Consider the following 230686-nt stretch of genomic DNA (forward strand, 5'->3'; position numbering starts at 1 on the left):
GGCGACGGCTATGGGCACGTGGCATCCGTCCCCCTCGACGATCCCACAGGCGCGCGCACCGTCAGCGACATCGCCTGCGATCGGGTGGACGCCACGACCGACCTGGTCTCATGCCTGCGAATAGTGCGCGGCATCGCCCCTACTTATACGGCGACGCTGTACTCGGCCGGTGGCGAGCAACGCAGCCAGTGGCCGCTCTCCGGCATCCCGAGCCGCACCCGCATCTCCGGTGACGGTGACCTCATCGCGACCACCGCGTTCGTCACCGGGCACTCCTACGCAACAATCGGGTTCTCGACCGAGACCAAGATCCACACGCCCGACGGCGATGACTTCGGAAACCTCGAGGAGTGGACGCTCATCGTGGATGGCGAGGAGAGCGCTCCCGTCGACCGCAATTACTGGGGCGTCACGTTCATCGACGACGACACCTTCTATGCCACGGCCGGCATGACCACGATGGGGAAGACGTATCTGGTGCGCGGCGAGATCTCGACCCGCACGCTCACGACGCTCGCGGACAACGTGGAGTGCCCGTCGTTGTCGCCGGACGGCACCCGCATCGCGTTCAAGCGCGTGACGGCGGGGTCCGGACCGACCGTGCACTGGACCCCGGCCATCTACGACATCGCCAGCGGCGACATCGCGGTGCTTCCGGAGAAGCGCAGCATCGACGACCAGGTCGAGTGGCTGGACGACGAGACGGTCCTGTACGGGATGCCGCGGGAGGGCGTCGCCGGCGACACCGACGTGTGGGCACTGGCGGCCGACGGGTCGACCGAACCGAAGGTCTTCATCGAGCATGCATGGTCGCCGTCTGTCGTGCACACCACGGGGGCACAGTGATGGTGAGCGTCATCATCGCCGCCCACAATGAGGAGAGCGTCCTCGGTGCCACCCTCGATGCTCTGCTCGCCCAGCCGGGCGTCGAGGCGGCCAGTGTCGTGGTGAGCGCCAACGGCTGCCGCGACCGGACTGCCGAGGTGGCGGCCGAGCGAGGCGTCACGGTCATCGACCGGATCGAGCCGGGCAAGGCGGGCGCATTGAATGCCGCCGACGATGTCGCGCAGGACTACCCTCGCATCTACCTCGACGCCGACATCACGGTTCCCCCAGGGGCGATCAGCCGACTCGTGGCTCATTTCGATGAGACCTCGCGACCGCTTGCCGTCGTCCCTCGCCGCCGCATCGACACCAGCGCCTCGTCGTGGCCGGTGAAGGCCTACTTCGCGATCAACGAGCGTCTGCCGGTATTCCGGACGGGTCTCTTCGGCCGCGGGCTGATCGTCCTGTCAGAAGACGGGCGGGCGCGGTTCGGCGCGTTCCCCGCGATGATCGCCGACGACCTGTACGTTGACTCGCAGTTCTCCGAGGCGGAACGCGTCGAGGCTGCTGACGTCGAGATCGTCGTCGACGCACCGCTCACCACCACGAACCTCATCGACCGCCTGGTCCGGGTGCGGCGCGGGAACGCGCAGATGCGTGCGGCCGCAGCTGACGGTGCGATCGAAGCCACGGTGCGCCGGTCGGACAAATGGTCGTGGCTCCGCGACGTCGTCCTCCCTGATCCCCGGCTCGCGTTCGCCGCGGTGCCCTACGTCTTCATCACGCTGAAAGCCTCACAGCGCGGGCGACGAGCTACCAATGGACTCGACTGGGGCCAGGATCGGAGTACTCGAGACACTCCATCGGCGAACATGGAGAGGCCTGCCTCATGATCCACATCTGCTTTCACGGCATCGGCCGCTGCACTCAAGAGCGCGAGCCGGGCGAGGCGCGGTACTGGATGGCGGAGGATGTCTTCCTCGGGGTGCTCGATGCGCTGGCCGACGAGCCCGGCGTGCGTCTCAGCTTCGACGACGGCAACCGCTCCGACGCCGAGATCGCACTGCCCGCCCTCCAGGAGCGCGGCATGACCGCCACCTTCTTCGTGCTTGCCGGCCGACTCGACGATCCCGCCAGCCTGAGCCCGGCCGATCTGCGGGAGCTCCGTGCTGCAGGCATGGGGATCGGAAGCCATGGCTGGGAGCACATCCCTTGGCGGGGCCTGGACGACACCCAGTCGCATCGGGAGTTCGTGGTGGCGCGCGAGGCGCTCGAAGAGGCCAGCGGCTCACCGATCACCGAGGCCGCCCTGCCGCTCGGCCGTTACGACCGGACTGTGCTCCGCAGACTGCGCGAGGCGCGATACCGCGCGATATACACAAGCGATCGCTTTCCGGCGCGCGCCGGCGGCTGGCTCCGGGCCCGGTACAGCGTCACCGCCGAGGACACCGTGGCGACAGTGCGCGGCTTCTCGAACAGCCGTCCCGGCATCGGCGAGGCTCGCAACCTCGTTGCGAGCGCGGTCAAACGGCTCAGGTAGAAGAAGTAGTTCGCTCGCGCCGCCCGTCGCGCCTCAGCACCACCAACCAGGCGAGTGCGCCACCGATGGCAGCACCGAGGCCATTGGCGAGGATGTCGCGCAGACTCGGTTCGCGTGAGGGGATCACGACCTGCACCACCTCGGCGGCAACTGACAGCATGATCGCGAGGACGATCCCCCACCAGTGGTGTCGCAGCAGCAGCGTCAAGAGGAACCCGAGCGGCACGAACATCACGATGTTCGCGGTGAACTCGACCCACCCCGATCCGAATCCGCCGATCCCGATGTCAGCCAGCGTGTCCCCGATCGCGTGGACGATGCCGCTGTAGCTGACTGGAAGCACCAGAATCAGCCCCACAGCCACCAGATACCCGATCAGTCCACCGATGACCCAGCGCCGCCGGATCATCGCGCGATCGCCTCTTGCGCCGGTCGCGCCCCTAGGTGAGGCTTCTCTCATCTCGTATTCCCCCGTTCCCCGGTGGGAGATACTCGCAATGGCCCGAATCTGCCGACCCCCCGATCGGAACATACATGACCACCCCCACCACGCCCGCGCGGACACGACTTCGCGCGCACCCTCGCCGCATCCGCCTCCTCCTCGCCGCCGGCATCGTCGCCCTCCTCGCAACCGCAGGACTCGTGGCAGCCCCCGCCATCGCGGCTCCAATGACAACAGGCATCTTCTCAGACAGCCTGAAGCCGCGTATCGCTGTCGACAGCGACCGAACCGCCGTCGAATTGGGTATCCGCTTCAGCCCAGATAAGTCCGGCACCGTCACTGCGCTGCAGTATTACCAGGGCCAGAAGGCCACCGGCGTGACCAGTGCCACGCTGTGGTCCTCGTCGGGCAAGGTCCTCGCGAAGGCCTCGTTTGCCAAGACCAATAAGGTCGGATGGCGCACCGTGTCGCTCAACGAGCCGGTCAAGCTCACTGCAGGAACCTCCTACATCGCGTCGTACAACGCCCCGCGCGGCGGCTATCCGGTCACCGAGAACGACCTCACCAAGGTGAAGAAGCAGAACGGCTTCACCCTGAAGGCCGGTGCCGGCGTATACCGCTACGGCAAGACCGGGAAGGCGCCGAACCTCTCGTACAAGGGCTCGAACTATCTGGTGGACGTCGTCTACGCGCCGACGGGCGCCACTGCCGGCAAGCCGACTCCGAAGCCGACCGCGACGGCCAAGCCGACGCCGAAGCCGACGCCGACCACCGCCCCGACGCCGACGCCGACGCCCACGCCGACGGCGACGACCGCGCCCAAGCCGACGCCGACACCGACTGCGACGACCGCTCCCAAGCCGACGCCGACGCCGACGCCGACCACGGCACCCAAGCCGACGCCGCCGGCCACCGGTGGATTCACCGTACTCGGCCGTTCGTTCCCCTCATCTGCGACCACAGGAGTGCCCGCCGGAACCGCACTGACGAAGTACACCGGTCCCTGCACGATCCAGACGGCCGGCGTCGTGATCAATGCAATGGAAGTCAACTGCTACCTGCGCATCCTCGCCAAGAACGTCAAGATCACGAACTCGGTGATCAACGGCGGAGTGTATGCGGACTTCAACGACAACGTCGGGTCATTCACCATCACTGACAGCGAGGTCCGCGGTGGCAATAGCCCCGGGACCGGTATCGGCGACGCGTACTTCACGGCGACTCGCGTCGAGGTCACCGGCGGAACCCGGTCGATCAACTGTTATGCGCACTGCACGGTCAAGGATTCGTACGTCCACGGTCAGATGAACGACCGGTCTGGCGTGCACCACGAGTCCGGCATCCGGTTCAACACCAACAGCACCCTTGTCGGGAACACCATCGCCTGCGACGCCAATGACTATCCGCCGGATGCCGGATGCTCGGCTGCCATCACCGGGTACCCCGACTTCGATCCAGTTCAGAACGTCACAGTCGATGGAAATCTCATCATCGCGGGCTCGGGCGGGTACTGCAGCTACGGCGGTGCGACCACCGGCAAACCGTTCTCAGGCCAGACCAAGAACGTGAAGTTCACCAACAACATCTATGAGCGTGGAACAGAGATGGGCGACGGCGGCCGCGGGTACGTGTGCGGCTTCTGGGGCCCGATCACATCGTTCGATAGCAATGCTCCCGGTGCCGCCTGGACGAACAACCTCTTCGACGACGGAACGGTCGTCAGAGCAGCCAACTGATCGAAACTGACCCTGCTCGGGTGCTACCACTCGAGCAGGGTCAGTTCGCTGTAGAGGTAGTCGACTTCCGACGCCGACACGCCCACCCCCTTGAACATCTTCGGGCGCGGTTGCGCGACGTGACGCCCCCATCCCGCGGGAGAGAAGCCGAGCACTCGCCGTTCTGCAATCGTTGCGATCATCCCCCGCCGGAGCAGATGCGCTCCCACCAGCGCCCAATTGGATTCCAGCAGGGAGGGATCACCCCCCACATACAACGGTGACGCGAAGCTTCGCACCCGCTTGCGTGTGTCACGGCGATAAATCATGTACGCGTATTCGTCTCCCGACGTCACGACAAGATGGCGCGCTGCCGGAGCCGCCAGGTGGTCGCGGTAAACCTCCTCATCACGCCCCGATACGGCCGACGCCACGGATTCCGGCTCGGCGGTGACACGCGCGGCCCCGCCGAACGCAGGACGATTCAGCACCACGCGAGCACCGGTGTCGAGGTGGGCGAATCCGAGTCGCTCGTTCATCGCGGGAACGTTGCCGCTGGGCGACAGGTCAGTGAACAGCATCCCCTTCTGGCCCAGGACCGCGCGCACCAAGCGCAGGGAGTGGGAACGAAAACTCTCCAAGACGCAGAACGCACCCAGGTTGCAGACGACCAGGTCGACGCCGTCGCGCGAGCGCCGGGAGTAGATCGCGACGTAGACGCCGACCAGTTCGCCGTCGACACGCAACTGGAAGCCACTGTTCATCTCCGGCGGGTGCCACGGTGGCGCAAGCAACGCGCGCCAGGCGGCATGCGACACCCGCGGGTTGAGATGGTCCACGAGAAAGTCAGCCACGACACTGTCGTCGGCACGGTGTATCGGTGAGACGACTGGTCGCGGTGGCGCTATGCCGATCACCCGTATCACTCCACCAGAGCCGGCGCGGCGCGCGTCACCGCATTGCTTCCGACAGACGCAGTCGCCACGGCGCGTCGCCGCCGGTACTCGAGGAGTATGACCGCTGCGACTGTGGCGCCACCGCCGAGCACAGCCGTCATCCCGAGCGCGCGCTGACGACTGCTGCCCACATGGAAGATGATGGTCGTCTCTGGCGCAACGATCGCCGTAATGTCGTTGATGGGATCGACGCTCTGTTCGCGATGCAACGCGTATAGCTCGTCATCAATCCTTTGCGTCAGTTGGTCCTGTTGCCGTTTGACGGCGGCCTCTGTCGGCCCGACGATGTCCAGGATCAGACGTTGCGTCGCAAAGTTCGAAGCCCATTGCCCGCCGGTGTCGGGTAGGCGAATCATCCACCCGTCGCGTACCCCGAGCCCGATCAGCGTCACATCCGGGGACGCGAACTTAGTCACATTGTCGGCACCCATCATGCGTTTGGCGACCAATCCGGCTGTCATGATGACGTCATCCGATTGGGTGCGCAGTGCATTCGGATTCTCGGAGCTTGTCGGTGCAAGGAACACGACTTCTGTGCGCGTGAAGTACACACCCTTGTCGGCGACCACTCCCCACGCTGCGGCAGCGGTCACCACCGCGCCGACTAGCACCACTGGCCATCGACGCACGATTGTGCGCAAGAGTTCCCAAAACGTCATGTCTTCCCCGATAATGAGACTAGTGCCATTCCGGTAGCCTCGCGCGGCCGGATGGGGAGGGCACTTGGGGGGGGATTGCTGTGATTTTGGACGTATTACGGGCACTGGGACGACGGTGGTACGTCGTCGTCGTCGGTCTCGCGTTGACAGTCGGGCTAGGCTACGGCGCGACCGAGATGAGTCCGCCCGAGTACAACGCTCGCGCGCTCGTTCTCTTGCTGCCCGGTGAAAATGCGCTCGGCGACGGCGGTAACCCACTCCTGGCGCTGGGAGGCCTGGAACAACCGGGCAGCATTGTGGTGGCGTATTTCGCGAGTGCCGCTGCGAAGGAAGAAGTGGCGGCAGTGTCGGACACCGCCAACTTCATCGTTGCGCTCGACGCGACCACTCGTGGCCCCGTCATCGGAATCGACGTCACCGACCAGTCGGCGGAGTCGACTACCGCTGCCCTTGACTTCCTGCTGCAGCGGGTGCCAACCGAGCTCGAACGACTACAGGTGGCAGTGGATGCCCCGCGTGAGTCGATCATCACCTCGATGCCCCTCGTAGCCGACAGTGAGCCACAGCTGGACTCGTCTGGCACGGTACGCCTCGGGATCGCCGCGATTGCCGTTGGGCTCGGCGCGACTGGGTTGGCTGCATTTGCACTTGACGGAATGATTCTGCGTCGACGCGCCCGACGCGCGGCGCCCACGGAGGATCCACGGCCGTCGAGCAAGCACGCTGGGCGAACGCGCCACGGAGGTCGCGACGAACCGGATCACCAGGACGATGCCCCTGCCCGTCGGGATCTCCACGACGAACCGCCGGCGGTCGCCTCCTCGCTCGACGGTTTCGACGAAGAGTTCACGCTCGACAGATATCCTCTGCCCGTCCGGGCAGGGCATACGAACTGAAAGTGTCAATCCAGCAAGCGGTCGCAACGAAGAGCCGCGCGGACGGGGTGGGGTGGCTCACCCTCTACCTGGTGTTGCTGCTATTCGTTCCGTCGCGACTAGTGTTCGGTCCGCTCGGTTCGGCGGGGGCTCCGTCGATGCTTTTCGGTCTTGGGAGCATGGCACTATGGATCTTCGTCTATCTCGGAGCGCCGCGGCGCATCGTCCACGAGTCCCAGCCGATCCGCATTGCGCTGGGCGTATTCCTCTTCTGCGTCGGCGTGAGCTATGCGCTCGCGATGACACATCCAATCAGCGGCGACGAAGTCAGCCCAGCTGATGTCGCAGTCCTCGCACTCATTTCATGGGTAGGGACACTTCTCCTGGCCCATGACGCGATCTCCGACCGTGGCAGGCTTGACACAATGCTGTGGCGCTTCGTGCTGTGCGGCGGGATCATCGCTGCGCTCGGACTCATCCAAGTCGTCACTCGACAACTGTGGGTTGATCAATTGACGATTCCCGGCCTAGTCAGCTCGGGCGGCTACGACTTGAGCACTCGAGGAGGGTACCCTCGGCCCGCCGGCACCGCCATCCATCCCATCGAGTACGGCGTCATTCTGGCAATGCTTCTGCCTCTGGCGCTGCACGTCGGTTTCTATCAGACACAACGCCCTGCGCTGGTGCGGTGGTTTCCTGCAGCCGCGCTGACCGCCATCATCCCACTGACGTCCTCACGATCTGCCTATCTGGGCGCTGCAATCGGGTTGATCGTGTGCTTGTTCGGATGGTCCCGGACCCGCCGGTTGAGGGTCCTTGGGGTGATCGTCGCAGGCGCTCTGATCATGGCGGTGATAGCCCCGAACTTCGTCACGTCCGTCGCCGGACTGTTCACGGGTGCGGGCGACGACCCGAGCGTCGAGTCGCGCACTGACAGCGTTCCGCTTGCGATGGAGTTCTTGGCACAGAATCCCTGGTTTGGGCGCGGGCTCGGGACATTCCTGCCCAAGTATCGGATCTTCGACAATCAATACTTGCTGCTCCTGGTCACAATCGGCATTGTCGGCACACTCGCATTCCTCGCGCTGGGCATCACCGCCGCGCTCACCTCGCTACGGCTCGGCTTTACTGTGCGCGACGAGGGTACGCGGGACCTGGCGATTGCGCTGTGCGCTGCCATCCTGGTCGGCTTCGTCTGTCTGTTCATGTTCGACGCCTTCGCATTTCCGATGACGATGGGCACCCTGTTTCTCACGATGGGCCTAGCAGGAGCACTCAGACGCGTCGAACACACTCGGTCCGAATTGGGGGCACTACTGCGATGAGAGACGTGAGTGTGGACATAGCCGCAGTGGTGGTCACGTACAACAGCGAGGCTCATATCGTTGATCTCCTCGACAGCATCCCCGCCGCGATGGGAGATCTCAACTACTCGGTGGTCGTCGTTGACAACGGCTCGAGCGATGGCACTCTGGGCGTTCTCGATTCGCGTGACGATTGCACAGTTGTGCGCTCGATCAACAGTGGCTATGCAGCGGGGATGAATCGGGCAGTGGCGGCATCGCCGGCTGCAGAGGCGATTCTCATCCTCAATCCAGACGCGACACTGGATGCGCACATGACGCCCATCATGCTGGACGTTTTGCGGAGGCCCGGGATCGGAGTCGTTGCCCCCCGTACACGTGAGGCCGATGGCAGATTGTCCCCCACCCTCCGCCGCGGGCCCACCTTGGGACGGGTAGGGGGACTGAGCTTCACCGGTTGGCCCGTGTTCACGGAACGGATCGAACAGCGACAAGCGTATGCCGCAGAACGCCCCGTCGACTGGGCAACCGGGGCGGTCCTTCTTGTGAGCGCGCGTTGTTACGCGCAGCTCGACGGTATGGATGAAAGCTACTTCCTCTACTCGGAGGAGACGGATTTCAGCCTGCGCGCGAAGGATGCGGGCTGGCTCACCGTCTACACACCTGACGCCGGAGCGATGCACGTCGGGGGCGGGTCGGGTGAGAGCGCTACCACTCACACGATGAAGAGTCTCAACCGCATCCGCCTCTATCGTCGTCGAACAGGAACGTTCCGCGCATCGGTCTACTACGGATTGACCGTCCTGATTGAGCTGCGACGCGCGGTCCTCGGGCACGACAAGTCCTGGCCCACTTTGAGGGCGCTGCTGCGCCCGTCATTGCGTCCGCCGCTGCTAAAGGCGGGCGAAAGCATCCTTCCGCGCTGACACCAGGAGCATCGATGAAGAAACTTCTAATGATCGCGCCCGCGTGCGACGGCGAAGACATCGGTGAGGCGTGGGTCGCGTTCCAGTGGGCGAAGCGTCTGTCCACGCGTTACGAGGTGACGTTGCTGACGACCTACAAGCGTGGCCACACCCCGATGACGCGGCAGCTCCCGAACGTTCGAGTCATCGAGTGGCAGGAGCCGCCGGGTATCGGGCGCTTCGAGCGCCTGAACAGCCTTTTGCAACCCGGGTACCTTCCCTTCTATGTTCGCGCACGACGCTGGATCCGCCGCCAGCTCGCGGCAGGCGAGCTGTTTGACCTCACTCACCAAGTGGTGCCGGTGGCGATGCGGTACCCGTCGCCAGCGGCTGGTCTCGGCATCCCGTTCGTGATCGGGCCGGTCGGCGGTAGCCTCGACTCCCCGCCGGCCTTTGCGGCCGAGGAAGGCGCCACTCCCTGGTACCAGCGATTACGAGGCCTCGATCGTTGGCGCATGCGGTCCGATCCGCTCTTGAGACGGACATACGAGTCGGCGGACTGCGTCGTCGGCGTCGCCGACTATGTGCGCGAGTTCCTCTCAGACCTGCGCATTCGCCGGTTCGAGATCCTCAGCGAAACAGCCGTCGAGAAGGTGCATGATCCCGTCGATCGTTCGGGCCGCGTCGGACCCGTTCGGCTGCTGCATGTCGGACGGACCGTACGCACCAAGGGCCTCCGCGATGTCATCCGCGCGATCAGCTCGGCGCGCGACCTCGACGTCGTCCTCGACGTCCTGGGAGACGGCAACGATCGCGGTGCGTGCGAGGAACTCATTGCGGAACTGGGCCTCGGCGACCGCATCACACTCCACGGCTCCGTGCCGCGCGAGGTGGTCGACGAGTTCTACCGTCGCGCCGATGTCTTCGTCTTCCCGAGCTACCGCGAACCGGGCGGAAACGTGGCGTTGGAGGCGATGTCGTGGGGGCTGCCGACGATCCTGTGCCGCAGGGGCGGTCCCGGGGCGAACGTCGACGCGTCCTGCGCGCTCCTCCTGGAGGCAGAGTCCCCGGAGCAACTCGCCGCGGACTGCGCTGTGGCCCTACGGAAGCTTGTTGGGGACCCCGACCTTCGCAACACAATGGGCGAGGCGGGCCGCCAGCGCGCACTCGCCACCCATTTATGGGAGCACCGGCTTACCAGAATGGATGATCTGTATGGCGAGCTCGCAGCTTCCAGCCCCTGACTGACCGCACCGCGCGGGCGTCTGATGCTCTACATGTCCGAGGTCGCGACGGCCAGGTTGGTGAGGAAGGCCACAGAGCTTGGACGCGGTTCAACATCCCCGGCGAGCATTGCACCCATCCATTCGCGTTCGATGAAGTCCAGCGACGCGAGCGTGGACAGGAGATCCGGATTCGCGCGCCAGTGAGTGACGACCTTTGCCGCGAGGATGTCCCCTCCCGCAGGTGGTCGGTTACCACGGCGCACGCGCTGAAGTGACTTTCGCACGAAGCGCTTGCCTGTGCTCAGCGTCTGTGCGACAGGCTGCCATGGCGACGGGTCTGCATAGGCTGCCGGCGCAGGCCTACCGTCGAGCGGCATGGCACCGAGTTCAGGGTCGAGTGCCATCTGCAACGACGCGAGGAAACGCGAACCTGCTTTGTCCTGCGGACTCAGCCGCGCCGCGATCTCAAGGAAACCGCGATCGAGCATGGGATTGATCACGATCCGTTGTGCGCTAACGGCTGTGTCAGTGGCTCCCGCCCAGCGCTGCATCCGGTGACGCAGATACAGCTCATCGGTCGCGCGGAACCACTCGTCGCCACCCGCCTGCAGCGCTTCGAATACTTCCCCTTCGGCTGCGTCGCGCGCCCATGCGGAGAACTCGTCGGTCAGCAGTCCAGGCTCGACGGACTCGTTCACGAACATCCGCCATGACGCGAGGCGTGACGCGTCCTTTCTCGTGTACGAACGGTCCACGACCCTTCCGACGTAGTAAAAGCCACGCGCAACCTCGCCACCTAGCCCCGAGATGCGCACACCCTGCGCGAATGATCGCTCTCCGATACCTAGTGCGGCGAGCGCGACCGGATCCGACATCGCGTCAAGCCGTATAGAAGCCTCGACGCAGAGGCGCCAGGCATCGGCAGGGCTCACGCCGTCAACGCTCGCCAGGTCTCGCACGTCATGCTCGAGCCCATACCGCGCGGAGATCTTCGCGGCGATCGAGACGTCGCCGCTCCCCGGAACGCCAAGCGTCATCGCGCGCAGCCCGCGCCGTCGTGACGGGGGGATCGCGCTGAGCAGGAGTCGAGAATCGAGGCCTCCGGTCAGTTGCAGGACGGCGTCAGGGTGATCGTCTAGGAGAGCCGCCAGAGATGTCCGTAGCAGCGTCGCTGCCTCCGCCACCGCATGTTCGACCCCCAAGGGATCATGGCTATGGCGTGCACCGTCTTCGACCGCGACCGGGCCACTATCGAGGCGGGCGACGGCCCCCGGGACGAGCTTCTCGACATCCTCGAAAAGCGTCCGTCGCCCGAGCTGCCAACCCAGTAGCGATTGGTTCCCGACCGCGACCTTGTCCAGCCCTGTCCCCCGCGCACGTCCGGCAGCCAGTGCCGAACTCGACAGAGCAGCGTTGCCGCCCGCCCCGGGTGCAGTGTGGAAGAGCTGCCGGAACCCCATCGAGTCGGCGACCATCGTTGTGCCGTGTTGATCATGGTGCATCGCTGCGAACGGAGGAAGAAGTCGTGTCAGGTTCACCGGTCCAGTGCGCATCTGGTCAGCGACAGCCATCAGTTCCACTGCCCCGCTCGACGTGCGAACGACGGGTGACAAGACGAGGACTTCAGAGAACCCGGCCGGGCTGCCCCAGCACCCTACGGCGAACTGGGTGCCCGCGACACGCGCGATCGGTGACCCGAAGTGCGAATCAGGCAGAGGCGCCGTCGAGGCGATGAAGCCCGGAAGCTCCGGGGAGTCCACGTGAGTCACAGCTGGCGGTGCTCCTGACCAAGGATGCGCGGGATGGGCTCGGAGGCCTGCGGGATGGTGTCTGACTATCAGTACTATATGGCCAGGGAAGCTCGCCGTGGCATTCGAGTGTTCGGTACCCGACGCGACGTGACAGACCACTTCGGACGTGCGCTCACGGGTATCGAGATGATCGCAAAAGAGGAGCGCAGAAGTGATTATTGACGCTCGCCGCAGGTTTCCGTCTACGCTCCCGCACTCCGACGTCTGCATTGTCGGAGGCGGACCGGCGGGCATCTCACTCGCGCTTCAACTCGAAGAGCGCGGGCATACCGTCCTATTGATCGAGTCGGGCGGAGTACGTGAGACGGAACGATCGCGGGACTTCAACAGAGGCAGTGCCGACCCGGTCGACAGCCATGAACCCCTAGACGAAAATCGGCGTCGGCAGTGGGGCGGGGGCCTCCGCTGTTTGGGGCGGCCGCTGCATCCCCTTCGATGCTGTGGATTTCGAAGAACGCCCCTGGGTGCCATTGAGCGGATGGCCTTTTCCACGAGAACATCTGACCCGCTACCTCAAAGTGGCCATGACCCTGTGCGAGGCGGGTACGTACTCCTTCGACGCGAGGATGGCGCGCTCTGCCACGCCAGAGCTCTTCCCCGGGCTTGATGGCGACGGCATCGTGACCTATCCGCTTGAGAGGTGGAGTCCCCCCACGCATTTTGGTAAACGCTACCGTCGCCGCATGGCGTCGTCGAGTTCGATCAGTGTGCTGCTCAACGCGACGTGCACACACATTCAACTGGCGGCGAGCGGCCAATCTGTTGATCACATCGTGGTCAACAGGACCATGGACGATAGCCGGGCGGTGTACGCTCGCCGATTTGTACTCGCCGCCGGCGGATTAGAGAATGCACGCCTCCTGCTTTCGGCCGACGACGTCGCACCGACCGGCGTCGGAAACACCACCGATTGTGTCGACCGCTTTTACCAAACGCATGTATTCGGCTGCTTTGCCTCTGTCCAGCTCAATCCCGGCTCTCCGCGTGCGCACGTCGCGTTCGACCGAGACGCTCAGGGTGTCTATTTCAGACGGCGAATCTGGTTCACGCCGGACGCTCAGGAGCAGCATCAAGTGTTGAATACTGTCTTCTTCCCCGTCCGGCCGCCCACCGGCGCGACGGGACACCGAAGCGCGCTTTTCTCGGGCGTCTATCTCGTCAAGATGTTGCTCGCTGCGGCACGCCGTCCCACAAAAGCAGCCTCGTTGCTCCGTGACGAAAAGGAGTCGGTCAAGAGTCACGCGGCGGTGTTCTTTCGCCATCTCCCCAGCGCCGTGCCCGAGCTCTACCGCGCTTTCAGCGGGCGGTACATTGGTACCCGACGTCTTCCCGCGGTTCTTCCTGCAGATGGGCTCTCTTCCTATCACCTGCAGTTTCAAGCCGAACAAGTGCCGAACGCCGATGCTCGAGTGACGCTTGGGCAACGCCTCGATGACCTAGGCATGCGACGACTTGTAGTCTCACCGTCATCAACTGCACTCGACATCGAGAGCGTTGTTCGGACGCACAAACTGCTCGACGTGCGTCTGCGGTCGTCCGGTCTTGGCAAGCTGGTGTTCGACGAAGATGAGCTCAGACGATCGATCGAAGACGCCATGGTTCATGTCAATTCAGGCGCCCATCACATCGGCACCACTCGGATGTCTGACGACCCGACTCGGGGTGTCGTTGATCGCAACTGCAAGGTTCACAACATCGACAACCTCTACCTGACAGGAGCGTCGGTCATGCCGACGTCCGGGCATGCCAACCCCACATTGACGATCGTGGCGCTGGCGATCAGGCTGGGAGAGCATCTGGCCGAGTCCACCCACGGCGCTTCAACCCGCTAGATCCCGTCGCGCCACGGGGGCATCGAATGCGGATGCGTTCACTCGAAGGTGTTCCGGGTTCGACGTTCCAGTGAGCACCACGCGCACCCCAGGGATGGCTGCTGCGAGACGCAAACGACGCTGATGCAAGGAATACTTTGGCTCTGGTGCGCGGCCGGTCTCTGCGCCCGCAACCGTTCCCATCAAACCCATGACTGAGTATTCGCTCCTCTGAGGGCCACTGATATTGCGGTTCAGGGCCACTCGCTCATCGACGCGATCGTGTCGGTGAGGGCCACCGAATATTGGGGTTGAGGGCCACCGTTCCTAGGCTCCTTCTGCCGCGTGGCCAATCACACGGCAGAAGGAGTGATTCGGATGGTACGCAAGATCAAGGCGAAGCTGGTGCTTCGGCTTCGCGCGGAGGGGTTCACGGGGAGGCAGATCGCCGCGCAGGGCATGTCCCGGACGAGTGTGGCGGCGGTCATCGACGCCGCCGACCGGGAAGGGATCGGTTGGGACGACGTCGCCAAGCTCGAGGAAGCGGACGTGTATGCGCGGCTGTTTCCTGGTCGTGGTGAACATGACAGCGTTCACGCGCAGCCGGACTGGGACAGGGTGCACCGGGAGCTCGCGCGGGTCGGGGTGACGCTGAAGCTGCTGCATGGCGAGTATGTCGACGCCTGCCGGGCGGCGGGATCGACGGCGATGGGATACGACAGGTTCTGCAAGGCCTACCAGCAGCACGTCCTCATCTCCGGGGCGGCGTCGCGGGTGGGGCACAAGGCGGGGCAGACGGTCGAGGTCGACTGGTCGGGCAAGACGATGCAGCTGACCGACCCGGTCACCGGGCAGCAGACGCGGGTCTACTTGTTCGTTGCGACGCTGCCGTTCTCCCGCTACTCGTTCGTGGAGCCGACGCTGGACATGCAGCAGGACGCCTGGTTGCGCGCGCACGTGTCGATGTTCGACTGGTTCGGCGGGAGTGTCCCGCGTGTCGTCCCGGACAACCTCAAGACCGGGGTGCTGAAGCACCCGGCGGAAGGTGAGGTGGTGCTCAACGATGCGTATCGGGAACTCGCGGCGCACTACTCCGCGGCGGTGCTCCCGGGGCGGGTGAAGAAGCCGAAAGACAAGGCCAGTGTCGAGAACACGGTCGGGAACGTCGCGACCTGGGTGATCGCATCCCTCCGCGACCGAAGCTTCGCGAGCTTGGCGGAGTTGCGGGCGGTCGTCTACGAACGCGTGGCCGCTTACAACGCGGAGCCGTTCCAAAAGCGCGCCGGGTCAAGGCTGAGCGTGTTCGACTCGGAGGAGAAGCCGCTGCTGCGGCCGCTTCCGGTGGTCCCGTTTGAGATCTCGAGGTGGTTCTACCGGCGCCGGGTTCAGAAGAACGGGCACGTCGTGTTCGAGCGCAACTTCTACTCCGTGCCCTACCCGAACATCGGTCGGAGTGTTGATCTGCGGGTCACCGACACCACGGTCGAGATCTTCGCCGGGCAGGAGCGGCTGACGAGCCACCTGCTCGCTCCGGTCGGGATGGTGAACGAGTATCGCACCCACGACAGCGATCTGCCCGACGGTCCCCGCTACCGGCAATGGGACGCCGAACGTGTTCGCGAGTGGGCGGGCCGGATCGGGGAGGACACCACGATCGTGGTGAATCGGATCTTCGAGTCCGTGCCCGTCGACGAGCAGGGCCTGGACGCGGCTTTGGCGGTGTTGCGGCTCACCCGCCGCTACTCCGCCGCTCGGGTCGAAGCCGCCGCCGGGATCGCCCTCGCGTCCCGGGTGAGATCTCCGCGCTACGCGCATCTGCGGCCCATCCTCGAGACGAACCAGGACCAACCCGACGGGAGGAGCCCATGGGCTGAACCCGCGACTACGGGGCCGACCGGATACGTCCGCGGCGCGGACTACTACGCCGGTGACATCCGATGAGCCGGCTCGACTCGGAGACGAAGCGGAAGCTGCGTGAGATGGGGGTGACGTCGCTGGTCGACGCGTTCGAGGTCCAGGACGACAGCCTCACGTTGGGAATGGCGTTCGAAGAACGCGTCAAGCTCGCCGTCGACGACGCCCACGCCACCTTCACCCACGCCAAGGTCGAAGGCCTCATCCGGCGGGCCGGTCTCCGCTACCCGAACGCGGACCTGCGGCGAGTCGACCTGCTCGAGCAGCGGGGTCTTGACCGCGGGGTGATCGCGCAACTCGGCACCTGCCAGTTCATCACCCGGCAGCAGAACGTCGTCTTCCAAGGCTTCACCGGGTCCGGGAAGAGCTACCTCGGATCGGCGTTGGCGAAGCAGGCCTGTCAGCACCGCTACCGGGCGCACTACATCCGCATGCCCGACCTCGAAGAATCCTGGGCCACCGCCCGCGACCGGCCCGCGGGGAAGGAGAAGTGGCTCCGCAAATACGCGGCGTTCACGCTCCTCGTGATCGACGAATGGCTCCTCGACAACCCCGATGACAGCGTTCGCGGCATGCTGCTCGAGCTGCTCGAGCGCCGCTACGACGCCACCTCGACGGTGTTCTGCACCCAGTACGCGAAGAAGGACTGGCACCAACGCCTCGGCGGCGGAGTCCACGCCGACGCGATCATGGACCGCATCGTCCACAACACCATCTGGATCGAGACCGGCAGCACCAACATGCGCGAACACACCGCCAGGACGGCCTGACCGGCGCCGGTGAGCGTTGCCATCACCGGGTGGCGCTCACCGGCAATACCGGGCGGCCCTGAATCGCAATATCGAGTGGCACTGAACCCCAATATCGACTGGCCCTCAACCCTTCAAATACTCACATGACATGGTTAGCGATCACCTCGAAATCGACCAGCGCACCCGGGGTCTTACCAGCCGCACTCGACGGGTTCACTGCAGTTTCGACGCATGTGCTCCCCCACGCGCCGTGGACGCCCCGGATGAGGTTCAGATCGTCGCTCGATACGCCGAATTCCGCTATGAGTCCGCTCTTCTGCGCGCTTTGAAGCGCCTCCCATGTCTCCTTCTCGTTCACAATCGTCGAGGGCGGCAGATGGAGAAGAAATATTTCTATGCGCTCTCTGCGGAGTCGGTTCAAGCTCCGTTCGATCCTCCGCCGTAGACGTTTGGGGTCCAGGACATATTCGTTGCGCAACGCCTGTTTCAACTTCTTCGCCGGTTGGTTGACAACGCGAAACGGGCCCGGCAGATCGACTGTGGGCAATCCGGTCTTCGTCGTGACTATCCATCGGTGGGTGTCTTGAGCCGTAAGTTCGCCTGTCCAGCGTTCAGCAGCGGTCGACCCATATGTATCCGCGGTGTCCAAAAAGTTGATCCCGCAGTCGCGGGCGACGTTGAACAACCGTTGAGCATCGGCCCTGCTACGACCTGCACCCATCGACGCGAGCCGCGATGTCCCCAGCCCCAGTATCGCCGCCTCGAACCCAGCTATGGTCCGTCGTTCCATCGCGCCACTCCTCCCGTGCGCTCAGGCGCCGTCAGGCGAGCTTGGCGTCCACGAAGCTGCGCAGCGAGCCGACCGTCTCGAACAGCTCGGCGCCGAACTCGTCATCGTCGATCGTGATGTCGAAGCGGTCTTCGATTGCGCCGACGAGGGCAACGACGCCGAACGAGTCCAACTCGGGCAGCGCACCGAACAGGGCAGTGTCGGGTTGCAGCTCTTCGGGGCGCTGCGACAGCTCGAGGGCTTCGATCAGCACGGCGCGCACAGCGCCGAGGGTATCGGTATCGGTGGTCATCGATTCTCCTTTGTGTCAGACGAGGACTTCGGCCGGCGCGGGGTGGCCGAGGAACGCGGTGGGGCTGGCGGTGAGCCCGTAGGCCCCCTGCTGGAAGATGACGATGAGGTCGTCGATGTCGGCATCGGGCAGTTCGATGTCGTCGCCGAGCAGATCGAGCGGCGTGCACAGGCAGCCGACGACGGTGACGGCGTCGGCGCCGACCAGCGCGGCACGGTTGCCCACGGCGACGGGATAGTTGCGCCGGATGGCCTGACCGAAGTTTCCGGATGCCGCGAGCTGATGATGCATGCCGCCGTCGACCACGAGGAACGTCTTGCCGCGCGAGACCTTACGGTCGACGACACGCGTGACGTAGACGCCGCATTCGCCGACGAGGAATCGCCCGAGCTCGATGACCGGGCTCGCCTCGGGAAAGCGTTCGGCGATCGGACCGTCGACGAGGTCGTGAAGGTTCGCGGCGACGGTCTCGAGGTCGAGCGGCTGGTCCTTCTCGGTGTACGGGATGCCAAATCCGCCGCCGAGGTTCAGGTAGCGCAGGGGGCCCGGCAGGTGGGCGGCGAGTTCGGTGACGAGGTCGACGGTGCGGCGCTGCGCTTCGGCGATGATCTCGGCGGTGAGGTTCTGCGAGCCGGCGAAGACGTGGAAGCCGATAACATCGACCGATCCGGCGAACTCCATGAGTGCAGCCGGAACTTGCTCGGCGTCGATGCCGAACTGCTGGGGTCCCCCGCCCATGCGCATGCCCGAGCCCTTGACCGCGAAGTCCGGGTTCACCCGAACGGCGATCTGCGGCTGCAGGCCCAGCTCCTCCCCCGCGGCCACGACGCGGCGCAGCTCGGTCGGCGACTCCACCTCGACGATGATCCCCGCCGCGACCGCCTGACGGATTTCAGCGGGCGTCTTGCCCGGCCCCGCGAAGCTCACCCGGTCGGGCCGGATCGTCGAGTCGAGCGCGTGCTGCATCTCGCCCGCCGAGGCGACGTCGATGCGGTCGACCCGGCCGGCGAGGTGTTGCACGATCGCCGGCATCGGGTTGGCCTTCATGGCGTAACTCAGTTCGACGCGGGCCGGAAGCAGCCGGCGCAGCAGGTCGACGCGAGCGTCGAGCAGCCCCCGGTCGTAGGCGAAGAAGGGGGTCGTGCCCACCCGCGCGGCCACTCTGCTGACCGGCATTCCGCCGAGGCGGAGTTCGCCGTCGACGGTGCCGAATGAGGCGACGTGTTCGTGGGGTTTCATGCCGATACCTCTGATGCTATGCGTGGACGGTCGAACTTGCCGTTGGGCGACCGGGGCAGATCGTCGCGGATGTCGACCCGCGCCGGCAGCATGTACGCCGGCAACAGGGGACGCAGCGCAGCGATCACGGCACCCTCGTCCAGACCCTGACCCGCCGACGTCACCACCAGCACGATGCGCTGGCCGAGCGCCGGGTCATCGACGCCGATCGCGACGACGTCGCGGACGAGGCCGGTGCTATACGCCGCCTCCTCCACCTCGGTCGGGCTCACGCGGTAGCCCGAGGTCTTGATCATGTCGTCGGCGCGTCCGACGAAGGAGAGGAACCCGTCGTCGTCGGCCACGACGGTGTCACCGGACCAGACCGCCAGTTCGGGAGCGCGCCAGTCCTGCCCGGGGTGATGCACCGGGCGGAACCGCTCGGCGGTGCGCTGCGGGTCGTTCCAGTAGCCGAGTGCGACGAGGGCGCCCCGGTGCACGAGCTCGCCGTGCTCACCGGGCGCGCACGGCGTGCCATCGGGGCGCAGCACGAGGACCTCCGCGTTCGGGATCGCCTTGCCGATCGACCCGGGGCGGCGGTCGACCTCGGCGGGATCGAGATAGGTCGAGCGGAATGCCTCGGTCAGTCCGTACATCAGATACGGGGCGGCCTCGGTGAAGATGCCACGGAGGGCGTCGAGGGTCGGCCGCGGCATCCGCCCGCCGGTGTTCGCCCAGTAGCGCAGCCGACCGGCGGTCTCTTCGGGCCACGGAACCGCGGCCAGCTGCAGCCACAGCGGGGGCACGCAGGTGAGTCCCGTGACCGCGTGCCGCTCGCACAGCTTCACGACGTCGCGGGGCAGCAGGTAGTTCATGAGCACGCAGTGCGCGCCGACGGCGAGCGCGGTGGTGACCTGGCTGAGGCCGGCGTCGAAGCTCAGTGGCAGGACGCTCAGAATGACATCAGCACTGGTGTTGTGCAGGTAGGTGCTGACACTCTCGGCGCCGACGATCAGGTTGCGGTGGCTCAGCACGACTCCCTTGGGTTTGCCGGTGCTTCCGGAGGTGTAGAGGATGGCCGCCGGGTCCATGTCGATCGCCGCCGACGGGGACGGTGTCCCGGCAGCGGTCTGCCCGTCGTTCCACCCGTGCACGCCGTGGTCTCCGGATGCCGGGGGCACGGCGTCGCCGACGATGACGACCTGCGCGATCTCGGTGCCGGCCAGCACGGTCGCAAGCTGCGCCAGCCGGTCGGTGGAGGTGATGAGGATGCGGGCGCCGCTGTCAGAGAGGATGTGGCCGACCTGGGCGGGCTTGAGCACGTGGTTGATCGGCACGAATACGCCACCTGCCGCCGACGTCGCGAAGATCGCGGCGACGGTCTCAAGTCGCTTCTCGAGGTAGATCGCGACGCGGTCGCCACGGCCCAGCCCGATCGCCTGCAGCTGTGCGGCCGCCGCCGACGCCGCCTGCCAGGCCTGGGCATACGTCTGGGTCACCGCTTGGTAGGTCAGCGCCGGGTCGTCGGGATGCGACGCGGCACGCTGTGCGAGCAGGTCGTGGACGTGCGTCCGGGTCATGGAGCCCTCCGCTCTCGAAGGTAGCGGCCGAACTCAATGTCGTCACCGAGCGGAACGTATCGTCGCCCCTCCGCGTCGGCGTCTCTGACCTGATCGACGGCCGGGACTGCCGGACCCGACTGCGAGTACCCCGACAACTGGTCGAAGACGGCGACATAGGCCTCGGCCTGCGGCCGCCAATCGAGCACGCTTGCCACCCGCTCACGCGCCCGACGGCCGATCTCAGCACGGCGACCCGGGTCGTCAGCCAGCGACTCCACCGCGTCGGCGAACGCCGCGATGTCGCCCGAGGGGACGTACTGCACGCAGTCGTCGCCCGACACCCGCGTCTCGGTGAGATCGAACGACACCGATGGAAGTCCGTAGGCCATGTACTCCATCGTCTTGTTCATGGTCGACACATTGTTGAGCGGCGTATTCAGATCGGGGCTCAGCCCGATGTCTGCAGCGCTGAAGTGCTCGGCGAGAACCACCCGATCGACGCGCCCGGTGAAGGTGACGTGTGCGTCGAGGTCGAGCTTGGTCGACTGCGACTTGAGATCTTCCAGGCAGTCACCGAACCCGAGCAGCTTCACCCTGATATCGGTGCGACCGCGTTTGTGGACGAGCTCGTCCATCACGAGCAGGATCTGATCGACGTCGTCTTGCGGACCCATGATGCCGACGTAGGCGAGGTTGATGGTGCCCTCCGGATGCGGGTGCTGAGGGTAGATGGGACGCATCTGCTCAGTGTCCGGGCCACTGCGCACTACGGTCACGTGGCCGGGCCGACGGTCACCGCGACGAACAGCAATGGCTTTGTACGACTCGTTCGTGGAGATGATGCGATCGGCAGCGCGGAAGGTGCGACGCTCGAGCCACACCAGCCCGCGATACTCCAGGTTCTTGAGGACACCGTTGGGTTGACCGAACCGCGAGATGAACAACTCGGGGTTGAGATCGTGGTGGTCGAACACGAACCGCACCCCGAACGGCCGCCACAGCAGGGCGAGCAGCCAATAGGTGTCGGGCGGGTTGCACGCCTGGATGATGTCGAAGCGTGCGCGGCGGCGTGCCGCGAGTGTGAGCCATGCGGTGCGCACCCAGCTGTATGCGAACTCCCAGACGAAACCGAGAAGACCTCGCGCCTCGGGTGCGGGCCGGTACTTGTATATGTCGACACCGTCGATGTGCTGACGTGCTGGATCGCCAGGCCCCTTCGGACAGATGACGCTGACCCGATACCCCCGCGCGATGAGCGCCTGGCATTCGAGCCAAACGCGCCGGTCGAGTGGGACTGGCAGGTTCTGCACGATGATCAGGATGTGTGGCGCGAGCTTCGTCATACCCCGTACACCTCTTCCTCGATGATTCGGACGACCGCTTCCTGAGTGGGTACCCATGAGCGGCCGACCACCGATGCTGCGGCTTCGTGAGCCCTCTCGTCGACATCGGCGGCGGACACCGCTTGACCCAATTGACTGGCGAGTGCTTCCCCCGTCGGGTCTGCCCAACGCACATGTGGATTCGCGAGCACGAGGTGGGCCGCCGCCAGATCGTTTACGACCGGGATATTGCCGGCCGCGAGCATCTCTTCCGCCACCAGTGTGATGTTTGTGAACGACATGGCCAGACCAGCAACGGTCCGGCCGTACAGCGAATTGAGCTCCGCGGTCGTCAATCGGCCATGGAAAGTGTGGGGCACGTCGAGGCCGCGTGGGGCGGCGCCGTAGACGTGTATCTCCTGGTCGGGGTGCGACTGGTGAAAAAGCCTCAAGGCGACGGCAGCGATCTGATAGCCGCGCCGAGCGAAATCCGGGCGCGAGAAGAACACGATCCCACTTCTGCGGGTTCCTGCAGGAGGCGGACCGTATACGGATGAGTCACAGCCAAACGGCACCAGATCGGTGGTGACGCCGGTCTGGTCACGGATCATGTGGTCCAGCATCTCCCCCAAAGCAATCCGTCGGAAGGGCAGGCGATACGTCATCGCCGCGAGCTCATACTCGGCACCGTGGCCATAGAAGAATGGTTCATAGTCTTGGATGAAATACAGCCGTCGCACTGGTCCTGCCGCATAACGCGCCACAAGGTGGACAGTTTCCCAGCCCGAGGCGACGATCGCATCGATCTTGCCGGCCCCGTGCGTGATGTCCCGCACCTCCGCTCGCAGGCGAGGCCAGTGTTCCCGGACGACGTCGGCGCAGGCGTTGACGTTCAGCCCATGCTTGTCATACAGGTAGAGCACGCAGCGGTGGCCGCGCTGTTCGAGCGCTTCGACCATGCGAAACAGCGTGGTATGTCCACCGGAGCCCGGTGCCGGCGGGGTGCAGACCCAGGCGATCGTCAGGATCGCTCCGTTCTCCGGTCGTTCTTCAGGCACGGGAAGCGAGTCAGGGACGGCGGTGAGGATGTCCTCGAAGGAGAGGTTGAACGAAAGTTCCGCGGCACCCGTCTTCAGATACAACCGTTGCGCCAATCGCTGAGCGATGCCGGTCAGTCCGACCTTTCGTGCTCGCTTCACCTTGGCAGAAAATCCGGTCAGCGCGCTCATGAGGTCTCCTTCTCGCTTAGATCCTGAGCCGTAGCCCCATCCATCGAGACAGCGACCTCGCGGAGCAACGCGGCGTGACCCTCTGTCATCTCATGCATGAGCGCGTGAATCGGCTGTGTTGGTGGCCGGTCTCCGTTGCGGACGCGCGCGGCTACAGCTGTGATTGCCGCACCGAGTTCGTTGGCATTCGCTTGCCGCCTACTACGCCGTCGCGCCCTCGCGACCACGGCATCGGAAACATCTTCGGCGGAACCGCATGCGTTAGCGACCAGCACGGAGTGCGCGGGGTCTCGCGCCACGAGTTCGCGAGCACCACCGAAGTCTGCGAGAACCAGGGGAAGTCCCATCGCGGACGCTTCAGTGGCTGCCACGGGCCAGCCCTCGAAGAAGGAATCGAGCACAAATCCGTCGGCTGCCGATAGCAATGAACGCGCATCAGAGGATGCCAGCAGGCTGACGCGTCCGGCATGACGACTGCAGCGACGGATCGCATCAGCTCGACGGACCTCCGCCCAATCTGATGGCTCGCCTGCCACGACGAGGCGGATGCTCCGATCCTCGACCGACGACAGGAACGACGCGACAAGGCCCGCCAGGTTCTTCTGCGAATCAAACCGGGCCAAACACACGAAGACGACGTCATCACCCAGGTCTGTTCTCAGAACTTCGGCAAGTCGAGCCCTGGCCGTCTCTCGCTGCTCGCGACTCGGGGTAACCGCCCCCGCCGGAATCGCATTGCCTACGACGCGAATGCGGTCGCCGAGCGACGGTGGCAACTGCTTGTAGTGATAGGCGCGAACCGTCTCGCTCACCGCGATGGCGGCGGGGGCCGCCGCAAGCAGTCGGGCAAGACGCCGCCATCGCGCCCGTGAGTGGTGGATCTCCATGTTGTGCAAGACAGGAATGAACGGGATCCCTGAGGCGATCGCGGCTTCCTCAAGGCTCTCGGGCGCGCCATGCAATTGGATGACCGACGGCGCGAGGTCACGAAGCACTTGGCGGGCGTCGAGGTCGGTGCCGACGACGACGACCTTCAATCCGAGCCCGCGCAGACGATCCGCTCGTGTTCCGGAGTGCGTTGTGACGATCACCGGACGGAGACCGGCCGATGACAGGGCCGCCGCGAGGATCTCCACTACCGAGCCGATGCCCCCCACGTCCATCGAACCGGTAAGGAGCGCGCAACTCACTGGCGCCTCGCCTGCTCCGATGGCTGGCATGCGTGGTTCGGAGAGCCTCACGACGCTCGGGAGGAAATCGAGCGGTCGCGCGAGAAATCGCCGCGTGATGCGGTGCACATACCCGTAGCGGATGCGTGGCGGGAGAAAGTCGCTGCATGTGACGACGGCACCGAAGAGCGCCGCCGCCGCGTGAACCCGCGCTTTAGCGATCAATGCTGACCTCCGATTCGCGCTATCAGCGGCAGCCTCGCTCCTAGACGAGTGCGCGCGACCATCGAAATCGCGTCGACGAGCACGGGCCGGGCTGTGAGCAGACTCACCGCCAGATGCACGATGGTGACGGTCAGGCCAACGAGCACCAGGGCAAGAACTCCTGGGAGCTGGGCGGTAAGCATCATGGTTCCCCAGCCGGCTCCGCCGGCAATCGCGACGACCGAGATGAGGAAGAGGAAGGGTCGCAACAGCACCTTGGGTCGCACCGACAATGCTCGGCCGACAAGAAACCATCGCGCGACCGTGGCAACCGTCGCCACCCCGAGAAACCCTGTCGCGATCGCGACGAGGCCCCACCGTGCCGTCACCATCGTGGTCGCCAGCGTCACGGCATCGGTCACGAGAGCATAGACAAACCACGTACCCGGCTTCCCGATGCCGTAGAACAATCCGTGGTCGAGCCAAGCCGCCACCGAAAGCGTACCGGCGAGCGCAAGCACCTGGGCAACGGGGATGCTCTGGCTCCAGCCCGCACCGAACAAGATCGGGACGATCAGCGGCGCCGCGACTGCGACCAAAGTCAATGGGAGGGAGAGCACCAGGTAGACGAGCCTGAGAGCACGCAGATACGAACTGCGCAGTCTCTCCGCGGATTCCCTCACCTTCGCGAACGCGACGTTCGTGACGGGGACGATCGCACTGCCGGTGAGATCCTGCACGATCTGCACGAGTCGCTGCGCCACGCTCATGAACCCGAGCGCCGCCGCTCCCAGCACGGCGGAGGTTATCGCCGCCTCGCCCCAAGCGCGCGTCATTGCGACGAACTCGACGCCAAGCACCTTCCCACCGAAAGTCGACAGTCGGCCGAACTCTGTGCCGGCAAACGACCACCGCGGCCGCCATCCGGCGGTGACCCAGATGAGAATCGTCGATACCGCCGCTCCCACGAGGGTCTGTGCCACGAGGGCCCAGACCCCAAACCCGGTGAATGCCAAGATCAGCGCGACGATCTGGGCGATGACCGCCGCGGCGGCGCCTTGTGCTGCTATGACGGCAAAACGCATCTGCCGGCGGACGATCGCCGTGGGCACCGAGCCGACCGCCGTGATGACGACCCAAATCGAGAGTGCCTGCAGCACGGGTGCCACTGTCTCGTTGCCGAAGACCTGGCCCATCAGCGGTGCCCCGAGCCAGAGCAGACCGCACAATACAATGCCCGCAACGAGCGAGAACCAGAAGGCCGTGCTCAACATCCGCTCTGTCGTCTTTGCAACCTGCACAATGTACGCGGCAAAGCCGAGGTCCGCGAGGAGATAAAAGAACGGAAGGACCGTCGAAGCCGCAGCGAGGGTGCCGAAGTCCTCCGGTGCCAGCAAGCGGGTCAGGATTGCGATCGTGACAAAGCTGAAGAGACGGACCACCCATTTCTGAGCTGTAAGCCAGAGCACCCCGCCGGTTGCGGCACGACCGACGTCCGTTTGCGGACGCACAGTCGCGTCGGTGTCGATCGATGCGACGATCGCAGTCTCGACGGCCCATGACTCCGCTGTCGATGGGGCTGTTTCCCGGTCGTCGCTCACGAAGACACCCCATCGTCATCCGCCACGTGGAGACCCGCTCGACGAGCGACTTTGCGAAGCATGATACCGATTTCCGGCGCCAGGTCTGCAACCCAACGGCGAGCTCCATACGACGTGGCGGCGACCCGGTAGAAGTCGGCGAGTCGGTGCGACATTGCCGTCAAGCCGAAGCGTGCGACAGCGAAACGCCTGCCGAAGTCGCCGAGTTCGCTGCGTCGAGACGGGTCCTCGAGCAGCGGGCGGACGATTCCCACCAGTCGCTCCACCGCCGCTACCACCTCCTCGGCGCTCCAGTAGCTGTTGCGAGCGAGCGTTTCGGCAGTGGATTCCTCGAAAAGCTGGGACCAGCCTGCTTCGCCTTGCACGACGAGCGGTTTACCCGCGGCGAGTGAACGTGCTGCCGAGCCCCCCATTCCGAGCATGATGTCGGAAGCGGCATATGCTGGCCGCGGGTCGGCCATAGCACCGATGCAACGAACCGCTGCCCGCCCCACTGATTCATTCACGCGTGCGGCCATCGCCCGCAGGCGGGGTGCATCGTCACCGGTGCCGACGACGACGAGCGTGGCGACGTCAGCGAGGTCGCGCATCGCTTCGATCGCCACGCCGATGGGCAACGACTTCATGCTCGCGTCCAGACGGCTGACGATCACGAGGAGATCGCCCTCCAAGTCGTATTCGGTCCGGAAAACCTCACCCGATGCGACGTCAGGGCGATCCGCGTCCGTGTCGACCGGCGGGCTGATGAGTATGGTCGGGGCCGGCCGATCGCGCAGATCATCGATGAGATAGCCGGTCCCTACAACCAGCGGCATATGCCGTTTGATCTTCGGCGACACCTCCATTTCGTAGACCGTCTGAACCCAGGGGCGCCGCCCGATGCACGCGAAACCCCAATACGTCGGACGCGCCCCTCCACCCCAGGATCCATAGACATGGACAAGTTCCGCACGGTGGCGCTTCGCGATCTCGCGCACTTGTCGGCCGCGTGCGAGGATCGACGTCTTCGGCTCGTAGGTCTCTATTGCGATCCCTCGGCGCTCTGCGAAGTCCAGCAGGGATGGCCCCGCAGGTACCGTATCCCGCGCGCCGAGGAGAATCGAGTCGACGCCGAACGCACGCGCCGCAACCGCGAAGTCGACGGCGTTGATCTGGGTGCCGCCGAGTTCGAGGCTGTTCAGGTGGACGAGTACGCGCATGATGACCGGTCTCAGCGGACCGTCGCCCGCAGCGTGTCCACGACGCGCTGCTGCTGCGATTCGGTGAGGTGCGGAAACATCGGCAGCGACAGAATACGGTCGGCGGCGGCTTCGGCCACGGGGAAGGCGCCGCGCACGACACCGAGCGATGCGTATGCCTCGGTGAAGGGAACGGGAGTCGGGTAGTGGATGCCCACGCCGATGCCGGCCGCACCGAGCTCGGTCATCACGCGATCACGCTCCGCGACGCGGGTGACGTAGAGGTGCCACACGTCTTCGTTGCCGGGACGCACCGTCGGTACGCGGACGCCGTCGACGCCGGCAAGCAGTTGCGCATACCGGCCGGCTGCCCCCCGACGCGCGGCGTTCCACCCGTCGAGGCGGCGCAGCTTGGCGCGCAGCACCGCAGCCTGCACCGCATCCAGACGCGCGTTCACGCCGATGCGGTCGTGCACGTACTTGACCGAACTGCCGTGAGCACCGAGATTGCGGACGATGGCGGCGATGCCGGCATCGTCGGTCATGACGGCGCCCGCATCTCCGGCGGCCCCGAGGTTCTTCCCCGGATAGAAGCTGGTGGCGGCGACCGTGCCGAGTGCGCCCGCTCGTCCCGCAGCGCTCACGGCCCCCTGCGACTGCGCGGCATCTTCGACGACAATCAGACCGTGCCGTTCGGCGATGGCGGCGATCTGCGCCATCGGAGCCGTCTGCCCGAACAGGTGCACTGGGACGATGGCACGGGTGCGCGGTGAGATGGCGGCCTCGATGGCATCGGGATCGATCAGCAGGTACTCGTCGTCCACATCGACGAACACCGGGACGGCACCGACCCGCGTTGCCGCCTCGGCCGTCGCGATGAAGGTGTTCGCCGGCATGATGATCTCGTCGCCCCGCTCGATGCCCACCGCGCGGTACGCGAGTTCGAGCGCGTCCGTGCCGTTTGAGACACCGACCACGTGCTGCACACCGATGTAGTCGGCGTACTCGGCTTCGAACGCGTCGACCTCTGGCCCGCCGATGAATGCGGCGGACTCGAGCTGTCGCTGCCACACGGGCAGAACTTCATCGGTGATCTCAGCCTGCTGTGCGGCCAGATCGAGAAAAGGTACCGTCATGTGTGCTCCCCAGCACTCGTGCGGACACTGCTGCCCGTTCTTGATTCATTTGTGGTCGTGCAATGCCCGCGCGGGTACACCTGCCCAGGTGTCACCCGCAGGAACATCGTGGAGCACTGCTGCTCCCATGCCGACGGTGGCGCCGGCGCCGATCACAACCCCCTGCCGGACCGCCGCGTTCATGCCGAGGTACGCGGCCTCGCCCACCCGGACTCCACCGCCGAGGCAGACGCCCGCAGCGAGGGTCGCGAAGTCCTCGATCACGTCGTCATGTGTGATCGTGCAGTTCGGCATCAGGACGGTGTGGTCTGCGATGACGGCGTCGGCGGTGACGACGACGCCGTCGAGCACGATGCTGCCGAGTCCCACCTCGCTCGTACGCCCGATCTGCGCAGACCGTGCGACGAACCGACCGTAGCGCTCGGGGGCGACGCCCTGCTCCCGCAGCCGCTCGACGATGGCCCGGCGACCCGCGCCCGGGCCGATGCAGATCAACAGCTGCTCGTCGCGGTCGGCGGCGTCGTCGACTCCGCCGATGACGGATACCCCGCCGACCTCGGTGCCGCGCAGCGACGGGTCGTCGTCGAGGATCCCGACGACGCCCGTGATCCCCGCTGCCAGTACTTCTCTGGCCAGGCCGCTTGCCCCCACAAGCAGCAGCCCGGCACTCATGCGGGAGCCTCGGGCAGAGGATCTCGCAGGACGGCGATGACGCGATCCTGATCGGCCTCGGTGAAGGAGTGGTAGACGGGCAGGATCAGGGTGCTGTCGGTGACCCGCTCGGTCGCCGGAAGCGACCCGTCCACGGCGAGATCGCGGTACGGCGGCTGGCGATGCGCCGCCATGATGCCGCGCCGCGCCGAGATGTCGGCCCGGGCGAGCGCTTCGAGCAGCCCGTCGCGATCGGTCGGGTATCCGCGCTCGACCTCGACCCAGAACGACTGCACGTTGCCGGTGCCGTACTCCGGGTCGGCCACCGGCCGCAGCCCGGCGATCTCGCGGATCGCGGCCCGGTAGCGCGCCGCGATCTCGCGACGCCGACGCACGATCTCGGGCAGCCGCCCCAGCTGCACGAGGCCGACCGCGGCCTGCAGATCGGTCATGCGGAAGTTGTAGCCGACCTCCGAGTACTCTTCAGCGGGCGGAAGCACCGAACCGTGGCGGTCGGCCGCCGAGACGGTCATCGCGTGCTCGCGCAGGCGCCGCGCGCGTTTGGCCCAGTCGCCGCGCGTCGTCGTCAGCATCCCGCCCTCCCCGGTGGTGAGGAGTTTGCGGGGGTGGAACGACCAGGCAGCGATCGTCGCGCCCGCCCCCACCGGGCGACCCTTGTACGTCGAACCGGCGCCGCACGCGGCGTCTTCGATGACGACGATCCCGAACATGTCGGTGGCGCTGCGCACGTCGTCGATGTCGACGGGCACGCCGCCCTGATCGACGGCGATGACCGCCTTCGTCGACGACGTGATGACCAACCGCACCGTCTCGCCGGTGATGTTGCCGGTGATCGGATCGACATCGGCGAACACCGGACGCGCACCGACGTACCGGACGGCGTTGGTGGTCGCGATGAACGACAGCGACGGCACGACGACATCGTCGCCGGGACCGACGCCGGCGACGATCAGCGCGAGGTGCAGCGCCGTCGTGCAGCTCGAGGTCGCGACGGCGAACGGCGTCTGCATCGCAGCGGCGAACTCCTGCTCGAACTGCGCGACACGAGGGCCCTGGGCGACCCAGCCGCTGGCGATGACTTCGGCGACTGCCTCAGCTTCTTCGCGGCCGAGCCAGGGGACCATCACATTGATGCGCTCGCTCACGCGGTCACCGCCACGCGGCCGGCCGCGATCTCCTCACGCAATGGTCGCCACCACTCCACCAGCTGTCGCAGCCCCTCCTCCACGCCGATGGTGGCCTCGAACCCGAGGTCGCGCTGGGCGGCACGGGTGTCGGCGAGACGCCGCGCAACGCCGTTCACCGCACGCTCGGGGCCGTGCTCGACGCCGAGGTGCTCGGCGCCCATCACCCGCAGCAGTGCCTCTGCGAGCTCGAGCAGGCTCGTCTCGGTTCCGCTCGCGACGTTGTAGGTGCCCTCGACGATGTCGCTGCGGGCGGCCAGCACGTTGGCGCGTGCGATGTCGGGGACGCAGACGAAGTCCATCGTCTGCTGCCCGTCACCGAAGATCAGGGGCGGCTTGCCGTCGACGATGCGCTCCATCCAGCGCACGAGCACCTCGGTGTACAAGCCGTGCACGTCCATGCGCGGGCCGTACACGTTGAAGTAGCGCAACAGCACGTAGTCGATACCCTGCATGGCGCGGAAGCTGCGGACGAGTCCCTCGTTGAAGGTCTTGGCGGCACCATAGATGGTGTCGTTGTTCTCGTGGTGGTGCCGCTCGTCGGTCGGGAAGGTCTCGGCCATGCCGTAGACCGAGGCGCTCGACGCGGCGATGAGCTTGCGCACCTTGTGCCGGGCGGCGGACTCGACCACGTTGAAGGTGCCGTCGACGAGAACCTCCAGCGCGAGTCGCGGCTCTTCCGCGCACTGCGTGATGCGGATGGCGGCCTGGTGGAACACGACATCCTTGCCAGCGGTGAGGTCGTCGACGAGCCGCGCGTCGCGGATGTCGCCGTCGATCAGCGACACGCGGCCGCTGGCGATCGCGTCATCGAGGTTGGCGAGGCGACCACGGACGAGGTTGTCGAGCACATCGACGTGGGCCGCGCCCGCATCGAGGAGCTGATCGACGAGAGTCGATCCGATGGTGCCGGCGCCTCCGGTGACCAGGATCTGTCTGCCTTCGAGCTGGGTCATGCTGCTGCCCTCCGGGGCTGGATGTCGAGCGTGAGAGGTGCCGGCGCGCCGCCCGCACCGAGGCTACGCTGCGCGGCGTCGAGCACCGAGAGCACTCGCAGCCCGGATTCGCCGTCAGTGCGCGCTGGGCGGCCCTCGCGGATGGCGGCGGCGAACTCGCCGACGACACCGCCGAGCGCCTCGCGCTCGGGCAGGGCCGGCGACCACGTGTCGCCGAGGCGGTAGGAGATGTTCGCGTCGCGGGTGTCGGCGCTCGCGGACCTCGACACGGTGTCGATGTCGACGCCGCGGTCGTAGACGCTGAGACGCTGCTGCGGGTTCAGGTCGTCCCACACAAGGGTGCGCTTGGTGCCCCCGATGACCATCTGGCGGATCTTGGTCGGGCTCAGCCAGTTGACGTGCACGTGCGCCATGGCGCCGCATGCGAGCGGCATGGCGAGATAGCCGACGCAGGCTTTTCCCGTCCGCAGGGGGTCGGACCCATGTGCCGAGACGGATGCCGCAGCGAGGCCGCCGGGCAGCACGAAGTCCATGATCGACAGGTCGTGGGGCGCGAGGTCCCAGAACACATCGACGTCGGGCTGGATGAGTCCGAGGTTGATGCGGACGCTGTCGACGAACAGGATGTCGCCCAGCGCGCCCTCCGCGATCAACTCCCGGATCTTCAGCACCGCCGGCGTGTAGCAGTAGGTGTGGTCGGCCATGAGCACGAGTCCCTGCTCGTTCGCGCGATCGACCATCTGGCGCCCGCGCGCCTGGTCATCGGCGAGCGGCTTCTCGACCATGACGTGCTTGCCGGCATCCAAAGCCGCCATCACGATCGGGTGATGGGTCCGGGCCGGCGTCGCGATCGCGATCGCATCGACGTTCGGGTCGGCCAGCACCTCATCGAGGCTCGGCGTGATCGGCACGCCGCCCACGCTGTCTGACACCTTGCGCGCGCGTTCGAGGTCGAGATCGCAGATGCCTGCGAGCTCCCAGTCCCCACTTGATCGGAAGTTGCGGGCGAGGTTGGGTCCCCAGTACCCGGCCCCCACCACCACTGCCTTCATCTTGTCTGTCATGCCTCTCCCCAGTTGCATGTGGCCGCTACCGGCCTGTTTGATACATCTCGGTCATTCGACCGGGACGAAAGTGACGTCCACCCAGTAGTTGTGCGTCGATAGATCTGCCGGGAATCCCGTGGAGTACGCGTACGCACTGCCCTGCGCGGGAATCGTGAATACTCCGGTGACGGTTTCGGCGGCGAGCGCGTTGAGGTCGACCGCGTAGCGCCCGGTGGTGCTGTAGAGCCCGACCCGGTACTCGACACCGGGCTCCAGTGCGATGGCCGTGTCGAAGTCGGCGGTCTGCCAGCCGTCCGCGGTCTCGGCCTCGAAGGTCACCTCGCTGAGCAGCTCACCCGCACCCGTCCACAGATAGCCGGTGTGATTGCCGATGTTGGCAGCTCCCTTGTAGAACCGCACCCCGGTGGCGTCGCCGGCGACGTTGACGCTGAACCGCGTCGCGACCTGCACGCTGTCGGGGTCGTTCCACCAGGCGTTCTGCGGCGTCGCGGCGCCGAAGATGGTGGCGGCCGCGACCACCGGCGGCTCGGATACCGTCGTGAAGGTCCAGGCTGCTGCCGTCAGGTCCACATCATCGGCCGTCGCCGTCACACTGTACGAGCTTGACCAGGCGAGCGGTTCGGTCGGCGTAAACGTCACGGTGCGACTGGCCTCGTCGTAGGCGACTGCGCCCGGCACCGCGCCGGTCGGCCCGCCGACCGCGAGCGACGCGCCTATGACGGCCCCCTCGAAGGTGGCGGATATGGCTGCGTTCGGGGCGACATCGGTCGCCGCCGCGGCCGGTGTCGTGGTCGTCACGGCGACCACGACTGGCGGTTCAGGCGTGGGCTCAGGCTCCGGAGTAGGAGTAGGCGTCGGAGTCGGAGTCGGCGTCGGAGTCGGCGTCGGAGTCGGAGTCGGAGTCGGAGTCGGCGTCGGAGTCGGAGTCGGAGTCGGAGTCGGAGTCGGAGTCGGAGTCGGAGTCGGAGTCGGCTCAGGCGTGGGCTCAGGCTCCGGAGTAGGCGTCGGCTCGGGCGTCGGCGTCGGCGTCGGTTCCGGAGTGGGCGGGAGCGCCGAGTCGAATGTCACCTCAGCGTCGACGAAGTAAGCGGTGGAGTTCCACGACGAGGTCGGGAAGCCACCGTCTGCGCCGTAGACGAAACGCCCGTTGTCCACCGCCGGCGCGCTGAGACTGCCGGACACCACCGGCTGAGTGAAGTACGAGCTGGTGTAGGCATATCGTCCCGCCGATGAGAAGTACGAGACCGTGTACGTCGTTCCAGGCGCGACCACCACCGGAGCGATCAATTCGGCCCGCTGCCAGCCCGAAGCCGTTTCCTGGGTGAACTGCACCTGCGCGAGGGTCTCGCCGCTTGGTCCCCACAACGTACCCCTGTGGGTTCCCGTGTTCGCGACGCCCTTATAGAAACGGATCGCCGTCACAGTGCCCGCGCGGCTCACCGTGAAGCGGGTGCCGACCTCGACCGGATCGGTGTCGGAAACGGCCTCCACTGCGGGGATGGCGTCACCGAACAGGTTCTGCACCCCGGCTCCGGTGGTGAAACTCCAGACATCGAGTGTCGCGGAGGCCACCCTCACCGTGACGCTGTAGATCGTCTCAGTTTTGAGCGGAGACTCTGGTGCGAAGGAAAGGGTCCGAGTCGTGCTCTCGAAGGTGGACGTGCCCGCCACCGGCCCCTCGGGGCCCGCGAGCGACATCGAGACGACGCGATCGCCCAAGTCGCCTTCGATCACAACGGTAATCGGCGCCGTCCGCGAGATCTCCATGGCGTCGCGCGCCGGGCTCGCCGACGAGACAGCGAGCGGCGCCTCAGTGGCCGGCACGAACTCCACATCCACGAAGTAGTTCGCGGAGTTCCAGGAGCTGTTCGGCATGACGCCACCGTTGCCGTACCGATAACGGCCGTTGTCGCCGCTGACGGCAGTCAGCGGCCCGCTCGTCACCGGCGAGGTGAATGCCTGCGTCGTATGGGAATAATTGCCCTGCGGCGCCAGGTACGACACCGTGTACACGAGACCGGGGGTGAGAGCGACTGGTGTGCTGAGCACCGCGCGCTGCCAGCCCGTCGCCGTCTCATTCGTGAACGTGACCGACGCAAGCTGCTGTCCGCTGGGTCCCCACAGCGTGCCGACGTGCGTGCCGCCGTTGCCGGCCGCTTTGTGGAATCGCACAGCACGGACTTCACCGGCCACCGAGGTGGTGAACGAGAGCCCCAACTCAACCGATGACGTGTCGGTGTCCACAGCGGCCGGCGCGACGCCCGCGAAGAAACTGATCGGCCGATCAGGGTCCACGGTCGAGAAGGCCCACGAGAACGTCGCGTCCGCACCGCCGGCGGCGCCGACCACGCCCGAGAGGGCCACATCGATTTGGGCGGCCGGCGGGAGGTCCGTTGCTGGGGTGAACTGTGCGGTGGTCGCTGCGGCATCCAGCGTCCAGGTGCCGGCGATCGTCTGCCCAGCCGAACTGACCGAACCGGTGTACCCGGCCTCGATCGGGGAGTCGAAGGTGGCCGAGATCGTCGAGTCGGCCGCTACGCCGGTCGCGCCGGCAGCGGGCGTGCGCGACACGATGGTCGGCTGCCCCGGGGTCGTCTCGACGACGACATCGACCCCGTAGCCGGTCGTGGACGTCTCGGTCGGAAAGCCTCCGGAGTAGGTGAACACTGAGCCGTTGGCGGGCACCGAGAGTGGACCCCGCGTGTATGGGCCGCTGAACGTGCCCGCCGTGACGGCGTAACCGCCGGTCGGCGCGGTGTAGGACGCCACGTACGTCACGCCGGACTGCATGGTCACCGGGGTGTCCAGCGTCGCGGTCTGCCAGCCGAGGGCGGATTCGTTCGCGAATGTCGCGCCCGACAGGAGCGTCCCGTCGGCCGCCCACAGCGAGGCACCGTGCGAGCCGCCGTTGAGCGCACCCTTGTAGAACTTGATCCCGGTGATCTGACCGGGCAGCGAACTGGTGAACTTCACGCCCAGCGTCACCGAGTCGGGGTCGGCCGTCGACGCGGCATCGGGCGTCCAGCTCTCGAGGAAGAGCGAGCACGGGCATACGCCTTCGGGTCGCTCCTCCGCACGCGTGGTGAAGCTCCACGCCGCGGACTCCTCCAGTGCCACCCCAGCGACATCGGTCGCCACGGGGGTGACTGTGTAGGTCGTGGTCGGCGCCAGTGGCGCATCGGTGACGAAACGAACCGTGCGGTTCTGGGCGTCGTAGACGGCCGAGCCGGCGACGGCCTGGTCGGCCGGTCCGGTCACCGTCATCGACACCGAAGCGGGATCGGCGGGTCGGGTGAATGTCGCCGAGATCGCCGTCGCGAAGTCGACGCTCGATGCGCCGGCCTGCGGCGTGCGGTTCAGGATCCGCAGCGGTGAGGTATCGGACTTCGTGAACAGCACATCGACGTAGTAGTTCGACTCGTGCCAGGTGTCCACCGGGAACCGACCCGCGATCCCGAAGACACCGGCGGCATCTTCGCCCATCCCCGAGACAACGGTGATCGGTGATGATGCCGTCGCATGGTACGGCCAGTATTCGGACTTCATGGAGTACCCACCGTTAGGCGCCGTGTACGACACGGTGTATGTCTGCCCTGCGATGACCTCGATCGGCACCGTGAACTGGGCACTCTGCCATCCACTCGCCGTCTCGTTCACGAAGGTGACGGTGCCGAGTCTGTTGCCGGAGGCATCCCACAGCGAGCCGGTGTGGGTTCCCGTGTTCGCAGTGCCCTTGAAGAAGCGCACGCCCGCGACGAACCCGTCGACGTCGGGTGTGAAACGCAAGCCGAGTTCAACCGCCTGGTCGTCGTCCGCCGACGCCAGCGCCGGTTCGATTGCTCCGAGCCCTGAGAACGGGCCGTTCACCGTCACTGCGCGGCTGACGCCCGCCGTAGAGAAGTTCGCGCTGTCGTCGATGGCGCGCGCCTTGATGGTCACAGATCCGGATCCCTGTTGGACACCCGTGTAGGTCCACGCTGTGGTCCCGGATGCCGGATGCCAGGTGGCACCGCCGTCGAGCGAGACCTCGACACCGGCCACCACACCGCCGACATCGGCAGCCGTTCCGGTCACTGTCACGAGGTTGCCGTTGGCAATGCTCGCACCTGCAGCCGGGCTCGTGATCGTCGTTGTTGGTGCAGTCGTGTCGGTGCTCTTCGTCGCCGAAACAAGACCCGGCATCAGGGTGCTGGGGAGAGCGTCCATGTCGGCAAGGAGATTGACCTGCGCCTGCTGCATTCGCGGGTCTGCGGGGGCACCGTTGCCATCATGCTCCTGGTCGAGCCCCCAAGCCCACTGGATGCTCGCCGCCGAGAAGACGAGCGCGCCGCTGGCGGCTCGGTAGAGCGTGAGGTGATGCTCGGTGGTACCGGGGACGACGGTATTCCCATAGTCGATGAGGTACTCCGGTGTCGGGCCCACCGTCGTCGACAGGCGGATCAGACCAGCCGGCCGGTGGCCGTTGTCGATGTCCTCGTTCGACTCATAGCCGACGGTGTGCGGGGCCAGAGCAGCGGATGCGCCGGGGGTCAGCGATGCGAGTCCCGTGTTCCGCCATAGCCGGGTCTTGCCTTCCGCAGAGTTCACTGTGACCGGAAGGTCGTCATAGTTGGCGACGTACATCGTGCCGGTGAGCGCGTTCTCCGGCAGGTGGCCGCCCTGGTCGGCCCCCGCGAACCTCGGGTCGCGCCAGGTGCCGGTCCATTCCGACGCCGGGTCGATTTTCGTGTTTGCCCATGTCTCCTTGTACGACGTGAGCGTACGGTACGGCGTCGCCGAGCCGTCTGCCGACGGCTCATAGCGGACGCGCCAGTAGGCCTCGTTACCCGACAGGAACTGGAGGTTCACGCCCGCGTCGCGCGCCGCCTCGACGTTCGCGCGCTGCTGGCCCGACCAGTACTCGTCGTGTCCGACCGATAGGTAGACATTGTGGTTCAGCAGTTCACCGCCGCGGCGATCGGCGTCGACTCCCGCGATGTAGCTGACGTCGTAACCGTTGCGCTCGAGGAACCGCACGGTCGCGAACTCGGAACTGAAATAGAAGTCGCGCCCCTGTTCCCATTGCCGGGTGGCGAAGGGCCGGTTGTAACTGAGCTTGTATGCACGCCCGGCCGCGCCGCCCTGATAGAAGCTGGCACCACCGTAGGTGTTGTACGCGTGCCACGTCGTGTCCGCCGTCTGGAAGACGATGTCCGAGGTGTTGCCGTCGTTGCGCACAATGAAGATGATGTGGCTCTGACCGCCGTTGTCGCTGCGCCGCAGTGAGGCGATGTAGACACCCGACACGGCCGTCTGTGGAACGTTCCACGTCGCTGACACGTCCCAGGTGCCGCAATCGTACAGCGATGTCGCCTCATCCGATTTGCACTCGTCCTGTACCTGCGGCAGCGTGGCCGACGGCTCGACGGAGTCGATCAGCCGCGCGCCGAGACCCTGGTACCAGCCGGTGCGATAGATGTCGATGGTGTAGTCGGCGGCATCCGTATCGATCTTGAAGTCGATGCTGTTGCCTACGTTGACCGAGATGTCCGTCGCGAAGCCCTGGATGGTCGGATCACCTGCGCCGTCGATGTCCCACACATCAGGATCGGTCCCGAGCTCCTGGTTCTCGCACGTGATCGCGTTGACATCGGGGCCGCAGGGGCTCGCCGCCTCGACGCGTTGCGGCCCCCCGACCGCGACGAGCGTAGCGGCGAGCACGGCAACGACAGCACTCAGAGCGAGCGTGCGCGACCGGATCGGCGACGATGCACCGAGTCCCCAACGTGTCCCCATATTCATTCCCCAAAACACCTGCCCCGCGAATGACTCGAGACAGGTCATAAGCCGGTCGCGTCGACGCTTGCGCGTCAGACGATGCGTGCCTCCCAGTGGCACGGCCTTGACCGGACTCCCCGCTCGGCAGTGTAGCCAGACAATCGACTCGGGCACAATAGCTTGATGAGGCGTTTCTCATCTGAGCCGTCACCGAGCCTGCTTTGGAGGCACCCATGACCACCGACGCCCCCGTCGTCCAGCCGTCCGCCGACATCGACGATGGCGTCGAATTGGGTCCCCGCACGCGGGTCTGGCATCTCGCGCAGGTGCGCAAGGGCGCGGTGCTCGGCGCCGATTGCAACATCGGCCGTGGCGCGTACATCGGGCCCGGGGTGACGCTCGGCGACGCGTGCAAAGTGCAGAACTACGCGCTGGTGTACGAGCCGGCCGTCGTCGGCGACGGGGTCTTCATCGGCCCGGCGGTCGTGTTCACGAACGACGAGTTCCCGCGGGCGGCGAACCCCGACGGGTCGCTCAAGGGCGGCGACGACTGGGAGGCCGTCGGCGTCACCGTCGAACGTGGCGCCTCGATCGGTGCGCGGTCGGTGTGCATCGCACCGGTCACGATCGGCGAGTGGGCTCTCGTGGCGGCGGGGGCGGTCGTGACGAAGGACGTGCTCCCCCACGCACTGGTCGCCGGAGTGCCGGCCAAGCGCATCGGCTGGGTCGGCCGGACCGGCAAGCCGCTGCGCACCGACGGCGACGGGTGGGTGTGCCCCGACAGCGGCGAGCGCTACGTCGCCGACGGCGACGGCATCCGCCTGGAGGAATGACCCTGCCCGGACGACCGGCCGCTCGCCGAGAGTGTCATCGTCCGCATGCGATTCGTCGCTCGCGCAAAAACCTCTACAGCTTGCGCAGGCGCACCGACTCCACGGCGTGGTTCTCGCCCTTGTTCAGTACGAGCGTCGCGCGGTGACGGGTGGGCTCGACGTTCTCGCGCAGGTTGGGCAGGTTGATGTCGTTCCAGAACCCCAGACCGCGCTCGACGGCCTCGCCCTCCGACAGATCGGCGATCGGCTTGAAGTAGGAGTTCGGGTTGGCGAACGCGCTCTGACGCAGCGCCAAGAAGCGGTCGATGAACCACGACTCGATGTGCCGCACATCGGCATCCACATAGATCGAGAAGTCGAACAGGTCGCTCACCGCGAGGTCGTTCGGCGTCGGCGGCGGCGCGAGCACGTTGAGTCCCTCGACGATCACGACATCCGGCCGCCGGACCGTGACCCGCGCGTCGGGGATGATGTTGTACCGCATGTGCGAGTAGAACGGCGCCTGCACTTCAGGCTCACCCGACTTGACCTGGATCAGGAAGTCGACGAGCGCGCGCCGGTCATACGACTCGGGGAAGCCCTTGCGATGCATGATCCCGCGCCGCTCGAGCTCTTCGTTCGGGTACAGGAACCCATCGGTGGTGACCAGTTCGACCCGCGGTGTTCCCGGCCACCGGCTCATGAGTTCGCGCAGCAGACGAGCAACCGTGGACTTTCCGACCGCGACCGATCCGGCCACGGCCACCACGAACGGCGTGGTCGAATCGGGCTCACCCAGGAATTGCGCCGTCTCGGTGCCGAGGCGCTTGGTGTTCTCGGCGTAGGTGCTCAGCAGCCGGCTGAGCGGCACGTACACCTCGCGCACCTCGGTGAGGTCCAGGCGGTCGCCGAGCCCGCGCAGCTGCACGACCTCGGTCTCGGTCAGCGGGTTCGCCATGCCACCGGCGAGGCGCGCCCACTCGGCGCGCCCGATCTCGCGATACAGCGAGTCGACGGTGGTGATGGTGGCGTCATCGGTGGGCATCGCGCCCATCGTATCGGTGGTGGGCGCCGCGTCGCGCACACGTTGCACGGCGAGAGCGGGCCAACACCGGAGCGCTAGTCTGAACACGTGCGCCTGGGAGTCCTCGACATCGGATCGAACACCGTCCATCTGCTCATCGCGGATGTGATCCCCGGTGGCAGGCCTCTCGCGAAGACCAGCAAGCGCACGGTGCTGCGGCTCATGCGCTACCTCGAGCCCGACGGCTCGATCAACGACGAGGGCGTGCAGGCGCTGATCAGCGCGGTGACCGAAGCCCGCAACCTCGCCGCGTCAGAGAACGTCGCCGAGCTGCTCGCCACCGCCACCAGTGCGGTCCGCGACGCGAAGAACGGCAAGCACGTGATCGCGCAGATCGAAGAGGCGCTGGGGCAAGACCTGCAGGTGCTGGGCGGCGAGACCGAGGCACGCTACACGTTCCTCGCGGTGCGGCGCTGGTTCGGCTGGTCGGCCGGGCAGATCCTGCTGTTCGACATCGGCGGCGGATCGCTCGAGCTCGCGGCCGGCGCCGACGAGCTCCCCGAGGCCGCCGCGTCGGTGCCGCTGGGCGCGGGCCGCATGACCATCAAATTCCTGCCCGACGACCCTCCCGGCGAAGAAGCCGTCGAGCGCCTCCGCGAACACGCGACGGAAGTGCTGCGCCCCGCCGCAACGGCGCTGGGCTCCATGCCCAAGCCCGACCACATCGTGGGGTCGTCGAAGGCGATCCGATCGCTCGCGAAGCTCGCCGGCACCCCGATGCCGTCGTGGCCGGGCAACGAGCGCATGCTGCTGCCCCGCGACGCGCTCGGCTCGTGGATTCCGCGGCTCGCGAAGCTCCCGGCATCCGCCCGGCAAGAACTGCCCGGAATCACGCCCGACCGGACATTCCAGATCGTCGCGGCCGCGGTCGTGCTCCACACCGCCATGACCATGATGAAGGCCGAGTCGCTCACCGTCAGCCCGTGGGCGCTGCGCGAGGGCGTGCTGCTGCGCTACATCGAGTCGCTGTCGTGGAGCGCGCCCGGCGCGTAACCCGAGAAGTGGATGCCGGATGCTTGCGCGTGGACGACTGCTCGTCGGCTGATGGGGGCAGCCCGCACGGTCAGCTGTTCACGGGAGAACCAGCACGATCGCGCGGTCTTCGGGTTCGAGCATTTCGGGGAGCTGGGCGTCGAGCGTGGCAAGCCGTGCGCCAGCACCCGCCGCGATGTTGACCAGGTGGGCGTCTGTCACGTGAGCCGGGGTCGCCAGTCGTGAGAGGTCGACAGCCGACTCGGCCAGCGAAGAGGTATCGGCGATGAACTCATACCCTGGCGTCTGTCGGATCGTCCGGAGCATCGCGAGCGCCTCTGCCGCAGTGACGGTGCGGCCCACCACCGAGCGATTGATCGATAGCCGGATGAAGGCCGATTCGGTGACGGGCGTCGTCGCCCACTGATCAACGCCCGACCACCACGCCTGGGCGCGGGCATGATGCACATGGTTCGGCCACGCCAGGGCCACGAGGACGTTCACGTCCAGGAGGTACCGCGGCATGTCAGTCTCGGTGTGCATTCACATCATCGAGGGTCAGTGGCGCCGCATCGATCTCGATCGAGAAGGTCGGAAAACCGCCGGTGACATCGATCGGCCCCATCCTCGAAAGGCCAAGTTGCGCGAGTTCTGAGACTGCCGCCCCGAGCGAGAGTCCGCGGTCACGGGCGATCGCACGCGCAACGCTGAGCACGCGATCATCAAGCTCGAGGGTGGTACGCATATCCACATCCTAACATCACCGCATCACCGCATCGGGGCATCATCGCCCCAGAGCACCCCGCTCAGTCCGCGAACGCGCAGTGCATGCGCACCGCCGCACTCTCGTCGTACTCCTGGATGAACCCGAAGAACGACTGGCCCTCAGTCGTCAGCAGCGGCGCCTCACGCAGCGCGAACAGGGCGACGTCTTGCGCGGGGTCGGTGACGACGGGGGCGGATGCCGGTGGTGCGGCCCGTCCGGAGATCCCGCTCTCCTGCACGCCGTCGAGCCACTCCGTCGGCGGGCACACCCCGCCCCACGCCGCGACCGGCGCAGTCTGTACCGGGTAGAACGCCCCGTCGATCGCTTCGAGCCGGATCACCCGGCTGAGCTCCCCCGTGCCACCGTCGGCGCACGATCGGGCATCGTCGGTGAACGGCATCCGCAGCACGATGTCGACTTGCAGCCCGCCGTCGACCGCGGTGACGCCGCGGGTCACGTCGCCGCAGCGCGTGGTCCGTGCGATCGGGTACACGACCTGCTCGGCCACGGCAGCGGCATCCATCCCGATCCCCCGCCATATGTACCAGAGCTGGTGCACGGCGTTGCCGTCGACCAGGGTGATCGGAATCGCCGCGTCCACGACACCGTCGCCGTCGACGTCGGCCTCGACCGGGTCGCCGAGTTCGTAGGTGCGCGACAGGTCGTCGGCGCCGACCCCACCGGTCAACGTGACCGGGTACGGCTCGCCGAGGCCATCGGGCGCGAAGGACCATTCGGCATCGGCGGCCCACGCCGCGATATCGGCCGCGGTGAGGTCGGGAACCGCGGGTTCGGTGACCTCCACCACGGGTGTCTCCGACGTCGCGGGCGTGTCCTCAGCCGCCGGCACCGACGGCGCGCCCGTCGCGCATCCGGCGAGCAGCAGTACGAGGGATGCCGCGGTCACGACCCCCACGCGCGGAAGCGCGCTCCCGCGCCCACCCCACCGGGCCGTCGATCGCGCACGACCGGACTCTCGCGTTGTCCCCATGTCGTCCCCCCAGACGATTCCCCCGCGTCGCGTACGCAAGTCGCCCCATCGTAGCGAGTGGATGCCGGGGCGCGTCAACCGACGCCGATCGCGGGATCAGATCGGGAGCATCTGCTCCGCGGTCTCGCGCAGGTCAGCACCGTCGCGCGCCGCGCGCACGGCGACCGAGGCCGACACCGCCAGCGCGGTGCCGTGCAGCACGGCCTTGCCCGCGTGGGTACCGATCAGTTCACGAAGCGAGCCGAACGCGTGACCCTTACCTGCTGCCGCGAGGATGTCCCTCGCCGCGGCCTGGCCGGCGGGGTTCCCATCCGCGAGTCGGGCACGCGCGACCCCGGCGCCGAAGGCGGATGCGCCGTGCCAGCCGTCCAAGAACCCGAGGCCGACCCCGATCACCTGCGCGACCGACGGCCGATCCGCCTCGGGGTCGGACGGGATCCCCTCGAGCACGACCTGGGCGACGGCGTCGCTGCCCTCTGCCAGCGCCTCGCTGAGCAGTCGCAGCACGATGATGGCACGCTCGCGCGCGGCGCCGACCGGCGTGAAGAGCTCGAGGTTATGCCGTTCCTGCGCACGTTCGAGTGCGTCGTTGAACCGGTCGAGGTCGCCCTCTTCGAGGTTGTCGAGGTCGATGCCGTCCTCGGCGAGCAGCGGCGCCAGCTCTTCGAGCATCTGCTGGGCCATCCCCGGCTTGTGGACGATGCCCAGTCGTGCCATCTCGGCGCGTACTTCGGGGTCGGCGAACGGGTCGTCGAACTCGTCGTCGTCCTCGTCCTCGAAGTCGGCGGATGCGAACTCGGTCTCGTCGTCGTCATCGTGGGTCAACACCCCCGCCATCGTCATCGCCACGGTCAGTCCGTGGGCGACGACCCCGGCCCGCTCTTCGGGAACCGCGAACTCGTGCGGGCGCGTGCTGGTGAGCAGTCCGCGGTCGGCGAGTTCGACAAGCGGACGCCGCGCGAGAAGGTCGAGAAACTCCTCGTAGCGGTCTTCTGGTGGCGACGGGTCGATCACCCCGTCGAGTGCATCCACCACGAGGTCTATGGAGCGGGCGAAGATCTCTTCACCACGTGGACCGTCGCCGGCCCGCAGCACGTTCGTGAGTTTCTCTGAAAGGTAGAGGCCGGCGACCTTCTCGGCCGATTCCAGCGGCGGTAGGTCATCAGCGAGCCACTCGGCGGCCGCAGGCCCCGGGCGCACGCGCGAGGCGGTGACGTGCACGATCCCGGCGATCTGCAGGACCTCCCACCATGCGCCGAGCGGGGCGAGTTCCCACATCGTGGAGACCTGCACCGGCGCTGACTCCGTCCACCGTCCAGTGCGTTTGGCGACGCCGACGGCGTTGAGCCCGATCATGGCTGCGACCGGCTCGATGTCGGCTCGGCGCAGCGCGCCCGTGTCGGTGATCGGCTTGCTCGTGCCCATCCATTCGAGCAGGCCGCGCACGCCGGCGATGAGCGGCAGGTCGGCCAGGGCCTGTCGTCGTTGTTCGACGGGCAGTGCGGCCGACGCCGTGGCCGCGCGCGCGATCACCTCCGCGCCACCGAAGCCGCCCATCAGCTCGTCGAGCTCGTCGAGCTCGTCGGCCACGATCCCGTGGGCGGCGTCCCACAGTGCGGTGTCCGTCTCGGTCTCCAGGCGGAAGTGGATGTACGCGTCGAGCGCCTCGATCAGACCGAGCGGGTCGCCCACATGCGCGTCGTCGCCGATCACCGCGCACATCCGCTCGACGCTTCGAGGGTCGAGCAGGTCGATCCGGTGCGCACCGGCGAGCGCGACGAGCTCTTCCAGCGTCGTCAGCGCGTCGTCGATGTCGTCGTCGTCGGCGCTGGGGTCGCTGCGACGCAGCCACGCCTCATAATCACGCAGCACGACGCGTTCGGTGAACGTGCCGGTGCGCTTGGCCGGGTTGACCGAGGGACGTTTCCGCTTCTTCGACATGTCTTCCATCCTCACAGGCGACCGGGCTGCGATGCCATTCGTGCCGAAGAGAATGGATGCCGGAGCTCACGCCTCGGGTCGCGGATCGCCGAACACGCGCTTCGCGACCGCGGCGATGTCGCTGTCGAGGTGGTCGATGCGCTGGTCGAGCGCCTCGAACCGTGCGTTCATCTCACCGCGCAGGCCGTCGATACGCCCGTTGACACCCTTGATCTCGCCCCGTAGCTCACCGCTCAGCCCATCGATGCGACTGCTCAGTCCGACGACGAGCCCGTCGATACGGCCGTTCACCCCTTCGATCTGACCATTCACTCCATCGAAGCGACCGATCACCCCGTCGATCTGACCATTCACTCCATCGAAGCGACCGATCACCCCGTCGATCCGACCGTTGACCCCGTCGATGGCGTTCGTCGTGGCACGGTTGATCAGCGTGGTCATGAGGGTCATCCCGCCGACCATGATCGTGGTGAACACGCCGATCAGCACCCACGTCTGCGGCTCGGTCATGATGTCCATGCCTTCATTGTGCGACACATGGCTCTACGGTGCCAGCAGCCTGCAGCGATGCTACTGCCGCAACCCGGATCTGTGGACAGGTCACGCCAAGGTCCCTGTGGGGAGGAGCCTCTGGCATTCGGATCCGAGTAGTGGATGCCAGACCGTCAGCCCCGCACGACCTCCGCGAGCTCGTCTGCGACGCGCTGCGCCTCATCGTGGGTCGACGCCTCGACCATGACGCGCACCATCTGCTCGGTGCCGGAGGGCCGCAGCAGCACGCGTCCACTGTCGCCCAGCGCTGCGGTTGCGGCATCCGCTGCGGCGACGACGTCGGCATCCGTCGCCCGCGACCGCTCGACGCCGCGCACGTTGATCAGCACCTGCGGGAACACGGTCATGACCTGCGCGAGTTCGGCGAGCGTCTTGCCGCTGCGGGCCATCTCGGCGCACAGGTGCAGGCCGGTCAGCACGCCGTCGCCGGTGGTGGCGAACTCGCTCATGATGACGTGGCCGCTCTGCTCGCCGCCGAGCCCGAAGCGTCCCTGGTTCATGCGCTCGAGCACGTAGCGGTCGCCGACGGCGGTGGTCTCGACGGTGATGCCGTGCTCGGTCATCGCGCGGTGCAGGCCGAGGTTGCTCATGACGGTCGTCACCAGCGTGTCGGCCGGCAGGTGTCCGCGGCGCTTCATCGCCAGCGCGAGTATCGCCATGATCTTGTCGCCGTCGACCACGTTGCCCGAGGCGTCCACCGCGAGGCATCGGTCGGCGTCGCCGTCGTGGGCGATGCCGACGTCGGCGCCGGTGCGTACGACCTCGGCCGCGAGAACGTCGAGGTGGGTGGAACCGACACCCTCGTTGATGTTGATGCCGTCGGGGTCGGCACCGATCACGGTCACCCGGGCGCCGGCAGTGCGGAAGACTTCAGGCGACACGCCCGACGCGGCACCGTTGGCGCAATCCAGCACCACGTGGAGGCCGTTGAGACGATTCGGCAGCGAGGCGAGCAGGTGCAATGCATAGCGGTCTTCGGCGTCGGAGAACCGACTCACCCGGCCTACCGAAGCACCAGTGGGCTGCAGCTTCGGGCCGGCCATCGCCTCTTCGATGCGCGCCTCGACCTCGTCGGGCAGCTTGACGCCGCCGCGTGCGAAGATCTTGATCCCGTTGTCGGGGGCGGGGTTGTGTGACGCCGAGATCATGACGCCGAAGTCGGCGTCGATGTCGGCGATGAGGAAGGCGGCGGCGGGGGTGGGGAGCACACCGGCATCCAGCACATCCACACCAGACGAAGCCAGACCCGCTTCGACAGCCGCACTGAGGAAGGCCCCCGAGACGCGCGGGTCGCGCGCGATGACGGCGGTGAGCCGCTTGCCGGTGGCGAGTCGCGCCTCGGCAATACGCCCCTGGCCCAGGACGACAGCGGTCGCCTGGGCCAGGGTGAGTGCGAGGTCAGCGGTGAGGGTGCCGTTGGCGAGGCCACGGACACCGTCGGTACCGAACAGCGCCATGAATGCTTAGCGCTTCGAGTACTGCGGAGCCTTACGGGCCTTCTTGAGACCGGCCTTCTTGCGCTCGATGACGCGGGCGTCACGCGAGAGGAAGCCGGCCTTCTTCAGGGTGGCGCGGTTGTTCTCGGCGTCGATCTGGTTGAGCGAACGGGCGATGCCCAGGCGCAGCGCGCCGGCCTGGCCGCTGTCGCCGCCACCCGAGATGCGGGCGATGACGTCGTACGCGCCGGTCAGGTTCAGCACCGTGAACGGGTCGGTGATCAGCTGCTGGTGCAGCTTGTTCGGGAAGTAGTCCTCGAGCGCACGGCCGTTGACCGTGATTGTGCCCGAACCGGGGATCAGGCGCACGCGGGCGATGGCCTGCTTGCGGCGGCCGACGGCCGCACCGGGAACCGAGAGCACCGGGCGGGGCGCTGCGGCCTCGGCCTCGGTGGCCGGGGTCTCGGTGGAGTAATTCTGGGGGGTCTCCTCGATGGAGTCAGCGATCTTCGCCATCAGATATGTCCTTGGTCTTTTCGGCGGCGCTTACTGGGCGACCTGGTCGAGTGTGTACGGGGTGGGCTGCTGTGCAGCGTGGGGGTGCTCGCCACCGGCGTACACCTTCAGCTTCGAGAGCTGGTCGCGGCCCAGGCTGTTCTTGGGCAGCATGCCGCGGACGGCCTTCTCGACCGCGCGGACGGGGTTCTTCTCGAGGAGCTCCTCGTACGAGACCGACTTGAGGCCGCCCGGGTAACCCGAGTGGCGGTAGGCCCGCTTCTTCTGGAGCTTCTGACCGGTGAGGGCCACCTTCTCGGCGTTGACGATGATGACGAAGTCACCGGTGTCGACGTGGTTCGCGAAGGTGGGCTTGTGCTTGCCACGGAGAAGGGTCGCGGCGTGCGAGGCCAGGCGGCCGAGGACGACGTCGGTTGCGTCGATGACCAGCCACTCGCGGGTCACTTCACCGACCTTGGGGGTGTACGTGCGCGTCACAGTAGTGCTGCTTTCTTGATTCGAACGGAGAGGTTCGTGAATCCCACTCCGGGGTGGTTCTCGCCGAGGAAATCAGCAAGAACGCTGCCAGTGGAGGGCTCACGTTCGTGGTGCCGGGTCAGCTGAGCCGACACCAAAGCAAGAGTCTACGCCATGGGGATGCCGGTGTCCAAAGCGGCCGGCACGCGGCATCCTGTTCGTCTCGAGCTGCATCATCGGCATCGGCGTGTTCTACGACGACCGCGACGGGCGGATATTCTTCATCGTCGATCGGACGACGTTCCGGATGAGGAGAGGAGCACGCCGAGACGCCACGGGAAGTGTGGCGTCTCGGCGCGATCTGGTTCCTCGACCGGGGTCGGATGCGGTCAGCTGACCGCGCGGCGGCGGCGTACCACCAGCCAGAGCCCGAGGCTCAGCAGCACAAGGCCGCCCACGCCCACGCCGATCGGCAGCGTCCCGCCGGTGGCCGGCATCGAGGGCTCCGCATCACCCGAGTCCACCGAGTCGTCCCCAGCGTCCACGGGTGGGTCGACCGGGTCAGCGCCGGGGTCGACCGGGTCAACGCCGGGGTCGACCGGCTCGACAGTGATCTCGGTGTAGGTGTTGGTCACGGTGACCGCGTTGACGCCTTCGACGACCGTGATCTCCTCGGCGGAGATGGTGGTGTCGAGCGTGTACCCGGCGACCGCCGCAGCAGCGGCATCCTCGACTACGGTGACAACCGTGCCGACAGGCAGGTCCTGCGGACCATCAACCACAGTGCCATCAGCGGGCAGGTTCACCACGACAGACTCGTCGACGCCGTCGACCGTCCACGACAGCGTCACCGGGAACTCGTCCGGGCCCTCACCCGACGGCAGACCCGCAACCGTCTTCGACAGCTCGATCGAACCCACCGGCGGCACCGGGATCTCCGTGTACGTGTTCGTCACGATGACCGCGTTGACGCCTTCGACGACCGTGATCTCCTCGGCGGAGATGGTGGTGTCCAGCGTGTACCCGGCGACTGCCGCGGTAGCGGCGTCCTCGACCACGGTGACGACCGTGCCGACGGGCAGGTCCTGCGGACCATCGACCGACGTGCCGTCAGCAGGCAGGTTCACCACGACAGACTCGTCGACACCGTCGACCGTCCACGACAGCGTCACCGGGAACTCATCCGGCCCGAGATCCGACGGCAGACCCGCAACCGTCTTCGACAGCTCGATCGAACCCACCGGCGGCACCGGAATCTCCGTGTACGTGTTCGTCACCGTCACCGCGTTGACGCCTTCGACGACCGTCAGGTCGCTCTGCGTGATCGACAGGCCATACCCGGCGACCGCCGCAGCCGCCGCGTCCTCCGCCACCGTGACGACCGTGCCGACAGGCAGGTCCTGCGGACCATCGACCACAGTGCCATCAGCAGGCAGATCGACGATCATCGAGTCAGCGACACCGTCGACCGTCCACGACAGCGTCACCGGGAACTCATCCGGGCCCTCACCCGACGGCAGACCCGCAACCGTCTTCGAGACCTCGATCGAACCCACCGGCGGCACCGGGATCTCCGTGTACGTGTTCGTCACGGTGACCGCGTTGACGCCTTCGACGACCGTCAGGTCGCTCTGCGTGATCGACAGGCCATACCCGGCGACCGCCGCAGCCGCCGCGTCCTCCGCCACCGTGACGACCGTGCCGACAGGCAGGTCCTGCGGACCATCGACCACAGTGCCATCAGCAGGCAGATCGACGATCATCGAGTCAGCGACACCGTCGACCGTCCACGACAGCGTCACCGGGAACTCATCCGGGCCCTCACCCGACGGCAGACCCGCAACCGTCTTCGAGACCTCGATCGAACCCACCGGCGGCACCGGAATCTCCGTGTACGTGTTCGTCACCGTCACCGCGTTGACGCCTTCGACGACCGTCAGGTCGCTCTGCGTGATCGACAGGCCATACCCGGCGACCGCCGCAGCCGCCGCGTCCTCCGCCACCGTGACGACCGTGCCGACAGGCAGGTCCTGCGGACCATCGACCGACGTGCCGTCAGCAGGCAGGTCCACCACGACAGACTCGTCGACACCGTCGACCGTCCACGACAGCGTCACCGGGAACTCATCCGGCCCGAGATCCGACGGCAGACCCGCAACCGTCTTCGACAGCTCGATCGAGCCCACCGGGATCTCGGTGTAGGTGTTGGTGACCGTCACCACGTTCGCACCCTCGACCACCGTGATCTCCGCAGCGGAGATCGTCGTGTCCAGCGTGTACCCGGCAACAGCCGCGGCAGCGGCATCCTCGACCACCGTCACAACCGTGCCCACCGGCAGATTCTGCGGACCATCGACCACAGTGCCGTCAGCAGGCAGGTCCACGACGACAGACTCGTTGACACCGTCGACCGTCCACGACAGCGTCACCGGGAACTCATCCGGCCCGAGATCCGACGGCAGACCCGCAACCGTCTTCGACAGCTCCACCGAACCCACCGGCACCGGCTCGTTGTAGAGACGGACCTCGGCGGATTCACCGTCGGCAGCGACCTCGACCGGAGCGCTGGTCGCCTCGGCGACGTAGCCCGCCGGCGCACTGATCTCGTGCACGGTGTACGAACCGGGGGTGCTCACGGTCGGCACCTCCGGATCGCCGCTCGAGACGTCGCGCAGTTTGCCGTCGATGGCGACCAGGCCGGACAAGACGACGTCGCCATCGGCGTCGCGCACCTCGAACACGCCACCATCGAGCAGCGCATCAGCGTCGACCGTGGACAGCTTGCTGATCTCCAGCGGGTACCCGTCGGTCGGGGTGATGGTGGTGCTCGTACCGCCGATCACGTTGGTGATGCCGACGTTGCGATCCCACTCGGCCAGGCGCACCTTGAAGAACAGCGCGACCGTCGTGCCGATGGTGAGGCGTCCGCGCTCGATGGTCACCGTGTTGTCTGCAGCGTCGAATGTGACCTGGAGCGAGGTGCCCGGAATCGTGTACGGACCCGTGCCCGCGGTATTGCCGCTGGGCACGTCAGCGGGATTGACGAACCCGATGAACTCGAGCCCGGCAGGCAGCACGTCGACGATGTCGGTGACCATGCTGCTGAACGTGCCGTGCGGAATCATCTCGATGCGATAGATGAACTCGTCCTCGACGAGTTCGCCGTCAGCGTCGATCTCGGCGCGCAGGTTGCTGGTGTAGCGGTCGTTGGCGCGGTCGTAGGCGCGCTTGCGCAACTCCATCTCGGTGCCGAACGTCGTCGCCGACGCCGACGAGCTCGACGTGTAGACATACTCGATGTCCGCGCCGCTGTAGGACGCGTTGTTGACGACGGTCATCGTCTGCTTCCCCACGAGCGGCTTGGTGGGCAGGGTGATCGTGACGGTGAACTGCCGGTTCGTGGCTGTTTCCGCCGCGAGGGAGTCAATCGCGTCGGCGAACTTCTCGTTGACGCGCCACTCGAGGTCGCCGTCGCCGTTCAGGGTGAGATCCCAGTACGTCGCGTCGAGGTCGTACGCCGACCCCCAACCCAGTCGATTCGGCGGGTACCACTCATACGTGACGACGATCCCGTCGGAGATCTCGCTGAGGTTAGCCTCGGTCACGTCGAACACGCTGTGGTCGACGAAGTCGGTGATGACCGACTTCGTGATGTCGCCGACGCCGTTGCCGACCGTGAACGTGAACGGCACGTCGACGGACTGACCGGACGTCGCCTGGATCGGTCCAGCGGGCGCGGTCTTGTTGAACGACTGGGCGTGATCGATCTCGGTGCCGGGAGCCTTCGGATCGATCAGTCGGTGCGTCACCGACTGTTCGACCGTGCGTGACGTCGAATCGGTGTACGTGAACGCGGCGGTGTTGCCCGGTCCACGGTAGATGGCGTCGGCCGTGTACGGGACGTCACCGCCGCTGGTGACGCGGGTGACACCGTCGAGGGTGGTGATCTCGGCCTTCGCCGTGATCGCCACCGCGGCCCCGGTCGCGTGACCGAGGTTGATGCGCAGCGTCTGCCCGTCCACCAGGTACTGGCCGGCATAGGCATCACCGGCGAAGGTGGTGGCGTCGACGGCACCCGTCGCCTCGGTCAGTGCGATACCCGAGGCGGAGAGGAACTCCGCATCCTCGGTCACCCACCGGGTGGTGGCGGGCAGCGTGTCGGTGACGATGACGTTGCTGGTGAGCGCATGGCGGGTGTCGGCGAGGCCGGCGAACGAGGTGAGGTCAGCCGAGAGGGTGTACGTCAATGGCACGGGAGTGACGAGGTCCCCGTCGTCATTCACATCGATCCGGGTGTTCTCGGGGAGGTTCGTGGTCTTGCCGAAGCTCGGCGTCGGGGCGGCCTCCCGCAGCTGCGTGGTCGCGGTCGTGCGGTGTCCGTCACCGGTGCCGGTGTACTGGAACCACGCCTCGTTGGTGGGCGAGTAGGTGATCTGGCTCTGGCTCACACCGGGTGTGATCTGGGCGACCGAGCGGATCGCGGCCTTGACCTGGATGGTCGCGGCGGTCGCGGTGTTCTTGCCCACGTTGACGAGCAGAGTCTGTCCGTCGACGAGGTACTGGCCCACGTAGTCGTCGCCGGCAAGCTGGGCGGCCGTGGTGCCGGGCGCAGCCGGTGTCAGGGTGATGCCGGTGGCGGTGATGAATGCGCCGTCGCCGGTCAGCCAGTGCACGCCGCTGGGCAGCACGTCACGGATGACGACATTGCGATCGAGGCTGAAGCGCCCGTCGGCGAAGGCCGCGAAGCCGGTGAGGTCGGCGGAGAGCGTATAGGTCACGGGTACGGGATCGACGAGAGTGCCGTCCGCGTTCACCTCGACGGTGACCGGGCCGGGCACGCTGCTGGTCTTGCCGAACAGCTGACCGGGGTTCGGCCGCGGCTCGGCCGGAACGGTCGTACCGATGGTGGTGCTCGTCGTGTGCTCGACGAGGTTGACGGTGGCGGTGTTGCCCAGCGCGACGTTGACGTTTCCGCCATCACCGGCCGCGATGATGGGCTCGGCCTGGGTCTGCAGCTGCGCACGCAGGGCAGCGGTGTCGGCGATCTTCGCCTTGTACGTGAACGTGTACTGCGAGTTGGCTTCGGCTTCGAACGTGTAGTCCCAACCGGTTCCGCTGATGTCGGGCAGGCCGCTGAGGGCGGTCACCTCGGGGTTGAAGTCATTGTCGTCCCGCACGGTCTTGCTGCCGGTCAGCGAACCGGGCACGAGGGTGAGGTGGGCGCCGAGCGCGTCGGCGATCGTGACGTCGCGCGCCTCCTTGCTGTCGACGGTGATCGTGTAGACGATCTCGGCGGCGGCCAGTGCGGTCTCGTCGATGACGATCTGCCCGGTTGCCGTGTCGTACGACACCGTTCCTGCGGGCAGGGCGGGCGAGAAGCCGGGGCTGGTCTTGGCCGACCGGGTGGTCGTCGGCTGCGGCTGGTCACCCGGCTTGGTGACGATGATCTCCTGGGTGGAGCCTTCACCGGCGCCCCAGGTGAGCTCGCGCACGTCGGTGGTGCCGACGATGTCGAGCACGAACTTGAGGTCGAGCTGACCCTGATTGATGTCGGTGGGGAACGGGTCGGCAAACGTGATGACCAGGTTGCCCTCGTCGTCGAGAGCGAGGCCCGCCACGGCGGTGTTTCCCGGTGGCACCACGAGCGCCGCGGCGGGGATGGTCACGCCGTCCGGCACCTCGACCACCGAGACCTGGCCGTCGTTCATGCTGCCGTAGCCGATCGCCAGGTCGTACTCTGTCCCGCTCTCGAACACGGGCAGCCCGTTGTGCGAGTTTCCGCTTTCGGGTGTGATGACGATCACCGAGCCACCGGCAGCCATCGCCGGCGCGGCGAGCCCTCCGACGCTCAGGAGCACTGCGAGTACTCCGGCCAGGAACGCGAACAGACGCGGCCGTCGTCGAGGTTCGGAAGATGCGGAAAGTGCGTATGTAGACATCATTCTCCCAGTGCGTGGATGCCGGGGAGCGCGCCACAGCGACCTTCGGCGCAGCGCATGCCTATCGGCGATGCGTCAGACGACGTCAGGTGGCCAGACCAAGAACCTTCGGCCCTCCCGGCCGTCGGATACTTCTCCCCCAGTGCGACGAGGGGTGGCCGGGTCGGCGCACGCCTCGTTGATCTGTTCTCACCGTATCCAGCCGATGACCGCCGTCAGGACCTTTTCCTGTGTAATCGGACGCATTCGAGGCGAATTCACCCCCGAACTCACCCCTCCTCGTTCGGTCAGAGGAGGCCGCGACGGTGCCCTTCGCGGATTGCATCCGCTTTCGTGTTCACCTCGAACTTGCGGTACAGCGAGCGCTGATGCGACTTGACCGTATTGACCGACACGAACAGGCGCTGGGCGATCTCTGTGCGCGTCGCCCCCTGTGCGAGCGCGGCAAGCACCTCGACCTCACGCGCAGACACCGCCACCGTGGGAGCCGGCCAACCCTCGACGGTCAGTGCCGCACGCGCAGAGAGCGCCGGGGCAACGCTGTTGAGCAGCGCATAGGCGAACCCGTCGATATGCGGAGCCGCGCGGGTGAGCGCCTCGTGCGCGGCGGCAGCGTCGCCACGCGCGTCATGCGCGAACGCAGCGACGACCAGCCGCAGATTCTCGGTCTGCGGCAGAACCCACGGTCGGTCGGCTCCCGCCTCGGCAAGCTCAGCACCGCGGTCGGCGTCACCGGTCACCGTCGCCCACAGTGCGCCCAGCACGCTGACCCGGGTTGCGACGGCGATGTCCTCGTCGCGCGGCGCTTCGCCGGCCAGGATCGCGTCGATCATCCGGACGGCGGGCAGCGTGACACCGGGAATCCCAGTCCCCTCGGCACCGATGAGACCCATGGCATCGAACTGATCGATGCGAGCGCGCAGTGCACCGCGCTGGCCCGAGATGACGCCGAGCCGATGGGTCGCGGTGACATAGAAGGGCCAGAGTTCGTGCATCGCGGGAATCGGTATCGCGAGCAGTTCGCCGAACGCCTCCTCCGCCTCGATGTCGGGGCGCAGCAGTGCGCACACGAGCCGCTCGTCGACATCGAGCAGGTCCTCAGCCCAGCTGCTGGTGCGCGGCACGGCCTGCGCCGCTTCGCACCGGGCCTGGGCTTGAGCACGGTCGCCGTGAAGCGCGTGGATGATCGCCGACCGCAGGTGCGCGTCACGGTTGAAGAATGCCAGCGCGGGCGACGTGGGGTACACCAGCGACTTGTCGAACATCGCGAGGGCGGCAGTGAATTCGCCGGCGAGCATGGCGGTCACCCCGGCCTGGAGGACAGCGAAGGCACGCAGCCCCCGTGAGGGATCGACCAGGTGGATCGCGGGCGCACGGATCACCTCGAGGTCGCGCAAGATCTTGAGGGCGCCCACGGGGTCGCCGTTCAGCCGCAGGCCCGCGGCGCGGGCGAACGCGACCATGTCGCGCTGAACCGGATCGCCGGTGTCTGCCGCATCGACGGGCAACCCGCGGGGCGTCATCATCTGCAGCATGAGCGTGCCCGGGTCGACCCATTCGGGATCGGCCTCGCCACCGTGATCGGCCATCATCTGCAGCTCCGAGGAGTGCATGCCAAACCACAACTCGAGCGGATGCCGCGACAGCAGCACCGCGAACGCATCCCCATCGCCGCGTCTCATCGCCGCACGCGCCGTTTCGACGACATCAGTCATATCCGCGACATCGGTCATATCCGACACCATTGCCCCGCATCCCGTCCTTGCGTCATGGCTCTCCCCGCCACCTCGACGCTATCGAAAGTTGCGACAGACGCGGAATCCGCGACGGTGACCCCGCGGGCATTTCCGCCGCGCGCCACGGGGCTTGTGGGCGGGGAGCGCGCGGAGGATGATGGGCCGCGCACACGGCATGCGGGGGCAGCGATCGCGGTGACGCGGGGCCTGAGCGCGAGGTATCAGCGGCGCATGCTCACCACTCTTCGGAGTGACCACAGAGTGCGCGATCTGGGCGCGCTCATCCGGTCCCCATGGCGAAAGGGGCACCATGAGCCTCTGGGATTCCCTGTCGGGCGAAGGCGGCGGCGCGGACCGACTGCGGCCCCTGCTCGAGCAGCTGACAGACGCGGTCACCACCTCAACCGAGACCGATGAGTTCGGCACGTGGGATGTCGTCTCGGTCACGCAGAGCCTCACAGACCTCCCCGGCCTCGACCTCACCACCGGCGGCCTGGGCGGGGCGGGGTCGATCCTCGAGCTGCGCGACCCGAACGTCACAGTCGCCGTCGGCACGCTGCCGGCCCCGGCATCCGCATGGCGCGTCATCATCACAGCCCCGCTGGCGGCCATCAAGGTGCCGGGACTCGTGGGCGCGAAACTCGATGCGCAGGGCCAGCTGATCCCCGACCCCGCCTTCCCGGACGTGGTCTTCGTCGTGCCGCAGCTGCGGCTGCGCGTCATGCAGCTCGCGGGCCAGTCGGTCGCGGTCACGCTGCTGTCGGCGACCACGACGGCCGGCGGCGGCACCGACGACATCTACGAGTTCGTCCGCATGGAACCGCCGTACGCGCTGATCGGCCCCGGCTCTGTCGTCGGGTTCGCGTACCGCAGCGCCGTGCTCGACCTGTCGGGCAGCGCGGGGCCGTCGGGCGTGCCGGCCGAAGCACGCGTGCAGCCCGACGCCTGGCAGGGACTGTTCCTGCCCGAAGTGCGGCTGTTCGTCGCCCCCGATGGGCTCGAAGGCATCGCGGTCAGCGCCGGAGTGCGCAACCTCTGGATCGGCGTCGGCGCGCACGCCGGCGTCACCGGAACCTTCGAAGCCGAAGTCGTCAACCGCGGGGCCTCGCCGCGCATCCACGTGCGCTTCCGCGGCGCGGGCGGGCGCTACATCGCCGACCCCGGCCCCGGCACGGCGCTGCTGCCCGAGCACAGCGAGATCGTCGTCGACACCGAGGGCGGCATCGCGCCGGTCGAGGTGTCGATCCGCGTGGGCTCCGACCTCGTCGAGGACGACCGCCGGCCCATCGTGACGCCGGCCACCGGCACACTCACCGTCACCGTGACCGTCGACGACGCGGGCCCGTCGCCGGCGACCGTGCGCACCATCACCGTGCAGCGAGATACGACTCCGGATGCCGGTGGTGCCGGCGGCTCGGCGGGTTCGACCACGCAGGTGCGCCCGACCCAGCGCGGCACCCACGTCATCGTCAAAGAGGGCGAGACCGACACCACGGTCACCGTGCGGCTCGAGCCGCGGCGCAGCGTCGCGTGGACCGGGCCCGGCGGCACCCACACCGGCGAGACCCTCACCGTGCCCGTGGCCGCCGGGGCGCCCGTGCAGGTGACCGCCACCATCCCGGCCGGGGTGGCGCAGACGGCCGGATGCTGGTTCCACTTCGACCGGCCGACCGCGGGGCAGCTGCCGCCGGCACCCTCGCCGGCGCCGGTGCCGCCGCTCACGCCCGCCGAGCAGACGCGCGAAGATGCCCGCCTCGCCTGGGCCGACAGCAACGACGACATGCGCACCACTCCGGCATCCACCCGCACGACCAGCGCGTCAGGCGGCGAGCGCTTCGAGACGGCGATGGCGAACCGCATCGCCCAGATCGGCGCCGGGCAGACCATCACCGTCGACGGGTACGCGTCGCACGAAGCCCCCGGCTCGACCGCGCAGGACGCCCACAACCTCGACCTCTCGCGCCGCCGCCTCGAGGCCGCCGTGCGCGCGCTGCGCAGCGCCGGCTTCACCGACGTGCAGGCCGGCACCGCGCACGGCTCGGGGTTCGCGAACTCAACCTCGGTGATCGCCGGCCTCATGGACGGCATAAGCCCGAGGCCCGCCCCCGGCGCCTCGTTCTGGTGGCTGGCCGTCGCGCACTGGCAGCCGCTGCCGGCGACCGAGGAGGTATGCCGGGCCGACATCGTGCGCACACCCGAGCCGCCCGCGCCGCGCACCGACCCTCGGCCGCCCGAAGCCCGGCGCCCCGACTGCTTCCGCAAGATCGGGGTGCGCGTGGAGATCGTGCGCGACACGCTCGTGCGCGCCGAGATCTACGGCGAGTTCGACATCGAGACGGCCGTCGAGTCGTCGCTCGCGCGGCGCGGTGAGGGACCGCTGCGCACCGGCGGCCGCAACCCATCCGACGGTATCTGCCTGTTCCTGGTGCGGCTGCGGCTGAGCGAAGACCGCGCCGCGTGGGACGTCACCGGCGAGTTCCGCGCCGCCGAGCAGGACCGCGACGGCCTGGCCCTCATGACCGAGGCCGACGCCGACCCCAACGTGCTCAACATCCTCGGGGCGCTCGCCGTCATGGCGCCGCTGACCGCCAGCGCCGTCGAATTGTCGCCCGCCGCCGGGGCCATCGTGGCGCTCGGCAGCGTCGCGCTGGGCGCCAGCGACGTGCTGCACACGCACGCGCTCATGCTGCGCGGCGGAGAACTCGTCGTCTCGCGGGGCGTGCTCGGACCCGACGGCATCACCGCGGCATCCGACAAGGGAGTGCAGATCTCCATCCTGCTCGACCTCGAGATCGCCTTCAGCTTCGACCTCGAACTGGTGCGCGTCGACCCCGCGAAGCCGATCGTGGCCCGGTACAAGGCGATCGGCGTGCGGTCGCAGTGGGAGACGGATGCCGCGCCCGGTGGCGTCGAGTACGTTCCGCTGCCGGTGTTCGACCCCAGCCGCGGCTACAGCCTCGACGTGCCCGCCGGCGCGCTCACCGCGACGCCGCCGCTGGATGAGATCCTGCGGATCCTCGGGTTCCGGGTGAGCCGCGACAACCCGACCTATCTCGAGGTCGAGGTGGGCCTGGGCATCGACCTCGGCATCGTCAGCGTCGACGCGGTGCGCGTGCGCGTGCGGCTGGACGGGCCGCCGCTCGACCTGCAGCTGACCAAGCTGCGCGCCAGCATCGAGATCCCCGGCACGCTGCACGGGTCGGGGTCGCTGGAGTTTACCGAGTTCGGCTTCAAGGGCGCGTTCGACCTGACCGTGACGCCGGTGAACATCCGCGTGGCCGCGGTGCTGGCCGTCGAACGCGATCCGGCGCGCGGCGTCACGGGCGTCCTCATCGGCGGGCGCGTGGAGTTCCCGGTGCCGATCCTGCTCGGCAGCTCGGGGCTGGGCATCTACGGGTTCATGGGCGGCATCGGCGTCAACTACATGCGCGATGAGTCACCCTATGCGGCATCCCTCACCAAAGCCCTCGACTGGGTGAAGGACCAGTACACGCGCCCCGGCCAGGTCATGGACCCGTCGGGCTGGACGCTCGAGCCCGGGGCGTTCGCGTTCGCCGCCGGCATCGCGGTCGGCACGGTCGACGGCGGATTCACCGTGCACCTGGACGGCATCGTCGTGATCGAGGTGCCCGGCCCGCGGCTGCTGCTCATCATGAAGGCCGACGTGCTGAGCCTGCCGCCCGTGTTCGGCAGCGACCAGTCGGCCACGTTCCTGGCCGTGCTCGACATCGACTTCGGGCGCGGATCGATCCTCATCGCCCTCGTCGCCGAGTACGAGATCAAGAGCATCCTGCACGTGCGCGTGCCGGTGACGGCGAGCTTCGAGTCGGAGAACCCCGAGAACTGGTTCGTCGACCTCGGTCGCTTCCCCACCGCCGAGCGGGTCAGCGTCAGCGTGCTCGACGTCATCTCGGGCAGCGGATACCTCATGGTGCACGGCAACGGCATCACCCTGCAGACCGACCCGGTGCTGTCGGTGCCGTCGGGCTTCGCCGTCGCGACCGGCTTCCACCTGCAGGCCGTGCTGATGGGGTCGAAGCAGGTGGGCCTCTACCTCGAGGTGGCCGCGGGCTTCGACGCGATCCTGGGCCTGGACCCCTTCTACCTCGCCGGCATCATCTACGTGCGGGGCGAACTGCGCCTGTGGATCATCGGCATCTCGGCGAGCGCACGCCTCGTCGTCGAAGTCGGCACTCGCCGGCTGCCCGACGGCACGACCACCCAGCAGCCCTACGTGTACGGCGAGGTGTGCGGCAGCGTCGACTTCTTCTTCTTCAGCGTCAAGGGGTGCGTGAGCCTCACGATCGGCGAGCCGCCCACCCCGACCCCGACTCCGCGCGAGCTGGTCGAGGGCGTCTCGATCATCGCCCGCACGCCCGCGAAGATCGAGGGCTCGGGTGCCGGCGAGGTGATCGACGGGAAGCTGGGGGATGCCGCGCGCGACGGCACGGCAGAACCGGTGCCGGTCGTGCCGATCGACGCGATCCCGATCATCTCGTTCCACACCGGTCCGCACATGGACGGCGGTGCGGTCGGGACTGAGGTGCAGATCGCCGGTGCCACGCCGGTGAACCTGCCCGGCGGCGGGCCCAACCGGTGGACCCGGGTCGGCGATCGGTGGTGGCGCTACCGGGTGACGGCGATCTCGCTCACCGTCTCGGGCGGCGGTGCGCCGGTGGGCCCGGGCGCCACCCCGCACACCTGGCTCACACCGCTGGCCACCACCGGCCCGCACGCCGGCCCGACCCTGGCACTGCTGGACTGGCTGCCCACCGCCACCCCGACCGCGGTGCCGTACGGCGAGAACCTGGTCGAGACGGTGCGCCACCAGTGGGGCACCGCGTGCGCCGACGGGGCGCCGCCGGCGCGCATCCTCTGGACGTTCGGCGACTGCCCGGCCGGCCCGAGCGACGACGGCTGGCACCTCACCGGCGTGGCCTGGCCCGACCCGCCGGGCACCACGCGCGGCCAGCCCGCCGACACCCGGGTGCGCGTGATCGAGCTGTGGCGCATCCGGCCCGACATCGACCTCATGCAGGGCACCACCCCGGCGCGCGTGATCCGCGACATCGTGGCGTGCTTCCGGCCGCAGCGCGACGCGGTGCCCGCGACCGACCCGTTCCAGGTTTGGGACCAGATCGCACCCGCGACCTTCAGCGCCGATGCTGCGGCATCCGGCATCCCGCTCGACGCGGCGACCGACTACCTCGCCGCGGGCGGGTCGCTGCACGACCTCGCGGCCACCGCCCAGCGCACCGGCTGGGAGCCCGGCCACACCCGCGACCCCGGCACGCGGGGCGACCTCGGCTGCCACGGTGTCGTGCTGCGCTCGCCCCTCCGCGACGACGACGATCCGGCCCCGTGGGGGCCCGAGGCCGATCAGCAGCGGGTGAAGATCGCGTGGGATGCCGCGGGCTTCCGCCCGCACGAACTGGGCGACGCGGTGGCGTTCGTCCGCGACGACGACGAGTTCACCGGATTCCAGGTGCTGCTGCTAGTCGATGAGCGCGGCCTGAACGGCGACGTGGTGATCCGCTGCGAGGCCGCCGACGGCACGGCGCTCGACGAGCGCCCGGTCGAGGGCGGCGACGCCCTGTGGGCGCCGAACCGGCTGCCCGACGAATGGGTCGACGCCGACGGGCCGTGGGCCGGTGAGGTGTGGGATGCCGGCGTCATCGCGGGCCGGCTGCGGCGGCTCGGCAAGGCCCTGCTGCCGGCGTTCGTGCCGCTCAAGCGGGTGCCCGACGGCACGACGCGCATCGTGATCGGGCGGCGGCGGCACGAGGATGACGAACAGGGTGCCACCGAGCCGTTCTACGTCGTCGCGGCGACGGGCACGTTCGCCAGCGAGACCTTCCGCCACGAGTGGGACGAGACCGACATCGACCGGGATCGTGCCGCACTGTCGAACGCACTGTCGAAGGGCGCCGACGACGTGGCGTTGCTGCGCCCCGGGCGGGACTACACGCTCGCGGTGGAGTGGGAGGCGACGTCGAAAGAGAGCGAGACGCAGCCGGCGGCCGCCGACGACGGCGACGGCTGGAACGCCGCCCCGGCGCCGCAGACCTACCGGTTCCGCACCCAGGGCACCGCGCCGATCGACCTCGATCCGTGGATCACGAGCACCACCCCGAGCATGGACGAGGACGGTGTCTTCACGCGGGAGAAGGTGCGGATCGTGTTCGCCACGCAGCGGGTGACGGGCCTGTACGACGCGTACGGCCGCGAGCTGCGGGTGACGGTGCGCGCGGCATCGGGTCACCACCCCGAACCGCCCGGCGGTGGCACCGTCGCAGGCGGATTCACCCTGCCGGTCACCGCCGACGGCGTGTTCGCGACGCTCGAGAGCGCCCATGGAGTGGTCAAGCCCTGGTTGCAGGCGGCGCTGGAGGTGGTCGGCGAAGGCGGGCTCGGCTGCGTCAACGTCGACGAGGACGCCACGAACGTCTACACGCTCACGCTCGAGTACGATTTCGAGCCGCTCACCGACTACCTCGTCGACATCCGCAGCGTGGTCAAGACCACGGGCGCCGACCCGATCCTGGTGCACCGGGTCGGGTTCACCACCTCGCGCTTCCGCGATGTGGGCGACCTCGCCGCGCTCACCTCGAGCGCGGTGATCGAGCACCGGGCCGTCGCGTCGATCGCGGCGCTGGCCGCGCTGCCCGACGCGCCCAGCGGCGCCGCCGTCGATGAGGCGATGCAGCAGGCGGGGCTCGGTGTCGAGCCGGTGCCGGCCTGGCCGCGCACCCGGGTGCTGTGGAGCACCGACGCCGAGCCGCGGCCGCTCGCGGTCGTCGTCGAATGCAGCGAGCCGATGTGGCGCGAGCGCACCGTGCCGGCCTGGATCGAGGCACCGCCCGACGCTCCCGATCCGAGCCACGGCTATTGGGCCGGGCGCCCCGGCGAATGGCTCGTGCTGCGCGCCGACCAGACGCTGCCGGCGGCGGGCGACCTGCCGCGTGCCAGCGTGCCGCGCATCATCCGCGGCCCCGGTGGCACGCGCGCCATCGCGTTGCTGGGCCCGAACGCCCGCGGGTGCGAGGCGCGCTTCGCCCTCGTGCACCGTGACGTGATGCCGTCGGGCGTCACCGAGACCGCGACGACCGCGATCCGCGCAGACCTGCAGCGGGCGCCCTGGGAATCAGAGGATTGAGGGAGGTGGAGCACTGATGGGACGCATCGCCGACCCCTTCCGCCTGCGGGCCGAAGCCGTCGAGATCGACTGGACCGCCGTCGCCCGCGCCCGCGAGGCGGGCCTCGGCCAGGACCTCGACTGGAAGCGCCTCAAGCGGCGGACGACCGACGTGCGCCTGATCTGGGCGTGTGCGGCGACGCTGGGCGTGCCGCACGGCCCGTTCACGGTCTGGCACCGTCCGGTCGGCGGCGGCCGCCCGCAGCGCGTGGCCGCGACGGTCCGCAGCGACCCGGCGGGAACGCGGCTCGACTGGGGCGGTGTCGCCGCCGGTCACGTCGTGGTCAGCTGCAAGGCCGCCGATCCGGGCAGACCGGTGGGTCTGTTCCTCTACCGCGTCGGGCACGACGGGCTCACCGGCGCCGTCGGCGCGACCGCGGTGGCCGCGACGCCGGCGGCGGTGACGTTGTCGGTGCGCACGAGCGGGGCGACGTGGGCGGTGCTCGTCAACGGGCACTCGGCCGAGGTGAGCATCGCCACGCTCGACGAGATCGTCAACGCCGACGACTGGAAGCCGCTCGAACTCGTCGGGCTGCCCATCGACCAGCCCTGGCCCGGAACCGACTACGACGCCGGCGACCAGGGCTTCGTCGACGCGCCGCTGCCGCCGGTCGAGGCGGCGCTGAACCGCATCGAGCGCGGTGCCCCGCCGCTCGGCTGGGACGCCCGCACGCCCGGCGGGCTCGATGCGCCCAGGTGGGACGAACCCGATCCCGCCGCGCTGGTGAAGGAGATCCAGCACTTCACCCTGCCGGCCGTCGCGGCGCTCTACGACGCCGGGCTGCCCGAGTTCGCCCAGATGCAGCGCGAGGCGTGGCAGGCAGCGCGCTCGCCGCACGTCGACGGCGCCGCCCGCACGTCGTCGCTCGACGCGCAGGCCGACCTGCGCCCGTGGGCGGTGCTCGCGCTGACCGCGCAGATCGATCCGTTCCTGAACCTGGCGACCGGATTCGGCACCGCGTACGCCGCCGAACGCTTCGACGACCGGCATCCGGCGATCGGCGGTGACGAGCTCATGGTCACCGCGATCTACGCGCACACGCTCGGGCCCGACGAGGTGGTGGTCGAAGGCCAGCCGCTGCCGCCCGGCATCGGCGGCGCCGAGTTCGCCGCCTATGCTCCGCGCGGCGCGCGGCTCAGCCAGGTCGCCGCGCCCGGGCAGCTGAGCGCGACGCGTGCCGGGCTGGTCGAGCCGCGCGGCATCGACCAGGCGTGGGGCGAGAGCATCCGACTGTCGTACCAGCGGGCGGCATCGTCGGCCATGCTCGGCACCCCGACGCAGCAGGCCGCGATCGTCGCGGCCGCGGGCAGTGCCGCGGCCGAGGCGATCATCGAGCGGCGCGATCCGCAGGGGTGGCGCACGGTCGCGATCTCGCCCGACGCGCCGCAGGGTCAGCCCGGGCACGACCGCGCCTCGCTCATGCACGCGCCCGTCGAGATCGCGCTCGGGTCGGGCGGCCGCAATGCGCAGTACGGCCTCGCCGTCGCCGACGTGTTCGGCGTGTGGTCGCCGTGGCGCGACGCCGCCTACAGCGGAGACGAGCCGCAGCCCGACCTGCCGGCGATCGTGGCGGCCACCCTCGACACCCGCTACGCCGGATCGACCGCCGCGCCGAGCACCCTGGCGGTCGATGTCGCCGTCGAGTGGGCCGAGCGGCGCACCACCCGCATCGACGTGCGGGCCGTGTTCCATCCGGCCGTGCCGGCACCGGCATCCCCTCTCTCCTTGTCTCCTACCGGTGCCGTGTCGACGGGCTGCTTCGCACGCGATCTCGCCGTGACGTTCGCGGCCGACGGCGCGCCCACCGGGGTCGGCTGCACGGTCGTCGAGCTCAACGCCGAGGGCACCGCTCCGCTCGGGGGCGGGCCGCGCCCGGACGGCGTGCGGCGCTACCGGCTGACCGGCGACGTGCCGACGCTCGACTTCGCGGTCGTGCGGCGGTGGGGAGCGGCCCTGTGGGCGCGCCGGCACCTGGCCGTGGGGGTGTCGCCGACGGGCTTCGGCGAGCGCACCGACACCGCCGCCGCGAGCCCGGTGCCGACGCTGCCGCTGCCGCCCGCGCAGCCGCCCGGGGTGCCGCTGGCGAGCCTGCCCGACGCGGCCGGATCGTCGCACGCCGCCGTGACGTGGAGTCTCGCCGCCAGCGCCGACGCGCGCACCGCGATCGTGTGGGAACTGGCCGAGACGGCGCTGCGGCAGACCGCGGGACTGCCGCCGCAGGCCGAGGGAGCGACCCCCTCCGAGCGCCTCGTGGCCGCCCGGGCCGCCTACGACGGACTGTCGGCCGAGCGACAGCGGGGCGTGTTCCGGCGGATCGCCGAGGTGGATGCCGCGGCGCGCACCTTCGACGTCACGCTGCCACGCGGGTCGACCGACATCCACTTCTTCGTCGTGACCATCGTGTCGTCCACCGCGGTGGAGTCGCCGTGGCCGGCCGCCGGGGCCGGAGTGCCGGCGCACAAGCACCTGCGCGCGGTCATCGCCCCGCACGTCGTGCGCCCCGAGCCGCCGCTCGTGCGGCCCTCGCCCGGCGCCGACGGCGTCGAGACGGTGCTGCGTCTGGAGGCGGCCAGTGCGCTGCCCGTGCACAGCTTCCGGCTGCTGCGCACCCGGTCGGAGCGCGCGGCGCTGCGGGCCGACACGATGGGGCCGCCGTTCGCCGCACCGCTCGCCGCACCGCGGCCGGCAGCAGGCGGAGGGCAGGCGGTCGATACCGTCACCGGACTGCCGATCTACGAGGCCACCTGGAGCGGGACGCTGCCGCCCGCGTGGACGCCGTGGCTCGTGCGCGCGAGCGCCGTGCCCATCGACGCCGACACCGAGCACGGCCGGCGCGGGCGCGAGTCGGAGCCCTCGGATGTCGTGTCGGTCGTCGCCGTGCCGTCGGGGCCGCCGGTGCTCGATGACCTCGTCGGGGTGGCGGACGCCGCCCACACCGGGATCGTCGTGCAGACCGGGACGACTGCGCCGGTGGCTGCGATTGCGGCGGGTGACCACGTGCTGCAGGCGAGCGTCGTGGTGCTGGGAGCGGGCGCGGTCGTCGTGGCTCCGGTCGCACTGGCCGAGGTGGTCGAGGCCGACCTGTCGGCGCCGCCGGCGGGGCTGACCGCCGGGTCGCCGCCGGTGTGGCGCCGCGGGCCGCGGGTCACCGGCCGCACGCCGCTGGCGCTGTGGTTCGTCCGCGGCGACGCCGCCGCGCCGGTGACGGCCGAGCTGACGCTCACCGACCCGCGGGGCCGGTCGAGCACCGGCACCGTGGAGATCGCGGGGTACACCCCGCCGCCGCCTGCGCCCTCGACGCTCGAGCTGCTGGGCATCGTGCCGGTCGCGCTGAAGGGCGTCGCGGTCACCGTGCGCACCGACGCTGCAGCCGCCGAGCCGTACCGGCTGCGAGTGAGCGCCGTGCGCCGCAAGGTGCTGCCGACCGGCGGGCGGGGACTGCCGGTGCCGGGCGTGGGGCCGCTCGTGATCCGGCCGCTCGTCGCCGAGATCGCGTTGAGCGACATCCCGGCGATGCCGCGCGCGCCGGTCGTCGTCAACACGGTGTCGTTCCGGCGCGCCGGGCGGGGGCTCGCGGGCGTGGGGATCGGGAGTGGGATCGGGATCGGCGTGGGCCGGGACGTAGGGCTCGGCGTCGGTCTCAAGGGCGGGGCGATCGAGATCGGAGTGCCGCTCGCATCACCGGTCACCGTCACCGTCACGCTCATCGCGCCGGACGGCACCGCCGTCGCCGTCTCGGGGAGCGGGTAGCCGGCGTCGCGGGAAGCGTGTCGGTCGGATCGCGGCATCCATTCCCTCCACACGACGCGACTGCGGACGTCGGATCGCGGCATCGCTTCCTCCCCAAGATGCCGTGGTCGGACGTTCTCCCCCATTTCGTCCATCTCCGCTCAGCGCGGTGCGCCGGCGTGGCACAATCACGGCATCCGGATCGGTCTACTCGCCGTGCGCAGCGTCGAACCCACTTCTCCAATATCGCTTTTTTGTTCTACTTTTCGCTGCGGTTGTACTTGACACTCTCGTTGCTATATGCGATCATGAAGACATGACCTTCATCGACGACCTTCGAAGCGGCATTGACCGCCTGTCGGAGTTCGCCGAGCTCGACGTCGAGACGACGGCGCTTCTGCCCAGCGTCTGCGAACTCAGCGACAACGCCGTACGGGCCGCCTTCGACACGGTCGCGAACCATTCGCGCAATCTGCAGAAGCTCGAACTGGCGCTGGCCGGGGTCATCGCCCAGCGTTCGAGTCGGGCGGCCGGCCACAAGGGCCTCGCCCAGACCGGCGGGTACCGCACACCCGAGCAGATGGTGAGAGAGATCACCGGCGTGCCGAAGAGCGAAGCCGTGCGCGTCGTGCGCGTGGGTTCGTCACTGCTCGACGCCGAACAAGGTGCAGGTTCCGATGACGAGCTCGATGTGGATGCCGGTGCCGCAGCGCCGCCCGCTCGCGAGCCCTGGCATCGCCCACTGCGTGACGCGCTGCTCAACGGCGCGATCACGCAGGCGCAGCACGACGTGATCCGCCGCGGCCTGGGCGAGCCACCGGCCGTCGATGGCCGTGATGAGGCCGAGATCATCGAAGTGTGGCGCGTCGCGGCGCGGCGACTGGTGGCCGAGTCCGCCGATTCGACGGTCGAAGACCTCGCCGCGGCCGCGCGTGCGGCACGCGACCTCATCGATCCGGTCGGCGCCGAGCTGCGCTGGCAGGAACGTCACGCCAAGCGGTCGTTCCGGATGAGGGTCGACGCCGATGGCCTGCGTCACGGCCATCTCGTCTTCGACGACGAGGATGCCGACTTCTGGCAGTCGGTGCTCGACTCCGCGATGCGCCCACGCCGGGGCGGCCCGCGCTTCGTCAGCGAAGACGAAGCGGCGGCGGCGCGCGACCTCCTCGACGACCCGCGCACCAACGATCAGATGGCGTACGACCTCATCACGGACGTGTTCCGCGCCGGTGCCCTCGCCGAAGCGAAGGACGTGTTCGGCGCACGGCAGGCCGGTGTGCGCCTGGTGACGATCAAAGACGCCGTCGGCCCACGTGATGCCTTCGGGCGGCTCCTCGCGGTGGCCCACACCGAGGACGGGCGTGTGTCGCTGCCCGGCTCCGCACTCGATCGGGCGCTGTGCACCACCGGAAGCGTCGAGGTCATCGTCGATGCGTGCGGCAATCCGCTCGACCTGGGCCGCAAAGAGCGGCTGTTCTCCGCCCGGCAGCGGCTGGCGATCGCGGCACGAGACGGTGGCTGCATGTGGCCGGGCTGCGAGCGGCCAATCGCCTACTCCGAGGTCCACCACATCGATCACTGGCACGAACACCACGGCAAGACCGACGTCGATCGTGGAATCCTGCTCTGCCGATACCACCATCTCCTCCTGCACAACGCCGGATGGAAGATCACCCGCGTCGGCAAGGGCGAGTTCCTTCTGCACCGCCCGCCGGGAACCGCCGGCCCACCGATCCCACTGAGATCGAAGTCGCCGCTGCGGTGGCTGTTCGACCCGCCACCGCGAACCGGCTGGCGCACGGCGGCATGACGGCGGTCGGCATGCCAGGATGGGTGTCGTGAAGGGGATCATTCTTGCTGGGGGTTCGGGCACGCGGCTGCACCCGATCACGCTCGGGGTCTCGAAGCAGCTGATCCCCGTGTACGACAAGCCGATGGTCTATTACCCGCTGTCGACGCTCATGCTCGCCGGCATCCGCGATATTCTCATCATCACCACCCCGCACGACGCGCCCTTCTTCGAGAGGCTGCTCGGCGACGGATCCCAGTTCGGCATCTCGCTGACCTTCGCCCAGCAGCCGTCACCCGACGGGCTCGCGCAGGCGTTCACGATCGGCGCCGACTTCATCGGTGACGACAAGGTCGCCCTCGTCCTCGGCGACAACCTGCTCTACGGGCCTGGCCTGGGCAACCAGCTCAAGCGGTACGCCGACGTCGACGGCGGAGCGATCTTCGCGTATTGGGTCGCCGAGCCCCAGGCCTACGGCGTCGTCGAGTTCGACGACGAGCGCCGCGCAATCTCGCTCGAAGAGAAGCCCGCCGCCCCCAAGAGCAACTTCGCCGTGCCCGGCCTGTACTTCTACGACAACGACGTCGTCGAGATCGCACGCACCCTGGCGCCGAGCGCCCGCGGCGAGTACGAGATCACCGACGTCAACCGCGCCTACCTCGAGCGCGGCACGCTCGCGGTGGAAGTCCTCCCCCGCGGCACCGCCTGGCTCGACACCGGCACGTTCGACCAGATGACCGACGCCGCCGAGTACGTGCGCACCATGCAGCGCCGCACCGGCATGTCGATCGGCGTGCCCGAAGAAGTCGCGTGGCGACAGGGATTCCTCGACGACGACGCGCTGCGCGCACGCGCAGAGAAGCTCGTCAAGTCCGGATACGGCGCGTACCTGCTCGACGTGCTCGGCCGCGGCCGCTGAGTCGCCTCCTGGCGACGTGACCGACGTGGCCGACAAGTCGACCGTACCCATCGGCACCGCGGCAACGGTCCCCGAGCGCGTGACCACCGGCATCCGTGTCCGTCTGCCGGTGCAGGATGACCAGCCGCCACTCAGGGATGCTCGGTGCGGGCTCGCCGCACGAGGCCGGTGAGCGGGCTGCCGCGGCGACGAAGTTGTCCCTGCCGGCGGCAGGATGACCCGCCGCCATTCAGGGATGCTCGGTGCGGGCTCGCCGCACGAGGCCGGTGAGCGGGCTGCCGCCGGCGACGAAGTTGTCGGAACTGCTCTCTCCCGACACAACCCCCACGACATAGGGGCCGTGGTCCCAGAACCCGAAGACCGGGCCGCCCGACTGCCCCGGCCAGTTGTCGAACGTGCTGCTTTCGAGCACCCGGCCGCTGTCGGAGTCGTAGTCGGTTTCGTCGAGGGCGAAGTCGCGCTGATAGGTGGCGAGATCGCCGGTCCGGCTGAAGTCCTGCGGGTACCCGAGATTGCGCCACGAGAGCACTTCGCCATCCCACGAATCGCTGTAGGTGCGGGCGCCGAACCACCCGTAGCGATCACCGAGGCGCTGATCGAGCACGATCACCGCATAGTCATCATCCATGTTGGTGCTGCTGTAGTTGGCCGCGGTGACCTGCCGCGTGTAGTACGCCCACGTGCCGTGCGCGCTCGCCAGCGAGGAGCCGTTCGTGTAGAGCACGTCGACCCGCAGCCACCCCGGCGTCCAGTCGACGCAGTGACTCGCCGTGAGCACATGCCGGGGGCCGATGAGCACGCCGCTGCCACTCCACCCCGACGGCCGGGTCATCCGCACCAGACACCGCCACGGATAGCTCGTGTCGTAGTACGTCGACCGACCATCGGGAGCGAAGACCGTGGTCGGGCGCACCTTGCGCTCGCCGCTCAGCTCGCCCCTGCGCAGCTTGCCGCGCGCCAGGCGCGGACGGATCGTGACGTCGTCCAGACCGACCGGAATCGACGGCGCGAGCTCGCGCTCATCCATGCGCGCGGCCTCCCTGACCAGGGTGCGGCGGTCGAGCTTCACCAGTTCGGGTGCCGCACGCTCGATCGAGCCGGTCTGGCCCCGGGCGACCGACACCGAGAAGCGCCAGCGACCGTCGGCCGCCCGATCGAGAGTGACTTCGGGGGTCGCATCGGTGTCGGTGGTGATGTCGAAACGGGCCACCATGGCCTCCGCGGCGGGCGGCTCGTGACGGCGGATGTCCATTCCCGCGCTCAGCTTGCGATCGGTGAGGGGCGCGGGTGCCCCACCCTTCGTGTTGGTGTCCATATCGAAAAGAGGTCGGCGCGGAGCACGCTGATACCGCGCACGCCGAGGCCGCCGGCGCCACTGTCTGCCAGGATGGATAACCGGCATCCGAACCCGGGGAAGAGAACATGACCAGACTGCTCGTGACAGGCGGGGCCGGGTTCATCGGCTCGAACTTCGTGCACCACGTGCTCGAGAACACCGACCATGAGGTGACGGTGCTCGACAAGCTCACCTACGCCGGCAACCTCGCCTCGCTCGACGGGCTTCCCGAGAACCGGTTCACGTTCGTGAAGGGCGACATCGCCGACGCCGAGCTCGTCGACGAGCTGTTCCCGACAGTGGATGCCGTGGTCCACTACGCCGCAGAATCGCACAACGACAACTCGCTCGACAATCCGCGGCCGTTCCTCGACACGAACATCATCGGCACGTACACGCTGCTCGAAGCCGCCCGCCGGCACGACACCCGGCTGCACCACATCTCCACCGACGAGGTCTACGGCGACCTCGAACTCGACGATCCGGCCCGGTTCACCGAGCAGACCCCGTACAACCCGTCGTCGCCGTACTCGTCGACCAAGGCCGGCTCCGACCTGCTCGTGCGCGCGTGGGTGCGCTCGTTCGGGGTGCGCGCCACGATCTCGAACTGCTCGAACAACTACGGCCCGTACCAGCACATCGAGAAGTTCATCCCCCGGCAGATCACGAACGTGATCCGCGGCATCCGTCCCAAGCTGTACGGGGCCGGCGAGAACGTGCGTGACTGGATCCACGCCGACGACCACTCCTCCGCCGTGCTGCGGATTCTGGATGCCGGGGTCATCGGCGAGACCTACCTCATCGGCGCCGACGGCGAGAAGAACAACAAGGACGTCGTCGAGCTGATCCTCACCCTGATGGGGCAGGATGCCGGTGCCTACGACCACGTCACCGACCGCGCCGGCCACGATCTGCGCTACGCGATCGACTGGACCAAGCTGCGCGACGAACTCGGCTGGCAGCCGAAGTACCGCGATTTCGAGGCGGGCATGGCAGCCACCATCGACTGGTACCGCGCGCACGAGGACTGGTGGGCACCGGCCAAGGACGGCGTCGAGGCGTTCTACGCGTCGAAGGGGCAGTGACCGTGGAGTTCTCGAAACCGCTCGGGGCGGCCGACACCGGCATCCCGGGGCTCGTCATCTGGGACCTGCCGGTGCACGGCGACAGCCGCGGCTGGTTCAAGGAGAACTGGCAGCGCGAGAAGATGACCGCGCTGGGCCTGCCCGACTTCGGGCCGGTGCAGAACAACATCTCGTTCAACGACGCCGTCGGCACCACTCGTGGCATCCACGCCGAGCCGTGGGACAAGTGGGTGTCGGTCGCCACCGGCCGCATCTTCGGCGCGTGGGTCGACCTGCGCGAGGGCCCCACGTTCGGTGCCGTCTTCACTGCCGAGATCGACCCGTCGCGGGCGATCTTCGTGCCCCGCGGGGTGGGCAACTCCTACCAGACGCTCGCGCCCGACACTGCGTACACCTACCTCGTCAACGACCACTGGTCGCCCGACGCGTCGTACTCGTTCCTGAATCTCGCCGATGAGACCGCCGCCATCGACTGGCCGATTCCGCTCGACCAGGTCGAGATCTCGGCGAAGGACCTCGCTCATCCGCGACTGGCCGACGTGACTCCCGTGCCGCCCCGGAAGACCCTCGTCGTCGGCGCCGGCGGACAACTCGGCAAGGCCTTGCGCGCCGAGTACGCCGGCGTGTCGTCGATCGAGTTCGCCACGCGTGCCGATCTCGACCTGACCGGCGCCGATCTGGCATCCGCGCGCCGCTGGCGCGACTACGGCACCATCATCAACGCCGCCGCGTACACCGCGGTCGACACTGCTGAGACCGCGGCCGGCCGAACGGATGCCTGGGCCGCCAACGTCACTGCGGTGGCGGCGCTCGCGCGCATCGCCACCGAGAACGGCATCACGCTCGTCCACGTCTCGAGCGACTACGTGTTCGACGGCTCCGCCGACCGGCCGTACACCGAGGACGCGCCCGTGTGCCCCCTCGGCGTCTACGGGCAGACGAAGGCCGCGGGCGACGCGATCGTGGCCACCGTGCCCCGTCACTACATCGTGCGCACCTCGTGGGTCATCGGCGAAGGGCACAACTTCGTGCGGACGATGGCGTCGCTGGCCGAGCGCGGCATCGACCCGAAGGTGGTCGACGATCAGATCGGGCGGCTCACCTTCACCGATGAGCTCGCACGCGGCATCCATCACCTTCTCGACTCGGATGCGCGGCACGGCACGTACAACCTGACCGGTGGCGGCGAACCCGAGTCGTGGGCTGCGATCGCGCGGCGAGTGTTCTCGCTGACCGGTCACGACCCGGCACGGGTGACCGGCGTCTCCACCGACGAGTACTTCGCGTCGGCGACGGGACCGGTGGCCCCGCGGCCCCGCAACAGCGACCTGGCGCTCGGAAAGCTGGAGGCGACAGGATTCTCGCCCCGAGCGTTCGCGGACTCGCTGGCCGGCTACCTGGCCTGAGTAGCGCGGCTGGCTGCGCTCAACCCATACCTGTCGGGGTGCGGCCTCCGCCGAGGAGCGCGGCAGCCGGTCCTGCCCCAGCGTGTCCTCCCCAACACCGGCGTCGCGCCGCTTGTCCACAGGTTGTCCGGCGCGAGCCGCGAGCCGCCCGCCCCACTGGCAGAATCACGGCAACCGGGACGACAATGGAGGCGTGGACATCATGACCGAACCGCAGAGCTGGGTGCTGATCGGCCTCTTCACGACGATCATGCTCGGCGGCATGTCGATCATGACGATCCTCATCAACCGGTCTATCGACAGCCTTCGTCTTGAGATGACCGGCCGCATCGACGGACTCAGTGGCGAGATGAACGGCCGCATCGACGGACTCAGTGGCGAGATGAACGGCCGCATCGACGGACTCCGCGGCGAGATGAACAGCCGCTTCGACGCAATGAATGTCCGGATGGATTCTCTCGACAAGGACGTCGCCGCACTCGTGAAGCGCGTGATGGGCTGAGCTCCGCTGGTGTCGCGGCTGCCGTGACCGGCGTCGGCGGTCTACCCGGGCGGGCGAGTGCGCGCGACGGCGGTGAGGATGCCGACGCACGCGGCATCCTCGATCGCCGCCACGGCCGTGTCGGGGAGTCTCGTCTGGGCGACACCCTGAGCGCGGGCGCGCGCGAACAGCACGTTTCCCGCCAGCGCGGCCGCTGCGCCGACGACGGCCGCCCACACCGTGCGCCCCTTGCCGCCATACTCCGAGCCGATCGCCGCGGCCCCGAACGTCACGATGACCACACGGCCGATGAGGGCGGGCGGCTCCAGCCGCGACGGTGTGCCGGGCAGCTTGTCGGCGACCAGCTCACCGGCTCCGACCAGCACGAGGATTCGCCGTCCCCACGCGCTGCGCAGCACCGGCCATCGCGCCCACAACGCGCTCGGCGGCGCGTCGGCATGCGAGAGGGCGAGCATCGCCGCCGGTGCCATCGCACGCATCCCGCCGGCGAGCCCCAGCCCCGCAGCGCGCAGCGTCAGACCTCGCGGATCGCGGGCACCGGCATCCACAGCCCTGGCACGGCGACGAATCGATGTGGCCCGGGTCACTGCGGTGCCTGCTGGTCCTCTTCGGGCTCGAACGTCGACTTCTCGCCCGTGTAGCCGGCAGCGACGCCGTCGGGGTCGGGCGGAATCGTGCCGTCCTCGCCGAGGCCGCCCGGCTCTCGGGTGGCCTGGTCTCGCTCGGCATCCGATGCGTTGTCGAGGGCGTCGTCGTCGGGAGTGCGGTCGCGGTCGCTCATGGTGTCCTCCGAGATCGTCGGTGAAGGGATGCCGCGAGTATAGGTACGCGCCACCGCGCCGACCCGGGGGTTGACAGCGGGCTCGGCGGCGCTGCGTGTCGAGGACCGCGAGTGAAAACGGCCTCGCCTACGCGACTCCGTCGATGTTTCGGCCGTGCCTGACCGGGTGAGAACCCTCTCACGCCCTCGACCAAATTCGGGTCGGTGTGGTACTCAGGGAGAACCCCCGTCCACTCACCCCCCGGAGTGCCCCTATGTCTCGTCGTGCCCTGCGACGCCTCGGCGTCGTCGCGGCGACGATCGCCCTGGTCAGTGCATCAGTGCAGATCGCCGCCACCCCGGCATCCGCTGCCCCCCTTTCACAGTGCACCTCGATGACGCTCGAGCAGGTGCAGACTCGCATTCTGACCGAGACGAACGCCGCGCGCAGCAAGGCGGGCAAGGCGGCGCTCACGCTCAACAGTCAGATGAACACCGTCGCGGTGAACTGGTCCGCCAAGCAGGCCTCGGCGAACAAGATGAGCCACAATCCGAGTTACTCGAAGCAGATTCCGAGCGGTTGGAGCGGTGCCGCCGAGAACGTGGCCATGGGCTACGCGCCCACGAAGGTGACGACCGGATGGCTCAACAGTGCCGGCCACCGCGCGAACATCCTCGGGTCGTACACGCACATCGGCATCGGCGTGGGCTGCGCGTCGAACGGCTATCCGTATTACACGCAGGTGTTCGGTGCGTACAAGAAGGCGCCCGCGAACCCCAACGTGTCACGCGTCGCCGGCGCCGATCGGTACTCGACCGCGGCCGCGATCTCGAACACCACGTTCAAGACGAACGTGCCGGTCGCGTACCTGGCGAGCGGTGCCACCTTCCCCGACGCACTGTCGGGCGCGTCGTCGGCCGGCGTCGTCGGGGGGCCGGTGCTGCTCACCTCGCCGACCGGGCTGTCGGCGTCAGCCAAGACCGAGCTGTCGCGGCTGAAGCCGAAGCGGATCGTCGTCCTGGGCGGCCCGGGTGCCGTGTCGAACACGGTGATGCGGGCCGCGGCTGCCTACACGAGCGGGCAGGTGAACCGCGCCGCGGGCGATGACCGGTACGAGACCTCGGCGGCTATCTCGGCGGCCACATTCGATCCTGGTGTGCCGGTGGCGTACCTGTCGAACGGGCAGACGTTCCCCGATGCGCTCGCGGGTGCGGCTGCCGCCGGGCACATCGGCGGGCCGGTGCTGCTGAGCACCAAGACCGGCATTCCCGCTTCGGTGGCCGATGAGCTGCGCCGGCTGAAGCCCCAGAAGATCGTGGTTCTCGGGGGTCCCGGAGCGGTGACCGACAGCGTGGTCTCCGCCGCGCGCGCCTTCACCACCGGCGGGGCGTCGCGCCTCGCCGGCGCCGACCGCTACGCGACCGCCGCAGCCGTCTCGAAGGCGACCTTCGGCGCCGGAGTCCGCGTCGCGTACATCGCCAACGGCTCGACCTTCCCCGATGCGCTGTCGGGCGCCGCTGCGGCCGGGGTCGTAGGCGGGCCGGTGCTGCTGACCGCGGACTCTTCGCTGCCCGGCTCGGTGGCCTCGGAGCTCGCACGGCTCAAGCCCGCGAAGATCGTGGTGCTCGGCGGACCGGGCGCGGTCAGCGAGACCGTCGTCGCGCAGGCCGCGCGCTACGCGACCGGCTGAGCCGGGGCGGCGGGGACGCACGGCCGGCAGAGACCGAGGCGCCCGCCCTCAAGTCCGCAGTCTCGCGCGAAGTTCGCACCGATCCAGGGGGTTCGGTGCGAAGTTGGCGCGATTCTGCGAACTTGCGTACCCGTATGCGGACGAGTGGATGCCGCAGGCTCAGCGCGCCGGCATCCGGGCTCAGCGCGCCGGCATCCGGGGGCTCAGCGCGCCGGCCTCCGGAACCTGCGTCAGCGGACGACGGCGGTGACCGCGGCCAGCCGCCCGAGCACCTCGTGGCTGATCGATCCCAGCAGCAGCCGGGCGAACGCGCCGCGGCCGCGCGTGCCGACCACGGTCATCTTGGCGTCGGCGGCGAGCTCATTGATCACGTGCGACGGGTAGCCCTGCTCGACCTTGCGGATCACCTTCAGATCCGGGTAGTCGCTGGCGATGCCGGCCACGGCGAGCGCCAGGATCTCTTCGGTCGCCTGCTGCATATTCGTCATGTACAGCTCGGGGTACACGGCCAAATCGTTGCGCGGGGCGACCAGCGGCGTCCACACCGACACGGCGATCAGCGGCTCGCCCAGCCGGTCGGCCTCGGCGGCGGCGAACTTCAGCGCGGGCTCAGAGACCTCCGACCCGTCGATGCCGACTACCACGCCCGAACGCTCGGCGCCCAGATCGATGTCGGGCACGACGACCACCGGGCAGTGCGCGGCTGCCGCGATCCGGATGCCGTGGGCCCCGCGCGCCGGGCCCTCTCCAGGCCCGCGGTAGTCACTGCCGATGACAAGCAGCGCCGCCCCCTCAGACGCGTCGACGAGCTTGGACACCGGGTTGCCGGTCTCGACGTGGGTGACCACCTCGATGCCCTTCGCAGAGATTCGAGCGGCCTCGCGCTCGAGCAGCTGCCCGGTGGCGTCGATGGCCGAGAGCATGACGTCCGCCTCACCGACGGCGCCGATCGCTCCCCCGACGACCGCGACCAGGTCGATCTTCTGATGGCGTTGGGCGGCCCGGGCGATGGCCCAGTCCACGACGCGCTCGGTGACCGGCGCTCCGCTGATTCCGACGACGATCGAGTTCGACATGGTGCGCCCCTTCGCTGGGATGTGCCTGTCCCTCCACGCTATCGGTCCCGGCATCCATCGTCACCCGGATATCGCCGGGAATATGCGCACCGGCCCCGGCGCGACACCCGGCCGATACGGTGAAGGAAGCCGTGCCGTCGTCGATCGGAGCCCCATGTCCTCTTTCACCCCCGAGTTCGGTCGCGTCGGATTCTGGCGCGGCGGCACCCTGCTGACGCCCGAGATGGCGGCCGAGGTCGAGAGGCTCGGGTACGGGACCATCTGGATCGGCGGCTCCCCCGCTGCCGATCTCGCGATCGCGGAGCAGCTGCTCGATGCGACCGAGCGCGTGACCATCGCCTCGGGCATCGTGAACATCTGGACGGCGCCGGCGGCCGAGGTCGCGGCATCCTTCCACCGCCTCGAGAAGACGTACCCCGGCCGATTCGTGCTCGGGATCGGCATCGGGCACCGCGAGTCGCTCGGCGACCGGTACCAGAAGCCGTACGCGGCGCTCGAGTCGTACCTCGATGTGCTCGACACCGACGGCGTGCCCGCCGAGCGGCGCGTGATCTCGGCGCTCGGGCCACGCACGCTGAAGCTGGCGGCCGAGCGCGCGGCGGGAACCCACCCCTACATGACCACGCCGGCCCACACGCGGTTCGCCCGCGAGATCGTCGGTCCGGGCGTGCTGGTGGCACCCGAGCAGCGTCTCGTTCCCGACATCGACGCGGTCTCGGCGCACGCGACGGCGCGGAAATTCCTGTCGCGCTATCTCTCGCTGTCGAACTACCGCCGCACGCTCGAGTCGCACGGGTTCACCGCGGCCGATCTCGACGACGGCGCGACCGACACTGCGGTCGATGCCCTGGCCCCGAGCGGCACGCCGGCCGAGCTGGCGGCGGCGGTGAGGGGTCACCTCGACGCGGGAGCCGACCACGTCTGCGTGCAGATGCTGCCGGCGACGATGGACCCGCTGCCGACCCTGGAGGCACTGGCCGGCGAGCTCGAGCTGCGCTGACGGGTGGTCGGCCAGGTGCACAACTCCTGCGCGGATGATACCCGCGCGTGGGGGTCGCAGCGCAGCGCCGTCGGGAGGGTCTGACAGAATCAAGACGATACTGCCATGACTGAATCTGCCCCCCACCAGACCGCGGTCGTCATCGACGACGACCCGCACGTCCGTGCATTGCTGGTGACGATCCTCGAAGCGGCGGGATTCACCACGATCGCCGTCGACAACGGTCTCGACGGGGTGGATGCCGTGGTCGCGCACCGCCCGGTGATCACGACGCTCGACGTGAACATGCCCGGCATCGACGGCTTCGAGGCCGCACGGAGGATCCGCGCGCACAGCGACACCTACATCATGCTGATCACCGCGCTCACGGACGAGGCCGATGCCGTGCTCGGGTTCAGTGTCGGCGCCGACGACGTCATCGTCAAGCCGTTCCGGCCGCGCGAACTGCGTGCCCGGGTGCTTGCCGCCCAACGGCGCCGACAGGGCGCCGACGGCACCGAGCGCCCGACGAGCGCCCCCGCCGCCGGCGCTGCCGACCCGGCATCCGGTCAGCCGAGTCCCCCGGCATCCACTCACAAGAGCACCCCGCCGTCGGTGCGCGGAATCGGCTGGAACGGTCTCCACCTCGTGCGCGCCACGCACAGCACGACCGTCGACGGCGCGACCGTCGCGCTCACTCGCACCGAGTTCGACCTGCTCGCCACCATCCTCGAGGCCGCGCCCGAAGTGCGCAGCAAGGCCGACCTGGTGCGCTCGCTGAACGATGACCCCACGCAGGCGGCGTGGGTGAGCGACTCGGATGAACGGTCGATCGAGACCCACATCGCCAACCTGCGACGCAAACTCGGCGATTCTGCGAGCGCGCCACGGTTCATCGAGACCGTCCGGGGTGCGGGCTATCGTGCGGCCGCGCCCGCGGAATCCTGACAGCATGGCGGCTCCGATCGGCGGACACTGGGGTGACCTGCGCACCCGGTCGGTGTGGCGCTGGCAGCTGATCGTCGCGGCGAGCACGGTGGCCATCATCGCAATGGTCCCGTTGCTGTCGCCCCAGCTGTTCAGCAACGCGCGCTTCCTCTCGGGGGCGATCGGCATCGCCGCCATCACCGCACTGTCGCTGCTGGTTCCCTGGCATCTGGCGGCACCGGCGGTGATCACGGTGGTGCCGCTGCTCGACATCGTCGCCATCGGACAGCTGTCGGTCGGCGGCGACACCAGCCTCGCGCTGCTGTGGGTCTTTCCGATCGCCTGGCTGGCCACCTATTATCGGTTCCCGTGGCTCATCGCCGCCCTCTCCCTGATCGCCGTCATCCTGCTGATCGACGCGACCTTCTCGGGACTCTCACCTGCCTTCGCGCAGCGGACGGTCGTCATGCTGATGTCCCTCGGGTTCTTGGGCGTGACGATCATGGTGGGCGCGCAGCGCACCCGCGCCTACAGCCACCTGCTGCGGCGGCAGTTCGCGCAGCTCGACCGCACCCGTCGACGCGCCGAGCACGATGCGCAGCGCATCGCGGTGCTGTCGAACACGCTCGAGACGGCGATCGCCCGCATCGACCGCGACGGCGTGCTGCTCGATGCGAACGCCGCCTTCCTCCACCTTTACGCCGCGGCCGACATCGACACCTTCACTCCCACCGGCGCCGTCGAGTATCGCGGCTACCGCGGTGAGCCCGTCGACCCCGACAGCACCCTCATCGCCCGCGCCCGCCGCGGCGAGCGCTTCTACGACCACCGGGTCTGGCTGTTCGACGCGCAGGGACGGTGGCGCGCCCTCGACGCCTCGAGCCGGCCGGTGCCCGGGTCCGATGAGCAGCCGAGCAACCTCATCCTCGCGCAGGACGTCACCGACGCCGTCCGCGCCGACGAGCAGCGCCAAACGGTCAGCAGCGTCGTGACGCACGAGCTGCGCAACCCTCTCACCGCCATCGTCGGCCACAGCGACCTGCTGCTCGAACGCGACGATCTGCCCGCCGGCGTCCGAGAGCAGATCGCCCAGATCGACAGCGCCGGTCAACGCATGCAGCGCCTCATCACCTCTGCCCTCGAGCCCTACGGTCAGGCCGTCGCCGAGGAGGCCCACGTCGACCTCGGGCACCTCGTCACGGCATCCGTCGTCGCATTCCAACCCACCGCCGAAGCCGCCCGGGTCGACCTGTCGTGTTCGCTCGACGGCACCGCCGATGTCGGCGGAGACGCGTTCCGGCTGCGTCAGGCGATCGACAACGTGGTCGGCAACGCCCTCAAATACACGGCCCGCGGCGGCACCGTCGAGGTTTCGGTGCGCGCCCAGGCCCACGAGGGTGTCATCGTCGTCACCGACACCGGCATCGGCATGTCGCCGAACGACCGCGACCGCATCTTCGAGACCGGCTTTCGCAGCGCCACCGCGCGGGCGAGCGGAATCTCAGGCAGCGGCATAGGCATGTCGGTCGTGCACGACATCGTCACCGCGCACGGCGGCAGCCTCGACGTGGTGAGCGAGCTCGGACGGGGCACGTGCGTCACGGTGCGACTGCCGTGCGCCGCGGATGTCGGCGACCCGGGCGCCACCATCGGACACATCGGCGCGAACAACGCCGCAGAGAGGACATCGACGTGATGAACACGAGCCTCGTGATCGCCTTCGTGGCCATGACGACCGTGGTGACCGCGATCTACCTCGGCCTCGGATTCCTGCCGCGCCCCAGCCGGGTCGCGGGGATCTGGTCGGTCGGTTTCATCGGCGGGATGGTATCGGTGTACCTCTGGGCCGGCGGTGACAGCCTCGACTCCGACGTGCTGCGGGCGGTGTCTTCGGGCACCATGATCTCGATGGTGGCCCTGTTCTGGGTGGGCCTGCGCGTGCGGCGCGGCGCCTCGGCATGGCACTGGATCGCGGCCGTGGCATTCCTCGTCGTCGCTCCGCTGACGCTCGCGGTGTTCGCCGAGACCGAGCACTACGTCACCGCCGTGCGCGCCGTGTTCGTGCTCGCCGGGATCTTCACCACCCTCACCGTCCTCGAACTGGTGCGCCTGGGGATGCCGCAGCGAGACGAGATCCTGCCGTTCGCGCTCGTGTCCGCCGCGTTCGGAATCCTGAGCGTCGTCAACGTCCTGCAGGAGGCCGTGCGGCTGATCGAAGGGCAGCCGCAGACGCCTGCGCTGAGCGACACTCGCGAGCTGAACATGATCGGCTCTCTTCTCTACATGACGTGCGCGCTGGTGTCCCTCCTGCTGCTCACGCGTGCCCGGGCCCCACGTGGCGTCTCCCCCGCGGGACGCGGCTCCTTCGCCGAGGTGGCCGGCGATCGGCTTCGCCGGGCCGAAGCCACCGACGATCGCTGGTGGTCGCTGCTGGTGATCCGGCTCGACGACCCGTCCGCCCTTCGCGAGGCCTCGAGCACCCATGGCTTCGATCTCATCGCGGCCAAGTTCGCCCAGATCGTCCGGAGCACGTTGCCGGCGGAGGCCGACATCTGGGCGCGCGACCAGATCGAGTTCGTCGTGCTGCTGCCCCGCCCCGAGGGGGCCGTCCGCCAGGAACTCGTGCGCGTCCTGCGCGAGATCGCTGCCGCCGATCCCGAATCGCCGCTGACCGTGCGACTGTCGGCGAGCGTCGGATGGGCGGCGGTGGATGCCGTGGGCTACGACCTCGACGTCCTGATCGCCACGGCGTCGGACGCCGCTGATCGCGCCGGTGCCCGCGGTGGCGACCGATGGGAACGCGTCGCCGCTGTCGAAGCCGCGCGCTGAGTCTCGCAAGGCGTCACACGAATCACGCGCCGCGCGAGCAGCCGCGGGTGAGCGCCCCACGGCACCGAAGCCGACTCAGGCGGTCAGCTCACCGCGCAGGCGCGGGCTCGGCTCGGCGTGGACCAGGATCGGCAGATGGTCGCTCGTGCCCTGCGGCAGCGTCGTGATGCGGTCGATGTCGAACCCGACGCTCGTCGCGAAGTCGTAGTGCCCCTTGAAGAACCGGTACCGCGTGTACGTCCGCGAATCGCTCAGGTTCAGTTCGTACCCGGCGTCGCGGACGCGCTGACTCAGGTTTTCTTTGAACACCGGATAGTTGTAGTCCCCCACCATGAGAATCGGCAGGTCTTCGCCCAGTCTGCTCAGCTCGGCCAGTGCCGCCTCGATCTGCTTGCGGCGCAGCGAGTTCAGCGCGGTGAGCGGCGCGGCATGGAAGCTCGCCACGATGAACTCGCGCTGGTGATCGATGTCGCGCAGTCGGACGCCGAGCATCCGCTCCTCCGCCGGTTTCAAGACGCGGTCGTGCAGCGACTTCTTCAGCGCCATCGACATGACATCCAGCGCCGTGAACGTGTTCGCGCGGTAGTACACCGCCAGCCCCAGCCGGTTGCGGCTGGTCGAGTCCGCCAGTTGCAGGCCACCGATCTGAGCCGGGATGCCGGTGGTGTCGGCCTCCTGCAAGCACAGGACATCGGCCCCGTGTCGCTCGACCAGATCTTCGAGCTCGTGCACGGCGCGATGCTTGCGCAGGTTGTACGAGATGAGCCTCATGCTGTCTCCAACCCTACGCCGCCCGGGTAACGCGGGAGGGTCGGCGCGGTTGCCGGACGTCCGCGCTCGGCGCGCGAGATACGCGGTCGGCGCGCGAAACGCGCTCGGCGCGGGAGATGCGCGCTCGACGCGAGACATACGCGCTCGGCGCGAGAAACGCGCTCGGCGCGAGAGAAACGCGGTCGGCGCGGGACATACGCGCTCGGCGCGGGACATACGCGGTCGGCGCGGGAGATGCGCGCTCGGCGCGAGACATACGCGGTCGGCGCGAGACATGCGCGCTCGGCGTCAGTCGTCGAGGTTGCGGCGAGCCCGGGTCTGCTCGGCTCGCGAGGCGAGCAGGTCGTCGGCGGGGTACCCCACCTCGGTCAGCGTCAGGCCCCGCGCGGCGAGGACTTTGAAGTCGCTCGTGCGCTCCCCCGCGTCGCGGATGTCGGCCAGGTCGTCGACGTCGAGCCGGTCCTCGCCCACCGCGACGCACGCGCCCACGAGGGCACGCACCATGCTGTGGCAGAACGCATCGGCTTTGACATTGGCGATCAGGATGCCGGTGTCGTCGCGCACCCAGCCGAACTCGAGCAACGTGCGGATCGTGGTCGCCTCCTCGCGCGGCTTGCAGTACGCGGCGAAGTCGTGCAGGCCGATCAGGGACCGGGCCGCGGCGTCCATCGCCTCGGCATCGAGATGCGCGTTCACCGACGTCGTGCTCGCGCGGACGAGGGGGTCGTAGCCGGCGGTGCGATCCGCGATGCGGTACGCGTACCGGCGCCAGGTGGCCGAGAAGCGGGCGTCGAACCCCTCGGGCGCCTGCGCGCTGCGGTGCACGGCCACGTCGGGATACTGGCCCAGCACCCCGTTCAACCGGGCGGCGAGCGCCTCGGGCGCGGGGTTGCGGCTCTTGGCCAGCCGGGTCTGCTGCGCTTCGGTCAGATCGAGGTGCGCGACCTGGCCCGAGGCGTGGACTCCGGCATCCGTCCGCCCGGCCACCACGAGACGCGGATCGCCGCCCAGGATGCGACCGATCGCCCCCTCGAGCGTGCCCTGCACCGTGCGCAGTCCCGGCTGCCGCGCCCAGCCCCGGAACCCGGTGCCGTCGTAGGCGATGTCGAGTCGGATCCGCACGGACCCAGCCTATCGGCGGGCCGTTTCAGTCCTCGAAGATCTGGCCGACCGGTTCGCGCTTCTCGGACTGGAAGCGATCTTCGGTGCGCCCGTAGGCCCAATACGCCGACAGCGACATGGCTCGGCGGTCGATGCCCCACTCGCCCTGCAGCGTGGCTCGCAGCTGCTTCATCGCTTCGCGCTCACCGTGCGCGAAGATCTCGACCGGCGCCGTCGGCACCGGAAGGGCGCGGACCGCGTCGACCAGTGGCTGGCCGTAGGGTGCGGCGGGGGCGGCTGAGTCCGCAGCGCCCGCGCCATCGGCGGCGTTCGCGGCGGCGGCAGCGCCCGCGCCATCGGCGGCGTTCGCGGCCGCGGCCCCTGCGGTGCAGCCATCGCACGTCGACCCCTTCGGGTGCCGAGAGCGTCACCTCGTCGGCGGCGGACCCGATCTCGATGATCGCGAGCCCGCGCGCGTCGGGTGCGAGCGCTTCGAGTGCCGCGTCGATGGCCGGGATCGCCGAGTCGTCGCCGAAGAACAGGTGCTCGATGTCGCCCTCGGCCGGTGCGAACTGCGCGCCAGGTCCCGAGAAACTGATCTTGTCGCCGGCCGTGGCGCCCGCCGCCCACGGACCCGCGATGCCCTCGTCGCCGTGCACGACGAAGTCGATCGCGAGGCTGCGCGCCGCGGCATCCACCGACCGGATGGTGTAGGTGCGACTCACCGGCATGTCGTCGGGATCGAGCGTCTCGCGGAGGGCCTCGAGATCGTACGGAGGCACGAGACCGAGCTCGGGCTTGGCGAACTGCATCTTCACGTACTTGTCGGTCTTCGCGAGCTTCTCGGTGTCGGCTCCCGCGATGAACGCGTCGAATCCCTCGCCGCCCAGGTGGATGCGCACCAGGTGGGGGCTCAGCTGCTCCGTGCCGACAACCTCGAGCACCGTCTGCACGCCGCGGCCGCGGGGCCGGGTGCCTTCGGGCCGGGCGCCACGCGCACCGGGTCGGGTCTGCTCGGTCGCGGTGGGCGTGGTCTGGTCTGGCATGGTTCCTCCTGTGTGGACCGCACAGTCGCGGTCAGCCGGCGGCCGCACCGACGGTGCTGGCAGCCTTCGCGACGCGGAATCCGCACGCGCACGCTCCTACGAGCCTACCCAGCGCCGGCGCGCCCCGGGCCGGGCCCGGGCGGACGCTCAGCAGTCACCTCGGCACAGTCCCGGCATCCCACACCATGCGCAAGCGACTGCCCAACCCGCAAGACCGACCACGGTGCCGCGAACAGACGCTCAGCAGTCGCCTCGGCACAGTCCCGGCATCCCACACCATGCGCAAGCGACTGCCGAATGCTCACGCGACTGCCCAACCCGCGAGACCGACCCCAAGGCCGCGAACAGACGCTCAGCAGTCACTTCGGCACAGTCCCGGCATCCCGCACCATGCGCAAACGACTGCCCAACCCGCGAAACCGACCACGGTGCCGCGAACAGACGCTCAGCAGTCACCTCGGCACAGTCCCGGCATCCCACACCATGCTTAAGCGACTGCCCAACCCGCGAGACCGACCCCCGAACCGCGAGCGGACGCGCGGCGCACCGGTTACATCGCCGCGTCAACCTCGTCGCGGGTCGGCGGGTTCGCGCCCACGCGCGAGACGGTGATGCCGGCGGCGACGGCGGCGCGGCGCAGCGCACGCTCCGCGGCCGGCTCGCTCGTGAACAGCAGCGGGTCCTCGAGCGCGCTCGCGATGAGCGACGACATGCAGGCGTCGCCAGCACCGATCGTGTCGGCCACGTCACTGGGCCAGACCGGAGCTTCGACGATGCCATTGACGCCGAGCGCCAGTGTGCTGCGCCCACCGCGGGTGAGCACCACCAGTCGCGGCCCGCGTGCGGCGATGTCGGCAAGTGCCTCTTCCGGCTGCTGGTCGGGGTACAGCCAGGCGGCGTCCTCGTCGCTCAGCCGCACGAGGTCGGCCGCGGCCACCGCCCTCCGGAACCGCCGCACCGCGGCGCCGCGTTCGCCGATCAGCGCGGGCCGGATGTTCGGGTCGACGGTCACGAGCTGCCCGCCGTGCGCGGCGTGCTCGAGCGTGTCGAGCACCGCATCGGCACCCGGCTCGAGGAACAGCCCGATCGACCCCGCGTGCACGAGTGCGACCTCGTCGAGCACCGGCCGCTGCACCTGCCAGTCGACATCGAACTCGTAGGTCGCCGTCCCATCGGGCGCGATGCGGGCCTGGGCGGTCGCAGTCGCGGCATCCGTCCACGACGCCTTGTCGAGCCGGACTCCGGCCGATGCCACGTGCTCGGCGATCCGCGCGCCCCGGGCGTCGCGGCCGATGCGCGTGAGCAGCCGCGTCGGCACGCCGAGCCGCGCCAGACCCACCGCCACGTTCGCAGGGCTCCCGCCGACGAACTCGCGCGGGCCGCTGCCCGACGCGACGATATCGATCAGCGCCTCACCGATGACCAGGACGTCCGCAGTCATGGCATCCATCCTGCCGCTCCCAGGGTCCGAACGTACACTGGAGAGGACTTCCCGATCCCTCGCTCGACGGTACTGATGACCACTCCCACACGCTCCCGTTTCACGGGCCTGGACGGCCTGCGCGCCGTCGCCGTGATCCTCGTGGTCCTCTATCACCTGTTCCCGGGCTGGATTCTGCGCAGCGGCTTCATCGGCGTCGACGTGTTCTTCGTGATCTCGGGATTCCTCATCACCTCGCTGCTGCTGCGCGAGCGCGCCGCGACCGGAACCATCGCCCTCGGGTCGTTCTGGCAGCGCCGCATCCGACGCCTCGTGCCGGCCCTGGCGCTGGTCGTCACCGTCTGCGCGACGGCGGCATGGTTCGTCGGTGGCGACGTGCTCGTCGATGTCGGCCGCCAGCTGCTGGGCGCGGCGACCTTCTCGTACAACTGGGTCTCGATCGCGGACGGCGCCTCATACTTCGCGGCCTCGCAGCCGGAGCTGTTCCGCAATCTCTGGTCGCTCGCGGTGGAAGAGCAGTTCTACCTGCTCTGGCCGTTGCTGCTGCCGCTGTTCCTGCTGCTCCGCCGCCGGTGGCGCGTAGCCGCCGCAGTGGCGCTGGGCGCGGCGTCGGCTGCATGGGCGGTGTTCGCCCTGACACCCGCCGACCCGACCCGCGCGTATTACGGCACCGACACGCACGCGTTCGGCCTGCTGCTCGGCGTGGCTCTCGCGTTCGCGCTGCAGGGGCTCTCGGTGCGACGCCTGTCGCCCGGCTGGGGCGGCGCCGCGGGCGTGGTGGCGCTCGGCGCACTGGTGTTCGTCGCCACCCTGACGCCGTCGCCCGATGCCTGGACCTTCCCCGGCGTGCTGATCGCGGCATCCATTCTCTCGGCCGTCCTGATCCTGGTCGCGACCGCCCCCGGGTCGTGGTTCGGGCGCGCGCTCGACGTCGCGCCGCTGCGCTGGATCGGTGATCGCTCGTACGGCATATACCTGTGGCACTGGCCACTGGTCGTACTGCTCACGTCGGCTCTGGCGGGGACGACGGCGGATGCCGGGGTGCCACTCCCGGTCGGCGCGGCAGCGCTGGTGCTCACGCTCGGGGCCGCGGAACTGTCCTACCGGTTGATCGAACAGCCCGTGCGGCGCTATGGATTCCGTGGCGTGTATATGCGGATGCGCAGGCGTCTGGCCTCGACGCCGTCGCGGCGGTTCAGCGCGGTGACGGCTCTCGCAGCCGTCGTGCTCGTGCTCGGCGGCACCACCGCGGCGGTCGCCGCGGCGCCTCAGATCACCTCGAGCGAGGCTGTCGTCGAAGCCGGGCAAGACGCGCTGAATGCGACGGCAGGGGCAGAGCCGGTCTCACGGATGATCGTGGATGCCCCGATCCGGCCCGGCGATCACCCGGAACCGCCGCTGTGCATCGATGACCGCATCACGGCCGGCAGCGGCCACTGTACGCCGCGTGACGGCCGCCCGTTGCCGCCGAAGCCCGTCGCGATCGACGGCGCCCGGGTGTCGGCGATCGGCGACTCGGTGATGCTCGCGTCTGCGGAGGGGTTGCTGCAGCGGATGCCCGGCATCCAGGTCGACGCGAAAGTCTCGCGCAGCATGTATGCCGGTGCGGACATAGCCCACCGGCTCGATGCCCGTGGTGAGCTGCGCGACTACGTGGTGGTGGCACTGGGCACGAACGGACCGGTCGACGCGGACGCGCTCGGGTCACTGTACGACACGGTCGGCCGCGACCGCGCGCTCGTGCTGGTGAACGCCTTCGCGCCGCGCGATTGGATCCCCGGTGTCAACCGCGACCTGGCCGAGTTCGCCCGGTCCCACCCCGGTGTCGCCGTCGCCGACTGGTCCGATGCCATCGACGACCGCACCGATCTGCTCGCGGGCGACAACATCCACCCGGGAGGCGCCGGTGGCGAGGTGTTCGCCGAGACGGTCGCGCAGGCCGTCGAACGGATCGAGCAGCAGCAGGCCACCGTCGAATATCAGATCAAGCTTGCCCAGTGGGCCGCGATGAAGACCTTCGGACCGGCGGCGCCATCACCGGTCGACGAAGGGTGATGGATGATCACACCATGTTGCGTACGCAGATCTCTTTGTCGATGGTGAGACGTACGTCGAGGCCGTCCGATCCGGGATCAGCGCCCTACGAAGCTCACCCCGCCGCAGGCGGTGCACCCGAGCCGGAGCGTCGCCGTCGCGGGGCCGGCGGCGGCGGGACTTCCTTCGCCGCGATGATGTCGGCGACCGCGATCCGTTCGATGCCGCGCTTGCCGTCCACGACGACCGTCTCGGCGTCGGCGCTGAGCAGCTCACCGAGCGCGTCGGTGGCCTGCCCCGTGGGCAGCAGGTAGCGGACGACCACCCGGCGGCCGGGCTCGGGGAGTCTCACCAGGCGCCCGGTGCGTAGTCCTTGAGGAAGACCCCGAACAGGTCTTCGCCGGCCTCGCCGCGCACGATCGGATCGTAGACGCGGGCGGCGCCGTCGACGAGGTCGAGGGGCGCGTGGAAGCCCTCTTCGGCGAGCCGCACCTTGGTCGGGTGCGGACGTTCGTCGGTGATCCAGCCGGTGTCGACGCTGGTCATGAGGATGCCGTCGGTCTCGAACATCTCGCGCGCGCTGGTGCGGGTGAGCATGTTGACCGCCGCCTTGGCCATGTTGGTGTGCGGGTGGCCGGGGCCTTTGTAGCCACGGTTGAAGACGCCCTCCATCGCGCTCACGTTCACGACATAGGTGCGGCGCGCGGCGCTGGCGGCCAGCGACGGCCGCAACTTGGATACGAGCAGGAACGGCGCGGTGGTGTTGGCGAGCTGCACCTCGAGCATCTCGAGGGGGTCGACCTCACCGACGCGCTGCGTCCACGAGTTGACGTGGTCGATGTCGGGGATGAGTCCGCCGGCGTCGATCGCGGTGCCGGCAGCGAGCCGTTCCAGCGAGCTGGATCCTGCCGCCATCGCCTGCTCGGTCAGCTCGTCCGCGCGCGACGCCGCGGCGGCGAGGATGGGGTGGGCCGTCACCGAGCGCTCCAGCGCCTGCGGATGCTGGTCATTCGTGTGGCCGAAGGTGACCAGCTCCGGCAGTGGTCCGGTCGGCAGGGGTGCCAGCTCGGCATCCACCAGCGGCTGATACGCGCCTAGCGATCGTCGCACGGTCTGGGTGGCGTTGTTGATGAGGATGTCGAGGCTGCCCGCCGCGGCCACGTCGTCGGCGAGTCCGATCACCTGCGCCGGATCGCGCAGGTCGATGCCGACGATCTTGAGACGGTCGATCCACTCGGAGGCATCGGGCAGGCTGCTGAACCGGCGTACGGCATCGCGCGGGAACCGGGTCGTGATGGTCGTGTGCGCCCCGTCGCGCAGCAGACGCAGCGCGATGTACATGCCGATCTTCGCGCGCCCGCCGGTGAGGAGCGCGCGCTTGCCGGTCAGGTCGGTGCGGGCGTCGCGCTTCGCGTGGCTGAGCGCCGCGCAGTCGGGGCACAGTTGGTGATAGAACGCGTCGACCAGCGTGTACGGCTGCTTGCAGATGTAGCAGCCGCGCGCCTTGATGAGGGTGCCTGCCGTGGGTGCGGTGGTGGACGTGCTGATCGGGATGCCGCGGGTCTCATCATCGATCCGGTCGGCCGCCCCGGTGGCGGTGGCGGCGACCACCGCACGGTCGGCGTCTGCGACAGCCTCGCGGATCTCGCGCCGGCGGGCCTTCTTGACGGCCTTGAACATCTTGGCGGTGCCGCGACGGACGGCGATGAAGTCGGGGTGTGACTCGTCGAGACCGGCCATGCCCTCGAGGACCCGCAGCGTGACGGCGAGGTCCGACGGGTCGATGCCGCTCGGCGAAAGGGTGTCGGGCGAGGCGGGGGTATCGGGAAGCACACACGATTCTACGTCGGGCCGGATGGGCGGAACCTGTTACCGTGCAACGGTGAGCTCCTCTCCCGCGCCTTCGGTTGCCCCGCGGCGGATCCATGTGTCGGCGGCGGTGATCCTCGATGACGAGGGGCGCCTGCTCGTGGTGCGTAAGGAGGGCACGACCGCGTTCATGCAGCCGGGCGGCAAGCCCGAGCCGGGCGAGACCGCCGGTGAGACGCTGAGCCGCGAGCTCGACGAGGAACTCGGCGTCCGCATCGAACCGGAGAGGCTGCGCGCGCTCGGCACGTTCACGGCCGCCGCGGCGAACGAACCCGGGTTCCTCGTGGTCGCGGACGTGTTCGAGGCCGACCTCGCAGGTCAGCGCCCGCAGGTGGCGGCCGAGATCGCCGAGCTGCGCTGGGTGACGCGGGCCGACGCCGAGGTCGTGGAGATCGCGCCGCTCGCGCGCGAGAACTTCCTGCCCGGCTGAGCCGGTCTGGTCGTCATCCGGCCGCAATCGCCGTCTCCGCGGCATCCGACGACCGTTCGGGCCGGATGAGATCACCGGCGACGCCTTCATCCGGCCGAAGATGCTGTCTCCGCGCGCAATGGCGACCGTTCGGGCCGGATGATCGTCCGGGCCGGCCTGATCTGGATGCAGCTGCCGTTCCAATACCCGACAACCGTTCGGGGCCGGGTGCGATCTCAGGCGACGCCTTCATCCGGCCGAAGATGCTGTCTCCGCGCACAATGGCGACCGTTCGGGCCGGATGATCGTCCGGGACGGCCTGATCCGGATGCAGCTGCCGTTCCGGCGCCCGACGACCGCCCGGGGCCGGGTGCGATCACCGGCGACGCCTCATCCGGCCGAAGATGCTGTCTCCGCGGCATCCGACGACCGTTCGGGCCGGATGAAATCCTTGCTGACGCCCTCATCCGGCCGAAGATGCTGTCTCCGCGCGCGATGGCGACCGTTCGGGCCGGATGAGGGTCCGGACGGAGCGGGACGGAGCCTCTCCGACGCGCTGCCCACGCCGGAGAGGCGTCAGACGCGCGTGACCCGCGCCTCAGACTCGCGTGACCAGCGCGATCGAGCGCTCTGTGGCGGCGAAGCCGAGCCCCTCGTAGAGCGTGTTGGCCCCGGTGGGGCTCGCGGTGTCGACGTCGAGGACGGCCTTCTCGAGCCCAGCGTCGGCTATCGCCTGCAGCGTGCGCGAGACGACGAGCGGGGCGAGGCCGCGGCGGCGGTGCGTGCGGATCACGCCGATCAGGTCGATATACGAGTTGCTGGCGCCCAGCGTCACCCAGTCCTCCTCGTTCACCGACGCGAGGCAGAACGCCACGATCTGTCCGTCGGCGTCGAGAGCGATCCGCGACAGGTCGGGCCGGAAGAACTCGCCGCCGACGAACTGCTTCCACCGCTGTGGGTCGCTCGGGCGACTCCCCCAGTGGTCACGGAAGGCGTCGTTGCGGGCGTCTCGGGCATCGTCGTCGCGGTCGTGCGTGTACTCGACGACCGTGATGCCTTCCGGCGCCTCGAGCGCGGGGGCCGGCGTGGCCATGTCGCGGACCATCGAGGAGAACCATCGCTCCGCGCGATAGCCGAGCCGGTCGGCAAGCTGCTGCTGGTCGGTATTGGGCTCTTCGGCGAAGATCTTGAGTTCGGCGGCGGTCAGGCTCGCGTCTGCGGCGGCCGCCTCGGCGAGCTGCTGACGGCCACGGGTATCGAGCCACGCCATCAGCTGGGTGCCGATGCCGCGGCGACGCCACTGCGGATGCACGGCACCACTGAGGTACACGGTCAGCTCGCCGCCCTCGCGCGACGGGTGCAGCATGGCGCCGGCGCTCGCGACCACCGTGCCGTCGACGGTCTCGGCGAGCAGAGAGTCGCTGGCGGGGTCGAAGTGCTCGAGCTCGAAGTCGTCGGCGATCTCGGAGCGCGGGGTGGTCCAGGTGGGGTGATCCACGGCATCCGCCGCCGCAAGGACGGCATGGATCGCGTCGATGTCGTCGCGGGTGGCGGGGCGCCACTGCGCGATGTCTTCGTGGTGCGGCAGGGTGGGTTCGGTGGCCGTCCCGAGTCGCGCCGCCAGAGTTTTCTCGCTCACCCCGCAATGCTACCGATCCAAGGTGGCTGCGGTGTTGGCCGGCGGGAGCATCCATGGCCCGAGTATCGCGTTCTGCGCGTGCAAGAGACCACTGACGCGGACGGCGGCTCCTGGAGGCGACACGGGGCAGGACCCGCCGACGCAAGAGGTCCGCACCCCCGGAAGGGTGCGGACCTCGAATGCAGTGCGAGAGAGGGTCGAATTACTCGGCCTTCTCCTCGGCGGCCTCGTCCGCAGCCGGGGCCTCGACGGCCTCTTCGGCAGCAGTCTCAGCAGCGGCGCCCTCTTCCTGCGACTCGGCGCCGGCGTCGGCGGCCTCGTCGGCAGCGGCGGTCTCCTCGACCTCGGCCTCAGCGGCGGGGGCCTCCTCCGCAGCAGCCTCAGCAGCCGGAGCAGCAGCAGCCGACTTCTTGGCCGACTTCGGCTTCGGGTTCACCGGCTCGAGGACGAGCTCGATCACGGCCATCGGGGCATTGTCGCCCTTGCGGTTGCCGATCTTCGTGATGCGGGTGTAGCCGCCCTCACGGTCGGCGACCAGCGGCGCGATCTCAGTGAACAGGACGTGCACGACTTCCTTGTCACCGATGACCGACGCCACCCGGCGACGGGCGTGCAGGTCGCCGCGCTTGGCGAACGTGACCAGACGCTCGGCCAGCGGACGCAGGCGCTTGGCCTTGGTCTCGGTGGTCGTGATCGAGCGGTGCGTGAACAGCGCTGCGGCGAGGTTCGCGAGCATCAGGCGCTCGTGTGCGGGTCCGCCTCCGAGGCGGGGTCCCTTCGTGGGCTTGGGCATTCTCAATTACTCCAGAGTGAAAAGTCGATCAGCAGATCAGATGGTCTCGTCGTCGTATCCGCCGTAGAAGTGCGCACCGTCGAACCCGGGAACCGAGTCCTTCAGCGACAGTCCCAGCGACACGAGCTTGTCGCGCACCTCGTCGACCGACTTCTGGCCGAAGTTGCGGATGTTCATCAGCTGGGTCTCCGAGAGGGCGACCAGCTCCGACACCGTGTTGATGCCCTCGCGCTTGAGGCAGTTGTACGAGCGGACCGACAGGTCGAGGTCTTCGATCGGCATCGACAGCTCGTTGGTGAGGACCTCGGCGACCGGCGCGGGGCCGATCTCGATGCCCTCGGCCTCGACGTTCAGCTCACGGGCCAGGCCGAACAGCTCGGTCAGCGTGCGACCGGCCGAGGCGACGGCGTCGCGGGGACTGATCGAGGGCTTGGCCTCGACGTCCAGCACGAGCTTGTCGAAGTCGGTGCGCTCACCGGCACGGGTGGCGTCGACGCGGTAGCTGACCTTGAGCACCGGCGAGTAGATCGAGTCGACGGGAACCTGCCCGGCCTCGGCGTACTCGTTGCGGTTCTGGGTCGCCGAGACGTAGCCGCGGCCACGCTCGATCGTCAGCTCGAGCTCGAACTTCGCGTTGTCGTTGAGCGTGGCGATGACCAGCTCGGGGTTGTGCACCTCGACACCGGCGGGGGCGGAGATGTCGGCGGCGGTGACCTCACCGGAGCCGGTCTTGCGCAGGTACGCCGTGATGGGCTCGTCGCGCTCGGACGAGACGACGAGCTCCTTGATGTTCAGGATGATCTCGGTGACGTCTTCTTTCACACCGGGGATCGTGCTGAACTCGTGCAGCACACCCTCGATGCGGATGCTGGTGACGGCGGCGCCGGGGATCGAGGAGAGCAGGCTGCGACGCAGCGCGTTGCCGATCGTGTAGCCGAAGCCGGGCTCCAGCGGCTCGATGACGAAGCGGCTGCGGAATTCGCCGATCTTCTCCTCGGTCAGAGTGGGACGCTGTGCAATGAGCACTATGTGTTCCTTTCAGTCACGTGCCCGCTATATGACACGTGCAGTTGGTGAGGTGTTGAGTTTTTCAAGACGACGGATGCCGGATGCCGTACCCGCAGTGCGAGTTCCGGCATCCGGCCCATCAAAGATCAGACGCGGCGGCGCTTCGGGGGGCGGCAGCCGTTGTGCGCCTGCGGGGTGACGTCCTGAATGGATCCCACCTCGAGGCCGGCGGCGGTGAGCGAGCGGATCGCGGTCTCGCGACCCGAGCCCGGGCCCTTCACGAAGACGTCGACCTTCTTGACACCGTGCTCGGCGGCCTGGCGGGCGGCCGACTCGGCGGCCATGCCGGCCGCGTACGGGGTCGACTTGCGCGAGCCCTTGAAGCCCACGCCACCCGACGAGGCCCACGCGATGACGGCGCCGGACGGGTCGGTGATCGAGACGATCGTGTTGTTGAACGTCGACTTGATGTGGGCGTGGCCCAGCGCGATGTTCTTCTTCTCCTTGCGGCGCGGCTTGCGCGCGGCGGTCTTGGCCTGTGCCATTTCTGCGTTCTCCTAAATCCTGGGGGCCCGCGCCTTAGCGCGCCTTCTTCTTGCCGGCGACGGTGCGCTTCGGGCCCTTGCGGGTACGCGCGTTCGTCTTCGTGCGCTGACCGCGCACCGGGAGACCGCGACGGTGGCGGATGCCCTCGTACGAGCCGATCTCGACCTTGCGGCGGATGTCGGCGGCCACCTCGCGGCGGAGGTCACCTTCCACCTTGTAGGTGCCTTCGATGTGGTCGCGAAGGGCGATGAGCTGGTCGTCGCTCAGGTCCTTGACGCGGATCGACTCGTCGATCTCGGTCGCGCGGAGGATCTCGACGGAGCGGGTCCGGCCGATTCCGTAGATGTAGGTGAGGGCGATCACCACGCGCTTATCGCGCGGGATGTCAACGCCGGCGAGACGTGCCATGCGGTTGTTCTCCTAGGAGTGTGTGGAGGTGTGGAGCAGAATCGGTGCCCGGGCCTCCGCCCCGGGGTGTCCCCCCGGCCTGCCGGGGTTCTGAATCTGCCTGTGTGCGATGTGAAGTTGTGAGTGTGTGGGAGTGGATGCCGCGGCATCCACTCTTCGTCAGCCCTGGCGCTGCTTGTGACGCGGGTTCGACTTGCAGATGACCATCACGACGCCGTGGCGGCGGATGACCTTGCAGTGGTCGCAGATGGGCTTGACGGACGGCTTGACCTTCATGGTGTTTCCTTTATCGCTGTCTTCGTACCGCGCGCACGGTGATGCGGCGCGGCCGTTACTTCTCAGCCGGTCTAGCGGTAGCGGTAGACGATGCGACCGCGGGTGAGGTCGTAGGGCGAGAGCTCCACGACGACGCGGTCTTCAGGGATGATGCGGATGTAGTTCTGCCGCATCTTTCCGGAGATCGTTGCGAGGACCTTGTGTCCGTTGGTGAGCTCAACGCGGAACATCGCGTTGGGCAGAGCCTCCGACACGACGCCCTCGATTTCGATGACACCGTCTTTCTTAGCCATAGCCTCGCTGACGCTTGTGCAGACCGGCTGGTCTGCGGTGAATGGGTGGTGGTGTCTCGACACGCCAAGATAGGCGCAAGGCACCAAAGAGTCAGTATACGTGGTATGCAGGACCCCGGCAACTCGACGTGCGAGACGGCGAGTGGATGCCGGTGTGGTCCAGGCCGGGGCGGGGCTGCGTCTGGGCTGCCCCGCCCCCGCCGCGTCACTGCAGGCGCGCCGAGATGTCGGCTGCCGGGTCGCCGGTGAGGCTGATGTACTCGTCGTTGATGACGAGCGTGGGCGTGCCGGCCGAGCCGGTGGTCGGGTCGGTGGGGATGTTCTGGGTCTGCTCGGCGACCAGGTCGTCCCAGGTGCGGTCGGCGATGCAGTCCGCGGCGCCGGTGGAACCGGCATCCTCCGCCATCGACACGAGCTCCTCGTCGGTGAGCCCGGCGCCGGTCGGGTTGGTCGCGAAGACCGCTGTATAGAAGGGGAAGGCCGCGGTGGGCTCGTCGTCGGCGACGCAGTACAGCGCGTTGGCCGAGCGCTTCGAGAAGTCGGTGCCGCTGGCGGCGTTCAGGCCGCTGAGGGCGACCGGGTGCAGGTTGAGGGTGATGCTGCCGGCCTCGAGCTCTTCCTCGATGGTCGGACCGTACGCCACCTCGAACTCCTGGCAGTGCGGGCAGTAGAAGTCGAAGTACAGGTCCACCTGGTTCGAACCGGTGCCGACGGCGATGCCGCCGGTCTCCTGGTTGATGCCGTCGCTGTCGGGGCGAGCGGCGGGGGCGGTGGCCGCGTTGTTCATCCAGACGACGAGGCCGATCAGGAGGGCGATGATGGCGACGACCGCCACGCTCACCCAGATCGCGAACCAGTTCGTCTTGTGCGCTGCTGTTGCCATCACTTCTCTCCCTGGATGCTTTCGCCCGTGTCGCGGCCTCAGCGGTGCCCGTCGCGCGTGACTCCGCCGCCGTCCATCCTCTCACCCCAAGTCTGTGCCCCACCTGCACACCCCCCCCACCCACCCACCCACCCATCGCCGAGCCGCATAGATACGCGCGAGCCGCATAGTTGCAGACGGACGCAGGTATGCGGCTCGGACAGATATGGGCGGCTCGGCGTGAAGTGGGGGGTCAGCGGGGAGTCACGCTGAAAGCTGCGAGTCGCCGGCCGAGTGCGGGCGCGGACGAGATGTGTGTGCTCATCCAGCGGGCGAACCGGCGATTCGTCGTCCCGCGGATCCAGTCTTCGCGGATCTTCTCTTCGAGCACGACTTGATCGGCGGTCTCGTCGTCAGCACGCAGACTCGCGTCGAGGTACTTTCCGGAACCGTCGAACTCACCCCAGGCCTCGGCATCGTCGATCCCGAAGTCGACGAAGTACCGGTTGCCGTGTGGCCCGGCGATCGGCACCTGCAGCCGTGGCGGCGCAAACCCGAGCCGCAGCAGGTACAGCCGGCTGATACTCTCCCCCGGCGACTGTGCTCGCCCGTCACCAATGGACAGCAGATATCGCGCACGCCGCACGCCTCGACCACCACGCGGGAGGCGCGTGCGGACTTGCTCACCGAAAGCGGCCGCGGCTTCCTCGTCGTACGTGAGGGCGTCGTCATGCCAGGCGATCTTGCGAATCGCGGCATCCAGCAAAGCGATACCGGTCTCCTCCGAAGAGAACCTGATCATGTCCGCGACAGTGCGGGCCAGTGCTGTGCACCGGATGCCGTCGATGGTGACGATGTCGGCGTCGGGAACCGCCACCTGGTGGCGCGCAATCAGTGGATCAGCCGCCTTGACATGGCCGTTCCCGGTAGTGCCGGCGACGTGCACGCGGCGCGGCTCGACCCGGGTGAGCGGCAGCCCGTGCAGCACGGCGGCGGAGCACAACACGTAGACCATGCGCGAATCCTCCGGTCGTCGCGCATGCGAGGCGACGACCCGCATGATGTGGCGCTCCTCCGGCCAGAGCGCGTTCCAGGCCGCGGTGTCGATGTACCAGGCGCGGTCGATGCGGTGTAGCTTCTCGTCACGCACCTGTGTCGTGAGGGCTCGGGAGGACCAGCCGGCACGGACCATTTCCGCGCGGGAACACATCTTTGCGGAGGCTTCGTGGACAAGCATTCCGCCACCTTCCCGCAGCCGGGGAGGCCATGGCGGCGGCCCGCAGCACTTAGTGGACAATTCCGGGTCCGCCTCGCCTGTGGAGGAGGCTCCGGCATCCGTCGCGCTGCTGCCACCTGACTCACGCGCCCGCACCTCACTCCCCCTCGCCGACCTCTCCGAGCTCGCCAACCTCGCCGACCTCGCCAATCTCGCCAACCTCGCCAACCTCGCCAACCTCGCCAACCTCGCCAACCTCGCCAACCTCGCCGACCTCGCCGACCTCGCCGAGCCGCATATCAGCGTCCCAGCCGCATAGATGCGGGCGGATGAAACTAGGCGGCTCGCGCGAATGTATGCGGCTCGGCGGGAGGGTGGGCGCGTGGGGGGGCGCGGTGACTAGGCGAGGGGCGTGGGGGTCACGTTGAAGGGCGCGAGGCCGGCGGCACCGCCGTCGGCGGCGGTCAGCACCCAGATTCCGTCGGCGTGCACGGCGACGCTGTGCTCCCAGTGCGAGCCGTCGCTGCCGTCGACCGTCGAGACGGTCCAGTCGTCGTCCTGCACGAAGGTGGCATCCGAGCCGGCGGTGATCATCGGCTCGATCGCCAGGCACAGGCCCGGGCGCACCTCGGGTCCGAGGTCGGCGACGCGGTAGTTGAACACCGTGGGCGCCTCGTGCATTTTGCGCCCGATGCCGTGGCCGACATAGTCGCGCAGGATGCCGTAATCCTCACCCGAGGACTCGACGTAGGTCTGCACGGCGTCGCCGACCTCGCCGACGCGCTTCGCCGACGCGAGCGCGGCGATGCCGGCCCACAGCGACCCCTCGGTCACATCCGACAGGCGCTGCCGGGCCCCCACAACCTCGGGGCGGGACGGGTCGGGAACCACGATCGTGATCGCGGAGTCGCCGTTCCAGCCCTCGAACTGCGCGCCGCAGTCGATCGACACGATGTCACCCGGCTCGAGGACGCGCGACCCGGGGATGCCGTGCACGACCTCGTCGTTGACCGAGATGCAGGTGGTGTGCCGGTATCCGCGCACCAGCTGGAAGTTCGATTCCGCACCGCGATCGGTGATGAGGGTGGATGCCACGGCATCCACTTCACTGGTCGTCACACCCGCGGTGACGAATGCGCGCACGGCGTCCAGCGCCGCGGCGGTGATGAGGCCGGGTGCGACCATCGCCCGCAGCTGGGCGGGAGTCTTGTAGATCGAGCGGCGCAGCACAGCGAGTCAGGCCGAGAGGCTCTGCGACCCGGCCGCCGCGATGCCGCGGGCCGCGAGGGCAGCGGTGATGCGCGCGGTGATCTCGTCGAGCGAGCCGACCCCGTCCACCGCGTCGACGACGCCGCGGGCGCGGTACAGGTCGAGGATCGGGGCGGTCTCGTCCTCATAGATCTTCAGGCGCTTGGCGATCGACTCTTCGTTGTCATCGTCACGGCCCTGCTCCGTCGCCCGCAGCGACAGGCGATGGATCGACTCTTCGCGGGGCACCGACAGTTCGATCACCGCGGTGAGCGGCTCGCCGCGCCCGTCGAGGAACGCGTCGAGGTCGTTCACCTGCGCCACATTGCGGGGGTAGCCATCCAGCAGGAAGCCGTTCGCGGCATCCCCCTGCTCGAGACGGTCACGCACGATCGCGCCGGTCAGCTCATCCGACACCAGGTCACCCGCGTCGATGATCGCCTTGACCTTGACGCCGAGCTCGGTGCCGTCCTTGACGTTGGCGCGGAAGACATCGCCGGTCGATACGGCCGGGATCCCCAGCGCCTCTGCGATCCGGACGCCCTGGGTGCCCTTGCCCGAGCCCTGCGGGCCGATGATGAGGAGGCGTGCTGGAGTCGTCGTCATGAGCGAAGAAGCCCTTCGTAGTGTCGCTGCTGGAGCTGCGCGTCGATCTGCTTGACCGTGTCCAGACCCACACCGACGATGATCAGGATCGAGGCGCCACCGAACGGGAAGTTCTGGTTCGCGCCGACCGTGGCCAGGGCCACCAGCGGGATCAGGGCGATCAGACCCAGGTAGATGGAGCCCGGCAGCGTGATGCGGGTGAGCACGTAGTCGAGGTACTCGGCCGTGGGACGGCCGGCACGGATGCCGGGGATGAACCCGCCGTACTTCTTCATGTTGTCGGCGACGTCGACCGGGTTGAAGGTGATCGCGACGTAGAAGTAGGTGAATCCGATGATCAGCAGGAAGTAGGTGAGCATGTAGATCGGCGAGTCGCCGGTCGTGAAGTTCGCCTGCACCCAGGTGACCCAGCCGGGGACGTTGCCGTCGGCGTCGGGGGTGGCGTTGAACTGCGCGATCAGCGACGGGATGTACAGCAGCGACGAGGCGAAGATGACCGGGATCACACCGGCCATGTTGACCTTGATCGGGATGTACGTGTTGGTGCCGCCGACGGTGCGCCGGCCGACCATGCGCTTGGCGTACTGCACCGGGATGCGGCGCTGCGACTGTTCGACGAACACGACCAGCGCGACCACGACGATGCCGATGGCCAGAACCAGGAGGAAGACCTCGAAGCCACGGGCGACCCAGATGGCGCCCATCGCCGACGGGAAGGTCGCGGCGATCGACGTGAAGATGAGGAGCGACATGCCGTTGCCGATGCCACGCTCGGTGACCAGCTCGGCGAACCACATGATGAGGCCGGTGCCGGCGGTCATCGTGAGGATCATGAGCAGCTGCGCCCACCAGGCCTGGTTGGTCAGCAGCTCTTCACACTCGGGAACGCCGGTGATGCCGAACAGCTGGCCCGAGCGGGCGACCGTGATCAGCGTCGTGGACTGCAGCAGCGCGAGCGCGATCGTGAGGTAGCGGGTGTACTGCGTCAGCTTCGACTGGCCCGCCTGACCCTCTTTGTACAGGGTCTCGAAGTGCGGGATGACCACGCGCAGCAGCTGCACGATGATCGTCGCGGTGATGTACGGCATGACGCCGAGCGCGAAGATCGACAGCTGCAGCAGAGCCCCGCCGGAGAACAGGTTGACCAGGCCCAGCAGGCCCTCGGTCGACCCGGCCGTGGCGAGACACGACTGCACGTTCGGGAAGTCGACGAACGGAGTCGGAACGTGGGCTCCGAGCCGGTACAGGACGATGATGCCCAGGGTGAAGGCGATCTTCCGCCGCAGATCCGGAGTGCGGAAGACCCGCGCGATGGCGCTGAACAAGGGGATTTCCTCCAGTGGAATGGACGGTGCCTCGGGGGACACCGTCTACCAGAGTACGGCAACAGGGGCCGGAGGCTGGCTCCGGCCCCTGTCACAGGACTACTTGATCGAACCGCCCGCGGCGACGATCTTCTGCTCGGCAGAACCCGAGACCTTGTCGACGGCCACGTTCAGCGCGACGGTGATGTCACCGTTGCCGAGAACCTTGACCTTCTCGTTCTTGCGGACAGCACCCTTGGCGACGAGGTCGCTCACGGTGACGTCTCCGCCCTGGGGGTAGAGCTCAGCGAGCTTCTCGAGGTTGACCACCTGGTACTCGACGCGGAACGGGTTCTTGAACCCGCGCAGCTTCGGCGTACGCATGTGGAGGGGCATCTGCCCACCCTCGAAGCCGACCTTGACCTGGTAGCGGGCCTTGGTGCCCTTGGTGCCACGGCCGGCGGTCTTGCCCTTCGAGCCCTCACCGCGACCCACGCGGGTCTTGGCGGTGTTGGCGCCGGGGACCGGACGCAGGTGGTGAACCTTCAGCACGCCCGGGCGCGCGACGTCGCCGGCCGACTTCTTCGCGGCATCCTTCTTCGGCGCAGCCTTGGTGGCCGTCGCCTTCTTCTCAGCCTTCTCGGCCATCAGTCGATCTCCTCAACCTTCACGAGGTGCGCGACGGTCTTGACGTAGCCGCGCACCTGCGCGTCGTCGGGACGGACGACGGAGTCGCCGATCCGCTTCAGACCGAGCGAACGCAGCGTGTCACGCTGGTTCTGCTTCTCGCTCACCTTGGACTTGATCTGGGTCACCTTCAAGCGGCTCGCCATCAGACACCTGCCTTCTGCGCAGCGGCGGCCTTGGCCTCGTTGCGGATGATGATCTCGGGCACGACGGCGTCGTAGTCGAGGCCACGGCGAGCGGCCACGGCGCGGGGCTCTTCGAGCATCTTCAGCGCCGTGACGGTCGCGTGCACGATGTTGATCGTGTTCGACGAACCGAGCGACTTCGACAGCACATCGTGGATGCCGGCGCACTCGAGCACGGCACGCACCGGGCCACCGGCGATGACACCGGTACCGGCGGCGGCCGGACGCAGGAGCACCACACCGGCGGCTGCCTCACCCTGCACGGGGTGCGGGATGGTCGAGCCGACGCGGGGCACGCGGAAGAAGTTGCGCTTGGCCTCTTCGACACCCTTCGAGATGGCCAGGGGCACCTCGCGGGCCTTGCCGTAGCCGACGCCGACGAGTCCGTTGCCATCGCCCACGACGACCAGCGCCGTGAAGCTGAAGCGACGACCACCCTTGACGACCTTCGACACGCGGTTGATCGTGACGACGCGCTCGAGGAACTGGTTGTCGCCCCGGTCACGCGAGTTGCGGCTGTCGCGACCCTGGTTGCGCTCGCGGCCACCGCGACGCGGCTCGCGCTCGCGCTCGGCGGGCGCCTCGGCGGCGGGGGCCTCGGCCCCGGCAGCTGCCGTCTGCTCGGTGGTCACTTCGGTCTCCTTGTTGTCACTCACAGGTTCAGCCCTCCTTCGCGGGCGCCCTCGGCGATCGCGGCGACGCGACCGGCGTAGCGGTTGCCGCCACGGTCGAACACGACGTCCTCGACGCCGGCGGCCTTGGCGCGCTCGGCGACCAGCTCGCCGACCTTGCGGGCCTTGGCGGTCTTGTCACCGTCGAACGCGCGGAGGTCGTTCTCGAGCGTGGAAGCGGATGCCACGGTCTGGCCCTTGCTGTCGTCCACCAGCTGCACGAAAACGTGGCGGGCGGAACGGGTCACGACCAGGCGCGGGCGCGCCTCGGTGCCCACGACCTTCTTGCGAAGGCGGGCGTGACGACGCGCACGCGCGTCGGTCTTCGACTTCACAGCCATGATTACTTACCAGCCTTTCCGGCCTTGCGACGGACGACCTCGCCCGCGTACCGCACACCCTTGCCCTTGTACGGCTCGGGCTTGCGGATCTTGCGGATGTTGGCGGCGGCCTCACCGACGGCCTGCTTGTCGATGCCGCTGACCGTGACCTTGTTGTTGCCTTCGACGGTCAGGGTGATGCCGGTGGGGGCCTCGACGAGCACCGGGTGCGAGAAGCCGAGCGCGAACTCGATCGCGGTGCCCTTCTGCTGCACGCGGTAGCCGGTGCCGACAACCTCCAGGCCCTTGGTGTAGCCCTCGGTGACGCCGATGATGTTGTTGTTGATGAGGGTGCGGGTCAGTCCGTGCAGCGAACGCGACTCGCGCTCGTCGTCGGGACGGGAGACCACGACCTGGTCCTCCTCGACCTTGACCTCGATGGGCTGCGCGACGGTGAGCGCGAGCTCACCCTTCGGGCCCTTGACCTGCACATCCCGGCCGTCGACCGTGATGGTCACGCCGGCGGGAATGTCGATGGGAAGACGTCCAATACGCGACATGTCAGATCACCACACGTAGGCGAGGACTTCCCCGCCGACGCCCTTCTGCTCGGCCTGCCGGTCGGTCAGAAGACCGGAGGAGGTGGACAGGATCGCGACACCCAGGCCACCGAGGACCTTGGGCAGTTCGGTCGAGCGTGCGTACACGCGCAGACCGGGCTTCGACACGCGCTTGATGCCGGCGATCGACCGCTCGCGGTTCGGGCCGTACTTCAGCGTCAGCGTGAGCGTCTGGCCGACGCGCGCGTCGGAGACCTCGAAGCCGGCGATGTAGCCCTCCTGCTGGAGGATCTCGGCGATGGTGGTCTTGAGCTTCGAGCTGGGCAGTGCCACGGTGTCGTGGTGCGCCGAGTTCGCATTGCGCAGACGGGTCAGCATATCTGCGACCGGGTCTGTCATTACCATTGTTGATTCCTTTGGTTCAGGTGGTTTCGGATGCCGTTACACGACACCCGACCTTCGTGATGTGGTGCTTACTGTGCGTCGTCGGCCTTGAACGGGAAGCCGAGGTGACGCAGCAGCGAACGGCCCTCGTCATCGCTGTTCGCCGTGGTGACGATGGTGATGTCGAAGCCGCGGACGCGGTCGATCTTGTCCTGGTCGATCTCGTGGAAGACCGCCTGCTCCTGCAGACCGAACGTGTAGTTGCCGTGTCCGTCGAACTGCTTGGGCGACAGGCCGCGGAAGTCGCGGATGCGGGGCAGCGAGAGGTTCACGAGACGGTCGATGAACTCCCACGCACGGTCACCACGGAGGGTGACGTGCGCGCCGATGGCCTGGCCCTCACGCAGCTTGAACTGCGCGATGGACTTGCGGGCCTTCGTGACGACCGGCTTCTGGCCGGTGATCTTGACGAGGTCTGCGACCGCGCCATCGATGACCTTGCTGTCGCGCGCGGCCTCACCGACGCCGGTGTTGACGACGACCTTGACGATCCCGGGGATCTGCATGACGTTCGGGTAGCCGAACTCTTCCTGCAGCGCCGTCTTGATCTCGGCCTGGTACTTCTGCTTCAGGCGGGGCTGGATCTTGCCAGCCGCCGCGGCAGTGGTGGTGCTCATGTTCAGAGGTCCTTGCCTGACTTCTTCGCGTAGCGCACGCGGACGGTGCGCTTGACGCCGTCCTTCGTCTGGTCCTCGACCCGGTGGCCGACGCGGGTCGGCTTCTTGGTCTCGGGGTCGACGAGCGCGACATTGGAGATGTGGATGGGGGCTTCCATCGTTTCGATGCCGCCCGTCTTCGCGCCGCGCTGGGACTGGCCCACGCGGTTGTGCTTGGTGACGTAGTTCACGCCTTCGACGATGATGCGGTTCTGCTCGACAAGGATCTCGAGGACCTTGCCCTGCTTGCCGCGGTCGCCGCCGCGCTCGGGCTTGGGGCCCGTGATGACCTGAACCAGGTCGCCCTTCTTGATCTTCGCCATGATCAGATGACCTCCGGGGCCAGCGAGACGATCTTCATGAACTTCTTGTCACGAAGCTCACGACCGACCGGTCCGAAGATGCGGGTGCCACGGGGCTCCCCGTCGGTCTTCAGGATGACGGCGGCGTTCTCGTCGAACTTGATGTACGAACCGTCGGGACGACGGGTCTGCTTCTTGGTGCGGACGATGACGGCCTTGACCACATCGCCCTTCTTGACGTTGCCGCCCGGGATCGCGTCCTTGACGGTCGCCACGATGATGTCGCCCAGACCGGCGTAGCGGCGGTTGGACCCACCGAGCACGCGGATGGTGAGCAGCTCCTTGGCGCCGGTGTTGTCGGCGACCTTGAGGCGGGACTCGTTCTGAATCACTTGGCCTTCTCCAGAATCTCCACCAGACGCCAGCGCTTGGTGGCGCTCAGCGGGCGGGTCTCGTTGATGACGACGAGGTCGCCGATGCCGGCAGTGTTGCCCTCATCGTGCGCCTTCACCTTCGAGGTGCGACGGATGACCTTGCCGTAGAGGGGGTGCTTCACGCGGTCCTCGACCTCGACGACGATCGTCTTGTCCATCTTGTCGCTGACGACATAGCCGCGACGCGACTTGCGGTAGCCACGGGCGTCGACGTCGCGCACGTCGTGCGCGGCCGACTCGTGTCCGGCAGCCTGCACGGGAGCCTCGACGGTCTCCACCTTCTCGGCAGCGGCCTTCTTGGCCGGAGCCTTCTTGGCGGGCGCCTTCTTCTCGGTCGTGTCAGCCATTACTCGGCCTCTTCCTTCACGGCCTCGTCAGCGGCATCCGCCTTCTTGGCCTTCTTCTTCGCCTTCGTCGCCACTTCAGCGGGCGCGGGGGTGGCACGGATGCCGAGCTCGCGCTCACGGATGACGGTGTAGAGCCGCGCGATGTCGCGCTTGACGGCGCGGATGCGACCGTGGCTCTCGAGCTGGCCGGTGGCCGACTGGAAGCGCAGGTTGAACAGCTCTTCCTTGGCCTTGCGCAGCTCCTCGACGAGGCGCTGGTCCTCGAACGTGTCCAGCTCGCTCGGGGCGAGCGTCTTGGTGCCGACAGCCATTATGCGTCGCCCTCCTCGCGCTTGATGATGCGTGCCTTCAGGGGCAGCTTGTGGATTGCACGGGTCAGCGCCTCGCGGGCGAGCGTCTCATCGACACCCGCGACCTCGAACAGCACGCGACCCGGCTTGACGTTCGCGACCCACCACTCGGGCGAGCCCTTACCGGAACCCATGCGGGTTTCAGCCGGCTTCTTGGTGAGCGGACGGTCGGGGTAGATGTTGATCCACACCTTGCCGCCGCGCTTGATGTGACGGGTCATCGCGATACGAGCGGACTCGATCTGACGGTTGGTCACGTAAGCGGGCGTGAGGGCCTGGATACCGTACTCGCCGAAGGAGACCTTCGTGCCGCCGGTGGCCTGGCCCGAGCGGCCCGGGTGGTGCTGCTTGCGGTACTTGACCTTACGGGGAATAAGCATCAGGCAGACGCTCCTTCTGCGACGGGGGCCTCGTTGCGCGGGCCACGACGGCGGTCGCCGCCACGGTCACGCGAAGGCTTCTGGTTGGCCTGCTCGCGAGCGAGCTCCTTGTTGGTGAGGTCGCCCTTGTAGATCCAGACCTTCACGCCGATGCGTCCGAAGGTGGTCTTGGCCTCGTAGAAGCCGTAGTCGATGTTCGCGCGCAGGGTGTGCAGGGGCACACGGCCTTCGCGGTAGAACTCCGAACGGCTCATCTCGGCGCCGCCCAGACGACCCGACACCTGGATGCGGACACCCTTGGCGCCGGCGCGCTGCGCGCCCTGCAGACCCTTGCGCATCGCGCGACGGAACGCCACGCGGGCAGCGAGCTGCTCGGCGATGCCCTGCGCGACCAGCTGAGCGTCGGCCTCGGGGTTCTTGACCTCGAGGATGTTCAGCTGGATCTGCTTGCCGGTCAGCTTCTCGAGGTCGGCGCGGATGCGCTCGGCCTCGGCGCCGCGGCGGCCGATGACGATGCCCGGACGGGCGGTGTGGATGTCGACGCGAACGCGGTCACGCGTGCGCTCGATCTCGATGCGGCTCACGCCTGCGCGGTCGAGGTTCGACTTCAGCAGGTTGCGGATCTTGATGTCCTCGGCCACGTAGTCGGCGTAGCGCTGGCCGGGCTTGGTGGAGTCCGAGAACCAACGTGACACGTGGTCCGTGGTGATGCCGAGGCGGAAGCCGTAGGGGCTGACTTTCTGTCCCATTACTTGCTCGCCTTCTTGTTGCTCGTGGCCTGCTCGGCGACCTCGGGGGTCGCGAGCTTGACCGTGATGTGGCTCGTGCGCTTCTTGATCTGGAACGCGCGACCCTGTGCACGGGGCTGGAAACGCTTGAGCGTCGTGCCCTCGTCCACGTACGCGTTGACCACGTACAGGTCCTGCTCGTCCAGATACTCGCCGTCCTTGTCCGCTGCGACACGGGCGTTGGCGACCGCAGATGCAACGAGCTTGTAGATCGGCTCGCTGGCACCCTGGGGCGCGAACTTCAGGATCGCCAGAGCTTCCTGAGCCTGCTTGCCCTTGATGAGCGCGACGACACGACGAGCCTTCTGAGGGGTCACGCGAATGTGCTTGACGCGTGCGATGGATTCGACCATGTGTACTCCTCCTCCTTCTCTCTGAGAGCGCCCCCGCGTCAGCGGCGGCGGCCCTTCTTGTCGTCCTTCTCGTGGCCGCGGAAGGTGCGGGTGGGCGCGAACTCGCCCAGCTTGTGACCGACCATGGTCTCGGACACGAACACGGGGATGTGCTTGCGTCCGTCGTGCACGGCGATCGTGTGACCCAGCATGGCCGGGACGATCATCGAGCGACGGGACCAGGTCTTGATGACGTTCTTGGTACCGGCTTCGTTCTGGGTGACCACCTTACGGAGCAGGTGCTCGTCGACGAAGGGGCCCTTCTTAAGACTGCGAGGCATCTTCCTCTCCTACCTACTTCCGCTTCTTGCCGGCGTTGCGCCGACGAACGATGTACTTGTCGCTCTCCAGGTTGGGGCGACGGGTCCGGCCTTCGGACTGACCCCACGGGCTGACGGGGTGACGTCCACCGGACGTCTTGCCCTCACCACCACCGTGCGGGTGGTCGACGGGGTTCATGGCGACACCACGCACGGTCGGGCGGATGCCCTTCCAGCGGTTGCGGCCGGCCTTGCCCCAGTTGATGTTCGACTGCTCGGCGTTGCCGACCTCGCCGATGGTCGCACGGCAGCGCGCGTCGACGTTGCGGATCTCACCCGAGGGCAGGCGAAGCTGCGCGTAGGGGCCGTCTTTGGCGACGAGGCGAACCGACGCACCGGCCGACCGGGCGATCTTCGCGCCGCCGCCGGGGCGGAGCTCGATCGCGTGGATCACGGTACCGGTGGGGATGTTGCGCAGCGGCAGGTTGTTGCCGGGCTTGATGTCAGCGCCGGCACCCGACTCGACGACGTCACCCTGCTGCAGCTTGTTCGGCGCGAGGATGTACCGCTTCTCGCCGTCGAAGTAGTGCAGCAGCGCGATGCGCGCGGTGCGGTTGGGGTCGTACTCGATGTGAGCGACCTTGGCGTTCACGCCGTCCTTGTCATTGCGACGGAAGTCGATGACGCGGTACTGGCGCTTGTGGCCACCACCGATGTGACGGGTCGTGATGCGGCCCTGGTTGTTGCGACCACCGGTCTTGCTCAGCGGGCGCAGCAGCGACTTCTCGGGCGTCGATCGGGTGATCTCGGCGAAGTCGGCCACCGACGAACCGCGACGACCCGGGGTCGTGGGCTTGTACTTGCGAATAGCCATGTCTCTAGTCCTCTATCCCAGCTGTCAGCCGACGGCCGTGAAGATGTCGATGGTGCCCGACTTCAGGGTCACGATGGCGCGCTTGGTGTCCTTGCGCTTGCCGGTGCCGAAGCGGGTGCGGCGGGCCTTGCCCGTGCGGTTGAGCGTGTTCACCGCGGCGACCTTCACGCCGAAGATCTTCTCGATGGCGAGCTTGATCTCGGTCTTGGTCGCGCGGGGGTCCACGAGGAACGTGTACTTGCCCTCGTCGATGAGCCCGTAGCTCTTCTCGGAGACGACCGGCTTGAGGATGACCTCGCGCGGGTCCTTGTTCAGGGCGACGTTCGCAGTAGTCATGCCGAGACCTCCTCGGTCTTGCCGGCCTTCGCAGCCACGAAGGCGTCGTAGGCGGCCTTGGTGAAGACGAGGTCGTCCGAGACGAGCACGTCGTAGGCGTTGAGCTGGTCGAACGTCAGCACGTGCACGTAGGCGAGGTTGCGGACGCTCTTGACGGTGATGTCGTCACCACGCTCGATGATCACGAGGACGTTCTTCTGCCTCGGGGCGAGCGCCTTCAGGACCGTGACAGCTGCCTTGGTCGACGGGGCGCCCTCGATGCCGAAGGCGTCGACGATGTGCAGGCGGCCACCGCGAGCGCGGTCGCTGAGCGCGCCCAGCAGGGCGGCGGCGACCATCTTCTTGGGGGTGCGCTGCGAGTAGTCGCGCGGCTTCGGGCCGTGGACGATGCCACCACCCTTCATCTGAGGTGCACGGATCGAGCCCTGACGGGCGTTACCCGTGCCCTTCTGCTTGAAGGGCTTGCGGCCGGCGCCCGAGACCTCACCGCGACGCTTGGTCGAGTGGGTGCCCTGGCGTGCCGCCGCGAGCTGCGCGACGACGACCTGGTGGATCAGCGGGATGTTCGTCTTGACGTCGAAGATCGCGGCGGGCAGCTCGACCGAGCCGGCCTTCTTGCCATCGGCCTTCACGACGTCGAGCGCGAGAGTCGAGTCAGCCATGTTCAGGCACCCTTCACTGCGTTGCGGACGTAGACGATGCGGCCACGTGCACCGGGGACGGCGCCCTTGACGAGCAGCAGACCCTTCTCGGTGTCGACGGCGTGCACCGTGAGGTTGAGGACGGTCACGCGCTCGCCACCCATACGGCCGGCCATGCGCATGCCCTTGAAGACGCGGCCCGGGGTCGCCGAGGCGCCGATCGAGCCGGGCTTGCGGTGGTTGCGGTGCGAACCGTGCGAAGCCGAAACGCCCTTGAAGTTGTGGCGCTTCATGACACCCGCGGTGCCCTTGCCCTTGCTGGTGCCGACGACGTCGACCAGCTGGCCTGCCTCGAAGACACCGTCGACGGTGAGCTCCTGACCGAGTGAGTAGTCAGCAGCGTCCGCCGTGCGGATCTCGGTGAGGTGGCGACGCGGGGTCACACCGGCGGCCTCGAAGTGGGCCGTGGCCGGCTTGTTGACCTTGCGGGGGTCGATCTGCCCGTAGGCGATCTGAACCGCGTTGTAGCCGTCCTTCTCGGGCGTGCGAACCTGGGTGACCACGTTCGGAGCGACCTCGATGACGGTGACGGGAACGAGCTTGCCGTTCTCGTCCCAGACCTGGGTCATGCCGAGCTTGGTGCCCAGCAGCCCCTTGGAAATCTTGGAGTTGATGTCAGCCATGTCGAACCTCAGAGCTTGATCTCGATGTTGACATCGGCCGGCAGGTCAAGACGCATGAGCGAGTCGACCGCCTTGGGGGTCGGGTCGATGATGTCGATCAGGCGCTTGTGGGTGCGCATCTCGAAGTGCTCGCGGCTGTCCTTGTACTTGTGGGGCGACCGGATGACGCACACGACGTTCTTCTCGGTCGGAAGGGGCACGGGGCCCACAACGGTTGCGCCCGCACGGGTCACTGTGTCGACGATTTTGCGCGCCGACGTGTCGATGACCTCGTGGTCATACGACTTCAGGCGAATGCGGATCTTCTGTCCCGCCATTGTCTGCTCACTCTCTTTCTCGCGTCATACCTCGGGGGCATTGGACGCACGGGGCGCTTGCGCGCCGGGCACTTGTTCATCACCGGGGTGATGGATGCTGCACCGCTGTTCTGATGTCAATCCGCAGGGCGAGCCCGCGGCATCCACTCCCCCGCCGTGCGCACGCGCACGAGCCCGGTTTCCCGAGACGGTGTGGGGGATGGATGAGTGTTCTGCTACCCGCGGCCTAGAACCCTGCACCCGTACCCTCAGCTGAGGAGGCGCCGCCTATGCACTGCCTGGCAGTGATTCCGGCGCACGCGCGAGCGCTGCCGGAAGTGTGGAACCTGTACAGTCTACGTGCCGCCCGGGCGTGTCGCAAACCCGGGCGTGTCGCGCTCGGCGTATCCTCAGCCGGCGCCGCCTCTCACCCTTCACCCCACCCCCCGCAAGGTGCCCACCCTCCCCCGCGAGGTGGCCACTCCCCCCGCGAGGTGGCCACTCCCCCCGCGAGGTGGCCACTTCTCCCGCGAGGTGGCCACTCCCCCCGCGACGTGGTCGGCCATGTCACCGCGCGAATGACCACCTCGGCATCGAAGGAACCACCTCGGCGCAAAGAGGGGACAGCGCCAGCTCGGCGAACGACCGGGCCACACAGCGGCCAGCGATATCTCACGGCAGCAGGCTGATTGACCGGAGGTACTGGGCGAAGGCCTCGATGTCGGGCATCTCGGCGAATCCGAAGCGATCGGGGCGCCATCCTGTCACGCGACGAACCCAGCGCTCGCGGTCGTCCTGATCCGCCTTCACGTCTTCGGCCTTCCGCTCGCCGAGCAGGTACGGATCCTCGTACTTGGCGTTCCCGTCGAATTCCAGCCATCGCCCCAGGTGTGGCAACGCGAAATCGAGGAGGGCGATGCGGCCGCTCCCGTTGTCGACGCGGTACTGCAGCTCCGGGGTAGGAGCTCCGAGCAGCAGCATCCACAGCCGGGCGACCGATTCGCCGGGCAACTGCGCGCGGCCGTCGGCGATCTCCGTCACGAACCGCGCCTGCCGGATCCCGCGTGCGCCTATGTGCGCATCGATGCGTCGAGTCACCCGCGCGCGGAACTCTTCTGCAGCGTCGACGTCGAGCGCGTGCTTCGTGTCATCCCAAGCGACCGCCCGCAGTGCGGCGTCGAAGATGACCACCGCGGCTTCGAGCGAAACCGCTCGGATTGCGTCATACACGGTGCGATCGAGGGTGGTCACGCGAATGCCGTCGATGATCTCCAGGTCGCCGTCCGCGACCGGAACGTGATGTCGGACGACGTCGGCCGCGTCGTGGCGCGTGTTGGCACCGGGGCATATGACGTCGATGCGGTCGGAGCGCACGCGGTATAGCGGCAGGCGGTGCATCGCTGCTGCAGTCGCGTGGGATGCCACTGCCGTGGCGTTGCTCATGCGCGCGAACACGGCGTGCACGAGGGTCCGGATCCGACCCTCGGAGTACAGCTCATCCCACTCGCGGGCCCACACGCGCACGCCAGGTCGCACGGTCGCGATCGTCTCGTCGGGGATGGACCGCGTGCGGCGGAACGTCTCCGGCACAGGGCGCGCACGGCTGGGGCGTTCGCGGCGTTCGAGCATGCCGACAGCCTGACGGATCCCCGTCTCCCGTGGGCGCCGAGAACCACGCTCTGTGGAATGTCCACTCCCGGCCGCGCACCGCCTGTGGATAACTCGCACCCGCCCTCGCCTGCCGCAGCCCGCGACTTCCTTGCCTCCCCCGCCCCGAGGTGGTCATTCTCCCCGCGAAGCGGTCACTCTCGCGCCCACCTGGTCGGCCAGGTCAGCGAGAAAGCGACCAGGTCGGCGAGAGAGTGGCCAGGTCGGCGAGAGAGTGGCCAGGTCGGCGGGAGAGGTGGGGGGCAGGTCGGCGGGAGGGGTGAGGGGCGAGAACGGAAGGAGCGGGGGTGGATGCCGTGGCATCTAACCCCGCTCCGCATCACGGCTACTCGTTGCCGATGGACTTGTCGATGTTGTCGCGGACGCCGTCCACGTGCTCGTGGACGCTATCGGGAGCGACCTTCTTGACGAAGTCCGCGGCGGCGTCGAGCGCCTTGTCGCTGACGTCCTCGGCCTGCTCGGACTTCAGCGCGTCTCCGATCTTGTCCTTGTTCTGTTCCAGGAAGTCCTTGCCCTGGTTCACCAGATCGTCAATGCCCATACGGCGCCCTTTCCACGAGACGGTTGCGCAGCACGCCTGCGCACGTGGTCTCATTCTGGCGCTGCGCGGGTGCGCTGCCAAGTGGCGGTCGACCCGACTCGGGCCGCGAAACCGCGAGACCACGAGACCACGAGACGGTGAAGCAACCAGACCGCGAAGCAGCGCGACAGCGCGACGTCGAGGTGTCAGGCGGACACGCGCGCGTCCGCGCCACGCTCGAACTCGTACCGTTCGATGACACGGTCGTCGCGCTGCGCCACGACCGCGCGCAGGATGAGCACCAGCAGCACGCCGATCGTGGCGCCGACGGAGTTGGCGATGAGGTCCGACACCGTCGCGTAACGCGCCGAGAGCACGGTCATCTGGATCAGTTCGATCATGCCCGACAGCACCGGGCCGAGCAGGAACATCGCCGCCCACCAGGTCATCGGCAGCGCCAGGCCGAACAGCAGGCCGACCGGGATGAACAGCGCGATGTTGGCCGTGAACTCGATGAACGCGTAGTCGACGAACCCGGGTACGCCGCGTTCGTGCAGTTCGGCGATGACCCGGTCGATCAGGCCGGCCACCGGCTGGTCGATCGGGCTCGGCCAGAACACGACGAAGGCGAGGAAGCCGCCGTAGCCGAGGGCGAGCATCCACACGAGGGCGTGGCGGGGACCGCTGGTGCTGGGAGCTGGCATCCGTCGATCCTACGGAGTCGTTCCTGCGGAACGGTGATGAGGCGTCAGTGGGCGCCGTTGCCGGGCGCGAGAACCGCCCGGAAGGTGCGGAACAGGATCTGGAGGTCCTGCGTGAACGACCAGTTCTCGACGTAGTAGAGGTCGAGGCGCACGGCGTCGTCCCACGAGAGTGTGGAGCGTCCGCTCACCTGCCACAGTCCGCTCATGCCGGGTTTGACCATCATGCGGCGCCGCGCGGCTGCGTCATAGAGCGCGACCTCTGCCTGGCGCTGCGGGCGCGGGCCGACGAGGCTCATGCGGCCGACGAAGACGTTGAACAGCTGCGGCAGCTCGTCGAGCGAGTGCTTGCGGATGAACCGGCCGACCCGGGTGATGCGCGGGTCGTCGTTCACCTTGAACAGCGGCCGGTCGCTCGTGCCCTGCAGGTCGAGCAGGCTCGCGAGCTGGTCGTCGGCGTCGGCGACCATCGAACGGAACTTGAGCATCCCGAACTCGCGGCCGCGCCGGCCGATGCGCACCTGCCGGTAGATCACCGGGCCGGGTGCGTCGACCATGATCGCGATCGCGGTCGCGATCATGATCGGCGAGAGAACGATGATCAGCACGCTGGCGCCGATCAGATCGAAGGTGCGCTTGGCGACCCGCTTGGCCCCCTCGAGACGCGGGTAGTCGACGTGCACGAGCGGCAGCCCGGCTGCGGGCCGGGTGTGGATGCGCGGGCCCGCGACATCGGTGAGCGCCGGGGCGACCACGAGGTTGCCGTCGCGGTCGGCGATGTCCCAGCCGAGCTGGCGGGTCATCACGGGGTCGAGATCATCGGCGCCCGCGACGATGATGGTGTCGGCATCAGCGGCATCCATCGCCTGCGTGACGTTCGTGAAGCCGCCGACCACGGGGATGCCATGGATGCTGGCCTCGACCCGGCCGCTGGTGGCCACACCGACGATCTCGAAGCCCGAGCCGTGGGTGCGCCGGATCGCGTTGATGACGTGGCCCGCCTTGACCGGCTCGCCCAGCACGATCGTGCGATGCACGTACTTCGAGTTGCGCTGCTGTTCGCGCAGCCACTGCCGCCAGAGCCAGCGCGTGAAGATCAGCGCCACGACCCCCACGGGCATCGCGATGAGGAACAGTCCGCGCGAGATCTGCATCTGCAGGAAGAAGGCGAGGGCGATGCAGAAGGCGAAGACCGCGATCGTCGCGTTGACGATGCGGCGGTATTCGAGAATGCCGTTGCCGACGATGTGCCGCTCGCGCGTATCGGCGATGCTGAGCCCGGCCAGCCAGACGAGCGCGACGACGGCCAGGGCGAACCAGTAGGGGACGTGGAACCCGCCCGGCCACGAGACGTCGACGGACTCCGGCGGCAGCCCCAAGAACCGGAAGGCGAGCATCGTGACCACGATGACGATGACGTCGCTGTAGACGAGCCGGCCCGCATATCGCTCGGGCCAGTCTCGCGAGGTGCGACGAGCGCTGACGAGATCCGCGGCCTGACTGACCCGCTTGTCGGCCTTGCGCAGCCGCGGCGAGGAACGACTCATCCCGGGCCCGCGATCCACCGCGCTGTCAATCACGAGCTGCCGTTCCCCCCTCGTTCGTCCGGGCGCACGGAGTACAGGCTACTCGCCTCCGACGAGCTGTTCTGCTCTACGCGCCGCGCAGTGTCTCAGCTGCAGGTGTCGGACGTCGTGAGCTCCGTGGCCCGGACCATCGGCGTCGTGCGCACCTCGAGCGGTCCGAAGTCGCCGGTTCCGGTGAACGTCGCGCTCACGTTGACCGTCTCGCCCGGCGTGATGCGCATCTGGAACGGCGCCACGACACGACCGAGATCGACGTTGCCCTCGCGGAACGACTCGACCCAGTTGCCGTCGACGCTCACGCTCTCGACCTCCATGCCGGGGGGCGCGTACATGTACACCTGCGTGCTGAAGAACTCGCTGCCGTTGCGGTAGCTCTGCACATACCGCGGCAGCGCGTCGGCTTCTTCCTGCGTGAGGTCGAGCGTCAGCGTCGTGGTGGCGGTGAGCGTGGTCACCCCGACGGCGCAGGTCATGGTCGTCGCGACGGCGGAGTCCATGTAGTAGTCGATCTTCGAGGCGGAGACATCGCGGAAGAAGACGCCGAGCGTCGTCTGCTCATCGTTTGTCGTGGGAAGGATGCCGGAGATCCGCCCGCCGTCATCGAGTACCGACTGCAGGTCGGCGTCGGCCATCCAGGCCATGATGCTGCCCTGCTCGACGCTCTCGTTGACGGCCCAGGCCATGTCCTTGAGGTTGAAGTCGCCGGAGGCGATCTTCTCGAACATCTGCGATGCCGTCGACGCGAAGAACGCGTCCGTGGCCGCAGCCCCGAATCGCGTGTACGCGTCCCACCGCTCGTAGACGTCGCTGAGGAGCACGTCGACCGCGTTCTTGTCGTCGATGGTGGTGTCGTCGACCGTGATCGGCCCGGTCGCGACCAGAATCCGCGACAGCGCGACCGGATCGATCGAGATGACTCCATCGATCTGGGTGTCGTCGATGTCACGGTTCCAGAACGCGGTGATCATCTGCGCCGCGGCCGGCCAGTCGGGCTGCGTCGTGGACATGTTGATGCGCTTGCCCAGAGTCGAGCCGTAGAGCGCGGCAGCACCCTCCGAGACCTCGACGTCGATCGTCTGCTTCTCTTCGAACGAGCCGCTGCTGGCCTGCGCGGCGATTGCAAGGTCACCGGCGGTCGCGCTGACGAGGGTCTGGGATGCCGCGCTTCCGCCGAGCGGCAGAGACTCGGCGTTGTTCTGGAACACCAGCAGATAGTTCTTGGGCGACTCCGCGCCCAGCAACGTCGGCAGCATCTCGAGCAGCGGCTGCGTCGGCTCGAGCACGGCGGCGATCTCGTCCACACCGTCTCGCACGGGACCGACCAGCGAGGACGACCCGGCGACGGTGAGGAGCTCTTCGGTGACGGGCCGCAGCGAGTCCGCACCCGACTCGATCACCGGCAGCGTGCGCGCGAGGATCTTGCCCTGCCCGTCGCCCTGCATGGTGAGGACGGGCATGCCGATGTCGTTGGAGATGACATCGAGCGCTTCGGCCGCCAGTCGCACGCCGCGCAGGTTGTCCCCGGCCCAGGGGATGAACTCCGCCATCCGCCAGACGGGATCGGCGGCGGCGGCGGCAGCCGACCCGGACTTGTCGGCGATGGTCTCGAACGTCGCGGTGATGTCACCGCTGTCCGACGCAGAGCTCAGAGCCGCTTTCGCATCGGTCAGGTCGTTCGCCACGGTGAATGCTCGAAAGCCCAGCCATGCGGCGAGCGCGAGGACGACGATGGCCACAGCGCCGACGATGAGCCAGATCGTGCGACGGCGTCGACGGGCGCCGTCGCCGGAGCGTTCGGCCTTCTCGGCGGGCGGCGGTGGCGTCGCGGCGCGCTGCTGATCGGCCGCCGCGCGGGCCGCGCGTCGAGTCTCGGGTGGCATGGGTTCGATTTTACGGGGCCGGGGACTGTGAAACCGCTGGTGACGGGGTCTCGGCAGCGGTTGTGTCGGACACGGCGGAGATGAACGTGGGCCGGGCCCCGACGGTCACCGTCACGGTCCCGTCGACCGGTGCCACCACGGCGGTGGCGCCCGTCATCCGCGACAGCGTGAGCGGCACGTCGGACGGGATCTTCACCTGGGTGTCGCCGCCCGGCGCCCACGCGACGCGCACGGCGTCGTCGTCGGTGCCGAACCGGTACGACAAGACACCTGACGCCAGCGATTCGCTGTCCAGGTAGTCGCGACCGCCCAGTTCGGCGATCATCAGCGCCTGGGCGTACCCCACGGGCTTGGGCTGGAGCGCGGCGACGCCGTCCTTCTTCTGGTAGTACATGCCGAAGTTCCCCTCGTGCACGGCCGGGTCGGGGCTGTCGTTGACCAGGTCGTACCAGAAGTACTTCTCGACGCCCTTGGCCAGCGCCGTGATCGAGGTGCGCACGAGGTAGTCGGCCTGGACGTTGACCGGACGGCCACCGGTCTTGGACGACGTGCCCAGCTCGGTGATCCAGACGGGCCGGGTGTCGCCCGCGTGCTTCTGCATGCTGCCGCGTGCCTGGTCGATGATTCCCGCGAGGGACTCGGGGTTCGAGCTGACTTCGTACGGGTGGAAGCTCATGGCGTCGGCGTACTGCAGTCCGCCGTCCGCCCAGAGCCCGTCGAACCAGTCGGCGTCGTACCGGGCGGTGGAGCCGGCGATGAGTGGCAGATCGGCATCCACTTTTCGCACTTCCTCTTGAACGACCTTCAGCAGCGGCACGTAGCACGACGGATCCGTGCCGCAGGCCGTCCGGTTGAATCGCTCCTGGTTGAACTCGTTGAACACTTCGAGGCCGACGAGGTCGAACCGCTCGGCGATGGCGGCGGCGTACCGGCCGTAGGCCGCGATCGCCGCGGGCGTCTCGGGGGTCAGCTCGCTTCCGTAGAGCTTGTTGCCGTAGTTGACGATGCCGAGCAGATGGATGCCGTGGGCGTGCAGCCGCGCGAAGCTGTTGACATAGCGCTTGTCGAAGTCGTACTGACCCTTGGTCTTCTCGTTGTTCTTCCAGAGGATGTCGTTGCGCGCGAGCCCGACCCCGATCGAGGTGGCGAGGTCGGCCGCGTCTTCGTACCAGTCGCGCTCGACGTGCAGTCCGACGCCGAAGCGCTCGTCGACGGGCACGGACGTGCCCTCGTAGTCGAGCAGCCCCACCTTGGCCGACACGGAGGCACCGGCGGCATCCGTGACCGTCAGGGTGTAGTAGCCCTGCTCGATCCCGTCCAGCGCGATGGCGTCGATGGGGTTCGAGACAGTGGCAGAGCCCTGGGCGACGACGTCGCCGCCGTCGTTCGTGGCCTGCCACGTCGTGGTTCCGGTCGGCACCTGGAGCGCGAGAAGGGGGCTGTGCGTGGAGAGGATCAGTGAGCGGTTGAGGATGACATCGTCGACGTTGACGTTCTCGAAGGACGGGTTCGGCACGACGTTGTCGCCGCCGGCTGCCGGCACGAGCGCGACATCATCGAGGCCCAGTCCCGATACCGGGCCGTCGAGCACGACGCGCACCGACACGGTCGCGGCGTCGGCCGGTGCGACGTAGCCGGCGGTGACCTCGGTCCACTCTGCGCTGAGTTCGGGAACTTCGATCCGCGTGTCGCCGACGATGATCGTCGCGGCCACATCGGTCGGCAATGACGCGAGGACCCGCAGCTGGGCGGAGAACGCGTATCGCGTGCCGGCCTCGACTGCCACCTCGGATTCGAGTGCGGTGACTTCTCCGTCGACGACGGGCGCATCGACGTAGGCGGCGACCGAGCCCGTGGCTGCGTCGCCGACCTGCGGAAGCACCCGCGCGATCTTGGTCGTGGGTGCCTGCGCCCAGCCGGCGAGGTCGCCGAACGCGGGAACCGAGCTCGGCATGTCGACCGGGGTGGGCGTGGGCGTCGGGGTCGGTGTGGGAGTCTGAACCGGCGCCGTGGTGGCAGCGGGCGGCTCTGCGACGGTCGAGTTCGCGATGACGAGGGCGACGGCCGTGGCCCCCGCCGCTACGGCGAGCCCGCCGCCGAGAAACCACTGCCACTTGCGAACGCGCAAAACTCTTCACCTCAGTACTCGACAGGACACGTGCGAACCATCCTCACAGATCCTGTCTGGGAGGACGAACCACGCCGTAAGCAGCCGCGCGAGCTCGCGAGCTCAAGCTCGAAGACGCGCTCGACATAGCCCGGAATCTGCCCAGGGTCGCCACCGGCCAGACGGGTATTGGTCAGTCGCGGCCGTAGATGTCGCGGGTGTAGATCTTGTGGGCGACGTCGGCCAGCGCGTCGGTCGACCGGTTGGCGATGATCACGTCGGCGCGGGTCGCGAAGTCGTCGAGGTCGCGGACGACTTCGGAGTTGAAGAAATCGTCGTCCTCGAGCGTGGGCTCGTAGACGATGACGTTCACGCCCTTGGCCTTGATGCGCTTCATGATGCCCTGGATCGACGAGGCCCGGAAGTTGTCCGACCCCGATTTCATCACGAGCCGATAGATGCCGACGGTCTCGGGGCCTCGGGCGAGGATGTCGGCGGCCACGAAGTCCTTGCGCGTGCTGTTGGCGTCGACGATCGCCGCGATGAGGTTCTGCGGCACCTCGGAGTAGTTGGCCAGCAGCTGCTTCGTGTCCTTGGGCAGGCAGTACCCGCCATAGCCGAACGACGGGTTGTTGTAGTGCGAGCCGATACGCGGGTCGAGGCCCACACCCTCGATGATCTGCCGGGTGTCGAGCCCGTGCACGGCGGCGTAGGTGTCGAGCTCGTTGAAGTATGCGACCCTCAGCGCCAGGTAGGTGTTGGCGAAGAGCTTGATGGCTTCGGCCTCGGTCGGGTCGGTGAGCAGCACCGGCACGTCCGTGGCGACGGCACCTTCGAGCAGCAGGTCGGCGAACCGCTGCCCGATCGGGCCGCGATCGCCCACCACGATGCGTGACGGATGCAGGTTGTCGTAGAGCGCACGCCCTTCCCGCAAGAACTCGGGCGAGAAGACGATCGTCGCGGCCGGCCGCTCGGCACTCACCCGAGCCGTGAATCCCACGGGCACGGTCGACTTGACGACGATGGCGGCGTGGGGGTTGATCGTGAGGACCGCGTCGATCACCGACTCGACCGACGAGGTGTCGAAGTAGTTGGTCTCTTCGTCGTAGTTAGTCGGCGTCGCCACGACGACGAACTCGGCGTCGCGGTAGGCCGTCGCCGCGTCGAGGGTCGCGGTCAGGTTGAGATCGCGCGTGGCGAGGTACTCCTCGAGCTCGGCATCGGCGATGGGCGAGACTCGCCTGCCGAGCATCTCGACCTTGCGCGGGTCGAGATCGACAGCGACCACCTCGTGGTGCTGGGCGAGGACGACGGCATTCGACAGGCCGACATAGCCCGTCCCCACGATGGCGATCTTCATGGTCAAAAGCGTATCCCGGCCCGCAGGCATCATTTCTCCGCACCGGAGCACGAAAGCCACGCCGATAGACTCGACGCCGATGACTCCGGCGCCTCTGATCTCGATCGTCCTCCCGGTCTTCAATGACGAGGCGACGGTCGCGGCGGCGCTCGAGAGTGCGCTGCGACAGACGCTCCCTGAGATCGAGGTCATCTGCGTCGACGATGCGTCGACCGACGGCACCGCGGCGGTGATCGAGCGGTTCTGCGCCCGCGACCCGCGGGTGCGCCTGATCCGGCAAGAACGCAACCTGTCAGCGTTCCAGGCGCGGCGCGCCGGGATCTTCGCCGCCGAGGCCGAGCACCTACTCTTCCTCGACGGCGACGATGAACTGGTTCCGGATGCCGCAGAGAAGGCGCTCGCGCGGGCGCACGCCGCGGGGGCCGATCTGGTGGGCTTCGGCGTGACGGTCGTCGAGAGGGACGGAAGCACGGGCAACGCCTACGAGCGCCGACTGCAGCCGGTGCACCGTGCGCTCGACGGCGCGGAGGTGCTGCGGGGCCTGTTTCCGATCGGCACACCGGCCCAGGGCCAGCTGTGGCGCTATCTGTTCCGCACCCGGGTGCTGCGTGACGCGCACGCGTTGCTGCCCGACGAGCTCGCACTCCCGCGGGTCAACGACCTGCCCCTGATGTTTCTCGTGGCTGCCCTCGCGACGAGTTACGTGTCGACCGACGACAAGCTGTACCGCTACCATTTCGGGCGCGGCGGCAGCGGCCATCGCATCGACAGTGTGGAGCGCGCGGAGTTCTATGCGTCGGCGATCACCTCGATCGACAGCATCCGCCCTGCCGTGCAGGACCTGTCGCTCACGTGCTCCGATGCGACGCTGCTGCGCGAGTCGTACGAGTCGGCGCGCCTGTCGATCATCGGCTACGTGTGCTCGCAGGTGATCGACAAGAGCGACAGCACCGTGCTCGATGCCGCGCTGGCGCATCTGCACACCGTGGCATCCGCCCACGACATCGTCCATGCCGCGGCGCGGTTCTACCCCGCAACACTGACGACGCTGAAGTTCCACACCACGTGGCAGGGCATCGGCGACCGTCCGGTCCGCAGCGTCCTGCTCGCGACCTCGACGCTGCGAACGGGTGGCGTCTCCGCGGTGCTCGCTTCGCAGGCGCGGTATCTGCGCGACGCGGGGTATCGCGTGACGGTGGTGGCGCGCAGCGCCGGCAGCGACACCAGCGCCCTTCCCGCGGGCACCCCGTTCGTCGAGCTGACCGCGCGCGACCTCGTCGAGCGGCTCCAGCAGTGGGGCGAGATCTGCCGCACGCACGAGATCGACGTCGTCATCGATCACCAGGTGCTGTACACGAACTACTGGCCCGAGTTCGCGCTCATGGCGCGCGCCGAGGGCGCGGCGACCATCGGCTGGGTGCACAATTTCGTCGCACGGCCGGTGTACGACGGCAACGACCGGCTCACCCTCATCGAACGCTGCAGCAGCACGCTCGCCCAGCTCGTCACGCTCTCGCCGCTGGATGTCGCCTACTTCAAGCTGCGCGGAGTGATGCAGGTCTCATACCTGCCGAATCCACCCTCACCGCTGCTGGTCGAGTCCGCAGCGAAGACGGTGGACAAGATGCCGCCTACAGATCGCGTCGAGCTCGTTTGGTGGGGAAGACTTGAGCAGCGCACGAAACAGGTCTACGAGCTGATCGAGGTAGGTGTGCAGCTGCGTCAGCTCGGGATCGACTTCCGCCTCACGGTCATCGGTCCCGACTGGGACGACGTGACCGCGAAGAAGTTCAACGCGCGAGCACGTCGTCGAGGCGTCGGCGACCATGTCGTCGCCGTCGGGCCGCGGCGCGGCGAGCAGCTGATCCGGGCGATCGACGCCGCCGACGCCTTCGTGACCACCAGCATCATCGAGGGCTTCCAACTGACCATCGCCGAGGCCCAGTCACGCGGTCTGCCGGTGTTCATGTACGAGCTGCCGTGGCTCACCCTGGTGCAGGACAACGACGGCGTCGTGTCGGTGCCGCAGGGTGACGCCCGAGGTCTCGCCGGCCAGATCGCCGACGTGATCGGTGATACCGAGCGCTACGCGCGCCTATCGCGTACGTCGCTGGATGCCGCGCAGCGGGCGCTCACGTACGACTTCGCGCAGCTGTATCGCGGCGTCGTCACCGGCACGCTGGGCCCCGAGTTCTCCCCCGAGCCGACCCTGAGCGATGCGCGCGAACTGCTCGGCCTGATGGTCTTCTTCGCCGGGCGAGCGCAGCGACGAGGTCGCACGAGCACGCCCGACAGCTCCGCGCTCGGCGCCCGGCTCTGGAAGTCGGCCGCGCCGATCGGCCGGGCGACGCTCACCCGCATTCCGGGCCTGCGTCCGCTCGCGCACCGCGCGAAGGGGTGGCTGCGGGCACGGTGACTCCCAGTCCCTGAATTCGGCTCGGCCTAGCCGCCCGCACCGGCGTCGGTCGGGGGCGCGGGTGGAGCCGGCTCCTCGGTCGGTTCAGGAATCGGCTCAGGTTCAGGGATCGGCTCGGGCTCGGTCGTGGGCGTGGGATCGGGGGCCGGCTCGGTCGTCGGCGTCGGATCAGGCGCCGGTGTGGACTCCGTCGTGGGCGCCGGTTCAGGATTGGAGACCTGCGGCTGCTGCGGGCGCTGAGGTGCGGGCTCCGGTTGCGGGGCCAACTCGCGAGTCAGCGTCACGGCCGAACTGACGCGATCGCCGTCCGCCTGTTCGGCGGTGAGCGTGTACACCTGTGACTCGGCATCGCACGGGAACGGCACCGCGTGCTCGCCCTCGACGAGCGGAAGATCGGCTTGCAACGGTTCGTCGATGGCATCAAGCTCCACCGGTCCGGCAGCAACGGCGACGCGCGTAGCATCGCTGGTCTCCCAGCTGAGCTGCACCGAGGCCTCACCCTCCGCCGTCTCACATACGACGGTGTTTGCGTCCGCGGTGAAACTGACGATCGTTGGCGGCGCGAGTACCGCCGTCGGGGCCGACGAGACGTCGCTTACGGCGGGTCGTTCGACCGGCTCCGGGACTTGAGAGAGAAGCGCAATCGCCGCGCCTGCGCCGACTGCGAGAAGGATCGCGGCACCGGTGACGACCAGCGCGATGATCCGGCGGCGGCTGCGCTCACGCGCCGTTCGGCGATAGCGCTCGCGTCGCGCGATGGTTCGAGGTGTCTCCGGTGGAACGACGAACTCCTGGACATCGACCGCCGCATCCGCCAGCAGCTGCTCGATAGGCGACAGGGTACGCTGCGGCCCGGTCTCGACCTCGGCGGGTGCTGCCGGCACCGCCTTGGGTACCGGCACGGGATCGACGTGCGGAGCCTCCGGCGCCTTCGTCTTCGCCGCGGGACGCGCGGACTTCGTCGCTGCAGCGGCCCCGACCGCCGCGTTGCCCGGGTGCTTGGTCCACTTGACGTACTCGTCGATGACGTCCTTGGCGGCGCCGTCTGCGCGCAGTTCGCCCTTGTGGATCCACAGCACGCGTTCGCAAGTGTCCTTGAGCGACCCGACCGAGTGGCTGACGATCATGACGAGTCCGGCGCTGTCGCGCAACTCGCGAATACGCTTCTCGCTCTTCGCCTTGAAACGGCGGTCGCCGACTGACAGCGCCTCGTCGATCAGCAGGATCGAGTGCGCCTTCGCAGAGGCGATCGCGAATCGCAGCCGTGCGCCCATGCCCGACGAATAGGTGCGCATGGGGTGATGAATGAACTCGTTGAGTTCAGCGAAGTCCGCAATCTCGTCCACGTGAGCAGCGGCCTCATCGGGCGTGAAGCCCATCGCGAGCAGTCCGAGCTTAATGTTGTTCTCACCCGAGAGCTCCGGCACGAGCGCAGCGTTGACCCCGAGCAGCACGGGCCGGTCGGCGGCCAAGATTGTGCCCTCAGACGTGGGAATGAGACCGCTCATTGCCCGGAACAGAGTCGACTTGCCGGACCCGTTGTGGCCGACGACGCCGATGGTCTCGCCCTCGGTGGCGGTGAAAGAAACTCCCCGCAGCGCTGGCACTGACTGAAGGTCTCGACCGCCACGGAACGTGCTGAGGCTGAAGAGGTTGTCGCGGGCGTTGAATCTCTTGCCAGATGCGTACACGCGGTACGTTACGTGCGCGTTATCCGCGACGATCATCGGGCGCCGCCCAGCGTCCGCAGTCGGCGAGAGGTTCTCGGGGAGCAGGAGATCAGTCACTGAGGCCGTACCTCGATTCGGCCTGCCAGAAGTAGACCACGCCCACAACGATGGTCACGACCGCCCAGATGGGTGCCGCGATCCAGGCGATCAGGGGCGCTGTGTAGGACTCGAGAAGAACGTCGCGAGCGAGCGCTATGAACTCGTACGTCGGAATGAGGTGCGCAATCGTCAAGGCGACCGGATAGGGAGCTAGCGCGCCATCGACGCTGAAGATGATGCCACTCGCGTAGAACAGCACGCGGGTGATGACGGGGATGAACTGCTGCACATCGCGAATGTGCACCGACAGCCGGGCGAAGACGAGAGCCACACCCAGATTGAAGACCGCCATGACCGCCAGGATCGGCACGATCAGAAGCCACGACCAGGTGATCGGCTCACCGAGCACGAGCAGAAGGATGCCGAGCAGAACAACGATCGGGACCATCTTCATCGCCTGCTCGGCCACGACCGACACCGGCAGGAGGATGCGCGGGAACCCGAGGCTCTGAACGAGCTTCGCGTTGCCAGTAACCGCCCTCGCGCCGTTGCCGAACGAGCCCGTGAAGAACTCGAAGACGAAGATCCCGACGATGATGAACTGCACGAAATTGGCGGGACGCGCTGCCCCCGAGAGAATGAAGTTGAAGATCGTGCCATAAAGGATCGCCATGAGGAGCGGCTTGAGCACGATCCACAGCACGCCGAGCCGGTTCCGAAGCAGCGAACCGACGAGCTTGTAGGCCGCTAACGTGAACGCGAAGTTGCGACGCCGCCAGGCTTCAGAAAGATAGGCCCTGAAGGTGGGACGACGCCCAACTTCGTAAAGTGCGCCGGCCGGGTCGCGAAGGCGTGCATCCACCAAGGAACTCGCTACCTCTCCGACCGCCGCGTACTTCGCGGGGATATCCCGCGAGCGCACATCTCGTCTGATAATACAGCGGGCCATATCGTCGACTCTGAGAGCGGCCGAGGTAGTGGCTAGTGTCGTTGAGACGTACCCTCGGCTTTCGCGAACGTGCGCATCGTCACGCGACGGCATCCATCGCTGCCCGAATCCGACCCGTCAGGTCGGCCACATCCGCGCGGGCCGCGCGGATTGCGGGGGACAGACTGGACACATGCGCCTCGAACCGGTCGGCGAACTCGGCGAACTCGTCGTACCGACCGACGAGACCCCCGAGACCCGCCGCGGTCAGCAAACGAGAGATCTTCTGAGGATCGCTGCCCGAGCCTATGGGGTACGCACCCTCGGTAGCACCGATGATCAACCCGTGTGCGCGATCGCTGATAACGGCGAGTGACTGCCCGAAGACAGTGCGCACATGCGCATCGAGATCGATGTGACGCATGCTCGGCGGCATCAGGTAGTCACCACCCAGTGCCTCGGCCAGGCGCACGGCCCGCGGAGCATCGCGAGCAACCTGCGCCACCGTGACGACCCGCGTTCCGGTGGTCGCGGCGAACGCGCGCACAGCGGACAGCCACGCGTCACCGGGCCAGGGTCTGTCGAAGCGCAGCGTCACGCTCAGCAGCGGGCGTTCCCCGGCGGGCGTCCAAGCCTCGACCGGGGCGCCAAGCGAATAGGCCCAATCGGGTGCGAAATCACCGAAGCCTGCAGCATCGCGCGACCCCTGATCGCGCCACGACATGACCGACGCTCGGCGCATGACGGAGTCGAACACGACGTCTTTCAGCGCCCCGACGCTCTTGATTCCGATGCCGGCGAAAATCAGGGCGCCGCCGGACGCGAGCACACGAGCGCATTCCGCCGAGCGCCGGGCGACAGGGAAGCCTCCCGGCCGCGGGTTGATCTCACCGGCATTGAATGCGTGCACGGGTCGCGTCGTTGCATCCTCGGTGGCGGTCCAGTCGGCCCGCCGGTCGTAGTAGGTCACGTCCGGTGCCGAGACGAACCCCGTCGTAAAGTCACTCGTGGCCTCACCGAGATATACGTGGACGTGCCGTCCGGGGCCTCGCAAGGCGTCGAGGTACGCGACACGCAAGGCGGAGTCGCCGAGGTTGTCATCCTGCCCGCTGAGGTGGGCGAAGACATGTTGAGTCGGTTTCACAATCACTGCACCCTACTTTAGGGTGGGTGCGTGTTCTCTGTGCCGCGTCTCCGGGCTCGGCAACGGCATGTGCGGGACGCGGATGTTGCCGTTCCGAGGGTGCTTGTGACGTCACGCCCGCCACGGCATCGCCTCGACTACGTGGACCAACTCGTCGGCGACGATTCAGCCGGCGAGGCCCCCGCCGGTGTGGTGCGAGAGTTCGGGACCGACCCGTCCCGCGCACGTGATGTCGACGTCGTCCACCTGACCGATGTCGCGAAGGCGATCGGCACTCGTCGCACGTCCGAACACGAGCGCACACGTCGTGCGAAACGGTTCGTCAAGCTCCTCCGGCGACAACGCATCGCGCTCGTGCGGACCGTCCGCGCAGAGGAGGTGGGGCGCGCGCCGTCGCGTGCCGAAGTGATCATCGACCAGGCCGCCGCCAGCTTGGTGTCGCTGACCGCGACGACCTCCTCAACCGGGCACGCAACCGTCATCATCGCGCACAGTCACCTCCGCGATCGCTTTCTCGGGTTTCCTCGAGCAGAGTCCGTCCCCGGTCGCATCCTCATAACGGCTCACGACGAGCTGCCCGCTGCATATGAAGCCGTGGTGAAGGTGTTCGCCGCTTCTGACCTGCCGGAGTGGACGTTACGCATCGCGGGTGCCGTGCCCGCTGAGCTCGAAGACTCCTACACGCGGACGCTCGCGGACCATACCGGCGCATTCTCCCTTCGCGACGAGGCCCTCTCCGATGCTGCACGAGTCGAAGAGATCAGTCAGGCCGAGCTCGTCGTTGTCGCCGCGCCTGAGAGCAACGAATCGCAGAGCATCATCCTGCTCGCCCTATCGCTGGACCGCGCCGTGCTCGTCGAGGACACCGCGGCGATGCGAACGTTGGCCGACGAGGTCGGATCCGAATGGGTGCGCAGGCACCCGGGTGCGCTTACCGCGGACGCTCTCGAAACGGCGCTCCTTGCCCTCCGCTCCTCCCCGCCCGCCGATCGACCGAATCTCGATGCGCGCGAACCCAACGCGATCAGCGCTCAGTACACGGCCGTGTTTCGTGCCGCGGCTGGCGAGCACTGACGCACGATGACTCCGGACCGTATGCCTTCGACGCCTCTTATCTCTTTCCTCGTCGCTGTCGGTGACGAGGATGCCGCGGCTGAAGCCACACTTCGATCGTGTCTCGCGCAGTCCCTCCAGAACATCGAAGTCATCTGCGTCCATACCGACGCCAGTGCCGCTGTTGTGCCCGACTTTGCCTCAGAGCGTCGGCTCCGCCTCATCACGCAGCCCGCTGGTACGCCCGCGGCGGAGTTGCGGCGTGCGGGCCTCGACGCGGTGACAGCGCCGCTGGTGTTCGCCATCGAGCCGGGCGACGAAGTGCTACGGGAATCAGCCGAGCGCCTTCAGCGACTCGCTGAGGCATCCGGGGCCGACCTCGTCGGCTTCGGCGTCACCGAACACGACGATAGCGGCCGGTCGGCGCGTGTTGCTGCCCCCTCCAGAGCGCCTTTGCACGGCGTCGACGTCGTGCGGTGCCTCGCTCCGCGTGACACCGCGATCGCGCTGGAGCCGTGGCGCGTGGTGTTCCGAGCGGAGTTGCTTCGGCAGTCGTATGCTGCGGTGCCGACGCCCCTCGTCGACGATCGCGCGATCGTGTTGCTCGCCTATGCCGCGGCGACGTCGTACGCGTCGGTCGATACCGCGGAGTACCAGCGTTCAACCCGCCTCGAAGCCTTTGACACGCCGGTCGAGGGCTTCCATCGCGCCCTGGAACGTATCGGGGCGTTCCGGAGCCTCGAATCGGAGTTCCGCGCCCGCGCTCGCTTCAGCGTCAATCCCGAGCCGATGCTCGACGCCTACCAGTCGGGCTACCTCACCGTGATCGCCGAGGCACTCACGCGATTCACAGCACTGTCACCCGAGCAACGCGTCCAAGAGCACGCTTGGTTGCGGGACCCTGCCTACGAACTTGACGCAGTCTTGGCCGCCGTGACGCTGGCGCCCGAGTCGCTTCCGACGCTGGTTGCGTATGGTGAGCGCCGCGAACTCGGCCGCGCGGGGGCGCGAAGCGTTCTGCTTACCACGAACGTGCTCACCACCGGCGGAGTGTCAGGCGTCTTGCTCACGCAGGCGCGGGTCCTGCTCGAAGCGGGGTACCGCGTGACCATCGCGACCCATCGCGCTGGCAGCGCTGAGAACCTCGTACCTGAAGGGGCCACGATCGTGCAGCTCACCGGTACGAGCAGGAAGCAGCGTGTGGCGCAGTGGGCGCAGCTGTGCCGCCGAGGCGAGGTCGACGTCGTCATCGATCACCGCATCCTGTACTCCCGGGACTGGCCGGCGTTCGCACTCGCCGCCCGCGCCACAGGTGCCGCGACAATCGGCTGGATCCACAACTTCGCGGGACGCCCCACGTACAACGGCAACGACCTGCAGACCCTGCTGGCGACGCATCTCGGCGCGCTGGCACACCTCGTCGTGCTCTCGCCTCTCGACGTGGCGTTCTGGAAGCTTCGCGGCATCCACCATGTCAGCTATCTTCCGAACCCGCCCTCGCCCTTCCTGCTGAACACCGGCGGGCCGACCACCGGACGGTCTGCGCCGGTGCGGCGACGAGCGGAACTCGTGTGGTGGGGCCGCCTCGAAGAACACACGAAGAAGGTGACTCAACTGGTCGAGGTCGCCGCCGCTTTGCAGAGACTCGGCGTCGATTTCCGTCTGCGCATCGTCGGTCCCGACTGGGCAGACATGAACGCCGAGCGTCTGCACGAGCTCGCCGCGCAGCGAGGTGTCGCGAATCGGGTCGTAGCCACGGGGCCGCAGCACGGTGCAGATCTCCTCGATGTGATCGACTCCTCCGACGTGTTCGTCAACACGAGCATCATCGAGGGCTACCCCTTGACACTGCCCGAAGCCCAGTCTCGCGGACTTCCGATCGCGATGTACGACCTGCCGTGGTTGTCGCTGATCCACGACAACCCCGGCGTCATCACGACGCCGCAGCAGGATCCAGACGCTCTCGCGAGCGCGATCGCCGACCTCCTCGCCGATCCGAGTCGATACGAGGCCATGTCTCGCGCGTCGATCGCGGCGGCCACACACGCTACTTCGTACGACTTCGCACAGCTCTACGAGCAGCTGATGCAGGGCGACCTCCCGCAAGAGTATTCGCCCGCGCCGAGCCTCGAGGACGGCCGACGAATCCTCGAATTGCTCGTCTTCTTCGCCGAGCACAGCACACCGCCGCCCCGCGCAACTGTCGGGCGCATCTCGACGGGAGCGCCGACTCGCCGGCGACGCCGCTCACGACCGCGCACGCTCGGCGAACGCATCGAGCGCAAGCTGACCCCGCTCGGTCATCGACTGGTAGACACAGCACCCTGGCTTCGACCCGTCGCCGGGAACGTCAAGCGCGTTCTGTTGCGCCGCTCATGAAAGATCTCATGGACACGACTCCGCTCGTCTCGATCGTCATCCCCGTCTTCAACGACGCGGATGTCATCTCGAGCGCGCTCGACAGCTGCCTCGCCCAGACTCTCTCGGCGATCGAGGTCATCGTCGTCGACGACGCCTCCACCGATGACACCACGGCGATCGTGGAGCGCTATGCGGCGGAAGACCCCCGCATCCGACTGATCCGCCAAACAATCAACGCGTCCGCCTATCAGGCCCGGCGCGTGGGGATCCTCGCCGCGAACTCCGAACATCTGCTGTTCCTCGATGGTGACGACGAGCTCAATGAACAGGCTGCCGAGGTGGCGCTCGCGAAGGCGAATGCGACCCGAGCCGATCTCGTGCAGTTCGGCGTCGAGATCGTGCATCGTGACGGGCATACCGGTGGGCGGTTCGAGTCCCGCCTGCAACCACGGCACGGTTCGCTCACGGGTCTCGAGGTGCTGCGCAACCTCTTCCCGATCGACAGTCCGGCGCAGGGCCAACTCTGGAAGTACTTGTTCCGACGGCAGTTGCTCGCCGATGCGTATGCGCTCATGCCGGCGGATCTCGTACTCCCTCGTGTGAACGATCTGCCGATCGCCTTTCTCGCCGCGGCACTCGCCACTCGCTATGAGTCCATCCCCGACCGCCTGTACAGGTATCACTTCGGTCGCGGCGGAAGCGGGCAGAAAGTGCATGATCTCGAGACCGCGTCGTTCTATGCGGGGGCGGTCCGGTCTGTCGATTCGATCGAACCGGCCGTCGGACAGATCGCACGGTCGGCCGCCGACCCTGACCTCATCCTCGCTACCTACGCATCGGTGCGCCGCGCAATCATCGGTTACACCACCCACTATCTCGCAGAGCACACTCGGACGGATCTCCTTGAAGACGTGCTCGGCGAACTGTACACGCGGGCATCGGCACGCGACATCGTCCAGTCCACTGCGCAGCATTGGCCAGGCGACCTCGATACGCTCGCCGCCCACCCCGGTGGAATCGCCCTGTCCACGCGGCCCGCGCGCAACATTCTGCTCGCGACCAATCACCTGCGTACGGGAGGGATCTCAGGCGTGGTCGTCTCGCAGGCGCGCGTGCTGCTCGATGCGGGCTACCACGTCACGATCGCTGCGCGTGAGCCGGGAAGCGACCGTTCGCTTCTGCCGTCCGGCGTGACGTTCGCCGAAGTCGCAGCGACTTCCCTCCGTGTTGCGGTGACGGAGTGGAGCGAAGTGTGCGCGCGACACGAGATCGATCTGGTGATCGAACACCAATGGCAGTACTCGACATCATGGCAGGCGTTCGCCCTCGCCGCACGAGCCGAGGGCGCCGCCACGATCGGCTGGTCGCACAATTTCGCGGGGCGCTCACTTCTCCTCGGTCTGGGCGCTCTGGAGAACGCACCACGGTACTTCCCGCTGATGTCGCACCTCGTCGTTCTGTCGCCGTTGGATGTCGCGTTCTGGAAGTTGCGCGGTATGCCCCGGGTGTCGTACTTGCCGAACCCGCCGTCGTCGCTTCTCCTCGAGGGTGGGGTGGTGTCCACGCCGAAGGACGCACCTCAGGGCCGCCGCCTCGAGCTCATTTGGTGGGGTCGGTTGCAAGAGCGCACGAAGCGCGTGACCGAGTTGGTCGACGTAGCGGAGCACCTGGAACGAATGGGCGTCAACTTCCGTCTTCGGATCGTCGGGCCCAACTGGCGAGATATGAGTGCCGAGCGACTAAACGCCGCGGCACGCGAGCGTGGCCTCGAGCAGCGCGTGCAGGCAGTCGGCCCATTGCGCGGAGCAGATCTCATCGCAGCAATTGACAGTTCCGACATCTTCGTCAGCACCAGCGTTATCGAAGGCTACCCGCTCACGATTCCGGAGGCGCAGTCTCGTGGGCTACCGGTAGCGATGTATGAACTGCCGTGGCTCACTCTGGCAGCCGGCAATGAGGGTGTTCGGACGGCAGCTTGGGGCGATGCCGCAGCCCTCGCCCGCGTGATCGGCGACCTCGGGCAGGATCGCGAGCAATATACCGCGATGTCGTCGGGTTCGCTGGCGGCGGCTGGCCGCGAGCTTTCGCATGATTTCAATACGTGGTACGCGGAATTGTTGACCGGCACTTTGTCGGCCGGACTTTCGCCAGAACCGACGATCGGCGATATCCAACAACTCATCGCGCTCACCATCACTTTCTCCGAGATTCGCGCCGCGGAGAAGAGGACCACAGAGAAGAAGCAAGGACCTGCGGGGATGCTCGATCGCGCCGCCGAACCACAACGCAAGGATGCGAGTGCCACGTGGACAGCCAAACGCGTGCTGCACCGCCTGCGCCCCGCCGCACGGCGCTTACTGGAACTCGCTCCCTGGTTGCGTCATACGGCAACGCGGGCTCAGCGGGTGATTGCACGCGAGTCGTAAACCACGCCGAGCACAGCGCTGGCTATACGGACCGGGTTGTTGCTGGCCTACGGCCTGTCTCCGCGCGACCGTCTTTTTTCGGCGCGAGGGTCAACCGCAATAGCGATTCGATTGCCAGCCGCGGTCGAGAACCCCTCTCGACGTGACTTCCTAGGCAAAGCTCTTGACAAGTCCGAAAACCTCCACCCCCCGACCCGGCGAGGAGAGGCGAAGGAGGTCAGGCCACTCAGCCTGCCAGAGCTCGATTACTTCGCGCTCGTCCTGACGTTCTGCGTCGTCAACGACGATCTGCGCCGAGGGCTTCAGTGCAGGCGCGAACACGGGGAGCGCCGGGTAACGCGCGTGCTTCCCAGTTGTCGTCGGCGGCCCGTCCACAAGCAACAGATCGATGGATCGATCCCACTCCGTAGCGTCGATGTCGTACCACTGGAACTCACCCTGCGGCGTTGCGACTGAAGTCAAAGGAGCGACTCTGACCTCTGCCCAGTCCGCAACTCCATGTTCGCGAAGAATCTCAGTCGTCTTGTCCGCGTACGCCTGCAAATGCTCAAGCGCAATGACCTTACCTCGGCCTTTGGCCCGCATCGCGAGCGCCATCCACAGCGTCGATGAGCCGCTCCCGCATTCGACGACCAGCTCGGCATCGCGCTTCGTGATCTCATCGGTGAGCGCGAGCAGACCGCTCGGGCTCATTGCCCAACCTGCGATTGGCGGGAGCGTCGCTTGCGGACCAAAACGGTGCAGCAATTGCTGCAACGACTGAAAGTCCGTCATGATCTCCGGATGCTGTCGCCGGATCTCCCTCTCAAGTGAGTTGATCGATGGCCGCAACGTCTCCGTGAAGCTCCGCACTTCCGAAGCTCGCGCGGTCTCCAACATATGCGCCAATTCCGCAACGTTGTCACCCGTCGCGACGTGCCCCAGTCGCGCTACCGTCGTCGATAGCCGGGCCAACTCAGCAACATCATCCTTCGTCGCCGTGTCCCCCAACTGCGAGTCGATCTCGTCGACGACACCGCGAAGCGCTGTCATCGTCTGCGAGGACAGCTGTTGCGAGACTCGAACGCCCCGCAGTTCCGCACGCATTGCTGCAGTGCGCATCGACTCTGACTTCGCGGCCGCCCGCATAGCCTCCCCTGCGCCCAGCACAGCGTCACGTGTCGCGGTCATCTGCTTGAGAGTCCGTGTCGTCACCTGCAAGGTGCGCTTCGTCGCGTCACGCGTGACGCGGCTCTCTCGTCGTAGCCTCTGGTCGGCATCTCGACGGGCAATTAGCTGTGCACGCGCGATCACGGCAGATGCGCCTAGCAAGACACCCAGGCCTGCGATCGCCCAGCGGGGCGGAGCGAACAGCGCAAGCATCACGACGGCGACGGTGAGTAGTGCGAGAGTGGTGAAGACCGCCCAGTCGCGGCGAGTGAGTCCTGACATGCAGAGTCCTTGAGGTTTGCGATTGTGAGATCCGCTGCGTGCGGACGCCGCGACGCCTCCAACATAGCCGCATACCCCGCACAGTGCGGGCCTCGGAGGCTCGGGGCCTGGACCCGCGGCGTGCGCCGAGGAGCGTGAGCATTGACTAGTCTGGCAGGCGATCTCACTACGCGCTGTGAAACGAAACGATCTGCGAGGAAGCCATGAGTCAATACCCCAAATCGGAACGCCCGCAGGATCGCCTCACTTCCCAGAATCCACTCGCTGCGACTGAGGCTCCTGTGGTGAGCGTCATCGTCCCGGTGTTCAACAAGGCCGACGATCTCGCGCCGGCGCTCGTCAGCGTGCTTTCGCAGTCGCTAGAGGAGATCGAGATCATCATCGTCGATGATGGATCTACGGACGACTCACTCCAGGTCGCGCGGAGTTTTGGGGAGCGAGACCGTCGCGTCAAGATAATCGCTCAACCCAATGCCGGGGTAGCCGCTGCACGAAACCGCGGAATCCTCCACTCTCAAGGCATCTACTTGGCGTTTCTGGACCCCGATGACTGGTATCCCGACGCTGAAGTCCTGAATGACCTGGTCAACGCCGCAATAGATGCCCACGTCCCGATCGCAGGAGGAAGTGCGGAGCGGTTCGTCGCTGGCACGGTGTCCCAGGACTACCCGCCCACAGAGGCGGGATACGTCTTCACCTCCGATGCGCTCCTCGACTATTCGGAGTATCAATTCGACTACGGTTTCTGGCGGTTCATCTATCGCCGCGACTTCATTCTTGAGAACGGAATCCTGTTCCCTCCTTACAAGCGGTATCAGGATCCGCCATTCTTCGTGCGCGCACTGAGCCTCGCCGGGCGCTTCGCTGCCTTGCGTCGGCCAACATATGTTTACCGAGTCGCGACGAGTACCAACTGGGCTCCAGAGCGTGTCTACGACGTTCTACGAGGCATGATCGACGTCCTCAAAGTCGCGACCGAGAACGACTATCATGACCTCGCGGCGCGCACCGTTCGCCGGTTCAACTCCGGCCACATCCAATCCGCCCTCGGCAAGGCGCTCGTCAGCGATCCGAGTCGTGCGCTCCCGCTCATGGAGGCGATGGCCCAGTTCGCCACCAAAGTGGGGTCGATCTGGGCCGTCGCCACGACTACCCCACTCGAGATCGCAGAAGCGGGCGAAACGATTCCCGAAGGCGAGACGTCAGGCATAATCGACGTCTCCGTGATTGTGCCCGTGTACAACGCGGCCGAGTGGCTGCACGAGTGCCTTCTGAGCGTGCTCGGACAATCGCGCGTGTCGGTCGAGCTCATCTGCGTCGACGATGGGTCGACCGACGAGTCGATCAGCATCCTGCGCGAGTATCAGGCACTCGACCCCAAGAGAGTGCGAATCATCCAGCAGCCGAACGGCGGCCTATCGGTCGCGCGCAACACTGGTCTTACAGCAGCACAGGGCCGTTACATCTGCTTCCTTGACAGCGACGACTATTGGCGAGCCGACAACTTGGCCGACCTTGTCGAGCGCTCAGATCGCGACGCCCTCGACGTCCTACAGTTCGACGCGGTTCCGTTCCCTGACCATGACGTCTCGGAGGCAGACTGGCGGCGCTACGAGAACTATTACAGTCGATCCCAAGCAAGGACGGCCGCCATGCCTGGGCCCAAGCTGGTCGCAGATCAGCTTGCGACAGCAGACTACAAGCCCAGCGCATGTCTCTACCTGATCCGTACAGCTCACCTGACGAAGCTCGGGACCCGCTTCGTTCCAGGAATCATGCACGAAGACAATCCGTTCACGTTCAGCCTCTTCCTCCATGCGGAACGGGCCGCCCATGCGGATATCCCCATCTACGCACGCCGTGTGAGAGCGAGTTCCATCATGACGGCGGACTCTGATGAAGCATCAATGCGCGGATATTTCGTGAGTTACCTCGAGATGCACCGCACGGCGGATCTCCACCAGCACGACGCTGAGATCTCGCGCCAGCTCGGCACGCTGGTATTCCGAATCTTCAGCAACGTCAGTGCACGCTTCAACCGACTCAGCAAGGATGCAATACATCGCCTCGAAGAGCTCGTGGTGACTCCCGACGCGCAGACCGCGTATTCGTTGCTTACCCGCCTCAGAACTCAAGAACGCCGGCTGACGTCCGCCACAAAGACCTCTTGAAGGAGCGTTCGCCTGCCGACACCGCAACGTGTTGCTACGGTAAGCGCTCGGCTGCCAGGTAACCAGTGGGGTTCTGCCGCTGCCGGTTCCAAGCTTCACGACAGGCATCAGCGATCCTGAGTCGTGCCACGTCAGTGCGCTGCTGTGGCGGTGAGAATGGCGAGCGCGTCTGGCCTGGATCGTGTCGCGTTCGGCTGATTTCGGGCGTTGAGGGCCGTTGAGTCTTGATTTTCCGGCGGTGCTGAGCCCGAGCGGGGCACTAGCCGTGACTATTTGGATACTTGAGTACCACCGGATATTGTGCTTCGACACCAGGAGTTATTCTCGTTCGACACCAGCCAGTATTGCGCTTGGGTGCCACCCCTTGAAGACGACGGTGGGGACCGCGAGGAAAGCCGCTTCGACCAGCGCTGCCGAGCAGCCGTCCGGTGCGCCGATGACTCACCGTGCCCCGTCGTCGAGGGCAAGGGCAGGCGACGCCTGCCCGCGGCAGCCGTGGCGAGACTGCGCGGGGCGCCATCCTCCCCACGCTCTGGTGTTTCGTGACGCGTTTGGGCGCTGACCGCGCGGATGCTCCTGAGTTCCTCGACGGGCGCGATCCAAGGTGGTGCTCACGCTGACGTACTGTCGTGCCTGGCGGGATTGGGCTCCAAGGCAATACTGGTGGCGCTCAGAAGAGCGAATACTCAAGCCGGGTTGTCCCACCGAACGAGTCTAAGTCGCTCCCGTTAGTGCCCTATGCGGACACCAACACCCCCAAGAGAATCAACGATCGCACACCCCTGAAGGATGCGATCACACAAAAGTGGCACGAGTCGGAAGGTAACCAGTGGGGTTCTGGCGCTGCCAGTTCCAGGCGTCACGACAGGCATCATCGATGGTGAGTGACGCAGCCCAATCCAGCTCATGCTCGGCCTTGCTGGGATCACAGTACGATGCTGCCACGTCGCCCGCGCGGCGGGGAAGGACCTGCTGCGGGATCGTCCTGTCGGCGGCCCGTTCAAATGCCGCAACCACTTCCCGCACGCTCACCGGGACGCCAATTCCGAGGTTGTAGACAGCGAAGCCTTCACGCGCCCTCTCCAGCGCAGCAACATGTCCAGCAGCGAGATCAACAACATGAATATAGTCGCGGAGTCCCGTCCCGTCCGGAGTCTCGTAGTCGTCGCCAAAGATTCCGACGTGCTCGAGTGACCCCGATGCCACACGCGCCACGTACGGCATCAGATTGTTGGGAATCCCGGCAGGATCCTCGCCGATATGGCCGCTGCCATGCGCACCCACAGGGTTGAAATACCTAAGCGCTGTGATCCGTAGGGCGGGATGAGCCACAACAGCATCTCGAAGTATCTCCTCGATCATGTGTTTGGTGCGGCCGTATGGGTTTGTGACGCTGGCGCCGGTGGGTGCCGTCTCGGTCAGCGGCAGAGAGCTGGGCACGCCATACACAGTTGCAGAACTCGAAAACACCAGCGTGCGGATTCCCGCGGCTGTCATGACGTTCAGTAGGCTGAGCGCAATGCCCAAGTTCACCTCGTAGTAGCGAACCGGGTCGGACACGGACTCCCCGACGGACTTCAGCCCAGCGAAGTTGACGATAGCGTCAATCGGAGCATTTGCACGTGTGAACTCCAGCACCGCAGGTTCATCGCGCGCATCAGCCACTAGCAGCGGAATCGACGTGGACCCCAACCGCTCAACTCTCGCAATCGCCTCAGCCGAGGAATTCGAGAGATTGTCGACCACGATCACCTCGTGACCTGCCTCGACAAGGGCAAGAGCCGTGTGTGCGCCGATATAGCCCGCACCGCCAGCCAGTAATACTCGCATCACTTCAGCCTAGCTTTCGGCTAGAGCGCAATGGATCACCTCGTCCCGCGTCCGCCTCCGCGCGACCGGGCACGCGCTGTAGTCGGCGCCGTTGGCCCCACCAATACTTGGCGGCCGCAGGCCGATCTCATACGCGCGGAGGCGAGTTCCGCGACCGCAGTAGCCCGGTGCCGGGCACGTTCGATCCGGTGATCGCTCAAGTGCGTCTACTTCGCCGTGATTGCCATGGCCCCACCGGTCAGGGCAGAGCTCGATGGAATCAACGTTGGAAGCAAGCATTCGACGCATTCGACATCAGATTCGACGGCCATCTCGGCGCCGGCCGAGCCTAAGCGCACAATCCTGCTACGCGAGCTCTTTGGTGTCACGCTCATCAGGTTCCTACGTGGTCGGTGCGGCCTTGACGCCAGCGCGTGCCCGGCTGGGTCGCGCCGACGGCCGCGCCGAGTCAGTCGATTGCGAGCGACTAGCATATGAGGCGTGTTCCTTGCACCCGTTATCTTGCGTACCCATAAACCCGATCCGACGTTGACCTCCTTTGAGATCATCCCAAATACCTACGTGATTGGTGGGGCCATCCAGTCTCTCGTTAGCCGCCGAACTGTGCTCGGGTTGCATGGAACGGGAAGCTGGCGTGGGAAGCTACTCGCAGATCTCTCCGACGCAAGCTACCTTCTGTCTTCCGCCAGAACCGACACATGGGAGCGTACAGGGGAGGACTTGCGAGGCTCGGTGACGATCTATATGTGGGACCGTGTATCTCAGGAGGTCGCAGTCTTAGCAGACCCGCTAGGTGCAGGCATTGTCTATCGGTTCGATGACGGCAAGGACTACGCAGTGTCAAGCGACCTCCGTAGTCTTGTCCGGTTTCTTGAGTCTCGGGGCAAGAAGCTCACGCGCTCCGCGAAGTATGCGGCATGCCTCATTGTCACCGGATGCGGGGGACTCTACCCATCGAGCTACGAGGAGATCGATTCCCTCGACCACTTCCAGTACCTGCTATTTAGCAGGTCAACAGTCCGAGTTGGCAGCTATAGCATCAAGCAGCGGGTGCTCAACAACGAGAATACATACGAAGACGACCTGCTAGAGACATATCAAGAGATCCTTGATTGCACGCAGGCAGCTGCGGACGCCAAGCACGAGAACAAGATCGCTCATTTGACCGGCGGTTTCGATTCCCGCGTTGTACTTGCCGCGCTTCTCAAGCTCGGACGTCAAGATGATTTCAAGTACTACTGCCTGCCCAGCCCGAAAGTCGATCGCGATGTTGCAGAGGGGCTAGCGCTCGCCTTCAACCTGCGGATGACGGAGTGGTCAGGAGCGAACTGGAGCATCTTGCCCGGTTCTGTCGACGAACAGTTTCTCGGGTCCATGGTCAGAAGCGAAGGGATTCTCCCGTCTGCGCCAGACATCGGCATGATTACTGCTGGTTCGCTGATGCTTCAGGGAGGGTACGGGGAATTCTATCGCGCTTACTACTACAAGGACATGGCCGCTGCCGTTAAAGCCGGCCCGGTTGCGCTTGCAGCTCAAATGTGGGGAGGGCGAGGATATCCGGCCGAGGGTGTCGAGTCCATCTTTGCCCAGGAGTATGCCGATGACGTCGCGCTACGACTCGGCAAACTAGTAGATGAAGGGCTCGAGCATGGGGTACGCGCAGACGCGATACCGGATTATCTGTTCATGCGTGTCCGGAATCGCTACTTCGTCGGTAATCAGAGCCGAGAGTGGTCCGGGATCGGGTCTCAGTTTGATACCTTGTACGGTTTCGGTGGCCTTAGCGCGACCTACAAGCTTGACTTCGACACGCGGAAGTCAAATGTGTTCGGGTTCGACCTCCTCAATATGCTGAACCCGAGCCTCATTCGATACCCGTACGCGAAACCTGCATTCGACTGGAAGTACAAACAACTGCGCCAGGTGCCGGATGTCCTTCAGTTCGACACTTCAGCGTCTCCCCAAATTGATGCTCGACCGGGCACCCGCGCTGCGCGACGGAATGGTAGTAGCCCTGCGGCACCTTCCGATACCCAGATTGAGCGCGCGAATCGCTTGAACATCCCAGCGAACCGCATAGCGCAAGTAGATTATGCCGCTCCCCGGCTTCTGCCCATGATTGAGGAGGCTAAGGAGCATGACCCAGCCTTCTCAAGCGTCTTCAATATGGACGCTCTGATGGCTAAGATCAACGCACCGACTCAGACTTCTGCTGACATCAACCTGATCCTCACTATGTATTCCTCGTGCTTGTGGCTCACGGGCAAGGATAAGGACGTCTGGCCTTAACCAGCTCTTCACGATTGAGGGTTAGGTGGAGTCTGATTCCCCGGCTTCGAGCAGCGATCTCGCGACATTAACGCCATCGATTTGATCTCGGTCCGTGGGGTTTTCGTCCGGAAGATGGCCACCGCGTCTGACGCGACTATGGCGCAAATCGCCCGCAAGCACCGCGGCGTCCGCACTATCGTCGAGCACATCGGCTCCGAGTAGCGCGCGCCGCGCCCGTTCCCCTGCGTCGGGTCGCCATGCTGGCACACTGGACGTAGGAGTGGGGCCGCCTACTCGGCCGAATCCCGACTTCAAATGACCGATCTGCCGAGGAGATTACCCCTATGTCCACCGGCTATACCAGCGCACGCATAAATTCCCGCTACCCAACCCGTACTTTCGTCTCGCTGACCGGGCCAGCGGGCAACATCGGCGACGCACTGATCCGGCGCGGCACGCTCGACTTGGCGCTCGGCACGTCGGACGCGTTCGTCGCGTACGCAGGCGATGCCCCCGACGTGTGGCTGCGGCAGCTGCGCGTGCCTACCGGCACTCGCGTGCTGCGTTCGAAGCGCAGCGTGCCGAAGTGGCTGTGGCTGATCGCCACCGCACCGTCGCGTCCGGTGCTCGTGTTCGAGGCCGGTGAAGTGCCCCTCGACCGCGGCAACGTGCTGCGGGAGCTGGTGTTCCTCGCTGAGACGCTGATCGTGCGGCTCAAGCGCGGCGTCGTCGTGCGGCCACCCCGCGGCATCCGGGCCCCCACCAGCCCTGCCGCGTGGCTGCACGCGCGGGCCGCAGGTATGTCGCAGATCGCGCTGTGGCGAGACGAAGCGAGCGCTGCGATCGTCGGTGGCGGCCGAGTCGTCCCGGACATCGGCTTCGCCGCGGGTGTGCGCGAGGGGCAGGCCTGGGACCAGCGCGGCGAGCTGGTCGTGAGCCTGCGGGGCACACGGCCGCATCCGAATGACACATGGTTACAGGCCGTGCGCGCCACTGCCGCCACCGAGGGACTGCGCATTCGCACCGTCGTGCAAGTGCGCGAGGACGAGGAACGCGCGCGCGAACTGGCTGCGGCACTCGGCGGTGAGTTCGAGCCGTGGGGCGACCGCGATCCCCTCGAGCAAGAGGCCCTGCTGCGCGAGCGCTACGACGGCGCCCGTCTCGTGATCAGCGACCGGATGCACGTGCTCGTGCTCGCGGCCCTGAGCGGCGCCGTACCGGTAGAACTGGTGCCGCACCCCACCCGCAAGATCACGGAGGCATTCGCCACCACGGGATTGCACGGCATCACACTTGATGCCTCGACGTCGGACGCCGACGGCATGCAGCAGTTTCTGCAGACTCAGCGGGGTCGGCAGGCCGAGGTACGCGAGCGCATGCGTGACGCCGACCGGCGACTGACCGAGGTCGAGGCCGAGGTGCGCGCGACGATCGCGGCGGCGCGAGCATGAGCGACCGGCACGCGGCACAAGAGGGTACAGCGGCGGCCGAGGGTGGTCGCATCCTATTCCTCTCGCACAGTCACGCCTTCGGACCGTTCCGGGTGGGCAGCCATCACTACGCCCGCACGGTCGCGCACCGCGGGTACGACGTCGTGCACCTCTCCACGCCGATCTCGCTCGCGCACCGCGCCATCGGCCGCGTGGCCCGCGGCGATGTCGCCGCCGTCCCGAAGGGCTTGCACCGCGACGCGGACGGTGTCACGCATCTTGTGCCGCGCACTGCCCTCCCCCGCCCCTACGGACCGTTTCGCGTAGCGCGTGAGCTGTCGCATCACGGCATCCACTCGCCCTTCGACGCCGTGCTCATCGACCAGCCCCTGCTCTGGGACGACTCGGTGCGCACCCTCGCCCGCCGGCTCGTGTACCGGCCCACCGATCTCTATCCGTCGGGTGTGAAGGAGCGGCTGCAACGGCAGATCGTGACCGCTGCCGACGGCGTCGTCGCCACGTCGGCGGAGGTGCTGCGCGGGCTCGGGCCACTCGATGTCCCGACGCTCGTACTCGAGAACGGGGTGGATGCCGCGCGCTTCGCGCCGGTCGGCGACGCCACCGAGGAGCGGGACGCCGTGTGCGTGTACGTGGGGGCGCTCGATCAGCGGTTCGACTGGCCGCAGCTGGATGCCTGGGCGCGCGCGCACTCCGACGTGCGCTTCGCCGTCGCCGGCCCGGCCGCAACACCCCCGACGGCCGTTGCCGGCAACGTCGACCTGCTCGGGCCCGTCCCCTACGACGCGCTGCCGGCGTTGCTGCACGACGCCCGCGTCGGCCTGCTGCCGCTCTCGGACGATCCACTCAACGCCGGACGCAGCCCCATGAAACTCTACGAGTACCTCGCGGCGGGTCTGGCGGTGGTAGCGCGCGAGACGCCGGTGATCCGCCCCGACGAGGAGGACGGCCTGTTCACCTACGCCGGGACCGCCGACGCTGATGAGGCGCTCCGGCGTGCGCTCGCGCATCCCTCCCCCAACGCCACCGGGGAACAGCGCGCTGCCGCGGAGTCGTGGGAGGCGAAGACCGACGCGCTCATGGGGTTCGTGCGCGGGCTCACCGCGCGCTGAGACGTGCGGACCACGGCCAGACCTCCGTGATCGTTAGGAGGCGGTCTTGGACTCGAGGACGCCAGAGACGACGCCGGCGGTGCGATCCCAGTCGTACACGCCGTGCGGTGGCTCGACGCGGCGCGGCGCCGCGTCCGCCTCGGTGAGCGCCGCGGCCCACTCCCCGGCATCCATCGCGCTCCCCAGCGCCCACCCCCGGTCGCCGACGATCTCGGCGACCGACTCGCAGCCGCGCCAGAAGATCACCGGCACCCCGCACGCGATCGACTCGAGTGCGGGGAGGCCGAAGCCTTCGAGCGTGGACGGCATCACCGTCGCGGCCGCACCACGGTACAGCGCCGCGAGCCGCGCGTCGTCGATGCCGTGCAACCAGTCCACGCGGTCGGCGACACCGCGCGCGGCGGCGCGCACCGCGGCATCCTCCACCTCTCGCTCGGGGACCACGGCGCGCAGCCGCACATCCGGGGCGAGCGCCAAGGCCTGCAGCACGACATCGAGGTTCTTGTGCCGCCGGGTGTTGCCGACGAACACCACGTACGGATCCGCCGCGTGCTCCGAAGGGCCCTCGGGGTGGAAGGCCGCGGAACATCCGTTGCCCGCATTGACCACGCGGACGGCGTCGTCGCGCAGCCACTCGCGGATCTCGCGCGCGGACGTCTCTGACACGGTCAGCACGACGCCGGCCTTGCGCACCGTGTGCCGGACCGGCCCCGCGTAGTAGGCCGCGAACTTCGCCCGCCCGGGCCAGGGCGACCGCAGCTGGATCAGATCGTGGATGGTCAGGACCTGGCGCGGGGCGCGCACGAGCGCGCCGTAGCCCGGCGAGTAGACGAGCGACTCGGCGCCGAGGGCAGGGAGCGGGCGGAACGCGTCCAGCGGGGAGTGCGGGCTGCCGTCGAGGTCGAGCGGTCGCCACTGCGGCCGCAGGCGCGAGAGCACCTCGCGGGCGTAACGGCCGATCCCATGCGCGCCGCGATACCGGTCGTCGACGTAGAGGTCCGTCATGGCCGGGACCCACCTGGAGATGCGGGTGAGACTCCGGCATCCGCCCCCGTCTGTGCCGCTACCCACGCGGTGACGCGGTCGACGAAGACGGGCGTATCGAACTCGTAGGCACGCGCGACGCACACCTCGGCATCAGCGCCGGCGGCGCGCTCGACCGCGACCTTGAGCTCGCTGGGCGTCCAGTCGTGCACGAGCGCGCCGGTCACGCCGTCGACCACCGTCTCGGCGGTCCCGCCGACGGCACTCGCCACCACCGGCGTCCCGGTCGCCATCGCCTCCACCGGCATGATGCCGAAGTCCTCGATCGCGGGGAACACCAGTGCGAGAGAACGTCGATACAGCTCGGCGAGAAGTGCGGATGACGGGTCGTGGACGAACACGACGCGTTCACCCCGCTCGTCGGCGATCGCACGGAGCCGCTCTTCGTCGGGCCCGCTCCCCGCCAGCACGACCGGCAGCCCGGCCGCGACTCCCGCCTCGATCACCCGGTCGAGACGCTTGTAGGGCACGAAGCGAGAGACGCCGAGCAGGAACTCCGGCGGCAGCCCGTCCAGCGCCGCCTGCTCGGTCGGGTTCAGCTCGACGAGTCGAGTTGCGAACCCCGACACGTCGATCGGCGGGTGGATGACGGTGGCCTCACGCCGCCACGTGTCGGCGATGCGCTGCGCGACGAACGCACTGTTGGCGGCGATCGCGACCGGCTCCTGCGCCCGCTTACGATCGAGGGGCTTCAGCACGCGCGAGAGCGCGCGGGCTGCGGGGCCACTGCCGCGACCGTCCAGCTCGGGTGTCCAGACATACCGCGCCGGCGTGTGCGCATACACGAGCTTCGGGGCGTCGCGCGCGGGACCGGCGAACCGGGCGTGGTGGGAGAACAGGTGACTGCTGCAGAGGATCCAGTCCGCATCGCGCCCCGGCAGGTGCCGCCACACGGCCGGCATGAACGGCAGCGCGGCCGCCTTGCTGCGGCGCAGCGGCGTGCGCGCGAGCACGGTCTCTTCAACGCCCGGGAACCTGCCGTCGCTGTCGTTCCAGAGGCAGAAGCGCTCGGCATCGGGAAAGGTGTCCGACAGCACCTCGAAGACGTTCTCGGAGCCGCCGTGCCGTGAGAGCCACTCGTGGATCAGAATGCCGGACATCGGTCTCATCCTCCCACGCCGAGCCGCCTACCCGGCTGTCGCGGACTCGCTCGGTCGCGACGGAGCCGCGGGGCGCTTCGCCTTCTTTCGGCGCGGCGGAGCGAACAACACCCAGCCCACGAGCGCCGACCCTCCGACGAACCACACCGCCCACCAGGGGAACCCGGCGCTGAGGCCGTCGCCGGCAAGCGCGACACCCTCCGCCGCGGGCGGGTCGGCGATGCGCACGGCGTGCACCATGAAACGGTGACTGTTCACGCCGATCGGGGCGCAGGTGAACAGCGTGACCCAGTCCTCGCCTTCGGTGATCTTGAGCGACTCCGTCTCGCCGGGCAGGACGGTCTCGGTGCTCTCGACCCGGTAGTGGTGTTCCTCGCCGAGCACGCTGATCCAGAACGTGTCGCCGACCTTCGCGCCCAGCAGTCCGGTGAACAACTCCGCCTGCGGCAGCCCGGAGTGCGACGTCAGCACCGAGTGGGTCGACGGCCCCCCGACCGGCATGGAGCTGCCGTAGAGATGGCCGACGCCGCGGGTCAGCGACTCGTCCGTCGTCCCGTGGTAGATCGGCAGGACGATGTCGACGGCCGGGTAGCTGAGCGTGCCGATCGCGTCGGTGCCGCCGATGCGCAGCAGCTGCTCGTACGCCGTGTAGAGGTCGCTGCCGATCCTCGCATCCTCGCTCTCGGAGATGTACGGATCGGTGAGCGGGCCCGGTTCGAGCTCGTCGTTGTACTCGTACGCGGCGTTCAGGATCGCCTGCCGTTCCCCGGTCATCGTGGCTTCGGCGTGCGTGATGTAGCCCGAGATCTCGGCGTTGTGGCCGAGCCGGGCGAACCAGTCCGCGGCATCCGGATAGACGAGCAGGCCGATGCCGGCCATCGCGACCACCTGCAGCAGGATGCTGACGGCGAGCCGCCGGCCGCGACCGGGGCGGCCGCTCACGCGCCTTCGTCCGACGCGGAGCGGCGGCGCCGCCGGGTCACGAAGACGATGCCCGCGCCGACCATCCCGGCGCCGGCGAGCACCAGGCCCATCGACAGCTGGCCGCCGGTGACGGGCAGGCTGCTCGTGGACGCACGCCACAGCTCCACGACCAGAACCTGCGCTTCGGTGGCGGAGTCGACGACCGCCTGCAGCGGGCTCTTCACACCGGTGTATCCGGCCGGGAACGAGACCGGCATCGCGTAGTAGTACCGATAGAGCGCGTCGGTCGCCTCCCGGTCGAGGCCATCGACGAACCCGGACCACCGCAGGCCGGGGATGTCGATCCGCCCCTGGGCGTCGGTGCTCCACTCGGACACGCCGCCCACGACGATCGGATTGCGGCCGGCGCGGGCGTCTTCGGCGCTCAGATACAGCCGGAACACCGCGCCGGGAATGAGGGTCTCGGGCTTGCCGCGCTCGTGGACGATGATCGCGAGCGGACCCCACTTGGTCATCGCGGTGTCGCTCACCGGCGCGGGAGCTCCCTCGCCGCCCTGCATCGCCGCGCTGCTCGCGTAGAGCACCGCCTCGTTGCGGATCTCACCCTCGGCGAGAACGGTCGTGGCGTAGGTCACGACGACGCGCGCGTCTGCGCTGCCCGCCACGGCCCGCGCGAGCAGCTCGAGCCCGGCGGCGGTGAACTCGACCGTGAGCGTGCGGGTGTTCGCGTCGTAGACGCGGGTGTAGTGGGTGCCCTCGGTGAGCTGCGGGCACAGAGCGCGGGTCGTCGCGCCGCAGTCGATCACGACGGTGGCGCTCGTGCCGGCATCCACCAGCGCAAGTCGAGGATCGATCTTCTGCACGACCCGATAGCCGTCGAGATCACGCAGATTCGGGATGCCGGAACGCGACACCCAGCCCACCACATCGCCGAGGGTCACCGCGTCACGGTCGGAGACCTCGAGGACGACACCGGCCTGCGCGTTCTTCGGATACACGTGCACGGTGGACAGCCACCGGTCGCCCGCCTCGGGGTCGGTGAGCGGGAGCACGACGACGAACGGGACCGCAGGGACGAAGCCCGCCGGAGTGGCGACTTCGGTCACGAGATACACGCCGACGGCGAGGCCGCCGAGCGTGGCGTTGCCGGCACGATCGGTCGTCGCGCGCGCGGCGGCATTCGCCCCACTCGTCAGTGCGGTCGCCGTCGCGGCGGTGAGCGCGGCCGCACGAGCCTGACCGGCAGAGGTGGTCGGGTCGATGCCCGGCACGCGTGTGGCGGTGAAGGTCGCTCCCGAGACCGGAGTCAGGCCCGACGTGTCCTGCGGCAGTCCGGAGGCCAGTGCCCCCAGCACGTGCGGCTGGGAGAACTTGTGGATCTCGATCATGGTGACCACCGCGTCCGGGTCGGACGCCGCCTGGCTGGGCAGGGCTCCGCCGAGCACGGCCAGCACGCTCAGCACGACGGCGACGAGCGCCGCGAGCGGAGTGCGGATGAGGGATGCCGGCAAAGCGGTCGCCGCGGGGTGCGGTCGGCGACGGTGAGTGGTCACGGGCGGCATCTCCTCTGTGTGCTGGTCGGTGTGATGGTCGATCGGGGGGCGGGCGGCTGCGGAGTTCGGGTCTCCGCAGCCACCCACCGGCTTACTCGGCGGCGGCCTCGGCGCGGCGGCGCAGGCGCGCCACCACGAGAACGCCGGCGAGGAGCACGATGCCGCCGATCATCAGGAACCCGACACCGGTGCCACCGGTCAGCGGCAGCACGAAGGCTCCGCTGGTCGACTGGTTCACGATGATCTGGGTGGTCTGCGACACCGAATCGCCGTCGATCGTGATCTTCACGGGCTCGGCGAGCAGCTGGTGGCCGGCGAGCGCCTTGGTCTCGACGAGCCAGTACGCCTGGTAGGCGGGGTCGCTCGTGTCGACAGCAGCACCGTTGGCCCAGGCGCTGTACCGCAGACCCTCGATGGTGACGTTGCCGCTGGCATCGGTGGTCCAGAGGTTGCGCGCGGTGCCCGCGTTGTCGGTCGCGGTGACGTAGCCAGCGCCGCCGGCCTTCGCGGCCGCCTCGGTCGCGTACACGCGGAACTCGGCACCCGACAGGTCTTCGACCTCGGCATCCGAACTGTCCTTGATGAGGCGGTAACTGCCGAACTTGGTCTCGACCTCGTTCGTGGTCAGCGGCTTCTCGTTCGTCTTGGAGCTGTGATCGGGGTAGATCTTCGCCGCGTTGGCGATCTCCGTGGCCTGCTTGACGGTGGTGACGAGGGTCACGACGACCTCGGCGTCGGCGGCGTCGTTCACCGCGGTGGCGAGGGCGGTGCGGCCGGCTGGGGTGAAGACGATCTGGTGGGTGGTCACACCCGTGCCGGCGACGGCCTGCAGCGTGTAGTGGGTGTCCACGGTCAGCGCCGTGCCGCCGGCCGTGACCGTGATGGCCGGGCTGGCCGTCGTCGAGAGCGCGAGCTCGGCGTCGGTGAGGGTGTCGGCGATCTCGAAGTAGTCGGGCGCGACGAACGCCGTACCGGCGGCGTTGGCGACGCGCGGGATGTCGGTCGTGATCGTCCAGGTGACGTCACCGCCGACGACGAGGGTGCCCTCGCTGACGGTCTTGGTCGCACCGATCTGCGCGTTCTTGGGGTAGACGTGGATGGTGTCCAGCCACGCGTCGCTGTCGTCCGGGTCGGTCAGCGGCACCGCGAGGAGGAAGTCGACGGCGGCGGTCACGCCTGCGGGGGTGGCGGACTCCTTGACGACGTAGAGACCGCGCGGCAGGGTCGCCGTGGTCACGCCGTCCGCGCCCGTGGCGGTGAACGAGTCGGTCTTGGTGGTGCTGGTCGGTGCCGTCGCCGCGGTCCAGGCGGCTGCCGCCTGCTGTCCCGCGTTGGTGCCGATGTCGTTCGTCTGGCCGGCAGCAGTGCCGTCGACCAGGTAGTAGTCGAAGACGACGTCCTTGATCGGGGTGGCGCCGCTCACGTCCTGCGGCGTGCCGTCTGCTGCCGTGCCCGGCGTCGCCGGCTGGGCGAGCTTGGTGATCACGACGGTCGACTGATCTGGGACGGGCTGCGACGCCGCGCTGGCGGCGGTGCCGCTGCCCAGGGCGAGCGCGGCCGCGGTCAGCAGCGCTCCCGCCGTTGCGAGGATGCCTCGCTTCTTGGTGCTGTTCATCGGTGTTGCCTTTCTCACGGTGCTTCGTGGGTGATGTGGATGTATGTGGGGTCGGAGGGGTCGGAGAGCCGTCGTCGACGCCACCACCAGGCGCCGGCGAGCGCGGCGATGAGGGCGGTCGCACCGACGAGGGTGGGCAGCGCCCAGCCATCGCCGCCGGTCAAGGGCAGCACGATCGGCGAGGCACGCACCTCATGGGTCGTGCATGTCGCGCGGGCTCCCTGCGCAGGGAGCTGGCAGGTCGCCGGCGGCTGCTGGCCCGTGGCGGTGAGGTGGTTGCGGAGCACGAAGCCCTGCAGCGGAGCGGCGGCAGCCCGGCGGGCCGCGGCATCGTCGCTGTTCTGCTTGACGGTCACCGTGAACGAGAGCGTCCGGACCTCGCCGCGCGGCACCGATCCGGTGATCACCAGTCGCGGCTGAGTGCCGGCCATCTCGGTCGGGGTCGCCGTCACGCCGGCACCGCTGTACTGGATGCTGCCCGCGGTGAACACCGCGTCGTCGAGGACGTCGCGCAGGTGGTCGACGTGATCGATCGTGGCGGCCTGGGTGCCCGCGAGGTTATCGAAGGTCAGCGTGTAGGTGACCACCGAGCCCGCGGCGACGAGCTCGCCCGAGGCGGGGTCCGCATCCTTCGCGATGACCAGCTGCGGCTTGAGCGCCGTGTTCGTGTAGGTGCAGGTGACGTTCTGCCCCGCCGTGACCGACACGGTCGCACCGGTGACGACGCCGGTCGAGGGATTCTTCGTGGCCGTGTATGCCGCGGTCGTGCAGGTGAGGCCGGTCCAGTCGAAGCCGTACTGCCATACCGAGGACGCCGGAACGACTTCGGACAGCGTGTAGGTCCCAGTCGCGACGGGCTGCTTGACTGCGGCGGCGCCGTTGACGGTCGCGGTCGAGCTCGTACCGGTGGCGCGGAGCGTGAAGTCCGCCGCCGTGGCGGTGGCACCGGTCGTGCCGTTGTCGACCGTCTTGATGAGGGTGAGGTACGGCGGGGTGTAGGTGACCGTGCAGTCGATGGCGGTGCTCGGCTGCAGCACGAACCAGGAACTGCCCGCGGCGGGTGCCGTCGCGCTGGTGCCGGTCGCCGGCCAGCGTTCGGTCGTGGCGCCGCCGGTCTTCGTGCATACCCACGCAGCGGTGTAGGAGGGCGACGGCGCGGTGGCAGCGAAGGTGAGCGCGGATCCGCTCGCCGGAACAGGGAGCTCGAGCGCCTGCGTGGCCGTGAGCCCGGTGGCGCCGGTATCGGCGATCCGGGTGAGCTGGCCGCCGCCGACCGTTGCCGTGAAGCTGCCCGCGGTCGCGGCACCGGACGTGTTCAGCACGCGGTCGGCGACGTTCACGGTGACCGAAGCGCGCGAGGTGAGCAGGCCGAACGCGACGCCCTGCAGGCCGCCGCCCAGCATCTGCTGCGTGACGGTGAATGCGGCGCCGTTCGACGGCGGCAGCGCCTGCAGCATCGCGGTGCCGGTCTTCGTGGAGCTCCCGCTGGCGGAACAGCTGACCGTGCTGCTGGGCGGAATGAGGCTCGCCGGCCAGTTGCTTGCCGCTGTGGCACTGCAGGCGTTGCCCACTGCAGCGGTCTTGCGTGCGGCATCCGTCGTCGCTGCGGTGAACGCCGTGGGGTTGTTGGGCAGCCAGCGGAAGCCCTGCCCGCCCGACTGCGTCCAGGTGATGCTCTCGTTCGCATCCGTCGACTCGGCGTCGGCGACGACGATCGAGTAGCCGGCGAACGCCGTTCCGCCCTGGGTCACCTGGATATCGCTGAGCCGGACCGTGGTGGTGTTGCCACCGGCATCCACCGGCCCCTGATAGAGCGCCGGGCGAACGGTCTCGCGGATGCTCGCGGGGACCTCGTACAGGCTGTTGCCGAGGAACGCTGCCGAGTACGTGGGGAACTTGTGGCTGCGCGCGGCCATCGCGGCGGAACGCGGTGCCGTGATCGAGAGCTTCGCGGTGAAGACATACGCCCCGCCGCTCAGCGAGACCGTCATCGGGAAGTTCGTGACGTTGCCGTAGTAGGTGCCGGTTTGCGCGTCCATGTACAGACCGGCATCTCGTGCGTTGCCCGCCTGCGTGACGCTGTTGGTCGCCGCGGTCGCCACCGACTGCGACCGAGCGCAGCCTTCGAACGTGGCCGAACCGTACGCCGCTCCCATGAGGCTTTCGAACGTCATGATGGTGCGGCGATAGTTCGTGCCACTCGTGCCCGTTCGGTACGCGCTCGGGCACGCGGTGAACTGGGCCTGAGTGATCGCGGTCGTCGACGTCGATCCGACCTGAATCCACTGCGTCGTGATCGCTGCCTTCTGGCCCGCGGCGTTCGTGTACGACAGGTCGAGCCAGCAGAGCGTGTCCTTGTACTGACCGGTCGTGGCGTTCGCGTACACGCAGCCGTTGTCCGCGTCGGCCGCCGCGAGGGCGGTGATACTCATCGGCGCGGCAAGGGTGCTCTTGAGCTCCAGTGTCTCGACGATCTCTTCGCTCGTCTCGCCGTCGATCGCACCGACGACGTCGGTCGGCTCCGGCTCCGGCGACTGGGTCGGCTCCGGCGACTGGGTCGGCTCGGGCGTCTCGGTCGGCTCCGGCGACTGGGTCGGCTCGGGCGTCTCGGCCGGCTCGGGAGTCACGGTCGGCTCCGGCGACGTGGTCATGCTCCGCGCAGGTGCAGTGCTGTCGCTCTGCGCGGGCGCCGCGGTCGCAGTCCGACCGGCGGAATCGATGTCGCCCGGCGGGGTGGTGACGGCATCCGCCGCGATCAGTGTGGACTGCGCGAGGGGAGGCGTCTCGGCCGTGGCCGGCATCACGGCCACGCACGAGAGAACCGTCGCGCAGACCGCGATCGCGGCCGCAACAGTCCAGTCGTGCGCACGCGCGCGAAGATGACGCATTCTCTCCCCCTTCGGGACCCGCGCCGGGTGTGCGGCGGGTCCGATGCCCAGGGAAAGTCGACGTCATCTCCCCAGATGAGAACAGTCTCATTTAGGCTTGTCCCCCATTTGGGGGACTTGAGGAGATATTGTGCTGATCTTGAGGAAAAATCTCTTACTGATCTGCGACAGAAAGAAGCCCCCGGCGAGCAATATGCTCACCGGGGGCTTCGGGTACTACAGGACCTACTTGTTGATCTTGGTCACCGTGCCGGCGCCGACGGTGCGGCCACCCTCACGGATCGCGAAGCCGAGGCCCTCTTCCATGGCGATCGGCTGGATCAGCTCGACCGACATGTCGGTGGTGTCGCCGGGCATGACCATCTCGGTGCCCTCGGGCAGCGTGATGACGCCGGTGACGTCCGTGGTGCGGAAGTAGAACTGCGGGCGGTAGTTCGTGTAGAAGGGGTTGTGACGGCCACCCTCGTCCTTCGACAGGATGTACGCCGTGCCATCGAAGTTCGTGTGCGGCGTAACCGAACCCGGCTTCACGATGACCTGGCCGCGCTCGACGTCGTCACGCTTGGTGCCGCGCAGGAGCAGACCACAGTTCTCGCCGGCCCAGGCCTCGTCGAGCTGCTTGTGGAACATCTCGATACCGGTGACGATCGTCTTCTGCGTCGGGCGCAGACCCACGATCTCGACCTCGGAGTTGATGGCCAGCGTGCCACGCTCGGCGCGGCCGGTGACGACGGTGCCACGACCGGTGATCGTGAAGACGTCCTCGACGGGCATGAGGAAGGGCTTGTCGCGGTCACGCACCGGGTCGGGCACGTTCTCGTCGACGGCTTCCATGAGCTCGAGGATCGATGCGACCCACTTCTCGTCGCCCTCGAGCGCCTTCAGCGCCGAGACGCGGACGACGGGAGCGTTGTCACCATCGAAGTCCTGCGACGACAGCAGTTCACGAACCTCGAGCTCGACGAGCTCCAGGATCTCCTCGTCGTCGACAGCGTCGGACTTGTTCAGCGCGACCAGCAGGTACGGAACGCCGACCTGCTTGGCGAGCAGCACGTGCTCACGCGTCTGAGCCATCGGGCCGTCGGTGGCGGCGACCACGAGGATCGCGCCGTCCATCTGAGCGGCACCGGTGATCATGTTCTTGATGTAGTCAGCGTGACCCGGGGCGTCGACGTGCGCGTAGTGGCGCTTCGGGGTCTCGTACTCGATGTGCGAGATGTTGATCGTGATACCACGCTGACGCTCTTCGGGCGCCGAGTCGATCGACGCGAAGTCGCGCTGCACGTTGGTGGCCGACGGGTACTTGTCAGCGAGCACCTTCGAGATCGCGGCGCTGAGCGTGGTCTTGCCGTGGTCGACGTGACCGATCGTTCCGATGTTGACGTGCGGCTTGGTCCGCTCGAACTTGGCCTTGGCCACTGGGTCCTCCTCAGGACGTTCATGTAGGGGTTCCGGGCACTGGATTGCGACCGGTCTTCTACGGGATTGCTTCTCAGTTTAGTAGAGAGAGTTTTGTGATTCTGTGAAGTTGTAGATCTCGGGAGAGAGAAGGGGGTGGATGCCGGAATCACCGGCATCCACTCGATTACTCGCCCTTGGCCTTCTGGACGATCTCGTCCGCGACGGCCCGGGGGACCTCGGCGTACGAGTCGAACTCCATCGAGTAGACCGCACGACCCGAGGTCTTCGAGCGCAGGTCGCCGATGTAGCCGAACATCTCCGAGAGCGGCACGAGGGCACGGACGACCTTGACGCCGGCCGCATCCTCCATGGTCTGGATCTGTCCACGACGCGAGTTCAGGTCGCCGATGACGTCGCCCATGTACTCCTCGGGGGTACGGACCTCGACGCTCATGAGCGGCTCGAGGATCGCGGGGTCGGCCTTGCGGACGGCCTCCTTGAAGCCCATGGAGCCGGCGATCTTGAACGCCATCTCGGACGAGTCGACGTCGTGCGACTGACCGTCCATCAGCGTCGCCTTGACACCCACCAGCGGGTAGCCCGCCAGCACGCCGACGTTCATCGCGTCCTGGAAGCCCTGGTTGGTGGGCTCGATGTACTCGCGCGGGATGCGGCCACCGGTGACCTTGTTCTCGAACTCGTACGTCTTGTCGGCCGTGACCTCGAGCGGCTCGATCGCGAACTGGATCTTCGCGAACTGACCCGAGCCACCGGTCTGCTTCTTGTGCGTGTAGTCGTGACGGTCGACCGCGCGGCGGATCGTCTCGCGGTACGCCACCTGGGGCTTGCCGACGTTGGCCTCGACGTTGAACTCGCGCTTCATGCGGTCAACGAGAATGTCGAGGTGCAGCTCGCCCATGCCCTTGATGGTCGTCTGACCGGTCTCGGGGTTCAGCTCGGTGCGGAAGGTCGGGTCCTCTTCGGCGAGCTTCTGGATGGCGACACCCAGCTTCTCCTGGTCGGCCTTGGTCTTCGGCTCGATCGCGACCTCGATGACCGGCTCGGGGAACGTCATCGACTCGAGCACGACCGGCGCGCTCGGGTCGGCCAGGGTGTCACCGGTGGTGGTGTCCTTCAGGCCGATGACGGCGTAGATGTTGCCGGCGGTGACGCCGTCGACCGGGTTCTCCTTGTTGGCGTGCATCTGGAAGACCTTCCCGATGCGCTCCTTCTTGCCCTTGGTCGAGTTGATGACCGCCGAGCCGGAGTCGAGGTGACCGGAGTACACGCGGATGTACGTGAGGCGACCGAAGAACGGGTGCACGGCAACCTTGAACGCAAGCGCCGAGAACGGGTCCTTGGCGTCGGGGTGACGCTCGATGATCGTGTCGTAGTCCTTCGGGTCGTGCGCCTCGATGGCACCGACGTCGAGGGGGTTCGGCAGGAAGTCGACGACCGCGTCCAGCATGGGCTGCACGCCGCGGTTCTTGAACGCCGAGCCGCACAGCACGGGGTAGATCTCGCTGGCGACGGTGAGCTTGCGGATCGCGCCCTTGATCTCGGCGACGGTCAGCGTCTCGCCACCGAAGTACTTCTCCAGCAGCGCGTCGTCGCTCTCGGCAACGGTCTCGAGCAGCTTCTCGCGGTACTCGGCGGCCTTGTCGGCGAGTCCGGCGGGGATCTCCTGGACCTCGTACTTGGCGCCCATGGTCACGTCACCCTTGGAGTCGCCCTCCCAGACGAGTGCACGCATCTCGACCAGGTCGACGACGCCGACGAAGTCGCTCTCGGCACCGATCGGCAGCTGCAGCACCAGGGGCTTGGCGCCCAGGCGGTTCACGATGGTGTCGACGGTGAAGTAGAAGTCGGCACCCAGCTTGTCCATCTTGTTGACGAAGCAGATGCGCGGCACGTTGTACTTGTCGGCCTGACGCCAGACGGTCTCGGACTGGGGCTCGACGCCCTCCTTGCCGTCGAAGACGGCGACGGCGCCGTCGAGGACGCGCAGCGACCGCTCGACCTCGACCGTGAAGTCCACGTGTCCGGGGGTGTCGATGATGTTGATCTGGTTGTTGTTCCAGAAGCAGGTCACGGCGGCAGACGTGATCGTGATGCCGCGCTCCTTCTCCTGCTCCATCCAGTCGGTGGTCGAGGCGCCGTCGTGGGTCTCGCCCAGCTTGTGGTTGACGCCCGTGTAGAACAGGATGCGCTCGGTCGTCGTCGTCTTGCCGGCATCGATGTGCGCCATGATGCCGATGTTGCGGACCTTGTTGAGGTCGGTGAGCACTTCTTGTGCCACGGGGTGTGTCCTTTGCTTTTCTCACCGGGGAGCGGGGAGCCCGTTGTGCGGGCTCCCCGACCACCGAATGGGGATGTTTACCAGCGGTAGTGCGCGAAGGCGCGGTTCGACTCGGCCATCTTGTGGGTGTCTTCACGGCGCTTGACCGCGGCACCGAGGCCGTTCGAGGCGTCGAGGATCTCGTTCTGCAGACGCTCGGTCATCGTCTTCTCACGACGGCCCTTCGCGTACGAGACCAGCCAGCGCAGCGCGAGCGTGTTCGCACGGTGCGGCTTGACCTCGACGGGCACCTGGTAGGTCGAGCCACCGACGCGGCGGCTCTTGACCTCGAGGGTGGGACGCACGTTGTCGAGCGCCTTCTTGAGCGTGGTGACGGCGTCCTGGCCGTTCTTCGCCTCGACGCCGCTGAGCGCGCCGTAGACGATCGACTCGGCGAGCGACTTCTTGCCGTCCACGAGGATCTTGTTCACGAGCGACGTGACGATCGGAGCACCGTAGACCGGGTCGTTGACGACGGGGCGCTTGGGGGCGGGACCCTTACGAGGCATCTAACTCAACCCTTCTTCGCGCCGTAGCGGCTGCGAGCCTGCTTACGGTTCTTGACGGCCTGGGTGTCCAGAGCGCCACGGACGATCTTGTAACGCACACCGGGAAGGTCCTTCACACGACCGCCGCGCACGAGCACCAGCGAGTGCTCCTGCAGGTTGTGGCCCTCACCGGGGATGTACGCGGTGACCTCGGTGCCGTTGCGGAGCTTCACACGGGCGACCTTGCGCATGGCCGAGTTCGGCTTCTTGGGCGTGGTCGTGTACACGCGGGTGCAGACACCCGCCTGCTGCGGGTTCGCCTTGAGCGCCGGCGCCTTGGTCTTGTTGACCTTGGGCGAGCGACCCTTGCGAACCAACTGCTGAATAGTTGGCACGTTCTCTCCTTGTCGATGCTGCACGGTGACAGCGATGTGGTTTCACCACAGATCCACCGGCACGACGCGACTGCGCCGGGCTGTTGTGTTGGGTGGATATGCCGTGGGGGCGGCCTGTTCGCAGACCGATCCCTGGTGCGGTCCCGCGCCCCGCTCCATGCCGAGGCACAGCGCAAGGCGCGCGAGAGCGCACACCCGGTCAATCATACGCCCGGGCGAAGGTGCGGTCAAACGCGCGCGATTATCACACGGCGAGTGGTTGTCAAGCGTCGCGCCGCGCGCGTCGCGGTTCGCCGTTCGCGGCTCGCGGCTCGCGGTTCGCGGCTCGCGGCTCGAACCAGGGTCACGTCTGGTCGCCTCACGCCCAGCGAGGCCACAACACGCGACCCCAAAACTGTGCGGTGCGGCTCAGCGCAGGAACCGGGGTCACATCTGGTCGCCTCACGGTCGGCGAGACGACAACACGCGACCCCAAAACCATGCGGCTCAGCTCGACGCAGCAAACAGGGTCACGTCTGGTCGCCTCACGGTCGGCGAGACGGCAACACGCGACTCCAAAACCGTGCGGCTCAGCACGGCGCACGAAACCAGGGTCACGTCTGGTCGCTTCACGCCCAGCGAGGCAACAACACGCGACCCCAAAACCATGCGGCTCAGGTCAGCGCACGAAACCAGGGTCACGTCTGGTCGCCTCACGGTCGGCGAGACGACAACACGCGACCCCAAAACCATGCGGCTCAGCTCGACGCAGCAAACAGGGTCACGTCTGGTCGCCTCACGGTCGGCGAGACGGCAACACGCGACCCCAAAACGGTGCGGTGCGGCTCGGTGCAGCAAACAGGGTCACGTCTGGTCGCCTCACAGTCGGCGAGACGGCAACATGCGACCCCAAAATCGTGCGGCTCGGCTCAGCGCAGGAACCAGGGTCACGTCTGGTCGCCTCACGCCCAGCGAGGCCACAACACGCGACCCCAAAACTGTGCGGTGCGGCTCAGCGCAGGAACCGGGGTCACATCTGGTCGCCTCACGCCCAGCGAGGCCACAACACGCGACCCCAAAACGGTGCGGCTCAGCTCGGCGCACGAAACCAGGGTCACGTCTGGTCGCCTCACGCCCAGCGAGACGGCAACACGCGACCCCAGAACGCCGGTGTCAGGAGCAGCAGCCGGGCACAGCGAGCCAGACTTGCCGCGGGCGTCAGGCGTCGCCGCGGGTCAGGCGCAGCTCGGCGTCGCCCAGCAGGAAGCGGTCGCCGGCGGGCACCGTCGAGCCCGGCTCGATCTCGATCTCGGTGCCCAGGACCGTGGGCAGCAGCACCCCGTTGGTGGAGTGCAGGTCGGTCAGCTGCCAGCCGTCGGCGTGCAGTTCGAGCCGCGCGTGCGTCTTCGAGACGGTGCGCGTGCGGTCGTCGAGGGCGACAAGCTGTGCCCGCGGGCGGGCCGGGTCGGGGGCGGGCTGCCTGCCGAGGATCACGACATCGGAGGTCAGCGCGATGGGGCGACCGGATGCCGGGATGAGCTGCCACGCCGGCCGCTTGCGCCGCGCGATGACGGTGTGGTCGAACTCGTCGTCGACGGCTTCTTCGCCGGAGGCGGACTCGGACCCGGACGCGGCCCCGGGCGTCTCCTCCTGCGCGGGCACCGACCGCCGCGCCGACAGGGGCGCGCCCGCGGCGGGCGAGCCGACGACGGCCGACACCTCGCCGGACATCTCGGGGAACACATCGGGGTCGTAGTGCGACGCCGGCCACTCGCGCACCCGGCGCTCGGCCGGCGGCACGGCGGGCATCCGGGTGACCGGCGAATCGCCCTGCGGCGGGACGGCGGCCCTGCGGCCCGGGACGAACGAGATCGGATCGCCCGTCGTGTCGACGGGAGTGCCGATGTACGGCCGTGTGCCGGCCGCGCTGGGCGGGAAGGGCGACGGCGACACTGCCGAGACCTCGTCGATCTCCGACCCCCATGCGTCGACGGACTCGTCGGCGTCGACGGACTCGGTCGGCACGTCGGTGACTTCGTGCCGGGGGCGCGGGGCGAAGGAGTCGGTGGTGGATGCCGGCGGCGGCGCGTCCGCGGCCCGCGGAAGTGGCACGATCGGCGCGGTGCGGGGAGCCGGCTCGGCGGCGCGGGAGCCGGCACGGGACGCACCGGGGTCGGTTGCGGGGATGGCACCGGCGTCGGATGCGGGGATGGCACCGGCGTCGGATGCAGAGTCCGACCCGGGACCGTACGTCCCCCCGCCGGGGAACGACGGCGCGTCACGGTGGGCGTTCACGTGCCCGGATGCCGGGGTCGCCGGCGCCCGCTCGTCCCGGCGCGGGGCGGGGCTGAAGCCGGGGGCCGGATCAACGGACGGTGCGGATGACGACTCGGGTGCCGGCCACGCTCCGCTGCTTTCGCCAGGCGCCGGCCACGCTTCGGTGCCGCCGGCAGGAGCCGCGCCGGCACGAGCCGGACCGGCGGCGGCTCGCCCCGCGCCAGGTGCCGGCCAGGCAGGACCGCCGTCTGCGCCGGAGCGAACGGGGCCGGGGGTGCCTGATCCCGGAGCGGGGGTGTCTGATCCCGGAGCGGGAGCGGGCCAGCCCGCGGCGCCGACGCGGGCCGGGCCGGACGCTTCGGCGACGGGCGCCTCGCGGGCGGCGGGTGAGGCCGCGGCATCCGGTGCCGCCGGCGGCATCCACGACGAGGTGCCGACCGGCGCGGCCTCGGGCCCGGTCGCCACCGGCGGTGCGAAGACCGCGGCCGTGCGGGCGTCATCAGATCGCGGAACGGGCGGGCGCACCGGCACCGGACCGCCGAGCCGGGCGCCCAGCCAGCGGGCGGGGCCGAAGCCGAGGATGCTCGCCCACACGACGAACAGCAACGCGGCCAGGACGGTCATGCTGCCGCCGTAGCCGAAGCCGGGGTTGATGCGATGGGCCGCGATGATCATCAGGATCCACACAACGATCACGCCGGCACCGGTGAGGGTCAGCAGCACGAGCCACGGACTGAACCCGCCCCATTTGAGCACCGTGGCCTGGTTGAGGAACGGGACCCAGCCCTTCCACGCGTCCTCGCCCATCTTGCGGAACATCGCACTCAGCGCCAGCGCCGTCCAGATGTACAGCGCCACGCCGATCACCAGCGACAGCAGGATCACCAGTGCGGACAGGGATTCGTCGGCTGTGGTCATGATGCGGTCCGCCGTCGGCGCGCGGCGCGACGGCTCCCCCTCTCGGTGCTGCTCTTATCCGCCCCGGCGGGACGAGCGAAGCGGACGAACGACCTCAACGATACGGCTGCGCGCAGCCGCTGCCACAGTCCCGTGCTCCAGGTGCGTCGCTCCGCGTCGACGATGCGCCAGAACTCGTCCGCCTCGTCGGCGGTCGTCGTGCCCGCCGAGAAGACGGCCTCGTCGGCGGCGACGGCCAGTCTGCGCCCGTGCTCGGCCCCGTAGGCGTCTGCCGTCTCGACGCGGGTGAGGGCCTGCGGCGGCATGAGCCCGGCATCCACGGCGGCATCGACGTACTCCTCCCAGCCCCCGGCGATGCGGGCGACCGGGTCACCGCGGCGGCGACCGGCGCGGCGGGTCGCCTTGGCGAACAGGATCGTCAGGAACGGCGCCAGCGGCAGCGCCGCGACCAGCGCGACGATGCTCCCGATGCGCAGCGTCGCCCACAGCCATTCGAGGTCGACGGGGTCGGCCGGGCGATCGGTGCGGGCGGTGTCCTCCTGCGCGGGACGCGGCGGCACGACCTCTTCGACGCTGTCGGGACGCACCTCCGTCGGCACGCGCGGGTCGGGCTGCTCCACCACGGTCCGGTCCGGCGCGAGGGTGTGCTGCGGCGTCACGTCGACCGGCACCCACTGGCCGCCGGAGGACCGCACCTCGACCCACGCGGTGATGTCGCCCGCGCGGCACGCGCCGTCCTCGCAGGTGGACAGCCCCGCGTCCGTGCTCTGCAGTCGCGCGCCCAGCACGACGCGCGCAGGGAAGCCGAGGTCCTGCGCGATCAGCGCGACCGCGGTCGCGAACTGCTCGTCGTCGCCGACGGCGGCCACCGCGGCCGCCGGACCCTGCGCGCCGACGGCCGCGTCGCTCTCGAGCAGCGCCGTGAACATATCGCCGATGCGGGCCAGCGAGTGGCCGGCGGCGCTCGGGACGAACGTGTAGCCGTCCAGCGCGGTGACCCATTCGGCCCCGCCGTCGATCTCGAGCGCGTGGCTGAGATATCCGCGCTCACGCAGCAGCCTCACCAGGTCGGCCAGCGCCACCCCACCGCTGCCGGCGACGTGATCGTCGATCCAGGTGCGCATACTCGCGGGCAGTTCGACGGATCGGGTCACCCCGCCGGGGGCGTCGATGTCGACGAGCGGCGGGGTCTCGGGCAGCACGCCGCGCAGCCGGTAGCGATCGCCCGGCGCCCACTCGACGGTCTGCACCGCCGCGGCAAGCGGCCCGCTGTAGTAGAACCCGTCGGCCAGGGCCGCGCCTCGCGTCCCTTCGAAGTCGATGGATGCCACGCGGCCGACAGTCGGCATCCACAGGCCCCACAGGATCCCCAGCTCGATCTCGACGTCGACCGGCTCGCCCTCGCCCGCGTCGAGGGTCGACGGCACGCGCGTGAACTGCGCGGCGTCGCCGGCGACGTCGGTGCGGAACTGGACGCCGTCGTACACGTCGAGGGTCGCCAGCCGCACGCGGTCGGGCAGCTGCTCCCCCGTCACGGTGAACATGACCTCGTCGAACGTGTCGTCGCCGAAGATCGACCGGTAGCCCGACAGCGGGCTCACCGCCCGAAGCATTTCGACCTCGGGCCCGATGGCGGTGCGCAGCACGTCGCGGTCGGCCGACTGCGCGACCGCGGGCACGACGGCGGTGACCGCGACCGCGGCGAGAGCCACCATGCCGGCGCCCAGCGCGACGCGCCTCGACTCGACGCGCGAGGACCGTCGCAGCCGCACGCCGCTGGACTCGGCCGCCCGCTGCAGGGCGCCGCGCCGTTCGTCGCGGGCGCGCCACGACATCCACAGCACCCCGGCGACCAGCGCCGCGATGCCGATCGCGGTCTCGACGGGGGCGGCGAGCGTCACCGGCCCGAGCGAGAACGGCGCACTGACGGTCGTACGGCCGAACAGCAGGCCGAACGCGACCATGGCGATCGAGACCGGCACCGCGGCGTACGCCCAGCGATCGGCGCGCCAGACCAGCAGCAGCAGCACGGTCGTGCCCACGAGGAAGATCACGAGTGCGGGCACGAGCAGGTTGCGGTACGACCCGACCGGCAGGTCGACGGTGACGAGGTCCTTCCAGCCGAGCACCACGCCGCCGGCCAGCTCTTCGAGCCCGCGCAGCAGCTCGGCCGGCCCGCCCACGCGGCTGGGCACGGCGAGCGGCACGCCGACCACGAACATGATGACCGCGAGGATGCCGGCGACCGCCCAGCCGCCCCAGCCGCGGCGATGGACGAGGGTCGCGACGGCGAGCGCGAGGACGGATGCCACGGCGACGAGCGTCAGGAACGCGCTCGTCCGGTAGATCGGCCAGGCTGCGACGGCCGCGATGACGACGATGACGGCGACCCATGCGGTACCGGCGATGACGCGGTGCGACGAGGTCGTCATGACGTCGCTCCCCGCAGCAGCAGCCCGGCGAGGTCGTCGAGCACGCCCACGGTGAGCACCGTGAACGCGCCGAGCGTCTGGCTGCGCGGATGCGCGCGCTCATCGCACACCACCGCGACGGTGACGGTGTCGACCGGGAACGCGAGCGCCGCCCGCCGCAGCCGGGTGAGGCCGACCTGCGACCCGGCGACCATGATCGCGATCGACAGGCCCTCGGCGGCCTCGGCCGTCAGCCGGCACACCTCGTCGAACGGCATGGTGTTCGCGATGCGGTCGACGCCGCTGAAGCCGTCGAGCAGCGGGCGGGGCGCCGCGGCCGGGATGTGGCGGATGGCGCGCAGGCGCCCTTTGACCACCCGCGGGATCTCGGCGCCCACGACGATGTCGAGGTCGCGGGCGTCATGCACGGCACGCAGCGAGAGGGATGCCGCGCAGCTGACCGCCAGCTCGAACTCGTCGGCGGAGGCGAACTCCGACTCTGCCAGCCCCAGCACGACGGCCATGCGCGAGCGCCGCGTCTCTTCGTACTGGCGCACCATGAGGCGGCCGGTCTTGGCCGTCGACTTCCAGTGGATCTGGCGACGTGCGTCACCGGCGACGTATTCGCGGATCGCGTGGAAGGAGATATCGGCATCCACGAGCCGCTTGGTGGCGTTGCCGTCGAGGTCGCGGATCAGCCCCGCGCTGGTGGACGGCAGGACGACGGTGCGGGCGTGGACGTAGAGGTCGTGATGGTCGGCGAGCGCGTGCTCGCGCCGCAGCAGGCCGATCGGGTCGGAGCGGACGGTGGTGGCGGGGCCGACGGTCACGATGCCGCGTGGCTGCGGCGGGATGTCGAGGGTGTGCACCGTCTCCTGCCCCGGCCGCAGCAGCGGCACGCCGAACTCGACCAGGCCGTCGCCGACGGGGACGTCGATGCGCCCGGGGAGGGCGGAGCGGCCGTCGGCGTTGCGCACCGTCACCTGGGCGGCGACGCCGTTGCCGGCGACCACCCGCTCGTGCCCGAGCGTCAGGGCGACGTCGTAGGAGCGTGCGCCGAACAGGAAGGGGACGCTCAGGGCGAGCAGCACGACGGCGACCGCGCCGGCGACGATCCACTCGATCCAGCCGAAGATCAGGCCGACCGCGAGTCCGACCGTGGCGGTGGCGAGCACGAGCACGCCAGCGGGCCGGATCGTGCGCCACGCCCAGCCGCTCACCGTCCGGGCCGCCACGCGCAGGCCGCGCCACAGCCGCGAACTCCACACCGCCGCGCCGACGAGGGCCCGGTCGCGCGCGACGGTGACCTCGGTGCGCTCCCCCGAACGGGTCGCGGCCGAGGTGCGGGTCAGCCGGGTGTCGCCGAGGGTCATGGTCCGTCTCGGCGGGTCGGGGGCGGAACGTCGAGCAGAACCTGTCCGACGACCGCCTCGGGGGTGACGCCGTCGAACTCGGCCTCGGGGTGCAGGATCAGCCGGTGCGCGAGCACGGCCACCGCGAGCGTCTTGACGTCGTCGGGGGTCGCGTAGGTGCGGCCGTGCGACACCGCTGAGGTCCGCGTCGCGCGGGCGAGGGCGAGGGCGCCGCGGATGCTGACGCCGAGCCGGACTTCGTCGGCCGCGCGCGTGGCATCCACGATGCGGGCGATGTAGTCGAGCACGAGGGCGTCGACGTACACGTCGGCGGCGAGCTCGGCCATGTCGATCAGCGCCGTCGGGGTGATCACGGCGGGAAGGGACTCGATCGCGACGGCGGCGCCGTCGAGGATCCGCACCGTGGCGGCGTGATCGGGGTAGCCGAGCGACGTGCGCATGAGGAAGCGGTCGAGCTGCGCCTCGGGCAGCCGGTAGGTGCCGGCCTGCTCGATCGGGTTCTGCGTGGCCAGGACGAGGAACGGCGAGCCGACCGGGTGGGTCACGCCGTCGATCGTGACCCGGCGCTCCTCCATCACCTCGAGCAGGGCGGACTGGGTCTTGGGGCTCGCGCGGTTGATCTCGTCGGCGAGCACGATGTTGGCGAACACCGGTCCGGAGTGGAACTCGAATTCGCCGGTCTTCTGGTCGTACACGGTGACGCCGGTGATGTCGCCGGGCAGCAGGTCGGGGGTGAACTGGATGCGGGTGGTGGTGCCTTGCACGGACTGCGCGACCGCCCGGGCGAGCGAGGTCTTGCCGGTGCCGGGAACGTCCTCCAGCAGCACGTGACCCTCGCTGATCATCGCGGTCAGCACCAGTTCGACGATGTGGCGCTTGCCCAGCACCGCCCGCTCGACGTTGTCGGCCAGCTGGCCGAAAGTCTGAGCGAACCACGTCGCCTGCTCCTGCGTGATGGTCATTCGGGGTCCTCGTCGCTGGGGGGGGTCAGCCGGCTGGGGCCGGGTCGGCCTGGTCGGGATCGGTCGGCACGGGGTCGGTGGGGGTCGGATCGGGCGTGGGCTCGGGTGTCGGTTCGGGCACGGGCGCCGGGGTGCACGTCGCCGAGAACGAGGCGGTGGCGGCGTCGAGGTTCCAGGCGCCTGGCCAGCGGACCTCGACGCGGATGCCCTCGACGCGCACCGCCGCATCGGGCACGAGCCAGGTGTTTCCGTCACGAGGCAGAACCCGGCCCTCGGCGTCATAGTAGGTCAGATCACGCGAAGAGAAGCCGACCGTGCCCCGCCCACCGGTGGACGAGGACTGCGGGGCCAGCGTTGCGCCGCCCGCACACGAGTCCACCCACCACCGCGCCTGCACCTGGTACGGGGCGCTGCCGCGCGCGGGCGCGACCGTCCCCCAGGCCGACTGCCACCACCCCGAACGGTGCTCGTAGCGCACGCGGATGCCGGGGTCGGCGTCGAACACCCCGGTCGGGTACCCGTCGAAGACCACGTCGTTCTCGTTGGGGATGGTCTCGGACGAGCGCGGCGCCGAATCGATCGTCCATGCGGCGCGGAGTCCGTCGACGTGCGCGGTGGGACCGACGACGAACGTGTACCCCTTCGGGGCCTCGGTGCTCTGCACGGCACGCACCTCGCCGCGGACGGTCGCCCGGCCGTACGATCGCCCGTCGTACCAGGACTCCACGCACAGCACGAACGTGTACAGCCGGCCGTCCGGCAGGCCCCGGAACGTGCGCTTCTGGCCGTCGACCGAGACCGTGCAGGTCTCGCCGTCGGCGACGATGCCCCACCGCAGCTGCGCACCGTCGCCGCCCGAGACGGCGGCACCCGCGGCGGCGACCTCGGTGCGGCCGCCTCCGGTCGACGTCGCCGTCAGCGACAGGACCAGGTCGGTGGGCGCGCCGACGCCGTTCGCGACGCCCGTGAGCACGCCGGTGGGCGGTCCTGCACCGGTTCCCGGGGGCACGTCGAACCGCGACCGCGGCGTCACCGTGACCGTGGTGGCGGTGTTGGACCCGACCCGGAAGCCGGGCACGACGAGTTCGGTCTGCCCCGTCGGGACGGTCACGCGGATCGTCTCGCCCGCAGGGCTGGAGATCTCCAGGGTGCCGGTGTCGGCGGCATCCACCCCGCTGATGGTCAGCGACGCGATCTTGCCCTCGCCCGCGGTGACCACCGGCACCGACCGCAGCCCGGTCGGTGCCGCCGGCGGGTCGTATGCCCACGCGGTGGTGCGCACCGAGGTCGCCGAGGATCCGACGGCGTTGACGGCGAACGCCTCGTAGGTCCGCTGCTCGCCGTTGGGCGCCTTCAACTCGGGGCAGACGCCGGCGGCGGTGCACTGCGCGACGACCGCGCCGTCCCTGCGCAGCTCGAATCCGGTCAGCGCCGGGTACGCCGAGCGCGCCGCGCCGGGGTCGACGCGCAGGGTCAGCGAGCCGTCGGCGTAGGCGGTCTGGCTGAGGGATGCCGGTGCCCGCGGGAACCCGCGCAGATCGAGCGTGAGGGTGCCTTCGCGATCGCCCGCGCTCTGCCGGCCCTGCGCGTCCTGCACGGTGAAGGCCGCTGTGCAGGTGGCGCCGGCGGTCTCGTCGGTCCAGGTCGCGCGGATGGCGGAGGCCGAGGCGACCGCGAACGTCACGCCGGCGCACGTGCCGCTGCGGGACACGCCGACCACCTTCAGCGGGGTGCCCGGCAGCGGGTTGACCTCGCCGGCAGCCCCGGTGACCGGGATCGTGCAGCTCGAGCCGTCGGCCTGGCTGCACTGCCCGTCGACCGTGCCGCCGCGCGGCAGCGCCGACGGCGCCGCACCCACGCGCACCATGAGCCGTGCGGGGGCGACGCCGGTGTGACTGGTCACCGAGACCATCACGTACTCGGAGGTGCCCGGCACCGCGTCATCGAGCCCGGTCAGCGTGAGCCGCGACCCGTCGAGCGTCGCCGTGATCGACGCGGCCGTGTCTTCGATGCGATACGCGATCGGCTCGGGATCACCCTGCCAGCTGGTCATGTCGGCCACATCGTAGGTCATCGTCTCGCCCGGTCCGACCGTCACCGATGCCGCCGTCAGCGTCGGCTGCGGGTCGACCGGGGTGACCACGACCGGCACCGAGAGCACCGTCCAGGCGCGCTGCCCGGCCAGTCGCACCGAGACGACGCACGCATCGGTCCAGGGCGCGCCTTCGTCGGCGATGTAGCGGATCCTCGTACCCGAGTCGGCCTCGCAGACCGCTCCGGCCCGGGCGCCCGACGCGCGGACGTCGCCCACGTCGACGAGGGTGTCCCGCGGCCGGGCGACGAGGTCGGACATGTCGGCGGTGGCCTCGCCGCCCTCGTCGACCTGAAGGGGCGGGGCGCCGCTGCGCAGCGCGAGGGTCGGGTCGGCCGCGGCCGGCACCCGCAGGAACGCGTAGGTGGTGATCGTGTCGGTCCCGGTCTGACCGGTGACCGAGAACGGGATGAGCCGGGCCTGGTCGGTCAGCTCTCCGCGGATGCGGTTTCCCGACACCCGCACGCCGTCCGGCGACCCCCACAGTCCCAGCGTCAGGTCGGCGATCTCGCCGCCTTCCCACACGACTCTGCCGCCGAGCACATCGACGCCGGTGGCGAAGTCCTCGCGGTCCTCGGCCGTGAGGACGGTGTCGCCGACGATCGGGTAGGCGGGTACGCGCTCGCGGACGACCTTCACGACGATGAGGCCCCGCGCGGTGTTGCCCGAGGAGGACTCCACGTCGTACAGGAACGCCATGGTGCCCGGCTCGGTGCCGGCCTCGATCGTCACGGTGTCGTCGCCGACGGATTCGATGCGCTCGGCCAGCAGCTCGTACTCGGGAGCCGGGGTGCCGTCGAGCGCGGTCTCGGGCACATCGGGGCGCACCCCGGTCAGCCGCAGCTCGCCGAGTGTGGGGTCGAGGTCGTTGGCCAGCGGCTGCACCCGGATGACATTGTCGGCACCGGCCTGCACGTGCACGTAGTCGGTGTAGGTCACCGGGGACGGGTTGGCATCGCCGCTGAGCACGCCCACGCGCACGACGCCCTCGCCGGTCGCGCCGGCGGCGTCGACGACGCGGTACCGGAACGAGTGCTGACCGCTGTCGCCGGCCACGCTCGTGTAGACGATCGAGGTGCCGTCGGCCGAGATGGCCGCCGACCCGACATCGGGCTGCTCGACGATGCCCTCGAGTCGCACGACGTCGCCGTCGGGGTCCATTCCGAAGCCGTCGAACGCGATCGTGGTCGACAGCCCGCTGAGCACGCGCCCCGACAGGCCCGACGGCAGCGGGGGGCGGTTGGCGTCGTCGGCGAGCACCCGCACGCGCACCGTCGCGGTGTCGGCCAGACTCGGCGCCCCCGTCGTGAACACGCCGTACTCGACCGTGTAATCGCCCGGCGTGCCCGGAGCGAGATAGCGCAGCAGGTCGCCGGACGCGAAGGCCAGAGCCGACCGGCTGGACGAGACGATCGTCTCGGGGTCGATGCGCGGCCGCCCGCCCGAGGGGGCGAGGTCGTTCGCGAGCACCGGGATGTCGATCTGCGACCCCACCCGCACGACGACGGTGTCGTCGACCGCGATCGGGGCGGCCTCGGGTGCGGGCGGCAGCAGGTAGACGGTCGCCAGTCCCTCGACGGCCGCGCCGGCGTCGTTCGTGCCGTCGCTGACCCGGTACGACACGGTCCCGAGGATGCCGGACTCGTTGGACGCCGTTGTCCCCGACACCCGCAGCTGGCTCTGCGCCACGGCATCCACCGACAGCGTCGCGCCCGGAGTCGGGTGCGCCACGACATCGCTGAGCAGCAGCACGCGCCGGGTCGGGTTGGACACCGCCGCGAACACGTCGACGGTCGCATCGGCCTGCGGACGGACGAAGGCCACCACCGGCGCCGTGGACAGGTTCGGCGGGGCGTCGGCGGGCAGCAGCGTGATGCGGGCGAGGCCTGTCGCCTCGCCGCCGGCGGAGGTCACCGTGACAGAGACCCGGTAGGTGCCCGGCTCGGCGGCCGAGAAGTCGAACTGGGTCGTGCCGCCGACCACCGTCGCGGTGGCGGTGGCATCGTCGAGCACCCGCGCCGCCGTGAGCAGCACGTCCCCGGCCGTGCCGGTGACGTGGTCGGCCACGTCGACCGTGAGCCGGGCGCCGACGATGTCGACGACGGCGAACGACTGGATCTGGGGCTGGGCCGCGCCGAGCACGCGCACCGGCAGCGACGCGGTGGCCTGGGCGCCGCGGGCATCGGCCACGGTGTACGCGAGCGAGATCACCTGGTCGCGTTCGCTGCCGTCGTCGCTGTGCTGGTACACGATCTCGCCGGCAGGGGTCGAGGCGAGGCTGCCCACGCCCCCGGCGTTGTGCACGTCGAGCAGCATGATCGGGTCGCCCTCGGGGTCGACCCAGCCGCCCAGCACCGGGACGGTCACGGTGCCGCCCCGGGCGACCGACGGGCGCGGCGCCTCTTGCTCGCAGCCGGCGACCCCGCACCACACCGGTGCGGAGTTGGCCGAGTCGGCGGCCACCGTGAGTGTCACCGTGGCCGGCTCCGAGGTGAGCCCGTCGTCGGCGGTGCCGTCGGTGACCGCGTACTCGAAGGTCGCCGTGCCGGTCGCGTCGGCCGCGACCCGCACGGCCAGCCGCTGCCGGTCGTCGGTGGCGGTGACGACGCCGAACGACGGATCGAGGCCCGTGACGCTGTCGGGCCCGATCGCCAGCACGTCCTCGTTCGGATCGTGGTCGTTCAGCAGCACGGGCAGCGAGACGAGCGCCCCCGGACGTACGCCGAACGCGTCGGGCTCGGCGACCGGAGGGCGCGGGTCGATGACCGCCGGAGGCTCCTGCTCGCTGGGCTCGGCCGTGGTCGGGGCGGTGTCTTCGAGCTCCCAGTCCTGGCTGGACGGCAGCAGCCGCGCGTCGTCGACCGTCCACACCCACCCCGAGCGCGCGTCGTTGAGGATCAGCGCGTCGCCGGTGTCGACCAGGGTCGGCCGGCGCTGCGCCGGCAGGGTGAGACCGCCGTAGTCGAGTGGGCGGGCGGTCTCGGAGTCCCACAGCGTGCCGGGGCCCTCCCCCTCGGGCAGCCACGCCGCGTACACCCGCTCCCCCCGCAGCACGGGGCGCGCCGGGGTGCCACGCGGGGTCGTCGCGTCGCCGAATGCCGGCTCAGCCGGGTCGCCGTCGACCGGCACCCGCACCAGACCGGTCTCGTCGGCCAGGTACACCGAGCCCGACTGCGGCGCCGGACGACTCAGCACCACGGCCCCGGTCGTGCCCGCGTCGGCCGCCCCGTCGGTCTCGTCGGTCCAGTAGCGGCCGTCGTCGGTGTCGACGAGCACCCAGTCGTCACCGGCGCTCGTGAGGGCGGGCAGGTCGGCATCCGCGTCGACGGGATCTTCGCTGAGGACAGTGGATGCCGCGATGTCGAACCGCAGCACGGTGTCGGCCGCGGCGGAGTAGCTGAACAGGATGCCGCGCTCGTCGACCGTGACGGCGTCGGCCACGTACGGCGGCGTCTCGTCGTCCGGTGTGCCGAACGGGTCGACCTCGGCATACGACTGCGTCGACAGACGCCCGGCGTAGATCGCCCCGGCATCCGTGCGGAACACCACGAAGTCACCCGCACTGACAGTCTCCTGGGTGCCCGGCGGGGCCGTCGCGGCGGCCTCGAGCCCCTGGGCGTCGAGATCGCCCGGGATGGACTCGTCGATGCGGATCATCTTGCTGTCGCTGTCGGTGAACATGTAGGCGCCGGTGTCGGCCTCCACGATGCGACTGGGATTGGCCACCGCGCGCACGGTGTCGAGCTCGCCGACGGCGGTGTTGACCCGGGCGTATCGCAGGCCGTCGGCCTGCAGCACCCACACCGCCGGGTCGCGCGGCGGAGTGTCCTGCGCGTCGAGGCCCGGCCACGCGATGCTGAGGCCCGCGACCAGCGCGATCGCGGCGGCTCCGGCGCCGACGCCGACGACGGTGCGGCGACGCATCACAGCCCTCCGAGCAGCAGGGCGACGACCGTGCCGACCGCGATGACGAGGACCGCCGTGCCGCCGGCGATCCACGGCCAGACCGGGCGGCGCCGGGCCGGTATCTCGCCGACGACGGTCGAGTCCTCGTCACGCTCAGGGCTGCCGGTCGAGTGCGTGTACCGGCGGCCCTCCCGCGGCAGGCTGCTGCGCACGGGCCCGCGCACCCGGGCGTCTGCGAAGTCCACTTCTGCGGCCACCGGCATCCACTCGTCTGTCGGCACTTCGAGGAGCGTCGGCGCCAGTCCGAGCGAACGCTGCACCTCGCGCACGGCCTCGCCGAAGTCGCGGGCCGACCGGTAGCGGTTGTCGGGGTCGCGGGCCATCGCGGTCGCGAGCACCCGCTGCAGCTCGTCGGGCATGTCGTCGCGCGCCACCGGCACGAACGTGGCGCGGGCGATGCGGCTGCGCAGGTGATCGCGGGTGTTCTGCCCGCGCTCGCGGCGCTCGAACGGGCTGTGGCCGGCCAGCAGCGAGTACACGGTCGCGCCCAGGCTCCACACCTCGCTGGCGACGGAGCCGCCGGTGTGCTCGGCGACGACCTCGGGGGCGCTCCACGGGATCGACATCGCCAGCACTTCGCCCGGCGCGTGCCGCAGCGACGACGAGATGCCGAAGTCGGCCAGCACGGCCGTGCCGAACGTGGTCACCAGGATGTTGCTCGGCTTGATGTCGCGGTGGATGAGGCCCGCCCGGTGCGCCGACTCGAGCGCGCCCGCCAGCCGCACCGCGATCGCCATGACCTCTTCGACCGGGATCCGCTCGATGCGGTAGCGCTGCGCGAGGGAGCCGGGGCAGTACTCCATGACGATGTAGGGGCGGCCGTCGGCCGAGATGCCGGCTTGGTACACGGTCACGATCGCGGGGTGCGCCGACAGGTGGGCGAGCACGTCGGCTTCGGCGTTGAACATGCGCACGAGGTCGGGGTCGTGCTCGTCGCTGGGCAGCACCTTGACGGCGACGGCGCGGCGGGGCATGTCCTGCTGGTAGAGGAAGACGTCGGCGAATCCGCCCGATCCGAGCGGCCGGACGTAGTCGAGTCCGGGCAGGATCGGGGGCGCGGAGGGAAGCCTGTGTGCCATGGCGCCCCTCACCGGTAAGAATGCGATGTTCGCCACCCGGACAACCCGGCCCCAGGATCCGGTGCGAGACGGGGCAATGCTAACAAAACCACCCGTGAGCGGCCTGTTACGGCTCGGAGATGCCCGGGTCGGCGCGGGGATCGAACGGCGCATCGAGCGAACGGGTCAGCTCTTCGAGCATCGCCGCGATCTGCGGCTCGACGTACTGGCCGACGGCCGCCTGGATGCGCAGCCGGTGGTGCAGCAGCACCGTGCACACCTCGCGACCCACCATGTTCGCGTAGTCGTCGGCCAGCTTCACCTCCTGGCGCAGCGCCGCTTTGGCCTCGTCCGACAGGGGCGGCAGCGCCGGCACATCGGCAGCGGCCTCTTCGGCGAGCCCGGAGATCGTGAACAGGAACGGCTGCCCGGGCAGCGGGTCGGGGTCCATCGGCATGCCCTCGAACTCGGGCTCGAGCCCTTCGCCGGGCCGGTAGCTGCGGGCACGGTTGCGCTCGGCCTGCTGGTCGAGCTCGGCCTGCAGCATCGGCAGATTGCGCGAGGTGTATTCGGCCACGGCGTGGTCGACGATCGTCTTCATCCGGGTGGACAGCCCGTGCTGCACCCCGTGCGGCACATCGGCGCCGAGTCCCGCCGCCGACAGCACCGGCGACCCGAAGCAGCGCCGGCACGGGGCGACGCGCCCCCGGTGGGTCGACGGCTCCCAGCGCGGAAGCCATCGCAGCCAGACGTCCACCGCCTGGCTGACCTGGGTCTCGATCGACCGCTCCACGGCATCCATTGTTCCGTGTCAGGGCCCAGTTCGCAGGGATTCGGCGTTCTGCGGCTCGGCGGGGGGCTGATTCATCCGGCCGGACGTGCGGGAACTTCGCGCGATAGCGACCGCAGGCGACGGATGAAGGGGTGCCGGTGGGGCCTGCCGGGGCGGACGGCGGGCTCATCCGGCCGCAAGTGCGGGAACTTCGCGCGATCACGACCGCAAGCGACGGATGAGTGGCTGCCGGTGGGTGCCGGGGCGGCCTGCCGGGGCGGACGGCGGGTTCATCCGGCCGCAAGCGCGGGACCTCGGCGCGATGACGACCGCAAGCGACGGATGAGTGGCTGCCGGGGCGGGAGGCCGGGGCGGACGGCGAGCTCATCCGGCCGCAGGTGCGGGAACTCGACGCGATAGCGACCACAGGAGACGGATGAGGGGCTGATGCCGGGGCTGATGCCGGGCGGCTGAGGGTGGGGGATGCCGGGGGCGGCGGGCGCTGGCATCCTCTCGGCCATCAGGGTTCGTCGGTGTCGGACTCCCACGGCCAGCGGGGGCGATCTGCGCGGGTGCGGACGAGGGCGACGCCGACCCATCCGGCGATGAAGGCGACGACGGCGAGGGCCAGTGCGAACCACGACAGCAGGAATTCTCCGGCGGCGGAGGCCGCGAGCACCGGGTCCTCCCCCGCGAACACTGCGCCGAACCAGAGCCCGACGAGGTAGGCGAGCACCGCGGCGAGGGTCACGACGGCCGCGATCCAGTACGACGGGTTCGGCCGCCGCAGGGTGACGAGGAGGACCCCCAGCACGGCGACCGTGGCAAGGCCCGCGGCGGTGGCGCCCGGCAGGTTGCCGAGGCCCTCGGTGGCGATCACATCCTGCTCGAGGAACAGGCTGGTCATGCCGAGGACGGCGACCAGGAGGGCGAAGAATCCGACCGTGGCGAGGGCCGCCGCCACCGGCGGTCGCACCCCTGGCCCGGTCATGTCATCCCTGGTGCAGCTGGGGTCCGGCCTCGAGCGTGCGCTCGTACTCGCGCTGGGCCTCGTAGTTGAGCTCGGTGACGCGCTTGCCGCGCGCAGAGACCCATGCGCCGAACCAGATGGTCAGCTCGCGCCCGAAGATGAACGCCACGATCGCGAGCGGGGCGAGAAGCTGGCCGTCGACGAGCTCGGCGCCCTCACGCGCGGTGAGTTCCCAGAACGGGGCCTGGAACAGCTGACCCAGCAGGTGTCCGCCGTACGAGACGGCGCCGACCAGCAGTCCGAAGATGACCCAGTAACCCCAGCGACCGCGGTTGATGATCGCGCCGAGCAGCCAGAACCCGAGGAAGAACACGACCACCGGCACCCAGAACCACCAGGTGGTCAGCGCGGCCACGGCCTCGGTGCCCACATTCTCGCCCGTGATGGAGCCGTCGGCGAGGCCGAAGCCCAGTGCGGCGGCGAGGTAGAGGATGCCGAACGACACAGCGGCCAGCAGGCCGATCGCGCCGGCGGCACCGCGGTTGCCGCGCGGGCGGGGGGCCTCGGGCGCCTGGACGAAGATGGGCTGCGGCGAGGCGGTGTACGCGACGCCCGCGGCGGCGCCGGTCGCGACCGGCTCGCTCGGGGTGACGGCATCGCCGTACGCGGTGCCGTCGTACGCGGTGGTGACGGCGTCGGGGCCGGTGGCGTCGGTGCCCGCGACTGCCGTCGTGTCGGCGGAGGGCTCGGCGGCCGTGGGCGTCGCGACCGTGGCGGCCGCGCCGGGCACGTAGCCGGCTTCGGCGTAGGCGGCGTCGAGGTCGGCATCGTGGCCGGCCGGCGCGGCCGCGGAGGCGGTGTCCGAGGCGGCGGGGTCGGTCGCCGTGGCGGCCGAACCGGTTGCGGCGGCGTCAGCGGTGGCAGTGCCGGAATCGGCGGCGGATGCGGTCGAGGGCGCCGCGTCACCGGCATCCACTCGGGCGAGCTCTTCCTCGCTCACCGCATCGCGAGAAGCGGCCTCGGCCTCGGCCAGGCCCTCGTGGGCGCGACCGACCACGTCGTCGACCGACCCGGCCTCGCCTGTCGTGTTGTCGTCAACCGGCTCGCCGTAATTGGGATCGCTCATTGCGATGTGCTCCTCACGCGGGGCACGCGCCGCCGCAGTGCGAGAGTAACGTCCCGCGGCCGCTCCGCCGCGGAGGCATGCCGAGTGTCGGCACCCCTGCGTCGGAACGCCCGCTTATCGTTGAGGATCATGTCCCGCCTCTCGCGTCTCGCCGCACCCGCGCTCATCATCTCTGCGCTGCTGCTGACGGGGTGCGTGGCGGACGATGCGCCGGCTCCGGATGCCGAGGCCTCCACCCCCGCCCCCGCTCCCACGACCGCGGTGCCGACACCGGCCTCGCCCACCGACGCGGTGCCATCGGGTCCGGTGCTGTCGATGACCGTGCTGCCGACCGGGTGCGAGGACATGCTCGACGACGCGGTGCTCGCGCAGCTCGAGGACATTCCGTTGAACGACCCCAGCTTCGGCGAGAGCGGCGTGCTGCCCGACCGGTCGCTGCGGTGCGTGTGGTCCGAACCGGGCTCACAGACGACCCGGCTGGTCACGACGATCAACTACGCCCCCGAGCAGCCGGTGCTCGACTACCTCAACGTGCTGATGGCCGACGGGTTCGTCTGCTACGAACCGAGCGGCGGCCTGCGCTGCGAGGCGACGTGGGACAACGAGACCGCCCCGGTCACCGACGGACGCACGCTGTTCTACCGCGACGGTGTGCTCATCGACACGCAGTACTCGAACCTGGCTCCGTCGGGCTACACGGCCGCGATCATCCGGACGCTCTGGCCCGAGGGCTGACCGCGGCGGCTGCGGGGTCACCGTTCGGGCCCGAGGGCTGGTCAGGACGGCTGCGGGGCCGCCCTCCAGGGGCGACTGCGGGGTCGCCGCCCAGGGGCGACTGCGCCTATCAGGGGCAGGCCAGGTCGCCGATCAGGACGACTCGGCGTCGGCCTCACCGGGCGTCTCGTCGACCACGAAGACACGGTCGGCGACCCGGCGATGGTAGTCGACCGGATACCAGGCGTTCTGCGACGTCGACAGCCACAGTCCGCCGCCGGTCTCGATCGTCTCGGTCAGCTCTTCCTCGGTGCGGACGCAGCGCACCCGGGCCTCCTGTTCGGTGCAGGCGAACCCCAGGCCGGGAAGAGCCGCGGTGGCGATGGCACCGGCATCCGTCGCCACCGTGGCCACCGTCGTGTGGATCTCGCCCTTGTCGGACTTCCAGCTGCAGGTCATCCGCACAACCGGGCTGAGCGCCTCGACCACGGGGGTGGCCGTCGTGGTCGGCGCGTCGGTCGAGGGCGTGAGCACGGACTCATCGGTCCAAACCAGCGCGGACCACAGAGCGTCGACGTACAGATCGCGGCACTCGACCGGGTCGGTCGGATCGAGCTCGTCGTCGGCGGTCGTCGCGCCGGGCGGCCGGTCGCCGGCCTGCTGCGCCATCCAGCCGACGGTCGCCGGCAGCATGGGCAGCGCGAGGACGCCCAGACCCACCACGACGGCCGCGCACACGAGGCCCACGATCCACGCGAAGATCGCATTCCTGCCACCGACTCGAGCCATGACTCAACGGTACGGTGCGCCGCGCCTTTTTTGGCGCGCCTCGCGCGCTCACTCCCCGCGAGCCGCATGGCTTCGTTCCAGCCGCATAGTTGCGGCCGTGCGTGACTATGCGGCTCGCGCAGATGTATGCGGCTCGGCGAACTCCGAATTCGAACTCCGAACTCCGAACTCCGAACTCCGAACGCAGCGCGCGGGGTACGACGATGGCCCCCGGGCAATGCCAGGGGGCCATCGTTCACCTCATCAGTTGTAGGTGCCGGGCGTGAAATCGTCCGTCGAGAAGCTGTCGAAATCGACGTAGCTCAGGTCGGTGTCGCTGTACGCACCGTCCGAGGCGAAGATGCGGTTGGGGTACCGCTCGCTCTTGGCCTCTTCCGTCGCCTCGACCACGACGTTGCGGTACTTCGCAAGTCCGGTTCCGGCGGGGATGAGCTTTCCGATGATGACGTTCTCCTTGAGGCCCACCAGCGGGTCGGTCTTTCCCTCCATGGCCGCCTGCGTCAGGACGCGGGTGGTCTCCTGGAACGACGCGGCCGACAGCCACGACTCGGTCGCGAGCGACGCCTTGGTGATACCCATCAGCTCGGGACGACCCGACGCGGGGCGCTTGCCCTCGCCGACGGTCTCGCGGTTGATGTTCTGGTACTTCTTGAAGTCGACCAGCTCGCCGGGCAGCAGCTTCGTGTCGCCGTGGTCGACCACGGTGACCTTCCGCAGCATCTGGCGCACGATGACCTCGATGTGCTTGTCGTGGATCGGCACACCCTGCGAGCGGTAGACGCCCTGCACGCCGTTGACGAGGTACTTCTGCACCTCGCGGGCGCCCATGACGCGCATGACCTCCTTGGGGTCGAGCGTGCCGACCTGCAGGGGCTGGCCGACCGTCACGTGCTGCCCGTCCTCGACGAGGAGGGTGGCACGCTTCAGGACCGGGTAGACGTGCGGCTCGTCGCCGTTGTCGGGCGTCAGGATGACCTTGCGCGACTTGTCGGTCTCGTCGATCGTGATGCGACCGTCGGACTCGGCGATCGGCGACGCGCCCTTGGGGGTACGCGCCTCGAACAGCTCCTGCACACGGGGCAGACCCTGCGTGATGTCGTCCGCGCCGGCGGTACCACCGGTGTGGAAGGTACGCATGGTCAGCTGGGTGCCGGGCTCACCGATCGACTGCGCGGCGATGATGCCGACCGCCTCGCCGATGTCGACGAGCTTGCCGGTGGCCAGCGAACGGCCGTAGCACCGCGCGCAGACACCGACGGCCGAGTCGCACGTGAGCACCGAACGGACCTTGATGGTCTCGATGCCGCCGGCGACCAGCTTGTCGATGAGCACGTCGCCCACGTCGTCGCCCGCCTGGGCGAGCACCTCGCCCGAGCCGTCGACCACGTCGGCAGCCAGGGTGCGAGCGAACACGGAGTTCTCGACGTTGGCATCCCGCACCAGAGTGCCGTCGGCACCCGGAGCCGCGATGACGAACTCGAGGCCCTTGGTCGTCGCGCAGTCCTCTTCGCGGATGATGACATCCTGCGAGACGTCCACGAGGCGACGGGTCAGGTAACCCGAGTCGGCGGTGCGGAGGGCCGTGTCGGCCAGACCCTTGCGGGCACCGTGCGTCGCGATGAAGTACTCCGCCACCGACAGACCCTCGCGGTACGAGGAGATGATCGGACGGGGGATGATCTCACCCTTGGGGTTGTTCACGAGGCCACGCATACCCGCGATGTTGCGGATCTGCAGCCAGTTACCACGCGCGCCCGACGACACCATGCGGTTGATGGTGTTGTCCTCGGGGAAGTTGTCGCGCATCGCCTTCTGGATCTCGTCGGTCGCCTCGGTCCAGATCTTGATGAGCTCCTGACGACGCTCGGCGTCGGTGGTGAGACCCTTCTCGAACTGACCCTGGACCTTCGCGGCCTGCTTCTCGTAGCCGGCGACGATCTCGCCCTTGTTCGGGGGCGTGAGGATGTCGCTGAGCGCCACGGTGACACCCGAACGGGTGGCCCAGTGGAATCCGGCGTCCTTGATGCGGTCGAGGGATGCCGCGACCTCCACCTTCGGGTACTCCTCGGCCAGCTTGTTGACGATCTGCGACAGCTTGCCCTTGTCGGCCTGCTCGCGCACGAACGGGTAGCCCTTGGGGAGCGTGTCGTTGAAGATCGCCTGGCCGAGCGACGCGTCCACGAGGCCGTGGCGCTCGTAGCCCTCGGGCGCTTCGCCCTCGAGGAACGTCAGACCCGGGATGCGGATGCGGACCTTGGCCTGCAGGTCGAGGCTGCCCTCGTCCTTGGCCATGATCGCCTCGGAGACCGAGCCGAACGCGCGACCCTCACCGGCAGCGCCCGCCTTGACCGTGGTCAGGTGGTGCAGGCCGATGATCATGTCCTGCGAGGGCAGGGTGACCGGGCGGCCGTCCGACGGCTTCAGGATGTTGTTCGACGCCAGCATGAGCATGCGGGCCTCGGCCTGGGCCTCGACCGACAGCGGCAGGTGGACGGCCATCTGGTCGCCGTCGAAGTCGGCGTTGAACGCGGCACACACGAGCGGGTGCAGCTGGATGGCCTTGCCCTCCACGAGCTGCGGCTCGAACGCCTGGATGCCCAGACGGTGCAGCGTGGGCGCGCGGTTGAGCAGCACGGGGCGCTCGCGGATGATCTCCTCGAGCACGTCCCAGACCTCGGGGCGGGTGCGCTCGACGGCACGCTTGGCGGCCTTGATGTTCTGCGAGTGGCCCAGGTCGATCAGGCGCTTGATGACGAACGGCTTGAACAGCTCGAGGGCCATCTGCTTGGGCAGACCGCACTGGTGGAGCTTGAGCTGCGGTCCGACGATGATCACCGAACGGCCCGAGTAGTCCACGCGCTTGCCGAGCAGGTTCTGGCGGAATCGGCCCTGCTTGCCCTTGAGCATGTCGGACAGCGACTTGAGCGCACGGTTGCCGGTACCGGTGACCGGGCGGCCGCGGCGGCCGTTGTCGAACAGCGCGTCGACGGCCTCCTGCAGCATGCGCTTCTCGTTGTTGACGATGATCTCGGGGGCACCGAGGTCGATCAGACGACGCAGACGGTTGTTGCGGTTGATCACACGGCGGTACAGGTCGTTCAGGTCGCTGGTGGCGAAGCGACCACCGTCGAGCTGGACCATCGGACGCAGCTCCGGCGGGATCACCGGAACGACGTCGAGGACCATGGATGCCGGGGACATGCCCGTCTGCAGGAACGAGTTGACGACCTTGAGGCGCTTGATCGCACGGATCTTGCGCTGGCCCTTGCCCTCGGAGATCTGCAGGTGCAGCGACTCGGCCTCGGCGGCCAGGTCGAACGCCTCGAGGCGACGCTTGATCGACTCGGCGCCCATGTAGGCCTCGAAGTACTGACCGAAGCGGTCCTGCAGCTCCTGGAAGACGTCGTCCTCCTGCTTGAGCTGGCCGACGTCGAGGTTGCGGAACTCTTCCCACATGCGCTCGAGCTTGGCGATCTGCTCGTCTGATCCCTTGCGGATCAGCGTCATCTCCTTCTCGGCGGCGTCCTTGACCTTCTTCTTCTGGTCGGCCTTGGCGCCTTCCTCCTCGAGCGCGGCGAGCTCCTCCTCCAGCTTCTGGAGGCGGGCGGCGACGCGGGCGTCGCGGCGGTCGCCGAGGTTCTTCATCTCGAGGCGCAGGTTCTGCTCGTGCGTGGGGAGGTCGCGGTGGCGGGCCTCCTCGTCGACCGAGATCACCATGTACGCGGCGAAGTAGATGACCTTCTCGAGGTCCTTCGGCGCCATGTCGAGCAGGTAGCCCAGGCGCGAGGGCACGCCCTTGAAGTACCAGATGTGGGTGACGGGGGCGGCGAGCTCGATGTGGCCCATGCGCTCGCGGCGGACGGAGCTCTTGGTGACCTCCACGCCGCAGCGCTCGCAGACGATGCCCTTGAAGCGGACACGCTTGTACTTGCCGCAGGCGCACTCCCAGTCCCGCGAGGGTCCGAAGATCTGCTCGCCGAACAGACCGTCCTTCTCGGGCTTGAGCGTGCGGTAGTTGATGGTCTCGGGCTTCTTGACCTCACCGTATGACCAACGACGGATGTCGTCGGCGGTGGCCAGGCCGATGCGAAGCTCATCGAAAGTGGTTGACTCGAGCACTAGTTCTCCTGTGTCTCAAAAATTCTGTCGCGTCGGCCGGGTTCAGATCTCGTCGATGGACGAGGACTCGAACCGGGTGGAGATGTTGATGCCGAGCTCTTCCGCCGCGCGGAAGGCCTCGTCATCGGTGTCGCGGAGGTTGACCGCCATGCCGTCTGCGCCGAGGACCTCGACGTTCAGGCAGAGCGACTGCATCTCCTTCATGAGCACCTTGAAGGACTCGGGGATGCCGGGCTCCTGGATGTTCTCGCCCTTGACGATGGCTTCGTAGACCTTGACGCGGCCCACGATGTCGTCGGACTTGATCGTGAGGAGCTCCTGCAGCGCGTACGCGGCACCGTAGGCCTCGAGGGCCCACACCTCCATCTCACCGAAGCGCTGACCGCCGAACTGCGCCTTACCACCGAGCGGCTGCTGGGTGATCATCGAGTACGGACCGGTCGAGCGGGCGTGGATCTTGTCGTCCACGAGGTGGTGCAGCTTCAGGATGTACATGTAGCCGACCGACACCGGTGCCGGGAACGGCTCGCCGGAGCGGCCGTCGAACAGCAGGGCCTTTCCGCTCGAACCGATCAGCCGGTCGCCGTCGCGCGTCGGGTTCGTCGAGTCGAGCAGACCCGCGATCTCGGACTCGAACGCGCCGTCGAACACGGGCGTGGCGACCTTGGTGCCCGGGGCGCCCTCGCGGGCCTCCTCCGGCAGATCCGCGGCCCACTCCGGGTTGCCCTCGACCTTCCAGCCCTGCTGCGCGATCCACCCGAGGTGGGTTTCGAGCACCTGGCCGAAGTTCATGCGGCCGGGGATGCCGAGCGGGTTGAGGACGACGTCGACGGGGGTTCCGTCGGCCAGGAACGGCATGTCCTCGACCGGCAGGATCTTCGCGATGACGCCCTTGTTGCCGTGGCGGCCGGCGAGCTTGTCGCCCTCGGTGATCTTGCGCTTCTGGGCGATGTAGACCACGACGCGGCGGTTGACGCCCGAGCCGAGCTCGTCGTCGCCGTCCTCGGCGTTGAACTCCTTGACCGCGATGATCGTGCCCTCTTCACCGTGGGGTACCTTCAGCGACGTGTCGCGGACTTCGCGGCTCTTCTCGTTGAAGATCGCGCGCAGCAGGCGCTCTTCGGCCGACAGCTCGGTCTCGCCCTTGGGCGTGACCTTGCCGACGAGGATGTCACCGGGGCGCACCTCGGCGCCGATGCGGACGATGCCGCGCTCGTCGAGGTCCTTCAGCAGGTCGGGGCTGACGTTGGGGAGGTCGCGGGTGATCTCCTCCTTGCCGAGCTTGGTGTCGCGCGCGTCGACCTCGTACTCCTCGATGTGGATCGAGGAGAGCGTGTCGTTCTTGACGAGCTCCTGGCTGAGGATGATGGCGTCCTCGAAGTTGTGACCCTCCCACGTCATGAACGCGACCAGGAGGTTCTTGCCGAGCGCGAGCTCGCCGTTCTCCGTCGACGGGCCGTCGGCGATGATCTCGCCGACCTCGACCCGCTCGCCGGCCGAGACCACGACGCGCTGGTTGTAGGACGTGCCCTGGTTGGAGCGGTCGAACTTGCGGAGGAAGTAGTCCTGCGTGCCGCCCTCGTCGAGCTGGACGGTCACGACATCGGCCGAGACCTCGGTGACCACACCGGCCTTGTCGGCGGTGACCACGTCACCGGCGTCGATGGCCGCGTAGCCCTCCATGCCGGTGCCGACCACGGGCGACTCGCTGCGCAGCAGCGGGACGGCCTGACGCTGCATGTTCGCACCCATGAGGGCGCGGTTGGCGTCGTCGTGCTCGAGGAACGGGATGAGCGAGGTCGCCACCGACACCATCTGGCGCGGGGAGACGTCCATGTAGCCGATCTCGTCGACCGGGAACAGGTCGACCTCGCCACCCTGACCGCGACGGGCCAGCACGCGCTCCTGCGTGAACGCACCGTCATCGGCCAGCTCGGCGCCGGCCTGGGCGACGATGTAGTCGCTCTCCTCGGATGCCGTGAGGTAGTCGATCTGCGCGGTGACCTTGCCGCTGACGACCTTGCGGTACGGCGTCTCGATGAAGCCGAACGCGTTGATCCGCGCGAACGAGGCGAGCGAGCCGATCAGGCCGATGTTCGGGCCTTCCGGGGTCTCGATCGGGCACATGCGGCCGTAGTGCGACGGGTGGACGTCACGGACCTCGACGCCGGCGCGCTCACGCGACAGACCGCCGGGGCCCAGCGCCGACAGGCGGCGCTTGTGGGTCAGACCCGCGAGCGGGTTGTTCTGGTCCATGAACTGCGACAGCTGCGAGGTGCCGAAGAACTCCTTGATCGCGGCCACGACGGGGCGCACGTTGATCAGGGTCTGCGGGGTGATCGCCTCGATGTCCTGCGTGGTCATGCGCTCGCGGACGACGCGCTCCATGCGCGACAGACCGGTGCGGACCTGGTTCTGGATGAGCTCGCCGACCGCACGGATGCGGCGGTTGCCGAAGTTGTCGATGTCGTCGACGTCCAGGCGGATCTCCGCGGGCTTGCCGCCGCGGGTGCCGTCATAGCTGACGTCGCCGCGGTGCAGGCGGACGAGGTACTTGATCGTCGCGACGATGTCGTCGACGGTCAGCACCGAGTCGCTCAGGGGCCCGTCGACACCCAGCTTCTGGTTGATCTTGTAGCGACCCACCTTGGCCAGGTCGTAGCGCTTCGGGTTGAAGTAGAAGTTGTCCAGCAGCGCGCGGGCGGCCTCGGCGGCGACCTGCTCGCCCGGACGGAGCTTGCGGTAGATGTCGCGGAGCGCGTCTTCCTTGGTGAGGATCGTGTCCTTGCTCAGCGTCTCTTCGATCGACTCGATGCCGGCGAACTCGGTGAGGATGTCCTCGCTGGTCAGGCCCAGGGCCTTGAGGAAGACCGTGACCGACTGCTTGCGCTTGCGGTCGATGCGCACGCCGACCTGGTCGCGCTTGTCGATCTCGAACTCGAGCCAGGCGCCGCGGCTGGGGATGATGCGCGCCGAGACGATGTCCTTGTCACTGGTCTTGTCGGGGGTCTTGTCGAAGTAGACACCCGGCGAGCGCACGAGCTGCGAGACGACGACACGCTCGGTGCCGTTGATGATGAACGTGCCGCGGGCGGTCTGGAGCGGGAAGTCGCCCATGAAGACCGTCTGGGTCTTGATCTCACCGGTGAGGTGGTTCATGAACTCGGCCTCGACGTACAGCGGCGCGGCGTAGGTCTTGCCGCGCTCCTTGCACTCTTCGATCGAGTACTTCTCGGGTTCGAGGTACGGGTTGGTGAACGACAGCTGCATCGTCTCGCCGAGGTCCTCGATCGGGGAGATCTCCTCGAAGATCTCCTCCAGACCGCTCACCGTCGGGACATCGGTGCGACCGGCGGCCTCAGCCTCGGTGACCCGGGCCTTCCAGGCGTCGTTGCCGACGAGCCAGTCGAACGATTCCGTCTGCAGCGCCAGGAGGTCGGGGACCTCCAGCGTGTCGGAGATCTTGGCGAACGACGTGCGGGATACTCCGCGGCCGTTCTTCTTGGTGGTGGGGTTGGTTGCGTTGGGCGCAGCAGCCAAGGGGATTACCTCCATGAGCCCGGGCGTGGGCCGGTTCCTTGTCGTCAGGTGGAGTGCTCCCCTATCCGATTGCCTGCATCACGCGCCGTCGGAGTGCGACGGGGGCGCAGGCACAAGCCGACCACCATATGAAGGCAAGGGGGAAGGGAGCGCAACTACCCACTATAGACCGCGCGACGCGCCATGGCAAGCCGGATCCTTGACGAGTTTCGGATGCTGCGGTATAACCCCGCACGGAGCACGTGATCCGCGGTGCCGGATGCCGCGGCATCCATGCCCCCGGTCCGGGTCGGCGGATCGACTCCCGATCAGCGGACCCTGCGTGAGCTGGCCGACGAGCGCGCCGCGGCGCGGGCGGCACGGCGCGGGCGGCACGGCGCGGGCGGCACGGCGGGGGGGCGGGGGGCACGGCGCGGGCGGCTGCAGCCGGCACCGGTGATGTTCGGACTCGGCGCGCGCCTGCACCCGCCGCGCGACCTGTACCGTTCCTACCGAGCAGAGCGACGTGTTCGTGGGCATCTAGTGGGAGAGCTACGGCTGGGTCGCGCCCGACGAGGCGATCTCGGGCCTGGAGGACGAGTACCGGCTGGCGCCGCGCGAGATGCCGAAGCTCGCCTGCATCAAGGCGGGGCCTGTGCCTCACTCGGTTCGGCGGGGTCACGCGTAACGCGCGTGCCGAAAGCGCAGCCGCGTGCCGGGGCGGGCCTGCGCGAGGGCGTCGCGCGCGGCATCCATGACCACAGCGATCACGGGGTACCCGCCGGTCACCGGTCCATCGGGACCGAGGATCACGGGGCGGCCGCTCGGCGGCACCTGCAGCGCGCCCGGGACCATGCCCTCGCTGGGGAGCTCGCGGGTGTCGATGCGCTCGAGGGCGGGACCGTCGAGGCGGATCCCGACGCGGTCGGACTCGTTCGACACCGTCCAGACCGACTCGAACAGCGTGGCCTGGGAGGCGGGTGCGAACCACCCAGCCCGCGGGCCGGGTGCGAGTTCGAGTTCGATGGCGCCGTCGTCGGGCGGGCTCCACGGGTGGAGGTGTTCGGCCGGGATCGCCACGATGGCGTCGTCGGCGAGGTGCACCCGGTCGCCGGCGCGCAGTGGTGGCGGCCCGAGCCCGGACAGCGTGTCGGTGGCGCGGGAGCCGATGGATGCCGGTGCGGCGATGCCGCCTCGGATGGCGAGGCAGGCGCGGATGCCGTGAGCGAACCAGTCCAGGTGCAGTTCGGTGCCGGCGGGCCACGCATGCGCCTCGTACGGATCGACCTCGCGATCATCGAGCCGGACCGGCCCCCACGCGCCGGTCGCCACGAACCACAGGTCGGTCTCGGCGACGGCACGGAAGCCGCCCATGGTGACCTCGATGCCCGCCGCCGTCTCGACGTTGCCGACGAGGCGGTTGGCGGTGCGCAAGGCGGCGCGGTCGGCGGCGCCCGACACGGCGACGCCAGCGGACGCGTGACCCCGGCGGCCCTGGTCCTGGATCGTGGTGAGCAGGCCGGGCTCGAGGACCCGGAACGCGGGACGCGCGGCGGCGCGGGCAGGATCGGCGGCGGGGCGCGCGGCGGCGGCGGGGCGCGCGGCGGCGGGGGCAGGGCCGGCGGGATGTGCGGCGGCGCGGGCAGGATCGGCGGCGGCTTCGGGCTCGCTGAGGGCGCCTGTCGCGCGAAACGCAGGCGCGGCGGCGAGCGCGGAAGCGCGGCTTCGAACGAAGCGGACGCGGGTGCCCGGCGTGAGCAGCGCGGGCCGGTCGCTGAACGGGTCGAACAGCGGGGCGGTCGTCGTGCCGATCAGCTGCCAGCCGCCCGGAGTGTCGCGCGGGTACGCGCCGCTGAACTCGCCGGCGAGGCCGACGGCGCCGGCCGGCACACGCGTGCGCGGGTTCGCGCGCCGGGGGACGTCGAACTCCCAGTCCGGGCCGACCAGGTAGCCGAAGCCGGGCGCGAAGCCGGTGAATGCGACCGTCCACTCGGTGGCGGCGTGCCGGGCCACCAGGGTGTCAGCCGTGAGTCCGAGCAGCGCCGCGACCTCGGTCAGATCGGCGCCGTCGTACATCACGGGCAGTTCGACCACGGGGGCGGCGTCCGTGGCATCCATCACCGACGACAGCTGTGCGGACGCGGCGATCCACGCGCGTGCGGCCGCGAGGGGCAGCGCCGATGGGTCGAGGTGGACCAGCACGGTGCGCGCAGCGGGCACGAGGTCGACCACTCCGGCCGGCGGAGATGCCGCGAGCCGCGCATGGAGGTCGAGCACCTCGGCGAGGGTCCCCACCTCGACCAGGAGTGCCCGATCGCCGAACGGCAGCACGCGCGGGGTCACCATGGCGCGCGGACCTCGATGCCGGCGGCATCCAGCGCGGCGCGGACGGCGCGGGCCATCGAGACCGCACCGGGTGAGTCGCCATGCACGCAGAGCGAGATGGCTTCGGTGCGCACTTCGACGCCATCGACCGTCGTGACCATGCCCTCCGTCGCCAGGCGCACGGCACGGACCGCCACCTCGTCCGGGTCGTCGAGCAGCGCGCCGGGCTCGGCGCGCGGGACGAGCGATCCGTCGGCGCGGTAGCCCCGATCGAGGAACGCCTCGCTGCGGAACGGCAGGCCGCGTGTCTGCGCCGCCCGCGCGATCGCCCCGCCCAGGCCGAGTACAGGAAGTGCGCGTCCCAGCTGCGCCGAGAGGTCGGCGATGGCCGTGGCCACGGCATCCGCCACCTGATCATCGCCGGTCACCGCGTGATAGAGCGCGCCGTGCGGCTTGACGTAGCGGAGGTCGGCACCGGCGGTCACGAGCGCCGCGAGCTGCTCGCGCACCTGGGCGCGCAGCAGGTCGGGGTCGACACGCCGGGTCATCCGGCCGAACCCGGCCGGGTCGACGAACGAGGGGTGCGCGCCGATCGCGACCCCGAACCGCTGCGCGCGGGCCACCGCCTCGCGCATCGATGCGGCGTCGCCGGCATGGCCGCCCGCCGCCACCGACGCGCTGGAGATGACCGCGAACATCGCCTCGTCGTCCGCCGTCGGGACGCCGTCGACGGTCTCGCCGAGGTCCGCGTTGAGGTCGATCGTGGCCATACCGCCACGGTACTCGGGCGCGCGGTGCACGTAACTCCTCCAATCCGAGGGGTGCCGCGCGCATGACGCGCGTAATTCCGGGGCTCACCTTCGCCGACGCGCCCGAATCGAAGGAGTTACGCGACGGGCCGACCCGGCACGCGCCGACCGCGCACTCCGCACCGCGTCACGACTGCATAAAGACCGGGCGCGCGACGATGCACCATTCGCACTGAGGAGGCAGGATGGAACCCATGCCGCTCGAGACCCGTCCCGCCGCCGCGACCCCGCTCCTGCAGGTCCGCGACATGGCCGTCGACTTCCGCACGCTCGAGGGCCCCGTGCACGCGGTCGAGGGCGTCGACCTCGAGATCGCCCCGGGCGAGACCGTCGCGATCGTGGGTGAATCCGGCTCGGGCAAGTCGACCACCGCGATGGCGATCATCGGCCTGCTGCCCGGCAACGGCAAGATCGTGCGCGGCAGCGTCACCCTCGACGGCCAGGAATTGGTCGGGGCGGCTGAGCCGGCGATGCGCAAGATCCGCGGCCGCATGATCGGGCTCGTCCCGCAGGACCCGATGTCGAACCTGAACCCGGTCTCGAAGATCGGCACCCAGGTCGCCGAGACCCTGCTCGCCCACGGCCTGGCCACCCGGAAGGACGTCGACCGCAAGGTCGTCGAGACCCTCGCCGCCGCCGGGCTCCCCGATGCCGCCGAGCGCGCCAAGCAGTACCCGCACGAGTTCTCCGGCGGCATGCGCCAGCGCGCGCTCATCGCGATCGGTCTGGCCTGCAACCCGCGCCTGCTCATCGCCGACGAGCCCACCAGCGCCCTCGACGTCACGGTGCAGAAGACGATCCTCGACCAGCTCGGCCGCATGACGACCGACACCGGCACCTCGGTCCTGCTGATCACGCACGACCTGGGCCTGGCCGCCGAGCGCGCGGCGCGCGTCATCGTGATGCATCGCGGCCGCATCGTCGAGCAGGGACCCGCACGCCAGATCCTCGAGGATCCCCAGCACGCGTACACGCAGTCCCTCGTCAAGGCGGCCCCGTCGGTGGCGGCGGCGCGCCTGCGACCCGAAGCATTCGAGAAGGTGGATGCCGCGGCATCCACCCCCACCGACAACATCGTCGAGGTCGAGAACCTCACCAAGATCTACAAGATCCGGGGCAAGAAGGAGGACTTCGCGGCCGTCAAGGACGTGTCCTTCGCGATCCCGCGCGGGAAGACCGTCGCGATCGTCGGCGAGTCGGGCTCGGGCAAGACCACCACCGCCCGGATGCTGCTGAAGGTCATCGAGCCGACCGAGGGCGCGATGCGCTTCGAGGGCCAGGACGTCGCGGGGCTGAAGGGCAAGGCGCTGCGCGATTTCCGCCAGAAGGTGCAGCCGATCTTCCAGGACCCGTACTCGTCGCTGAACCCGATGTTCACGATCGAGCGGCTCATCGCCGAGCCCCTCGACTTCTACAGCCGCGGGTCGTCCAAGGAGCGCGCGGCGCGCGTGCGCAAGCTGCTCGACGACGTCGCCCTGCCGCAGACGATGCTGCGTCGCTACCCCGCCGAACTGTCGGGCGGTCAGCGTCAGCGCGTCGCGATCGCCCGCGCCCTCGCTCTGAACCCCGACCTGATCGTGTGCGACGAGCCGGTCTCGGCGCTGGACGTGCTGGTGCAGGACCAGATCCTCACGCTGCTGCGCGACCTGCAGAGCGAATACGGGCTGAGCTACCTGTTCATCTCGCACGACCTCGCCGTCGTCCGCCTGATCTCGGACTACGTGTGCGTCATGAAGGACGGCGCCCTCGTGGAGGCGGCGACCAGCGAGGAGATCTTCACCAACCCGCGCGACCCGTACACGCGCAAGCTCCTGGCCTCGATTCCGGGCAACGAACTGGATATCGCCGTCTGAGGATGGATGCCGGGTTCTCCCCCGCCCAACACACGTCGCCCGAGATGGCCACTTGTGTCACGAGATGGCCACACGCGCGCCGAGATGGCCACTCGTGTCACGAGATGGCCACACGCCCGTCGAGATGGCCACTCGTGTCACGAGATGGTGGGCCACCTCGGCGCGGGAACGGCCACCTCGGCGCGGGAACGGCCACCTCGGCGCGGGGCGCGGGGCGCGGCGCGGCTCAGCGGGCGCGGGTGCGCGGGTCCATAGCCTCGCGCAGTGCCTCGCCGAACAGGGTGAAGCCGAGCGCGGTGACGGAGATGCAGATACCCGGCAGGAACGCGAGCCACGGGGCGATCGCCAGGTCGGCCTGCGCGTAGGTGAGCATGCGGCCCCACTCGGCCGTCTCGGGGCGTCCGCCGCCGAGGCCGAGGAACGACAGCGCGGCCGCGTCGATGACGGCCGTCGCCAGCGACAAGGTGCCCTGCACGATGACGGGGCCGATGGCGTTGGGCAGCACGTGGCTCATCGTGATCTTGCCGCGACCGAGCCCGAGTGTCTGCGCCGACAGGACGTAGTCGGCCGAGCGCTGCTGGAGCATCGAGGCGCGCAGCAGCCGCGCGAAGATCGGCACCTGCGCGACACCGACGGCGATCATGATGGCCATAGGCGACTGACCGAGGATCGCGGCGATCGACACGGCCAGCAGCAGGCTCGGCACCGACAGCAGGATGTCGACGACGCGCATCACGAAGTTGTCGACCGCACCGCCGAAAGCCCCGGCGATCAGGCCGAGCAGCATGCCGCCGGCCAGTCCGAATGCGGTCGAGACCACACCGATCATGAGGGAGGCCCGCGCACCCCAGATCAGTTTGGAGAGCACGTCGCCGCCGAAGCGGTCGAGGCCCAGCGGGAACTGCGGCAGCTCGCCCGGACCGGGGATGTGTGTCGGGGTGATGTACTTCGCGCCGGGCAGCGCCAGTTCGGGGTACGGGGCCAGCCAGGGAGCGAACACGGCGACGAAGACGAACACCGCCACGATCGCGGCACCGATCCATGCGGTGGGATTGCGCCGCAGACGCCGGAACGTGTCGCGCCAGAAGCCGCCGCCCGACCCCGCGGACAGCATCTCCTTGTCGATGATCGCGGTGTCGTCGACCGGGCCGCCGCTGGGGGCAGGAGGAAGAACGGAAGAGCTCACGACACCCTCACTCTCGGGTCGATGAAGCTGTATGAGACGTCCACCAGCAGGTTGATCAGCGCGTAGGTGACGGCGATCAAGAGGATGAACCCCTGCAGCACGGGGTAGTCACGCGAGAAGATCGCGCGGTACAGGAACGATCCGATGCCGGGGAAGGCGAAGACCGTCTCGGTGAGGATCGCCCCCGACAGCAGCAGGCCGGCCTGCAGGCCGATCGTCGTGACGACCGGCAGCAGGGCGTTGCGGAGGATGAAGCGGCCGCGCAGCGTCTGCTGCCCGATGCCCTTCGCCTTGCCCGTGCGCACGTAGTCGGCGTTCTGCACCTCGAGCACCGAGGCCCGGGTGATGCGCACGATGATCGCCAGGGGGATGGTGGCCAGCGCCACCGCGGGAAGTATGAGGTGCAGGATCGCGTCCCACGCGGCATCCCATTCGCCGGTCAATATGCCGTCGAGCACGTAGAAGTTCGTGTAGTGCGTGGCGTCGAGGCGCGGGTCCTGGCGACCGTCCGACGGCAGCCAGCCCAGCTGCACGGCGAACACGTACTTCAGGATGAACGCGAGGAAGAACACCGGGATCGTGATGCCGACGAGGCTGAGCACGACCGCGGTGTGGTCGCTGAACTTTCCCTGTCGCCGGGCGGCCCAGTAGCCGAGGGGCACGCCGATGCCGACGGCGATGATCAACGCGGCGATCGACAGTTCGATCGTCGCCGGGAAGCGGCGGAAGAACTCCTCCAGCACCGGGCGGCTGGTCATCAGCGATGTGCCGAAGTCGCCCGACAGCAGGCGCCCGAGCCAGGTGAAGTACTGCTGGATGATGGGCTCGTTGAACCCGTACAGCTCGTTGATGCGCTCGATCGCCTCGGGGGTCGCCTTCTCGCCCAGCAGGGCGACGGCGGGACCGCCGGGCAGGGCGCGCACCCACAGGAACAGCAGGACGCTCAACCCGAACAGGGTCGGAATGAGCAGCAGGAGCCTCTTGCCGATGGTTCGCAGCACAGGAAGGTTCTCTCGACGTCGGGTGCGGTGCGGGACGAAGGGTCTCCTCGTCCCGCACCGCCGGTCACGGCCTGAGCCGGATTACTCGGTCAGGACGATCTCGTTGAATACCTCGTCGTTGACGGGGCTCGCCGGGAAGCTCTCCACGCGCGGCGCGAACGCGAGCGTCGGCGCGGGGTGGGCCAGCGGCACACCCGGGATGAACTCGGCGACCTGCTCGTTGATGTCCTCGTACAGCGCGGTCTGCTCGTCCAGGCTCGAGACGCCGCGTGCCTGCGACAGCGCGGCGAACAGCTCAGGGTTGTTGAAGCCCCACTCCGCCGACTCGCCGCCGAAGAACACACCCACGAAGTTGTCGGTGTCGTTGTAGTCACCCGTCCATCCGAGAAGGTGGATGCCGTGGTTGGCCGTTCCCGTGATCTTGTCGAGGTAGTCGGGGTTCCACGCGTCGGTGATCGGGTTCGTGACGACTCCGACCTCGTTGAGCTGGCTCGAGAGGACCGTGAAGATCTGCTCGGGGTCCGGCATGTACGGACGCGAGACGTTCACCGGGTAGTTGAAGTCGAGCGTCAGCGGGTTCGACTCGTCGTAACCGGCCTCGGCCAGCAGGTCCTTGGCCTTCTGCGGGTCGTACTCGTAGGTGGTGACGTCCGCGTTCCAGCCGTTGACCGAGTCGGGCATGAACTGCGTCGCCTTCTGGGTGCCCTCCGGCAGGACCTGTGAGATGAGCGCGTCCTTGTCGATCGCGTATGACAGGGCCTCGCGGACCTTGATGTCCTGGAGCTCGGCGACCGCCTGGTTGAAGGCGAGGTAGAGGATCGTGAACGGCGGGCGCGAGACCATGTTGTAACCGGCCTCTTCGAGGGCGGCGCTGTCGGCCGGGCCAACGAGGTCGTACCCGTCGATCGAGCCGGACTCGAGTGCCTGACGACGCGCGGTCGGGTCGTCGATCACGCGGAAGATGATCTCGTCGATCTGACCCTTGTCGCCCCAGTAGTCCTCGTTGTAGGTCAGGGTGAGCTGCTCACCCGGCGACCACTCCTCGAACGCGAAGGGGCCGGTGCCGGTGGGGTGGCCCTGACCGTACTCCGACAGTGCGGGCGCCTCGGCGGTGCCGCCGATCTCGTCGGCCGCGTACTCCTCGAGCGCGGACGGGCTCTGCATCGCGAAGGCGGGCAGCGACAGCGCCGGGATGAAGCCGGCGAACGGCTGGTTCAGCTCGATCGTGACCGAGTAGTCGCCGTCCGGCGTGCAGGACTTGTAGACCGCCGTGTCGGGGGTCTCGACGTATCCGCGGAACAGCTTGCCGTAGTAGTACGACAGCGCCTCGGTGGCGGCGAGGCCGGTCCAGTTGTACCAGCGCTCGAAGTTGAAGCAGACCGCCTCGGCGTTGAACGGGGTGCCGTCGTGGAAGGTGACACCCTCCTTCAGCGTGAACGTGTGGCTCATGCCGTCGGGCGCCGACTCCCAGTCCTCCGCGAGGAGGGGGGCGGGGTCCGCTGTGCCGGGCACGGTGCCGACGAGGCCTTCGAAGATCTGACGCGAGACGCGGAACGTCTCGCCGTCCTGGGCGAACGCCGGGTCGAGGTTCGCCGGGTCGCTCGACGCGGCGAACACGAACGTCGAGTCGACGTCGGTGGCTGCATCGGTCTCGTCATCGCCACCGCGCTGGCTGCTGCAGGCGGTGAGGGCGAGGGCGCTGATGGCGACCGCCGCGATGCCCGCGAGCACGCGCTTTCTCGAACTGGGGAGCATTGCTGTGCACCTTCCGTTGTAGATGCCCCGCATCACGCGTAGTGCTGCGCGCGCAGGGGGATTCCTAAGACGCTACCTTTGAGGAAGCCGTATACACGGTTCGAGAAGGTATCGATCCTGTTTCAGTTCGGCCCCGGCCCTGCCGTAGCGTGGATGGCATGGCGCGCGCAAAGGTCGAGGAACCCCCACCCTCGGCACGCCTGACCGACGGAACCCGGGCATACATCGTGCCCAGCCGGTTCACGACCGGACACGAGCTCATCGTCGACCGCACCCCGCAGTCGCATGTCGATCTGGACGATCCCGGTCACCTCCACTTCGAGTACGTCACGCGCATGGGGGCGGTGATCGACAGGCTCCGGATGCCGGGGCAGCCACTGACTGCGGTCCACCTGGGAGCCGGTGCCCTGACCTTGCCCCGGTACATCGAACACACCCGGCCCGGGTCACGACAGCAGGTCGTCGAGATCGAACAGGCGCTGGTCGATCTCGTCCGCGAGCACCTCCCCCTGCCGCGCGGTGCGCAGATCCGGATGCGCATCGGCGACGCCCGCACCGTCGCGGCGAAGCTGCCCGCGGGCCTGGTCGGCACCGCCGACCTCGTCGTCTCGGATGTGTTCGCGGGCGCTCAGACCCCCGCGCATCTGACCACCGTCGAGTACTACGAGACCCTCGCACGTCTGCTGGCCGCGGACGGCGTGCTGCTGGTCAACATCGCCGACGGCACGGGCCTGGCCTACGCGCGCCGGCAGGTCGCGACGATCCGCACGGTGCTGCCGCAGGTCATCATCCTCGCCGAAGTGCAGACCCTGAAGGGGCGCCGGTTCGGCAACCTCGTCATCGCGGCGTCGGCCGCGCCGCTGCCCACCGAGTGGCTGCCGCGGCTCATGGCCGCAGGACCCCACCCCGCGAAGGTCACGCAGGGGGCCGAAATCGACGAATTCGTCCGGGGCGCGCGCATCGCCACCGACGGTGACGCGGTGGACTCGCCCAAGCCCGCGGCATCCATCTTCGACTGATTCGACACACGCGCCGTCGGGTCGACGGCACTCGGCGTGGCCTCGGCGTTCTGTCGAGACCCCGGGGGACACTGGAGACGCGAGTCGTGGCGGAAGGAGTCGCAGAGTGAGCTACATCAAGGGTTATGATCCGGAGACTTTGCGCGAGATCGTCGACGCGCGCGAGTGCAAGGACCGTCTGCTGGAGATCGGCGAGCAGCGTTCGCTGCAGGCCCTGCTCGAGCGGGTGTGGCTGCTGAAGGTGCTCGACAAGCTCGACGACGCGCTGACCGTCTCGGAGCAGGCGGTGCGCCTGGCTCGCATGGCCGGCACCCGCAAGGATCTGCTGCGCGCCCGGATCCTGCACGCCTCGGTGATGCAGTTCCGCGGGGCCTACGCGGCGGCGATCCACGAGCTCAACATGTGCACCGAAGAGGCCGAGGGCAAGGAGTGGACGGCGCTGGCGGCGTTCGCCTACCAGCACCGCGGCAAGGTCCACTACGACGCCGAGAACTACGCCGCCGCACGCAGCGATTTCAAGCGCGCGCTGTTCCTGCGCCAGGAGAGCGGTGCCGCCGAAGACCAGCTCGAGACCACACTCCAGGCGATCGACGCCGCCGACCGTCGGCGCAGTGCGGCATCCGTCGCCAGCTGAGTGTCGTACATCCGTTCTAGCATGCCGGCATGACTGATCTGCATGTTGTCCGCCGCGAGGCGGAGTCTCTCATCGCCGCTCATCTGGATGCCGGGTGGTCGTTCGCGTTCGACAACGCGAAGCGCCGCGCCGGGGCCTGTCACTTCACGACGCAGCGCATCACGGTGTCGCGGTACCTGGCGGCGCGGTTCTCGGACGACGAGAACCGTCAGGTGCTGCTGCACGAGATCGCGCACGCGCTGGCCGGGCCGCGGGCCGCGCACGGCGCGAGCTGGAAGCGCATCGCCCGCAGCATCGGCTACACCGGCGGCGTCACCCATCACGGCGAGACGGCCGTCGAGCTGGCGCCGTGGGTCGGCACGTGCCCGGCAGGCCATGTCGCCTACCGGCATCGACGGGCGACGAAGGCGATGTCGTGCGCGAAGTGCTCGCGCACGTTCGACCGCCGCCACCTGTTCACGTGGCGGCGCCGCGAGATCACGCCGGCCGTGCGCCTGGCGGCGATGACACCGCGGTAGGGGTGCGGGCGGGCGGCTTGCTCGTCGCCGCGTGCACCGTCAGCCGACCGCCGGGGTTGCGTCCTCAGTGAGGACGCCGCGAGCTCAGAGCGCGGTGAAGAGCCCGTCACGCAGGACGGGGACGGATGCCACGGAGTCGACCGCGCCGGCAGCGAGCACCTCGTCGCGCTGATCCCGGTCGAGCAGCTCCTGCCCGGAGCCGCTCGCGGTGAGCAGGTGCCGCACGGCCCCGCGAAGGCTGCGGAACGACTCGCATGCGGCGGCCGCTTCGGGCGACGAGTAGTCGAGCCCGATGGCGGCGAGTGCGTCGATGACCGCGCCGGCGCCGAAGAGGTCTTCGACCGCGAAGCGCAGCGGTGCCGACGGTTCGCGTGAGGTGAGCTCGCCGGCGGCGATCACGTTGATGCTCGTGCGGGCACCGCGGCGACGCTGCTCGTCGAGGATGCCGGCGGCGACGGCGGTGGCGTTGGTCAGTCCGCCCAGCAGAACGACCGTGCCGGACTGGGCCGCGTGCGCGGCGACGGCGGCTCCGTTGAGCGAGACCGCGTGCGCCGACTCGTCCAGGGCGACAGTGTCGCCGGCTGCCAGGCGGGTGGCGACCGTCGACGAGAACCGCAGCACGTCGACCACGACCGTCACGTCGGCGGGGTCGAGCCGGTCGAGCCCTGCGCTGCCCCATTCGAAGCGGATCTGGTAGCGGGCCTGGTCGAACGGGGTCGTCATGGTTCCAGGGTAGGGCGCGCCGGCTCGGCGTCCGTGTGTGTGACGGTGTGGGTCAGCGGGCGTCGACTACTTCGGTACGAAGGCGGCCACGTCGGCGAGAGAGTGGCCAGCTCGGCGCGAGAGTGGCCACCTCGGCGGGAGAGTGGCCAGCTCGGCGCGAGAGTGGCCACCTCGGCGGGAGAGTGGCCAGCTCGGCGAGAGCGTCAGGGGGTGGCGCGGGCGTCGATCACGGGGGCGAGGGCGAGCACGAGGCCGAGCACGTTGCGCGCGGTGCGCTGCAGTTCCGCGAGCGTCACGCCATCCGGGCGGCGAAGCGACGCGAGGATCGTGTCGTCCGCGTAGTCGCCGGGGCCGGCCTCGGTCTTCACTCCCCCGGGCATGAGGACGTCGACCTGGGCGCGGACGCGGTACGCGTTGTTCTCGAGTGCCGGGAAGTCGGGGTCGACGGCATCCTCCATCCACCAGTCGGTGACGACGCATCCGGTGTACCCCCACTCGCCGCGCAGGATCGTCGTCGCGAGGTCGTGGTGGTAGTGCGCCCAGACGCCGTTGATCTGGTTGTACGAGGTCATGATGGTGCGCGGCTGCGCTTCGCGCACGCAGATCTCGAACCCGCGCAGGTAAATCTCGCGCAGTGCCCGCTCGGATACCCGCGAGTCGTTGCGCGTGCGGTTGGTCTCCTGGTTGTTCGCCGCGAAGTGCTTCGGGCACGCCGAGACCCCGGTCGACTGGATGCCCGCGACGACCGCGGCGCCGAAGCGACCGGTGACGAGGGGGTCTTCGGAGAAGTACTCGAAGTTGCGCCCGCACAGCGGGTCGCGGTGGATGTTCATGCCGGGGCTGAGCAGCACGTCCGAGCCCTTGCGGGTCATCTCCTGCCCGTGCAGCGTCGCGAGTTCGCGCACGAGTTCGGGGTTCCAGGTCGACGCGAGCGCGGTGCCGGAGGGCAGCAGCGAGGCGTATGCCGACAGCCGCAGGCCGCTGGGCCCGTCGGTGGTCGTGACCGGCCGCACGCCCTTCGCGCGCAGCGACGCGGAGACCCCGCCGAGCACGCCCGCGTTGCCGGGTGCACCGAGGGCGCTGTGCATCGTGATGTCACCGCGGGCCAGCTCGGCGAGCTCCTCGTCGGTGAGCTGCGCGATGAACTCGTCCAGGGTCGCGGTACCGGTGGCGACCGCGTCGAGGGTCAGCCCGGTGGCGGGGGCGTCGTCGACGGCGGGCGCGTCGTCAGTAGCGGATGCGGGATCGGCAGCGGGGGCGGACGAGCCGCCGTTCCCGGCCGGGGCGGACGAGCCGCCGTTCCCGGCGGGGGCGGACGAGCCGCCGTTCCCGGCCGGGGCGGACGAGCCGCCGTTCCCGGCGGGGGCGGACGAGCCGCCGTTCCCGGCGGGGGCGATCTCGTCCGGCAGCTCGGCGAGGACGCGCGTGCGGCGCTCGACGGTCGCGGTCGGCACGACCTCCCAGTCGAGCGCGACTGCGCCGTCGGCGTCGCGGACGACGGTGCCGCTCGCGGTGCGGGCGACGGTCATCCGCTGGAACGCGGAGTCCGGTGAGACGGCGGCCGCCTCGGAGACCTGGCGCACGACGCGCAGCTCGTCGACTGAGACGACGGTGGCCTCGGATGCGCTGCGCACATCGGTACCGGCGAAGAAGCGGTAGTCGCCCGGCTCGAGCACCCACGCGCTGCGGTGACCGGTGACTCCGGAGTCGTCGTACGAAGCCAGGTCGTCGAGGGCGACCTCGAGCTCCAGACGCTCGGTGGCGTCCGGAGCGAGCAGGCTGGTCTTGGCGAAGGCCACGAGACGGCGGGCCGGCTGGGCGAGCGCACCGTCGGGCGCGGCGACGTACAGCTGCACAGTCTCTTTGCCGGCGTGCGTGTCACCCGCGTTGCGGACGTCGATCGCGAGGCGCAGGGTTCCGGCATCCACGTGCCCTTCGACGACGGTCATGTCGAACGAGGTGTAGCCGAGGCCGAAACCGAACGGGAACTGCACGCGGCCGGGCGCGAACGTCTCGAAGTAGCGGTAGCCGACGAAGATGTCCTCGACGTACTCGTTGTGGGTCTCGCCGCCGAAGTTGCCCGCGCTCGGGTAGTCCTCATACGACCACGCGATGGTGCTCGTGAGCTTGCCGCTGGGGGCGACTTCGCCGGCCAGGAGCGCGGCGACGGCGCGCGCCCCCTCCATCCCGCCCTGCCATGCGTAGAGGACCGCGGCGATGCGGTCACCGTACTCGGCGATCCATGACAGGTCCATGACGTTGCCGGCGTCGAGGATGACGACGGTGCGGGCGAAGGATGCCGTGACCCGGTCGAGCATGTCGTGCTCGGCCTCGGTGAGGTAGAAGCTGCCCGGGTCGAGTTCGCTCTCGCGCGCCTCGCCCGCGGCGCGTCCGACGACGACGATCGCGGTCTGCGCGCGGCCGGCCGCGGCGATGACCGTGGCCGGGTCGAGCGGCATCTCGGCGAAGTGGTGCGGCCACTGGCCCCAGGTGCCGTCGAGGGCCGGACGGTTCTGGGCCGTCCAGTCGGTGTAGATCTGCGCGAGCTCTTCATCGACGTGGATGCCGGTGTCGCGCAGCCCCGCGAGCAGGTTCCACACGTAGGGGACCTTGACGTCGCCGCCCGACCCGTAGCCGACGGCGAACCAATCGATCTGCACGCGCCCGAACACCGCGACGGTGTGCTCGGGGTTCAGGGGCAGCGCCCCGTCGTTGCGCAGGAGCACCGCGCCCTCAGCGGCCGCCGCGCGTGCTTTCGCGGCCAGCGCCGGGTCGAGAGTCGGATCGGTGTCGAGCAGCAGCGTCGAGATCTGCGCGACGGATTCGATCGGCGCGCTCGTGTGCGAGCGGTCGCCGGACTCGATGGCGGGGGAAGTGGGCATCAATGCGTCCTGGGGTGTGCGGTGGGTGGTTCGCGTCTTCGGGCCTGCTCCTCCGGCCCGTGCCGAGCGTTCCGGGTCGGTCCGTGGGAGCGCTCCCAAGCATAGGGCGTTTTCCACGGTGACGGGAATCCCCGTGCGCCTGAACACCGCTCCCGCCGCCGCGTGGCGGGAGCGGCCAGCTGGCCCGCGGCCGGGCCGGGCGGGTGGAAGACTGTGCGCATGCGGATTCTGCTCAAGCTCGTGCTCGACTGCGACGCCGACGCGGCGTGGCGCGCCCTGCACTCACCGCGCGCGATCGCCGAGCTGTATGGCCCGCTCGTCGACATGACGCCCCTCGCCACGCCGCCGACCGCCCTGGAACCGGGTGCCGATCTCCCCGTGCAGCTGCGCCTGGCCGGGATGATGTCGCTCGGCCGCCAGCTGATCCACATCAGCGAGCGCTACGTCGAGGACTGGCGCGGCCCGGTACGGATTCTGCGCGACAGCGGCATCCCGCTGACCGGCCCCCTCGCCTCGCTGGAGGTCTGGGATCACCAGATGGCCGTCTCGCCGGCACCCGGTGATCCCTCGAAGACGCTGTGGCGCGACCGGCTGGTCATCGGCGGCGGCGCGGCGCTGCCGCTGTGGCCCGTGCTGTGGGCGACCTGGCAGTGGCGCGCTGCGCGCCTGCGCATGCTCGCCCCGTCGTGGGCGTTCGACCCCGAGTTCGCCCGCGACCTGGAGGACGTGGCGAACGTCGCTGCGGGAGATGCCGAGGCAGGGGATGCCGGTGCCGCCGGGATCGTCGACGACACGGGCTCCCGTGGAGGCGACACCGGCGACGGCGGCCACGACACGGGCTCGCGTGGGGGCGACACCGGCGACGGCGGCGCCTGATGGCGAGCGTGTCGGTGCGTCCGGCGACCGAGGCGGACGCGGCGGAGATCGCCCGCGTGCAGGTGCAGGGCTGGCACGAGGCGTACACCGGGCGGATGCCGCAGTCCGTCCTCGACGACCTCGACGTGACGCAGCGGACGGGGGTCTGGGCGCGGATCATCGCGTCGGGTCGCAGCGGGGTCTGGGTCGCGGAATCGGACGATCACACGATCGGGTTCGCCAGCGCGGGCCCGAGCATGGATGACGACGACGTGCCCGGCCGCCTCCAGCTCTACGCGATCTACGTGCTCGCCACGCACTACGGCTCGGGTGCCGGCACGGCGCTGCTCGATGCCGCGATCGGCGCCGAACCCGCGTCGCTCTGGGTGCTGGAGGACAATCCGCGGGCCCGCGCGTTCTACGCGAAGCACGGGTTCGCCCCCGACGGCACCGCCAAGGAGGACCTCGCCTGGGGCGCGCCCATCCATGAGGTCCGCCTCACCCGCTGACGCGGAGCCGGCCGTCGCGGCGCGACCCGCACTCCCCTGGCCCGAGTCGCGGCCCGGCGACACCGGCATCCACAAGTCGCGACAGGCGAAGGTGCCGCACGCGCATCACTCGGCGAGAGCCTCGACCGGCGCCACGCGGGTGGCCAGGCGCGTGGGCACCACGGCGGCCACGACGGTCAGCACGGCGGTCGCGGCGACGACGACGAGCACCGGCAGCCACGGCACGGCCGGGGCGATGAACGTCGGACTCTGCCACAGCGGCGGCATCGGCACCGCACCGAGCAGCGACTGCGCGGCGATCCAGCCGTAGGCGATGCCGAGCAGCAGCCCGAACACCAGCGCCGTGATCGTCACGTGCACCGCCTCGAGCAGCACCATCCGGCGCACCTGCTCCGAGCTCAGCCCGAGCGCGCGCAGCAGCCCGAGCTCGCGGCGACGCTGCACGACGCCGATCGTCAGCAGATTCACGAGCCCGACGGCCGCGATGACGGCACTGACGGCCACGAGCGCCATCATGACCCCCGAGAACATGTCCATCATCTGGTTGAACGCCTCGTCGGGCTCTCCCCCGCTGGATGCCGTGATCAGCGCCTTGGCCGACTCGGCCGCCACCGCGAACATGGTCACCAGCGCCACGCCCATCACAACGCCGATGGCCATGCGGCTGGACCGCTCGGGATAGCGCAGCGCATTCTCGGCGGCGAGACGAGCGGGGGCCGACCGGCCGAACAGGCGCCCGGTGGCACGCAGCAGCGGCGGCATGACGACCACGGCACCCAGCGTGAGTGCGGTGAACGAGAACAGTCCGCCGAAGAACGCGACGATCACCCCGAGCGGGCTGACCAGCCCGATCAGCACACCGCCGACCAGCAGCACGATGCCGATCGCGCCGAGCACGAGTGACCCCGCGTTGCGGCCCCGCCGGCGCGCGACGTCGCCGTGGGTCTGCTCGACCGACCCGCCCAGGGCCTGCAGCGGCGTCACGGACAGCACCCGTCGCGACCCCGCCCATGCGGCCGCCCACGTCGTCAGTGCCACCGCGACCGCCGGCAGCACCAGTGCGGGGTGGAGCAGCACGAAGTCGCCGTCACTGCCGGTCAGCCTGTCGAGCAGCGGCACCGCGACGGCGACGGCGGCCGTGCCGAGCACGAGCCCGGCCACCGCGCCCAGCGCCCCCACGATCAGCCCCTGCCGCGCGATCTCGCCGCGCTGCGAGCGCGCCGACGCGCCGATGAGACGGAACAGCGCGATGCGCCGCGTGCGGCCGGCCACGATCGTGGCGAAGGTGTTCGCCGTGACGATCGCGGCGACGTAGACCGCGACGGCGAGCAGCAGCACGCCGAGCATCGCGACCACGAGCGCGAGGGTCTCCGACGCACCGTAGCCCGGCGTCGCCAGCAGAGCCGCGCCGATGTAGTTGGTCGCCGAGACGAGGAACACGCCGAAAGCGGTGGAGATACCGGCGACGAGCATCGTCGCACCCATTCCGCGTTCGCGGAGCCAGTCGAAGCGGGCGAGGGATGCCGGCCTGACCACGGCAGGCTCAGCGAGCGTCGCGGCGGTCATGCCGGCACCTCCGCGGCGAGCATGTGCGCGGAGATCTGCTCGGCCGTCTGCTGCGGTTTGTCGGCCACGATGCGGCCGTCGCCGAGGTAGACCACACGGTCGGCGTAGGCCGCGGCGACCGGGTCGTGGGTGACCATCGCGATCGACTGGCCGTGATCGCGACCGGCGGCGGCCAGCAGGGCGAGCACCTCGCGGCCCGAGCGGGAGTCGAGGTTTCCGGTCGGCTCGTCCGCGAACACCAGGTCGGGCGCGGTGGCGAGCGCCCGCGCGATCGCGACGCGCTGCTGCTGACCGCCCGACAGCTGGTGCGGCCGGTGACGCAGGCGCGGCCCGAGCCCCAGCGTCTCGACGAGGCCGTCGATCCGCGACCGCTCCAGGGCGGTGGGCGTGCGCCCGTCGAGATCGAAGGGCAGCAGGATGTTGCCGATGGCATCCAGGGTCGGAACGAGGTTGAACGACTGGAACACGAACCCGACGCGGCGGCGCCGCAGGATGGTGAGGTCGAGGTCGCTGAGCCCGGTGATGTCGGTGTCGCCGATCCACGCGCGCCCGCCGGTCGGCGCGTCGAGACCGGCCATGATGTGCATGAGCGTCGACTTGCCCGACCCGGACGGCCCCATGATCGCGGTGAACTCGCCGCGGCGGATGCCGACGGTCACGCCGTCGAGCGCCGGCACGGCCGATTCGCCGGTGCCGTAGGTCTTGGTGAGGTTCTGGACGCGAGCCGCGAGGCCCAGGTCGGTGGAGGAGATCTGCATGTCTCCGACGCTACGGATCCGGATGCCGGCGTCGCGTCGGCCTGCGGTCTGCTGCGCGTACATCTCGAGGATGATCTTCCCCTCGGCGGCGCGGGGGTCTATCGTCTGCTCAGAACCTTTTGGGGGGAGTTCTCATGGCCGCAACCGCGCTGCCGCCCAGCGGCGACCAGCCTGCCGCACCGAAGACCTGCGACGCGAGCGGGATGGCGCGGATCCATCGCCTGTACAAGGCCGGGTTCGGCGAAGCGCCGGGCCTCGTGGCCGGCGTCCGCGACGGCGACGCCGCGCACGCCGCGGCCGTCGCCACGCAGCTGAACATGCTGTCGGTCGCACTGCACGCGCACCACGAGGGCGAGGACGAGCGACTGTGGGATCCGCTGGCCGAGCGCGCGCCGGGCTGCGCCGCCCACGTCGAGCGCATGAAGGCGCATCACGCCGAGATGCTTGTGCACGTGACGGCGCTCGATGCCGCTCTGCCCGCGTGGCGGGCGTCGGCATCGACGGCGGATGCCGGGGCGGTGCTGGCCGCGCTCGACGGCGTGAATGCCGCACTGGCGGTGCACCTGCCCGACGAAGAGGCGAACATCGTGCCGGTGATGGAGACCGTGCTGACTGAGGACGAGGTGGAGTGGTTCTCGGAGCATGGGCGCAAGGCCACCCCGAAGGGCCAGATGTGGAACATGCTGGGAGCGATCCTGGCATCGCAGCCCGACGGCGGCGGCGAATTCCTGCGCACGAGCGTGCCCGCGCCCGCGCGCGTGCTGTGGAGGTGGGTGGGCCGCCGCAGATACGCGCAGACCCGCGTCGCCCTCGAAGGACGCTGAACCCGTCAGGCCAGACCGTGGGTGAAGGCGAAGACCACCAGCTGCACGCGGTCGCGCAGACCGAGCTTGGCCAGGATGCGGCTGATGTGCGTCTTGACGGTCGCCTCGGACAGGAATTCGCGCTGTGCGATCTCGGCGTTGGACAGCCCGCGCGCCGCGAGCGCGAAGATCTCCCGCTCACGCTCGGTGAGGTCGCGATACGAGTCCGGCACCGCCGCGACCGGCTCGGCGAACTGCGCGAACAGCTCGCGCGTCGCTGACGCGGCGATCACCGCCGACCCGGAATGCACGGTGCGGATCGCGGCGAGCAGGAACTCGGGGTCGGCGTCCTTCAGCAGGAACCCGCTCGCCCCCTGCCGGATCGCCCGCGCGGCGGCCTCGTCGAGGTCGAACGTCGTGAGCATCACGATCCGCGGCGGGTCGGGGTCGGCCAGCAGCTCGGCGGTCGCGGCCAGGCCGTCCATCACCGGCATCCGGATGTCCATCAGCACGACATCGGGCCGGGTCTGCCGGACGACGGCGAGGGCCTCTGCGCCGTCGCCGGCCTCGCCCACGACCTCGAGGTCGGGCTGCGAGTCGACGACCATGCGGATGCCGGCGCGGAACAGCGACTGGTCGTCGACCAGCACGACGCGAATCGGGGTCACGGGCGGCTCTCCCCGGCGTCGGGCAGCGCGGCGTCGAGCGCGGTGGATGCCGGGGCGGCGGCCGCGGCGGCACCGGCCGAACCGGGCGCCGCGGCGCCGCTCGGAATGACGACGCGCACCGTGAACCGGCCGCCGTCGGCACCGGCATCCATCGACCCTCCGACCAGCTGCGCGCGTTCGCGCATGCCGATCAGGCCATGACCCGAGCCGCCCGCGACGGCCGGATCGGCGACGAGGTTGTGCACGGTCAGCTCCACCCGATCAGGATGCCACGCCAGCGTGACGTCGACCGGGCCGCCGGTGCCGTGGCGCAGCGCATTGGTGAGTGCCTCCTGCAGGATCCGGTAGACGGCCAGCTGCACGGCGGCCGGCGGTTCGACCGGCGACGCCGGATCGACGTCGACGCGCAGATCCACGCCGGCGGCGCGCACCTGCGCGTACAGCTCCTCGAGGTCGGCGAGGGTCGGCTGCGGCCCCTCGGCCTGGCTGTGCCGCAGCTGGGTAAGCAGCATCCGCACGTCTGACAGGGCCGAGCGCGCGGTCGATGAGATCGTCGCCAGCGCCGCGGTGGCCGCTTCGGGGTCGGCCGCGGCCGCATAGCGCGCGCCGTCGGCCTGCGCGATGACGACCGCGAGCGAGTGCGCGACGACGTCGTGCATGTCGCGGGCGATGCGGGTGCGCTCCTGCTCGGTGGCGGTCTCGGCCTCGGCGCGCTCCTGCGCCGCACGGTTCTCGCGCGCCCGGACGGCGGTGCGCACCAGGGCGCCGATGGTCCACGACAGCAGCAGACCGAGCGTCGCGGCGGTGAACAGCATGATGGCGGCGAACGCGTAGGTCGTCACCTGCCCGAACCCGCCGTCGACCGCGATGGAGGGCGCCAGCAGGTAGACGGTGATGAACGCAGCACCGATCAGCGACGACGCGAACCCGGACCAGTACAGCCGGCGGCCGCCATACGCGGCAGTCACGTAGAGGATGCCGAAGATCGCGAAGTTCGCCGGCAGCGGCGGCAGCCCGCCGGCCATCTGCACGATCGCGGCCACCCACGCGACCCCGAGCGCGATCGGCGGCGACAGCCGGCGCACCGCGAGCGCGGCCGAGAACACGGCCGTCAGTGCCAGCGCGACGTACAGCGCGGTGCGTGAATTCAGGATGTAGCTGCCCCACACCCCGGACCCCACCGGCAGCAGCGTGAACGCGGCAGCGACGGCGAACAGCAGCACGCCGATGACCACGTCGGCGACGAGCTGGTACCGCTTCAGCGGGCGGATGAGCGAGGCGGGCACGCTGTCACGCTACGCGAGGGGTGGATGCCGCGGCATCCACCCGCAGATGTATCCCCCGAGTGCGCAACCCCCGGCGTCCAGCCACCGCCGGGCCGGCGCCCCCACTGTCAGCCCGCCGCCGGGCGAGCACCCCGGCTGTCAGCCCGCCGCCGGGCGAGCACCCCGGCTGTCAGCCCGCCGCCGGGCGAAGGCAGTTCGGCGGAGGAAGGCCGGATGCCGGGGTGAACAGCCTTCCTCGGCCGAATCGCCTTCCTTCGGCGACGCCGGGCGGCCATGACGCGCCGGAGGTGTCACCGCCGGACGGCCCGGGAGGCGGCCGCCAGCTCGCGAGCGACGTCGACCGCGTCGGCGGCCACGACCCCCGAGGTCACCCGCACGTGCGGCGTGTCGTCGTGAACCACGAACGGCGCACCCCCGGCCACGGCGATCCCGGCTGCCGCAAGGTGCACGATGGCCGCGCGGTCGTCGGCGACCGGGAGCCACAGGTTGATACCGTCCGGGTGCGGCATCGAGACCCCCTCGCGCCGCAGCGCTGTGACGAGGGCCTCTTCGCGGTCGCGGTACGCGAGGCGTGCGGCGCGCACCGCTGCGACCGCGCCCGGGTCGGTGAGCATGTCGAGCAGCACGGTCTGGATCAGGCGCGAGGTCCAGCCCGGGCCGAGCATGCGGCGGGCGACGATGCGCTCGACCAGACGCGCCGGACCGCCGAGCGCGGCGATGCGCAGGTCGGGACCGTGGGACTTCGAGAAGCTGCGCACGTGCACCACTTGGCCCGGCAGCCAGCGGCCGAGCGTCACATCGGGGGCCATCGAGATGAGGCCCGAGTGGTCGTCCTCGATCACGACGACCCGATGGCCGTCGCGGGACGCGCGTACGACGGCGGCGAGCAGCCGGGCGCGCTCTTCCGACATGGACGCGCCCGTGGGATTCTGTGCCCGCGGCTGGAGGATGACGGCGGTCGGCCGCTGGGTGAGCGCGTGTGCGAGCGATGCCGGCTCGACCCCCTCGTCGTCGAGCGAGAGCGGGACGGCTTCGGCACCGAGCGCATCGAGCAGATCGAGGAAGTACGGGAAGCCCGGTGATTCGACGGCGACGCGGTCACCGAGGCGCACCACCTGGCCGAGCGTGCGCGAGATGCCGTCGACGGCGCCGTTGACGACGGTGATGGCCTCTGCGTGCGCGGGCCAGGCGCGCTCGAGCAGCGCCGCGAGCTCGGGCAGCACCGGCAGATCGTGGTACCGGCCGGTGTCCGCCCGCAGCGTCACGTGCGAGAACGCGTCGGCGAGGGAAGGCAGCAGGGCCGGGTCGGGGGTGCCCAACGACAGGTCGAGCCGCCAATCGCCGTCGGCGGACGAGAGGCCCTTCACCCGCCGGGTGAGCCACTCCCGCGGCATGCCCCGCACGAAGGTTCCGGCGCGTCCCCGGGACTGGATCATCCCCGACCGCGCCAGTGCCTGCCAGGCGGCACTCACCGTCGCCGGGCTCACCAGCAGTTCCGCCGCGAGGTCGCGCACCGTGGGCAGCCGGTCGCCGGGCGCGAGCTCGCCCGCGGTGATCAGACGCGCGATGACACTCGCGATGCCCTGGGGCGAGCGGTCGGGAAAATCGACTCCCATGCCCACGTGAGACCTCCGACCCTCTTCCCCCAGGACCGCTGAGCATTTACGCTCACGTCACAGGACGAAACCGAAGAGAAATGTTCAACCCGAAAGATAACAGAACGAGGTCGGACCGCCGACCCACTCGATAGTCGCCGGCGGCGCACGACCCCGTTTCCGATCAGGAGGCGAAGATGACAACGGTGCGCGCAGCGATCACGCAGACCACGTGGACGGGCGACAAGGCTTCGATGCTCGACAAGCACGAAGGATTCGCGAGGGATGCCGCGGCGCAGGGCGCGCAGGTGCTCTCCTTCCAGGAGCTGTTCTACGGCCCCTACTTCGGCATCACCCAGGACAAGAAGTACTATCGCTACGCGGAGCCGGTCGACGGGCCGATCGTCCAGCGCTTCGCGGCCCTCGCGAAGGAGCTCGGCACCGTCATGGTGCTGCCGATCTACGAAGAGCAGCAGACCGGCGTCTACTACAACACCTCGGTGCTCGTCGATGCCGACGGCTCGGTACTCGGGATCTACCGCAAGAACCACCTGCCGCATCTCGACAAGTTCTGGGAGAAGTTCTACTTCCGCCCCGGCAACCTCGGCTACCCGGTCTTCGACACCGCCGTCGGCAAGATCGGCATGTACATCTGCTACGACCGGCACTTCCCCGAAGGATGGCGCGAACTCGGCCTGAACGGCGCCCACATGGTCTTCAACCCGAACGCCACCAAGCCCGGCCTGTCGAACCGGCTGTGGGAGGTCGAGGGCCCTGCGGCCGCCGTCGCGAACGGCTACTTCGTCCTGCAGCCCAACCGCGTCGGCCGCGAAGACAACGAGTACGGCGACGAGGCGGTGACCTTCTACGGCACCAGCCAGGTGATCGACCCGCGAGGCAACCACGTCGGGGCGCTGGGCAGCAGCGAGCACGAGGAGCTGCTGGTGCGCGACCTCGACCTCGACCTCGTGCAGCAGATGCGCGACGACTGGCAGTTCTACCGTGACCGTCGCCCCGACTCCTACGGCGACATCGTCGCGCCCTGAACGGAGGATGACATGACCACGACACTCATCACCGGCGGCACCGTCGTCTCGGCCACGGGGCGCACGCCCGCAGATGTGCTGATCGACGGCGAGAGAATCGTCGCCGTCCTCACGCCCGGCTCACAGCTACTCGGAACCGACCTCGCGGCATCCGTCGACACCGTCGTCGACGCCACCGGCAAGTACGTCATCCCCGGCGGAATCGACGCCCACACGCACATGCAGCTGCCGTTCGGCGGCACCAACGCGAGCGACACGTTCGAGACCGGCACCCGGGCGGCCGCCTGGGGTGGCACCACGACGATCGTCGACTTCGCGGTGCAGCGCTACGGCGAGCGCGTCGAAGACGGCCTGGCCCGCTGGCACGACCTGGCCGCCGGACAGTGCGCCGTCGACTACGGATTCCACCAGATCGTCGGCGGCGTGGACGAGCACTCGCTGAAGACCCTGCCCACCCTCGTCGATGAGGGCATCACGAGCTTCAAACTGTTCATGGCCTACCCGGGCGTCTTCTACTCCGACGACGCGCAGGTGCTGAAGGCGATGCAGGTCTCCGCCGACACCGGCATGCTGACGATGATGCACGCCGAGAACGGGCCGGTCATCGACGTGCTCGCCGAGCAGCTCGTGGCCCAGTGCAAGACCGACCCGTACTACCACGGCATCGCCCGGGTGTGGCAGGCCGAAGAAGAGGCCACCCACCGCGCGATCATGCTCAGCGACATCACCGGCGCCCCGCTGTACGTGGTGCACGTGAGCGCCAAGCAGGCCGTCGAGCAGCTGGCCTGGGCGCGCGACAAGGGCAAGAACGTGTTCGGCGAGACGTGTCCGCAGTATCTCTACCTATCGCTCGAGGAGCAGCTGGGCGCGTCGAGCGACGAGTGGGGCCGGTTCGAGGGCGCCAAGTGGGTGTGCTCGACGCCGCTGCGCTCACGCGCCGAAGGCCACCAGGATCACATGTGGCGGGCGCTGCGCACCAACGACCTGCAGATGGTCTCGACCGACCACTGCCCGTTCTGCATGAAGGACCAGAAGGAGCTGGGCCGCGGCGACTTCCGTGCCATCCCCAACGGGATCGGCTCGATCGAGCACCGCTTGGACCTCATGTACCAGGGGGTGGTCACCGGCGAGATCTCGCTCGAACGCTGGGTCGAGCTGACCAGCACCACCCCGGCGCGCATGTTCGGCATGTACGGCCGCAAGGGTGTGATCCAGCCAGGGGCGGATGCCGACGTCGTCGTCTACGACCCGAACGGCCACACATCGATCGGGATCGACAAGACCCACCACATGAACATGGACCACTCCGCCTGGGAGGGCTTCGAAATCGACGGCCACGTCGACACGGTGCTCTCGCGCGGCAAGGTCATCGTCGACGACGGCCGGTATCTGGGCGCGAAGGGCGACGGCCGGTTCGTCAAGCGCGGCCTGAGCCAGTACCTCCTGTGATGGGGGTCTCGCTGCCCCCGTTGCGCGGGCCACTGGACCACCGAGAGGAGAGGTGACCATGGATTTCGGTGTCGTTCTGCAGACCAACCCGCCGGCGGCGCGCACGGTGCAACTCGCCAAGCTCGCCGAGGCGCACGGGTTCAGTCACGTCTGGACCTTCGACTCGCACCTGCTGTGGCAGGAGCCGTACGTCATCCACTCGGCGATCCTCGCCGAGACCAACCGGGTCATGGTGGGGCCGTTCGTCACGAACCCCGCCACGCGGGACTGGACGGTCACGGCATCGGTCTTCGCCACCCTCAACGAGATGTACGGCAACCGCACCGTCTGCGGCATCGGCCGCGGCGACTCGGCGGTTCGCGTGACCAACGGCAAGCCGGTGACGATGGCCGAGCTGCGCGCCTCGATCCACGTCATCCGGGAACTCGCGAACTCCCGCCCGGTCGAGCACCACGGTGCGACGCTGCAGTTCCCGTGGAGCCGCGGGTCGAAGCTGGACATGTGGGTAGCCGCCTACGGCCCGATGGCGCTGAAGCTGACCGGCGAGGTCGGCGACGGGTTCATCCTGCAGCTGGCCGACCTCGACATCGCGGAGTGGATGATCGCCACGGTGAAAGAGGCCGCCGCGGCGGCCGGGCGCGACCCCGACTCTCTCGCATTCTGCGTCGCGGCCCCGATGTACATCGGCACCGACGTGGCGCACATGCGCGACCAGTGCCGCTGGTTCGGCGGCATGGTCGGCAACCACGTCGCCGACATCGTGACCAAGTACGGCCATCGTGCCGGGTTGGCCGGCGCGGGCGCGGTGCCCGAAGCGCTCACCGACTACATCGCCGGCCGCACCGGGTACGACTACAACACCCACGGCAAGGCCGACAACGACCACGTCGACTTCGTGCCCGACGAGATCGTCGACCGGTTCTGCATCCTCGGCACCGCCGACCAGCACATCGCCAAGCTCGAACGGCTGCGCGAGATCGGCGTCACCCAGTTCGCCGGCTATCTCCAGCACGACAACAAGGAAGAGACGATGCGGGTATACGGCGAGACCGTCATCCCGGCCCTCCAGACCCATATCGCGGCCAAGACGGACTGATGACCGCCCCCGTCGCCGCTCCCCCCGCCGCCGCGCCGATGGCGGAGGCGCTCGTGCCGCCGCGGCGCCGGCGCTCCGGCGCCCGGCGCTGGGCAGCTTTCCCGTGGGGCCTGGCCGGTGTCATGGCGGTGGCCGCGCTGTGGGAGCTCTACAAGTGGCTCGCCCCCGCGGACGGCGTGCTGATCGGCGACACGCGCATCCTGCCGCGCACGACCGATCTGGCCATGCCCCACATCGGCGACATGCTCACGCGGCTGCTCGAACCGGTCACCGCGGCGCCCCACGCCAACCCGCTCTGGCTCGACGTCACCCTCGCGGCGCTGCTCACGCTGGGCATCGCCGCGGTCGGATGGCTCGTGGGCGTGGTCGTGGGGATCGGTCTCGCGCTGGTCATGCAGCACTGGCGGATCGCAGAGTGGGGCCTTCTTCCCTGGATCGTGCTCAGCCAGACGGTTCCGCTCATCGCATTCGCCCCCATCGTGAAGAGCTGGGGCTCGCGTGTGGAGATCGGCGCCTTCGAGTGGGAGGACTGGATGAGCGTCGCGCTCATCGCGAGCTATCTCGCCTTCTTCCCGATCGCCATCGGTGCGCTGCGCGGCCTGCAGTCCCCCGACCGCATCCATCTCGAACTCATGCACACCTATGCCGCCGGCTCGCTGGCGACGCTGACCAAGCTGCGCTTTCCCGCGGCCGTGCCGTACCTGATCCCCGCCCTGCGCCTCGGCGCCGCGAACGCCGTCGTCGGAGCGGTCGTCGCCGAGGTTTCGACGGGCCTGCAGGGCGGGATCGGCCGCATCCTCATCCAGTACGCCGGACAGGCGTCGGGCGACCCGGCCAAGGCCTGGGGGCCGATCTTCGGCGCGATCGCGCTCGGCCTGGTCGCCGCCGGTTCGGTCGCCCTGCTGGGCGTGATCCTCAAGAACTACCGTCGAGTGGAGGATGGCTCATGATGAGTCCGGCATCGGTCGTCCCCGTCCCGGCCGCAGTGGCCGTCGAAGTGACAGGGGTCGACAAGACGTTCGACACCCGGTCGGGGCAGGTGCACGCGCTGACCGGCATCGAGTTGACCGTGGCGGCCGGAGAGTTCGTCTCGCTGATCGGTCCGTCCGGGTGCGGCAAGTCCACGCTCATGCGCCTGATCGCCGATCTCGACCAGCCCACGACCGGGTCGATCAGCGTGTTCGGCAAACCGACGCCGCAGGCCCGCAAAGACCAGGACTACGGCATCGCGTTCCAGTCCGCCGGGCTGCTGCCGTGGCGCACCGTCGCGGCGAACGTCGCGATTCCGCTCGAGCTGCACGGCTGGGCAGCGGCCGCCCGGCGCGACCGCGTGGCCGAACTGCTCGACATGGTCGGCCTGAGCGACTTCGCCGACCGGTATCCGGATCAGCTTTCCGGTGGCATGCAGCAGCGAGTCGCTATCGCGCGGTCGCTCGCCGAACGACCGAGCCTGCTGCTGATGGATGAGCCGTTCGGCGCCCTCGACGAGATGACGCGGGAGCGCATGCAGACCGAACTCGCGCGGATCCGCGCCGAGACCGGCGCTGCGGTCGTCTTCGTGACCCACTCCATCCCCGAAGCCGTCTACCTCTCCGACCGGGTCGTCGTCATGTCGCCGCGGCCGGGACGCATCCAGGACATCGTGCCGATGCGTCTGGAGCGGACCGCCGAGCCCGCCGAAGACCTGCGCGAGGACGCCTCGTTCTTCGCGATGGTGACGGCGGTGCGCGAAGCACTGCACCAGGGGACGCCGACCGCACGCGGAGTGGAGACCCGCTGATGACCGGCGCCGCCGCGACCGCGCCGCGCCGCACCCGGCTGCCCGGCGAGACGCGCGACGCGTGGCTGCGCATCATCGCGCCGATCGCGGTCGGCGTCATCGTCCTGGGCGGCTGGCAGTTCCTGGTCAGCGTGGTCGGGGTCAGCGACTACCTGCTGCCGAGCCCCGCCGCGATCGCCGAGCAGTTCGTGGAGTTCGGCCCCGCGATCTGGAATGCCACCGTCATCACCGGCACGAACGCGCTACTGGGATTGATCGTGGGATCAATCCTGGGAATCGTGCTGGCAGCCCTCGCGTCGCGCTGGCGCGTGCTCGACATGATGAGCGCGCCCATCGTGGCGAGCCTGGCCGTCATCCCGATCGTGGCGCTGGCCCCCGTGCTCAACTCGATGTTCGGGGCGGACAGCCAATTCGGCCGGCAGGCCATCGCCGCACTCGCCTCGTTCGTGCCGGTCTTCCTCAACACGCTGCGCGGCTTCCGGCAGGTGATCCCGGTGCACCGCGACCTCATGACGTCGTACGCGGCATCCGGAACCCAGATCCTGCGCACCGTGACCCTGCCCACCGCCGTCCCGTTCGTGTTCACCGGCATCCGCATCGCCTCGTCGCTCGCCGTCATCTCGGCGCTCGTGGCCGAGTACTTCGGGGGCCCGCGCGGCGGCCTGGGCGGCATGATCTCGACGTCGGCGGCCACGAGCGCCTACGCGCGGGCCTGGGCGTACGTGTTCGCCGGCATCCTGCTCGGACTGCTCTTCTACGTGGTGACTCTGCTGCTCGAACGACTGGCGACTCGAAGACGAGGCGCGGCGTGAGAGCCGAGGCGTCCTCGCGCCCGCCCGGGGCGACGAGGCCGATCTGCACCGAGATGAACTGAGATGAAATGAAAGGACTGACATGAGACACAGCACTCGCCGCGTCACCGCCGCCGGAGCACTCGCCGTCACCGGGGCGCTCGTCCTTGCCGCCTGCTCGGGCGGTTCGGCCGATCCCGACGCATCAGGAGGAGCCGAGGCCCCCGACGACCTCACCCCCGTCACCCTGCAGCTGCAGTGGCTGCCGCAGGGCCAGTTCGCCGGCTACTTCGCCGCCGCCGACCAGGGCTTCTTCGAGGAGGAGGGCCTGGACGTCGAGATCATCCCGTCCGGCGGCGACATCGTGCCGCAGGACGCGCTCGCAAACGGCGACGTCGACTATGCGATCGCCTGGGTGCCGAAGGTGCTCGGCTCGATCGAGGCCGGCGCGAACGTGACCGAGATCGCGCAGATCTTCCAGCGCTCCGGCACGCTCCAGGTGTCGTGGGCCGACGCGGGCATCGAGTCCGTCGCCGACTTCGAGGGCAAGAAGATCGGGTCGTGGGGCTTCGGCAACGAGTGGGAGATCTTCGCGGCCATGGCCGAGGAGGGCCTCGACGCGTCGACGGTCGAGATCATCACGCAGGACTTCAACATGAACGCCTTCCTGCAGGGCGACATCGACGCCGCGCAGGCGATGACGTACAACGAGTACGCCCAGCTGCTCGAGTCGGCGAACCCCGACACCGGCGAGCTGTACACGCCCGAGGACTTCTCGGTCATCAGCTACGAAGACACCGCCGGGGCGATGCTGCAGGACGCGATCTGGGCCGACACGGCACGCCTCGCCGACGACGCGGAGTACCAGGAGACGACGGTCAAGTTCCTCAAGGCCGTCATCAAGGGCTGGGTCTACGCGGCCGAGAACCCCGAAGAGGCCGCGGAGATCACGATCGCGGCCGGTTCGGGCTGGGGCGCGAGCCACGAGCTGTGGATGGTCAACGAGACCAACAAGCTCATCTGGCCGTCGCAGGGCGGCATCGGCGTCATCGACGAGGCGGCCTGGGACAAGACCGTCGCCGGCGCGCTCGCCGCTGTCAACGAGACCGGTGCTCACCTGATCACCGAAGAGCCGCCGGCCACGGCCTGGACCAACGAGTACATCGAGCAGGCGCTCGACGAGCTCGCCGATGCCGGGCTCGACCTGACCGGGGAGAGCTTCGCGCCGATCGAGGTCGCCCTCGCCGAAGGCGGCCAGTAGCACCTCTGGTCGCCGGGTGGGCGGGCACTGTGCTCGCCCACCCGGCGGCAGAATCCTCCGAAGGGATAACAGCATGACCGAAGATCTCGACGCCCTCGCCGTCCAGCTCGACCGCGAGCACGTCTTCCACTCCTGGTCGGCGCAGGCCCACCTCAATCTCCCCGTCATCGCGGGCGGCTCCGGCACGGTGGTGTGGGATCACGCTGGCAACCGGATGCTGGATTTCTCGAGCCAGATGGTCAACATCAACATCGGGCACCAGCATCCGGCCGTCATCGCGGGCATTCAGGCGCAGGCCGCCGAGCTGGCCACCATCGGCCCGCCGACGTCGAACCTCGCCCGCGGCCGCGCCGCGCAGCGCATCCTGTCGAAGGCGCCGGAGGGCTTCCGCAAGGTGTTCTTCACGAACGGCGGCGCCGACGCCATCGAGAACGCCATCCGCATGGCGCGGCTGCACACCGGCCGCGACACCGTGCTGTCGACCTACCGCTCGTACCACGGCAACACCGGCGCAGCGATCGTCGCGACCGGCGACTGGCGGCGGATGCCGAACCAATACGCCCGCGGGCACGTCCATTTCTTCGGCCCCTACCTGTACCGCTCCGAGTTCTGGGCGGCCACGCCCGAGGAGGAGTCCGAGCGCGCCCTGCACCACCTCGAGCGGGTCATCCAGGCCGAGGGCCCGGGCACCATCGCGGCGCTGCTGCTGGAGTCGGTGCCGGGCACGGCCGGCATCCTGCTGCCGCCGCCGGGCTACCTCGCGGGCGTGCGCGCGCTGGCCGACAAGTACGGCATCGTGCTGATCCTCGACGAGGTGATGGCCGGGTTCGGCCGCACCGGGTACTGGTTCGCCTTCCAGGGCTACGACGTCGTGCCCGACCTCATCACCTTCGCGAAGGGCGTCAACTCGGGGTACGTGCCGGTGGGCGGCGTCATCATCTCCGCCGACATCGCGGCCACGTTCGACGAGCGGGTCTTCCCCGGCGGGCTGACCTACTCCGGGCATCCGCTCGCCGCGGCATCCATCGTCGCCTCGATCGACGCGATGACCGACGAGGGCATCGTCGAGAACGCCGCCCGCGTGGGCGCCGAGGCGATCGGGCCGGGACTGCGCGAACTGGCCGAGAAGCACCCGCTCATCGGAGAGGTGCGCGGTGAAGGCGTGTTCTGGGCCATGGAGCTCGTCGCCGATCGCGATACCCGCGAACCGGTCGGCGCCGACGTCATCGCGCGACTGAAGCGCGATCTGATCTCGCGCGGCCTGCTGCCGTTCACGGCCGAGAACCGCATCCACGTCGTGCCGCCCTGCGTCGTGACCGACGCCGAGGTGGCGCAGGCGATGGCCATCTATGACGAAGCGCTCACCGCCGTCGAATCAGGCGTCCGGTGAGGGCGGACGGGAACATCATGACCACCACGATCCTCGACCATTGGGTCGGCGGCGCCCCCTGGCCGGGCGCGTCCGACCGCACCTCACCGGTGTACAACCCGGCGCTGGGGCGCGTGCAGAAGGAGGTGCGCCTGGCATCGGCCGGCGACGTCGACGCCGTCGTCGGCGTCGCGCATGAGGCGCTGACGCAATGGCGGGGCGCCTCGATCTCGAAGAGACAGGGCGTGATGTTCGCCTTCCGTGAGCTGCTGAACGCCCGCAAGCAGGAGCTCGCCGAGATCCTGACCGCCGAGCACGGCAAGGTGCTCTCCGATGCGCTGGGCGAGATCGCCCGCGGCATGGAGGTCGTCGAGTTCGCGTGCGGCGTCGGCCACCTGACCAAGGGCGCGTACTCCGAGAACGTATCGACCGACGTCGACGTGTACACGCTGCGCCAGCCGCTGGGCGTGGTCGGCATCATCAGCCCGTTCAACTTTCCGGCGATGGTGCCGCTGTGGTTCTTCTCGATCGCCCTCGCGGCCGGCAACGCCGTCGTGCTGAAGCCGTCGGAGAAGGATCCGTCGGCGGCCAACTGGATGGCCGCGCTGCTGAGGGAAGCCGGCCTGCCCGACGGCGTGTTCAACGTGGTGCACGGCGACAAGCAAGCCGTCGACGCACTGCTGGAGCACCCCGGCATCGCGGCGATCTCGTTCGTCGGTTCGACCCCGATCGCGAAGTACGTCTACGAGACGGCGACCGGGCACGGCAAGCGGGTGCAGGCGCTGGGCGGGGCGAAGAACCACATGCTCGTGCTGCCCGATGCCGACCTCGACCTCGCCGCCGATGCGGCCGTCAACGCGGGCTTCGGGTCAGCCGGCGAACGCTGCATGGCCGTCTCGGTGGTGCTGGCCGTCGATGCGGTCGCCGACCAGCTGGTGGCCAAGGTCGCCGAGCGGATGGCGACGCTGCGCACCGGTGATGGCACCCGCGGCTGCGATATGGGACCTCTCATCACCGGCCCGCACCGCGACAAAGTCGCCTCGTACATCGATGTGGCCGCCGCCGACGGGGCGACCGTGGTCGTCGACGGGCGCGGGGTGACCGTCGACGGCGACCCGAACGGGTTCTGGCTCGGCCCGACCCTCATCGACCGGGTGCCCACGTCGTCATCGGTGTACAGCGACGAGATCTTCGGGCCGGTGCTGTCGATCGTGCGGGTCGATGGCTACGAGCACGGCGTCGAGATGATCAATGCCTCACCGTACGGCAATGGCACCGCGATCTTCACGAACGACGGCGGCGCCGCGCGGCGATTCCAACGCGAAGTGACTGTCGGCATGATCGGCATAAACGTGCCGATCCCGGTGCCGGTCGCCTATCACTCGTTCGGCGGCTGGAAGGCCTCATTGTTCGGCGACGCCAAGGCCTACGGCCCGCACGGGTTCGACTTCTACACCGCGGAGAAGGCGATCACCTCGCGGTGGCTCGACCCCTCGCACGGCGGCCTGAACCTGGGCTTCCCGCAGCACACCTGACAAGCGGCCGGGCTGAGCCGTGTGGGGATGCGGCAGGCGCCCGGGCGGGTCGGCCGCGGCGGCGGGCGGCGGGGTGCGGCCGCGGCGGCGGGCGGCGTGGGCGGCGTGGGCGGCGGCGGGCTTCGCCCGAGGAAGGCAAATAGCCCGAGGAAGGCGGGATGCCGGTGGGAACTGCCTTCCTCGGGCTGGTCGCCTTCCTCGGGTGACGAGGTGATGGCATCGAGTTGTCATGGCGGTCGCGTCGCGGCGCTCGCCTACTCAGGCGGGGATGATCGGGCGGGCCTCGTAGAAGGTCTGCAGCACGACCGTCGTGCGCGTGTTCACCGAGGCCGCGAGCCGGATGTCGCGGATCAGCTCTTCCAGCGCTCGCGGGGTCGCGACCCGCACGAACAGGATGTAGCTGGCGTCGCCGGCGATCGAATGGCACGCCTCGATCGCGTCGAGGTGCGCGAGCGCCTCGGGGGCGGTGTCGGGCTGCGCCGGGTCGAGCGGCGTGATCTCGATGAAGGCCGACAGCGGCCGGCCGATCGCCTCGGGGTCGACGACGGCGCGGTATCCGCTGATCACTCCGCGGGCTTCGAGCCGCTTCAACCGTGACTGCGTCGCCGACACCGACAGCCCCACCGCCTCGGCGAGGTGCGCGAGCGTGGCCCGCCCGTCACGGGTGAGCTCGGTGATGATCCGTCGGTCGACAGCGTCTTCCATGAATGGAATAATACCTGTAAGCACCGGCATCCACCGGAATATTTCCGAGGCGCACCCGCGCGACCCCCGAACGGAGGTTCCCATGTCCCACACCCTGACCCGCTCCGCGCAGGCCATCGTCGGCGAGCCCGAGGTCGTCGAGGACATCGTGGCCCACCCCGCCTGGCTGTCGCTCAAGGCTGCCGCGACCGCCCTGCAAGGACTGCAGGCGCAGGACGGTTCGGTCCCGGAGGCCGGCGACCACGCCTCCGCACACGCCCACGTCGAGCAGATCGTGGCGGCGATCGAGCAGCTGGCTCCCCTGTTCCCTCACGACGCGGAGTACCTCGCGGCATCCATCGCCGACTTCGATCGCTGGGCGGGCACCGCGTTCGGCGTGCCCGACTTCCTCGATTCACTCGTGGCCTTCCAGCCGCAGCTGCAGCGCGTCGATGGGCTGCGGCATCTGGTCGTCTTCCCGATGTACACGCAGAACGGGTCGCGCGACCGGCACGTGGAGGCGCTGCTCGTGGAAGTCATCTGGCCCGAGTTCATCGCCCAGCTCGAGCTCGAGTACACCAACCGGCTGTTCGTGTCGCTGCGGCTGATGGACTTCACGCCCGGGTACGACACGAACTCGGCGGTGCTGTTTCCCGAGACGGTCGCGATGCGCGAGATCCCGACGTTCACGTGGGGCGCGATCTTCCAGGACCGTGAGGCGGCGCGGTACCGGCGGGTGGTGCGCGCGGCAGCCGAGATCACCAAGCTCGATCTCCCGGCGCCCGCCGCGCGTCTTCTCGACGACCAGGCGCTCGCCGAGAAGACGTTCGTGATGTGGGACATGATCCACGACCGTTCGCACATGCGCGGTGATCTGCCGTTCGATCCGTTCATGATCAAGCAGCGGATGCCGTACTTCCTGTACTCGCTCGAAGAACTGCGCTGCGACCTGACCGCGTTCCGCGAGTGCGTGGCGATCGCCGCGCGGGCGGAAGCGCGCCCCGGCGATCTCGACGTCGTCCAAGCCGAGATGCTCGAACACGCGCAGCTCGTCCAGTACGCCGTGATCTTCGACCGGATCTTCCGCTTCGCGATCACGGGTTCGCGGGTGCGCAATTACGACGGGCTCGGCGGCCAGCTGCTGTTCGCGTGGTTGCACCAGCGGGGCGTGCTGCACTGGACCGACACCGCGCTCGCCCTCGACTGGGACGAGGTGCCCGCCGCCGTGATCGCGCTCAGCGATGCGATCGACCGCCTGTACTGGGAGTCCATCGACCGGCCCAAGACCGCGCACTGGCTCGCCGCATACGATCTGGTGCGCGGGGTGCTCACGCCGAATCCGGCGTCGCAGTGGGCGCGGGGGCTGCCCGATGAGGTGCTCGCCGGGCCGCCGAAGGGCTATACCGATGCCGTGCTCGACGACGAATTCCCGCTGTCGATGTTCTACGAGGCGCTGGAGAAGAAGATGCGCGACGTGATCGCCTCGACCTCGGGAATCACCGGCCGTGACTGACATCGGCAGGGCGGAGCGCGGTGGCGCTGCAGGCCCGCGCGATGTCGCCGGGCGCACGGTGCTGATCGCGGGGGCGACGAGCGCCAGCGGTGCGGCGGCTGTGCGCGTGCTGCTGGATGCCGGGGCTGAGCCGATCGCCGTGGGGCGGGATGCCGGGAAGCTCGCGCCCCTGGCAACGCTCGGTGCCAGGGTCGAGGCCTGCGACCTGGCCTCGGCGGCCGAAATCGGCGCGCTCGCGGCACGGCTGCGCGCGGACGACGTCCGCGTCGACGGCGTCCTGCATCTGGTCGGCGGTTGGCGCGGAGGGGGCGGCCTGGCCGGGCAGACCGACACGGACTACCGATTCCTCGAGACCGGGCTGACCGCACTGCGGCACGTGACGCGGGCATTCGACGCCGACCTGCGGGCCGCTGCTTCGGCGCGGCTCGCGATCGTGTCGTCGACCGCTGTCGCGCGGCCGCTCGCCGGCGGAGCGAACTACGCGACCGTGAAGGCGGCCGAAGAAGCTTGGGCGCGCGCGGTTGCGCAGGGCTTCGCGAAGGCGGCCCGGGATGCCGGTGACCCGCTGCGCGCGGCATCGGTCATCTTCCGGGTGAAGGCGCTCGCAGGGCTCGAGGACCGCCTCGCCGAGGCGTATGCGGGCCTCTGGGAGCGCGATGCCGCCGAGATCAACGACACCGTGGTGGAACTCTGATCTGCGCAGGCTCCTCTTGACCGGCCGCTCCAGACCGGTTCTCCACACTCTTCTGCCCGCTGAACCATTCGCGGGGTCCGCTGGACCGTGCGGGCCCGCCGGTCACCGCGGCTCGGCGCCGTCGCGCAGAGCCTCAGCCGGCGATGCCGGCGCGGCCCCCGACGCGGCCGGCACTGACTCGGTCTCGCCGGCGTACTGGGCCGACAGCGTGCGGTAGGCGCGCGTCGTGAACGCGAGCAGGCCGAAGACGACCATGATCAGCCCGGCGAACAGGAACACCAGGGCGATGCCGCGGGCGTCGCCCTCGCCGAGCAGCCATCCCCAGGTCGCCGCTCCGGCATCCGTCTTCATGAACGGGATGATCCAGAACTCCGCGATCGGAGCGATCATGAACGCGGTGATGGGCGCGGCCGACACCTCCATCGCGGTCGCGGCGCCGAACACGCGTCCCTGCTTCGCGAACGGCACGACCTTCTGGATGACCGTCTGCTCGGCCGCCTCGATCGCGGGCACCAGGAGCATGTACAGCCAGATCCCGACGAGGTAGAGCCACCACCACTCGCGGATCGTGAAGACGGCGCCGAGCAGCCCCATGACGATCACGGCGAGCAGCAGCGTGCGGATCGGATTGCGGCCCAGCCCCTTCGCCGCGATGAGCGCGCCGCCGACGATGAAGCCCGTGGAGGAGATCGCGAGGACCACGCCCCACACCTCGACGTCGAACAGGGTCAGGCCGTACGGATCCATGAGCGCCATGTAGACGCCGCCGATGAGGTTGTTGAACGTGGAGAACACGATCAGCGCGAACAGTCCCGGCACCGCGCGGATCGCCTGCACCGCACCGTGGAAGTCGATCGCCTTGGCGGTGCTGTCGCGCACCGGCTGCTCCTCGGGGACGCGGAGCGTCAACAGGTGCACGAGCGGCAGCGCGGTGAGGGCGATCGCGATGACGAGGGTCCACCCCATCCCGGCCAGGCCGATCGCGAGACCCGACAGGACGCTGGTCACGATGAACGCCAGCCCCTGCACGGTGCCGACCAGACCGTTCGCGTTGGCGTGCCGCTCCACCGGCACGAGCAGGGTGACGGTGGTCGACAGCGCGATGTTGCGCAGGTTCTCGACGACCGCGCCGGCGAGGATGACGGCAGCGAACAGCCAGAACCACGGCCGGCCGAGATCGAGCAGCGCCGACTCGGGCTGCGACAGATACAGGGCACCGGCGGCAAGGAAGGCGACCAGCGTGATCGCGGCCGAGACGACCATGACGGTCTTCTTGCGGTAGCGGTCGACGACGGTGCCGAACACCATGCCGAACACCGCCAGCAGCAGCATGTACGCGCCGCCGATGATGCCGGTGGCCAGCACCGACTGCGTCTCGATGTAGACCCAGAACGTCAATGCGAACCAGAGGAAGCTCGTCGTGATGTTCGCGACGGCGGTGTTGACCAGGACATGCAGGAAGGTGCGCTCGCCGCCGGGTGGGGCGAGGGCGGTGACCGGCGCCGGCTCGGCGTCGCGGGGATCGCGCGGATCGGCCATGGGGCGACGATAGCCCCCGCCCCCGACATGCGGAACCCGGTCCGTCGCCGGCGCCGCGTCACCCGGGTGGGAGGATGGATGCCGTGACTCCACTCCACGACACCGATGTCCGCGGCTTCGCGTCCGACAACTACTCCGGCGTGCACCCCGAGGTGCTCGCCGCGATCGCCGCAGCCAACGACGGCCACCAGGTCGCCTACGGCGAGGACGCGTACACCGAGCGCCTGCAGCAGGTGTTCGCCCACCACTTCGGCGAGGGCGTCGAGGCGTTCCCGGTGTTCAACGGCACCGGCGCGAACGTGACCGGACTCCAGTCGATGCTCCCCCGCTGGGGCGCCGTCATCGCGGCATCCACCGCTCACATCAACGTCGACGAAGGCGGGGCGCCCGAGCGGGTCGCGGGCATCAAGATCCTGAACGTGCCCACCGACGACGGCAAGCTGACCCCCGACCTCATCGACCGTGAGGCGTGGGGCTGGGGCGACGAGCACCGCGCGCAGCCGCTGGTCGTCTCGATCACCCAGTCCACCGAGCTGGGCACCCTGTACACACCCGACGAGATCCGCGCGATCGCCGACCACATCCGGCCGCTGGGCATGCGCCTGCACATGGATGGCGCGCGCATCGCCAATGCCGCCGCGGCGCTCGACCTGCCGCTGCGCGCGTTCACCCGCGACGCCGGCGTCGACGTGCTGAGCTTCGGTGGGACCAAGAACGGGGCTCTGGGCGCCGAGGCGATCGTGGTGCTGGACCCCGCGGCATCCGAGGGCCTGCGGTTCTTGCGCAAGCTCAACATGCAGCTGTCGAGCAAGATGCGGTTCGTGTCGGCGCAGCTGATCGCGCTGCTCGACGACGACCTGTACCTGCGCAACGCGCGGCACGCGAACGCGATGGCGCAGCGGCTGCGCGGCGCGGTCGAGGCCGGAGTGGCGGACGGCTCGATCCGCGGCGTCGGGTTCTCGCAGTCGACGCAGTCCAACGGCGTGTTCGCGACACTGCCCGCCGGCGTGGCCGATGAGCTGCGCGCGGCCTTCCGCTTCTACGACTGGGATGCCGCTCGCGGCGAGGTCCGCTGGATGTGCTCGTTCGACACGACCGAGGCCGACGTCGACGCGTTCGTCGCCGAGCTCGCGCGGCTGACCTCCGCGGGCTGACCTCCTCGGGGTGAGTCCTCGGGGTGAGTCCTCGGGCTGAGTCCTCGGGCTGAGTCCTCGGGGTGAGTCCTCGCGCTGAGTCCTCGGGCGCTTTATTCATCGGAATATAGGCGTCGCAGTCCGTGCTGTACCGTATGTGCGTCGAAACGCTCGGCGCAGCAGACGGAGAGAGGTGGGAACCATGGCACGATTCGACGGACGCGTCGCGCTGATCACCGGCGGTGCAAGCGGAATCGGCAAGGCGACGGCGAAGCGCATCGCTGCAGAGGGCGGCACTGTCGTCATCGCAGACCTTCAGGAAGAGGCCGGTGCGGCGGTGGTCGCCGATATCGTGACGGACGGCGGCCGGGCCGGGTTCGTCCGCCTCGACGTGACCAGCGAGTCGGGCTGGGCCGAGGCTGTCGACGCGACGGTCTCGAAGTACGGGCGCCTCGACATCCTCGTGAACAACGCCGGCATCGGCGACAACGAGCCGATCGAAGTCACCACGACCGACACGTGGAACAAGGTCGTCGCGGTCACGCAGACGAGCGTGTTCCTGGGCATGAAGGCCGCCGCCGAGGCGCTGAAGGCCAGCGGCAACGGCGCCGTGGTCAACATCAGCTCGATGTACGGCATCGTGGGCTCGGGCGTGAGCCCGGCCTATCACGCGGCCAAGGGCGCCGTGCGGCTGCTCACCAAGACGACCGCGCTCGGCTGGGCCAAGGAGGGCGTGCGCGTCAACTCGGTGCACCCGGGCTTCATCGACACGCCGATCCTGGGCGACACCGACCGTGACATGCTCATCGCCGGTACGCCGATGGGTCGTCTCGGCAAGCCCGAGGAGATGGCCGCGCTGATCGCATTCGTCGCGAGCGACGACGCGAGCTTCGCGACCGGCGCGGAGTTCGTCGCCGACGGCGGCGTCACCGCGGGCTGAGTCCCTCGTCGAAGCGCCGGGTGCCCGTGCCGGCGCCTCGTCGTGTGTGAGGGCCCGCCAGTGCTCATGCGGCCCCAAGTGCGCAGTTTCGCGCCATCTTCGTAGTCATCGGGCCGATCCGATGCGAAGTTGGCGCGAAACTGCGCAGTTCGCGAGGGTGGATGCCGGGCGGCGGTGCCTCGCGAGGGTGGATGCCGGGCCTCGGCGCCGTTTGCGAGGGTAACCGCCGGGCGGCGGTTCGCGAGGGTAAACGCCGGGCGGCGGTTCGCGAGGGTAAACGCCGGGCGGCGGTGCCTCGCGAGGGTGCCGGGCGGCGGCGCCGTGGCGCGTTCAGACGGTCGCGGGCGCGGCCTCGCCGTGCGCGGCAGCATCGTCCTCGGCCTGGGCGGACTCGTCCTGGGCGGACTCGTCCGGCTCGTCCTGCTCGCGCTGTGCAGCGACATCATCGGACGACTCGGCCTCGACGGCGCGCTCGGCTGCGGCGGCATCGGCACGCTCGGCCGACACGGCATCCGCGACCTCGACGTCGAAGGTCTTCGCGTCGACATCCAGGTCGTCTGCCGGGGCGCCGTCGGCCAGCCGTGCCGCATCGCCGCGCATGAGTTCGGTGACCTCGGCCATGAAGCTCGTGAGCTGGTGCTGCTGCCAGCGCAGCTGGCGGGTGCGGTCCTCGGCGTCACGGAGGACGGACTGCGAGTGGTTCGTGACCGTGTCGATGATCTTCTGCGCCTTCACCCGCGCACGCTCGAGGGTCTCGCGGGAGCGGGCCGCGGCATCCGCCTCGATCTGCTGCGCCTGCGCGCGCATGAGCCGGTCGAAATCGTCCGCTTTGGCCGACACGCGCTGCGCGTGCTCGAGCGACGCGGCCACCTGGTCGTTGGCGTCCTGGGTGATGCGCTCGGCGTGCGCGACGGCCTGGTTGTGCAGCACCAGGAACTCCTGCTGCGCGTCGTCCTGCCGGCGGGTGAGCGACTCCTCGAACTCGAGGGCGCGTACGCGCAGCTGACGCACGGCCTCCTCCGCCTCGCCGCGGGTGTGCTCGCTTTCGCGCGTGGTCATCGCGCGCAGGGCGGCGGCGCCCTTCTCAGCCTCGGTGCGGATCGCGGCCGCCTCCTGCTCGGCCTGCTGTACCTTCTCGGCCGCGTGCGTCTTCTCGCGCTCGAGCTGCGCCTCGTGCGCGGTGATCTCGGTGTCGATGCGCAGCCGCGCCTGCTGGGCGTCGTGCTCGGCGCGGGCGATGATCGCATCCGCGTCGGCCTGCGCCTCGGCGCGGCGGCTCTGGATCTCTTCGTGCGCGGCGGCGAGCAGCCGGTCGGCCTGGATGCTCGCGTTCTTGATCAGCACGCTGGCCTGCTCTTCGGCGACGTGGAGCACCTCTTCGAAGCGCTGACGGTTCACCGACTCGCCGCCGGCGCCCAGCAACTCGTCGCTCAGCGTCTGCACGCGATCCTCGGCAGTGGCCGCCTGCGCGGTCAGCAGCGCGACCTGGTCCTCGAGGTCGGTGACCTTCTTCGCGCTCGCCTTGGCGTCGGCGGTGACACGGTGGTGCCTGTCCTTGAGCTGGGCGACCTCGTCCGCCAGCGACTTCTGCCGGGACTTCAGCTGCGCGACAGCGGCATCCACCTCTTCCTTGTCGTACCCGCGGAACGCGGTGGCGAACGACGTGCCCGGGGCGGCAGGCGCTGCGCTGATCAACTGGTCGAAGGGCGAGGGATCACCGGTGGGCTGGTGCTGATCGGACACGCGTCTCTCCGCTTCGTCGCATGGTCGCAGGGCGGTTCAGCACGAGAGGAGCCTGGCCGTCGCCGGAGCGACCGAAGGATGCCGGCAAGGGAACGGCCGGCAACACGAGCGTACCGGGTGCAACGGTGCCGAACTACCCGGAATGCTGGGAGAACCGCGGCAGAATCAGCGCAGCGCGCCGACCGAGGCGAGGGCCATGCGGATGAGCGTGAAGCGTCCGCCTTCCATCTCGGCGGCGAGGGAGTCGGACGCCGCTTCCTCCGGCGTCATCCACGTGACCTCGAGAGCGTCCTGGCGCGGTTCGCACGTGCCGGTCACCGGGACGACGAAGGCGAGCGAGACGGCGTGCTGCCGGTCGTCGTGGAACGCGCTGATACCGGGGATCGGGAAGTACTCGGCCACCGTGAAAGGGGTCGGCGCCGGCGGCAGCAGCGGGAACGCCATCGGACCGAGGTCGTTCTCGAGGTGACGGAACAGGGCGTCGCGCACGGTCTCGCCGTAGCGCACGCGCCCCGAGACGATCGAGCGCACCATCTCGCCGAGCGGCGTCGCACGCAGCAGGATGCCGATCTCGGTCACCTGCCCCATGCCGTCGGTGCGCACCGGAATCGCCTCGACGTAGAGCATCGGCAGCCGGCGGCGGGCCTCGGCGAGCTCGATGTCGCTCAGCCACGCAGGGCCTGCGGCGTTGCCGGGCGCGGGCGATCCGAACGTGCCGTCGCCGATCGGGCGGCCGGCGTTCGATCCGAACGACGCGCCGATGCCGCCGAGCGGATCGCGCGGCGTTCCGTCGTCATCGCGCTCGTTCGGATCGGGGTCGGGGGTGCGGACGGCCATGATCCATGTATACCCCTCGCCGCGGTGCAGGGTGTGGGGGCTGTGGAGAGGGCGACCCGGGACGACGTCGGAGATGGATGCCAGGATGGAGCCATGGCGTCCGACCTCGATCCTGCGGTGGTGCTGTGGTCCTCCCCCGTGGCAGACCGCGCCGGCCGGCCCCTGCTCGTCCTGCTGCACGGCTACGGCGCCGACGAGCGCGACCTGTTCGGCCTCGTGCCCTACCTGCCCGACCAGTTCGTCATCGCCGCCGTGCGTGCGCCGCTGGCACCGCCGTTCCCCTCGCCGGGCTACTCCTGGTACCCGATCGAAGGACTCGAGGGACGCGACCCGGCGCACCTGACCGCCGCTGCCGAGAGCCTTCTGCGCTGGCTCGACGCCGAAGCCGGCGAAGGACCGGTGGGTCTGCTGGGCTTCTCGCAGGGCGCCGCGATCGCGCTGCAGGCGCTGCGACTGCGCCCCGGCGACTTCGCGTTCGTCGTCAACCTCTCGGGCTACGCGGCACCGGGCGACCTGTCCACCGACGCTGCGCTCGCCGAGCGGCGCCCGCCGGTGTTCTGGGGGCGCGGTGCGCGCGACGAGGTGATTCCGGCGCCGCTGGTCGAGCATTCCGTGCAGTGGCTGCCGGGCCACGTCGAACTCAGCGGGCGCGTGTACCCGGGGCTCACCCACAGCGTCTCCGAGGACGAACTGCACGACGTGCGGGTGTTCCTCGACAAGCAGCTCCAGGCGCTCACCGGCGCGTGACCGGCACAGCCCACCACCATGGGAATCACACGGCGACGGGGCGCGGGATTCCGGCATCCACCCAGCGGACAGAACGCGCCCTCCGCTACACTGGGGAGGTCCTTGTCCCGAGTGTGAGGAAGACCGTTGAAGGAAATCGACACGATCGCGCTGTGATCTCGCGCTGAGTCGTCGACCTTCGATGCGCGGCCACGAACCTCTGTCTGAGGCGGCCGCCCTCCCCGAAAGGGATGTCTGCGACGTGTCCGCGCGGTGATCCGTTCCACCGTTCCGCGCTGACCGTCGACCCTGCCGGCCTCCCCGAGGCGTCCGGTGTTCGGCGTGCCCGCGCACCCCGACACTGCAGGAGGCACATATGCCCACCATCACCACCGCGGTCACACTCGACCGCCTCTCCTTCACCTGGCCCGATGGCACCGTCGCGCTGCGCGACGTGTCCGGCGCTTTCCCCGCGGGCCGCACGGGCCTCGTCGGCCGCAACGGCTCGGGCAAGACGACGCTACTCCGGCTCATCGCCGGCACGCTGACGCCCACGTCGGGCACCATCGGCACGACGGGCACCGTCGACCTGCTGCCCCAGCGGCTCACCCTCGACGTCGATCGCCCGGTCGCCGACGTGCTTGGCATCGGCAAGGCGATGGATGCCGTGCGCGCGATCGCCGAGGGCGATGTCGACCCCCGGCACTTCGACGCGGTCGGCGACGACTGGGACGTCGAGGCCCGGGCCACTGCGGCCCTGGCCGACGCGGGGCTGCCCCCGGACGCCCTGGATCGCCGCATCGGCGAGTTGTCGGGCGGCGAGGCCGTGCTGACCGCGCTGGTCGGCGTGCGCCTGCGCGGCGCCGACATCGCGCTGCTCGACGAGCCGACGAACAACCTCGACCGCGAGGCGCGCACCCGCGTCTACGACCTCGTCCGGTCGTGGCGCGGCACGCTGATCGTGGTGAGCCACGACACGGCGCTGCTCGAGGTCATGGACGACACCGCCGAGCTCTACGGCAGCGAGCTGTCGGTGTTCGGAGGTCCGTACTCGGCGTGGCGCGAATGGCTCGATACCGAGCAGGCCGCGGCGCGGCAGGCCGAGTCGGCCGCCCGCCAGGCCGTGCGACGCGAGAAGCGCGACCGCATCGAGACCGAGTCCAAGCTCGCACAGCGCAAGGCGGTGGGTCAGAAGGCCCAGGCCGAGAAGCGGGTGCCCGGCATCATCATCGGCGGCCGCAAGCGTGCCGCGCAGGTGTCGGCCGGCAAGCTGCGGACCGAAGCCGCCGGCAAGGAGGCCACCGCACGCGCCGTGCTGGATGCCGCCGAGCGGCGTGTGCGCGATGACAGCGGCGTGCGCATCGACCTGCCCGACCCCGGGGTCGCCGCAGGCCGGCGCATCGCGACGCTGGCTTCGGCCGACCCCGATACCGGCGAGCATGCGTGGATCATCCAGGGACCCGAGCGGGTGGCGCTGATCGGGCCGAACGGCGCCGGCAAGACCACCCTGTTGCAGCGGCTGGTCCGGCCGGTGGACCGCTCATCGGCCGCAGCGGTTCACACGTCAGTCCCGATCGACCCGATCCCCGCCTCGGAGGCCCAGTCGGTGACGTTCAGACTGAACAGTGCACGCGCCGTGTCGCACACCGACCGGATCGGCTATCTCTCGCAGCGCGTCGACGGGCTCGACGACTCCGGCTCGGTGCTGGGGAACATGCGGGAGGCCGCGCCGGGCGTGGGCGATGTCGAGCTGCGGAACCGGCTGGCCCGCTTCCTCATCCGCGGCGACGCGGCGCTTCGACCGGTCGCGGCCCTCTCGGGCGGCGAGCGCTTCCGCGTCGCGCTGGCACGGGTGCTGCTGGCCGACCCGCCGCCGCAGCTGCTGCTGCTCGACGAGCCGACCAACAACCTCGACCTCGACACCGTGGATGAACTGGTTGACGCGCTGGCTGCCTACCGCGGCGCGGTGCTGGTGGTCAGCCACGATGACGGATTCTTGGCGCGGCTGGGCGTCGATCTGACGCTCGAGCTGTCGCGCGACGGCATCCTGCGGGAGGTGACGGACGCATCGGTGCTCGCGCCGGAGTGAGGTGCGACGCGCTGGACTCAGACCGCCTCGGTCCGCTCCAGCGCGTCCTCCAGCCGGGCGACGTCGTCCGCGCGGCACAGGGCGGTCGCCGGCAGCGCTGCGGTGGCGGACCCGGCGGCCACGGCGGTACGGAACGCCTCGCGCAGCGGGCGGCCCTGTGCGAGCCGCAGCACGAGCGCGCCGAGGAAGCTGTCCCCCGCACCGACGGTGCTGAGTACCTTCACGCGCGGGGTCGGCAGGCGCAGCACTTCGCCGGCGCTGACGATCACGGCACCGTCGCCGCCGAGGGTCAGAGCGACGGTCTCGCACGCGCCGCGACCGACCATCTCGCGCGACGCCTCGATCAGGCTGTCGAGGTCTCCCAGCTCCGCTCCGACGAGCTCGCCCAGCTCACGCTTGCTCGGCTTGATGAGGTGCACACCCTCGTCGAGCGCCGCACGCAGGGCCTCACCCGAGGTGTCGACGATCATGCGCGCGTCGTGCTCGCGGGCGATGCGCGTGAGTTGCGCGTACAGGTCGACGGGCGCTCCGGGCGGCAGGCTTCCGCTGCCCACCAGGAATCCCCCGACCGGCAGGTCGTCGGCCACGGCGGACACGAGCGAGCGCCACTCCGGCTCGGACAGCTCAGGCCCCTGCAGGACGAAGCGGAACTGCTCTGCGCTCGAGGTCTCATCGACCGTGAAACTCTCCCGCGTGCTCTGCGCGATGCGCACCATGCGGCTCGCGATCCCTTCGCGATCGAGCAGCTCGCGATACGCCTGCCCGGTCGGACCGCCCGCCGCGTACACCGCGAGCGAGGCACCGCCGAGGTTGCGGACGACGCGCGACACGTTGACGCCGCCGCCGCCCGGATCGAGCCGTGTCGGCCCGCATCGCAGCTTGTGCTCGGCGATCACCCGCTCCGTCGAGGTCGAGACGTCGAGCGCGGGGTTCGGCGTGACGGTGAGAATCGGCGCGTGCGGGGTCACCATTCCGTCAGTGTAGGTGCGCCGCAGGGGATGCCGACAGGACCGGCATCACTCCGGCATCCACTCAGGCGAAAGGCGCAGCCCCGACGATGGCGACCCGGATCTCGGCGCCGCTCGGCGCACGGTAGGTCACGCTGTCGCCCACGTAGTGGCCGGTGATCGCCACGCCCAGCGGCGACTCGGGAGAGTACACGTCGAGGGCGACATCGTGGTCCTGACGGACCAGCTCGCGGCTGCCCAGCAGGAAGCTCTCGACCTCGGCGTCGTCGCCGAAGCGCACGGTCACCTTCATGCCCGCCTCGACGAGGCCGTCGTCGGGCTTGGCCGAGGTCTCGGCGCGGCGGATCAGATCGCGCAGTTCGATCAGGCGCACCGGATCGGCGGCCTCGCGCTGCTCGAGTTCGTGCAGCTCGGCCTCGAGGGCGGCCAATGCCGCGGCGGTCATCCACACGGTCCCGGTGGTGTTCGACATGGTCTTCCCCTTCCTGCCTGTGGCAGCCAAAGATCTTCCAGTTTACCGAGACGGCCTGGTAAAAGGCTAATGGCCGGTGATATCGGACCGTTGGGCTGACATCCCATGACCGTGCCGCAGCCCTGTTGCCCGACGGCGAGATCGGCCATGATGTGGATATGAGCAGGCTGATCCGCCCCCGGGATGGGCGCATGATCGCCGGCGCGTGCCTCGCGGTCGCGAACCGGTTCGGAGTGAGCCCCGTCGCGGTGCGGATCCTCACCGTTCTCGCGACCGTCTTCTTCGGAGTGTCGATCTGGGTGTACGTCTTCCTCTGGGTCCTGATCCCCGGCGAGGACTGAAGCCGCGAACCTCCGACGCCCCGATGTCGCCGCCGGCGACGAAGATAGGGGGATGGTCGATGTGCTCGAGCGGTTCGGTCCTGCCACGCAGGACTGGTTCCGGTCGGCGTTCCCGGCCCCCACCCCGGCACAGACCGGCGCGTGGGACGCGATATCGGCCGGCAAGCACGCCCTCGTGGTCGCACCGACCGGTTCGGGCAAGACCCTGTCGGCATTCCTGTGGGCGATCGACCGCATCTTCCACGACCGCGAGGCACCGCCCGCCGGCCGGGCGGCAGGAAGCGGGCGGGCGTCGCAGAAAGCCGCGCCCGAGCGCACCCGTGTCCTCTACATCTCGCCGCTGAAGGCGCTCGGCGTCGACGTCGAGCGCAACCTGCGGTCTCCCCTGGTGGGCATCGGGCAGTCGGCCCGGCGCTTGGGTGTGACCGTCCCCGATGTGACCGTCGGCGTGCGGTCGGGCGATACGCCGTCCTCCGACCGGCGAAAGCTCGTCACGCACCCGCCCGACATCCTCATCACCACGCCCGAGTCGCTGTACCTGATGCTCACGTCGCAGGCGGCCGAGACCCTGCGCGGGGTGCACACGGTCATCGTGGACGAGGTGCACGCGGTGGCCGCGACCAAGCGCGGCGCCCACCTGGCGGTGAGCCTCGAGCGACTCGATGCCCTGCTCGACACACCGGCGCAGCGCATCGGGCTGTCGGCCACCGTCCGGCCGATCGACGAGGTGGCGCGGTTCCTCGGCGGTGCCGCCCCGGTCGAGATCGTCGCGCCGCGCGCGAGCAAGACCTTCGAGCTGAGCGTCGTCGTGCCCATGGCCGACATGCTCAATCCGCCGCCGCCCCCCGGGGCTGCCCAAGAGGTTCCGGATGCCGGTGACGAGAACGGCGAGGACTGGTATACGCCGCCCACCGAGGTGACCGGTTCAGTGTGGCCGCATGTCGAGGAGGCGATCGTCGATCGGATCCTCGCGCACCGCTCGACGATCG

The 230686-nt window shown here is 68.8% G+C and carries 186 protein-coding genes and 1 pseudogene (2 of these 187 cut by a window edge); 62 read left to right on the forward strand and 125 right to left on the reverse strand.

The features are described 5' to 3' along the window. The 3 genes in view from BKA10_RS09135 to BKA10_RS09145 are tightly spaced (at most 2 nt apart) and all read left to right on the forward strand, a layout consistent with a single transcriptional unit that may run on beyond the window. A protein-coding gene (locus tag BKA10_RS09135; RefSeq protein ID WP_183499605.1) for a TolB-like translocation protein crosses the window boundary here: on the forward strand, nt 1-846 show its 3' portion. Its footprint begins 183 nt before the window's first position; 846 of the gene's 1029 nt are visible here — the last part of the coding sequence; its start codon lies beyond the left edge, outside the window; it ends in the stop codon at nt 844-846. A 2-nt stretch (nt 847-848) separates the two neighbouring features. Continuing rightward, nucleotides 849-1718: a glycosyltransferase gene (locus tag BKA10_RS09140; protein WP_206686480.1), complete on the forward strand. Its 870-nt coding sequence runs from the start codon at nt 849-851 to the stop codon at nt 1716-1718. After that, complete coding sequence (locus BKA10_RS09145) at nt 1715-2365, forward strand: polysaccharide deacetylase family protein (RefSeq protein ID WP_206686479.1); 651 nt, start codon at nt 1715-1717, stop codon at nt 2363-2365. Before BKA10_RS09140 ends, BKA10_RS09145 begins: the two co-directional genes overlap by 4 nt. Here the strand turns inward: BKA10_RS09145 and BKA10_RS09150 are convergent. Next, nucleotides 2358-2774, reverse strand: coding sequence for a VanZ family protein (locus BKA10_RS09150; RefSeq protein WP_183499607.1), 417 nt, complete (start codon nt 2772-2774; stop codon nt 2358-2360). The two genes, BKA10_RS09145 and BKA10_RS09150, sit on opposite strands and share 8 nt — an antisense overlap. A gap of 125 nt (nt 2775-2899) precedes the next feature. On the opposite strand from BKA10_RS09150, the gene BKA10_RS09155 reads away from it, so the two are divergent. Next, entirely contained in the window at nt 2900-4543 is a 1644-nt protein-coding gene (locus tag BKA10_RS09155) for a DUF4082 domain-containing protein (RefSeq protein ID WP_183499608.1), read from the forward strand. A gap of 23 nt (nt 4544-4566) precedes the next feature. Here BKA10_RS09155 and BKA10_RS09160 read toward each other — a convergent pair whose 3' ends face one another. Continuing rightward, nucleotides 4567-5376 carry a hypothetical protein gene (locus BKA10_RS09160; RefSeq protein ID WP_183499609.1) on the reverse strand — a complete coding sequence of 270 codons (810 nt, stop codon included), beginning with the start codon at nt 5374-5376 and terminating at the stop codon, nt 4567-4569. 68 nt (nt 5377-5444) lie between these two features. Next, entirely contained in the window at nt 5445-6071 is a 627-nt protein-coding gene (locus tag BKA10_RS09165; protein WP_183499610.1) for a hypothetical protein, read from the reverse strand. Nucleotides 6072-6217: 146 nt separating this feature from the next. Here BKA10_RS09165 and BKA10_RS09170 point away from each other — a divergent pair, with 146 nt between their 5' ends. Genes BKA10_RS09170 through BKA10_RS09185 form a run of 4 tightly spaced genes read left to right on the forward strand, consistent with a single transcriptional unit; the run spans nt 6218 to nt 10465 of the window. Further along, entirely contained in the window at nt 6218-7033 is an 816-nt protein-coding gene (locus BKA10_RS09170; protein WP_183499611.1) for a hypothetical protein, read from the forward strand. A gap of 2 nt (nt 7034-7035) precedes the next feature. Beyond that, complete coding sequence (locus BKA10_RS16900; RefSeq protein WP_183499612.1) at nt 7036-8337, forward strand: O-antigen ligase family protein; 1302 nt, start codon at nt 7036-7038, stop codon at nt 8335-8337. A gap of 29 nt (nt 8338-8366) precedes the next feature. Continuing rightward, complete coding sequence (locus tag BKA10_RS09180) at nt 8367-9242, forward strand: glycosyltransferase (protein ID WP_183499613.1); 876 nt, start codon at nt 8367-8369, stop codon at nt 9240-9242. A gap of 29 nt (nt 9243-9271) precedes the next feature. Continuing rightward, entirely contained in the window at nt 9272-10465 is a 1194-nt protein-coding gene (locus tag BKA10_RS09185; RefSeq protein ID WP_241739885.1) for a glycosyltransferase family 4 protein, read from the forward strand. A gap of 29 nt (nt 10466-10494) precedes the next feature. Here BKA10_RS09185 and BKA10_RS09190 read toward each other — a convergent pair whose 3' ends face one another. Continuing rightward, nucleotides 10495-12027 (reverse strand): asparagine synthase-related protein, encoded by a 1533-nt coding sequence (locus BKA10_RS09190; protein WP_183499615.1) that lies wholly within the window; start codon nt 12025-12027, stop codon nt 10495-10497. A gap of 382 nt (nt 12028-12409) precedes the next feature. Between BKA10_RS09190 and BKA10_RS16905 the strand changes: the two are divergent. From BKA10_RS16905 to BKA10_RS09210, 4 genes and pseudogenes are all read left to right on the forward strand, one after another. Continuing rightward, nucleotides 12410-12592, forward strand: a pseudogene (locus BKA10_RS16905) (FAD-dependent oxidoreductase); the annotation flags it as partial. Nucleotides 12593-12698: 106 nt separating this feature from the next. After that, nucleotides 12699-14090, forward strand: coding sequence for a GMC family oxidoreductase (locus tag BKA10_RS16910; protein ID WP_366932109.1), 1392 nt, complete (start codon nt 12699-12701; stop codon nt 14088-14090). Between the two features lie 357 nt (nt 14091-14447). Further along, on the forward strand, nt 14448-16010 hold the full coding sequence (gene istA / locus BKA10_RS09205) for an IS21 family transposase (RefSeq protein WP_183498613.1): 1563 nt from the start codon (nt 14448-14450) through the stop codon (nt 16008-16010). Next, the gene (locus BKA10_RS09210; RefSeq protein WP_183498614.1) at nt 16007-16753 is read left to right on the forward strand and encodes an ATP-binding protein; all 747 of its coding nucleotides are present in this window, start codon (nt 16007-16009) and stop codon (nt 16751-16753) included. Before istA ends, BKA10_RS09210 begins: the two co-directional genes overlap by 4 nt. Before the next feature lie 121 nt (nt 16754-16874). Here BKA10_RS09210 and BKA10_RS09215 read toward each other — a convergent pair whose 3' ends face one another. Genes BKA10_RS09215 through BKA10_RS09285 form a run of 15 tightly spaced genes read right to left on the reverse strand, consistent with a single transcriptional unit; the run spans nt 16875 to nt 38090 of the window. Continuing rightward, the gene (locus tag BKA10_RS09215; RefSeq protein ID WP_183499618.1) at nt 16875-17525 is read right to left on the reverse strand and encodes an aldo/keto reductase; all 651 of its coding nucleotides are present in this window, start codon (nt 17523-17525) and stop codon (nt 16875-16877) included. Nucleotides 17526-17556: 31 nt separating this feature from the next. Beyond that, the gene (locus tag BKA10_RS09220; protein ID WP_183499619.1) at nt 17557-17817 is read right to left on the reverse strand and encodes an acyl carrier protein; all 261 of its coding nucleotides are present in this window, start codon (nt 17815-17817) and stop codon (nt 17557-17559) included. Nucleotides 17818-17832: 15 nt separating this feature from the next. Next, entirely contained in the window at nt 17833-19056 is a 1224-nt protein-coding gene (locus BKA10_RS09225) for a pyridoxal-dependent decarboxylase, exosortase A system-associated (RefSeq protein WP_183499620.1), read from the reverse strand. Continuing rightward, the gene (locus tag BKA10_RS09230; protein WP_183499621.1) at nt 19053-20615 is read right to left on the reverse strand and encodes an acyl-CoA ligase (AMP-forming), exosortase A system-associated; all 1563 of its coding nucleotides are present in this window, start codon (nt 20613-20615) and stop codon (nt 19053-19055) included. The genes BKA10_RS09225 and BKA10_RS09230 overlap by 4 nt, the downstream gene beginning before the upstream one ends. Further along, nucleotides 20612-21940: a glycosyltransferase family 4 protein gene (locus BKA10_RS09235; RefSeq protein ID WP_183499622.1), complete on the reverse strand. Its 1329-nt coding sequence runs from the start codon at nt 21938-21940 to the stop codon at nt 20612-20614. Before BKA10_RS09235 ends, BKA10_RS09230 begins: the two co-directional genes overlap by 4 nt. Further along, complete coding sequence (locus tag BKA10_RS09240; protein WP_183499623.1) at nt 21937-23148, reverse strand: rhamnosyltransferase WsaF family glycosyltransferase; 1212 nt, start codon at nt 23146-23148, stop codon at nt 21937-21939. Before BKA10_RS09240 ends, BKA10_RS09235 begins: the two co-directional genes overlap by 4 nt. Beyond that, nucleotides 23145-24542 (reverse strand): glycosyltransferase, encoded by a 1398-nt coding sequence (locus BKA10_RS09245; RefSeq protein ID WP_183499624.1) that lies wholly within the window; start codon nt 24540-24542, stop codon nt 23145-23147. Before BKA10_RS09245 ends, BKA10_RS09240 begins: the two co-directional genes overlap by 4 nt. Next, complete coding sequence (locus BKA10_RS09250) at nt 24539-26122, reverse strand: oligosaccharide flippase family protein (RefSeq protein ID WP_183499625.1); 1584 nt, start codon at nt 26120-26122, stop codon at nt 24539-24541. The genes BKA10_RS09245 and BKA10_RS09250 overlap by 4 nt, the downstream gene beginning before the upstream one ends. Next, complete coding sequence (locus BKA10_RS09255) at nt 26119-27321, reverse strand: glycosyltransferase (protein ID WP_183499626.1); 1203 nt, start codon at nt 27319-27321, stop codon at nt 26119-26121. The genes BKA10_RS09250 and BKA10_RS09255 overlap by 4 nt, the downstream gene beginning before the upstream one ends. Before the next feature lie 11 nt (nt 27322-27332). Then, nucleotides 27333-28436 (reverse strand): DegT/DnrJ/EryC1/StrS family aminotransferase, encoded by a 1104-nt coding sequence (locus BKA10_RS09260; protein ID WP_183499627.1) that lies wholly within the window; start codon nt 28434-28436, stop codon nt 27333-27335. Nucleotides 28437-28481: 45 nt separating this feature from the next. After that, on the reverse strand, nt 28482-29108 hold the full coding sequence (locus tag BKA10_RS09265) for an acetyltransferase (protein WP_183499628.1): 627 nt from the start codon (nt 29106-29108) through the stop codon (nt 28482-28484). Continuing rightward, entirely contained in the window at nt 29105-30232 is a 1128-nt protein-coding gene (locus tag BKA10_RS09270) for a DegT/DnrJ/EryC1/StrS family aminotransferase (RefSeq protein ID WP_183501138.1), read from the reverse strand. The genes BKA10_RS09265 and BKA10_RS09270 overlap by 4 nt, the downstream gene beginning before the upstream one ends. Nucleotides 30233-30249: 17 nt before the next feature. Beyond that, nucleotides 30250-31248: an NAD-dependent epimerase/dehydratase family protein gene (locus BKA10_RS09275; protein ID WP_183499629.1), complete on the reverse strand. Its 999-nt coding sequence runs from the start codon at nt 31246-31248 to the stop codon at nt 30250-30252. Continuing rightward, nucleotides 31245-32312 carry a Gfo/Idh/MocA family protein gene (locus BKA10_RS09280; protein WP_183499630.1) on the reverse strand — a complete coding sequence of 356 codons (1068 nt, stop codon included), beginning with the start codon at nt 32310-32312 and terminating at the stop codon, nt 31245-31247. The genes BKA10_RS09275 and BKA10_RS09280 overlap by 4 nt, the downstream gene beginning before the upstream one ends. A 51-nt stretch (nt 32313-32363) precedes the next feature. Further along, on the reverse strand, nt 32364-38090 hold the full coding sequence (locus BKA10_RS09285; RefSeq protein WP_183499631.1) for a DUF4082 domain-containing protein: 5727 nt from the start codon (nt 38088-38090) through the stop codon (nt 32364-32366). A 215-nt stretch (nt 38091-38305) separates the two neighbouring features. On the opposite strand from BKA10_RS09285, the gene BKA10_RS09290 reads away from it, so the two are divergent. Next, complete coding sequence (locus tag BKA10_RS09290) at nt 38306-38905, forward strand: acyltransferase (RefSeq protein ID WP_183499632.1); 600 nt, start codon at nt 38306-38308, stop codon at nt 38903-38905. 73 nt (nt 38906-38978) lie between these two features. On the opposite strand, the gene coaA is transcribed toward BKA10_RS09290, so the two are convergent. Beyond that, complete coding sequence (coaA, locus tag BKA10_RS09295) at nt 38979-39938, reverse strand: type I pantothenate kinase (protein WP_372491456.1); 960 nt, start codon at nt 39936-39938, stop codon at nt 38979-38981. A gap of 78 nt (nt 39939-40016) precedes the next feature. Between coaA and BKA10_RS09300 the strand changes: the two genes are divergently transcribed. Continuing rightward, nucleotides 40017-40961 carry a Ppx/GppA phosphatase family protein gene (locus BKA10_RS09300; RefSeq protein ID WP_183499634.1) on the forward strand — a complete coding sequence of 315 codons (945 nt, stop codon included), beginning with the start codon at nt 40017-40019 and terminating at the stop codon, nt 40959-40961. 78 nt (nt 40962-41039) lie between these two features. Here BKA10_RS09300 and BKA10_RS09305 read toward each other — a convergent pair whose 3' ends face one another. The 10 genes from BKA10_RS09305 to BKA10_RS09350 form a co-directional block, all read right to left on the reverse strand. Beyond that, nucleotides 41040-41483: a TA system VapC family ribonuclease toxin gene (locus tag BKA10_RS09305; RefSeq protein ID WP_206687007.1), complete on the reverse strand. Its 444-nt coding sequence runs from the start codon at nt 41481-41483 to the stop codon at nt 41040-41042. Further along, the gene (locus tag BKA10_RS09310) at nt 41467-41685 is read right to left on the reverse strand and encodes an antitoxin (RefSeq protein ID WP_183499635.1); all 219 of its coding nucleotides are present in this window, start codon (nt 41683-41685) and stop codon (nt 41467-41469) included. The genes BKA10_RS09305 and BKA10_RS09310 overlap by 17 nt, the downstream gene beginning before the upstream one ends. A 61-nt stretch (nt 41686-41746) precedes the next feature. Next, entirely contained in the window at nt 41747-42622 is an 876-nt protein-coding gene (locus tag BKA10_RS09315; RefSeq protein ID WP_183499636.1) for a hypothetical protein, read from the reverse strand. 171 nt (nt 42623-42793) lie between these two features. Beyond that, nucleotides 42794-44638 (reverse strand): hypothetical protein, encoded by a 1845-nt coding sequence (locus BKA10_RS09320; RefSeq protein ID WP_183499637.1) that lies wholly within the window; start codon nt 44636-44638, stop codon nt 42794-42796. A gap of 66 nt (nt 44639-44704) precedes the next feature. Then, nucleotides 44705-45157, reverse strand: a complete 453-nt coding sequence (locus BKA10_RS09325; protein WP_183499638.1) for a hypothetical protein — start codon at nt 45155-45157, stop codon at nt 44705-44707. Nucleotides 45158-45303: 146 nt separating this feature from the next. Beyond that, the gene (gene glmM / locus BKA10_RS09330) at nt 45304-46647 is read right to left on the reverse strand and encodes a phosphoglucosamine mutase (protein WP_183499639.1); all 1344 of its coding nucleotides are present in this window, start codon (nt 46645-46647) and stop codon (nt 45304-45306) included. A gap of 6 nt (nt 46648-46653) precedes the next feature. Continuing rightward, entirely contained in the window at nt 46654-47142 is a 489-nt protein-coding gene (gene rpsI, locus BKA10_RS09335; protein ID WP_183499640.1) for a 30S ribosomal protein S9, read from the reverse strand. Between the two features lie 30 nt (nt 47143-47172). Beyond that, nucleotides 47173-47619 (reverse strand): 50S ribosomal protein L13, encoded by a 447-nt coding sequence (rplM, locus tag BKA10_RS09340; RefSeq protein WP_183499641.1) that lies wholly within the window; start codon nt 47617-47619, stop codon nt 47173-47175. A 368-nt stretch (nt 47620-47987) separates the two neighbouring features. Further along, complete coding sequence (locus tag BKA10_RS09345) at nt 47988-53456, reverse strand: DUF5979 domain-containing protein (protein ID WP_183499642.1); 5469 nt, start codon at nt 53454-53456, stop codon at nt 47988-47990. Between the two features lie 368 nt (nt 53457-53824). Further along, entirely contained in the window at nt 53825-55270 is a 1446-nt protein-coding gene (locus BKA10_RS09350; protein WP_183499643.1) for a response regulator transcription factor, read from the reverse strand. 313 nt (nt 55271-55583) lie between these two features. Between BKA10_RS09350 and BKA10_RS09355 the strand changes: the two genes are divergently transcribed. The 4 genes from BKA10_RS09355 (at nt 55584) to rfbA (ending at nt 68906) form a co-directional block, all read left to right on the forward strand. Further along, nucleotides 55584-62429: a hypothetical protein gene (locus BKA10_RS09355; protein ID WP_183499644.1), complete on the forward strand. Its 6846-nt coding sequence runs from the start codon at nt 55584-55586 to the stop codon at nt 62427-62429. A 16-nt stretch (nt 62430-62445) separates the two neighbouring features. Further along, nucleotides 62446-66219, forward strand: coding sequence for a hypothetical protein (locus tag BKA10_RS09360; protein ID WP_183499645.1), 3774 nt, complete (start codon nt 62446-62448; stop codon nt 66217-66219). A gap of 295 nt (nt 66220-66514) precedes the next feature. After that, on the forward strand, nt 66515-68008 hold the full coding sequence (locus tag BKA10_RS09365; RefSeq protein ID WP_183499646.1) for a DUF222 domain-containing protein: 1494 nt from the start codon (nt 66515-66517) through the stop codon (nt 68006-68008). Nucleotides 68009-68036: 28 nt separating this feature from the next. Beyond that, on the forward strand, nt 68037-68906 hold the full coding sequence (rfbA, locus tag BKA10_RS09370) for a glucose-1-phosphate thymidylyltransferase RfbA (RefSeq protein WP_183499647.1): 870 nt from the start codon (nt 68037-68039) through the stop codon (nt 68904-68906). Between the two features lie 229 nt (nt 68907-69135). Here rfbA and BKA10_RS09375 read toward each other — a convergent pair whose 3' ends face one another. Next, on the reverse strand, nt 69136-70221 hold the full coding sequence (locus BKA10_RS09375; protein ID WP_183499648.1) for a trypsin-like serine peptidase: 1086 nt from the start codon (nt 70219-70221) through the stop codon (nt 69136-69138). 107 nt (nt 70222-70328) lie between these two features. On the opposite strand from BKA10_RS09375, the gene rfbB reads away from it, so the two are divergent. The 3 genes from rfbB to BKA10_RS09390 all read left to right on the forward strand — a co-directional run bounded on the left by rfbB (nt 70329) and on the right by BKA10_RS09390 (nt 73235). Further along, complete coding sequence (gene rfbB / locus BKA10_RS09380) at nt 70329-71327, forward strand: dTDP-glucose 4,6-dehydratase (RefSeq protein ID WP_183499649.1); 999 nt, start codon at nt 70329-70331, stop codon at nt 71325-71327. Then, nucleotides 71324-72733 (forward strand): sugar nucleotide-binding protein, encoded by a 1410-nt coding sequence (locus BKA10_RS09385; RefSeq protein ID WP_183499650.1) that lies wholly within the window; start codon nt 71324-71326, stop codon nt 72731-72733. The genes rfbB and BKA10_RS09385 overlap by 4 nt, the downstream gene beginning before the upstream one ends. 202 nt (nt 72734-72935) lie before the next feature. Continuing rightward, nucleotides 72936-73235 (forward strand): hypothetical protein, encoded by a 300-nt coding sequence (locus tag BKA10_RS09390; RefSeq protein ID WP_206686975.1) that lies wholly within the window; start codon nt 72936-72938, stop codon nt 73233-73235. Nucleotides 73236-73276: 41 nt separating this feature from the next. On the opposite strand, the gene BKA10_RS09395 is transcribed toward BKA10_RS09390, so the two are convergent. Both BKA10_RS09395 and BKA10_RS09400 read right to left on the reverse strand, forming a co-directional pair. Beyond that, complete coding sequence (locus tag BKA10_RS09395) at nt 73277-73822, reverse strand: DUF4126 family protein (RefSeq protein ID WP_183499652.1); 546 nt, start codon at nt 73820-73822, stop codon at nt 73277-73279. Next, entirely contained in the window at nt 73819-74016 is a 198-nt protein-coding gene (locus BKA10_RS09400) for a hypothetical protein (RefSeq protein ID WP_183499653.1), read from the reverse strand. The genes BKA10_RS09395 and BKA10_RS09400 overlap by 4 nt, the downstream gene beginning before the upstream one ends. A 254-nt stretch (nt 74017-74270) precedes the next feature. On the opposite strand from BKA10_RS09400, the gene BKA10_RS09405 reads away from it, so the two are divergent. Beyond that, nucleotides 74271-75686, forward strand: a complete 1416-nt coding sequence (locus tag BKA10_RS09405) for a cell wall-binding repeat-containing protein (RefSeq protein ID WP_183499654.1) — start codon at nt 74271-74273, stop codon at nt 75684-75686. 230 nt (nt 75687-75916) lie between these two features. On the opposite strand, the gene BKA10_RS09410 is transcribed toward BKA10_RS09405, so the two are convergent. Then, the gene (locus tag BKA10_RS09410; RefSeq protein ID WP_183499655.1) at nt 75917-76762 is read right to left on the reverse strand and encodes a universal stress protein; all 846 of its coding nucleotides are present in this window, start codon (nt 76760-76762) and stop codon (nt 75917-75919) included. A gap of 154 nt (nt 76763-76916) precedes the next feature. Between BKA10_RS09410 and BKA10_RS09415 the strand changes: the two genes are divergently transcribed. The 4 genes from BKA10_RS09415 to BKA10_RS09430 all read left to right on the forward strand — a co-directional run bounded on the left by BKA10_RS09415 (nt 76917) and on the right by BKA10_RS09430 (nt 81497). Then, nucleotides 76917-77762 (forward strand): LLM class F420-dependent oxidoreductase, encoded by an 846-nt coding sequence (locus BKA10_RS09415; protein WP_183499656.1) that lies wholly within the window; start codon nt 76917-76919, stop codon nt 77760-77762. 105 nt (nt 77763-77867) lie between these two features. Continuing rightward, nucleotides 77868-78689, forward strand: coding sequence for a response regulator transcription factor (locus tag BKA10_RS09420; protein ID WP_183499657.1), 822 nt, complete (start codon nt 77868-77870; stop codon nt 78687-78689). A 4-nt stretch (nt 78690-78693) separates the two neighbouring features. Next, on the forward strand, nt 78694-80364 hold the full coding sequence (locus tag BKA10_RS09425) for a sensor histidine kinase (protein WP_183499658.1): 1671 nt from the start codon (nt 78694-78696) through the stop codon (nt 80362-80364). Further along, a complete protein-coding gene (locus tag BKA10_RS09430; protein WP_183499659.1) occupies nt 80361-81497 on the forward strand; it encodes a GGDEF domain-containing protein in 1137 nt (378 codons plus the stop codon). Before BKA10_RS09425 ends, BKA10_RS09430 begins: the two co-directional genes overlap by 4 nt. A 75-nt stretch (nt 81498-81572) precedes the next feature. Here BKA10_RS09430 and BKA10_RS09435 read toward each other — a convergent pair whose 3' ends face one another. The 5 genes from BKA10_RS09435 to BKA10_RS09455 form a co-directional block, all read right to left on the reverse strand. Next, nucleotides 81573-82268 (reverse strand): endonuclease/exonuclease/phosphatase family protein, encoded by a 696-nt coding sequence (locus tag BKA10_RS09435; RefSeq protein WP_183499660.1) that lies wholly within the window; start codon nt 82266-82268, stop codon nt 81573-81575. A gap of 288 nt (nt 82269-82556) precedes the next feature. Beyond that, complete coding sequence (truA, locus tag BKA10_RS09440; protein WP_183499661.1) at nt 82557-83390, reverse strand: tRNA pseudouridine(38-40) synthase TruA; 834 nt, start codon at nt 83388-83390, stop codon at nt 82557-82559. Nucleotides 83391-83415: 25 nt separating this feature from the next. Next, the gene (locus BKA10_RS16915; RefSeq protein ID WP_366932110.1) at nt 83416-83610 is read right to left on the reverse strand and encodes an SIP domain-containing protein; all 195 of its coding nucleotides are present in this window, start codon (nt 83608-83610) and stop codon (nt 83416-83418) included. Next, nucleotides 83573-84415 carry a siderophore-interacting protein gene (locus BKA10_RS09450; protein ID WP_183499662.1) on the reverse strand — a complete coding sequence of 281 codons (843 nt, stop codon included), beginning with the start codon at nt 84413-84415 and terminating at the stop codon, nt 83573-83575. Before BKA10_RS09450 ends, BKA10_RS16915 begins: the two co-directional genes overlap by 38 nt. Nucleotides 84416-84965: 550 nt before the next feature. Next, a complete protein-coding gene (locus BKA10_RS09455; RefSeq protein ID WP_183499663.1) occupies nt 84966-85856 on the reverse strand; it encodes a PfkB family carbohydrate kinase in 891 nt (296 codons plus the stop codon). 75 nt (nt 85857-85931) lie between these two features. Here BKA10_RS09455 and BKA10_RS09460 point away from each other — a divergent pair, with 75 nt between their 5' ends. Next, on the forward strand, nt 85932-87911 hold the full coding sequence (locus tag BKA10_RS09460) for an acyltransferase family protein (RefSeq protein WP_183499664.1): 1980 nt from the start codon (nt 85932-85934) through the stop codon (nt 87909-87911). A 94-nt stretch (nt 87912-88005) separates the two neighbouring features. Here the strand turns inward: BKA10_RS09460 and BKA10_RS09465 are convergent, their stop codons facing one another. Then, nucleotides 88006-88242: a putative acetyltransferase gene (locus BKA10_RS09465; RefSeq protein WP_248199354.1), complete on the reverse strand. Its 237-nt coding sequence runs from the start codon at nt 88240-88242 to the stop codon at nt 88006-88008. Further along, nucleotides 88239-89723: an SDR family NAD(P)-dependent oxidoreductase gene (locus BKA10_RS09470; protein WP_183499665.1), complete on the reverse strand. Its 1485-nt coding sequence runs from the start codon at nt 89721-89723 to the stop codon at nt 88239-88241. The genes BKA10_RS09465 and BKA10_RS09470 overlap by 4 nt, the downstream gene beginning before the upstream one ends. Nucleotides 89724-89745: 22 nt before the next feature. Here BKA10_RS09470 and BKA10_RS09475 point away from each other — a divergent pair, with 22 nt between their 5' ends. Then, nucleotides 89746-90189, forward strand: coding sequence for an NUDIX hydrolase (locus BKA10_RS09475; RefSeq protein ID WP_183499666.1), 444 nt, complete (start codon nt 89746-89748; stop codon nt 90187-90189). 577 nt (nt 90190-90766) lie between these two features. On the opposite strand, the gene BKA10_RS09480 is transcribed toward BKA10_RS09475, so the two are convergent. From BKA10_RS09480 to BKA10_RS09520, 9 genes are all read right to left on the reverse strand, one after another. Beyond that, complete coding sequence (locus BKA10_RS09480; protein WP_183499667.1) at nt 90767-91807, reverse strand: GNAT family N-acetyltransferase; 1041 nt, start codon at nt 91805-91807, stop codon at nt 90767-90769. A 202-nt stretch (nt 91808-92009) separates the two neighbouring features. After that, nucleotides 92010-92600, reverse strand: a complete 591-nt coding sequence (rplQ, locus tag BKA10_RS09485; protein WP_183499668.1) for a 50S ribosomal protein L17 — start codon at nt 92598-92600, stop codon at nt 92010-92012. Nucleotides 92601-92636: 36 nt separating this feature from the next. Further along, nucleotides 92637-93626 carry a DNA-directed RNA polymerase subunit alpha gene (locus BKA10_RS09490; RefSeq protein WP_183499669.1) on the reverse strand — a complete coding sequence of 330 codons (990 nt, stop codon included), beginning with the start codon at nt 93624-93626 and terminating at the stop codon, nt 92637-92639. A 128-nt stretch (nt 93627-93754) separates the two neighbouring features. Further along, nucleotides 93755-94153: a 30S ribosomal protein S11 gene (rpsK, locus tag BKA10_RS09495; RefSeq protein ID WP_183499670.1), complete on the reverse strand. Its 399-nt coding sequence runs from the start codon at nt 94151-94153 to the stop codon at nt 93755-93757. A 34-nt stretch (nt 94154-94187) separates the two neighbouring features. Further along, nucleotides 94188-94562, reverse strand: a complete 375-nt coding sequence (gene rpsM, locus BKA10_RS09500) for a 30S ribosomal protein S13 (RefSeq protein WP_183499671.1) — start codon at nt 94560-94562, stop codon at nt 94188-94190. A gap of 159 nt (nt 94563-94721) precedes the next feature. Continuing rightward, nucleotides 94722-94838 (reverse strand): 50S ribosomal protein L36, encoded by a 117-nt coding sequence (gene rpmJ / locus BKA10_RS09505; protein WP_183499672.1) that lies wholly within the window; start codon nt 94836-94838, stop codon nt 94722-94724. Between the two features lie 71 nt (nt 94839-94909). Then, nucleotides 94910-95131, reverse strand: coding sequence for a translation initiation factor IF-1 (gene infA, locus BKA10_RS09510; protein WP_005050493.1), 222 nt, complete (start codon nt 95129-95131; stop codon nt 94910-94912). A 205-nt stretch (nt 95132-95336) separates the two neighbouring features. Then, entirely contained in the window at nt 95337-96014 is a 678-nt protein-coding gene (locus BKA10_RS09515) for a DsbA family protein (RefSeq protein ID WP_183499673.1), read from the reverse strand. 232 nt (nt 96015-96246) lie between these two features. Continuing rightward, complete coding sequence (locus tag BKA10_RS09520; RefSeq protein WP_183499674.1) at nt 96247-97203, reverse strand: hypothetical protein; 957 nt, start codon at nt 97201-97203, stop codon at nt 96247-96249. 79 nt (nt 97204-97282) lie between these two features. Here BKA10_RS09520 and BKA10_RS09525 point away from each other — a divergent pair, with 79 nt between their 5' ends. Then, the gene (locus tag BKA10_RS09525; protein ID WP_183499675.1) at nt 97283-97528 is read left to right on the forward strand and encodes a hypothetical protein; all 246 of its coding nucleotides are present in this window, start codon (nt 97283-97285) and stop codon (nt 97526-97528) included. 80 nt (nt 97529-97608) lie between these two features. Here the strand turns inward: BKA10_RS09525 and map are convergent, their stop codons facing one another. The 30 genes from map to BKA10_RS09675 all read right to left on the reverse strand — a co-directional run bounded on the left by map (nt 97609) and on the right by BKA10_RS09675 (nt 119795). After that, nucleotides 97609-98439 (reverse strand): type I methionyl aminopeptidase, encoded by an 831-nt coding sequence (gene map / locus BKA10_RS09530; RefSeq protein ID WP_183499676.1) that lies wholly within the window; start codon nt 98437-98439, stop codon nt 97609-97611. Between the two features lie 6 nt (nt 98440-98445). Continuing rightward, on the reverse strand, nt 98446-99063 hold the full coding sequence (locus tag BKA10_RS09535) for an adenylate kinase (RefSeq protein WP_183499677.1): 618 nt from the start codon (nt 99061-99063) through the stop codon (nt 98446-98448). Beyond that, the gene (gene secY / locus BKA10_RS09540) at nt 99060-100388 is read right to left on the reverse strand and encodes a preprotein translocase subunit SecY (RefSeq protein ID WP_183499678.1); all 1329 of its coding nucleotides are present in this window, start codon (nt 100386-100388) and stop codon (nt 99060-99062) included. Before secY ends, BKA10_RS09535 begins: the two co-directional genes overlap by 4 nt. A 99-nt stretch (nt 100389-100487) precedes the next feature. Beyond that, nucleotides 100488-101015: a 50S ribosomal protein L15 gene (gene rplO / locus BKA10_RS09545; protein ID WP_183499679.1), complete on the reverse strand. Its 528-nt coding sequence runs from the start codon at nt 101013-101015 to the stop codon at nt 100488-100490. Further along, nucleotides 101015-101200: a 50S ribosomal protein L30 gene (gene rpmD / locus BKA10_RS09550; RefSeq protein ID WP_183499680.1), complete on the reverse strand. Its 186-nt coding sequence runs from the start codon at nt 101198-101200 to the stop codon at nt 101015-101017. The genes rplO and rpmD overlap by 1 nt, the downstream gene beginning before the upstream one ends. Beyond that, entirely contained in the window at nt 101200-101895 is a 696-nt protein-coding gene (rpsE, locus tag BKA10_RS09555; RefSeq protein WP_183499681.1) for a 30S ribosomal protein S5, read from the reverse strand. The genes rpmD and rpsE overlap by 1 nt, the downstream gene beginning before the upstream one ends. After that, nucleotides 101892-102251 (reverse strand): 50S ribosomal protein L18, encoded by a 360-nt coding sequence (gene rplR, locus BKA10_RS09560; protein WP_183499682.1) that lies wholly within the window; start codon nt 102249-102251, stop codon nt 101892-101894. Before rplR ends, rpsE begins: the two co-directional genes overlap by 4 nt. A 2-nt stretch (nt 102252-102253) precedes the next feature. Next, nucleotides 102254-102790, reverse strand: coding sequence for a 50S ribosomal protein L6 (gene rplF / locus BKA10_RS09565; protein WP_183499683.1), 537 nt, complete (start codon nt 102788-102790; stop codon nt 102254-102256). A 6-nt stretch (nt 102791-102796) separates the two neighbouring features. Continuing rightward, nucleotides 102797-103195 (reverse strand): 30S ribosomal protein S8, encoded by a 399-nt coding sequence (gene rpsH / locus BKA10_RS09570; RefSeq protein ID WP_183499684.1) that lies wholly within the window; start codon nt 103193-103195, stop codon nt 102797-102799. Between the two features lie 68 nt (nt 103196-103263). Beyond that, nucleotides 103264-103851: a 50S ribosomal protein L5 gene (gene rplE, locus BKA10_RS09575; RefSeq protein ID WP_183499685.1), complete on the reverse strand. Its 588-nt coding sequence runs from the start codon at nt 103849-103851 to the stop codon at nt 103264-103266. Nucleotides 103852-103853: 2 nt separating this feature from the next. Further along, complete coding sequence (gene rplX, locus BKA10_RS09580) at nt 103854-104213, reverse strand: 50S ribosomal protein L24 (RefSeq protein ID WP_183499686.1); 360 nt, start codon at nt 104211-104213, stop codon at nt 103854-103856. Nucleotides 104214-104215: 2 nt separating this feature from the next. After that, the gene (gene rplN, locus BKA10_RS09585; protein WP_183499687.1) at nt 104216-104584 is read right to left on the reverse strand and encodes a 50S ribosomal protein L14; all 369 of its coding nucleotides are present in this window, start codon (nt 104582-104584) and stop codon (nt 104216-104218) included. Next, a complete protein-coding gene (rpsQ, locus tag BKA10_RS09590; protein WP_206686976.1) occupies nt 104581-104973 on the reverse strand; it encodes a 30S ribosomal protein S17 in 393 nt (130 codons plus the stop codon). The genes rplN and rpsQ overlap by 4 nt, the downstream gene beginning before the upstream one ends. Beyond that, a complete protein-coding gene (gene rpmC / locus BKA10_RS09595) occupies nt 104973-105284 on the reverse strand; it encodes a 50S ribosomal protein L29 (RefSeq protein ID WP_183499688.1) in 312 nt (103 codons plus the stop codon). Before rpmC ends, rpsQ begins: the two co-directional genes overlap by 1 nt. After that, on the reverse strand, nt 105284-105703 hold the full coding sequence (gene rplP / locus BKA10_RS09600) for a 50S ribosomal protein L16 (protein WP_183499689.1): 420 nt from the start codon (nt 105701-105703) through the stop codon (nt 105284-105286). Before rplP ends, rpmC begins: the two co-directional genes overlap by 1 nt. After that, a complete protein-coding gene (gene rpsC, locus BKA10_RS09605; protein ID WP_183499690.1) occupies nt 105703-106452 on the reverse strand; it encodes a 30S ribosomal protein S3 in 750 nt (249 codons plus the stop codon). Before rpsC ends, rplP begins: the two co-directional genes overlap by 1 nt. Then, nucleotides 106452-106844 carry a 50S ribosomal protein L22 gene (gene rplV / locus BKA10_RS09610; RefSeq protein WP_183499691.1) on the reverse strand — a complete coding sequence of 131 codons (393 nt, stop codon included), beginning with the start codon at nt 106842-106844 and terminating at the stop codon, nt 106452-106454. The genes rpsC and rplV overlap by 1 nt, the downstream gene beginning before the upstream one ends. Nucleotides 106845-106882: 38 nt before the next feature. Further along, the gene (gene rpsS, locus BKA10_RS09615; protein ID WP_183499692.1) at nt 106883-107164 is read right to left on the reverse strand and encodes a 30S ribosomal protein S19; all 282 of its coding nucleotides are present in this window, start codon (nt 107162-107164) and stop codon (nt 106883-106885) included. 13 nt (nt 107165-107177) lie between these two features. After that, nucleotides 107178-108017 (reverse strand): 50S ribosomal protein L2, encoded by an 840-nt coding sequence (gene rplB, locus BKA10_RS09620; RefSeq protein WP_183499693.1) that lies wholly within the window; start codon nt 108015-108017, stop codon nt 107178-107180. A gap of 24 nt (nt 108018-108041) precedes the next feature. Then, nucleotides 108042-108353 (reverse strand): 50S ribosomal protein L23, encoded by a 312-nt coding sequence (gene rplW / locus BKA10_RS09625; protein ID WP_183499694.1) that lies wholly within the window; start codon nt 108351-108353, stop codon nt 108042-108044. Further along, nucleotides 108350-109015, reverse strand: a complete 666-nt coding sequence (rplD, locus tag BKA10_RS09630; protein WP_183499695.1) for a 50S ribosomal protein L4 — start codon at nt 109013-109015, stop codon at nt 108350-108352. Before rplD ends, rplW begins: the two co-directional genes overlap by 4 nt. A 2-nt stretch (nt 109016-109017) precedes the next feature. Next, a complete protein-coding gene (gene rplC / locus BKA10_RS09635) occupies nt 109018-109677 on the reverse strand; it encodes a 50S ribosomal protein L3 (protein ID WP_183499696.1) in 660 nt (219 codons plus the stop codon). Between the two features lie 8 nt (nt 109678-109685). Beyond that, the gene (gene rpsJ / locus BKA10_RS09640; RefSeq protein ID WP_005050520.1) at nt 109686-109994 is read right to left on the reverse strand and encodes a 30S ribosomal protein S10; all 309 of its coding nucleotides are present in this window, start codon (nt 109992-109994) and stop codon (nt 109686-109688) included. Nucleotides 109995-110645: 651 nt separating this feature from the next. Continuing rightward, nucleotides 110646-111602, reverse strand: a complete 957-nt coding sequence (locus tag BKA10_RS09645; protein WP_183499697.1) for a hypothetical protein — start codon at nt 111600-111602, stop codon at nt 110646-110648. 364 nt (nt 111603-111966) lie between these two features. Further along, nucleotides 111967-112182 (reverse strand): Rv0909 family putative TA system antitoxin, encoded by a 216-nt coding sequence (locus tag BKA10_RS09650; RefSeq protein ID WP_183499698.1) that lies wholly within the window; start codon nt 112180-112182, stop codon nt 111967-111969. A gap of 185 nt (nt 112183-112367) precedes the next feature. Beyond that, complete coding sequence (locus BKA10_RS09655; RefSeq protein WP_183499699.1) at nt 112368-112865, reverse strand: VanZ family protein; 498 nt, start codon at nt 112863-112865, stop codon at nt 112368-112370. A gap of 44 nt (nt 112866-112909) precedes the next feature. Next, complete coding sequence (locus BKA10_RS09660) at nt 112910-114409, reverse strand: sugar transferase (protein ID WP_183499700.1); 1500 nt, start codon at nt 114407-114409, stop codon at nt 112910-112912. A gap of 125 nt (nt 114410-114534) precedes the next feature. Then, nucleotides 114535-116328, reverse strand: a complete 1794-nt coding sequence (locus tag BKA10_RS09665; protein ID WP_183499701.1) for a DUF4012 domain-containing protein — start codon at nt 116326-116328, stop codon at nt 114535-114537. A 10-nt stretch (nt 116329-116338) separates the two neighbouring features. Beyond that, the gene (locus tag BKA10_RS09670; protein ID WP_183499702.1) at nt 116339-118456 is read right to left on the reverse strand and encodes a glycosyl hydrolase; all 2118 of its coding nucleotides are present in this window, start codon (nt 118454-118456) and stop codon (nt 116339-116341) included. A gap of 172 nt (nt 118457-118628) precedes the next feature. Continuing rightward, nucleotides 118629-119795, reverse strand: a complete 1167-nt coding sequence (locus tag BKA10_RS09675) for a nucleotide sugar dehydrogenase (RefSeq protein ID WP_183499703.1) — start codon at nt 119793-119795, stop codon at nt 118629-118631. Between the two features lie 79 nt (nt 119796-119874). Between BKA10_RS09675 and BKA10_RS09680 the strand changes: the two genes are divergently transcribed. Further along, a complete protein-coding gene (locus BKA10_RS09680) occupies nt 119875-122211 on the forward strand; it encodes a glycosyltransferase (RefSeq protein WP_183499704.1) in 2337 nt (778 codons plus the stop codon). Between the two features lie 26 nt (nt 122212-122237). Here BKA10_RS09680 and BKA10_RS09685 read toward each other — a convergent pair whose 3' ends face one another. The 3 genes from BKA10_RS09685 to BKA10_RS09695 all read right to left on the reverse strand — a co-directional run bounded on the left by BKA10_RS09685 (nt 122238) and on the right by BKA10_RS09695 (nt 125878). Next, on the reverse strand, nt 122238-123818 hold the full coding sequence (locus tag BKA10_RS09685) for an ABC transporter ATP-binding protein (RefSeq protein ID WP_248199346.1): 1581 nt from the start codon (nt 123816-123818) through the stop codon (nt 122238-122240). Between the two features lie 172 nt (nt 123819-123990). Next, nucleotides 123991-124842, reverse strand: coding sequence for an ABC transporter permease (locus tag BKA10_RS09690; protein ID WP_183499705.1), 852 nt, complete (start codon nt 124840-124842; stop codon nt 123991-123993). Between the two features lie 166 nt (nt 124843-125008). After that, a complete protein-coding gene (locus BKA10_RS09695) occupies nt 125009-125878 on the reverse strand; it encodes a hypothetical protein (protein WP_206686977.1) in 870 nt (289 codons plus the stop codon). Between the two features lie 528 nt (nt 125879-126406). Here BKA10_RS09695 and BKA10_RS09700 point away from each other — a divergent pair. Genes BKA10_RS09700 through BKA10_RS09710 form a run of 3 tightly spaced genes read left to right on the forward strand, consistent with a single transcriptional unit; the run spans nt 126407 to nt 131892 of the window. Further along, nucleotides 126407-127126: a hypothetical protein gene (locus BKA10_RS09700; RefSeq protein WP_183499707.1), complete on the forward strand. Its 720-nt coding sequence runs from the start codon at nt 126407-126409 to the stop codon at nt 127124-127126. Nucleotides 127127-127147: 21 nt separating this feature from the next. Next, entirely contained in the window at nt 127148-129484 is a 2337-nt protein-coding gene (locus BKA10_RS09705; protein ID WP_183499708.1) for a glycosyltransferase, read from the forward strand. Nucleotides 129485-129492: 8 nt separating this feature from the next. Next, a complete protein-coding gene (locus BKA10_RS09710) occupies nt 129493-131892 on the forward strand; it encodes a glycosyltransferase (protein ID WP_183499709.1) in 2400 nt (799 codons plus the stop codon). 150 nt (nt 131893-132042) lie between these two features. Here the strand turns inward: BKA10_RS09710 and BKA10_RS09715 are convergent, their stop codons facing one another. Next, nucleotides 132043-133323: a class I SAM-dependent methyltransferase gene (locus tag BKA10_RS09715; RefSeq protein WP_183499710.1), complete on the reverse strand. Its 1281-nt coding sequence runs from the start codon at nt 133321-133323 to the stop codon at nt 132043-132045. 284 nt (nt 133324-133607) lie between these two features. Between BKA10_RS09715 and BKA10_RS09720 the strand changes: the two genes are divergently transcribed. Next, a complete protein-coding gene (locus tag BKA10_RS09720) occupies nt 133608-135494 on the forward strand; it encodes a glycosyltransferase (RefSeq protein ID WP_183499711.1) in 1887 nt (628 codons plus the stop codon). A gap of 795 nt (nt 135495-136289) precedes the next feature. Here BKA10_RS09720 and galE read toward each other — a convergent pair. After that, a complete protein-coding gene (galE, locus tag BKA10_RS09725; RefSeq protein WP_183499712.1) occupies nt 136290-137324 on the reverse strand; it encodes a UDP-glucose 4-epimerase GalE in 1035 nt (344 codons plus the stop codon). A gap of 480 nt (nt 137325-137804) precedes the next feature. Here galE and BKA10_RS09730 point away from each other — a divergent pair, with 480 nt between their 5' ends. The 3 genes from BKA10_RS09730 to BKA10_RS09740 all read left to right on the forward strand — a co-directional run bounded on the left by BKA10_RS09730 (nt 137805) and on the right by BKA10_RS09740 (nt 142155). Next, nucleotides 137805-139613, forward strand: a complete 1809-nt coding sequence (locus tag BKA10_RS09730; RefSeq protein WP_183499713.1) for a hypothetical protein — start codon at nt 137805-137807, stop codon at nt 139611-139613. A gap of 326 nt (nt 139614-139939) precedes the next feature. Continuing rightward, nucleotides 139940-141046 carry a polysaccharide pyruvyl transferase family protein gene (locus BKA10_RS09735; RefSeq protein WP_183499714.1) on the forward strand — a complete coding sequence of 369 codons (1107 nt, stop codon included), beginning with the start codon at nt 139940-139942 and terminating at the stop codon, nt 141044-141046. Continuing rightward, entirely contained in the window at nt 141043-142155 is a 1113-nt protein-coding gene (locus BKA10_RS09740) for a glycosyltransferase (RefSeq protein ID WP_183499715.1), read from the forward strand. The genes BKA10_RS09735 and BKA10_RS09740 overlap by 4 nt, the downstream gene beginning before the upstream one ends. A 33-nt stretch (nt 142156-142188) precedes the next feature. Here the strand turns inward: BKA10_RS09740 and BKA10_RS09745 are convergent, their stop codons facing one another. From BKA10_RS09745 to BKA10_RS09835, 19 genes are all read right to left on the reverse strand, one after another. Continuing rightward, nucleotides 142189-143160, reverse strand: a complete 972-nt coding sequence (locus BKA10_RS09745; protein ID WP_183499716.1) for a glycosyltransferase family 4 protein — start codon at nt 143158-143160, stop codon at nt 142189-142191. Continuing rightward, complete coding sequence (locus tag BKA10_RS09750; protein ID WP_183499717.1) at nt 143157-144299, reverse strand: glycosyltransferase; 1143 nt, start codon at nt 144297-144299, stop codon at nt 143157-143159. The genes BKA10_RS09745 and BKA10_RS09750 overlap by 4 nt, the downstream gene beginning before the upstream one ends. Before the next feature lie 27 nt (nt 144300-144326). Next, a complete protein-coding gene (locus tag BKA10_RS09755) occupies nt 144327-145241 on the reverse strand; it encodes a class C sortase (protein WP_248199340.1) in 915 nt (304 codons plus the stop codon). Beyond that, complete coding sequence (locus tag BKA10_RS09760; protein WP_183499718.1) at nt 145238-146776, reverse strand: SpaH/EbpB family LPXTG-anchored major pilin; 1539 nt, start codon at nt 146774-146776, stop codon at nt 145238-145240. The genes BKA10_RS09755 and BKA10_RS09760 overlap by 4 nt, the downstream gene beginning before the upstream one ends. Nucleotides 146777-146867: 91 nt before the next feature. Continuing rightward, nucleotides 146868-148391, reverse strand: coding sequence for a SpaH/EbpB family LPXTG-anchored major pilin (locus tag BKA10_RS09765; RefSeq protein ID WP_183499719.1), 1524 nt, complete (start codon nt 148389-148391; stop codon nt 146868-146870). Nucleotides 148392-148405: 14 nt separating this feature from the next. After that, the gene (locus BKA10_RS09770; RefSeq protein ID WP_183499720.1) at nt 148406-151279 is read right to left on the reverse strand and encodes a DUF7927 domain-containing protein; all 2874 of its coding nucleotides are present in this window, start codon (nt 151277-151279) and stop codon (nt 148406-148408) included. Between the two features lie 225 nt (nt 151280-151504). After that, complete coding sequence (gene tuf, locus BKA10_RS09775; protein WP_183499721.1) at nt 151505-152698, reverse strand: elongation factor Tu; 1194 nt, start codon at nt 152696-152698, stop codon at nt 151505-151507. 166 nt (nt 152699-152864) lie between these two features. After that, entirely contained in the window at nt 152865-154979 is a 2115-nt protein-coding gene (gene fusA, locus BKA10_RS09780; protein WP_183499722.1) for an elongation factor G, read from the reverse strand. A 77-nt stretch (nt 154980-155056) separates the two neighbouring features. Then, nucleotides 155057-155527 carry a 30S ribosomal protein S7 gene (gene rpsG, locus BKA10_RS09785; protein WP_183499723.1) on the reverse strand — a complete coding sequence of 157 codons (471 nt, stop codon included), beginning with the start codon at nt 155525-155527 and terminating at the stop codon, nt 155057-155059. A gap of 5 nt (nt 155528-155532) precedes the next feature. After that, on the reverse strand, nt 155533-155901 hold the full coding sequence (gene rpsL / locus BKA10_RS09790; RefSeq protein ID WP_183499724.1) for a 30S ribosomal protein S12: 369 nt from the start codon (nt 155899-155901) through the stop codon (nt 155533-155535). Between the two features lie 1197 nt (nt 155902-157098). After that, nucleotides 157099-159075, reverse strand: a complete 1977-nt coding sequence (locus tag BKA10_RS09795; RefSeq protein ID WP_183499725.1) for a DUF5684 domain-containing protein — start codon at nt 159073-159075, stop codon at nt 157099-157101. Further along, complete coding sequence (locus tag BKA10_RS09800; RefSeq protein ID WP_183499726.1) at nt 159072-161507, reverse strand: transglutaminase-like domain-containing protein; 2436 nt, start codon at nt 161505-161507, stop codon at nt 159072-159074. Before BKA10_RS09800 ends, BKA10_RS09795 begins: the two co-directional genes overlap by 4 nt. Continuing rightward, on the reverse strand, nt 161504-162859 hold the full coding sequence (locus tag BKA10_RS09805) for a DUF58 domain-containing protein (RefSeq protein WP_183499727.1): 1356 nt from the start codon (nt 162857-162859) through the stop codon (nt 161504-161506). The genes BKA10_RS09800 and BKA10_RS09805 overlap by 4 nt, the downstream gene beginning before the upstream one ends. After that, the gene (locus BKA10_RS09810; RefSeq protein WP_183499728.1) at nt 162856-163821 is read right to left on the reverse strand and encodes an AAA family ATPase; all 966 of its coding nucleotides are present in this window, start codon (nt 163819-163821) and stop codon (nt 162856-162858) included. The genes BKA10_RS09805 and BKA10_RS09810 overlap by 4 nt, the downstream gene beginning before the upstream one ends. A 25-nt stretch (nt 163822-163846) precedes the next feature. Next, a complete protein-coding gene (locus BKA10_RS09815) occupies nt 163847-169837 on the reverse strand; it encodes an Ig-like domain-containing protein (RefSeq protein WP_183499729.1) in 5991 nt (1996 codons plus the stop codon). Continuing rightward, on the reverse strand, nt 169837-170958 hold the full coding sequence (locus BKA10_RS09820; protein ID WP_183499730.1) for a serine/threonine-protein kinase: 1122 nt from the start codon (nt 170956-170958) through the stop codon (nt 169837-169839). The genes BKA10_RS09815 and BKA10_RS09820 overlap by 1 nt, the downstream gene beginning before the upstream one ends. 106 nt (nt 170959-171064) lie before the next feature. Further along, nucleotides 171065-171730 (reverse strand): spermidine/putrescine ABC transporter substrate-binding protein, encoded by a 666-nt coding sequence (locus BKA10_RS09825; RefSeq protein ID WP_183499731.1) that lies wholly within the window; start codon nt 171728-171730, stop codon nt 171065-171067. Nucleotides 171731-172229: 499 nt separating this feature from the next. Beyond that, nucleotides 172230-172700, reverse strand: coding sequence for a DUF6121 family protein (locus BKA10_RS09830; RefSeq protein ID WP_183499732.1), 471 nt, complete (start codon nt 172698-172700; stop codon nt 172230-172232). Nucleotide 172701: 1 nt separating this feature from the next. Then, nucleotides 172702-173805 carry an ABC transporter gene (locus BKA10_RS09835; RefSeq protein ID WP_183499733.1) on the reverse strand — a complete coding sequence of 368 codons (1104 nt, stop codon included), beginning with the start codon at nt 173803-173805 and terminating at the stop codon, nt 172702-172704. Nucleotides 173806-173934: 129 nt separating this feature from the next. Here BKA10_RS09835 and BKA10_RS09840 point away from each other — a divergent pair, with 129 nt between their 5' ends. After that, entirely contained in the window at nt 173935-174540 is a 606-nt protein-coding gene (locus BKA10_RS09840) for a DUF3558 domain-containing protein (RefSeq protein WP_206686979.1), read from the forward strand. Between the two features lie 132 nt (nt 174541-174672). Here BKA10_RS09840 and BKA10_RS09845 read toward each other — a convergent pair whose 3' ends face one another. The 5 genes from BKA10_RS09845 to pxpA all read right to left on the reverse strand — a co-directional run bounded on the left by BKA10_RS09845 (nt 174673) and on the right by pxpA (nt 186041). Next, nucleotides 174673-175308 (reverse strand): hypothetical protein, encoded by a 636-nt coding sequence (locus BKA10_RS09845; protein WP_183499734.1) that lies wholly within the window; start codon nt 175306-175308, stop codon nt 174673-174675. A gap of 243 nt (nt 175309-175551) precedes the next feature. Then, nucleotides 175552-179427, reverse strand: coding sequence for a DNA-directed RNA polymerase subunit beta' (gene rpoC, locus BKA10_RS09850; RefSeq protein WP_183499735.1), 3876 nt, complete (start codon nt 179425-179427; stop codon nt 175552-175554). A 42-nt stretch (nt 179428-179469) separates the two neighbouring features. Next, nucleotides 179470-182967, reverse strand: a complete 3498-nt coding sequence (gene rpoB / locus BKA10_RS09855) for a DNA-directed RNA polymerase subunit beta (RefSeq protein ID WP_183499736.1) — start codon at nt 182965-182967, stop codon at nt 179470-179472. Between the two features lie 657 nt (nt 182968-183624). Next, complete coding sequence (locus BKA10_RS09860; protein WP_183499737.1) at nt 183625-185292, reverse strand: 5-oxoprolinase subunit B/C family protein; 1668 nt, start codon at nt 185290-185292, stop codon at nt 183625-183627. After that, complete coding sequence (gene pxpA / locus BKA10_RS09865) at nt 185286-186041, reverse strand: 5-oxoprolinase subunit PxpA (RefSeq protein WP_183499738.1); 756 nt, start codon at nt 186039-186041, stop codon at nt 185286-185288. The genes BKA10_RS09860 and pxpA overlap by 7 nt, the downstream gene beginning before the upstream one ends. A gap of 233 nt (nt 186042-186274) precedes the next feature. On the opposite strand from pxpA, the gene BKA10_RS09870 reads away from it, so the two are divergent. Beyond that, a complete protein-coding gene (locus tag BKA10_RS09870; RefSeq protein ID WP_183501146.1) occupies nt 186275-187933 on the forward strand; it encodes an ABC transporter ATP-binding protein in 1659 nt (552 codons plus the stop codon). A 226-nt stretch (nt 187934-188159) separates the two neighbouring features. On the opposite strand, the gene BKA10_RS09875 is transcribed toward BKA10_RS09870, so the two are convergent. The 3 genes from BKA10_RS09875 to BKA10_RS09885 all read right to left on the reverse strand — a co-directional run bounded on the left by BKA10_RS09875 (nt 188160) and on the right by BKA10_RS09885 (nt 191875). Then, the gene (locus tag BKA10_RS09875; protein WP_183501147.1) at nt 188160-189047 is read right to left on the reverse strand and encodes an ABC transporter permease; all 888 of its coding nucleotides are present in this window, start codon (nt 189045-189047) and stop codon (nt 188160-188162) included. 68 nt (nt 189048-189115) lie between these two features. Then, on the reverse strand, nt 189116-190120 hold the full coding sequence (locus BKA10_RS09880) for an ABC transporter permease subunit (RefSeq protein ID WP_183499739.1): 1005 nt from the start codon (nt 190118-190120) through the stop codon (nt 189116-189118). 81 nt (nt 190121-190201) lie between these two features. Further along, nucleotides 190202-191875, reverse strand: coding sequence for an ABC transporter substrate-binding protein (locus BKA10_RS09885; protein WP_183499740.1), 1674 nt, complete (start codon nt 191873-191875; stop codon nt 190202-190204). A 158-nt stretch (nt 191876-192033) separates the two neighbouring features. Here BKA10_RS09885 and BKA10_RS09890 point away from each other — a divergent pair, with 158 nt between their 5' ends. The 3 genes from BKA10_RS09890 to BKA10_RS09900 all read left to right on the forward strand — a co-directional run bounded on the left by BKA10_RS09890 (nt 192034) and on the right by BKA10_RS09900 (nt 194046). Continuing rightward, a complete protein-coding gene (locus BKA10_RS09890) occupies nt 192034-192894 on the forward strand; it encodes a spermidine synthase (protein ID WP_183499741.1) in 861 nt (286 codons plus the stop codon). 106 nt (nt 192895-193000) lie between these two features. Next, entirely contained in the window at nt 193001-193528 is a 528-nt protein-coding gene (locus BKA10_RS09895) for a hypothetical protein (protein WP_183499742.1), read from the forward strand. 29 nt (nt 193529-193557) lie between these two features. Further along, nucleotides 193558-194046 (forward strand): SprT-like domain-containing protein, encoded by a 489-nt coding sequence (locus tag BKA10_RS09900; RefSeq protein ID WP_183499743.1) that lies wholly within the window; start codon nt 193558-193560, stop codon nt 194044-194046. Nucleotides 194047-194130: 84 nt separating this feature from the next. Here BKA10_RS09900 and BKA10_RS09905 read toward each other — a convergent pair whose 3' ends face one another. Next, entirely contained in the window at nt 194131-194769 is a 639-nt protein-coding gene (locus BKA10_RS09905) for a 2-phosphosulfolactate phosphatase (protein WP_183499744.1), read from the reverse strand. Nucleotides 194770-194972: 203 nt separating this feature from the next. Continuing rightward, nucleotides 194973-197651, reverse strand: coding sequence for a glycoside hydrolase family 3 protein (locus BKA10_RS16680; protein WP_241740237.1), 2679 nt, complete (start codon nt 197649-197651; stop codon nt 194973-194975). Nucleotides 197652-197870: 219 nt separating this feature from the next. On the opposite strand from BKA10_RS16680, the gene BKA10_RS09920 reads away from it, so the two are divergent. Then, nucleotides 197871-198527, forward strand: coding sequence for a hypothetical protein (locus BKA10_RS09920; protein WP_241740238.1), 657 nt, complete (start codon nt 197871-197873; stop codon nt 198525-198527). After that, nucleotides 198527-199015, forward strand: coding sequence for a GNAT family N-acetyltransferase (locus tag BKA10_RS09925; RefSeq protein ID WP_183499745.1), 489 nt, complete (start codon nt 198527-198529; stop codon nt 199013-199015). The genes BKA10_RS09920 and BKA10_RS09925 overlap by 1 nt, the downstream gene beginning before the upstream one ends. Before the next feature lie 105 nt (nt 199016-199120). On the opposite strand, the gene BKA10_RS09930 is transcribed toward BKA10_RS09925, so the two are convergent. Continuing rightward, nucleotides 199121-200581 (reverse strand): FtsX-like permease family protein, encoded by a 1461-nt coding sequence (locus BKA10_RS09930; RefSeq protein WP_241740239.1) that lies wholly within the window; start codon nt 200579-200581, stop codon nt 199121-199123. Further along, complete coding sequence (locus BKA10_RS09935; protein ID WP_183499746.1) at nt 200578-201339, reverse strand: ABC transporter ATP-binding protein; 762 nt, start codon at nt 201337-201339, stop codon at nt 200578-200580. The genes BKA10_RS09930 and BKA10_RS09935 overlap by 4 nt, the downstream gene beginning before the upstream one ends. A 134-nt stretch (nt 201340-201473) precedes the next feature. On the opposite strand from BKA10_RS09935, the gene BKA10_RS09940 reads away from it, so the two are divergent. Beyond that, nucleotides 201474-202163 (forward strand): hemerythrin domain-containing protein, encoded by a 690-nt coding sequence (locus BKA10_RS09940; protein WP_183499747.1) that lies wholly within the window; start codon nt 201474-201476, stop codon nt 202161-202163. A gap of 5 nt (nt 202164-202168) precedes the next feature. On the opposite strand, the gene BKA10_RS09945 is transcribed toward BKA10_RS09940, so the two are convergent. The 3 genes from BKA10_RS09945 to BKA10_RS09955 all read right to left on the reverse strand — a co-directional run bounded on the left by BKA10_RS09945 (nt 202169) and on the right by BKA10_RS09955 (nt 205712). Further along, nucleotides 202169-202810 (reverse strand): response regulator, encoded by a 642-nt coding sequence (locus BKA10_RS09945; RefSeq protein ID WP_183499748.1) that lies wholly within the window; start codon nt 202808-202810, stop codon nt 202169-202171. Continuing rightward, nucleotides 202807-204096, reverse strand: a complete 1290-nt coding sequence (locus BKA10_RS09950) for a histidine kinase (RefSeq protein WP_183499749.1) — start codon at nt 204094-204096, stop codon at nt 202807-202809. Before BKA10_RS09950 ends, BKA10_RS09945 begins: the two co-directional genes overlap by 4 nt. 290 nt (nt 204097-204386) lie before the next feature. Beyond that, on the reverse strand, nt 204387-205712 hold the full coding sequence (locus tag BKA10_RS09955; protein ID WP_183499750.1) for an aminotransferase class I/II-fold pyridoxal phosphate-dependent enzyme: 1326 nt from the start codon (nt 205710-205712) through the stop codon (nt 204387-204389). A gap of 176 nt (nt 205713-205888) precedes the next feature. On the opposite strand from BKA10_RS09955, the gene BKA10_RS09960 reads away from it, so the two are divergent. The 9 genes from BKA10_RS09960 to BKA10_RS10000 all read left to right on the forward strand — a co-directional run bounded on the left by BKA10_RS09960 (nt 205889) and on the right by BKA10_RS10000 (nt 216018). Beyond that, complete coding sequence (locus BKA10_RS09960; RefSeq protein ID WP_183499751.1) at nt 205889-206737, forward strand: nitrilase-related carbon-nitrogen hydrolase; 849 nt, start codon at nt 205889-205891, stop codon at nt 206735-206737. Nucleotides 206738-206749: 12 nt separating this feature from the next. After that, a complete protein-coding gene (gene hydA / locus BKA10_RS09965; RefSeq protein ID WP_183499752.1) occupies nt 206750-208186 on the forward strand; it encodes a dihydropyrimidinase in 1437 nt (478 codons plus the stop codon). Between the two features lie 58 nt (nt 208187-208244). Continuing rightward, a complete protein-coding gene (locus BKA10_RS09970) occupies nt 208245-209282 on the forward strand; it encodes a TIGR03842 family LLM class F420-dependent oxidoreductase (protein WP_183499753.1) in 1038 nt (345 codons plus the stop codon). Beyond that, nucleotides 209282-210232, forward strand: a complete 951-nt coding sequence (locus BKA10_RS09975) for an ABC transporter permease (protein ID WP_183499754.1) — start codon at nt 209282-209284, stop codon at nt 210230-210232. Before BKA10_RS09970 ends, BKA10_RS09975 begins: the two co-directional genes overlap by 1 nt. After that, complete coding sequence (locus BKA10_RS09980; RefSeq protein WP_183499755.1) at nt 210229-211062, forward strand: ABC transporter ATP-binding protein; 834 nt, start codon at nt 210229-210231, stop codon at nt 211060-211062. Before BKA10_RS09975 ends, BKA10_RS09980 begins: the two co-directional genes overlap by 4 nt. Beyond that, on the forward strand, nt 211062-211874 hold the full coding sequence (locus tag BKA10_RS09985) for an ABC transporter permease (RefSeq protein ID WP_183499756.1): 813 nt from the start codon (nt 211062-211064) through the stop codon (nt 211872-211874). The genes BKA10_RS09980 and BKA10_RS09985 overlap by 1 nt, the downstream gene beginning before the upstream one ends. Nucleotides 211875-211956: 82 nt before the next feature. Beyond that, the gene (locus tag BKA10_RS09990) at nt 211957-213114 is read left to right on the forward strand and encodes an ABC transporter substrate-binding protein (protein ID WP_183499757.1); all 1158 of its coding nucleotides are present in this window, start codon (nt 211957-211959) and stop codon (nt 213112-213114) included. A gap of 73 nt (nt 213115-213187) precedes the next feature. Continuing rightward, nucleotides 213188-214504: an aspartate aminotransferase family protein gene (locus BKA10_RS09995; protein WP_183499758.1), complete on the forward strand. Its 1317-nt coding sequence runs from the start codon at nt 213188-213190 to the stop codon at nt 214502-214504. Between the two features lie 17 nt (nt 214505-214521). Then, nucleotides 214522-216018, forward strand: a complete 1497-nt coding sequence (locus BKA10_RS10000) for a CoA-acylating methylmalonate-semialdehyde dehydrogenase (RefSeq protein ID WP_183499759.1) — start codon at nt 214522-214524, stop codon at nt 216016-216018. A gap of 258 nt (nt 216019-216276) precedes the next feature. Here the strand turns inward: BKA10_RS10000 and BKA10_RS10005 are convergent, their stop codons facing one another. Beyond that, nucleotides 216277-216723 carry an Lrp/AsnC family transcriptional regulator gene (locus tag BKA10_RS10005; protein WP_183499760.1) on the reverse strand — a complete coding sequence of 149 codons (447 nt, stop codon included), beginning with the start codon at nt 216721-216723 and terminating at the stop codon, nt 216277-216279. An 82-nt stretch (nt 216724-216805) separates the two neighbouring features. On the opposite strand from BKA10_RS10005, the gene BKA10_RS10010 reads away from it, so the two are divergent. After that, nucleotides 216806-218215 carry a DUF6421 family protein gene (locus tag BKA10_RS10010; RefSeq protein WP_183499761.1) on the forward strand — a complete coding sequence of 470 codons (1410 nt, stop codon included), beginning with the start codon at nt 216806-216808 and terminating at the stop codon, nt 218213-218215. Between the two features lies 1 nt (nt 218216). Continuing rightward, the gene (locus BKA10_RS10015) at nt 218217-218909 is read left to right on the forward strand and encodes an SDR family NAD(P)-dependent oxidoreductase (RefSeq protein ID WP_248199357.1); all 693 of its coding nucleotides are present in this window, start codon (nt 218217-218219) and stop codon (nt 218907-218909) included. A gap of 102 nt (nt 218910-219011) precedes the next feature. On the opposite strand, the gene BKA10_RS10020 is transcribed toward BKA10_RS10015, so the two are convergent. Next, nucleotides 219012-220448 (reverse strand): MFS transporter, encoded by a 1437-nt coding sequence (locus tag BKA10_RS10020; protein ID WP_183499762.1) that lies wholly within the window; start codon nt 220446-220448, stop codon nt 219012-219014. A gap of 74 nt (nt 220449-220522) precedes the next feature. Here BKA10_RS10020 and BKA10_RS10025 point away from each other — a divergent pair, with 74 nt between their 5' ends. Then, nucleotides 220523-221602 carry a threonine aldolase family protein gene (locus BKA10_RS10025; RefSeq protein WP_206686980.1) on the forward strand — a complete coding sequence of 360 codons (1080 nt, stop codon included), beginning with the start codon at nt 220523-220525 and terminating at the stop codon, nt 221600-221602. A 181-nt stretch (nt 221603-221783) separates the two neighbouring features. After that, entirely contained in the window at nt 221784-222521 is a 738-nt protein-coding gene (locus BKA10_RS10030) for an SDR family NAD(P)-dependent oxidoreductase (RefSeq protein ID WP_183499764.1), read from the forward strand. Nucleotides 222522-222851: 330 nt separating this feature from the next. Here the strand turns inward: BKA10_RS10030 and BKA10_RS10035 are convergent, their stop codons facing one another. Together BKA10_RS10035 and BKA10_RS10040 are read right to left on the reverse strand one after the other, a co-directional pair. Then, entirely contained in the window at nt 222852-224264 is a 1413-nt protein-coding gene (locus BKA10_RS10035; RefSeq protein ID WP_183499765.1) for a DivIVA domain-containing protein, read from the reverse strand. Between the two features lie 165 nt (nt 224265-224429). Continuing rightward, nucleotides 224430-225101 (reverse strand): NUDIX hydrolase family protein, encoded by a 672-nt coding sequence (locus tag BKA10_RS10040; protein WP_183499766.1) that lies wholly within the window; start codon nt 225099-225101, stop codon nt 224430-224432. 93 nt (nt 225102-225194) lie between these two features. Here BKA10_RS10040 and BKA10_RS10045 point away from each other — a divergent pair, with 93 nt between their 5' ends. Then, nucleotides 225195-225848, forward strand: coding sequence for an alpha/beta hydrolase (locus BKA10_RS10045; protein ID WP_183499767.1), 654 nt, complete (start codon nt 225195-225197; stop codon nt 225846-225848). Between the two features lie 355 nt (nt 225849-226203). Then, entirely contained in the window at nt 226204-227916 is a 1713-nt protein-coding gene (locus BKA10_RS10050; RefSeq protein ID WP_183499768.1) for an ABC-F family ATP-binding cassette domain-containing protein, read from the forward strand. 17 nt (nt 227917-227933) lie between these two features. Here the strand turns inward: BKA10_RS10050 and BKA10_RS10055 are convergent, their stop codons facing one another. Together BKA10_RS10055 and BKA10_RS10060 are read right to left on the reverse strand one after the other, a co-directional pair. Beyond that, nucleotides 227934-228887 (reverse strand): 1-phosphofructokinase family hexose kinase, encoded by a 954-nt coding sequence (locus tag BKA10_RS10055; protein WP_183499769.1) that lies wholly within the window; start codon nt 228885-228887, stop codon nt 227934-227936. Nucleotides 228888-228948: 61 nt separating this feature from the next. Beyond that, the gene (locus BKA10_RS10060; RefSeq protein WP_183499770.1) at nt 228949-229356 is read right to left on the reverse strand and encodes a GreA/GreB family elongation factor; all 408 of its coding nucleotides are present in this window, start codon (nt 229354-229356) and stop codon (nt 228949-228951) included. Between the two features lie 158 nt (nt 229357-229514). Here BKA10_RS10060 and BKA10_RS10065 point away from each other — a divergent pair, with 158 nt between their 5' ends. Both BKA10_RS10065 and BKA10_RS10070 read left to right on the forward strand, forming a co-directional pair. After that, nucleotides 229515-229697, forward strand: a complete 183-nt coding sequence (locus BKA10_RS10065; RefSeq protein ID WP_183499771.1) for a PspC domain-containing protein — start codon at nt 229515-229517, stop codon at nt 229695-229697. A gap of 52 nt (nt 229698-229749) precedes the next feature. Beyond that, nucleotides 229750-230686 carry the 5' portion of a DNA glycosylase AlkZ-like family protein gene (locus BKA10_RS10070; RefSeq protein ID WP_183499772.1) on the forward strand. It continues 3821 nt past the right edge of the window, so the window shows 937 of its 4758 coding nt (coding positions 1-937); its start codon is at nt 229750-229752; its stop codon lies off the right edge, out of view.

The sequence above is a fragment of the Microbacterium invictum genome (assembly GCF_014197265.1).
Lineage (GTDB): Bacteria > Actinomycetota > Actinomycetes > Actinomycetales > Microbacteriaceae > Microbacterium > Microbacterium invictum.

Bases quoted from the DNA above. Each gene is read 5' to 3' on its own strand.
- BKA10_RS09145 (WP_206686479.1), top strand. From the start codon at position 1,715: ATGATCCACATCTGCTTTCACGGCATCGGCCGCTGCACTCAAGAGCGC.
- BKA10_RS09150 (WP_183499607.1), bottom strand. From the start codon at position 2,774: ATGATCCGGCGGCGCTGGGTCATCGGTGGACTGATCGGGTATCTGGTG.
- BKA10_RS09155 (WP_183499608.1), top strand. From the start codon at position 2,900: ATGACCACCCCCACCACGCCCGCGCGGACACGACTTCGCGCGCACCCT.
- BKA10_RS09185 (WP_241739885.1), top strand. From the start codon at position 9,272: ATGATCGCGCCCGCGTGCGACGGCGAAGACATCGGTGAGGCGTGGGTC.
- istA (WP_183498613.1), top strand. From the start codon at position 14,448: ATGGTACGCAAGATCAAGGCGAAGCTGGTGCTTCGGCTTCGCGCGGAG.
- BKA10_RS09210 (WP_183498614.1), top strand. From the start codon at position 16,007: ATGAGCCGGCTCGACTCGGAGACGAAGCGGAAGCTGCGTGAGATGGGG.
- BKA10_RS09215 (WP_183499618.1), bottom strand. From the start codon at position 17,525: ATGGAACGACGGACCATAGCTGGGTTCGAGGCGGCGATACTGGGGCTG.
- BKA10_RS09220 (WP_183499619.1), bottom strand. From the start codon at position 17,817: ATGACCACCGATACCGATACCCTCGGCGCTGTGCGCGCCGTGCTGATC.
- BKA10_RS09225 (WP_183499620.1), bottom strand. From the start codon at position 19,056: ATGAAACCCCACGAACACGTCGCCTCATTCGGCACCGTCGACGGCGAA.
- BKA10_RS09230 (WP_183499621.1), bottom strand. From the start codon at position 20,615: ATGACCCGGACGCACGTCCACGACCTGCTCGCACAGCGTGCCGCGTCG.
- BKA10_RS09235 (WP_183499622.1), bottom strand. From the start codon at position 21,940: ATGACGAAGCTCGCGCCACACATCCTGATCATCGTGCAGAACCTGCCA.
- BKA10_RS09240 (WP_183499623.1), bottom strand. From the start codon at position 23,148: ATGAGCGCGCTGACCGGATTTTCTGCCAAGGTGAAGCGAGCACGAAAG.
- BKA10_RS09255 (WP_183499626.1), bottom strand. From the start codon at position 27,321: ATGCGCGTACTCGTCCACCTGAACAGCCTCGAACTCGGCGGCACCCAG.
- BKA10_RS09260 (WP_183499627.1), bottom strand. From the start codon at position 28,436: ATGACGGTACCTTTTCTCGATCTGGCCGCACAGCAGGCTGAGATCACC.
- BKA10_RS09265 (WP_183499628.1), bottom strand. From the start codon at position 29,108: ATGAGTGCCGGGCTGCTGCTTGTGGGGGCAAGCGGCCTGGCCAGAGAA.
- BKA10_RS09270 (WP_183501138.1), bottom strand. From the start codon at position 30,232: ATGGTCCCCTGGCTCGGCCGCGAAGAAGCTGAGGCAGTCGCCGAAGTC.
- BKA10_RS09275 (WP_183499629.1), bottom strand. From the start codon at position 31,248: ATGACCCAGCTCGAAGGCAGACAGATCCTGGTCACCGGAGGCGCCGGC.
- BKA10_RS09280 (WP_183499630.1), bottom strand. From the start codon at position 32,312: ATGACAGACAAGATGAAGGCAGTGGTGGTGGGGGCCGGGTACTGGGGA.
- BKA10_RS09285 (WP_183499631.1), bottom strand. From the start codon at position 38,090: ATGGGGACACGTTGGGGACTCGGTGCATCGTCGCCGATCCGGTCGCGC.
- BKA10_RS09290 (WP_183499632.1), top strand. From the start codon at position 38,306: ATGACCACCGACGCCCCCGTCGTCCAGCCGTCCGCCGACATCGACGAT.
- coaA (WP_372491456.1), bottom strand. From the start codon at position 39,938: ATGGGCGCGATGCCCACCGATGACGCCACCATCACCACCGTCGACTCG.
- BKA10_RS09305 (WP_206687007.1), bottom strand. From the start codon at position 41,483: ATGCACACCGAGACTGACATGCCGCGGTACCTCCTGGACGTGAACGTC.
- BKA10_RS09310 (WP_183499635.1), bottom strand. From the start codon at position 41,685: ATGCGTACCACCCTCGAGCTTGATGATCGCGTGCTCAGCGTTGCGCGT.
- BKA10_RS09320 (WP_183499637.1), bottom strand. From the start codon at position 44,638: ATGTCGAAGAAGCGGAAACGTCCCTCGGTCAACCCGGCCAAGCGCACC.
- BKA10_RS09325 (WP_183499638.1), bottom strand. From the start codon at position 45,157: ATGGACATCATGACCGAGCCGCAGACGTGGGTGCTGATCGGCGTGTTC.
- glmM (WP_183499639.1), bottom strand. From the start codon at position 46,647: ATGGCGCTGTTCGGTACCGACGGTGTCCGTGGCCTCGCCAACGGCACC.
- rpsI (WP_183499640.1), bottom strand. From the start codon at position 47,142: ATGGCGAAGATCGCTGACTCCATCGAGGAGACCCCCCAGAATTACTCC.
- BKA10_RS09350 (WP_183499643.1), bottom strand. From the start codon at position 55,270: ATGACCGATGTCGCGGATATGACTGATGTCGTCGAAACGGCGCGTGCG.
- BKA10_RS09355 (WP_183499644.1), top strand. From the start codon at position 55,584: ATGAGCCTCTGGGATTCCCTGTCGGGCGAAGGCGGCGGCGCGGACCGA.
- BKA10_RS09360 (WP_183499645.1), top strand. From the start codon at position 62,446: ATGGGACGCATCGCCGACCCCTTCCGCCTGCGGGCCGAAGCCGTCGAG.
- BKA10_RS09365 (WP_183499646.1), top strand. From the start codon at position 66,515: ATGACCTTCATCGACGACCTTCGAAGCGGCATTGACCGCCTGTCGGAG.
- BKA10_RS09375 (WP_183499648.1), bottom strand. From the start codon at position 70,221: ATGGACACCAACACGAAGGGTGGGGCACCCGCGCCCCTCACCGATCGC.
- rfbB (WP_183499649.1), top strand. From the start codon at position 70,329: ATGACCAGACTGCTCGTGACAGGCGGGGCCGGGTTCATCGGCTCGAAC.
- BKA10_RS09390 (WP_206686975.1), top strand. From the start codon at position 72,936: ATGACCGAACCGCAGAGCTGGGTGCTGATCGGCCTCTTCACGACGATC.
- BKA10_RS09400 (WP_183499653.1), bottom strand. From the start codon at position 74,016: ATGAGCGACCGCGACCGCACTCCCGACGACGACGCCCTCGACAACGCA.
- BKA10_RS09405 (WP_183499654.1), top strand. From the start codon at position 74,271: ATGTCTCGTCGTGCCCTGCGACGCCTCGGCGTCGTCGCGGCGACGATC.
- BKA10_RS09410 (WP_183499655.1), bottom strand. From the start codon at position 76,762: ATGTCGAACTCGATCGTCGTCGGAATCAGCGGAGCGCCGGTCACCGAG.
- BKA10_RS09415 (WP_183499656.1), top strand. From the start codon at position 76,917: ATGTCCTCTTTCACCCCCGAGTTCGGTCGCGTCGGATTCTGGCGCGGC.
- BKA10_RS09420 (WP_183499657.1), top strand. From the start codon at position 77,868: ATGACTGAATCTGCCCCCCACCAGACCGCGGTCGTCATCGACGACGAC.
- BKA10_RS09425 (WP_183499658.1), top strand. From the start codon at position 78,694: ATGGCGGCTCCGATCGGCGGACACTGGGGTGACCTGCGCACCCGGTCG.
- BKA10_RS09435 (WP_183499660.1), bottom strand. From the start codon at position 82,268: ATGAGGCTCATCTCGTACAACCTGCGCAAGCATCGCGCCGTGCACGAG.
- BKA10_RS09450 (WP_183499662.1), bottom strand. From the start codon at position 84,415: ATGCCAGACCAGACCACGCCCACCGCGACCGAGCAGACCCGACCCGGT.
- BKA10_RS09455 (WP_183499663.1), bottom strand. From the start codon at position 85,856: ATGACTGCGGACGTCCTGGTCATCGGTGAGGCGCTGATCGATATCGTC.
- BKA10_RS09460 (WP_183499664.1), top strand. From the start codon at position 85,932: ATGACCACTCCCACACGCTCCCGTTTCACGGGCCTGGACGGCCTGCGC.
- BKA10_RS09475 (WP_183499666.1), top strand. From the start codon at position 89,746: ATGGGCGGAACCTGTTACCGTGCAACGGTGAGCTCCTCTCCCGCGCCT.
- rplQ (WP_183499668.1), bottom strand. From the start codon at position 92,600: ATGCCCAAGCCCACGAAGGGACCCCGCCTCGGAGGCGGACCCGCACAC.
- rpsK (WP_183499670.1), bottom strand. From the start codon at position 94,153: ATGGCACAGGCCAAGACCGCCGCGCGCAAGCCGCGCCGCAAGGAGAAG.
- rpsM (WP_183499671.1), bottom strand. From the start codon at position 94,562: ATGGCACGTCTCGCCGGCGTTGACATCCCGCGCGATAAGCGCGTGGTG.
- rpmJ (WP_183499672.1), bottom strand. From the start codon at position 94,838: ATGAAGGTCAAGCCGTCCGTCAAGCCCATCTGCGACCACTGCAAGGTC.
- infA (WP_005050493.1), bottom strand. From the start codon at position 95,131: ATGGCTAAGAAAGACGGTGTCATCGAAATCGAGGGCGTCGTGTCGGAG.
- BKA10_RS09515 (WP_183499673.1), bottom strand. From the start codon at position 96,014: ATGGCAACAGCAGCGCACAAGACGAACTGGTTCGCGATCTGGGTGAGC.
- BKA10_RS09520 (WP_183499674.1), bottom strand. From the start codon at position 97,203: ATGTGTTCCCGCGCGGAAATGGTCCGTGCCGGCTGGTCCTCCCGAGCC.
- BKA10_RS09535 (WP_183499677.1), bottom strand. From the start codon at position 99,063: ATGACGACGACTCCAGCACGCCTCCTCATCATCGGCCCGCAGGGCTCG.
- rplO (WP_183499679.1), bottom strand. From the start codon at position 101,015: ATGGCCGAGAAGGCTGAGAAGAAGGCGACGGCCACCAAGGCTGCGCCG.
- rpmD (WP_183499680.1), bottom strand. From the start codon at position 101,200: ATGGCGAGCCGCTTGAAGGTGACCCAGATCAAGTCCAAGGTGAGCGAG.
- rplR (WP_183499682.1), bottom strand. From the start codon at position 102,251: ATGGCTGTGAAGTCGAAGACCGACGCGCGTGCGCGTCGTCACGCCCGC.
- rplF (WP_183499683.1), bottom strand. From the start codon at position 102,790: ATGTCGCGTATTGGACGTCTTCCCATCGACATTCCCGCCGGCGTGACC.
- rpsH (WP_183499684.1), bottom strand. From the start codon at position 103,195: ATGGTAATGACAGACCCGGTCGCAGATATGCTGACCCGTCTGCGCAAT.
- rplE (WP_183499685.1), bottom strand. From the start codon at position 103,851: ATGAGCACCACCACTGCCGCGGCGGCTGGCAAGATCCAGCCCCGCCTG.
- rplX (WP_183499686.1), bottom strand. From the start codon at position 104,213: ATGGCGAAGATCAAGAAGGGCGACCTGGTTCAGGTCATCACGGGCCCC.
- rpsQ (WP_206686976.1), bottom strand. From the start codon at position 104,973: ATGGCTGACACGACCGAGAAGAAGGCGCCCGCCAAGAAGGCTCCGGCC.
- rpmC (WP_183499688.1), bottom strand. From the start codon at position 105,284: ATGGCTGTCGGCACCAAGACGCTCGCCCCGAGCGAGCTGGACACGTTC.
- rplP (WP_183499689.1), bottom strand. From the start codon at position 105,703: ATGCTTATTCCCCGTAAGGTCAAGTACCGCAAGCAGCACCACCCGGGC.
- rpsC (WP_183499690.1), bottom strand. From the start codon at position 106,452: ATGGGACAGAAAGTCAGCCCCTACGGCTTCCGCCTCGGCATCACCACG.
- rplV (WP_183499691.1), bottom strand. From the start codon at position 106,844: ATGGTCGAATCCATCGCACGCGTCAAGCACATTCGCGTGACCCCTCAG.
- rpsS (WP_183499692.1), bottom strand. From the start codon at position 107,164: ATGCCTCGCAGTCTTAAGAAGGGCCCCTTCGTCGACGAGCACCTGCTC.
- rplB (WP_183499693.1), bottom strand. From the start codon at position 108,017: ATGGCTATTCGCAAGTACAAGCCCACGACCCCGGGTCGTCGCGGTTCG.
- rplW (WP_183499694.1), bottom strand. From the start codon at position 108,353: ATGACTACTGCGAACGTCGCCCTGAACAAGGACCCGCGCGAGGTCATC.
- rplD (WP_183499695.1), bottom strand. From the start codon at position 109,015: ATGGCTGACTCGACTCTCGCGCTCGACGTCGTGAAGGCCGATGGCAAG.
- rplC (WP_183499696.1), bottom strand. From the start codon at position 109,677: ATGGCTGACATCAACTCCAAGATTTCCAAGGGGCTGCTGGGCACCAAG.
- rpsJ (WP_005050520.1), bottom strand. From the start codon at position 109,994: ATGGCGGGACAGAAGATCCGCATTCGCCTGAAGTCGTATGACCACGAG.
- BKA10_RS09645 (WP_183499697.1), bottom strand. From the start codon at position 111,602: ATGCTCGAACGCCGCGAACGCCCCAGCCGTGCGCGCCCTGTGCCGGAG.
- BKA10_RS09650 (WP_183499698.1), bottom strand. From the start codon at position 112,182: ATGGGCATTGACGATCTGGTGAACCAGGGCAAGGACTTCCTGGAACAG.
- BKA10_RS09655 (WP_183499699.1), bottom strand. From the start codon at position 112,865: ATGCCAGCTCCCAGCACCAGCGGTCCCCGCCACGCCCTCGTGTGGATG.
- BKA10_RS09660 (WP_183499700.1), bottom strand. From the start codon at position 114,409: ATGAGTCGTTCCTCGCCGCGGCTGCGCAAGGCCGACAAGCGGGTCAGT.
- BKA10_RS09665 (WP_183499701.1), bottom strand. From the start codon at position 116,328: ATGCCACCCGAGACTCGACGCGCGGCCCGCGCGGCGGCCGATCAGCAG.
- BKA10_RS09675 (WP_183499703.1), bottom strand. From the start codon at position 119,795: ATGAAGATCGCCATCGTGGGGACGGGCTATGTCGGCCTGTCGAATGCC.
- BKA10_RS09680 (WP_183499704.1), top strand. From the start codon at position 119,875: ATGACTCCGGCGCCTCTGATCTCGATCGTCCTCCCGGTCTTCAATGAC.
- BKA10_RS09705 (WP_183499708.1), top strand. From the start codon at position 127,148: ATGCCTTCGACGCCTCTTATCTCTTTCCTCGTCGCTGTCGGTGACGAG.
- BKA10_RS09710 (WP_183499709.1), top strand. From the start codon at position 129,493: ATGGACACGACTCCGCTCGTCTCGATCGTCATCCCCGTCTTCAACGAC.
- BKA10_RS09715 (WP_183499710.1), bottom strand. From the start codon at position 133,323: ATGTCAGGACTCACTCGCCGCGACTGGGCGGTCTTCACCACTCTCGCA.
- galE (WP_183499712.1), bottom strand. From the start codon at position 137,324: ATGCGAGTATTACTGGCTGGCGGTGCGGGCTATATCGGCGCACACACG.
- BKA10_RS09735 (WP_183499714.1), top strand. From the start codon at position 139,940: ATGTCCACCGGCTATACCAGCGCACGCATAAATTCCCGCTACCCAACC.
- BKA10_RS09740 (WP_183499715.1), top strand. From the start codon at position 141,043: ATGAGCGACCGGCACGCGGCACAAGAGGGTACAGCGGCGGCCGAGGGT.
- BKA10_RS09745 (WP_183499716.1), bottom strand. From the start codon at position 143,160: ATGACGGACCTCTACGTCGACGACCGGTATCGCGGCGCGCATGGGATC.
- BKA10_RS09750 (WP_183499717.1), bottom strand. From the start codon at position 144,299: ATGTCCGGCATTCTGATCCACGAGTGGCTCTCACGGCACGGCGGCTCC.
- BKA10_RS09765 (WP_183499719.1), bottom strand. From the start codon at position 148,391: ATGAACAGCACCAAGAAGCGAGGCATCCTCGCAACGGCGGGAGCGCTG.
- BKA10_RS09770 (WP_183499720.1), bottom strand. From the start codon at position 151,279: ATGCGTCATCTTCGCGCGCGTGCGCACGACTGGACTGTTGCGGCCGCG.
- rpsG (WP_183499723.1), bottom strand. From the start codon at position 155,527: ATGCCTCGTAAGGGTCCCGCCCCCAAGCGCCCCGTCGTCAACGACCCG.
- BKA10_RS09795 (WP_183499725.1), bottom strand. From the start codon at position 159,075: ATGACCACAGCCGACGAATCCCTGTCCGCACTGGTGATCCTGCTGTCG.
- BKA10_RS09800 (WP_183499726.1), bottom strand. From the start codon at position 161,507: ATGACGACCTCGTCGCACCGCGTCATCGCCGGTACCGCATGGGTCGCC.
- BKA10_RS09805 (WP_183499727.1), bottom strand. From the start codon at position 162,859: ATGACCCTCGGCGACACCCGGCTGACCCGCACCTCGGCCGCGACCCGT.
- BKA10_RS09810 (WP_183499728.1), bottom strand. From the start codon at position 163,821: ATGACCATCACGCAGGAGCAGGCGACGTGGTTCGCTCAGACTTTCGGC.
- BKA10_RS09815 (WP_183499729.1), bottom strand. From the start codon at position 169,837: ATGCGTCGCCGCACCGTCGTCGGCGTCGGCGCCGGAGCCGCCGCGATC.
- BKA10_RS09820 (WP_183499730.1), bottom strand. From the start codon at position 170,958: ATGGCACACAGGCTTCCCTCCGCGCCCCCGATCCTGCCCGGACTCGAC.
- BKA10_RS09830 (WP_183499732.1), bottom strand. From the start codon at position 172,700: ATGACCGGGCCAGGGGTGCGACCGCCGGTGGCGGCGGCCCTCGCCACG.
- BKA10_RS09835 (WP_183499733.1), bottom strand. From the start codon at position 173,805: ATGAGCGATCCCAATTACGGCGAGCCGGTTGACGACAACACGACAGGC.
- BKA10_RS09840 (WP_206686979.1), top strand. From the start codon at position 173,935: ATGTCCCGCCTCTCGCGTCTCGCCGCACCCGCGCTCATCATCTCTGCG.
- BKA10_RS09845 (WP_183499734.1), bottom strand. From the start codon at position 175,308: ATGGCTCGAGTCGGTGGCAGGAATGCGATCTTCGCGTGGATCGTGGGC.
- BKA10_RS09860 (WP_183499737.1), bottom strand. From the start codon at position 185,292: ATGGTGACCCCGCGCGTGCTGCCGTTCGGCGATCGGGCACTCCTGGTC.
- pxpA (WP_183499738.1), bottom strand. From the start codon at position 186,041: ATGGCCACGATCGACCTCAACGCGGACCTCGGCGAGACCGTCGACGGC.
- BKA10_RS09870 (WP_183501146.1), top strand. From the start codon at position 186,275: ATGCCGCTCGAGACCCGTCCCGCCGCCGCGACCCCGCTCCTGCAGGTC.
- BKA10_RS09875 (WP_183501147.1), bottom strand. From the start codon at position 189,047: ATGCTGTCCGCGGGGTCGGGCGGCGGCTTCTGGCGCGACACGTTCCGG.
- BKA10_RS09885 (WP_183499740.1), bottom strand. From the start codon at position 191,875: ATGCTCCCCAGTTCGAGAAAGCGCGTGCTCGCGGGCATCGCGGCGGTC.
- BKA10_RS09890 (WP_183499741.1), top strand. From the start codon at position 192,034: ATGGCGCGCGCAAAGGTCGAGGAACCCCCACCCTCGGCACGCCTGACC.
- BKA10_RS09900 (WP_183499743.1), top strand. From the start codon at position 193,558: ATGACTGATCTGCATGTTGTCCGCCGCGAGGCGGAGTCTCTCATCGCC.
- BKA10_RS09905 (WP_183499744.1), bottom strand. From the start codon at position 194,769: ATGACGACCCCGTTCGACCAGGCCCGCTACCAGATCCGCTTCGAATGG.
- BKA10_RS16680 (WP_241740237.1), bottom strand. From the start codon at position 197,651: ATGCCCACTTCCCCCGCCATCGAGTCCGGCGACCGCTCGCACACGAGC.
- BKA10_RS09920 (WP_241740238.1), top strand. From the start codon at position 197,871: ATGCGGATTCTGCTCAAGCTCGTGCTCGACTGCGACGCCGACGCGGCG.
- BKA10_RS09925 (WP_183499745.1), top strand. From the start codon at position 198,527: ATGGCGAGCGTGTCGGTGCGTCCGGCGACCGAGGCGGACGCGGCGGAG.
- BKA10_RS09930 (WP_241740239.1), bottom strand. From the start codon at position 200,581: ATGACCGCCGCGACGCTCGCTGAGCCTGCCGTGGTCAGGCCGGCATCC.
- BKA10_RS09935 (WP_183499746.1), bottom strand. From the start codon at position 201,339: ATGCAGATCTCCTCCACCGACCTGGGCCTCGCGGCTCGCGTCCAGAAC.
- BKA10_RS09940 (WP_183499747.1), top strand. From the start codon at position 201,474: ATGGCCGCAACCGCGCTGCCGCCCAGCGGCGACCAGCCTGCCGCACCG.
- BKA10_RS09955 (WP_183499750.1), bottom strand. From the start codon at position 205,712: ATGGGAGTCGATTTTCCCGACCGCTCGCCCCAGGGCATCGCGAGTGTC.
- BKA10_RS09960 (WP_183499751.1), top strand. From the start codon at position 205,889: ATGACAACGGTGCGCGCAGCGATCACGCAGACCACGTGGACGGGCGAC.
- hydA (WP_183499752.1), top strand. From the start codon at position 206,750: ATGACCACGACACTCATCACCGGCGGCACCGTCGTCTCGGCCACGGGG.
- BKA10_RS09970 (WP_183499753.1), top strand. From the start codon at position 208,245: ATGGATTTCGGTGTCGTTCTGCAGACCAACCCGCCGGCGGCGCGCACG.
- BKA10_RS09975 (WP_183499754.1), top strand. From the start codon at position 209,282: ATGACCGCCCCCGTCGCCGCTCCCCCCGCCGCCGCGCCGATGGCGGAG.
- BKA10_RS09980 (WP_183499755.1), top strand. From the start codon at position 210,229: ATGATGAGTCCGGCATCGGTCGTCCCCGTCCCGGCCGCAGTGGCCGTC.
- BKA10_RS09985 (WP_183499756.1), top strand. From the start codon at position 211,062: ATGACCGGCGCCGCCGCGACCGCGCCGCGCCGCACCCGGCTGCCCGGC.
- BKA10_RS09990 (WP_183499757.1), top strand. From the start codon at position 211,957: ATGAGACACAGCACTCGCCGCGTCACCGCCGCCGGAGCACTCGCCGTC.
- BKA10_RS09995 (WP_183499758.1), top strand. From the start codon at position 213,188: ATGACCGAAGATCTCGACGCCCTCGCCGTCCAGCTCGACCGCGAGCAC.
- BKA10_RS10000 (WP_183499759.1), top strand. From the start codon at position 214,522: ATGACCACCACGATCCTCGACCATTGGGTCGGCGGCGCCCCCTGGCCG.
- BKA10_RS10005 (WP_183499760.1), bottom strand. From the start codon at position 216,723: ATGGAAGACGCTGTCGACCGACGGATCATCACCGAGCTCACCCGTGAC.
- BKA10_RS10010 (WP_183499761.1), top strand. From the start codon at position 216,806: ATGTCCCACACCCTGACCCGCTCCGCGCAGGCCATCGTCGGCGAGCCC.
- BKA10_RS10020 (WP_183499762.1), bottom strand. From the start codon at position 220,448: ATGGCCGATCCGCGCGATCCCCGCGACGCCGAGCCGGCGCCGGTCACC.
- BKA10_RS10025 (WP_206686980.1), top strand. From the start codon at position 220,523: ATGGATGCCGTGACTCCACTCCACGACACCGATGTCCGCGGCTTCGCG.
- BKA10_RS10030 (WP_183499764.1), top strand. From the start codon at position 221,784: ATGGCACGATTCGACGGACGCGTCGCGCTGATCACCGGCGGTGCAAGC.
- BKA10_RS10040 (WP_183499766.1), bottom strand. From the start codon at position 225,101: ATGGCCGTCCGCACCCCCGACCCCGATCCGAACGAGCGCGATGACGAC.
- BKA10_RS10045 (WP_183499767.1), top strand. From the start codon at position 225,195: ATGGCGTCCGACCTCGATCCTGCGGTGGTGCTGTGGTCCTCCCCCGTG.
- BKA10_RS10050 (WP_183499768.1), top strand. From the start codon at position 226,204: ATGCCCACCATCACCACCGCGGTCACACTCGACCGCCTCTCCTTCACC.
- BKA10_RS10055 (WP_183499769.1), bottom strand. From the start codon at position 228,887: ATGGTGACCCCGCACGCGCCGATTCTCACCGTCACGCCGAACCCCGCG.
- BKA10_RS10060 (WP_183499770.1), bottom strand. From the start codon at position 229,356: ATGTCGAACACCACCGGGACCGTGTGGATGACCGCCGCGGCATTGGCC.
- BKA10_RS10065 (WP_183499771.1), top strand. From the start codon at position 229,515: ATGAGCAGGCTGATCCGCCCCCGGGATGGGCGCATGATCGCCGGCGCG.